Genomic DNA, 180,327 nt, shown 5'->3' with positions numbered 1-180,327 from the left:
GTTTGGCGTTCTTGAACCCTGACTTCTTGTCCTCATGAACCTGCCGGGCAGCTTCCTCGAAGGACGGCATTTCCATCTGCGCCTTTTGAACCTTGGCTCCCCGCTCCCGATCATCAATCGGATCGATTTTCATTTCGATCAGCTTGCGTGCTTCGAAAGCGATTTCCCGCGCACGTTTCACCGAGAATGTGGGATAGCTGCCCAATCCCATGTCTCGCCGCTTCCCGGTCTCGGGAGACGTAAAGCGCAAGATCCATTTTCCTTGCCCGTGGGTCTTGGCAGGAAACAGATAGAGCCCCTTGATCGACCCATCCAACATGGGTTTGTCGTCAGGTTTTATCTTCCGCGCCTTGGCATCACTAAGCATCAATCTACCTCACGAGCACAGCAACTAGCCCATCACTCAGCCCATCAATTTCCTTAGGATGGGTTGGGTACATTTGAGACTGCTTGATACTAGATTGATTTCTGGCCCACAATTATTTTGTTCTAAAACAGATAGTTACATACACATTTAAGATTCGACGACACTGATCGAGACAACTTTCAAAGCGGACTCTCTCTCCGCCATTTTTTCCAATGATCACCTGCAACGAACAGGACACAGTAATGTGCCCTGTCGGTTTGCATTCGGAACAAGCCAAGGATACCGGCGTCAGGGGTGACTCAGGAGACTTGGTAAGGCGTTTCGAAGAAGTGTTCTTCCAGATTTACCCCCTTGCCGGCCCAATCGACCACAACGAAGTCAGACTGGCCATCCAATGGCGTCAGTATCCCGTGCCAGACATTGCGCGCGATATTCACCCCCTGCCCCGGACTGGTGATGAAGGCTTTTGGCTCCACGGGAACGCCGTCCACATCGCGGCACACAACGACCAGAAACCGGTTGTTGCCGGTTGGAATAAAAGCCTGGCTCCCGAAAGGGTGCCGCTCAACCATTGGAACCTCGACCGGCAAGTCGTAGGGTTTCCCGCTTACGATGCTGACGATGGGGCGGCATTCCTCGCCGGTGACATCAATCGTGACGAGGTCATGATAACGCGTGCAGTTGCCCGCGTTGATCGGAAAAGACTTCGCGCCACCTTTTTGAATTACCTGCCCATACTCGCCAAATACATCCTGCGACAACTGACTTGCTTTCAACTTATTCACGTAACCGTCCTCACCCGAGCTTGAGATCAAGTACAGGCAGGAACTTTGCACATTCGAAAGCTATCGAGACCCTAGGTCATTTCGCAATCTGCTTCTTGTTTTTCCTGAAAATGACCTATCATTCAGACAAATCTTGAAAAATCTTCATTCCACATCCTGTCGGGCGGAGGGTGGTAACCCGCCAATTGCCCTTGTGATCTCGTCAGCAGCCTCACGGATCAACCGACCGATCTTTTCGTCATCCTCTGCCAACATGCGAACCGTTGGGCCCGAAACCGATATGCCGGCGATCGGCTGTCCGTCGTGATTGAAGATGGGCGCCGCAATGCACCGCATGCCAAGCGTTCTCTCCTCGTCATCAATGCTCCAGCCATTTTTCTGGCAGGCATCAAGATGGGCATTGAGGTCGATCTGCTCCGTAAGTGTCTTGACCGTGAACCGATCAAGCGGCGAGCGACCCAGTATCTCCTGCCGCTGAGCCGGAGACAGATACGCCAGGATCGCCTTGCCGATCCCCGAGGCATGAACGGGCCCGCGGGTGCCGGGGCGAAAGAAGGCACGGATCGGCTCATGCGTCTCAACCTGACTGACAAATACCACTTCGGACTTGTCGATGATGGCAAGATTGGCCGTCTCACCGGTCTTTTGCATGATCCGCTCCATGACCGGGCGGCCCTGCTCCAGAAGCTGTGTCCGCCGAAGAAAGGCTGATCCAATTCGAAAAGCACCGGGGCCAACATGCCAGGTTTGTGTGCTTTCGTCGAAAGAAACGATAGCGTGAAGCTTCAAGGTTGAGAGGATCCGGTAGACGGTCGGAGCGGTCTCCCTGCTCGTCTCGGCAATCTGGCTGAGTGTCATTCCCGCGGACGACGAGACCACGGACAGGACATGCATTGCGCGATCCAGAGACCTGATCGTCGTGGTTTCCGGCTTTTCGTAGAACGCCTTTGGGCGCCCCCGTTTTCTCTGGGTCTCGGCCATTCACCAACCTCCATCAAACAGAAAGTGAAAACGACATTCACATCATGAAAAATACGAATATCATTAAATTACAAATCACTAACCCGGTTTTTTGTATTTATGAAATGTTTTTTCAAAAAAATTGTCAAGACGACGCCCTCCCAATTACCCTGCGTTACTCCCGAACAGCAGAAGGTAGGGCAAATCGATGTTCAGCCAGAATCCCGTATTCATCCCCGGACCGACAAATATCCCGGAGGAGTTGCGCCGGGCTATCAGCAATCCTTCGATTGATCACAGGTCCGATACATTTGTCGAAATGTTCCGCCCTGCGCTTGAAGGTGTGAAACGTATTCTCAAGACGACATCCGGTGAGGCCTTCATTTTCCCCTCCACTGGAACTGGCGCATGGGAAGCGACCATCACCAACCTGCTTTCACCCGGTGACACGATCCTCGCCGCACGGCACGGAATGTTCTCCCACCGCTGGATCGACCTTTGCCAGCGCCATGGCATGAACGTCGAAATCATCAAGGAAGAGTGGGGCAAGGGCGCACCGGTCGATGCATTCGCGGCAGCCTTTGCAGCTGACAAGGCGCATGCAATCAAGGCGGTCCTCGTAACCCACAATGAGACCGCCACCGGGGTTCGCTCGGATGTCGCTGCCGTTCGCAAGGCACTGGATGCCTCCAACCACCCGGCCCTGCTGTTTGTCGATGGCGTGAGCTCCATCGCCTCCATGGATTTCCGTATGGACGAGTGGGGCGTTGATGCTGCCGTAACAGGCTCGCAGAAGGGGTTCATGCTGCCCTCCGGCCTTGCCATCCTGGGCATCAGCCAGAAGGCCATGCAGATCACGGCGGAAGCCAAGTCCTATCGATGCTTCTTTGACTTCAAGGACATGCAGAAGACGAACGCAACCGGCGGCTTCCCTTATACGCCCCCGGCGAACCTCATTCGCGGTCTGGATACTGCGATCAAGATGCTTGAGGGCGAAGGGTTGGAAAACGTCTTTGCTCGCCATCACCGCATCGCAGAAGGTGTTCGGCGCGCGGTTGCCGCCTGGAACATGAAGCTTTGCGCCAAGGATCCGTCGCTTTATTCGGAAACCGTCAGCGCGATCCTCACCCCGGAAGGGTTCAACGCGACCGACATCGTTACCCATGCGGCAAAGAAGTACAATGTCGCGTTCGGTGTCGGGCTGGGCGATGTGGCCGGCAAGGTGTTCCGCATCGGGCATCTCGGCTCGCTGACCGACGTCATGGCGCTTTCCGGCATTGCTGCTGCTGAAATGACGATGGCCGACCTTGGTCTCGACATCCGTCTTGGCTCGGGCGTTGCCGCCGCGCAGGACTACTATCGCGGTCATTCGGCGATGGCTCAGAAGGATGCAGCCTGATGTCGGATGCAGCAGACATGTATATCCCAACCTATGACGACATGCTGGCGGCGCATGAGCGGATCCAGCCGCATATCCGGCGCACGCCCATTCGCACTTCCGACTACCTGAACGACCTGACCGGCGCACAGCTGTTCTTCAAGTGCGAGAACTTTCAGGAGCCAGGCGCCTTCAAGGTACGCGGGGCCACGAATGCGGTCTTCGGGCTCGACGAGGCACAGGCCAGGAAGGGTGTGGCCACGCACTCTTCCGGCAACCATGCGTCCTGCCTGTCCTACGCGGCCATGTTGCGCGGGATCCCATGCAATGTGGTGATGCCGCGTACAGCCCCTCAGGCCAAGAAGGACACTGTGCGTCGCTACGGCGGCGTGATCACCGAGTGCGAACCTTCCACCTCGTCACGTGAAGCCACGTTTACCGAAGTCCAGCAAAAGACCGGTGGCGATTTTGTCCATCCCTACAACGATCACCGCGTGATCGCAGGGCAAGCGACTTGTGCGAAGGAGATGATGGAGCAGACCGATGGCCTCGACTATGTCGTGGCTCCAATCGGTGGCGGCGGCATGATCTCCGGCACCTGCCTGACCCTGTCGACCCTAGCGCCCGAAACAAAGGTCATTGCGGCAGAGCCGGAGCAGGCGGACGACGCATATCGCAGCTTTAAGGCAGGCTACATCATTGCCGATGACGCTCCAAAGACCATCGCCGACGGCCTGCTCGTCCCCTTGAAGGACCTGACCTGGCACTTCGTGTCCAACCACGTCTCGGACATTTTCACCGCTTCGGATCCGGAAATCATCGACGCCATGAAACTGATCTGGAAGCACCTGCGCGTGGTCATGGAGCCAAGCTCCGCCGTCCCGCTCGCCACTGTTTTGAAGAATGCTGGCACTTTCAAGGGAAAGCGCGTCGGCATCGTGATTACCGGCGGCAATGTCGACCTCGACAAACTGCCCTGGCTCAGCTGAAGGGAGTGATCCAAATGAACGCACATACCAATTTCGACAATCTTGAAGTCGGTTTTGACGTCCCTGCCGTGCCGGGCATGGATGAAGCCGATATCCAGACCCCGTGCCTTGTGCTTGATCTTGACGCGCTGGAGCGCAACATCAAGAAGATGGGCGACTATGCGAAAGCCCACGGCATGCGCCATCGGGTGCATGGCAAGATGCACAAGTCCGTTGACGTGGCGAAACTGCAGGAGAAGCTTGGCGGTGCGATCGGCGTCTGCTGCCAGAAGGTTTCGGAAGCCGAAGTCTTCGTCCGCGGCGGCATCAAGGATGTTCTTGTTTCCAATCAGGTACGTGACCCGCGTAAGATTGATCGTCTTGCCCAGTTGCCCAAGCTCGGCTCGCGCATCATCGTGTGCGTGGACGACATCGACAATGTGGCAGAACTGTCTGCGGCTGCGCAAAAGCACGGCACAGTTCTGGAAGTCTTTGTCGAGATCGATTGTGGCGCAGGCCGCTGCGGCGTCACCACGTCTCAGGACGTCGTTGCGCTTGCACAGGCGATCAATGCCGCTCCGGGTTTGAAGTTCACGGGCATCCAGGCCTATCAGGGCGCCATGCAGCACCTCGACAAGTACGAGGACCGCAAGGCGAAACTCGACAGAGCCATCGAAATGGTCGAATCTGCCGTTAAGGCACTGACATCGGTTGGTCTTGAGCCGGAACTGGTCTCCGGCGGCGGTACCGGGTCCTACTATTTTGAATCCAACTCGGGCGTCTATAATGAACTGCAGTGCGGTTCCTACGCCTTCATGGATGCTGACTACGGACGCATTCTCGACAAGGACGGCAAGCGCATTGATCAGGGCGAGTGGGAGAATGCCTTCTTCATCCTCACCCAGATCATGAGCCACGCAAAGGCTGACAAGGCGATCTGTGACGCAGGCCTGAAGGCTCAGTCAGTCGACAGCGGTCTTCCCTTCATCTACGGCCGCGACGACGTCAAATACATCAAGTGTTCTGACGAGCACGGGGTGATCGAGGACAAGAACGGCGCTCTGAAGGTTGGCGAAAAGCTGCGTCTTGTCCCCGGCCACTGTGATCCGACCGCCAATGTGCACGACTGGTATGTCGGCGTTCGCAATGGCAAGGTCGAGACCGTCTGGCCGGTCTCTGCTCGCGGCAAGGCCTACTGACAAGCGGCAACACACAGCCCGGCTGGTTTTCAAACATTACCGCAAGGAGGGAGGTCGGCGCAGCTGGCCTCTCTGCACGATCACGCAAGGACCCAAATTCATGATCATCGTCCCGGAAAAGGTAATTCCGGCCCTCATTGGCCACGAGGAATCCTATGCTGCCATTGAAAAGGTGTTCGCCTCCATGGCGAGCCGGAAAGCCTATAATTTTCCGGTGATCCGCGAAGCTATCGGATATGCCGATGCGCTTTATGGCTTCAAGTCGGGTTTTGATCGCGATGCCCTGAATCTTGGTCTGAAGTCGGGTGGCTATTGGCCGGGCAACGCCGCCAAGGGTCTGACAAATCACCAGTCGACCGTTTTCCTGTTCGACGCGGACACCGGGAAATGCAGGGCGGTTGTCGGCGGGAACCTCCTGACAGCCTTGCGCACGGCATCCGCCGCTGCTGTTTCGGTGGCGCACCTTTCCCGGAAGGACAGCGAAGTCCTTGGCATTGTGGGTGCTGGACATCAGGCCGCCTTTCAGTTGAGAGCCGTTGCCGACCAGCGCGACTTCCGGAAAGTCGTTGCCTGGAACCGGACACCCGAAAAACTGGAGGGTCTGGCAAAGGTCGCGAAGGACCTCGGATTGCCGTTTGAATCCGTTTCGCTCGAGAACCTTGGCGCGCAGTCGGACGTCATCGTCACCATCACCTCAAGCTTTGCTCCCATTCTCCTGGCCGAACATGTCCGGCCCGGCACACACCTTGCCTGCATGGGAACGGACACAAAGGGCAAACAGGAACTGGATCCGGCCCTTGTTACCAAGGCGACCTGCTTCACCGATGAAGTGGCGCAGTCGATCACCATCGGCGAATGCCAGCACGCGATCGCTGCAGGCTCGTTGGCGGACACCGACATCGTCGAGCTTGGCGCGGTGATCAACGGCGACCATGCGGGCCGGACATCGGATGAGGAAATCACCATGTTCGACGGCACCGGAGTCGGATTGCAGGATCTCGCGGTGGCCGGCGCAGTTGTTGCACTTGCAGTCGAAAAGGGCGTTGCGGTCGAAGTCGATTTTTGAACCGGCTTCAGCCGCTTCGTTCACAGGTTACGGCACCTCCTGCCCAATCGGGTCCTTTCCAGCATGCTCTTGCCGCTGTCTCTCCTTTTTGTCGGAGCGGTTCTCTTCCTGAACGGGATTTGGATGTTCGGGCGTATCTCCGACAGGGAAATCGTCATCATCAATCTGGTCACTGCGACGATAACTGCCGCGGTGGCCGCTCTATCCCTGATCAGGGCCGAGGACATTGGTGATGTGCGCGAGGTCGCAATGTCCCTTCTGTTCAGCGTCACCTATCTTTGGGTGGCCTGCAATCGGATTACCGGCGCGGACGGGCGCGGACTCGGTTGGTTCAGCCTTTTCGTAGCCATTTCCGTCTTGCCGGAAGCCGTAAGAACCTTGATTGCGGCGGAAGACCTGATGGACCTTTGGCTCGGTGTTTCCTGGGCCCTTTGGTCCGGCCTGTGGTTTCTTTACTTTCTGATGCTTGCCGTCGGACGCTCGCTCGTCAGACCGACTGCACTTGCCACTCTGATGAGCGGTGTTTTTACCGCTTGGCTTCCCGCGCTTGTTCTCTTGAACAGGCCGACGTGATGTCCCGCCCGTTCGAGCAAGCCTCGATGGGGTTCTGCGAATTCTTCAATCAATGCGCCGCCCGACAGGGCCCACCTGCACCTTTTCCCGGCAGCCATCCTTTTGCGGACACATCTGTTCGGATGCCCTGACCCCGACCGGTGTTCGTCTCCCGCATGACCGACCTGCCGCCTTTTAGCATCAACAAGAATGGGAGTTAGAAATTGACTACGAACGAACCAAAATCCCCTGAGCGGCAAGCCGCGCTCGATTATCACGAGTTTCCAAAACCCGGAAAACTGGAAATCAGGGCCACAAAACCCATGGCTACCGGTCGGGATCTGAGCCTTGCCTATTCCCCCGGCGTGGCAGAAGCCTGCCTTGAGATCGAAAAGAACCCGGGCGATGCACGCCGCTATACCGCCAAGAACAATTTGGTGGCGGTGATCTCGAACGGCACCGCGGTCTTGGGACTAGGCAATATCGGTGCGCAGGCCTCCAAACCTGTCATGGAAGGCAAGGCGGTCCTGTTCAAGAAATTTGCCGGGGTGGACTGCTTCGACATTGAAATTGATGAGCCCGACCCGGAGAAACTCGCGGAGATTGTCTGCCGTCTGGAGCCGACATTTGGAGCTGTGAACCTTGAGGACATCAAGGCGCCGGACTGCTTTACCGTGGAACGGATCTGCCGTGAGAAGATGGGGATTCCGGTTTTCCACGACGACCAGCATGGGACGGCGATCGTCGTGGCAGCGGCTGCCGTCAACGCCCTGAAGATTGCGGGCAAGAAATTCGAGGACATCCGGATTGTCGCACTGGGAGCTGGAGCTGCCGGGGTCGCCTGCCTGACCATGTTGCACAAGATGGGCGTCCCGTTGGCAAATATCAGTGTCTTCGACCGGAAGGGGATCCTGCATGCAGCCCGCGAAAAGCTTGCCGACGAACAAAGGCTGCTGGCCAACGGCACGGAAGGCACAACCATCGAAGAGGCACTCAAAGGCGCCGACATGTTCCTCGGGTTGTCTGGTCCGGGTGCCCTGAGTGCTGAACACGTGAAAGGGATGGCGGAAAACCCGATCATCTTCGCTCTGGCCAACCCTGTGCCGGAGATTATGCCGGAGGAAGCCCGGAAAGCCGCGCCGGGAGCCATGATCGCAACGGGTCGCTCCGACTATCCTAATCAGGTGAACAACGTCTTGTGTTTCCCTTTCATTTTCCGTGGAGCACTGGATACCGGCGCGACGCAGATAAACGATGATATGAAAATTGCTTGTGTGGAAGCAATCGCAGCGCTCGCCCGCAAGACAGCCTCCGCCGAACTTGGGCAGGCGTATCGTGGCGAGCGGCTGGCCTTTGGTCCCGACTACCTGATCCCCAAACCCTTCGACCCGCGCCTCCTGCCGACGGTTGCTTTCGCAGTTGCAGAAGCTGCCATCGTTTCAGGCGTCGCGACGCGCGAACTGGACCTTCAGCGGTATCTGGAAACCCTTCGTGCCGAAGTCTCCCGCTCTGCAATGATCATGAGGCCCGTGTTTGAAGCCGCGCGACGGTCGAGCCGCAAGATCGTGTTTGCCGAAGGCGAAGACGAACGCGTTTTGCGCGCGGCACAGGCACTGGTGGAAGAGACCGTCAGCAAGCCGATCCTGATCGGCCGCGCCGACGTGATTACCTCGCGGATCGAGCGTGAAGGTCTGACGATCCGACCCGGCGAAGACTTCGAGCTCGTCAATCCGGAGAGTGATCCGCGCTACAATGAATACTGGAGCACCTATCACACCCTCATGGCTCGCCGGGGGGTGACGCCGGATCTTGCAAAATCCATCCTGCGTACGAACACGACCGCCATTGCCGCCGTCATGGTTCAGCGCGGCGAAGCCGACAGCATGATTTGCGGGACAGTTGGCCAGTATCGCTGGCACCTCGACTTCATCAACCAGGTTCTGTCCGCGGGCAAGCTTCACCCGGTCGGTGCCTTGTCGCTCGTCATTCTGGATGACGGCCCCTTGTTCGTGACCGACACACATGTGAACGTGACGCCGACGGGTCGCGAGTTGGCCGATACGGTCCTGGCTGCGGCCCGCCACGTGCGCCGCTTCGGCGTCGTGCCAAAGATCGGGCTTTGTTCCGGTTCCCAATTCGGCAATCTGGATTGTGCATCAGGTCGGGTCATGCGCGAAACCTTGTCCATTCTCGACGGTATGGAGACGGACTTCGAGTATGAAGGCGAAATGCACACGGATGCTGCCCTTGACCCAGAACTGCGGGAACGCCTGTTCCCCGGCTCTCGCCTGACCGGCAAGGCCAATGTTCTGGTCTATTCAAACACCGATGCAGCTGGTGCGGTCCGGAATATCCTGAAGTCGGTCGCCGGAGGGTTGGAAGTTGGACCAATCCTCATGGGGATGGGTAATCGGGCGCATGTGGTGACGCCGTCTATCACTGTGCGCGGTCTTCTCAATATTGCAGCCTTGGCCGGATCGGAAGTCGCGAGTTACGGCTGATCGGTTGGCAACTACTGATGCAAAAAAGAATGGGGCCGCGGTGAAAACACTGCGGCCCCTTTTTTGGATCACTTCAGTCTGGTTTAGTGACCGCCTTCGCTGGCGAGTGCTGCCTCCTTGGCATCTTCAGCGCTTCCGGCCGCTCCGTTCAGGAACAGATTGAGCACGACAGCTGCGAAGGATGCCAGCAGGATGCCGGAGTCGATCAGCGGACCGATCGAGTGCGGCAGCCAGGTGTCGAATTCCGGTGCAATCATCGGGATCATGCCGAAGCCGATGGCAACGGCGACGATGATCAGATTGTAGCGGTTGGTGTTGAAGTCGACCTTCGCAAGAATGCGAATGCCGGTTGCAGCAACCATGCCGAACATCACAAGGCCAGCTCCACCAAGAACAGCAGTCGGCAGGGATTCCACCAGAGCAGCAAGCTTCGGCATCAGGCCCAGAACGATCATGATCACACCGCCGGCAACACAAACGTAACGGCTCTTGATCCCCGTGACGCCCACCAGACCAACGTTCTGAGAGAAGCTGGTATAGGGGAATGTGTTGAAGATCCCGCCGATCAGCGTGCCCAGACCGTCGGTGCGCAGACCTGCGGACAGCATCGGTTGGGTGACCTTGCGCCCTGTCATGTCGCTCAAGGCCAGGAACATGCCGGTCGACTCGATCATCACGACAATCATCACCAGCGACATGGTGAGGATCATGATCGGGTCAAAGATCGGTACGCCAAAGTGGAATGGCAGGATCACGTCAAACCAGGCGGCCTTGCCGACCTTGTCGAAGTGCATCATGCCAAGAACCGTTGCAAGGATGCCGCCGAATACGATGCCGACAAGAACGGCAACGTTGGCAAGAAAGCCCTTGGCGAACTTGAACACCAGCAGGATCGCAACTAGCACGGCTACGGACACAGCCATGTTCATCGGCGACGCATAAGCCGGGTTCGGCACGGACGGAGCGATCCCCATGCGGTTTGGAACCGCCGGCACATTGCTGCCGGTGACGCCTGCCAACTCACCGATCTGCTTGAGCCACTCGGTGTGTTCCGGAGAAACAAGCTTTGGTGCCGTCGGACCGACCGGAACACCGAAAATCCACTGAATGCCAACCCGCATCAAGGTGATGCCGATGACAAGAATGATCGTACCGGTCACGATTGGCGGAAAGAACCGCAGCATTCGGCTGACGAATGGCGCAATCAGAATGCCGACGATACCGGCGCCGATCACCGCACCATAGATCATGCGGGCGCCATCCACGCCCGGATTGGCAATCGCGATGGAGATCATCGGACCAACGGCCGCGAATGTCACACCCATCATGACCGGCAGACGAATGCCGAACCACTGGGTGGCGCCGAGCGACTGGATAATGGAGACGATACCGCAGACAAACAGGTCAGCGGAGATCAAGAAGGCGACCTGCTCAGGTTCGAGTTTCAAGACCCGCCCGATGATGAGCGGTACGGCAATCGCGCCCGCATACATAACGAGCACGTGTTGCAGACCAAGCGTAAACAGCTTGGGTGCCGGCAGGATTTCATCCACCGGATGTGTTGTCCCAGACAATTTTTCCCCTCCCTCAGAGATAGTTGAGACTTGCGAAGTTCACGTAGCCGTCGCCGACCTCAGCCAAATGGCTTGAGGCTCGGATGACGGTTGACGTCCTTGTAAAGAAGATAGCGAAACGGCCCGGGGCCGCCGGCGTAGCAGGCTTGCGGGCAAAAGGCGCGAAGCCACATGAAGTCGCCTGCCTCGACTTCGACCCAGTCATTGTTGAGCTTGTAGACGGCCTTGCCCTCCAGCACGAAAAGGCCGTGTTCCATGACATGCGTTTCCTCAAAAGGGATCACACCGCCCGGCTGGAACGTTACGATCGTCACATGCATGTCGTGCCGAAGATCCTCAGGATCAACGAAGCGTGTCGTTGCCCAGCATCCATTCGTATCCGGCATCGGAGTGGGAGCAATGTCCTGCTCATTGGTCACGATGACATCGGGATGATCGATACCTTCAACGGCTTCATAGCGCTTGCGGACCCAATGGAAGCAGGCATTTTCGGAACCGTTGTTGGCGACTGCCCACTTGGTGCCGGCAGGAATGTAGGCATAGCCACCGGGCTTGAGGATCGAGTGGTCGCTATTAATGGTCAGACCCAATTCGCCCGCCGTCACAAACAGGACAGCTTGCGCCTGACTATCGGGCTCTGGTCGGTCACTCCCGCCGCCTGGAGCCACTTCCATCACATACTGGCTGAACGTCTCGGCAAAACCGGACATGGGCCGGGCGATGATCCAGCCACGCGTCCTTTCCCAATGAGGGAAGTAGCTCGTGACGATATCGCGCATGACTCCGGCCGGAAGTACGGCATAGGCCTCGGTGAAAATTGCCCGCCCGGTCATCAATTCGGTTTGGCCGGGGAGCCCGCCGCGAACGGTGTGGTAATTGCGGTTTGGTTTGGAAAAAACATTCATGACAACATTTTCCCAGGCTGAAACGACAAGATGATCCGTGAAGGTCGAAGTATCAGGAGCTGTTCAGTCCAATGCCGACCAGCACGCGCGATCTCGACAAACGCTGCGTTATGCAACCAAGCGATCTGCACGGAATGTGACCCGCAATCTTGTTGCCCGTGATTTCCATCCGTAGCCGCCATACAAACGACCTCCCAGTCCCCCTGCGAAGAGACCTTCAATTTAGCGCCGAAAAAAATTTCGTGTTTCAAAATATTCAAGAAGCTGACACTCCCAAAACCCGTCTGTTACCAGACACAAATCGGTGGCATCGTGTGCACAAAAAGGAGACATCAATGAGTAATCAAGGTTGGCTGAGCACGCATGTGCTGGACACGGCGAACGGCTGTCCGGGCGCAGGAATTGTCGTGCGCCTCTACGCTCTGGGCGACGATGCCCGTACCCTTGTCAAGGAAACAAGGACCAACTCCGACGGTCGCACCGATGCTCCCCTGCTGTCGGCAGAAGAGATCGCGGCTGGCGAGTACGAGTTGGAGTTTGAGACAGAATCCTATTTCCGCGCTCGCGGCAACGACAATGCGGGCCAGTTTCTGGCAACCGTTCCGATCCGCTTTCGCATTGCAGACGTGAACGAACATTACCACGTGCCTCTGCTGGTTTCGCCGTTCAGCTACTCCACCTATCGCGGCAGCTAAAGTTCGGTGAGCCGACCAACGCGTCCGCTGGCCAGTTACCCTAGATGGCTGCAGGATGCGAGAATATGGTCCAGAAACAGACGGGCCTTCGGATCCTGCAATCTCTTGTGCGGATAGACGCATGAGAGCGGTGTCGGCGTTGGTGGATTTTCCTGCGCGACTTCGACCAGCGCCCCGCTTTCCAGATGTCCGGCAACATCGAAGCGCGGTTTGTTCACAATGCCGCAGCCATCCAGTGCCCAACCGGTCAAGACATCCCCATCGTCAGATTCCAGTGGGCCCGACACATCAAACCTCTTCGGCTTGCCATTCACCATCAAAGTCCAGAAGAACTCGCGGGCTCCGGGATAACGCAACATCAGGCACTTATGCTGGCGCTCAATCAGCTCGCTGCCGCGGGTAGGTTTGCCGAACTGCTCGATATAACTGGGCGACGCACATAACACGCGCTCCAGATCGCAGATGTGGCGCACTCTCAGATTTGAATCCGTCAGCTGACCGACCATGATCGCCAGATCCAGTCCCTCCGACGTGACATCGATCCTGCGGTCGGAGAGCCGCAGCCGGATGTTCAGTTCCGGATAGGATGCCTTGAACTCCGGAATGATGGGAGCAATCAGTTTTTTTCCCAGACCAAGGGGAGCCGCGACAAAAAGGGTTCCGCGCGGGTTCTTGGTGATATCACTGACAGAAGCTTCCGCTTCATAGATGGCATCCAGCACCCTGGTCGCCCCGGTGTAGAACACCTTGCCCTGATCCGTCGGGCTCAGGGCGCGTGTTGTTCTATGAAACAGGCGAACGCCCAAATATTTCTCGAGATCGTTTATCCTGCTGCTTGCGACGGCAGCGGACACACGCAGGTCGCGTCCAGCTGCGGACATGCTGCCCAATTCATAAGCCCTGACGAAGGTTTTCAAATTGTCCAGATAAGCCACGGCCTATTTTCTCGATAATCATGAAACAGATCGAAACGATAGAGATGTTTCTTGATGATGGCAATTCTGCGAAAAGAAGACTTCGGGAAATTGTTGGGAGGCACCGATGTACGATATCGCGGTATTATGGGACTGGGCCGGTTTCTCGCTCAGATGGCTTCATGTCATCACGGCCATGGCCTGGATTGGCGCCAGCTTCTACTTTATTGCGCTGGACCTCATGCTCAAACCCGCGCCCGACATGCCGGAAGGTGCCTACGGCGAGGAATGGGAAGTCCACGGCGGCGGTTTCTACCATACGACCAAGTATCTTGTTGCGCCCGAGCGCATGCCCGAGCACCTGACATGGCACAAGTGGCAGAGCTACACGACATGGCTCTCCGGTGCGGCACTCCTGATGGTCATCTATTGGGTTGGAGGTGAAATCTATCTCCTCGATCCCAACAAGGCGGAGCTGGCGCTCTGGCAGGGTATCCTGATTTCCGGCGGCTCCCTGACCATCGGCTGGCTTGCCTATGACCAGATGTGCAAATCCCGCCTCAGTGAGAACCCCACGCTCCTGATGCTGCTCCTGTTTGTCATTCTGGTGGCAATGTCTTGGGGCTATAACCAGATTTTCACCGGCCGCGCCGCGCTGCTTCATCTGGGGGCTTTCACTGCCACGATCATGACGGCAAACGTGTTCTTCCAGATCATGCCGAACCAGCGGATCGTCGTCGAGGATCTGAAAGCGGGCCGGAAGCCGGATGCAAAATACGGCAAGATCGCCAAGGTGCGCTCCACGCACAACAACTACCTGACCCTTCCGGTGGTCTTCCTGATGCTGAGCAACCACTACCCGCTCGCATTTGCCACCGAATATTCCTGGATCATCGCCAGCCTGATTTTCCTCACCGGTGTCACGATCCGCCACTATTTCAACACCATGCACCGGACCGGCTCCGGGCCGACATGGACCTGGCTGGTGACGGTCATCCTGATGATCATCATCGTGTTGCTGTCGATCACCCCGATGCTCGACACCACCGAAAATGCGGAAACCCGCCAGCTGACACCTTACGAACAGAAATTCGCTTCGGCTGCAGGTTTTGAAGAAGCGGTCGGCGTGGTGCAAGGCAACTGTTCCATGTGCCATTCAAGGGAGCCGTTTTTCAGCGAAAGCATGCACTGGCCGCCCAAGGGCGTGGTCCTGGAGACCGAGTCAGACATAGCGCGCCACGCACACGAAATCTTCCTTCAGGCTGGCGCAACTCACGCAATGCCCCCTCCAAATGCTATCCGCACGATGACCGAAGAAAACCGCAAGGTGATCGTCGCCTGGTACCGGGAAGCAATGCGTTAGGTATCACATACGTCCGAAGGGCAACTCTGCACACCATCAGGCACAGCAGCGTTTACCTGTATTTTCAGTCGTTCCGCGAAGACCGCCAACAGATCTGTTGGCGGTCTTTTTTGTGTTTTCATGAACTGGCTTGCTGCTTGAAATCATTGGATTTGCATTTGACAGAAATAGCGCCCCGAACACCTCCCGAACCGAGCGCTTAACAGCCACGCCCCCGCACCTTACTTAGCGGAATATTAACCTTAATATTCAATTATTAAGTGTATTTTTCAGCCACACACCTACGTCACGAGCAGGAATGATCGATGGCACTGCCAAATTCGATAAAGATATAAAAGGAAGTCCGCTTCCTTGTTGCCTTGCCGATCCCGAAAAATTACATCGCTTCGATAAAAGACACAGGAAGCTCAAGCAGTTTCTCCTCTCTTGCGTCTTCACCGGAGTGCCGATCCACATGGCCCCGCACCCAGCTACTGCGGAGTCCCCTCCATCCGTCCTATCTGGTGATTGCGGCTCCTATTTTCTCGGCGACTTTGCCTCTCAGACCTGCAATACGAGCACGAAAACTTCGCCCTCGGCATCCCCGGTTTCGTATTCCGACATGAACGGCCTGATCCTTACGGTCAACGACGGCGCTCTGGTTCTCAATACGACGACATTCGCTGTCTATGCAGCCTCCTCATCGCTGACTTCGAACCCAATCTCGATCATTGGCACCAATGTGGGTGACATAGATACGACAGGTACAAACGGTCACGGGCTCTACGCCACGAACTCCGGACTTGGCAACGCAAGTACATCCATCTCTGACGGGTCGATAACGACCTTTGGAAGCGCTGCTCATGGCCAATTGGCATGGATTTCCAACGTGCTATCAAATGCGGATGCCATAACCACGATCAACGGCGGCAGCACCACGTCTTCTGGCGGCGGGGCACATGGCGCCCATGCGCGCACAGACAGCGACACCTCAGGCTCCGCAGTTGCCACCATGACTTCTGGAACCGTAACCACAACCGGGAGCGGGTCGTTCGGGATACGCGCCTACAGTTCGAGCACCTCAGGTTCAGGGGCTGCCACGGCAACCATCAACGGCGGCACAATTTCCACCACGAACACCGGCAGCGATGGACTTAACGCACTCAGCAATGGCTCGGGCACGGCCCAAACGAATATTAACGGTGGGTCCGTCACCACACAAGGCAACGTCGCGTATGGGGCAGTCTCCCTCATCCTGGATTCATCAGCGAGTGGCACAGCAAGCTCAAACATGACAGCCGGAACGGTAGAAACCAATGGCGATACTGCGCATGGGCTCTATGCCGAGAACAATGGCACGGGAGAGGCAACTGTATCGCAATCTGGGGGGACAATTACCACTGCAGGCACATCTGCAGTCGGCCTTTACTCCCTGATCAGCAATACGTCGTCCACAGGACAGAGCTCGACGACACTCACCGATGGCAGCATCACCACTTCAGGCTCAAGCGCGCACGGACTGCTTGCTCGGACTGATGGCACCGGTTCGGCAATGTCCACGATGAGCGGCGGCACCATTTCCACCAGTGGCACTGGTGGGTTTGGCCTCTTCTCCTATGCGAACAACACTTCCTCTTCCGGCTCTGTAACGAGTTCCATGTCAGGAGGATCAATCACAACCACCAATACGAACGGGGTTGGGCTGTTTTCGCAAAATTTTGGGGGGGGGCGATGCCATAACCTCCTTGTCAGCCGGAACGATTTCCACCTCCGGCCTTACCGCTCAGGGTCTCTACTCTTTGGTGTCCTATGCCTCTTCCCTGGCAACCGCGTCGGCAACTACGAGCGGTGGCACGATAGAAACCGACGGCCTTAGTGCGCACGGGCTGCTTTCACATAACAACGGACTGGGAAATGCCTCCGTCACACTAAGTGGCGGCTTGATCGATACCGCCTCGGATAACGCTTACGCTGCGTATGCTCTTGTTAACAATGCGTCTTCTGCCGCCAACGCCACAGTACAGATGGATGACGGGCAAATCACGACTGACGGAGCGTTCGGCCGAGGATTGGTCGCAAGTAATTTGGGACTTGGCGAGTCAACCGTGACCTTGACTGGAGGATCAATCAACACTGTCGGCAGCTCCGCAAATGGTCTGTATTCCGTCATCAACAATGCCGCGTCTAGCGGATCAGCCAATATCTTGATCAGTGATGGTACTGTCACGACCAGTGGTTCCACAGCTCATGCAGCTTTCAGCCTGATAAATGACCCTTCCTCCGCGGCGGCTGCAACGATCACCATGTCTGGAGGGGTTGTTTCGACAACAGGTTCGACATCCTACGGTCTGAATGCCTACTCGCACGGAACCGGCCTTGCTTCCGTGACTATGCAAGCTGGCCAGATTACAACGAGTCAGGCGAGTTCCTTCGGCATCCGTTCCATCAACGATGGCGGTGGATTGGCCACCAGCACCATGTCGGGCGGCAGCGTTTCAACGCTCGGCAGTGATTCCCATGCCTTGTATTCGCTTATCAGCAGCGCAACGTCCATAGCTCAGGCCAGTGCCACCTTGTCCGGCGGCACTCTCTCAACGGGCGCTGACACTGCGATCGGCGTATTTTCAAAGCAGTCCGGGCTTGGATCTACAGCGATCACCATTTCCGGCGGCAGCATTACCACGTCAGGAGCCAATGCCTTCGGTGGTTCAAGCTTCATCGACAATGTTGCGTCGACTGCCCAAGCCTCCGCACTCATGACAGCGGGTACCATCGAGACGAGCGGAACATCTGCCCACGGCATCTTTTCCAAAACTCTTGGCACCGGCGGAGCCAACATACTCATGAGTGGCGGGTCGGTTACGACCGACGCGTTCGGTTCCCACGGTTTGAATTCTCTAATCAGCAACAACACGTCGCTCGCTCAAGCTTCCTCTACATTGTCAGATGGAACAGTCACCACATCAGGCAGCACCGCCTATGGAGTTCTTTCAAAGACTGATGGCCACGGCGGAGCAGTTGCTGTCATTAGCGGCGGCGCCATAACGACGACTGGCTATAGAGGGAGAGGCGCAACGGCCATTATCGAAAACACCTCTTCTTCCGGTACGACTTCGATCTCCATGACAGACGGAAACATCGAAACAAGTGGAACCGAAGGGCATGGGCTTCGAGCAGATACTCTGGGACTAGGCGCGTCATCCGTTGCTGTTAGCGGGGGCAGAGTTGTAACCCGTGGAGACGATAGTCGAGGTGTTCAGGTATTAGTCGATAACGCACTCTCAACATCCAGTGCTGCGATAACAGCAACAGGTGGCCAGGTTCAAACCGCAGGCTTGAGTGCACATGCGCTGGTTGCCCACAATTCCGGAACTGGCGATGTATCCGTTGTATTGGGCGGCGCAAGCCTGGCAACAGGTGGCGACGTTGCCATGGGCATCTACTCACGCATCACCAATTCAGCCTCGACGGGGACGGCCTCCATCACTTTGACGGGTGGATCAATCGATACTTCCGGGGCAAATTCTCGAGGAGCTCAGGTACAGAACTCTGGTCTTGGTTCCGCAGAGTATACTCAAACTGGCGGGACCATCAGATCAACGGGAACAGGTGGTCACGGATTGCGTGGCACAATCGACAACACGCTTTCCTCGGCAACCCTGTCTGCAGATCTGAGTGGCGGCTCGATTTCGGCAACCGGTTCCGCCTCAGATGGTCTGTTTCTCTGGAACAAGGGCAGCGGTACGACCTCTGCCACCATTGGTGCGGGGGCTTCGATCACTTCCGGCAGTGGGCAGTCTGCCGGTGTGCACACTGCCGGAACCGGGGGTGGAACGATATCGATTGCGTCCGGAGCAACTATCGACAGCTCTGCCTCCGGCATCGCCATTCGCGATGGCGACAGCGATTTCGACGGGAGTGACGAAGTTGCCGACCAAGGCGATATCACGGTTGACACATCTGGAACGGTTACCGGGGACGCCGTTCTGGGCCTGGGTAATGACACCTTCATCCTGCGAGGCGGGATCTATACGGGGGACATCCACGGTGATGATCTCGTTGCGACCGCCCTGGACGGCAATGATGGATTTACCTGGCTCGGCGGGGCGCTCAACTCCGGTTTTTATGGCGGCAACGGATCTGATACCGCCATCATTGCAGCAGATGCGATCTATGACGGAACTGAAGTCATGGATGGCGGAGACGACACGTCGACCACGGACGGTTGGATCGATAACCTGACGATAGCAGGACAGACTGCGACCATTGCCGCCAATACGTTGCTGAACTGGGAGAATATCTCCTTTTCCGGTGGCGATCTGACTTATGCCGGGTCCAGTCTTGTCGTCGGTTCGGAAGCTGGAACCGGCCTTGTTCTGACTAATGGCGCGCAGTTTGGTGTCGGCCCCAATTTCACGATGAACGGAAACCTGACGATTGAAACCGGCTCGATGCTGAAAGCTGTATCGGGTGGACCTGGCACACTTACATTTCATGATGCAGTTACCCATCACGGCACAATATCACTGCTGAATGGAGTGGCCGGTGACACGATCAACATGAATGGCCTCTATTCAGGAGCCGGGATCCTGCTTCTGGACGTGAATACCGAAACCGGCGAAGCCGACACACTGGTGGTCAACGGGGCGGGTAGTCCTGCAAGCCCAACCATAGTGATCAACAACATCACCCCCGGTCTTGCGTCCGGAAAGGCACTGACAATCACAAGTGGCTCGCCGCTGGACACCTATACTGTTCTTGGCGGCGCATTCAGTTCCGGCGCGTTTTCTTATGTCTTTGAACAATCCGGCACCGACGGCATCCTTGTTCCAACTATGAATGAAACCGGCAAGACCTACCGGATTCTGCCTGTGGTTCTGGCCAATGCGTTCGCTCACCTGCCGTCCATGCAACAGCGAATCGGCGCCCGCAAGACCGCTGACAACGGGACCGGCATCTGGGCGCGTATGTCGGCAGACAGGCTCAACACACTGCTGTCTTCCGGCACTCGCTTTGACAGCGCGGTCAACTGGATGCAGGTCGGGCTGGACTATCCGACAGAAGCTTTTACCCCGGGCGACTGGGTTTTCGGTGTCAGCCTCGGGTATGGCGACATGAGTGCCGTTCTTTCCGCCGACACACGTCTGGGAACCATGCAGTCGAGTGCCTTTGCAGCAGGTGCGACAGCGACCTGGCATGGCCCCTCTGGTGCCTATCTCGACTTGCAGGGTCAGGCGGCGTGGCTGCGGACGGATTCCGCCTCCATCATCGATGGCCAGCTGAAGAAGGGAGCCCGCGCGACCACTCTCAGTTTCAGCGCAGAGACCGGAATGCCGCTGCCCCTTACCAGCGACTGGCAGCTTCTTCCCCAAGCCCAACTGAACTGGGGTCAGGTTCAGGGCAGCACTTACCGGGATGCCGCCGGTAACCTAATCCACGCCGGCCACAATGACTTCCTTACAGGACGCGCCGGACTGGTATTGCGATATGAATGGGCCAATCCAAAGGCCGACAGATCAGCGAGCGGTTATGTCATTGCCAACGTGTTGCATGAGTTCAAACCCGACACCAAGATGTCCGTTGGCGGAGCAGAGATTTCTGACCGGATCGAGGAAACCTGGGCAGAATTCGGTCTGGGGGCCAATATCAAACTGTCGAACCGTCTCGCGCTGCACGGGGAAACGTCCTATCGGCAGTCACTTAGCGGCGATCCGCAGGACAATTTCGGTGTCAGTGCAACCGCTGGCCTGACCATCCGGTGGTAAGTGTCTCATGACGAATACCGACCTCAGCTCACCTTCAAGCCTCCAAGCCGGGCAAGCTCCGCAATAATCGCGTCGACACCGTCTCCCGTCTTCATGTTGGCAAAGACCGTCTTCCGGTCGCCGCGCTGGCGCTTGGCATCGCGGTCCATGACGGAAAGATCCACGTCCACGTAAGGAGCGAGGTCCGTCTTGTTGATCACCAGCAAGTCCGAACGGGTAATTCCAAGCCCGCCCTTTCTCGGGATTTCCTCGCCCATTGAAACGGAGATCACATAAATGGTGAGGTCAGCCAGTTCCGGGCTGAAAGTCGCCGCCAGATTGTCCCCTCCAGATTCAATCAGGATCAGATCGAGATCAGGAAAGTGATTGGTGAGGTCATCAATCGCTGCCAGGTTAATTGAAGCATCTTCCCGGATGGCCGTGTGTGGACACCCCCCGGTTTCGACGCCCCGAATGCGTTCCAACGGCAAGGCCTGGACCCGCATCAGGTATTCGGCATCCTCTCTTGTGTAGATGTCATTGGTGATGACAGCCATGGAGACCTGCGACGCCAACCGGCGGCACAGGGCCTCGGTCAGAGAGGTCTTGCCAGCACCGACAGGGCCACCGATCCCCACGCGCAAAGGTCCGTTCATGATCTGAAAATCCGTGTTGTCATGTCTTCGTGTTTCATGGCAGCAAGGTCTGCGCCCAGCGCTGCAGTTCCAAGGTCTTCAAGGCCCGAGCCAAGGGCCTTTCGGGCGACCTCATCAAAGACGGGAAAGAGGGCCGCCAATACGATCTGGCCTTCCGTCTGGCCAAGCGGGACCAGACGGATCGCGGCAGACACGAGATTGGCGGCAAATGCATGCAGGTAAAGCGGGAGAACCTCATCTGCTGGAAAACCTGCAAGTGCGCTTGCCTGAGCCAGCACAACCGGCAAAGGGGCGGGTGTGATGGTTGTTCCAAGAAGCACGTTTGCGGTTCGCGCAAAGGCAGCGCCCTGTGCCATTGTTTCGGCGTGCCGCTCCCTTGAACCTGCGAGAGCTTCCGCAAGATCGGCAACGTCCTCACCCTGGTGCGCATGACAGAAGAGAACGGCATCATTCCAAGGTGACCCACGCCTGAGCACCGTCTCCAGCCAACCCTGCAGGTCTTCGGCGCAGGCAACACTTCGCACGGCAACCGCCTGCTCAAGACCATGGCTGTAGGCAAAGGCCCCGGTCGGGAATGTCGGAGACAGCCAGGCCATGATCTGATGGGCTTTCACACTCATGGCTCAATGCTCGTGCGAATGGGTTCTGCCATGACCATAGGCGCCCCCCTCGGGGAGAAAAGGCTCGGTCACATCCGCAACCTTGCCACCCAACTGCTCGATCATGGCCCGGATGACATGGTCCGGACGGAGGAGGAGCTGCCTGTCCGAAATGGCACAGGGCAAATGGCGATTGCCGATATGCCACGCCAGCCGGGTCAGGTGGGTTGGGTCACCTGCAGTTACCCGCAGCAATGGCTCGCTAGCCGCGACCACGCGGACCTCCCGACCATCTTCCAGCACAAGATGATCCCCGTCCCGAAGGTCCATCACCTTGGGAAGATCCAGCAAAAACTCCAGACCACCGTCGCCGACGAGAGCGACGCGGCGACGAAACCGGCCTTCATAGTCCAGCGTCACCGTATCAATCGGCTCGGCATGACTGTGCCTGACGTCTATGGCCCTGATCATGTCAGAACAGGAAATAGCGTTGCGCCATCGGCAGAACTTCCGCCGGTTCGCAGGTCAGAAGTTCGCCATTTGCCCTGACTTCATAAGTCTCCGGATCGACCTCTATCTTTGGCATTGCATTGTTCAGAACCATGTCCGCCTTGCCGATCGTCCGCGTCTTTCGAACAGCCAGCAGGTCCTTGGCGAGCCCGAGCTTGCCTGCGACCCCGTCGGCCAAAGCTGACTGCGAGACAAAGGTTGCTGCGGAGCGCTCAACAGACCGTCCCAAGGCCCCGAACATGGGCCGGGAATAGACCGGTTGCGGGGTCGGGATGGACGCGTTCGGATCCCCCATCTGGGCAACGGCAATGGTGCCGCCCAAAAGCACCATTTCCGGCTTCACGCCAAAGAAGGCCGGATCCCAAAGGACCAGATCCGCGCGTTTGCCAACCTCAATCGAGCCGATCTCGTGCGACAGGCCGTGTGCGATGGCCGGGTTGATCGTGTATTTGGCGATATACCGGCGTACCCGGAAATTGTCGTTTTCGCCGGTTTCGTCCGCCAGACGCCCGCGCTGCACTTTCATCTTGTGCGCTGTCTGCCAGGTCCGGATGATCACCTCGCCGACACGGCCCATCGCCTGACTGTCGGATGCAATGATCGAAAAGGCGCCCATGTCATGCAGAATGTCCTCTGCTGCTATGGTTTCCTTCCGGATGCGGCTTTCGGCAAAGGCGACATCCTCCGGGATGGACTTGTCGAGGTGGTGGCACACCATCAGCATGTCGAGATGCTCTTCCAGCGTATTCGCCGTGTAAGGCCGCGTCGGATTGGTCGATGCGGGAAGAACGTGGCTTTCACCGCACACCTTGATGATGTCCGGCGCATGTCCGCCGCCGGCCCCTTCCGTGTGGAAGGCGTGGATCGTCCGCCCCTTGATGGCCGCCAGCGTGTTTTCGACAAATCCGCTTTCGTTGAGCGTGTCAGTATGGATCATCACCTGCACGTCGTGATCATCGGCGACGGACAGACAGCAGTCGATGGCCGCGGGAGTCGTTCCCCAGTCTTCATGGAGCTTCATGGCGCACACCCCTGCCCTGATCTGCTCGATCAAGGCGCCGGGCAGCGAGGCGTTGCCCTTGCCGGCAAGGGCGACATTCATGGGCAGGGCGTCCAGGGCCTGAAGCATCCGCCCGATATGCCAGGGGCCGGGCGTACAGGTGGTCGCCAGCGTTCCATGGGCCGGACCGGTTCCCCCGCCCAGCATGGTGGTAAGGCCCGAGTGCAGGGCATCTTCCACCTGCTGTGGGCAGATCCAGTGGATGTGACTGTCGAACCCGCCTGCAGTGAGGATCTTGCCTTCACCGGCAATTGCCTCCGTGCCCGGACCGACAATGATTGTAACACCCGGTTGTGTATCGGGGTTCCCCGCCTTGCCGATCGCCGCAATGCGCCCGTTCTTCAATCCGACGTCAGCCTTGTAGATACCGGTGACATCAACGATCAGGGCGTTGGTAATGACGGTATCAACGGCCCCTTCCGCACGACTTGCCTGAGATTGCCCCATGCCGTCACGCAGAACCTTTCCTCCCCCAAACTTGACCTCTTCGCCGTAGGTGGCAAGGTCTCGCTCCACTTCGATGAAAAGCTCGGTATCGGCAAGGCGCACCTTGTCACCGGTCGTGGGGCCGTACATGTCGGCATAGGTACCCCGGGAGATTCTGGTTGGCATTTAAAGATCTCCCATCACAGCCTGGGTAAAGCCGAATACCTTGCGCGCTCCCGAGAGCGGCACCAGAGATACATCCCGTGTCTGCCCCGGTTCAAAGCGGATAGCCGTCCCGGCAGCAATATCCAGCCGCATGCCGCGCGCAGCCCCCCGATCAAAGGACAACGCCCCGTTCGTCTCGGCAAAATGATAGTGGCTGCCAACCTGGATCGGTCGATCGCCGGTGTTTGACACAGACAAGGTGATGGTGGACGCACCGGCATTCAGCTCGATGTCGCCCTCCTTGCAGATGATTTCACCCGGGATCATTTGCGCACCACATAGATCGCAGCAGCAACGGCAGCAGCACCGAGTGCAAGAAGCAAGACGCTGTCCATCCCGTGCGGATGCACATGCAATCCCTCATGGGCCAGAGCCGGGGACGCAAGAATGGCAAACGTGCTGGATACGAGAAAACGCATGGTCCGGTCTCCTTAACGAATGGGATGATGGACGGTGACCAGCTTGGTCCCGTCAGGAAATGTGGCTTCTACCTGAACGTCATGGATCATCTCGGCGATGCCTTCCATGCACTGCTCTGCGGTGATCACTTTCGCGCCCTCGTCCATCAACTGGGCAACGCTTTTGCCGTCGCGGGCACCTTCCACGACAAAGTCCGTGATCAATGCGATTGCTTCGGGGTAGTTCAGCTTGACGCCGCGCTGCAATCTTCCTCGTGCCACCATTGCGGCAACGCTGATCAGCAACTTGTCCTTTTCGCGTGGAGTTAGTTTCATTCTCTCCTCACATCATCCAGACGCGCGGCGGTTCCCGTCCGCGCAGGAATGTCATTACCTTGATCAAGGCCCGCCTGAGCGCCGCCGCATCGGGCGAGAGAAGACGAGCAAGCAAAAAACCGTTCCATGAACTGCAGCCAGCCTCTACCGGTTCGCCTGAAAGCAACTCTTTCAGGCCGTCGCAGCGGTCGGCTGCCTGGCCGTCCACGAACAAAACACTGGCAATTGCGACGGCATCACCAAGGGCCGCGGGATGACGCAGTTCATCGAAATCGCCAAGACGTAGCGCATCAGCGTAGATCAGCCGACCGCCCCGATGGACGCGCCACTGATCTTTCAACACCCCGGATGTGACCTGTTCGCCCATGGCCGTTCGGCCCAGAATGATCGGCTCCACAAACAAGGCCGAAGACGTCTCATTCATGTCGACTGTAATCGATCGCTCCAGATGACCTGCTTCGAACAGGATCGTTTCCTGGGCAAGCCAGTCAAACCGCGCGTCCTTGCCGAGAGAAAAACGCAGGTCACTTCGGGCGGGATCTGCGGGCGAGCGATAGATGCGTTCGGCGGTTTGGGTGGCGAGGCGCAGTTGGGCCCCCTCGCTCAATCGCACGTCGACCGACAAGCTGTCACCGCCGGTCAGTCCGCCCGCCGTGTTGATCATGACGGCATCGGGGACCGGGGAATGGGTGCGCGGCAGCATCGCCTTCAGGCACCCGGCCTGATGAAGATCACTCAAGCTGGAGCGGCCCTTGCGAGTGTCAAAACCGATGCGAAGCACGCCCTTCGCCCTTTGCATGACCGGTTTTGATACGCGTACCAACATGAACTGCCGAATCCTCCCTAGACCGCCAGTTTGGCGCGGACATCTTCCTTGCGAAAGGTCGATTTTGCCCCACCGAGAACTATTTTCCCGCGCTCCATGACGTAGAGGTGGTCAGCAAGACCAAAGGCAAAGTCAAAATACTGTTCTACAAGCACAATCGCCATCTCGCCCTTGTCCTTCAAATAGGCAATCACGCGCCCGATCTGCTGGATGATGTTGGGTTGAATGCCTTCTGTTGGCTCGTCGAGAAGCAGGAGCTTGGGGCGCGTAACGAGGGCTCTTGCGATGGCCAGCTGTTGCTGCTGTCCGCCAGACAAATCGCCCCCGCGCCGATGCTGCATTTCCTTCAGGACCGGAAACAGCTCGAACAGCTCTTCAGGCAGTCGCCGCTCTTCTTTCGAAAGACAGGAAAAGCCGATCTCCATGTTTTCGCGAACCGTCAGCAGCGGGAAGATATCGCGCCCCTGAGGCACATAGCCCACGCCGAGCCGAGCCAGAACATGGGACGGAGTTTTCATGGCCATCGCCTTGCCGTCCAGCTGATAGGTTCCACCGGAATGGCTGTGTGTGCCGGACAGCACCTTGAGCAGAGACGTCTTGCCGACGCCGTTTACCCCCATCAGGCAGGTGATCTGGCCGGTCTCGGCCTTCATGTCCACGCCGCCAAGAATCTGGCTCTGGCCGTAATGCAGGGTGATGCCTTTGCAATCGAGCATGTTCAACGTCCCAGATAAACTTCGATAACCTGACGATCCTGCATGACATGATCTATCGACCCTTCCGCGAGAACCGACCCCTCATGCAGAACCGTCACCCGGCAGTTCAGGCGGCGGACGAACTCCATGTCGTGCTCAACCACCATCACGGCCCGTGTTTCAGCGGCACGAACGAGAATGTCTGTCGTATGTTCGCGCTCTTCGGGCGTCATGCCAGCAGCGGGTTCGTCCACCAGAAGCAGGCGAGGTTCTTGCGCAAGCAACATGCCGATTTCCAGCCATTGTTTCTGGCCATGGGATAGTTCGCCCGCAATGCGGGTGAGGTGATCGCTCAAGCCCACTTCTTCGGCGAGAACATCGATGCGGACACGATCTGCCCGGCCCATGCGGTATTTCAGGACGCTGAAAGGGGAACGGTCATGTGCCAGCGCCAATACCAGATTCTCAAAAACCGTCTGGTTCTCGAAAACCGTCGGCCTTTGGAATTTGCGGCCAATGCCGGCCTGCGCGATGGCACTTTCCGACATCTGCCCGAGATCAACGGCATGGGCACCGTATTTGATCTGACCGCTGTCCGCCCGTGTCTTGCCGGTGATGATATCCATCATCGTCGTCTTTCCAGCCCCATTGGGACCAATGATCGCCCGCAGTTCCGCACTGCCAATGGCAAAGGACAGCTCGTTGATCGCCTTGAACCCGTCAAAGGCTACCGAAATGCGATCCAGTTCGAGAAGCGTTTCTGCCCGTGTCATGCCTCTTTCCTCCGCACCAGCATGTCAACGAGACCACCCAGCCCCTTGGGCGCATACAGGGTGACGAGCACAAACCCGAACCCGAGAAGCACCAACCACCAGTCGACCCATTTGACGGTGTAGAAACCGAGATTGAGATCCGGCACCTGACCGCCGGTAAACCAGCTGGAGACGAGGGACACAAAGGCGGCTCCGATCACCGCACCGTAGAGCCTTCCGCGCCCTCCGATGGCGACCCAGACAACCAGATAGATGGAGGCGATGGGTGCCATTTCCGCAGGATTCACAATACCTGCCTGAGGATAATAGAGCGCTCCGGCAATTGCGGTGATGACCGCAGAAAAGACGAAGACAACAAGCTTGTAGCCTTCGACCGAATAACCGAGATACCGAAGTCGGTTTTCGTCATCCCGGATGGCGCGAATAGCGCTGCCGAACTTGCCGGACATCAACCAGGTAGAGATGATGTAGACCATGGCGAGCGACACCGCCGATGCCCACAGAAACCAGACAGAAATCAACGCCTGCGGGATATCATCTGCACCGGGAAGGTTCTGCAGACCCGAGAGACCGTTGTTCCCGCGAAGGCCACTGTCATTCTGGAAAAGGTAAAGTGACAGGGCGAGGGTCATCGCCTGGGTCAGGATGGAGAGATACACCCCGGTTACCCGGGATCTGAAGGCAAGCCATCCGAAAACAAAGGCCAGAAGTCCGGGGATCAAAAGCACAAGCAGCAGCTGAAGGACCAGACTGTCGGCAAAGCTCCACATCATCGGGATATCGGACCCGCCAACCACGCCGAATATCTGGGTTCCGATGGCTTCACGTATTTCCAGCGGCGTTGCTGGTAGGGGCGCGTTTGCCAGCGACGCAGAGACGATTTCCTCGGTGCGGGCATACATCAGCCACATGCCGATCATGTAGCCGCCAAGGCCGAAGAAGGCGAAATGGCCAAGGGACAGGATCCCGCAATAACCCCAGACCAGATCCAGCGCGAGCGCGGCAAGACACAGGCACAGGGTTTTGCCGAGCGTCTTGATGAAGCTTGTTGACAGAAGGCCGACCCCGAGCCCCTCGGACAGGAGGGTTGCTCCCAGCGTCACCACAGCCAGTACACCGATGAAAATCAGGATCGATGGATTGCGGACAAGAAATGTGCGTTCCACAGCTCAGTCTCCTGCCGCGCGGCCCTTCAGGGCGATGATGCCCTTTGGCCGGAACTGAATGAATATGATGATGAAGATGATCATGTAGGTCTGGGCGGCGAGCGTGTTGGACGGGTTCAGGAACTCGATCACCTTCTGCAGGCTGCCGATCATGCCCGCTCCTGCCAGCGTACCCCAGATATTCCCAACACCGCCGACCACCACGGTCATGAAACTCTGCACGATATAGGCGGAGCCCAATTCGGACGTGACCTTGGCGAAGAGACCGATGGCGACACCGGCGATCCCCGCGATCCCTGACCCCAATCCGAAAGTCAGCATGTTGATCCTGTCCGGATTGATCCCCATCGACGAGGCCATGCGCGGGTTTTGCGTCACAGCCCTGACCTCAAGGCCAAACCGCGTGCGTGTCAGAATGAAGATCAGCAACCCCAGAAACCCGAGTGCAAGAACAAAGATCGCGATCCGGATCAGGCTGATGGAGATGACGTCGTTGATCACCCAGGCCCCATCAAGCCATGCCGGAGAGGTCAGCGGCCGCGCCTGCGTGCCGAAGATGTTCTTCGCCAGTTGCTGCAAGGCAATGGAGATGCCGAAAGTCGCCAGCAACGTTTCCAGAGGCCGGTGGACAAGATGGCGGATCACCAGCCGCTCCAGTGCAACGCCGGCAGCAAAGGCAATGAGGAAAGCCAGCGGCAGGGCGACAATGATCGATATCGTGTAATCGGGGATGACCTGCTGGACAACATAACCGGTATAGGCGCCGATCATGATGAACTCGCCGTGGGCCATGTTGATCACACCCATCACACCGAAAGTGATCGCAAGGCCAATGGCGGCCAGAAAATAGATCGAGGCGAGCGAGAGGGCATCGAGGCCAAGGTCAATTGACCTGTACAGATCTACGCGGTTTTCAATCGAGGCAAGGCTTTCGCGTGCCGCATTCGTTACCGTCGCGTCTGATTCGGCATAAACCTCGAGGAAAACATGCGCCTCCAAAGCCTCCCGAATTTCGGCCTGCGTGACCGGCGGCGGAACCAATCCATTTTCAGCAAGCAGGGCATAGGCTTCGGATCGGGCTGCCTCCGTATTGAGCTCCGCCCTCGGGATACCGGCGACATTTTCGTTCTGAAGATGCGCCAGCAAGGCCTTGTCCCGAACATCGCGGGTCAGTTTTGCCGGTGCGAGGCCCTTCTCGACCAGAAGATCATAGGCTGCTTCGGTGGACAGATTTGCGCCGGGCGTGAGACGGCGCGCCAGATTGACCCCTTCGGGCATCTTGTCTGCAACAACGATTGTCGTGGCGAGCAAGGGATTGAGAGCCGCCCGCACATCGACCGCCGTGTTTGATGCGAAAGAGCGGATTGCGGCCACCCTTTGAGCCGGATCAGGATCAAAGCGAATGGCAAGCAGTCGCACGAGACGATCCATGCGGAGTTTCAGCTCCGCGTCTGCTTCTGCCGCAGCGGCCTTGCGCAGGGCATCGAGATGCTGTGGTTCAGCGGATCTCTCGATGGCGCTGACGGCGGCAATCCGGCGGGCCTTGTCATCTGCCTGCAGCTGGAACCGAACAAGTGCCGAGGCCAGAACTTCCCTGACGCCGCTATTGGGCTTCAGCTGCTTCATGTCGTCCTTGGGAGCAGTTCCCACAGCCTCGCCTGTCTCGATGTCAACAAGGGTAACGGGATCTGTCTTCTCTGACTTGAGGTAGTAAAAGAGGCCGTCTTTCTGGTTCAGCCAAACATCCTTGGCACGCCACTTTTCCAGAAACTGTGGGACGGCGGGAGACCGACTTGCCACCAACGCGTCGAGAAGCGGATCAACCGTTTTTCTGGACGCCCGCTCCACCGCCTTTTGGTTGTTTTGAAGAACAGCTTGCAGGCCACTCTCTTGAGCTTGAGGCGGCCCGATGAAAAGGACGAAAACAATAAGCGAAACCAGTAGCCGCAGCATGATGTCTTTCTTGATCAATCGAAAATGCAGGGAAGGGACCGATTTTGTTAGGCGTGACTGGCGGGAGCCGGGATACCCCGGCTCCCGCTTCAAGACATCAATAGTTGGATGTCAGCTGCACGCAGGTCTTGGTTTCGGTGTTGTACATGCCGCACCCGAGCTCCTGCCAATCCGACTTGAGGACTGCCGATTCCGGCAGGAAATCGGTCCATGCGTCGCCCGGTACTTCCTCGGTCTGGCTGATGATATCGAACTGACCATCGGCCTGGATTTCGCCGATGAGAACCGGCTTGGCGAGGTGATGATTGGGAAGCATGACAGCTGTTCCACCGGTCAGGTTCGGGAATTCCTGCCCGTACATTGCCTGACGAACGGCATCGACATCCGTGGTGCCAGCCTTCTCAACGGCATTCACCCACATGTTGAACCCGATGTAATGCGCTTCCATCGGGTCATTGGTCACGCGATCCTCACCCATGCGGGCCTTCCATGCCTTGACGAACTCGGCGTTGGCCGGGTTGTCAGACGATTGGAAGTAGTTCCAGGCCGCGAGGTGACCGACGAGATTGCTGGTATCGAGACCGGACAGTTCCTCTTCCCCGACAGAGAAGGCCACGACCGGAATGTCGTCTGCAGAAACACCGGCAGCAGCCAGTTCCTTGTAAAAGCCGATATTGGCGTCGCCATTGATCGTCGAGATCACGCCGACCTTCTTGCCATCAGCCCCGAGCGCGACCACGTCCGCCACTATCTTTGACCAGTCGGAATGACCAAAGGGCGTGTAGTTGACGAAGATATCCTCGGCAGCGATGCCCTTGTCCTTCAGATATTGCTCAAGGATCTTGTTGGTCGTGCGGGGATAAACATAGTCGGTGCCCAGAAGCGCAAATTTCTCGACGCCCAGTTCCTCCAGAAAATAGTCGGTGGCCGGGATCGCCTGCTGGTTTGGTGCGGCGCCCGTGTAGAACACGTTCTTCGAGCTTTCCTCACCCTCATACTGGACCGGGTAGAACATCAGGCCGTTGAGCTCTTCCAGAACCGGCAGGGCTGACTTGCGGGAGACGGATGTCCACGCGCCGAAGATGACGTCCACCTCTTGAACGCTCAAAAGCTCACGTGCCTTTTCGGCAAACAGCGGCCAGTCGGAGGCGGGGTCAACCACAACAGGCACAAGCTTCTCACCCAGCAGGCCGCCCTTCTTGTTCTGCTCATCGATCAGCATGAGCATGGTGTCTTTCAGGGTCGTTTCGGAAATCGCCATGGTGCCGGACAGCGAGTGCAGGACACCCACCTTGATATCGGCATGGGCGGATGACATCGCGGTCGAGGCAAATAGCGCGGCTGCAAGTACAAACTGCTTCATCTTTTTCACTCTCTCGGTTTGCTGATGAAGGCCTGGGAGGGCGCCTTCACGGGCTGTCTTGGGAAGACTGGGAGAGAGGTAATCCGATAATTGCGGTGCAGTCTGCCGCAATGTTTTGACCTTACCGTTGCGTTTTTTGCACCACTTGCTAGGTAATGCTGACAGGAAAGGCAAAAACCATGCGTCACCTTCAGAGTTTTCGGTATGTGAAGGCCATTGTCGAAAGCGGCTCGATCCGCGGTGCTGCGGACACTCTGGCGATTTCCCCGTCAGCCCTGAACCGGCATATCCAGACGCTGGAACTTGACCTCGATATCCAGCTTTTCGAGAGACTGACACGCGGTGTGCGCCTGTCGCCGGAAGGCGAAATTTTCTACGCCTATGCCTTGAGCCAGCTCTCCGGTTTTGCACGGGTGCGCAACCAGATCAACAATATCCGTGGCCTGAGCATCGGCAGCGTCAAATTTGGCGTCTCGCAGGACATCAACACCGATGGCCTTCGCTCCCTGATCAGCGACTTTCAGCGCGACAATGCAAATGTCGATATCGAAATGCAGCAGATCGGTCAGGAACACCTGTTCGACAAGCTACGCGATGGCAGCCTCGACCTTGCCATGTTCGTCAATCCTGTTCTGCGCCGAGGATTGAACGTCTTGCATGCTCGCGACCTTGAGCTCAGCGCGTTTGTTCCGAACGGTATCGGGCTCGGGCGGTCTGGTGCCTTGAAGGTTTACGAACTCCAGAACATGCGCCTTGTCCTCCCGCCGGTTGGCACGGAAGTCACCACCCGAATGCTGGCTGCCTGCGAGCGTTTTCGCGTCGATGTACAGCGCAACTATTGCGGGCCGGACGTCGCCGGGCATCTGGAGTTCTCTCACCTGCCACTTGTCGGTTGTCAAGTTCTGGCAGAAAGCCGCGACCGTCCACGGCAGATCGCAGGCTACAAGCGGTTGGCGATGGACCCGCGCGACATCGGCACCTGCAATCTTTGTCTTCTTTCAAGTGAGGATCGGGGCCTTTCAGGCCCCGCCTACAAGTTTCAAGAGATCCTCAGCGCCATCTTTCAATGAGGCTAGGAGCCTGAAGCGCGAAGAAGGCTCAGGCAACGCCCGTGATCATCGAGACGATCTCGTTCTTGTCGGTATCCGCCGTCTTGCGCACGCCGATCTGCTTTCCCCGGCGCAATACGCAAATGCGGTCTGACAAGCGGAACACCTGATCCAGACTGTGGCTGATGATCAGGATGGCAAGGTTCTTCTTCTTGAGCGACAGGACGAGCTCTTCCACTTTCGCCGTTTCGGCAACTCCGAGAGCGGCCGTTGGTTCATCGAGGAGGACGAGCTTGCTTGCCCAGTGCGTTGCCCGTGCAATGGCGATGCCCTGACGCTGGCCACCGCTAAGATCGCGGATCGTGGAACTGGCCGAAGGAATGCGCACATCCAGTTCGTCCACCAGTTCCTGGGTTTCGCGGCGCATGCGGGCCTTGTCGAGCAGGCCGAAAGGAGGCTTGGTCAGCTCGCGCCCTAAAAACAGGTTCATGTAGACGGGCTGATGGTCGGCGAGCGCAAGGTCCTGATAGACGACCTCGATCCCCTTCTCCCGCGCCTCGCTGGCATCGGCAAACTGGGATGTTTCGCCCGACAGGCAGATTTCGCCGGATGTCGGCTTGTAAACGCCCGAGATGATCTTGATCAGGGTCGACTTCCCCGCGCCATTGTCACCGACAAGCGCGACGATTTCGCCGGGATGCAAATCAAGGGAGAAATCCTCGATCGCGACGACGCCGCCAAAGGCCTTGTGAATATTGGTCAGGGCCAGAACCGGTTGGATCTCGCTCATGCGCCTACTCCCGGCCATGCAACCTTGTCGCCAAACCCGTTTTCAATCGAGGTGACGACCGGATTTCCGGTGCTGATCCCGCGCACACCGGCCACAAGGGCGCGTGTGACGAACGCCTGCCCGCGAAAGCCGAAGACAACCGTTTCGCCGGGCTGCGGATTGCGTGGTCCGGCTGCATCAATCATCGCGTAGTAGTCGATGGCCGAATAATCCGGAATTTCCACGTCCAGAAGCGCGGAACGGTTCGACGTGGGCTCAGGGGACACCAATGCCTTCACCTGATATTTCGGGAAGACCGGATCGATATAGAGGCCTCCGCCGAAACAATACGCCTTGCCGCCATGGTGGTGCGAGACTTCAGAGAGATAGAGAACCGCAGGATCTTCCGGCAGGTCTTCAACGGCATGAAGCGGTGTCGTGCCATGCAGGCCATTGCCGGGCTCGCATTGTGTGGCACCGGCCTCGGCAAGAGCTGACAATACAGCAGAAGACGTCGTGCCGGGCGCGTTGATCTCGATGCCTGTGCGCCCAGCCTTTGCAAGCGCCTCGGCGGCGCGGGCAAGGGTTGCAAGGTTCGGGGTTGGCTTCACCTTGCGCGTTTCCTGATCAAAGAGCAGTGCCGGGAACGTGGTGACCCCGGCGAACCGGCCGCCTTCATACGCGTCGAGCAGATCCGCAACCGCGACCATTTTCTCGGCAGGAAAGCCGCCTTCGTGACCGCGATAAAACGTGTCGCCTTCGGTCTGGATGCGTGCCAGCAGGTTCTGTGTTCGCCCGGCCGCTTTTGAAGCGTCGGCTGCCTCTCTGGCCTTTTGGTCCGAGAAAACGGTCCAGTAGTCCGGCTTGAGATGGGACGCTGCAAAGGCGGCTTCCCCACGCGGGATCTGCACCAGATGACCGAGGTGGCCGGTCTTGAGGCCAGCCCGATCACACGCCACGGCGCAGGCCATATCCACGGCAACAGATCGCTCGATACCGCCCTTCATGACCGCCTCGCAGAAGCCGGAATGGCGCCCCACCTGCTTGGTCATGGCAAAGGTTTTCAAGCCGTGCCGGTCTGCCTCGGACTTGAAGCTGCGTGCATTGCGTTCCACCGCATCCAGATCAAGAACATAAGCGTTGGCCGGGATCTTTCCATCCTGGTGGAGTTTCATGGCCGCTTCGATGAACTTTGGATTGCGGCGGATCAATACGTCGAGAAACATGAAAACCTCGGGCGTTAGAGCATTTCCAGGCGAAGTGGATACCGGTTCGCCGTCCGGGAATGCGCCAAATCAGATATTTAGAGCACATCGAGTGATTCAGTGAATGCGAGACGTGCTCTAGCGGCTGGTATCGCGGAGCGAAACGGCAACGGCGATCAGGATGATGAGACCGCGCACGATCATCTGGTCGGAGACCTCAAGGCCCATGAGGATGAGGCCATTGTTCAGCATGCCCATCAACAGGCAGCCAAGGAGAGCGCCGATGATCGAGCCCTTGCCACCATTGAGCGCCGTGCCGCCGACAATGACGGCCGCAATGACGGTCATGAGATCGGTTTCGCCAAGCGTGTATTTTGCAGCCTGCAGACGTCCGGAATAGAGCAGGCCTGCAAGACCGGCAGTCGCCCCGCACAGGGTCAAAACGGCAAAACGTACACGGGGGACCTTGATGCCCGAGACCTGGGCCGCGCGGGGATTATCCCCGGTTGCCACCACATGCGCTCCAAAGCGGGTGTTGCGATACACCACATGACCGATGATCACGGCAACAATGGTCCAGAGCACCAGAGACGGAATGCCGAAGAGGTCGCCGGACCCGAAGATGCCGGTAAACGTGTCGTTCAAGACCGGGATGGACCGCAGATCCGTCATGGATCGCGCAATCCCGGCAAACAGACCCATCGTGGCGAGCGTGACGAGGAAGGATGGCAGGCGGAAATAGGCGACGAGAATGCCGTTGAAAGCCCCGATCGCAATGCCGGCCCCAAGGCCTGCCAGCACACCTACGGCCAACGGGTAGGACTGCAGCACCACGGCGGCGGTGAGAGCCGACACGGCAACAACAGAACCGAAACTGAGATCTATCTCCCCGGCAGACAGCGCAAACACGAGGCCGATGGCCATGACCGTTGCCGGGGCTGTTTGCAACACGATGTTTGTCAGGTTGCGCGTGGTCAGGAACCCGTCGTCGTGCAGCGTGACAGCAAAAAACAGGAAAATCGCCAGAAACCCGAGATAAATCACGGAGCGTTGCAGATCCATGCGCTGCAACAGCGATGCGGACGCGGTCATCTTTATATCCGAACTTGAAGCGGGAAGAGGTGGCGGGCCAATCCGGCCCGCCGATGTGTCTTACTGGGAGAGGACGCTCTTGGGAGCATCGATCTTGAGGGACTTCTGCCAGCCCTCGGCCACGTTATCCGCAGTTACAGTAACTGCAGGAGCAACCACGAAAGGCGGAACGTCCTGGCCAAGCAGGCGCAGGACGGACGCTGCCGCCATGGCACGGCCAAGTTCATAGGCCTCGTCTGCAACGATGGCTGCAACATTGCCGCCGCGGACCATGTCGAGCGCAACCGGCTCGGAGAGGTCAAGCGTGACGATCTTGGTTGTCTTGTTGCCGTTGGAACGCAAGGCGGCAAGAACGCCTTCTGCCGGGCCAGCCCAGGTGACATAGATGCCGCCAAGATCCGGGTTCTTCAGCAGCATTGCATTGGCGATTTCCTCGGCGCGTGCCGGGTCGCTGATACCCTGTTCGGCCACAATCGAAATCTCCGGATAGTCATTTTCGATCGTCGTCTTGAACGCGTTGTCACGCTGATTGGTCACATAATACTCGGCATCATGATAGATCCAGCCGACCGTGCCCTTGTTCCCCATACTTGCAGCCAGCGCATCGGCAGCCTGCTTGCCCATCTGGAACAGATCGTCCGTTACGATAGCCGCGTAATCGCGCGGATGCTCATAGCCTGCCGGAAGGTTGGACAGGAAGGTGAGCGACACACCGCCATCGCGGGCTTCCTTGAAGGCGGCTGCGGACGTGACCGGGTCCAGCGGCAGGGAGAGAATGATGTTCGGCTCCTTGGCCAGAACGGTTTCGATGTCGCTGCGCTGCTTGGCTGCGTCGAACCCGGCGCTGGTCGTCGCCACCACTTCAATGCCGAGACGCGCAAACTCGTCGGACGCGCCAGACGTGACCGCATTCACGAAGTCGGACTGGTCGTGCCAGAGCAGCGCAGCCTTGTATTTGGCTGCCTTGACAGCATCGACACTTGCATCCGGCACAACAACCGAGGCTGTCGGCGTCGCGCTTTCACCGTTCGGGCCGACCGTCTGGGCAAGAGCCGACACGCTGGTCAGCGCAAGCAGTGCTGTGGTTGCCAAGGCTTTCCTGAAAATACTCATTACATTTTCCTCCACTCGGGACCGGCTTATTTCGGGCCGTTCTCCACTCCGCAATAGCTGGCGATGAACAGGGCAAACGCCCTGACCGCTGCCAGATAACTTTCAAGATTGATGCGCTCTTCGAACGTATGCGCGACGCTGATGTCGCCGGGCGCGCAGTAGACCGTCGGGCAGCCGATGGCATTCACCAGAAAGGGCATTTCCGACCAGTAAGGCGCACCGCCTATTGCGCCGGCCGAAGGCACGGTCTGTCTGACGCATTCGGCCAAAAGATTAGCCGCCTCATTATTTTTTGGAATTTCGACCGGCGAACCACCAAAGCGATGATCGCGGCCAGCCGGATAGGCAATCTCAAGACCAATCCCGTCCTCAAGCTGTACCGAGCAAACAGCCTGCTCAAATGCAGCCACGGCATCGTCCAGATCTTCTCCCGGACGCAGCTTGCGAATGAGCGAAAGACGACACTCACCGGGAACGGCAATGAACCCGCCGCCATTGATGTCGGTCACAAGGATCGATGACGCTCCAACCAGATCATGGCTTGGGCCTGCGGCAAGGTCAGCCTCGTGCGCCCAGATGCCAGAGAGGATGGCGTGGGTTGCCTTGAGGGCGTCGATCCCCAGTTCCGGCGTTCCGAAATAGGCGGATTTGCCCGTGATCGTGATGTCGGCGATGAAAAAGCCGATCTGAGCCGTATAGACATCCAGCTTCGTCGGCTCGACATAGACGGCAAAATCCGGTCGCGAGATTTCTCCGGCGGTGACCCGGCGAACCAGATCATGTGCCCCGGCGCTGACGCCGGTTCCCGGCTCGCCGCTCTCTTCGTCCCCGATGAAGGCAAAGGACATCTTGCCCTTCAGGCGAATACCGGCAGACTGCAACAGGCGATAGGCCGAAAGCGCTGCGCAGATGCCGCCCTTCAGGTCGCATGCTCCGCGCCCCCAGACTTCCCCGTCAACAAGGGCGCCAGAGAACGGATTCTCCAGGGCCGTGCCCTTGCGCGCCTCCTGCCAGCCGCGCACATGAACTGTGTCCGTGTGCCCGACAAAGAGAAGGGTCGGCCCCTCTTTCGCGGTCTCCGGCTCTTCGCCCCAGACATTCAGGCGTCCGGGAAGGAATCCCCCCTCACCGCAGGATAGTCCGAGCTCCGCCATCTGACGTTTCAGGAACAACGCGAATTCGGTTTCATTTCCGGTGATGCTGTCAATCCCGATGGCCTGCTGCAGAAGTATCAGGTCCGCGTCGCGATCCTGCGCGTCTGTCAGGTTTTTCAGAAAGTCGGCACTCATCACGCTGCCCCCCGCGTGAATACTTCGACGGCGGGCGGAGGCGTTTCGATCTCAACGCCCTTAAGACCTGCCGTAAAGAGGGAGAGATGCAATTTCGAAAGGGCGATTGCCGCCCCTCCTGCAAGAGCAGCATGGTTGCCGAGAGCGGAAATCTCGACCGGCACCGGACGAGGAAAGCAGCCCTTGATGTGTTGACTGACACGCTCGTGAAGCTCTTGCCGCGCACCGATTGAACCACCCACGACAATAAGCGAGGGATCAAGCACAGCTGCGAGCGTTGCTATGGACCGGGCAATCTGACGCGCTACGAAATCCAGCGTCTCGTCTGCTGCCACATTCCCAGAAGCGGCCAGATCAAAAATTTCGGGAACCGGTTTTTTCTCGCCCGTCTTTTCCGCGAAAGTTTCGATGATGGCGTGGGTCGCGGTGACCCGCTCCAGCGCGCCGGTCTTCAGACTCTCAGGCTCAAACGGGTCCTTGCCAAAGGGAAGATAGCCAATCTCACCGGCCGCTCCACCCGCACCGCGCAGCAACTGACCGCCGATCACGATACCTGCACCGATACCGGTTCCGATGGAGAGGTAGATGAGGTCGTCCTTTGCATTGGCCTTTGTCAGCCAGTGCTCGCCCAGCGCTGCAAGGTTCACATCGTTTTCGACAAAGACCTCAATGCCCAGACGCTCACGCCAAAGCTGCGGGGCATCGACCTGGTCAATGCCAGGAATATTGGGAGCCATCAGGATGCGGCCCGTTGCCGGGTCTGGCACTCCGGGAACGCCAATGACCGCGATCCGGGGCTGCTTTGCATTGCCGGATATTTTCAGGCTGGCCCGCTCAACAAGATCCGCCACCTGATTGATGACTGCGATGCCGCCGTTCTTGCTCGTGGGCTCAACCAGCTCGGCCATGACTGCCCCGGTCAGATCGCAGATTGCGACCCGCACCTTCGTGCCGCCAAGGTCCACACTCGCGACAGACGCTGCATCAGGAACAATTTCATAAACAACTGCCCGGCGCCCGACATGACCCTCGGTGCGCCCGATTGTACGAACCCAACCGTCCTCTTCCAGATTTCCGACGATCTCCGACACCGTCTGCTTGGACAGCCCGGTGATCTTCGACACGCTCGCTCTGGAAATCGGGCCATAGCTGGTGATCGCCTGAACAATCGCGCTCAAGGACATGCGCCGGGAAATGTTTGAGGGGTCCGCCAAGGTGTTGCCTCTATTAGTTCGTTCTATTACCGAACTAATTAGATTCCGATCTGAGAGTCAAGTCCCTCATGCTCGCTCTTTTCGGGCCGGAGCTAACGCGCCGCAGTCGCATTGGCTGTTTTCTGCGCCTTTTGGCCACAGGACGCATGAGCAACGTTGCGGATTTGGCAGGCGTGCGCTATCGCAGGAATGAAGCGGCATCATCGACACCCTGCCCGACTTCGTTCTGGAGACCTTCCTTTTGACGCAGCGGATTTCCGGCCTTCACGAAATCATCGACCAGTTTGATGCGGTGCTGATCGATCAGTTTGGCGTTCTGCATGACGGCAAAGCCGTTTTCGAAGGGGCACTTGATTGTCTCAAGGCGCTTCGGGCAGCGGAAAAACCGATCGTGGCCCTGACCAATTCCGGGCGCACACAGGATCTCAATATCCGCAGGCTTGCCGAATTCGGGTTTACCGAAGACCTGATCGGCGCTGTTGTCACGAGCGGCGAACTCGCCCGTGACCTGATTAAAGACCGCGTTTCTTCCGGCGCCTTGCAGCGAGAAGATGCCGTCCTTAATCTTTCGCGGGATCGGGATCAGAGCGTTCTGGACGGTTTTGGCTTCGATATTCGCACGGCTGTCAGTGACGACATCAAGTTCGTTCTGATCAGCGGGGTTGTTCCGGAAAACCGGTCGCGCGATGAGTACCGCGAAATGTTGAAACCCCTTGCGCGCAAGGGTGTGCCTGCCATCTGCGCCAATCCGGACCACATGATGTATGCTAATGGCGCGATAGGGTTCGGTCCTGGGGTTGTTGCTGATGATTATCGGGCTGACGATGGGCCGCTGGAACTGGTCGGAAAGCCATTCCCGGAAATCTTTCAGGCGGGATTGGCACAGCTTCCCGGCTTTGCTCCTGCAAGAACCTTGATGATTGGCGACAGCCCCCACCATGACATTGCGGGAGGTCGGGCAGTCGGCTGCCAGACGCTCCTGATAAGCGGCGGCGTCCAGGCCAGCACCGGGGCAACCGACATACAGGCAGATTACGAGATCCAGTCGCTCGTCTATTCGTGACGGCGATCCGCGCTTGCGAGGAGGCACTGACCATGACCAAGGCTGAAAAGGCCCTGCGCGACGAGCTTGTCGCCCGATGCAGGGAGCTGAATTCCAGCGGCATCAATCAGGGAACCTCGGGGAATATCTCCGTCCGCTTCGGCGACCTTATGCTGATCTCCCCTTCTGCAACCCCCTATGACGAAATGACCGCCGACATGGTCGCATCCGTCGCTCTGGACGACACCAGCGGGGCCTATGAGGGACCACTTAAACCCTCGACAGAATGGCGGTTCCATCAAAAGCTGCTGAGAGAGCGACCTGATGCCAATGCTGTTGTCCACGCGCATCCAACCTATTGCACGACGCTGGCTATTACCCGGCGCCCCATCCCGGCCTGCCATTACATGATCGCCGCTTTCGGTGGCACGGACGTGCGCTGCGCGGGGTATGCGACCTTTGGAACGGAAGAGCTGTCTATCCTTGCCATTGAAGCCATGAAAGATCGCACGGCATGCCTGCTTGCAAACCACGGCATGATCACGCTTGGCGAGAGCATGGCCAAGGCGATGTGGCGGGCAATCGAGCTGGAAGCCATCGCAAAGCAATATTACCTCAGCCTGCAGATCGGCGGACCAATCATCCTCAGCAACGATGCGATAGCCGAGGCCATGAAAAGTTTTTCCGGTTATGGCCTGCAGGAAACGAAATAGAAAAAGCTTCTTCATCAGGTGATGACCGGTATCAAAATTGCCCGATCTTTCTGTGCCTTGGCTACCAATTCCGCCTAGTCCGCAGGTTTTTTGGCAAGTTTCATTTTTACGCGCGGAAATTTGTTGTAAAAAAGATTCCATGATCGATTTTCCGGCAGGAGTTTTTTGATGAGCGGGACGAAAATCAGGAATATGGAAGAGTTTGCCGCAATCAGTGGCATCTCCCGCCCGACCGTCTCGAAATACTTCAATGATCCGTCAAGCGTTCGCTCCTCAACCCGGGCCCGTATTGAAGCGGCGCTGGAAGAGCACGACTACCGGCCGAACATTTTCGCCATCAACCAGAACCGGAAACTCACAAAGAACATCGGAATTGTCGTTCCCTATCTGGCCGACCCGTTCTTTGCGGAAATTGCCCGCAATCTGGAAGAACATTGCATTCAGGTGGGTTACCGGCCGACCCTCTATAGTTCGCACGGCGAACAAAAACTCGAACTGGAGATCATGGACAGTTTGCGGAGCCTGCGCCCCGCCGGTGTTCTTTTTGCACCGCTGGGCCGCGCGTCCAACAAGTCCGAAATCGAGAAATTTTGCAGCGATGTACCAACCGTCTTGTTTGATAGCAATCTTGAGGGTATCGGGGAGGCCTTTGTCGGGTCGGACAATTTCAGCTTCGTATCCCAGACTGTGGAGTATCTGACCCGGACCGGAGAGCCTCCCATTTTCTTCGAGATGAAAACACCGGCCAACCCCAACGCCAATAAACGACGGATCGCCTATCTGCAGATGATGGAACGACTTGGATTGGATCCTCATGTCATCAAGGTGGACGGGCAAGGGTGGGCATTTGAAGAAATCGGTCGAAACGGAGCATTGAAGGTGCTCGGCACCGAAAAGCTGCCAACAAATGCAATCCTGTGCAGCAATGACCGCCTCGCCATTGGCTTTCTGTCAGCCTGCTACGAGCTGGGCATTAAGGTTGGTCGGGGTGCCGATGCATCCTTGCGGGTCGCCTCCAACGATGACCATCCTTTTGCCCGTTTCACCTGCCCGTCCCTGACCACCGCAGCACACGATTATGAAAGTGTTTCGAACCGGAGCGTGGAGACGCTTTTTCAACTTATTGAGAGCGGCGGCCGATTTAAGGATCGAACAGAGACCCTGTTTCAAGCACGTTTGATCCTGCGAGACTCAGCCTAAAAATTTATCGCGCGTAAAATTTATATTGACGTCGCGACAATTTTGTAATTACCTTCCGTTTAGTGATATTCAATCACTGGGAGGAAATTGATGAAGTTGAAGAGCGTACTTTGCGCAGCAACCGCGGTTGGCCTCTTGGCCGCTGCAAACGCCCAAGCAGACACGATTACGATTGCCACCGTGAACAACGGTGACATGATCCGCATGCAGGGTCTCACCGACGATTTCACGACCAAAACCGGTCACAAAGTGGAATGGGTTACCCTCGAGGAAAACGTCCTTCGCCAGCGCGTGACGACCGACATCACCACCAAGGGCGGTGCATTCGACATCATGACAATCGGCATGTACGAAACCCCGATCTGGGGCAAGAACGGCTGGCTCGTTCCGCTGAACGGCCTTTCCGAGGAGTATGATGTTGGCGACATTCTTCCGGCGATGGCGAACGGCCTGTCCTATGACGGAACGCTTTATGCGGCCCCGTTCTATGGCGAGTCCTCCATGATCATGTACCGCACCGACCTGATGAAGAAGGCCGGAATGGAAATGCCGGACGCACCGACATGGGAGTTCATCCGCGCTGCGGCAAAGGCCATGACCGATCGGGACGCTGAAATCAACGGCATCTGCCTGCGTGGCAAGGCCGGTTGGGGCGAAGGTGGTGCATTCATCACCGCAATGTCCAACTCCTTCGGCGCCCAGTGGTTCGACATGGAGTGGAACGCAACCTTCGACCAGGAGCCCTGGAAGAAAACCCTGACATTCTACAAGGGCATGATGGATGAATCCGGCCCTCCAGGATACGCGACCAACGGCTTCAACGAAAACCTGTCGCTCTTCCAGCAAGGCAAGTGCGGCATGTGGATTGACGCCACAGTGGCAGCCTCCTTCGTGACCAACCCGAAAGATTCCACCGTAGCAGACAAGGTCGGCTTTGCCCTTGCTCCTGACACGGGCCTGGGCAAGCGGTCCAACTGGCTTTGGGCGTGGGCACTGGCCATTCCGGCTGGCACACAGAAAACCGATGCTGCCAAGCAGTTCATCGAGTGGGCGACCTCCAAGAGCTATATTGAGCTTGTCGCTGCCAAGGAAGGCTGGGCGAATGTTCCTCCGGGTGCGCGGACCTCTCTCTATGAGAACCCGAACTACAAGGACATTCCGTTCGCGAAGATGACACTGGATTCCATCCTCTCGGCTGATCCGAACAACTCCACAGTGAACGAAAGCCCCTATGTCGGCATTCAGTTCGCAGCAATCCCGGAGTTTGCAGGCATTGCAACAGAGGTGAGCCAGGAATTCTCGGCTGCCTATGCCGGCCAGCAGTCCATTGACGAAGCTCTGGCTAAGGCTCAGGCAATCACCAATGATGCAATGGAAGCCGCAGGCTACCGCTAAGCGTCCTCCCGGTTCAGGCACCGGCTCCCCGTTTGGCGTCGGTGCCTGACACCCTACCTGATCTTCCGCAAATTATGACAGACTGGTCAGGTAGGTCTTGCCTGCCAACGGAGGAGGTTTGCAATGGCGACCCAACAGTCCCGGACCCTGGCACGATACATGATGGCGCCTGCTGTCATTTTGCTTCTAGGCTGGATGCTCGTTCCCTTGACGATGACATTGTTCTTTTCGTTCAAGAAGTATCTGCCCTTGCGAGGTGACTCCCTCGAAAACGGCCTTGAATGGGTCGGCTTCCAGAATTTCGTTCGTTTCATTTCATCCAGCGCCTTTTGGCCGTCCGTCTCGACCACCATGATCATGGTCGGCGGAGTGCTGATCATCACCGTCGTTCTCGGTGTGTTTCTCGCTATCCTTCTTGACCAGCCGCTCTGGGGGCAGGGCCCCTTGCGTATCCTCGTGATCGCACCGTTTTTCGTCATGCCAACGGTGACTGCGCTTGTCTGGAAAAACATGTTTCTGGACCCGGTCAACGGACTGTTCGCGCATTTATGGAAGTTCTTCGGGCTATCGCCGGTGGAGTGGCTCGTCGACTACTCTCTCGGATCGATCATCATGATCGTGTCCTGGCAATGGCTGCCCTTCGCAACGCTTATCCTGATCACGGCCATCCAGTCCCTCGATAGCGAACAGCTGGAAGCTGCCGAAATGGACGGTGCGTCCGCCTTTCATCGGTTCATCCATATCGTTCTTCCGCATCTCAGCCGGGCCATAACGATTGTCATCCTGATCCAGACAATCTTCCTGCTTTCCATCTTCGCGGAAATCTTCGTGACGACCGGCGGCGCTTTCGGCACCAAGACGCTCACCTATCTGATCTTCCAGCGTGTCATTGACAGCCAGAATATCGGACTTGGCTCTGCGGGCGGCGTCTACGCAATCATTCTGGCCAACATCGTTGCCATCTTCCTGATGCGCATCGTCGGCAAAAATCTGGACAGGTGACATCATGGCGCGTTCTGTTTCAACACGCCGCAAGGCGCTTAACACCCTCATCGCCTGGACCATCGGGCTGCTGATCTTCTTTCCGATCCTCTGGACGATCCTGACAAGCTTCAAGACCGAAGCGCAGGCGATCAACGACCCGCCAATTTTCTTCTTCTTTGATTGGACACTGGAAAATTATGCAGTGGTTCAGGAGCGCTCGGACTATATGCGGTTCCTCTGGAACTCCGTGATCATTGCTGGCGGCTCGACCCTGCTCGGCATCCTGATTGCGGTTCCCGCTGCCTGGTCGATGGCCTTCGTACCCTCGAAGCGGACAAAGGACATCCTGATGTGGATGCTCTCCACAAAGATGCTTCCGGCAGTCGGCGTTTTGTATCCGATCTACCTCTTGTTCATCAGCCTTGGCCTTCTGGATACACGCATCGGTCTGATGGTCGTCCTGATGCTGATCAACCTGCCGATCATCGTCTGGATGCTCTACACCTACTTCAAGGAAATACCGACGGAAATCCTTGAGGCGGCCCGGATGGACGGCGCGACATTGAAAGAGGAAATCCTCTACATCCTGACGCCGATGGCGATCCCCGGCATCGCTTCGACCATCCTGCTGAACATCATTCTGGCCTGGAACGAAGCCTTCTGGACGCTCAATCTGACCGCAGCTCAAGCGGCCCCATTGACCGCCTTCATTGCCAGCTATTCCAGCCCTGAGGGTCTCTTCTACGCAAAGCTCAGCGCAGCTTCGACCATGGCCATTGCTCCGATCCTGATCCTTGGATGGTTCAGTCAGAAACAACTCGTGCGCGGCCTGACTTTTGGCGCAGTGAAATAGGAACCGACGACATGGGACGCATCGTACTCGAGCAAATCACCAAGAGCTTCGGTAGCACACAGGTCATTCCACCTCTTGACCTCACCATCGAAGACGGCGAATTCACGGTTTTCGTCGGCCCCTCCGGCTGCGGAAAATCCACCTTGCTGCGGCTGATCGCCGGGCTGGAAGACGTCTCAAGCGGCAGGATCACCATCGATGGTCAGGATGCGACAGAGCTCGCCCCGGCAAAGCGCGGTCTCGCCATGGTGTTCCAGTCCTATGCGCTCTACCCGCATATGACCGTTCGCAAGAACATCGCCTTCCCTCTCCGAATGGCCAAGATGGGCCCGGCAGAAATCGAGAAGCGGGTGAACAACGCGGCGTCTGTCTTGAACCTGACCGATTATCTCGACCGGCGTCCTGGACAATTGTCCGGCGGACAGCGCCAGCGTGTTGCGATTGGCCGGGCGATTGTTCGCGAGCCGTCTGCATTCCTGTTCGACGAACCGCTCTCCAATCTGGACGCCGCCCTGCGTGTCGGCATGCGGCTGGAAATCAGCGAGCTGCACAAACGTCTGACGACCACGATGATTTATGTGACCCACGATCAGGTGGAAGCCATGACCATGGCTGACAAGATCGTGGTTCTGCGCGCTGGCCACATAGAACAGGTCGGGTCGCCGCTTGAGCTCTACAAAAACCCGAGAAACAAGTTCGTGGCCGGGTTCATCGGCTCACCGAAGATGAACTTTCTGGAAGGCGATGAAGCCAAGAGGCACAATGCGCATTCAATCGGGGTGCGCCCGGAACACATTGAAGTGTCCGACAGCAAGGGCGACTGGACCGGGGTGGTCGGCGTTTCCGAACATCTTGGCTCCGACACCTTCTTCCACATCCATGACACCGGTCTTGCCGAAACCATCACAGTGCGCGCAGGCGGAGAAGTCGGCTTCCGTCATGGGGATCGGGTGCACCTGACGCCGCGCTCGGATGTCATTCACAAATTCGACGCACAGGGCCTTCGCATATGACACGTCTTTCCGGAAAGAATGCCCTGATTACCGGCGCTGCACGCGGCATCGGTCTGGCCTTTGCAAAAGCCTATGTCGCGGAAGGGGCACGGGTCGCCATCGCGGATATCAATATCGCGCGGGCACAGGAAGCAGCGGCCGAAATCGGTGCAAGTGCCATTGCCGTGGAAATGGACGTCACGAAACAAGCCAGCATTGATGCCGCGATTGCCGCAACAGCAGAAGCTTTCGGGCAAATCGACATCCTGATCAACAATGCAGCTCTGTTTACCGCAGCTCCGCTTGTCGAGATCTCGCGAGATGATTATCAGCAGGTCTTTGACATCAATGTATCCGGCACACTTTTCACCATGCAGGCTGTTGCTCGGCACATGATCGACAAGGGCGTGCGCGGGCGTATCATCAACATGGCCAGTCAGGCCGGTCGCCGCGGCGAACCGCTTGTAGCCGTTTATTGCGCGACCAAGGCCGCCGTTATCAGCCTCACCCAGTCTGCCGCTCTCAACCTCATCGAACACGGGATCAACGTGAACGCGATCGCTCCGGGGGTTGTTGATGGCGAGCACTGGGACGGCGTCGATGCATTCTTTGCCAAATACGAGAACAAGGCTCCCGGACAAAAGAAACGTGAGGTTGGCGAAAGCGTTCCCTTTGGCCGAATGGGGCGAGCAGAAGACCTGACCGGCATGGCTGTATTTCTGGCAGGCGATGATGCCGACTACATCCTTGCCCAGTGTTACAATGTCGATGGCGGACAATGGATGAGCTGATGACGAACCTGGCCCGCGACACACATCCATTGAGACTTGGCCTTGCTTCACTGTCGGACCTACCGGCAGACATCAAGCGTCCAAACTATGACCGGAAGGCGCTTAATCCGGGTATCATCCATGTGGGCCTCGGCAATTTTCACCGCGCCCATCAGGCCTGGTATCTGCACCGATTGATGCAAGCCGGGCGCGCCCATGACTGGGCGATTGTCGGAGCGGGCGTGCGCGCCGGTGATGCGGACATGCGCGAGCGACTTCTCGCCCAGGATTGCCTGACCACGCTCATCGAACTCGATCCGACAGGCTCGTCAGCCGAAATCATCGGATCAATGGTCAATTTCCTGCCAGTCACCTCCGGCAATGGTCAGTTGATCAACGCCATGTCGGATCCTGCGATCCGCATCGTTTCGATGACCGTTACGGAAGGCGGATATTACCGGGATGCAAATGGGGCCTTTGATGGCGCGCATCCAGATCTTTTGCATGATGTGGCTGTCCCCGAAGCCCCCATGACCGTCTTCGGGGCCATTGTTGCTGCCTGCGGAGCCCGCCGGAAAGCGGGACATGGTCCGTTTACCTGCCTGAGCTGCGACAACCTGCAGAATAATGGCGACATATTCCGTCAAACCGTTGTCGGACTGGCCCGGCTACTCGATACGGACCTCGCCGTCTGGATTGAACAAAACGTAACGTTTCCAAATTCGATGGTGGACTGCATCGTTCCGGCAACCGGCGCTCTGGAACTGGACCTTGTCCGCTCTTTCGGCATCAATGATGCAGCCCCCGTCACCCACGAGAATTTCCGCCAGTGGGTGATTGAAGACCGCTTCTGTGCCGGTCGTCCTCCTCTTGAAGAGGTAGGCGTAACGCTGACGCAGGATGTGCATGCCTATGAGAGCATGAAGATCCGCACCTTGAACGGTGGTCACCAGCTGCTTGCCAATATCGGCGAGATCCTGAGCGTGGAAACCATCGCCGGCTGCATGCGCCATCCGCATGTTCGAGGTTTCTTCGAGAAGGTTGAACGAAACGAGATCCTGCCACACGTCACGCCGGTTCCCGAGAAGTCGCCCGAAGACTATCTCGAGCTGATCATCAACCGATTTGCCAATCCGAAGATCAAGGACACAACGCGCCGGGTTGCCTTTGATGGCTCCTCGCGGCATCCGGGCTTTCTGCTTCCTGTCGTGCGTGAAGGGCTGGACAAGGGATCGTCAATTTCCGGCCTTGCTCTGGCGGAAGCCTTCTGGGCACGCATGTGCGACGGCACACGCGAAGACGGCAGCCTGATCGAGGCCAATGATCCGAACTGGGTCCAGCTGCAAAAAGCGGCGAAGGCGGCACGCGGACAGCCGCGCGTCTGGCTGGAGCAAACACACATTTATGCGGATCTGGCGTCGAACAACCGATTTGCAGACGCCTTTGAAGGCTGGCTGTCACACATCTGGCAACACGGCTGTGTCTCGGCGGCAGAGGCCTATCTGGCCGCCGACTGACCTGTTCTTCAGTTGCCATCCTCTTTCGGACCCGGTCCATTCGCGGGCCCGAGAAAGGGTTGGATCAACATGCGATCCAGCCAGTGATCCCTGCGGCTGCGAAACCGGACGAACCCGATCGTCATGCCGTCATGCCCTTTTGCGGGCTGGGCTGTGTAGGTGCCAAAGAGGCGATCCCACCAGGGCAGATTGAACCCGTAGTTGCTGTCGGTTTCCTTTCGGTCGATGGAATGATGGACGCGGTGCATGTCCGGCGTCACCACGATCAGCCGCAACAGCTTGTCCACTGGTCCCGGAATGCGCACGTTCGAGTGATTGAACATGGCTGTCGCGTTCAGGAGAACTTCAAAGATCAAGACGGCTATGGCCGCAGGGCCGAGCAGGAGCACGACGGCGAATTTCAACGCCATAGAGATGAGGATTTCCAACGGGTGGAAGCGCAAACCGGTGGTCACGTCAATTCCGGTATCGGCATGATGCATCCGGTGCAGACGCCACAGGAACGGAACGTGGTGGAAGACCACATGCTGAAAATAGATGATCAGGTCAAAGAGGATGATGGCCAGCAAAACTTCGAGCCAAGTTGGCAGATCGACAAGATTGAACAGCCCCCACCCCTCGGCCTGTGCCCAAAGGGCAAGTCCGACAGCAGCAATCGGATAAACAAGCCGAACAAGGATGGTGTCGACGACCACGACACCCAGATTGTTTGTCCAGCGGACGACACGAGGGATCTCGATCCGGCGGCGAGGAGCGGCCACTTCCCAGATGGCCATCGCCACCAGTACACCCAGAAAAATGCCCAGCCTTATCGCGGGCTCGTTCGACAACAACAGATCACTGGCCGGCATGCGTTCTTTCCTCGCATCCGCATCTCGCGGAAGGTCTCATGCCAAAGGATGTGGTGAAACTGACCGTTCAAGTCAAATCACAGATCGTCAGGGGCGCCAGTCACTGCTCTTTGCGAGACACCAATAGGCAGGTGTCTACCTGAGGCCAGCTGCAGCCAATTGCGTGTTCATGCTCTCGGCCAGTTCGTCCAGCCCCTCGTCGACAGGCACCTTGCCTGCCACCATCCGTTGCAGGGTCGCAGCCCATTCCGTGGTCAGGTCGAAGAACAACGGCTGCGGCGTGAACTTGATGCTGGCCCCGGGTGCTGACACGTCATGCATTTCTGCATAGCCCGGATAATTGTGCCTCAGCTTTTCGCGGAAGAGATCGCTGTCCCAGACCGACTGGCGGACGGGATTGACGAAATCCTTCTTGCTGGCACCAAAGAGACTGTGTTCGAAACCGGTGGCCCATTGCATGAAATACCACGTTGCATCGGGATCGCGCGAGAAGGCTGACATGGCCAGTGACCAAATCCAGATGTTGGGCGTCGGCGCAGAGGCTGCCGGGTTCGCGGCAAATGGCGCATATCTCAACTCACCGGCCATGGCATTGTCACTGCCATTTGCGAAGTAGCCGAGAATGTCCGCATCGTAGATCATCGCAGATCGCCCGGCGCCAAGATCGGCCCCCACCTTGTACCAGGTCTGCGACGACCAGTCCGGTGCACCGCTCTGGCGGATCATTTCCACCCACTTATGATGGAAGGCGCGGGATTCATCCGTATTCATGGCCGCACTCAGCTTGCCATCGACAAGCTCAAGATCCTTCTCGCCGAAATTTGCATAGGCAGACAGAAAGCCGGGGTGGATCGTTGCCCAAGAGCGGGTGCCGCGCACGCCGATACCGTAGACCCCTTCGTTGCCGGCCTGAACGGCTGCTGCTGCGTCGATCATTTCATCTAGATTTGTCGGTGGCTGGACGCCGACACGTTCGAACATCTCCGCGTTGTATGTCAGGTTGTTTTGCTCATAGCCCCAGGGAATGCACCATTGTTTTGCATCCTCGGACCCGAGCGGAGCCCCCGGCACTCCGTTCCAGGCACAGGACCTTCGCACACCCGGAAGCATGTCTTCCCAATTGAAGTGCGGGTTCGTCTTTGTCGGGTCCTCAAGCCATTCATTGTGGTCCTTCACCCAACCTGCCGGGCCGTAGGTCCATGTCATGTAGGCCCCGGTCATGAACGCGTCATACTCGTTGGAATGGAGAGACAGCGCCGCGGTCAGCTCCTCGAAATAGACGTTCTCGGAGAAGATGTCATAGGATACGTGGATGCCGGTGAGGTTCCGGAAATTCTCCAGATTCGCGATCATCGCGTCTGTATACGGGTGCTTGTTCAAGAGCAGCTTGATGCTTTTACCCTGATGGCGTTTCCAGTCAAAATCGGCAGCCTGGGCCTGTGAGGCCAGCCGGTTGAACAACACCCCGGCCGAGGTTGCCGTCAAACCGAATGCCCCGAGACGCGAGAGAAGTTCCCGTCGGTCCATTCGTCCTGCCAAGAAGGCCGAAATCGTGTCGGTTTCCCGCTCCAGCATTCCCAAACGCCCTGCTTGTCTGTCCCATCGGCACGGGCGCCACCATCGCGATGGGCACCAGACCGCGTTCGACTATTTCGACAAAAGGACCCTTGGTCAATTTGCAGATCTGACAGGAGGCAACAGGAATGGACCGCAGTGCACAGCTATTGCAGCGGCAAGACAGCCCTCACACGACATCAAATTGACCGGCACCCTGCTCCTTTCCGAACAGCCCCCAGACACGGCCAGACAGGTTCTTATCTTTTGAGGCTGGTATTAAAGGCTCTTGACCTTTCTCACTTTGGAAATGTCGCGGGACCCGGCCTGATCCGCTGTCTGCTTCCGAGCGACCGATGTGTGATGGACCATCTCGACAAGCAGGGCCTCAAGACCGTCTGCTGTCATCCGGGATGGCTTGAACTCGGAATAAGAACTGTATTTTCGATACAGCATCTCGGTATTCTCTGTGATGCTGGCGAAGCCCATTTCCCAGCCGTTGAACAAGCGTTCATGGATGGACTGCGCCCGCAGGACAATGATGTTCCTGTGGCGTTCGTCTCTGGAAATTCTGATGAAGGAGTCGCTCACCTGCTCACGATCTCCTTCGATGACCTGAGCAAAATACTCATCGTTGAAAAACAAGGTTCCGGTGATACCACTGTCAGCATTGTTGCGGCGACTTGCAGCAAGAATATCTTTCAGGGCATTCGTGCGGCCACCATGCTCCATGGTAATCGACGGGCTGCTGTAGTAGGTCAAGCGCATCAGGTACATGAGACCTCCAATTTGCAATCACTGACTGCAAATTGACTATCTCAAAATCCTTTAAGTTGTTTTACTTATCTTGCGCTACCGGCACCGCAAACCTTCTCAGCGATACACTTCCTTCTCGGTCGGAAACTCTCGCGTCTTGACGTCCTCTGCGTAAGCCTTCACGGCCGCCTCGATCTGGCCACCCAGATTGCCGTAGACCTTCACGAACTTCGGCGGGGTGGGGTTGAGGCCAAGCATGTCCTCCAGCACAAGGATCTGGCCGTCACATTCGGCAGACGCGCCAATCCCGATCGTCGGGATGTCGACCTGCTTGGTGATCCGGGCCGCAAGCGGTTCGACCATGCCTTCCAGAACGAGCGCAAAGGCGCCGGCTTGTGAAACAGCACGTGCATCTTCCTCATGCTCGGGCCAGCTTTCCTCATCGCGGCCCTGCGTCTTGAACCCACCCATGACGTGACTTGACTGCGGCGTCAGGCCGATATGTGCCATGACAGGCACACCGCGCTCGGTCAGGAAACGGATGGTTTCGGCCATGCGCTTGCCGCCCTCGAGTTTGACGGCTCCGCACTGGGTTTCCTTCATGATGCGAGCGGCATTGCGGAAGGCAACCCCCGGGCTTTCCTCGTAGGTGCCAAAGGGCATGTCCACCACGACAAGCGCCCGTTTCGTGCCCCGGACCACGGCCTTGCCATGCATGATCATCAGATCGAGAGGAACACCGACGGTTGACTCCATACCGTGCATGACCATGCCCAGACTGTCACCAACAAGAATGAAGTCGGCATAGTTGTCGACGATTGCTGCCGTGTGCGCATGGTAAGATGTCAGGGAAACGATCGGCTCCTGCCCCTTGCGGTTTCGGATCTGCGGGACCGTGATCCGGCGCACTGGTTTCTGGGTGCTCATGAAGGTGTCCCCTCTATCAATCCGTGAACATTCAAATCTTGCCGATGACGCGCTGATCGATCAGCAGGACAGTGCCAAAGCGCACCGCCAGAAGAACAACCGCAGGCCCGGACAACGTGTCGCCCAGCGGCTCAAGAGTGGAAGCGTCGCGAATGTCGACGCTTTCAACCTTGCCAACGGCGGCGGCTGCCAGTTCCTGCCGGATGAGGGCATCAAGCGACGTCACGTTCCTTTCCGTCCGCGCAGCCTCTTCAGCGCGATCCAGAGATCGGGAAAGCGCCACCGCCTGACGGCGATGATCGTCGCTCAACCGCACGTTTCTCGATGACATGGCCAGCCCGTCGGCTTCGCGTACGGTGGGATGCCCGATGATCTCGACCGGCATGTCGAGATCCCGCACCATCTGACGGATCAGCGTGAGCTGCTGATAGTCCTTCTCACCGAAGACGGCGACATCCGGCTGAACGATGTTGAAGAGCTTGGTCACGACCGTTGCCACGCCGCGAAAGTGTCCGGGCCGCAATGCGCCCTGCAAGATGCCGGACAATTCCGGCACTTCGACGAATGCCCCGCCGCGCGAGCCGTACATTTCTTCGGCAGAGGGAAGAAACACCCCGTCCACGCCTTCCGCCTTCAGGAGCTTCAGATCGCGTTCGGCATCCCTTGGATAGGTGGAGAGATCCTCATTGGGACCAAACTGGGTCGGATTGACAAAGATCGAAACAATTACCTTGTCGACCCACTTTTGCGCTTCCCGCACGAGGGCCAGATGGCCTTCGTGCAGATACCCCATAGTCGGGACCAGACCTACCGAACGCCGTGCACGCCGATATCCGGCGGTCAGCGCCCGTATTTCCTCCCGTGTCGGACAAACCAGCATTTCTCGTTCCACCCCTGGAGCCCCGGCAAGGCGGGGCAACGCCGTCTATTTCGCGGGTGCAACATATGCCAGCGAGGGCGGAAAGGTCCAGTGTGTCAAATCCGGCAATTGGGCCCGGGAAAAGAAAATGCTTCTATTGAAACCGCTTCCCCGGATCAGAATTTCCCGTCATAGGCCCGACGCTCTATTCGACAGGCAAGAAGCGTGAAGCTTTTCCGGTCAAGTGCGTCTGCCGCTTCCTTGCGCAGGGTCTGCTCATCCTCTACCCAGACGCCGTGCCCGCCATAGGCCTTTGCCACCGACGGAAAGTCTGTTTCCTCAAAGTCCACGCCGACATTGGCAAGCTGGCTCTTGCGCTGCTTCAGTTCGATCAACGAAAGACTGGAATCCACCATAACGCAGATGATGACCGGGATTTTCAGATCCCGCAGTGTCGAGAGTTCCCCCAGACACATTTCCAGCCCCGCGTCGCCGACAAAGGCCACCACCGGAGCAGAGCCTTCAACAAGCCGATGTCCCATCGCGAGCGGGAGTGCGCAGCCCATCGTGCATAAGGCAGATGATTGCAGCATTGTCCGTGGGCTCGGACACTTCCAGATCTGCGAGACGAGGATACGATGCGCGCCACTGTCTGCGGTGACGACCGTTTCTCTCGGCATGACATCCCTGAGGACATGAAATGCACGGGCTGGACCCCACGCATCTTCCGGCTGGAACAAGGTCTCCAGCCTGTTTCTGGCATCTGCCGGTTCGCCATTGACCCAACCCTGCAAGGTATCGTCCCGGGCGTCCGAAAGCTGGCCAAGTGCCGCCTTCACCGAACTGCGCAGCGTGGCACGAACCGCATGCATGCCATGAGTTCTGAGGACAGGGGTAATCTCGATGACCGGCGCATCCGCCTCCCAGGGCGCGCGCCAGTTGATCCTCATTTCGATCGGGTCATACCCCAGAAGGAGGACGCAATCGCTCTGACGGATCAAAGGCAGCAGGATTTCATCCGCCTTCGGTGACAGGCCCGCACCACCAAGGGCAAGGTCCGCTCGCTCGTCCACCAGCCCCTTGGCCTTGTAGGTCGTCACAAGCGGCACGCCAAAACGCTCGCAAAAGGTTCTTATTGCATCGCCAGCCCCTTCATTGACGGCATCGACACCGGCAATGGCAATGGGTCGCTGTGCAGTTCTGAAGAGTTCAAGGGCCGTGTCCAGATCCGGCCCATCAGGAACCATCTGCGGTGCCTGAGACCAACGCGGGCGCGCATGCCAACGTTCCACGGTCACTCCTTCTGCGACATTGATCGGCACGTCGATATGCACCGGGCCGGGCTGCCCTTCCAGGGCCACAGAGATGGCCTTGTCCATCATCGCGTCCAGCGCCCCGAGACGGGCAGAAAAGCTCGCCTTCACAATCGGCCGCAGCAATTGCTGGTGATCGAAGACCTGATGCGTGTAGGTTTCCGCTTCTGCGGCATCCACGCAACCGGTCAGGAAAATCAGCGGCACCCGATCCTGCCAGGCGTTGGCGATGACATTCACCGCATTGGCGACGCCGGGCCCAAGTGTCGCGAGCAGGACCCCCGGAGCACCATCAGCATGCCAGCCGCCTTCAGCCATGAAGCCGCCTGCATTCTCATGCTTGACCAGCACAAACTTCAAGCCGGCACGATCCAGCCCGTCCATGAGCGACAATACTTCACCGCCCGGGATGCCAAAGGCATGACGACAACCGGCAGCGTGGAGTTTTCCGGCAATGATATCGGCACCTGTGGTCATTCTTGTTCTTTCGTTTCCCTGTGGTCGTTCGCTTCAATGATGCCCGAGGCCTGCAAGTGCTGCAGATCGGCATTCGAAAGACCGAGATATCTCTGGAGGATGTTTGTCGTGCCCGTGCCAAGCATGGGCGGTGCATGTCGATAGGAGACCGGCGTCTTTTCCATCTTTATCGGCGAACCGATAAGGTTGACCGCTCCGCTTGCCGGATGAGGCAAGGTGATCTTCAAATCCCGCTCAAGGACATGCGGGTCAGTGAAGACAGCGCCTAGATCGTTCACCGGGCCACAGGGAATACCCGCCTCCTCCAGTGCCTTGATCCAGTCGTCCGCATTCCGGGTGATGGTGAGTTCCCGGAGGATAGGCACGAGAACCTTGCGGTTTCGAACCCGGTTCGCGTTGGTTTCAAATCGCGGATCGCGGGCGAGTTCCGGCTGACCTGCAATCTCGCAAAATCTCGCAAACTGACTGTCATTTCCCACGGCGAGGATAAATTGCTGATCGCGTCCGGGAAAGGTTTCGTAGGGAACGATGGTCGGGTGACCATTGCCAAGTCGTCCGGGAACCTCCCCGCTGATCAGATGCGCGACACCCTGATTGATCAGCCAGGACACCTGCGTATCGAACAGGGAAATATCCAGATGCTGGCCCTCTCCCGTTTCGTGGCGGTGATTGAGGGCTGCAAGGATCGAGACGGTCGCATACATGCCGCACATGACATCGGCGATCCCGACGCCTGCCTTGATGGGTTGCCCGCCCTCTTCGTCCGGGAAGCCGGTGAGAGACATCATTCCGCCCATGCCCTGAACAAGGAAGTCGTATCCCGCCCGGTGCGAATAAGGGCCCGTCTGACCAAAACCCGATATGGAACAGTAGATCAGTTTCGGATTGCGGGCCTTCAGGCTGTCATAGTCCAGACCGCGCCGCTTCAGGTCCCCGACCTTGAAGTTCTCGACCACGATATCTGCCTTCTCGGCAAGCGAGGCGATCAACTCCTGCCCCTTTTGTGAGGCAATATCGATGGCTACCGACGACTTGTTCCGGTTGGAAGAGAGGTAATAGGCGCTTTCGCGTGTTTCCTGCCCGTTTGTGTCCTTCAGGAATGGAGGCCCCCACCCTCGGGTATCATCCCCACGACCCGGGCGCTCGATCTTGATGATCTCGGCGCCCAGATCACCGAGGATCTGGGTGCATGTCGGACCCGCCAATATGCGGGAAAGGTCAAGAACGACTATTCCCTCTAGGGCTCCCCGCTGGGGTTTTGAACCAGTCACCATTCACCTTTCAAATGCATGTCGTTCTTCCGCTTTTCCTGCACAGACGACCAACGCCGCCAACGCCATGGTCGCCCCATAGACGTCAAACCTACCACCCGCGCGCCTTGGCAAGCTCCTGCCAGGCTCGCTTCAGCCATGTTCCCTTGACGCTATGGCCTCCGTCATGAAGGCACAGCTCTATCAGTCCTTTGGAGTTTTGCCAGCGTTCGCATGACAATCCGGCCCCTTCGCTCTTGTCCGGCACAATTCCGTCGAGACCGGCCTGCCTGCGCCACATGGCAAGGCTTTCGAACACGTCCCCCTGATGCCAGCGCCCTCCGCCCAGGGGCCGCCCCGCCAGCGGCACCACCGTGTCCGCGGTGCCGTGAACGTGAAACAGATAGGGAATACTGGATGACGGACAGCTTTCCGGCTCAGGTTTCCAGAAGGCACCGGCGACCGGCGCATAGCCTGCAAACATGCTTGCGTCGTAGCAAGCGTTGTACCAGGTCATGAAGCCGCCGGAGGAAAACCCGCTGAGCATGGTTCGCTCGCGGCGAACCCCGAACCGCGCCTCCAGGTCGGACTGGATGTCCTTGAAGAACGCAAACTCATCGCGAAGGTTCCGTGGTGCCGCGGGAAAGGACCAGGTTCCGTCAACGCCCTGAACGGCGACAAACGCGATGTTCAGTTCGTCCGGAAGCTTCCGAAATCCCTTGTTTCTGATTTGCTTGAGAGCGCTTCCCCTGTGACCGTGCAGAAATACGATAGCGCCATCCAGCGGCTTGCTGTCTGCGCTTTTGGGCAGGAGAACGTAGTATTCACCCTTGTCCAAACGGCACGGCACTTCATCGCCACAATCCGCAGCACTGGAGGGCTGGATGGGCAAAACGAAAGAGGCAAGCATCGACATCAACAGTATGAATTTGCGGCACATGACCTTGCCCCGAACCAATTTGACGAACCGCCAGTGATAGCGCGTTTTGCGCAAACGAAAAGACACGCCCCATCACAGTTTGGAGATTGGAAGATATCCGTCAGGACCAGTCCCCGTCGGTCGGGATCGTCACGACATTTCCACAGTGTTTGCAATAGACCGCGTCCGGATCGTGCCGTTTCAGCCCACATTTCGGACACGGATAAAACGCCTTTGCCGGACGGAAGATCGTCTGGACCAGCCGCAGAAACAGGGCAACGCCGAAGATCATGATGATCACCGTCATCCAGCGCCCCAGACTGTCCGTCATGGTGATGTCGCCAAAACCGGTCGTGGTCAGCGTCGTAACAGTGAAATAGAGCGCGTCGAGATAGTTGTTGATGCCATCGTTGCGGTCGACTTCAAGCACGAACACGATTGCGGTGACGACGAAAATGAATACGAACAGATTGATCGAGGACTGCAGAATATCCTCGTTCCGGCGGAACCAGCTGGACGCTTCGCGCAGCTCTCGCAACAGGTGATAGGAGCGCATGAGCCGAAGCATTCGAACCACGCGCAGGAAGGCAAGATTGTCGAAGAAGGCCGGGACGATCAGCGACCCGATCACGATGATATCCGCGGCGGACGCAAAACTGAGCACATAGCGGCCGGGGTGGGCTGCAGCCAGCAGGCGGGCGATGTAATCCAGAAACAGGATGACAGCCAGCGCGTAGTCGAAGGCATTGTGCGAATTGTCCAGATGCACAAATGGCGCAATGATGAAATAGGCGAGCGTCAAAATATCAAAGATGAGAAGGGCATATCTCCAGATCTGGGACTCGTTCGAACTCCCGAAATAGAGATGACGCAGGAAGGCTCTCAACCGGCTGAATGCTTCAGACATGCTGCTCCTAGAAATTGACGTCGCGGATCAAGACATTCCATCCGTTTATCGGCTGACCGGAACCGACCTGCAAGTCATACCGTGGCAGGATTATCCACTTACCTCATCTGCCAAGGTGTTTTGTGCGCAGGAAAGGATGCAAATCCACTTCAATGGCGCTACTTGTAGGGGCTTGAAAATAGAACCGCCCTTCGGGCAGGTCCAACAGGTCTCATCGATCAGGGGGCGTCCTTCGCATGTTTCAAATTCAGGGAAATTCGGCATTGATTACGGGCGCCAGTCGGGGGATCGGCGAAGCTGCCGCCTACAGTCTGGCGAAAAACGGTGTATCTGTCGTGCTGGCAGCGCGCAGCACCAAGGAAATCGAACGCATTGCTGCGGACATTCGCGAGCGCGGAGGACGGGCAGCAGCCATCTCTTGCGACGTCAGCCGGTTTGAAGATGTGGAAGATGCGGTTCGTCTTTGTGTTTCCAGCTTTGGCGGGATCGACATTCTTGTGAACAATGCAGGCCTGATCGAACCGATCAGCCGGATTGAGACCTCTGATCCGGAAGCCTGGGACCGGGTGATCGATGTGAACGTCAAAGGGGTCTATTACGGCATGCGGGCAGCAACACCCTACATGCTGGAAGAAGGCCGCGGGACAATCATCAACATCAGCTCGGGCGCAGCCACCGGGGCACTGGAAGGCTGGAGCCATTATTGCGCCTCCAAGGCCGCTGTCCTGTCCCTCACCAAATGCGGCAACACAGAATTCGGTGACAAGGGCATTCGCGTGATGGGTCTGAGCCCCGGCACAGTGGCGACGGACATGCAGGTCCAGATCAAGGCTTCAGGCATCAACCCGGTGAGCCAACTTGACCCGTCCGTCCATATTCCCGCCGAATGGGTCGGGGAGACCATTGCATGGCTCTCGACCGAAGCGGGAGATGCTTACAAGGGCACAGACTGCTCTTTGCGTGACGAGGGCGTGCGCAAGGCAGTCGGTCTGATTTAACTCGCCCACTTCGAACCAGTCACGGGACCTGACCATTTCCGGTCCCGTTGCTGGAAAGCTTCACTCTGCGTCTGGCTGGGCTGCCGGAGCCGCCTTTTGAAAGACCTCCAGTTCCATGCAGGCTTCATTGATGGCGGAAATGACCGGATAGGGTGTCATGTCCACATCGAAGCGGCGATTGTTGGCGACCTGTGCCACAAGACAGATGTCTGCCAAGCCAGGTGTGTCGCCAAAGCAAAAGCGCGTCTTCTCCTGTCGTGCGGCAAGAAGGCTTTCAAGCGGTTCGAATGTTGTGGCCACCCAATGCCGGAACCAGTTGGCGACCGCTGCATCATCCGCACCAAAACCGGTCTTGAGATAGGTGAGGACACGCAGGTTGTTCACCGGGTGTATTTCACAGGCGATCATCTGCGCCATGGCGCGTGCCTGTGCGCGTCTGACCGCTCCTTGTGGAAGCAGCGGAGGCTCCGGGATCGTCTCGTCGAGATATTCGATGATAGCCATCGACTGTGTCAGGACAGTGCCGTCTTCCAACTCAAGGGACGGGACAAGCCCTTGCGGATTCAATGCGAGATAGGCATCGGCTCTTTGTTCGCCGTGGCGCAGATGATGTGCCTTGTAGGTTGCTTCGACGCCTTTCAGATTGAGGGCGATGCGCAGGCGGTACGATGTGGAACTGCGAAAATAGGAATGAAGTATAGGTTTTGACACGGTTTCCTCCCAGTTCCGTGCATAGTAGTTTCATATGCAACCAAATGCCAAGCATTGCTTGCATCGCCAACAGAAAAGAGGGCCGCATCGCGGCCCTCCCATGAGATCGATTGGACCTCTGGTCCGGATCAAATCCCGGCGAAAATCAAAGCGACAGAGGCTGCTCCATCGACCCGTCGTTCCGCCCAGACCCCAAGGTCACATTCCGAAACTCACTCGACATGAGATCACCTCCTTCCTAGCCGTTGACGATACCGACAATGTTAGTGTCCTAATGCAGAAGAACAAGAGAAAAGCGACAATTGATCTTTGCCAAAAACACAGGACTGGAATGTATGGTGCAGCATCAAAGTGTGGATTGGTCGTCTTTGCCTCAGCCGGAAGATGACGGGGCTTGCGCGCATCTGGAAGGCTTGAGGCTTCCATCCCTCCCGCTCAAGGCAACGACGGGAGAGATGGTGGATCTGGCCGCCCTCAAGGGAACAACGGTTCTCTATATCTATCCGATGACCGCAAGGCCGGACCGGCCGCTTCCGGACGGATGGGAAGCCATTCCTGGCGCGCGTGGATGCACTCCGCAATCCTGCTCCTTCCGCGACCATTTTGCTGACCTGAAAGCGGCGGGGGCGGATCACCTTTTTGGCCTGTCGACGCAGGCGAGCGACTATCAGCTCGAAGCAGCCGAACGGCTTCATCTGCCCTTCGCGCTGCTCTCAGATGAGAACCGCAGTCTTGCCACAGCTCTTGAGCTGCCAACTTTCGAGTTTGACGGAAAGGTGCTGATCAAGCGGGTCACATTGATCATCAAGGACGGGCAGATCCGCAAGAGCTTCTACCCCGTGTTTCCACCCGACAAAAACCCCGCCGATGTGATTGACTGGCTGGCGGAACAGCACACCTGATGCAGGTGCGGAGCTATTCGACCGAGTTTAACCCGCCGCTGAGCGGGCTGGACTATTCGGCGGAAAGGCCCTTTGCCAACTGGGCCAGTCGGCATCTTGAAACACTGATTGGCGGCTGGCTGCAGCTTGATCCGCCCAATCTTGAACTGGCAACGCTTGCCCTTGCAGAACTCACCTTGCGTGGTGATGACCTGAACGCCCGGATGAAATTCGCGGCTGCGCGACTTGAGCCGATCCCTTGGCTTGAAACGGCCCTAAAGGCTGTTCGAGAGCGCCTGTTGCCGGAACGAACCGAGCGCAAGGGCAAAGGCACTGTCTATGTCATTCTCCGGTCGGGTTATGTGAAGGAAAACGGCTGGTACGGTGCCTATGTCGGGTCGACCTCCAAACCCCTGGAAAAGCGGTTTGCAGAACATCGCAAGGGCGGCAAACGAGGCGCGCGCGGGCTGGCAGCCTATGGAATCGAGCCGCTTTATTCGCTGTTTCTGCCGCTCAATCCGTTTCCAAGCACCACCGGGACCCTGCGCGAATGGGAAACCCGCCTTCACGAGTGCCTTGCCGCCGTCATACCCAAGGTCACCGGGGACGTGGCTTTCTAAGATAGTCCGAGCTACCCCATCCCCAGTTTCAGGCGCAGGCGTGTCCCAATGAGGCTTCCGGCAAAGGCAAATACAAGCCAGAGCCAACCATGCAGAGAACCTGACGTCAGACCTCCGAGATAGGCGCCGATGTTGCACCCATAGGCAAGGCGCGCGCCATAGCCCATCAGGAGACCACCGATGATCGCCGTTGCAAGGTCACGCCATGACAGATGCCAGACCGGCGCAAATTTTCCCGCCAGCGCCGCAGCGGCCATTGCGCCAAAGATGATGCCGAAATTCATGACTGATGTCGTGTCGCGGAAAACCGTGCTTTCCAGAGCTGTTTTCTGCCAGGCCCAATAGGTCCAGGTCTCCACGGGGATCCCCACGACCTGGAGGGCCTTCGCGCCCCAAAGCGCAAAACCGGAGGTGATGCCCCACGGACGTCCGATGGCAACGAATGTCAAAATGCAGACAACCGCGATCATGACCGCCCCAAGCATCGGGGACCAGGGTCCACTCAGGAAGCTTTCCGTCTTGCGCGCTGGCAACAGCCCGCCATGGGCGGACTTTTCGACACGAATGCTCCAGGCAGCGAACAGACCGAGAATGGCAGCGGTGAGGACAAATGCTCCGATCGGCCCGAATTCCTTGATCAGGGAAACAGGTGCCAGACTGGGGAGCTGGTTCCACTCAGGCAGATGCGCCGTCGCAAGAACCGATCCGAGGATGAATGTCGCAAGCGTGATCATCATGCGCGTGGAGCCACCGCCCGCTGTAAACAGCGTTCCGGACGCACACCCCCCACCGAGCTGCATGCCAATGCCGAAGATGAACGCTCCAATGGCGGCCGCGACGCCGAAGGGAAAGACAAACCCGCCGGTTGGGACACCGAAATCTTTCCCCCAGGCAATCAGGGGAAAGGAGACAGCGCTGGTCAGCAGGATCAGCACAAATTGGGCCCGCAGCCCCGTCCCCTTTTTTTCCGTCACAATATGGCGCCAGGCCGCCGTGAAGCCGAAACTTGCGTGATAGAGGGCAAGGCCCGCCAATCCGCCAATCAGGACCGCGTATATCTTCTGCATGCCACCGTGCGGATAAGCCGCATAGGCAACCGCAATCAGGCCGGCCAATGCTGCCGCTAGGACAGCTTTTTGCGAAGAGTGTAGACGAAGGATTTGCATGGCAGTCACCTATGCCACCCCTGCCATACAGGCAAGGGTTGAATTTTCTCGCTGGACACAAAACCGATTATCAGGCCCTCACACGACCATAATCATGGGATCAGCTACACGAGGGATACACTTATTTGTGTGTTGCAGTTCATGTGCATCCTCAAGACTTTCGTCGGATGATTTAATAGGCGATGTGGGATCTGGTATCAGCCAGCTTGCGTATCGTAAAGACCAGGCACCCTGGAAGGAATGAACAGGCATGCGTCTTCTAGACCAGTTCGGATATGAGCTGACCGCGCAGAACATGGAATGTGTATCTGCGTGGAATGCAACGATCACCGCATTTCTGGCCCACGCAAAAGACACGCCCATCCATCTGGAAAAGGCTCTGCAGGCCGATCCCGATTTTGCGTTGGGGCATGCGGCTCGCGGGTTGTTCTGCCTGCTTCTGGGACGGCGTGAGCTTCTTGCCACCGCCAGCGACTGCCTGCCCATTGCCCGTGCATCGGTGAAAGCTCGCGGCGCGAGCGAACGCGAACAGGCCGTGGTTCGTGCCCTTTCGGCGTGGCTGGACGGGTGGCCGTCGGAATCTGCCGAAATCCTTGACGCTGCCCTGCGCAAGCACCCAAGGGACGCATTCCTGCTCAAGCTGGTACATGCCATCCGCTTTGTGCTTGGAGATGCGACGGGCATGCGTTCGTCGATCGAGACCGTTCTTCCGGAATATGACCCGACCCACCCGTCCTATGGTTATGTCCTTGGCTGCCGAGCCTTTTCGCTTGAGGAAACCGGTGACTATCGGGAGGCCGAAGCCATTGGTCGCGAGGGGCTGGAACACGCGCCCGACGATGCCTGGGGCCTGCATGCCGTTGCCCATGTGCATGACATGACAGGGCGGATGGAAGAAGGCATCGGCTGGCTGGAGAGCCAACCGAATGGCTGGTCCCACTGCAACAACTTTGGCTACCATGTGTGGTGGCACTTGGCATTGATGTATCTTGATCGCGGCGATGTCTCCCGCGTCCTCTCACTCTATGACGAGGAAATTCGCCGGGACAAGACGGACGACTACCGGGATATCTCCAACGGCGTTTCCCTGCTCGTTCGTCTTGAGCTTGAAGGCGTGAATGTCGGTGACCGCTGGGAAGAACTGGCCTTGTTGTCGGACAAGCGCGCCGAGGACGGATGCAACGTCTTCGCCGATCTTCACTACATGATGGCGCTGCTCAATGGCGGACGCAAGCTTGGGGCAGAGCGGCTGATGAAGTCGCTGCACCGGACTGCGAGCGGAGAAGGCGATCTTGCCCGCATCTCCAACACCTCCGGCGAAACCGCGGCACTTGGTCTAGAACAGTTCCGGCTTGGCAATTATGGCTCTGCCTTCGTAAACCTGCGCAAGGCGCGCAAAAACCTGAACACGATTGGTGGTTCGCATGCCCAACGGGATGTCTTTGAACGCCTGACAATCGATGCCGGTATCCGGGCAGGCCTTGCCGGCGATGCAAGGAGCTTGCTTGAAGAACGGTTGAAACTGCGTGGCGGGCTTGACCATTACGCCGAACAGCGGTTTGAACTGTGCGGGAAAATGCTTCGGGCTGAAGAGATCATGGGTGATCAGCGACTTCGGGCAACGTCGGGCTAGAGCGTATCGGCCCGACCCGCACCAAACAACAATACAGACTTCTGACCGTGACAATTCAACAGACAGTACAAAAACGCGCCCGCGATCCTCGGCTCGACTTTTTTCGCGGACTGGGCATGTTCATCATTTTCATCGCCCATGTTCCCTGGAACTGGTGGACCTTGTGGATTCCGGCCCGCTTCGGCTTTTCCGATGCGACCGAAATCTTCGTCTTCTGTTCCGGCATGGCATCTGCTCTTGCCTTCGGAAAGATCTTCGACACGCATGGCCCGGCCATGGGGGCCGCACGTATCCTTCACCGGATGTGGCAGGTCTATTGGGCGCATATCGGCCAGTTTCTCGTGATCGCGGTTGGTCTGATCGCCCTTCACCAGAGCGGCTATCTGACACGTTGCTGCGACCTGACGCAGGACTACGTCGTATCGCTGAACCTCTGGCACCTTGTCGACAAGACAGAAATCAGCCTGCCCGGTCTGATGAGCCTGACCTGGGTGCCGAACTACTTCGACATTCTGCCGATGTATCTCGTCATTCTGGCGCTGATCCCGGTCATCATGGTCGCAGCAAGGATATCGGTTCCCCTCGCCTTTGCCCTCTCGATCACACTTTGGATTGCCGCGCAGTTCGGTTATCTCGACCTCCCGGCAGAGCCGTGGTCTGACCGCAAGTGGTTCTTCAACCCGTTTGCCTGGCAGCTTGTGTTCTTCACCGGCTTTGCCTTCATGCGTGGCTGGATCCCGGCCCCGCCGGTCAATCGCCCGCTCATCCTGCTCGCAGTTGCAGTTCTGGTCGCGTCCCTGCCGTTTGCCTATTTCCGCATTCATCAGAATGTGGCCTGGGCGCAGGACATCCGGATGATGATGGAGCCGTTCTGGATCAAGACCGAATTCGGCCTGTTCCGCTACATCCATTTTCTGGCTCTCGCCTATCTGGCCTGGATTGCAGCTGGCCCGAATGGAAAATATCTGCTGTTGGACGCACCGGGATGGCAAGCCTTTGTCAATGTCGTCCAGAAGGTGGGGCAACAGTCTCTCGGCGTCTTCATGGCAAGCCTCGTCTTTGCGCAGGCCTTTGCCATCATTCGGGACATGTTCTGGGCCCGCGGCGAATGGTTTGCACAAGTCCTGACCAATCTTGCAGGCTTTGCGGCCCTCATTGCCGTTGCCTACACGATTTCCTGGTACAAGAGCCAACCATGGCGCAAACCTCCCCAGGGCAAACACTTTGGGGAAGGTTCGTCTGCCACGTCCGCACCGTCTCAACCGACAGCGCATCATGGGTCTGACAAACAGACCACTGCCGAACCGGCCTAAAAGAAAAACCCCGGGTGTTCCCCGGGGTTCCCTTGGTGTGATCACGTGGTGCTCACCGCTCAGTGAGTCGCGACCGTTTCCAGATCATTGGCCATGGCATTTGCCATCAGTGCATCGCGTGTGTCGGCCAGCATCAACGGTGCTCCGTCGGCGCCGTACAGCGCGAAAAGCATGGACTGACCGGTGATGGCAGGCACTCGCGGGAAAAGCGTTCCCAGCTCGTGCGGTCCCACCCGGCGAATATAGGCGACCTGTCCAGCGCCCAGCCGGATAAAGTCATCATCAGACATGAGGGCACGCGAAAGGGTCTGCGCAGCAGGCGCAGGCAAGTTCGGATCATACATGGATACTACTCCGTCGATGGCCCCGGCGATCACTCGCCGCTGGTTATTTCGATCTTCCGGATCACCCGTTCCGGCTCCGGCCGTGCAAGGTCAATTGAAAGCAGACCATCCTTGAGGTCAGCGCCCAGAATCTCTATCCCTTCGGCCAGAACAAACGCGCGCTGAAACTGTCGAGCTGCGATGCCCCGGTGGAGATATTGACGGGTCTTGTCATCGACCTGTCGACCCCGAATGACGAGCTGGCTTTCCTCAACCGACACATCCAGCTGCTCGCGGGTGAAACCGGCAACAGCAAGAGTGATGCGGATGATATCTCCCTGCCCTTCGGAACGCGGCAGGCGTTCGATGTTGTAGGGGGGATACCCGTCATTTGCGGCCTTGGACACCCGGTCCAAAACTCGCTCTATGTCGTCAAACCCGAGCATGAACGGGCTGGAAAAAGCTGACATTCGCGTCATCCTCAAAGTCCTATCAAAGCGACCTTGCGCCCGGACCCGAAAGAGGCATCCGGACATGGGGCCCATGGCCCCAGTTCACTTGAGAATATGGCGACTTGCCAAACACGTTTCAAGTCAGCCGTTTGCAAACTCCGCAAGTGACGTGAAAGGGAGCGTGGGCGCACAGCAGAAAACTCCCTCAAGGCCTGATCTGAGGATCACTTGAAAGGAAGCTCCTGATCGCCGTCAGGGCCTGCCGGGTTTCCGGTCTATGACGTTCTTCATGATGCATCACCAGCCAACGCTCCGTCTCCAGCTCGCTGACCTCTTCACCCACTCTTTCAAGATCGGCAAAAGCCCCGCCGACAAATGTCGGCAGCAACACCCGCCCCGCGCCCTGCCGCGCAAGAGAGAGTGCGTGGGAGGCTTCGTTGGTGGTGATCAAAACGTCGCCACGGACATGACGCTGCAGCCATCTGCCGCTCGGAGAATTGGCGGCGTCCTCGACAAGACCAATCCACCGTCTCTCTATATCCGCACCCAAGCCAGTTTTCTGGTAAATGGCAAACCGGACTGTGCCCACCTTCTGTCCGGCAAGCCAGGGCTCTTCGGGCCGGGCATTGCGCACGCCGATATCCACCTGCCGTCTGGCAATGTCCCGCTTTTTCAGATCAGCCAGAAATTCCAGTCGCCACGGACAAGACGGTGCCCAATAGGTCTCCAGATTGTCGGTCATGAGCCTGATTGTCCAATACCCGCCTGATATTCGGATGCTTCGACTGACTGTCCGGTCAGACTTCCATGCCTCAATGGCTGCGGCAGATGTCTCCATTTCCTGCGCAGCCGCCAAAAGTTCCCCGCCTTCCTGTGTGAGCGCATAGCCGCTGGCGCCACGGTGAAACAACCGCGTGTTCAGCGCGGTCTCCAGAGACGTCATTCGTCGGCCGAGGGTCGCCGGACTGGCTCCGGTTTCCTTTGCAGCCCCGGTCAGCCCTTCGTGGCGCGCGACTGCGAGAAACAGCCGCAAGTCCTGCCAGTCCATCACGCTTTTCATTTTTGAAAATCAACTTTCCTTTTAAATTCTAGTTAGTTCCGCGTTTTTCTGAGAATTTTTACACCGCTTTCCTCTTCTTTTTCCATTATTGACAGGATGCACAGGCACAAACAACATGACAACTCCGCTTTTCCCCTCGGCCCTAAAGACCGAAGGGGCCACCGCCCCATTGGCCTACAATGACCCACGGCGCGTTATCTATCCGCATGATGAAGTCCTGTGGGGCTCACCTCGGCTTAGCGAGCGAGATCATTTTCGGCAGATAGCCCTTCAGGCCCGCAGAGACCGAACCTGTCGACACGCTCTGCTCAAGGGATTGTCATGGGTGAAACGCTTGCGAGAGACGGCGACCAGATGCATGGTTGCCGTTCTTCGATTCTCAAAGACAGCTCCGTGACCCGTTCCGACTTCGACACCTTTTGCGCAACGCTCCCCGCCACCAGCCATGTCATTCAGTGGGGCAACTCCTCTGTCTGGAAAGTCGGCGGAAAGATTTTTGCCATCTGCTCTATCTGGGGAGAGGACAATGAGGAAAAGATCGCCTTCAAGTGCTCGGACCTTTCCTACTCCCTCTTGTCGGAACAGGACGGGTTCAGACCTGCTCCCTATCTGGCGCGGGCAAAGTGGATCCAGATGACCCGAACCGATGCGTTGAGCAAGGAAGAACTCAAGGATTATCTGACAGCGGCACACAGGATCATTTCGGGCAAACTGACCCGAAAGCAACGGGCGGATCTGGGCCTTGCAAGCTGACAGAAACGCTCCTGCCCGGTTACCCGGCAAGCTTTCCTCGCTGTCCATACTCATGGTCGCCGAGATTGCGGCGATGAGCCTGTGGTTCATGTCAGCGGCAATCCTTCCGGAAATGATCGCCGAGTTCCCGATATCGGAGGCCCGGCAAGCTGCGCTCTCCAGTGCAGTTCAAGCGGGCTTCGTCGTGGGCGCACTGCTGTCCGCTTTTCTTGGACTGCCGGATCGATTTGACCCCCGGCGCCTCTTTGCCATTTGTGCGCTGATTGCAGCCGCAGCCAACCTCTCCCTTCTGGTTCTGACACCCGGCAATGCGCTTTCCATTTTTGCCCGTTTTCTGACAGGTGCAATGCTGGCTGGCGTCTATCCTGTCGGCATGAAGATTGCCGTTGGTTGGGGCAAAAAGGATCGAGGGTTCCTGGTTGGCGCGCTTGTGGGGGCCCTGACTTTCGGCTCGGCAGCTCCGCATCTCTTTGCGCTGCTGGGCGGTGCCGAGTGGCGATGGAGCGTCGGTGTTGCCTCTATTGCCGCAGGCCTTGGCGGGCTCACCTGCCTGTTCACCACGCTTGGCCCCTATCACGCGCGCGCAGGACGCTTTGACCCGCGCACGATTACCGAAGCCTGGACCAATCGAAAGGTGCGGCTTGCCTATGCCGGATATCTTGGACACATGTGGGAGCTCTATGCCATGTGGGCATGGATCGGCGTAGCGCTAACCGCGTCCTTTGCCCTTTCGATGCCTGCGGGAGACGCGGCCACGCTTGGACGTCTGGGCGCTTTTCTTGCCATAGCAGCCGGCGGCGTCGCCTGTATTGTTGGCGGTGTATTTGCCGACCGCATAGGCAAGGAAACAATCGCGATCCTTGCAATGGTTGTCAGTGGGACGGCAGCGCTGGCGACAGCGCTCGCCTTTGGCGGTCCCGCTTGGCTGACACTCACCTGCGCCATCATCTGGGGCGCGGCAATCTTGCCGGATTCGGCGCAGTTCTCGGCACTGGTGGCCGACCATTCCGCGCCGGACAAGGCGGGCAGCCTGATGACATTTCAGACGGCCCTCGGCTTTGCCCTGACATTTGCAACGGTTCAACTGACCCCGCTGGCGGCCGAAGCCATCAGCTGGCCAATGACATTTGCCCTCATGGCCATCGGCCCCGCCCTCGGCGTAGTCGCTATGCTGCGCTTGAAGATCTTGACTGCGCCAACTGAATAAGGGCAATGCACGATCCGACTGCCCCTTAGGCCGGAATCCAACATTGCCCCTGTTTCTACTAATTCCTGCCAGGAAGAAGATGCGATCCATAGGGATTGTCGATTACTATTTTCCAACTCCCGTCCTGCTGACGGCGCAAGACTGCCACAGACAGACCGCTCATCTCGATCTCGTTGTTGTCCGGATCCCTTCCGCTCATGGTCCACGGTGCAATGTGAATAGCAAGATCCCCCTCAACAATCACCTCATGGCCCGAATAGGTGAACTGGGGCTGCATCGAGCTGAAGTCCTGAAACATCTGCCGAGCGAGCTTCGCATCCGAAACCGCTTGCCCCGGTTCAAATGCGATGCTTTGCGAGGTCTCATATGTGTCCATGACATCGTCAATATTGCCTGAGTGAAATGCCTGGGTCATGGAAAGGACCGTGCTCAGTATGGTCTGCTCGTCGCTGGTCATTACTTCATTGCCTGCAGAATTGGATATTGTTGGGGTGATGAGTGAAAAAACAAACGCCACTTTGATCAGCGGCAAAAGAAACAAGGGTCTTTTCATGGTGTTCCTCCTTGGGATCGAAACGGCAAAGCGGTGCCAGCCCCGCTTGAAGCCAAGCTTGGTCGGTTTTCGATAGTTTCTGGCAGATCAGTCTTCTTTTGGGGGACATCCTGTAACCGCCAAGTGTCAACGGCAGCCCGTGATGTCTTTGTCCCGGCCTCTCACGAACGCTATGCAGCAGCCTGGGATCGTGCCTCCGGCAGCTCCATATTCAGATCGAACTCCGCCCACCCCATATCCTGCCCGTTGATGCGCAGGCAGATGGCTTGTTCGCCGGGATAATAAGCCCGTGTCGTGATCGGACGGATCGGGTGTTTGCGAGAAAGTCTGAGAGTTTCCCCGGCTCCCAGGGTCGCTTTCGTCCACTTGAAGACTTTGGGAGCCAGACTGCCATTGGCCTTGCGGAAATGGATCACATAATCGATCACCAGATCCTGCGCCCGCCCGGACGTGGAACAAAGCTCAATCTCGAAATTCAGGCCATCGCCGTAGGTCACCTCGTCAGACGTCAGGGATAATCCCTCCAGACGCAGTTCTGGCGGCAAGAGGCGAAACGCTGCAAGGGCTTCCGGATGCCCGGCCTTGATCAGCGACCGGCATGCGTGGCGGACCAGTTTCTCCCGGTTCCGGTTGGCGCCTTTCAGCCACATGTGCGCGATATCGGCGACGAGATCCGGATGATCCTTGGCAATATCGTTGAGATGATTGGCGACGGACCGGCGGACATACTCTTCCGGATCGTCTTTCAGCGCGTCCAGAAGCGGCAATGTCGGGGTTGGGTCAGCGACGAGTTTCGGCAGCCGCATGCCCCAGGGAAGCCGGGGGCGCGTTCCCTCCGCCACAAGGCGGCGCACATGCACGCTCGGGTCAGCCACCCAGAGCGACAGGATGTCGATGGCCCGCTGCTGATCTGCATCCAGAAACGGGCGCACGTCGAATTCGGCCGTCGCCCGTTTGGTCATCTCCTTCATCAGCGCGAAGGAAAGGTCATAGTCCGCAAGGCCGTGATCGGAGACAATCATGCCGAGTGGCATCATGCCCCAACCGCAAATTCCCCTGTGATCGCTCGTGCGGTCGATAGAGCCGTTGTCATTCGGGTGCAGGATCTTCTTGATGATCCAGAACTTCTCGCCGAGTTCTGGAGGCAAAACACGGTTTGTCTCGTCGGCGATCAAACGGGCGCGCTGCTTCAGTTCCAGCGCATCCAGCCGATTGACGATGGACGCCTCATAGGCGCGTGCATCAAACCCGGTCAACTCGCGCTCCAGCAGCGCAGAAAAACAGCGCACGAGATCGGCTGAAATCTTGTTCTTGAAGGGTTCCATTGCCCATTTGCTCCTTGAAAATTCTTGCTTTCATAGAGCATCAAGGCACCCGCACTGGCAATGCAGGCGAGCCTCTCCAACTGACACCCTTTGTCAGGAGGATGTCATGAGCCCAGCAAAAAAGCCGCCCGGAGATCCGAAGCGGCTTTTGTGTTTTGAATCAGGGCAAGCGGATCAATCGCCAATCCGTTTTCCTGATTGGGACTCAAAGAAATGCAGGTTCTCCGGCTTGATACCAAGGAACAGCTTTTCGCCCGGCTTGTGAACCGCATGACTGGATACGCGGATAACGATCTCCGGCCCGCCATTTTCGAAAGAGGCGTAAAGATAACTTTCGGCCCCGACCGGTTCCAGAACGTTGACCGTGACTTGTGCATGGGGCCCATTGGGCAGCTGATCCACGACTTCCAGATGTTCGGGACGAACGCCAAGCAGGCACTTGTCCTGACCATGCAGGTTTGGAACGCTCAAGCCTGAGCCTGTTTCAAGCCCCAAACCGCCATCAACAGCCTTCACCGGAAGCAAATTCATGGCAGGCGAGCCAATGAACCCGGCGACGAAGGTAGATGCCGGCTTGTCATAGACATCGATCGGGGCCCCGATCTGCTCGATATTGCCGCCGTTAAGCACAATGAGCCGGTCCGCCAGGGTCATTGCTTCGAGCTGATCGTGGGTAACGTATACACTGGTCGTACCCAGAGAGCGCTGGAGCCGCTTGATTTCCACGCGCATCTGGACGCGCAGTTTTGCATCCAGATTGGACAGCGGCTCGTCGAACAGGAACGCGGCAGGTTCACGCACGATGGCGCGGCCCATGGCGACACGCTGACGCTGGCCACCCGACAGGGCGCGCGGCTTGCGATCCAGATAGTCGCCGATTTCGAGAATACGCGCGGCCTCCTTCACCCGCCGGTCGATTTCATCCTTCGCCATGCCCCGGTTCTTCAGGCCATAAGCGAGGTTGTTGTAGACCGACATATGCGGATAAAGCGCGTAGTTCTGGAACACCATGGCGATGTCCCGGTCTGCCGGGTCGACATTGTTGACGACCCGGTCACCGATCTTGATTTCGCCGGTGGTGATGTCTTCCAGACCAGCAATCATGCGCAAGAGCGTGGACTTGCCGCAACCGGACGGACCGACGAGAACAATGAACTCGCCGTCAGCGATATCAACGGATACGCCTTTGACCGCTTCCACGACACCGCCATAAACCTTGCGGACCTGATCGAGAGTAATCGTAGCCATTTTGAAACCGTAATCCTTACTTGTCGCTCTCGACGAGCCCCTTGATGAACCAGCTCTGGAAGATGACCACAACGATCACCGGCGGCAGCATGGCGAGGATCGCCAGGGCCATGGCCTCGTTGAGGGCCGGGATCTGCGCCCCCACCCAGACCTGCATGATCTGCTTGATGCCGCGCACAAGGGTAAAGAGCGCTTCATCGGTGGTGATCAGCGTCGGCCAGAGATACTGGTTCCATCCGTAGACGAACATGATGATGAAGATGGCCGCGATCATGGTCTTGGACAGCGGCACGAGAATGTCGAAGAAGAACTTCCACGGCCCGGCACCATCGATACGCGCAGCTTCCAGAAGCTCGTCAGGCACGGACATGAAAAACTGGCGGAAGAAGAAGGTCCCGGTCGCCGAGGCGATCAGCGGTACGATCAGGCCGGAATAGGTATTGGTCATTCCCAGCGACTGAACGATCTCGTAGGACGGCAGGATACGAACTTCCAGCGGCAGCAGCAGCGTGCAGAAGATCACCCAGAAGCACAGCGTGGCCATGGGAAAGCGGAAATACACGATCGCGTAGGCCGCAAGCATGGAGATGACAATCTTGCCGATCGCGAAGCCGAGGCCTAGGATCAGCGAATTCTTCATCATCACCAGACCATTGACTTCCTTGGTGAAGCCGCCGGCACGGAACAGCACGGTCTCGTAGTTTTCCAGCATCTGGCCGCCGGGCAGAAACTGCAGGCCCGACTTGTAGATGGTGATGGCATCGTGGGTACTGGTCATGATGGCAATCATCACCGGAGCCACCATGAAGATGACGCCGCCAATGAGCACCAGATGGTCGGAGAGCTGTAGTCGTTTCACTGTTTCTCTCCTCAATTATAATGGACGCGCCGCTCGATAAGGCGGAACTGGATGACTGTCAGGATAAACACCAGCGCCATCAGGATGACCGACTGGGCAGATGACCCGCCAAGGTCATTGCCGCGGAAGCCGTCGAGATAGACCTTGTAGACAAGCGTCACAGGGTTATTGCCCGGCTCGTTCTTCACAAGGATATCGACGATCCCGAACGTGTCGAAAAAGGCGTAGGTGATGTTGATGATCAGCAGGAAGAAGCCGGTCGGGGCGAGCAGCGGGAACGTCACCGTCCAGAAGCGGCGGAAGCCGGACCGGCAATCGATGCTGGCAGCTTCCTGAACTGATTTCGAAATGCCCTGCAGGCCTGACAGGAAGAAGATGAAATTGACCGGCACCTGTTTCCAGACCGCAGTCACGGTCATGGCGAAGGCCGTGTCGTAGTAGTCGACGCCGATGTTCAGGTTCCAGCCGAATATCGCAACGAAATCGACAATCGGGCCCACATGCTGGTCAAACAGCAGGACGCCGATAAGGCCAGCAACGGGAGGAGCGACGGCGTAGACCCACATGAGCAGCGTTTTGTAGGTGGACGATCCGCGCAGAACCTTGTCCGCCTTGACCGCCAGAAGCAGCGCCAGGCCGAGCGACAGGAACGTCACCAGCGATGTGAACACCGCAGTAAAGCGCGCCACGCGGCCATAGTCGGTGGACGTGACCGTATCGACGAAATTGTCGAAACCGACAAATGTCGAGCCAAAGCCAAAGGGGTCTTCCAGATAGAACGAGGCCCTGACCGCTTCAGCGGCAGGCCACAGGAAGAACACAATGACAATCGAGAGCTGCGGAAACAGCAGCAAATAGGGAACCAGTCTCGACTGGAACAGAACTTTTTTCATCGCTCCACCAAATGACCAAGGCGAACCTCATGTAAAACCGATTGAGGCTCGCCGTGGTTTTTGTGCTGCGGAGGCGTTGCCGCCTCCGCATATCGACATTTTAGGGTTCTTAGTTGGCAGTCGTCTTCGCGAACCGCTCGAGCAGCTTGTTGCCGTCGGCTTCGATCGTGGCAAAGCCCTCATCCACGGAGGTTTCGCCAGAGAGGATCTTGCCGTATTCGCGGTTCATGACGTCACGGATCTGAACATAGAAGCCCATCCGATAGCCCTTGGTCCACTCGCCGCCCGGCAGGGTCAGCTGCTTGATGCCGATTTCGGCTGCCGGTGCGGTCTCGTAGTAACCGTCCTTCTTGGCCAGTTCGTAGGCAGCATTAGTGATCGGCACATAGCCGGTTTCCTTGTGCCACATGTACTGGACTTCCGGAGAGGTCAGGTACTCGAAGAAGGAGGCAACGCACTTGTTTTCGCCGTCCGGCTTGCCGGCCATGGAGAACAGGGCCGCACCACCGATGAAGGTGCCGGTACCAGCGCCCTCAACAGATCCCCAGTAAGGCAGGTAGGTTGCGGAGAACGGGAACTCGACCGTCTTGGAGATGCCGCCGAAGGAGCCGGAAGACCCGAGCCACATCGCAACTTCGCCCTTGTTGAACGGGGTCTGGTTGTCATCCCAACCGGTGCCGTAGAAGCCGAAATAGCCCTGATCCAGCCAACCCTTGACGGCCTTGAAGTGGTTCTTGATCGGCTCGCCGAATACCAGCTTCGTGCCTTCAGCGCCGTCGTAACCGTTGTTATTGGTCGCGAACTGCTGGTTATGGCGAGACATGAAGTTCTCGGTGAAGATCCACGGCAGGTGAGACTGTGCCAGCGGCACGTAGCCAGCTTCCTTCAGCTTCGGTGCAATTGCCTCAAACTCTTCCCAGGTCTTGGGAGCTTCAACGCCGGCCTTCTTAAGCGCATCGACGTTGTAGTAGAGAATCGGCGTGGACGAGTTGAACGGCATGCCGATCATCTTGCCTGCGCTGTCAGCATAGAAGTTCCGGACGCCTTCGATGTAGTCGTCCTTGTTGAAGGCAACGCCTGCACCTTCAAGGATGTCTTGAGCGGGAACAACTGCGCCCGGAGCGCCGATGATGGTCGCAGCGCCAGCGTCGAACACCTGCAGGATGTTGGGCTGCTCGCCTGCGCGGAAAGCGGCGATACCGGCTGTCAGGGTCTCTTCATAGGTGCCCTTGAAAACCGGAGTGATGGAGCAGGCCTGCTGCGAAGCATTGAAGCCGTTGGAAATGTCCACGACGACTTCGCCGAGGCGACCGCCCATTGCATGCCACCAGGAAATGTCCGTAGCAGCATAGGAAAGCGTGGATGTGCCAAGCATCGCTGCGGCAGCAACGAGGCCAGCAACTGTTTTCACTGAAGCCATGTCAGTCTCCCAAATTTTCGGGGTTATTCCCGAACTGAATAGGTGTCGGTTAACCCCTGATTGAACGGGCATCCGAAACACAATGCCCACCTCCCATAGAATGTTCATATGAATGAAAAATGTCGCTCATATGAACATTTAACGACACTCTGCCCTGACTGGGAGCCGATGTCCAACACTTATTTTAGCCATCTAAGATTTCAATGTCGACGATGACACGCGGCGCATCTTCACGCCAAAACTTTGATTTTAATTATTTTTTTCAAAATTACCCGTTCTTCGCCAAGCCTGTTCCAGCTGGCGGATCGGTAAAGTCGACATCTCGTCATCTCGACAGGGATCAGGCCAAACCACAAGGCCACAAATGCGTTTTATGACGTTCAAATGAACATTGCTGCGGCAACGTGTCAGCACGGCACCATGACGTCAGATCAATCCCATCACCAAAAGCGCAACGACACAATAACGAGCCGTCTTTGCAAAGGCGACGAGAGCGAGGAAACGCCAGAACGGTTCGCGCAAGATCCCCGCAACGAGAGTGATCGGGTCCCCGATCACCGGCGCCCAGCTCATCAGCAAGCTCCAGTAACCGAACCGCTGATACCAACCCTCGGCCCGCGCCAGGTGTTTTTCAGCCGGTTTCAGCCGCGACGCCGCAGCCCACCCCCGAAATTCACGCCCGAGAACCCAGTTCACCACCGAACCAAGGGTATTCCCGACGCTGGCGACGGCAATCAGGATCACAATCTTGTCCGGCGCTTCGCGGATCAGAAAGGCCAACCCCAACTCCGACTGGGCCGGAAAGATTGTGGCCGCAAGGAATGCGGAGAGAAAAAGCGCGGACAGTTCTGGAAGCATGGGGCCCGATCATCAGAAACAAACTGACGTCCCCTTTGCCCGAGTGGGGCGGAAGTTACAAGAAATGCATTGCCGCGGATCCGGCGAACAGCAGGCAGAAAGGTGCCTTTGCCTCAAACGCATACGCGTCGGCCCTGTGCTGAAATCATCACAAGGCATATTCAACAATTGCACTGTCGAGGAGGAAAAATGGTGGAGCCAAGGGGAGTCGAACCCCTGACCTCTACAATGCCATTGTAGCGCTCTCCCAACTGAGCTATGGCCCCTAACCACTTGTCGGCCGGCTTGGGTCTCCGGCGTCGTTGGAGGCGGAACATATCCATGCCGCCCCCATTGATCAAGAAGAAAATCGAGTCTTTTTCGCGCGACCTTGTGGAAAACGGTCGGAAGGCGAAACTTCCCGATTTTCCATAAGCTTAGACGTCCGGATCGTCTTCCAGTTCGACCCGGATACCCGGTACGGCTTCGTCATCCTCGTCTTCATCATCCAGGAAGACATCGTCGTCATCTGAATCATCATCGTCGAGATCGACATCGTCATCGCTCAGATCCGGCACATCATCGGCGCCTTCTGCTTCTGCATCGGCTTCCTCGAGGGTGACGATTTCGGGCGCCATGACGTCCTCTTCATCTTCATCTTCCTCGGGTTTTTCTTCCACTTTGGCCGCCTTGGCTGCACGCGATGTCATGACCGCCTGGAAGATCGTGCCGCATTTCGGGCAGGTGATCGGGTTCCGGTTCAGGTCGTAGTATTTTGCGCCACAGCTCGGGCACAGTCGCTTTGTGCCAAGTTCCGATTTTGCCACTGTGCTTACCCTTCGTTGTTGTCGTGTTCGCGGCCCCTTAGCCCCAAGGACGGCCCTCTGTCAAAGACAAATCGCTTGTTTTTTACATTCCATGTTCTGTTCTGCACGGGTTCGCCAAAAATTCAAGCTGTCAAACGGATGACGGACGGTGATCCACATGATAGGAAAGGCTCCCCATTTTGTCCGAAGAACCCTTGGAAGTTCTGCATGTCGCATGCCTCTTCACCCAACCCCTTGACTGCAAAGGCCTCAGGACCGTTGCGCGGCACCATCACCGTCCCCGGTGACAAGTCGATTTCCCATCGCGCGCTGATGTTCGGTGCTCTGGCTGTCGGTCGTTCGACGGCAACCGGCCTGTTGGAATCAGAAGATGTCCTGGCCACGGCCGCCGCGATGCGCGCCGTTGGCGCCGTCATCACCAAACAGGATGATGGCAGTTACACGATCGATGGCATTGGCCTCGGCAGCCTGCTGGAGCCGGAAGGCGTGATCGATTTCGGCAATGCCGGAACCGGTGTGCGCCTGACCATGGGCATTTTCGGCACCCATGATATTGCAGCCACCTTTGTCGGCGATGCATCCCTTTCCAAACGCCCGATGGGCCGCGTTCTGGATCCGTTGCGCGAAATGGGCACCAATGTTGTTGCCCGCTCGGGCGACCGACTGCCTGCAAGCATTCGGGGCGCACGCCAGCCGTTACCACTGACCTACCGGGTTCCGGTTGCCTCGGCTCAGGTGAAATCCGCCGTCCTGCTGGCAGGTCTTAACGCCCCGGGCGTCACTACGGTTATCGAACCGGTCCCGACGCGCGATCACACCGAAAAAATGCTCAAGGGCTTCGGTGCCGATATTTCGGTCACGATCAACGAGGCGGGTGAGCGGGTCATCAAGCTCGTTGGTCAACCTGAACTCAAGCCTCAGCATGTCGAGGTTCCGGCAGATCCGTCTTCCGCCGCCTTTGCCATCGTTGCAGCACTGATCGTTCCGGGCTCGGACGTCACCATCGAGAAGGTCCTTCTCAATGAGCACCGCATCGGCCTGATCACCACCCTGATTGAAATGGGCGGCAATATCGAGATCGTAAACCGGCGTAATTCGGGCGGCGAAGAGATTGGCGATGTGCGCGTGAAGGCCAGCCAGCTCAAAGGCATTACGGTGCCGGCGGACCGAGCACCGTCAATGATCGACGAGTATCCTGTTCTTGCCGTTGCAGCTGCCTTTGCCGAAGGTGACACGCATATGCCGGGTCTTGACGAGCTGCGCGTGAAGGAATCGGACCGTCTTGCGGCTGTTGCGCGCGGACTGGAAGCCAACAACGTGCCCTGCGTGGAGGGCGAGGACAGCCTGACTGTTACCGGTGGCGCAGCGGACATTGGCGGCGGCACGGTGACGACACATCTGGACCACCGCATTGCGATGTCGTTCCTTGTGCTCGGCATGGCCAGCCACAAGCCGGTCACCGTGGATGATGGCGCGGTGATTGCCACCAGCTTCCCGACCTTCACCGGCTTGTTCACCAGCCTTGGCGCGACCATCGAGGAAACAGAAAGCATCGCCGCATGATCATTGCGATTGACGGACCCGCCGCTTCCGGCAAAGGCACACTTGCAAGACGTCTTGCCGCTCATTTCGGCCTCAGGCATCTTGATACCGGATTGACCTATCGCGCGGTCGCTGCAGCCCTTCTCGTCAAGGGACTGCCCCTTGGCGATGAGGCGGTTGCCGTTGAGGTCGCCCGCAATCTGGATCTTGCCCAGATGGACAAGTCGGTCCTTTCTGCCCATGAGATCGGTGAGGCGGCGTCACGGGTTGCCGTTCTCGGCGAATTGCGGAACGAGCTTGTCAAGTTGCAGCAGAAATTCGCGGCCACGCCGCCCGGTGCGGTTCTCGATGGTCGGGATATCGGCACGGTCGTGTGCCCGAATGCCGACGTCAAGCTGTTCGTGACAGCCTCTGTTGCCGCCCGTGCGCGCCGACGCACAGACGAAATCCTCTCCAAGGGCAAGGAAGCGGACTATGCGTCGGTGCTGGAAGATCTGAAGCGCCGGGATGCCCGTGACAGCGGCAGAACGGTGGCTCCGTTAAAGCAAGCAGAAGATGCCCACTTGCTTGACACAACGGAAATGGATATAGAAAGCGCGTTCAAAGCGGCTGTGGATATCGTTTCCCGCGCCAGGCTTTCCTGAGGTTCTGGGGTCCGTCACACATGGCGAGCCCCGTTTCGCGTTTGGAACCAGTGCCCAAACGACATTCCGACCGCATTGAATTCATTGAGGTTCAGGCGCATTGCGCCACGAATTGAGACCGGATCCTTTTGACTTCCGACCGCCGGCCGACCACGAGGTTCACCCTTGGTGTCGGAAGGAGATGCGATTGAGCAGCTCCCGGAAGCCAACCGGATCCAATGTGCAACACAAACCCGCCGGCGGTCTGCCAGATTTGGCACCAGGAGATTTAATGTCTGAACTGAACCCCTCCACCGAGGATTTTGCAGCTCTTCTCGAAGAGTCCTTCACCCAGACCGACCTTTACGAAGGTGCAGTGGTCAAGGGTACCGTTGTCGCCATCGAAAAAGACCTCGCCGTCATCGACGTTGGTCTGAAGGTAGAAGGCCGCGTGCCGCTGAAGGAATTCGGCGCTAAGGGCCGCGACGGCGAAATGGCCGTTGGCGATGAAGTTGAAGTTTACCTGGAGCGCGTTGAAAACGCTCTTGGCGAAGCTGTCCTGTCGCGCGAGAAGGCTCGCCGCGAGGAAAGCTGGGTCCGCCTGGAAGTTGCTTTCGAAGCAAACGAAAAGGTTACCGGCCAGATCTTCAACCAGGTCAAGGGTGGTTTCACCGTCGATCTCGATGGCGCTGTTGCGTTCCTGCCGCGCTCTCAGGTCGATATCCGTCCGGTGCGCGATGTATCCCCGCTGATGCACACGCCGCAGCCGTTCCAGATCCTGAAGATGGACAAGCGTCGCGGCAACATCGTTGTGTCTCGCCGTGTCGTTCTGGAAGAAACCCGCGCAGAACAGCGTTCGGAACTCGTCCAGAGCCTGGAAGAAGGTCAGACCGTCGAGGGCGTCGTCAAGAACATCACCGACTACGGTGCGTTCGTCGACCTCGGTGGCATCGATGGCCTGCTGCACGTCACCGACATCGCGTGGCGCCGGATCAACCATCCGTCGGAAGTTCTCACGATCGGTCAGACCGTCAAGGTTCAGATCATCCGTGTCAACCAGGACACCCATCGCATCAGCCTCGGCATGAAGCAGCTGGAAACCGATCCGTGGGATGGCATCGAAGCGAAGTACCCGCTTGAAGCCAAGTTCACCGGTCGCGTGACCAACATCACCGACTACGGTGCATTCGTAGAACTGGAAGCAGGCATCGAAGGCCTCATCCACGTCTCCGAAATGTCCTGGACCAAGAAGAACGTCCATCCGGGCAAGATCGTCTCCACTTCTCAGGAAGTCGACGTGATGATCCTGGAAGTCGACCCGGTCAAGCGCCGTATCTCCCTGGGCCTCAAGCAGACCCTGCAGAACCCGTGGGATGCCTTTGCTGAGCAGTTCCCGGTCGGCACCGAAGTCGAAGGCGAAGTCAAGAACAAGACCGAATTCGGCCTGTTCATTGGTCTCGACGGCGATGTGGACGGCATGGTTCACCTGTCCGACCTCGACTGGAACCGTCCGGGCGAGCAGGTCATCGACGAGTTCAAGAAGGGCGACATGGTTCGCGCCGTTGTGCTTGACGTTGATGTCGAGAAGGAGCGCATCTCCCTCGGTATCAAGCAGCTCGGTGGTGACCCGATGGAATCCGGTGCAGCTGGTGAGCTGCGCAAGGGCTCGATCGTCACTTGCGAAGTCATCGAAATCAAGGACGGCGGCCTCGACGTCAAGATCGCAGACAGCGACCTGACTGCCTTCGTTCGTCGCGCTGACCTTTCCCGTGACCGGGAAGACCAGCGTCCGGAGAAGTTCTCCGTTGGCGACAAGTTCGATGCTCGCATCACCCAGTTCGACAAGAAGACCCGCCGCGTTTCCGCGTCCATCAAGGCACTGGAAATCGCAGAAGAGAAGGAAGCTGTTGCACAGTACGGCTCTTCCGACTCCGGCGCGTCCCTCGGCGACATTCTGGGTGCAGCCCTCAAGGCTCGCGACGAAGACTAAGATCCGACACGGATCCGCTGACACACTACGTAGAAGGCCCGGTATTTACCGGGCCTTTTCATTTTGAGCCGTATCCTGTTGTCTCTCATTATATTTGCTGCCAGCCCTGCCGCTTTCAGCGAGTGCAATCAGATAAACCGCAACACCCAAGCATTTTGAGAGCGAAGGTTTTAATGACGACTGCAAAAAACGGCGACAGAATTCATCTTCACTACACGGGAACCCTGAATGACGGATCGGTTTTCGACAGCTCATCAGGTCAGGACCCGCTCGAGTTTGTCGTTGGCTCCGGACAGGTTATTCCCGGCCTCGACAAAGAAATTCCGGGCATGGCAGTCGGGGACCGCAAGACGATCACCATCCCCTGTGCAGAGGCATATGGTGTCTATGACCCCGGCGCACGCCAGACAGTGCCTCGCGAGGCGATCCCGGATCACATCCCGCTCGCACCGGGCACCCAGCTTCAGGCGCAAGCGGAAGGAAACCAGATTGTTTCCGTCACCGTTCTGTCCGTCGACGAGAGTGAAGTGGTACTTGATGCCAATCATCCGCTGGCTGGCAAGGATCTGACCTTCGACATCGAACTTGTTGCAATCAAGTGATCCGTTGATCTGTCACCGCTCATTGCAGCGGTGAACACGATGCTGTTTCGGCATCACATTGCATGCATCGCCCGGCATTTCAGATGCCGGGCCTATTTATTTTTTCTCTAAGCATTTGCATTTCCGACGTAATTGCTCCTATCTAGAGGCACCTTGTTTCCGAAACTACGGAGAAGTTGTCTTAATGTCTGTCGATGTCGACGCTCTTCTGGACCGCCGTCAGTTGCGCCGGAAGGTCAGCTTTTGGCGGATCGCCACATTTTTGGTGATTGCCATCGCCCTGATCTCCACCCTCGCCTATTTTGCGGAAGGGGGCATCACCGGCAAACAGTCCGACCACATCGCTCGTCTTGAAATCGAGGGTGTCATTGTCGATGACTATGAACTTCTTCAACGCATTGAAGCCATTCGGGAAAATGAAAACGTACGCGGTGTGATCGTCGCGATCAATTCACCCGGAGGCAGCACCACGGGCGGTGAAGCGATCTATGGTGCCTTGCGCAAGTTGGCAGACGACAAGCCGGTCGTTTCCGAAATTCGCACCGTCGGCGCATCTGCTGGCTATATGATTGCGCTTGCGGGAGACCATACCGTTGCCCGCTACAACTCCATCACCGGCTCAATCGGCGTTCTCTTCCAGTTCGGCAATTTCAAGGGATTGCTTGATACGGTCGGCGTCAACATGGATGCGGTGAAAAGCTCGGAATTGAAGGCGGAACCTGATTTCTACTCGGAGGCCTCGCCGGAGGCCAAGCAGATGCTGGCTTCGCTGGTCAAGGATTCCTACGACTGGTTCGTCGATCTTGTTGCAGAGCGCCGCGGACTGGATCGGGCCACAGCTGAGAGACTGGCCGACGGAAGCATCTATACAGGTTACACGGCCCAGAAGCTGGGCCTGATCGACGCCATAGGCGGCGAAGAAGAAGCCATTACATGGCTTGAGAGCGAACGCGAGGTTGCTGCAGACCTTCCGGTGGTCATCTGGGCCCCCGAAAAGGAGGATGGCGGTATCCCGTTTGTTGGTGCATTGTCTCGCAGCTTTGGTTTGGGAATTGCCGAGGGCCTCGTAAAAGAAGCAAAAAGCGCTAAGGGGCTGATTCCTCGGGGGCTTACGCTTGACGGCCTCGTGTCCGTTTGGCAGGCTTCGGACTCGGCGGCAGAATAAGTAGCGGTTCCAGGGGGCACCAATGATAAAATCCGAGCTTGTGCAGCATATCGCAGAGCAGAACCCGCATCTCTATCAACGGGATGTCGAAAATATCGTCAACGCGATACTGGACGAGATTACCGAAGCTCTCATGCGTGGAGACCGCGTCGAGCTTCGTGGGTTTGGCGCTTTTTCCGTCAAGAACCGTCCCGCTCGTGTCGGACGCAATCCGCGGACCGGCCAAAAGGTCGAGGTCGAAGAAAAGCATGTGCCGTTCTTCAAGACAGGCAAGGAAATGCGCCTGCGACTGAATGACGGTGTGGATCATGGCGACGACTGACGTCGCCTGACACGACAAACGCCGCAAATCTTCTATAATCCACCCGAACCAGGGATGGAAACCGGGAGACCGCCGTGACCCGTTTGGTCAAGAACATCATTCTTTTCGCCGTCGCTATCGTGATGATCCCGTTGTCCGTTGCCAATCGGCACACGGTGTCGATCGCGCTCAATCCGTTCGATCCGCAAGACCCACGGCTCACCATTCCGGATGTGCCGCTGTTCTGGGTGATCTTTGCAGCTCTTGGGGTTGGTGTTGTGCTCGGAGGCATCGGCGCCTGGGCCAAGCAGGGCAAGTGGCGCAAGGAAGCCCGGATGAAGCGCCGCGAAGCTGCCAAGTGGCACCGCGAGGCAGATCACCTTCGCGAACTCACCGAAGCTGGTGACCCGAACCAGCCCCGCCTGCCGGGCAACAGCCCCCGCGCAGCCTGACACGAAGTCCGCCGCGTCGACTGCCGGACATCTTCCGGCGGTCACAAATCTGTCAGGGATCGAACTTTTCCAGGCTCCCCTACTTCAAATTCTGCCCACGGATCCTATCTGAAGGATCGTTGGGGGGAATTTGATGATGTATGTGATGGAGCCTCCCATGATGACGACCTTGGCCTATTCGGTCAGCCTTCCCGCCGTTGCCCTTGTTATCGCGACCTTTGCAGCGGCCTGCGGTCTTGCCTGATCGAGATCCGGCGTAAAGGACCACGCGAGGCGCCCCCCCTCAATCCACGTCCCTGGCATTGTAGACCGGCAGCGTCCAGCCCCGCTCTATCGCGCCGCCGCGAAGAATGAGAGCGCCTGCCATGCCCATAACGGCGGCAGGCCAGCCGCCGAAACCGATCTGTTCCAGCACCACATAGATGCCTGCTCCGGCAAATGCGGCGCCCACATAGATTTCCGGCTTGGCGATGGCAGATGGTTCACCGGCGATCGTATCGCGAATGATGCCGCCAAATGTGGCTGTTGAAACGCCCATCAGGATGGCTACGAAGACCGTGTCGCCTACAGTGAGGGCCTTGGCGGCTCCCATGACGGAATAGGCCGCCAACCCGACAGCATCCGCCCAGCGGAGCGGTTTGCCGAGGGTTTCAATCCGGGCGGCACCGAACCACATGTAGATGCTCACGCCCAGACAGACGATGAGATAGCCCTCGGCCTGCGTCCAGAAAACGGGCACACCGAGCAGCAGGTCACGAAGAGTGCCCCCGCCGATCCCTGTGAGGCTTGCGAAAAACAGGAAAGCAATGAAGTCCAAGCCCTTGCGGGAGGCAAGGATGGCTCCTGAAACGGCAAAGACCGCGACACCCAGATAGTCGAGCACTTGAAGAAGCATCGCCGACTCCCCGCCACAAAGGAAACCCGCCGGAGGTTCCGGCGGGTCTGATCAGCTGTCAGGCGCTCTTGTCGACTGTCTGGCCGGGTTCCGCATCAGCGGCATTCGCTGTCGGCATGTCCTTTGGACCGCCTTTGGCAACGCCAACCATGGCAGGGCGCAGCACACGGTCACCGATCACGTAGCCCGCCTGGACCACCTGAACGACCGTGTTGTTGGGAACATTCGGGTTCGGCACTTCGAACATGGCCTGATGGAAGTTCGGGTCGAACTTCTGGCCTTCCGGATCCAGCTTGCGCACACCGTTCTTGTCGAGCTGGTTGAGCAACTCGCGCTCGGTCATTTCGACACCCTCGATCAGGGAAGCGATCCCGGCGGCTGCATTCGTGCGGTCTTCCTCGGGAAGGGAGTCCAGCGCACGGCGCAGATTGTCGCTCACCGTCAGAATGTCACGCGCAAAGCTTGATACGGCATATTGCTTGGCATCGCTGATCTGCTTTTCCGTCCGACGGCGAAGGTTCTCCATTTCGGCCATGGTGCGCAGGACCCTGTCTTTCAGGTCTGCGTTCTCAGCCATCAGAGCTTCAACCGGATCGGTGCCAGCGCCAATTTCCGCTTCAGATGCGGTGTCTGCAGCTGCAGTGGCGTCCACTTGCTCTTCCATTTTGTTGTTGTCGTCGCTCATGGATTTTCCGTTCAAATTTCTCGAAAATGGGATTGCACGGCCTCTTTACACGCAGATGAGCGGATACGCCAACCGCATACCCGCCCAAAGCCGTTCCGATTTGCTGTTTTTCAGAGCCAAAGGCTCACAGGGAGCTCTTGATCCAGTCGGCGAGCTTGTTTTTTGGGGCTGCGCCGACCTGCTGAGCCATCGGCTCGCCGTCCTTGAACATGATCAGCATCGGGATCGAGCGAACGCCGTATTTCATTGCGGCATCCTGGTTCTCGTCGATGTTGAGCTTGGCGATTTTCACCTGACCGGCCAGTTCTTCGGAAATCTCTTCCAGAGCCGGGGCGATCATCTTGCACGGACCACACCATTCGGCCCAGAAATCCACCACTACCGGTTCGGAGGACTTCAGGACATCCTGTTCGAAAGACGCGTCTGTAATCGTGCTGGTTGCCATGGTTCGATCTCTTTGTGAGGGTTTGTCAGATACACCCCTTGAAGGCGTATCACGGTTGCTGGGAACGTAGGGAGCCGAAGGCCGCGCGTCAAGCGGGCGAGCCGTCCGGCTTTAGGTGACGGAACGTTTCATCCAGAAGTTCCTCGGGCAGAACCATAAGCTTTGGAGCACTTGTCCAAAGAAGCGCCGCGCTCACGGTTTTGCCGGGAAAGACCGGCTTCAACAACTCCCTGTAGACAGCCAGCTGGGCCAGATACTCTGCAGGGACGTTTTCGGGCGACGAAGGAACGCTCACATTGGTTTTATAATCCACGATCAGAATGTGATCGCCCATATCGACCAGACGGTCGATCTGACCGGACACGGAAATCTCTTCGCCGCCGGATGTTGTCAGCGTGCCGACGACCGGCACTTCTGCTCGCGATGAGGATGCCAGCAGCGGCGCGAACTCCTCACGGGCAAGAATTTCCCTCACTTCGCTGGCAAGGCTCTCCTGTCTGGAGCGGAAGGCTTGCGGCAAGGAGGTTCCAAGGTAGCGCTCGATTGCCGCGTCCCGTTGGTCCTGCGGCATGTTGGGGAGCAGCTCCAAAAGCCGGTGGACGATCCTGCCGCGCTCCAGAGGCCACGACGGATCAGCAAGCCGGCTCTTCAGCCGTTCGGCTGCCGGCACAGGCTCGATGCGTTCCTTTTCCTCCATCACTTCAAAAACCCGGGACGGCTGAAGCCGCCGCTTGCGCTTGGGCGCCTTCACGGGAACCGACAGCCATTCGGGCGGCGGAGGTGGCAGGTCGAACATTGGGGACGCCGTTCCCTCGCCTGCGCCGTGACCAGCCTTAATTGCTGTCGGTGCAGGATCGTTTGCCGCCTTTTGCCAATGCCAGGAAACAACCTGCCCATCTGCAGCCTTGATTTCGCGCGCGCCGGGCTTCAAGGCTCGGGCCACGAGACTGTACCAGGCATCTTCCGCTGCGCCGCGCTTTGGTTCCCAACCGCAGACCACCAACCGATCCTCAGCCCGGGTCAGCGCCACATAAAGCAGTCGGCGATATTCCTCTGCCTGTGCATCGTGACGTTCCGCAATGGCGGAGGCATGCCAATTTGTCCGATCGGCCTTTGACGGAAGCCATACAAGCGCCGGAGCCGCGCCCGTGATCTTTCTGTCCAAAGGCAGGAAGGCCGGGTCATGCGCACTTGTGACGGGCTTCCCGCCCGGATCAACCAGAATGACAACCTTTGCCTCCAGACCCTTGGAACCGTGAACTGTCATGACGCGCACCAGACCCTTGGTGCTGGTCAGTTCACGCTTGATCTCCGTCGGTGCCGCGGCCATCCAGGCGAGGAAACCCTCCAGGCCCGGAGTTCCGGTCTGCTCATAGGCAAGCGTCAGGTTCAGGAACTCGTCCAGAACGTCATCGACTTCCACGCCAAGCCGCTTGCGGAACAACCGCCGTCCCCCATCGGCAGACAAAAGCCGCGAAAAGAACTCGAAAGGTGGCATGAAGTCGGCTCGCGCGCGCCATTTCTCGATGCGTTCGCGAACCTGATCCCATTTCCCACTCGCCTCAGCCCGAGAAAGCAGGCTCTGCCACAGTGTGCCTGCCCGCCGCCGACCGTCTTCATCCCGAGCGATGTCCAGAAGATCATCATCATTCAGCTGGAACAGCGGGCTCTTCAGCACCGATGCAAGCGAGAGATCGTCTTCGGGCAGCAAAAGGAAGCGCCCGAGCGCTGCCAGATCCTGAACGGCAATATGTTCAGTCAGAACAAGACGATCGCTTCCCGCAACAGGGATGCCGCGCTGTTTCAACTCTCGGTTCAGGATCTCGACGAACGCACCACGTTTGCGAACGAGGATCATGATGTCACCGGGGTCGGCTTCCCCGTTCTTCATCCATTCACTGATCGCTGTACCAATACGCCGCGCGACCCGCGCGGGCGGTGAACCCGTGCCCACATGATCTATCGGATCGCGCCAGTCTTCCGGTTCGGCAACATCCGCTTCCTGCTCCAGCGGCCAGATTTCGATCAGGCCGGGGTCTTTGCGAATTGCCTCGTGGACCGGAGCCTCAAGCTTTTGGGAGAGGCCCTGAAAGGCTTCCCTTTTCTTGAAGACCAGATCGACCGCGCCCAGAACATCGGGGGTTGAGCGGAAGGACAATTGCAGGTCAACCGAATGAAACGTGTGTTGCGCATCTTCTGCCTGTTTGGAGAAGTTGCGGCGCATGGCATCAAAATAGGCCGGTACGGCTCCCTGAAAGGAGTAGATCGACTGCTTTTCATCCCCAACCGCAAAGAGCGTCCGAACGCGTTCGCTTGCCCCATTCCCGGAGAAGAATTCGGCCGCAAGCGAGCTGACCACCTGCCATTGGCGTGGACTGGTATCTTGCGCCTCATCGACCAGAATGTGATCGAGCCCCTGATCCAGCTTGTACTGGACCCAAAGCGCCGCATCAGAACGGGCAAGCAGCCTTGCGGTCTTGACCACAAGATCCTCGAAATCGAGATACCCCTTGGCGATCTTCGCTTTCTCGTATCGGTCGATCACGCCGTAAGCCAGACGCAGAAGCGCGCTGGTTCCATCGAAGGTAACAGCAGTCCGCCGCTCATTAAGCAGGCTAACCAGTCTGTCTTGTTCGGCAAGCAACGCTTCGATGATGTTCGGGAATTCCTCCGCCACCTTCTTGTTGGCGAGCTTTTTGCGAGGCTCAAGATCTTTCGTCAGGAACAGGGATAGCCAAGCCTTCTTGTAAGAGACTGGGTCCTGAGTGTCAGCGCAGGAAACAAGCGCGTCTGCAAGTTTCAGGTCGTTGCCGGAGCCCAGACGAAAGGCTTCGGCGTAGCTGAGCAATGTGTTTCGGTCAAACGGGCATTCCGACAGGAACCGGGCGTCGATATCGGTGACACCGGTGCTGCCGGAGAGACCCAACTGCTGCGCCAGTTGCAAGAGCGCAGGTTCCAGTCCGCCGGTTTCCTCCAGCCAAAGGCGCAAGGCATCCCGGTTTTGAATAAGTTCATCGAGCGCCTTTTGCGCCGTTCCGTCAGCCATCAGGTCGATGACCGTGGCAAGGGACTTGCCAAAGGCGCTGTCGGGTCGTGTTTCGGCAAGATGCAGCACGGTGGCCCGTGCATCCCCCATCAACTCACCGCCAATTCGATCATCGAGCACTTGAAAATGCCCGGCAACATTCGCCTCCAGCGGAAACTGATGCAGCAAGGCCTCGCAGAACCCGTGGATGGTCTGGATCTTCAACCCGCCGGGGGTTTCCAGCGCCTCTGCAAAGAGCCGCCGCGCAAACGCAACCCGTTGGGCGTTTGGCCTCTTTCCCTCGATTGCCTCCAGCTCAGCGGCCAACTTGGCATCGTCCATGGTCACCCAGTCACCGAGGATGCGGAACACACGGGTGGCCATTTCGGCAGCCGCCGCCTTGGTGAAGGTCAGAGCCAGAATGCGCGATGGATCAGTGCCATCCAGCAAGAGACGCACAACCCGGCGCGAGAGAACGAAGGTCTTGCCCGACCCGGCATTTGCACTCACCCAGGCCGAGGCGCGCGGCTGGGATGCCCGGTCCTGCCTCTCGCGGGTCAATTCGGGGATCTGAAACCCGCTCATGCGTCGTCCTCCCCGGAGGTTGACCATTCCGCGACACGGGCAAGATGGTCATACGGTCCGTTGGTGTCACGCTCCTTCATCACACGGGCGCGTGACAGATAACCGCTGTCAGGTTTTGCATAATGCGCGATCAAACTTTCAAGCCGCGACCAGGCATCTTCCGCCAATTCGGAAACATCCCGTTCCTTGGGCGAACAGGAGACCTCGTTGACCGGATCCGTTCCACCTTTCAGCTGCAAATACAGGAATTCCGAAATCGGCCTGTCGCCCAGCACATCCTTGAAGCCGGACCGCCGGATCATGGCCGCTTCCAGCGGCAATTGGGGCGCCAGGAGTGCCTCCACCTGTTTCTGGCTGGGAACCTGACCGGTCTTGTAGTCCAGAATGCCGATGGTGCCGTTTGTCATCATGTCGATCCGGTCCGCCCGGCCTTTCAGGCGGAAATCGAACCCCGGCAATTTCAGGTCAACGCCGCCGCCAACTTCCAGATACCGGGTTTCGACATTTGGCGACCGTGAGGCTTCATAGGCAACAAACCCCTTCGCAATGCGCTGGAAGCGAGGCCACCAGAGCGCACGAACCGCCGGAAATGCAGTCAGGGGCTCAAACAGTTCCTCGCCGATGTCGATCAGGCTGGAAACAGCTGTTTCATCGAAAGGACCGGTCCAGGTCGACAAGAATTCGGCAAGTGCGTCGTGAATGATGTTGCCCTTGTCCGCAGCCCCCGGCTCGCCACCAATCGGGTCGACCGGCTGCACATCCAAAACATGCCGAGCGAAGATCGCGTAAGGGTCGCGGATCAAACGTTCGATTTCGGTAACGGAAAGCTGTGTCGGACGGATCGCAACAGGAGGCTTTGGATTCGGGCGTTCTGCCGGGCGCACAGGACCATCTGCCCGATCAATGGCCTCAGCCAGTCCCAGATAGAAGTTGCCCCGTTCTTCCATCTGCGAAGTCAGTACACCGCCGGCAAGTGTCGTCAGTCTCTGGAGCCATCTGGACGCAACGGTTGGCGCTCCATCGGTACGGCTGGCTCTGGACAGGATGACCCGGGACGCGCCGAACCCCATGCAGAAATCATGGGCGGCGGACCCGATGCGCCGCTCCGGCGGCTCCAGTCCGATATCCCGTTTCATGGGCCGATTGAGCCAGGGGTCATTCCTGGTCTTCTGCGGCCATGTCCCTTCGTTCAGACCACCAAGGATGACCCGGTCAAACTGTTGCAAGCGGGCTTCCATCGGCCCCAGAATTTGAACCCTCGGGTCACCGGGCAAACGACGGCGGACCGCATGAGATGACATCAGGGCTCCAAGAACCGTCGGCCAGTCTGTCGGCGCGAGCAAAAGCCCGCTGTTTCCGGAGGCCAGCAATTCGGCCATGAAAGCAGCGAACACATCACCGGCCTCTTCGGCATAAAGTTCATCGGAGTTGCCCGTTTCATCCGCGGCAACGGCTGCGACGGATCTGGCATGAGCTTCGGCAAGCTCCACGACCGGTCTCGGCTCGGCCTCTCCGGCGATGCTTTCAAGCGGTGCCAAAGCATCGGCCAGTCTGTCCACCAAATCGAGAAGAACGGGCCAGTCCTTTTCGTGGATCTTCTTCCAACGCGGCGGTTCGCGGTAGGTGCCCTCTGCCAGCCGCGCCTGCTCCGCTTCATCTGCTGCAGCCTTGACAGCGGCCTTCAGACCATCCGTTCCCGGTGCCGCGCGGGGACCGCGCAGCACACCACGCTCCAGCGCCCGTGCTGCGGAGCGAATTTCCTTTGCCGACAAACCTAATCGGCAGAGCGGGTGCTTTAGCAGCGCAAGCAGATCCAGCGGATCACAATCGAAAAGCGCCAGTTTGGCGGTCAAGATTGCCAGAATGGCCGGTGGCGTCTGATCGAGCGGGCGGCCCGCACTGTCGTCGACCTGAATTTTCCAGCGGGCGAGCTCACTTGCCACCCGGCGCGTGAGAAACCGGTCCGGCGAGATGAGAGCGGCAGTCTCGCCCTGTTCCAAGGCTTCGCGCAGGGCTATGGCGATGGCGAGCGCCTCTCCGGCTTCGTTTCTTGCCGTTATCAGGCTGACATTTTCAAGTGCGGCAGCAGTTCCGCCATCTTGCCGATCGGCGAGATAGGACATCCACCCGTCAGAGGTTTCAGCCGGTCGCATAGCTTCCGACAGCAGTCGTTCACGGGCAATATCGGCTTCAGAGCCAGGGCCGCCGAGTGGCAGGACATCACGGCGCTCCACCTCCAGCCGTGCCAACAGTTTCTTCAGCGAGTATTGCGGGTGCGCGGCGTGTCCGCCGGATTTTCCCACTCCCCTCCCTGAGGCACCTTTTTTGCTGTTCGCCCCATCCAGTGTCTTCCAGGACGCATCGTCAAGACGAATGTCCAGACCGGGCAACACGATTGCGCCCTGATCCAACCTCGAGACGGCTTTCAAAAGCGCTGCGGTTGCCGGGACGGACCCCGTTACTCCGGCAACGATGACCGGCCCCTGCGGCGGGGACGTCAACAAACGCTCCGCTTCCTTGCGGATGAGCGCCGAGCGACGCGCCTTTGGATCCATCACCCCACGTTCTGCAAGATGAGCGGGCCACGCCTCCTGCACGATCTTCAGAAAATCGAGCGTGATCTGCCAGTAGCGCGCGTGATCGTCTGGCACGAGAGCCTGAAGGTCCGACCAGTTGGCTTCCTCGGTTTCGATCTCGTCCATCAAGGCGAGAAGATCAGCTGCCAGCCATGCGGCGTCTGCAGCAGACGCAGGGACACCAAGCGGCTCATCCAAACCGAGGTTCAGAACCTCGCGGCGAAGCGCACCTTTCCACGCCATGACCAAGCGTGTCATGGCCAGATGACGCTCCAGAACCGGCATGGCGGGCGGGAGCGCCTCGCCATCCCCATCCGCGCCCAGAAGAAGCTGCAAATCTTCTTCCGTGTCACCCACTGGCCTGATTGTCGGAAGCAAGACCGGACGCCCGCCAAACAACTCCTGAAAAATCTCCGGCAACAGGCGCGCAGCACGGCGGGTCGGCAAATACAACGTGGCGGTCGGCAGCAGCAGAGGATCGTCCAGCGGACGAAACCCCGGCACCAGCGTTCCATCTACAAGAGCAGTTGCCAGCGTCTTCAGGAACGGAACGGAGGGCGCAATGGTATGGACCGAGGCTCGTTGCCTATGCTCGCCCATGCCTCAGGCCGCGCTTTCGCGCACGGCATGTTCGGCAGCGTGAATGGCTTCCGGCGTCCCGACATGCAGCCAGATGCCTTCCATCTGAACCCCGAAAAGTCGACCCGCTTCAATGGCACGATCGAACAGGACATTCATGGAAAAGGACCCTTCAGGCGCGTTCTCGAACAGGCGGGGATGCAGAATGGCTGCTCCTGCATAGGCAAAGGGCGTTACGCGCCGCTCCAATCTGCGGCTCAGGCTTCCGTCGCGCGCCATCTCAAAATCACCCCGCCCGGAATAGCCAACCGCATTGACGGTTTCAGCCAGAAGCAGCAGCGCATCCATGCGCTCGCTGTCCCAAGCCTCGATCATGTGCTCCAGATTGGGTTTGACGCCTTCAATCCAATAGGCGGTGTCGGCATTCAGCTGGAAAAAGGGATCATTTCCCAGGAGCGGAAGGGCCTTCATGATGCCACCGCCCGTTTCCAGCAGTTGCGCCCGTTCGTCAGAAACGAGCACCTCCATATCGGCGCGGCGCTTGACATGCACCTCGACCAGATCGGCGAGATAATGGACGTTCACGACACAGGTTTTGACCCCCACCTCGGCCAGACGGTCAAAGCCGTGATCGATCAGGGCCTTGCCATTCACTTCGATAAGCGGTTTGGGGGTGGTTGCAGTCAGCGGACGCATGCGCTTGCCCAGTCCGGCCGCCAGAATCATTGCATGTGAAGGCCGGAATTGCCCCTGTGCCATGTTGAAATCTTACTCCGCGTTTTGCCCATCAAACAGGCCGCTTTTTTCGAACCAAACTTTCAGATCCGCCATCGCCGGATGACGCAGGACCCGCTCCATGTATCCGATCAGGCGCGGCGCGTGTTTCATGTAGCCCGGCTTGTCATCCCGCCTTGCCAGCCGCACGAATATCCCGAGGATCTTCGTGATCCGCTGGCAGGCCATGATGGCATAGGCTGCTTCAAACCGCACCCGGTCAAATGCCGGATTGACTGACTGTCTTGCGGAAATGTAGGTCGCCACCAGATCGCTTTCCAGCTGTGGTGAAATGTCGACACGAGCATCCAGTGCGAGCGAGGCAACGTCATAGGCCAGAGGCCCGATGACCGTATCCTGAAGGTCAATCAAACCGATTCGGTCGTCACCTTTGCGCCCCTCAAGCCACAGGATATTGGGCGAATGAACATCCCTTAAAACCCAGCCGATTTCCGCCTGCTCAGCTGCCCTGATGGCAGCCATCCAAAGCTCGCGGAAGGCACGGCGCTCGTCTTGTTCCAGCTCCCGTTTCAATCGGTCGGGCGCAAACCATTCCACATAGAGCTCTGCCTCGGTGATCAGGGCTTCCAGCGAATAGTCTGGGACATGATAGATATCGCCATCTGGAAGAAGGACGTCCTGCGGAAGCGGCCTTTCGTGCATGGCGGCCAGGACCCGCATGGCTGCATGATAGCGCTCAGCAATCGGCCCATTTTCGTCGACAATTCCCGTTGACCCGAGATCCTGAAGCAGCAGCATTCCGGCCGTTGCATCTGACGCCAGCACCTTTGCAGCCCCAAAGCCCCGGCTGTGCAACTCACCGGCAACCGCGACAAAGGCCCTGCAATCGGGCGCCCGGTGGACCAGACGATTGTAGGCAAGAGCCTCTGGAGTGCCCATGGCACCACTTGGCTCCGGCCAATCCATCAGGATTGCCATTTCACTGTTCTTCGAAATGCGTTCGAAATTGCGGATGGAGGCATCACCGGCAATGTGGTGCCGCGCTGCGCCTTCAAACCCGTTCGCGTTCAAGAACTGGCGCAGCAATCGGGTTCGCGTGATGCGTTTCTGCCATTCGGGATTTTGCGACCAGAAATCCGCGACGCGCTCGCCTTCGGTGTTTGTTTCCCTGAGCTGGATCCAGAGCGCATCTTCAGGCAGGAACCCGGCAGCCATTTCAGGCCATTCCACCAGAGCTGCGCCGGCTTCAAGGCAATCGGCAAGCCCCAGTTCTTCGACCTCCTCCGGTTCTTCCAGCCGGTAGAGATCAAAATGGGCAACCTCCAGACGGTCGAGGGAATAGGTCTGAACAAGGGTAAAGGTCGGGCTGGGGACTTCCAGCTCTGCATCGGCGGCCAGAGCTCGCAGCAATGCGCGCGAAAGGGTGGATTTCCCGGCTCCCAAATCACCGGAAAGAAGAACGCAATCCTCCCTGCGCAGGATAACAGCAAGGTCCTCTGCAAGGCGTACGGTTGCGCTTTCGCAGTCCAGAAGGATTGACGTGAAGGGCGTGGGAAGCTGGCGGAGCGGCTGACCGGACATGGGCGACCGGCAGCTTATTCTGCCGCGATGCTGCCGGAGAGTTCCGGCTTGGCGGGGAAGGTGCAGGTGACCGTTGTTCCCTTGCCTTCAACGCTGTCGATATCCACCTTGCCGCCGTGCAGTTCAACGAAGCTCTTCACGAGTGAGAGACCGATCCCCGCCCCTTGACGGCGTGCGCCGGTGTCATGGCCAACAAAGCGGTTGAAGACCTGTGTGAGGATATCTGCCGGTATGCCGCACCCGTGATCCTTCACAACGAACTCAATTGCCTCGTCTTTCCGCTTGCAGACGACATCAACAATGCCATCTTCATCGGAGTAGCGGACCGCGTTGGAAATCAGGTTGTAAAGAACCTGCCGCAGGCGCTTTTCATCGGCGACCATCACGCCGATATCGTTCGGGACATCCGTGCGAAGATTGATCCGCGCCTCTGCCAACCGGTCTTTCAAACCCTCGACGGCAGCGGAGACCGTGGCTGCCACATCCACTTCGCCAAGATCCAGCTCCATGATGCCCGCATCAAGCGTCGCCAGATCGAGAATGTCATTGATGATCGCGAGCAGGGCCGAAGACGAGGAGCGGATATAGTCGGCATATTCGCTTTGCTTGTCAGACAGTTCACCGAATTTCGGATCGGTCAGCAGCTGGGCAAAGCCGATGATGTTGGTCAGCGGTGACCGCAATTCGTAGGACACGTGCTGGACAAAGGCGTTCTTCAGTTCGTCGGCCTGTTCCAGTGCCTCGTTCTTTTCAACGAGCGCACGCTCCACATTCACGCTGTCTGTAACGTCCACGAAGGTGACAAGCGTGCCGCCGTCGGGAAGCGGAACGGTGGCATAATCCAGGATCGTGCCGTTGTGGCGCTCCATGCGGCTGGAAACCTGCGTCCGGTTGTCGACGAGGCTTGTGACATTTGCGGCCAGTCGGCCCCAGGCATCCTGCTCAGGCTGGGACAGGGCGCAAACGCTGATCAGCTCCTTGACGTGGGGCAACTGCGAAAGACGATCTTCCTCGAAGCTCCAGATGTTGCTGAAGGCCGGATTCCAAAGCCGCAAGCGACCATCGGAACCGAACACCGCAACGGCTTCGGAGAGATTGTCGAGCGTCTCGCCCTGAACACGGATCAGCGCGTTGTAGCGGCTTTCAAGATCCAGTCGCTCGGTGACATTCTCGTAGATATAAATCACGCCGCCCTGCGGGTGCGGGCTGGCGATGACGCGCAAGGTGCGGCCGTCCGGCAGGTGCCACCAGTTTTCCTTGGACTCAACCGACTGGTAGTTCTCCAGCATGTTGTTCCGCCAGACGCGGTAATCGGCCTGTTCCGGCAGCTTGCGCGCAGCGCGCAGCGCATCAAGAACGGCGCCATCTTCCGGAGAGCTTTCAAGGAAGGCAGGATCCAGACCCCAAAGCTGGCAGAAGGCGGCATTGTAGAATTGCAGCTTCCGGTCGCCGCCGTAAATGGCGACAGCGGTTGCGAGCTGATCCAGGGTCCGGCCGTGGAACTCCTCGGCGCGCGTCAGTTCCTTGCCAAGCTGGTCCAGCTCGGTGATATCGATTGCAACGCCTGCCCCGCCAACATTGGCGGTGACATCGGTTACCTCGAAGACGCGCCGCTCGCCAGCGGCCACCATCGGAATGCGGGACGTAAAGCATCCGTCTTCATTGCGGTCCTTGCCGAGAGCCTCGCGTGCAGCCGAATCAAGGAAGTCCGCGCCGTTTTGCACAGCAGCCTTGGCATCCGGGGCATCGACAGCCTTCGCATAAGCCTGATTTGCCCAGATAAGCTTGCCATGGGCGTCACGTTGCCAGGCGGGAGACGGCAGCGCATCCAGCAACGCATGCAACATATGCAATTCGCCAGAGATGCGAGCATTGCGAGCCGAAATCTCCGCCTGGATCTGGCGCTCACCGGTCATGTCACGCAGACGAAGGACAACAGCCCCTCCAGTCGTGCGACCAATCGCCTCCACATAAGTGCCAAGGCGTGTCGTCAAGGTGCAGGTGAAGGTCTCACCGCGACTGAAAAGGGCATCAAGCCGACGCTCAAGGTCGGATGCGCATTTTCCGGTCAGCCAAGACCCGAAGGCAAGCAGCTGGTTTGTTGCACGCGGCACGCCGGACTGCTCCGGCAGAACGCCCCAGACCTGCGGGGCATTGCCAGCACCCGACCAGACCACCACGCGCTGCTCGTCGGAGTTCAGCATGGCCTCAAGCCGGTCGACACGCAGCTTGAGTTCGCTTTTTTCGCGGTGAAGGCTTTCGGAAAGAATGCCGGAGCTGCGACGCTGCCGCAAAAAGGCAACGGACGCCGTGATTGCAAATGCACAGACACCACCAAAGGCGCCGAGCAACATGACGGTGTTGGGATCGATAGAAGGCAAGGACAGAGACGCCTCATCAGCGGCCTGAGCCAGACTGGGCACCATCAAGGTTGCGCTCGCCGTTGCGCACCATACCTTTCCGGTTGCCAGAATCCTTCCTCGCCACGCCGAGCGATTACGCCCAGCGCTGAAGCCGCCTATCGGCATTCCAAATCCCCTTACGCCGCCTTTTATCCGGCCCGGGCTTTTGCCCGGATAGCCTGGAAACAAATCAGGGGCTTGTGCCTCAACGCCCTTGATTCGTTAAAACCATAACCTTTTTGGGATTCGCGAAGAAGAGTCTCTTGCCAAAAAGTTAACGAGACCCACTGAAACAATGATTCCCGTTAACCTTTGTGATTCTGGCAGATTCCGGCAGACCACTAAATATTGAGTCTGCCGGCATCCAAATCAGTATTTGTAGTGTTCGGACTTGAACGGACCGGTTTTGCTAATCCCCAGATATTGGGCCTGATCCTCTGTCAGTTCTGTCAGGGTCACACCCAGCTTCTCGAGATGAAGGCGTGCGACCTTTTCATCGAGATGCTTCGGCAGAACGTAAACCTCGTTCTTGTACTGGTCGCCGCGGCTCCACAGTTCGATCTGCGCCAGCACCTGGTTGGTGAAGCTGGCGGACATCACGAAGCTCGGGTGACCGGTGGCATTGCCAAGGTTCACGAGACGGCCCTGGGACAGGAGGATCATCCGCTTGCCATCCGGGAACTCGTACATATCGACCTGATCCTTGACCGGGCGAAGCTTGGTGTTCTTCAGCGCGGCAACCTGGATCTCGTTGTCGAAGTGACCGATGTTGCAGACGATGGCCATGTCCTTCATGCCACGCATATGGTCGAAGGTGATGATGTCCTTGTTACCGGTCGCGGTGACATAAATATCGCCTTCCGGCAGGGCCTGTTCCATCGTCTTGACTTCAAAGCCGTCCATGGCCGCCTGAAGGGCACAGATCGGGTCGATTTCGGTGACGATGACGCGCGCGCCCGCACCGGCGAGAGACTGGGCAGAGCCCTTGCCGACGTCGCCATAGCCACACACAACGGCAACCTTGCCGGACATCATGACATCGGTGCCGCGGCGGATACCGTCGACCAGGGATTCACGGCAGCCATAGCGGTTGTCAAACTTGGACTTGGTGACGCTGTCATTGACGTTGATGGCCGGGAACGGCAGCTGGCCGTTCTTCTGCATTTCGTAAAGACGCAGAACGCCGGTGGTGGTTTCTTCCGAAACGCCCTTGATGAGGGCCTTCTGCTTGGTGAACCAGCCCGGGTTTGCAGCAAGGCGCTTCTTGATCTGCGCGAAGAGAGCAATTTCTTCGTCGGACTTCGGATTTTCGATGAGGTGGGTTTCGCCAGCTTCAACTCGGGCACCGATCAGGATGTAGAGCGTTGCGTCGCCGCCATCATCCAGGATCATGTTTGCGCCTTCCGGGAAGTCGAAGATCTTGTCGGCATAGTCCCAGTATTCTTCGAGGGTTTCGCCCTTGATGGCGAAGACCGGAATGCCGGCAGCGGCGATTGCTGCTGCAGCCTGATCCTGCGTGGAATAGATGTTGCAGGATGCCCAGCGAACTTCTGCGCCCAGCGCGACGAGGGTTTCGATCAGAACCGCAGTCTGGATCGTCATGTGCAGGGAGCCTGCAATGCGCGCGCCCTTGAGCGGCTTGGAGTCACCGAATTCGGCGCGGCAGGCCATCAGGCCCGGCATTTCGTGTTCGGCGATTTCGATTTCCGTGCGGCCCCAATCGGCGAGCTTGATATCCTTGACGATATAGTCGGTCATGAAAATTTCCTGAGTGGTTGTCGGCAGCTACCGAACAGTTGTCACAGGCCGGAAAAAGATACTCGGCCTGACCTTTTCAAATCCGGGCAGACGCATGTCCCGCCATCACGATTGAGCGGGTTATAGCGCGCAAGGGTTTCCACTTCAATAAAGATATAAAGAAATCTTTATATCAAATCCGAACTGTTTGAAACATGACATAGCAAAGGGAGATGCGGGCATGTGGCTACTTTGACGTGTCCAGAAGAGCGTGCGGCAAGACACCGAAGCCAAACTCCCGGTCATAGGCAACGATCATGATGGCAACGACAATTGCCCATATGATGCTGCTCAAGGAGCCGATCAGGAAATATTCGGCATTCAGCCGCTTATCCAGATCCTTGTAACGCGTCACGGATTTCAAGGCGATCACGGCAGCAAGGATCTGCCAGTTGCCCCAGACGAGCCCGACGACCAGCAGCACCCTCTCCAGAAGACCAATCACCCGGCCAGCCTTGAGCTCGCGCTCGACCTTTGCGGGCGGGGTTTCTTCGCCTTCCGTCTCCGGCAGGATCTTGCCGTCAACGGCAAGGTCGACAACGCGTTTTACAAACAGGTTGCCGAGTTGCCAGAGAACAGGCACGAACAGCGCATATCCGGCCAGAACCAGTATGATGTTGAAATACGTCATGAAAATACGCTGTCCCCGAAATCATCTGCCCGCGGATTCGTGGGCCCTCAAATAACCGGATATGGCATCAAGCTGCCGTTGGTAGAGCTTCAGGTTAGCAGCTTCCAGCCCCTTGTATACCGCCCTCTTGCTGACGCCGTGCCGATCTGCAATCTCGACTACATCAAGACCGGATAACAGGCTTTCGCGGATATATAACTGCTGACGCTCGGTCCATCCTTCCTCGAGAAAGGATAGGGATGAGCCAATTGCGTCCAGCAAGGGAGGAAGATCCCCGTCTTCTGGAAAGGAAAAGCGATAGGCATTCGGATCCTGCTTTTCCTCAAGCCGCCCCCGCGCCTCGGCCAACCCTCGCCCCAGCATATTCCAGGCGGAGCTCTTGTTCAGTGGTGTTTCCAAATGAACATCGCCGACGACGAACCGACATCGCACGCCCTCGTGCAAGAGCTCAAGCCTCATTTCGTGAGCCACCCGAAAGGCTGCCGCCCGCGAGGAAAACAGACCCTGAAATTCATCACCGAGGGTGATCGTCAGCGGCGAAGCAATGTCATCGCCATGCTTTTGGTTTGCTGCATCCACACTTCTGTTGAACACCACATGCAGATGCTCGCGCGAGGGGAACTGCTCGCTTTCAACGATGTCGCCCATCAGCACAGTGTGGTTCCTGGGTACCTGCCCCATTGCCTGCCAATCCCCGTTTTGGTCTAGACACAAACCAGATAATGAACTCTTTTTGGTTCATTTTTCAATAATGAAATAAAAAAGGTTCACTTTCAACAAGTGAACCTTCCAGATAATCTTCAGCGAAGATAGGCCCTGCGACTGAATTCTGTCAGTCCGCTTCTCCGAACCCGTCGCAAACCAGATCGGAAATGGCCGTCATTGCCTCTTCGGCGTCACTGCCTTCCACACGCACCTGAATGCTGCATCCGCGACTTGCCGCCAGCATCATCAATCCCATGATGGAAGTTCCGTCGACCGTCTGACCATCCTTGGAGACCTCGACCCGGGAGTCGAACGTTTCCACCAGTTTCACCAGCTTCGCAGAGGCCCGCGCATGCAGGCCCCGTTGGTTGACGATGTTCAGTTCTTTTTCAAGCACGGCAGGGTTCACCTGAATCAGTTTTGTCCGGACAGCACCTGACTTGCCACGGAAATATACTTCTGGCCGGCCTGGCGCGCTTCGTCGACAGCATCAGCCAAGGGACGATCTACGCGCACGCTTGCGAGCTTGATTAGCATCGGCAGGTTCACACCAGCGACAACTTCAACGGACGTGCCGTCCATGACGGAAATGGCGAGGTTGGAAGGCGTCCCGCCGAACATGTCAGTTAGAAGCACCACGCCTTGCCCGCTGTTGGCCGCCCTGACGGCCGCCAGAATGTCCTGCCGCCGCTGCTCCATGTCATCATCCGGACCAATCGAAATTGTCTCCACCTGTTCCTGAGGGCCGACAACATGTTCCAGCGCAGCCTTGAATTCCTCTGCAAGGCGGCCGTGGGTCACGAGTACAAGTCCGATCATGAGTTCTGCGATCCGGTATCTATGATGAATATGGTTCTTAAAGCAGCCGAGGGCACTGTCGGCAAGTGGTTCTGCGCATGCAAGCAAAATCGGCTCCTGCCTTAAAAGTAGTCCGGCCTATTGGGGAAAAGCTCTCGCAAGACCCACCGAAGGCGGCGCAATCCCTCATCGCTCCGATTTTCCGCCAGTCGGCACCGGGGAAGAAGCAGCCCTTCCAGCAGTATCCGGTCTGTCGACGCCTCCGGCAATCGATCAATTTCCGACAGGGGCATCAGGTCGACCACCAGATCCACCGCGGCGGACGGCAAAAAGCCGGTTTCGAGAATGCCAAGTCCGCGCACCTCAAGTTTGCCGGCAAGAGCTCCCGCCGGATGCGCGACGACATGATGACCATCCCCTTCAAGGTGAACGCGGTCATCTCCAACCCAGGCGGCAAAGGTCCCCCTGCTGCGGGCCGTTTCCACCAACCTGTCGCAGAAACTCGATTTGCCCGCTGCCGACGGGCCGCGCACAAGAACACCAAGGGTGCCAAAGGCAACACAACTGGCGTGAATGGTCGGGATTGCCATGATCAGTGTCCGGCAGGAAGACGAATTGTAAAGCGGGCACCGGAAATGGCGTCAGATGCACCTGCACCCTTGCGGTTTTTCGCGGTGATGGTACCGCCATGCGCTTCCACGATCTGCCGCGAGATTGAAAGCCCAAGACCGGAATTGTTGCCGAAACCTTCACTGTCGGGCCGGTCCGTATAGAACCGCTCGAAGATCCGGTCGATATTCTCCGCCCGAATGCCGGGACCGTCATCATCAACGGTGATCTCGGCCCACTTTCCAACCCGGCTCAGCCCAATCCGGACGGAGCCATCGGAAGGTGAAAAGGACTGGGCATTGTCGATGAGATTGCTGATGACCTGACCAAGGCGAATGTCGTGGCCCTGCACTTCATAGGGATGGTTGCCTGGAGCATCTGCAACGGTCAGGCGAACGCCGACACTTTCCTTGCCCGTTCGCTGATTGACGGCATCGCCGATCGTTCGCAGCAGGACGGCAAGATCGATTGGCTCTGCCTGAGCCCGCGCCAGCTCCGCATCAAGACGCGAGGCATCGGAAATATCGCTGATCAAGCGATCCAGCCGGCGGACATCGTGCTGGATGACATCAAGAAGGCGACCGCGCGATTGATCCGATTTGGCAAGGGGCAGAGTTTCAACCGCGCTGCGCAAGGACGTCAGCGGGTTTTTCAATTCATGCGCCACATCCGCGGCAAACCGCTCGATGGCATCGATGCGGTTGTAGAGCGCGTTGGTCATGTCCCTGAGCGACCGGGCCAGATGACCAAGTTCATCCTGCCGATCGGCAAATTCCGGAATTTCCTGACGTGTGTTTGAGCCCTTTCGAACCCGGTCGGCCGCAGCGGCAAGGCGGCGCACGGGACCGGCAATCGTTCCTGCAAGCAAAATGGAGAGGAGGATCGTCACGGTGGACGCGACCAGGAAGACGCGCATGATCGCAAGGCGTTCGGCCCGCACGATGGCATCGATGTCGCCGCCCTGGGTGGAGAGCAGCAGAGAGCCAAGAACCGCGCGAAAGCGCTGGATGGGAACGGCAACCGAGACGATCAACTCGCCACGCGGCGACACACGTACAACGCTGGCAGGAGAACCGGACAGGGCTGCGGCCACTTCCGGATAGGCGCGCCCGTCACCGGGGCCAACCTCTTCATAGAGCGGCAGCTCTCCCTTGCGGAACCAGAGCTTCAGCGATTCCCAGGTTTTCTCGACAAACCCAGGCTCGTCGACCACAGGCGGCGGCAGGTCGAACCTCAGGATCTGGGCGCTGGAATAAAGATGGCGCGAATCGATGATCAAGATCCCATCGGGATCGTAGATTCGCGCACGGGTCTTGGTCGGGGAGATAAGGCTTCGCAGTACCGGGCCAACGCGCTCGGGATTGACCGGAAAGTCCAGAAGGTCCTGATCATCGCCTCCAGGCGCAATGCTTTCACCGGCCTGCAGCTGTAAAAGGCGCTCCGGGTCCACGGTGATTGCGCCGGTATCGACCGTTGCGGATGCGGCAATGGCCCCGGCAATGATCTCGCCCTGCGTGAGGAGGCTCTGCACCCGCGCGTCAATGAGACCTGCGCGAAACTGGTTGAGATACAGGATGCCAATCACGAGCGCGATCAGGCCAACCAGATTGATGGCGATGATCCGCCGCGTCAGCGACGAAAGCACATAGGTGCCGAACACCCTGCCGAATTGGGAAAGGACGCGCCGCCTCAGGCGACGGTTACCAAACCAGCGCAACTGGGATCGATCCGTTCCGCCAGCCGGTGCTCGCGACACATCTTCCGTCTTCTCGCTTTCCACCGCCATGGAAACGGTCTTCAGACCTCCCTGAACCGGTAACCGACGCCGTAAAGGGTTTCGATCATGTCGAAATCATCGTCGACCAGCTTGAACTTCTTTCTCAGGCGCTTGATGTGGCTGTCGATGGTCCGGTCGTCAACATAAACCTGATCATCATAGGCTGCGTCCATCAGGGCATTGCGGCTCTTGACGACACCCGGACGCTGGGCGAGCGATGACAGGATCAGGAATTCTGTAACCGTGAGCGTCACCGGCTTGTTGTTCCAGGTGCAGGTGTGGCGCTCCTGATCCATGACCAGAAGGCCACGCTCGAGCAGCTTGTCTGCATCCTGCCGCGGAGCCGAGGTATCGCGCGGCTGAGCACGGCGAAGCACTGCACGAACACGTTCCACCAGCAGGCGCTGCGAGAACGGTTTGCGGATGAAGTCATCCGCGCCCATCTTCAGGCCGAAGAGTTCGTCGATCTCGTCATCCTTGGAGGTGAGGAAGATCACAGGCATGTCCGAGTTCTGGCGCAGGCGCCGCAACAGCTCCATGCCATCCATGCGCGGCATCTTGATGTCGAAGATTGCAAGGTCGGGAGAGTCTGACTGCAGGCCCTCCAGTGCAGAGGAACCATCGGTATAGGTCTGCACACGATAGCCCTCCGATTCCAGAGCAATCGAAACCGAAGTCAAAATGTTTCTGTCGTCATCGACCAAGGCAATTGTCGGCATGCGTTTTCTAATCCGTTTCCAAACTCAACTGGCAAGATGTCTTGAGGAAGACCCAGCGTTTTCTTGGCGCTCCAATTGCGCATAAAATATGGCACCACCTGATGATTACACCCTCAAACGGACAATCAGAAGCCTTTTGAGGCAGAAATAGGCTTTTCCTGCTGCGCAGTTAGTTTTTATCCGGGACTTCTCGGTCAGGGCGACAATTTTCAGCAAATTTTCCCACAGTAGTGGCGCGGTCAGTTAAAGACGTTCACGCCTTGCGCATTTTTTCGGACTCCGAATTAATTATTTAATCGATCAAATTTTTTTTTAATCGATTAAAGCCCGTTGAGTCAGGACCCTGCGTCTTGTTGCAGTTTTCTACATCCATTACTTTGCCGGACACAGTTGAGGGGCGCGATTTCAATCGGTCGCGCACTGAAATCCTCACCTGCTCAACGCTTGAATTGGCCCAGATCACAAGGACTGCGGGATCATGCTCGAACAAGGCGTCAGGAATCCGTCGCATGGTGTAGAAACCTTCGGCTTGAAAAACCTGAAGGGAGTTTATTGGAACCAGAGCGAGCCTGCGCTTTATGAGTATTCACTCTCGCGCGGTGAAACCAGACTGGCCGCCGGTGGCGCGATTGTCGCCGAAACCGGGATCCACACCGGTCGTTCCCCGAAGGACAAGTTCGTTCTTGAGGACGACGTTACCCGGAACACCGTCTGGTGGGACAACAATCAATCCATGCAGCCCGAGCAGTTCGAAACGCTTCTGGCTGATTTCCGTGCACACGCCGAAAACCTGGACCTGTTTGCGCAGGATCTTTATGGCGGTGCCGACCCCAAGCACCGTCTGAATGTTCGCGTCTACACCGAGTATGCCTGGCACTCGCTGTTCATTCGCAACCTGCTGCTGCGCCCGGAAGCTGCCGAGCTGGCCAGCTTCGTTCCGGAAATGACCATCATTGACCTGCCGAGCTTCAAGGCTGACCCGGCCCGTCATGGCTGCCGCAGCGAGACGGTCATTGCCTGCGACTTTACCCGCAAGATCGTTCTGATCGGTGGCACGTCCTATGCCGGCGAAATGAAGAAGTCGGTCTTCACCTTCCTGAATTACCTGCTGCCGGCCAAGGGCGTGATGTCCATGCATTGCTCTGCCAATGTGGGCGATCAGGGCGACACCGCCGTCTTCTTTGGTCTGTCAGGCACCGGTAAGACGACGCTTTCCGCCGATCCGAGCCGCACGCTGATCGGCGATGACGAGCATGGCTGGAGTGAAGATGGCGTCTTCAACTTTGAAGGCGGCTGCTATGCCAAGACCATCAAGCTGTCTGCTGAAGCAGAGCCGGAAATCTACGCCACCACACAGCGCTTCGGCACTGTTCTGGAAAACGTGGTTCTGGATCAAAACCGCGTTCCGGATTTCGATGATGGCTCGAAGACCGAAAATACCCGTGCGGCCTATCCGATCCACTTTATCTCCAATGCGAGCAAGACAGGTCAGGCCCCGGTTCCCAAAACCATCATCATGCTGACCGCTGATGCCTTTGGTGTGCTGCCTCCGATTGCCAAGTTGACGCCGGCACAGGCCATGTACCACTTCCTGTCCGGTTACACTGCAAAGGTGGCTGGCACGGAAAAGGGCGTGACCGAGCCGCAGGCGACCTTCTCGACCTGCTTCGGCGCCCCGTTCATTCCGCGCCATCCGTCCGAATACGGCAACCTGCTGCGTGACCTGATTGCAAAACACAATGTGGACTGCTGGCTGGTAAACACCGGCTGGACCAGCGGTGCCTATGGTGTTGGCCATCGCATGCCGATCCGCGACACCCGGGCGCTTCTGCATGCGGCGCTTGATGGCAGCCTGAAAGGTGCCGAGTTCCGCACCGATGCCAATTTTGGCTTTGCCGTTCCAGTTGCGGTTGACGGCGTGGACGGAAAGATCCTGAACCCGCGCGACACATGGGCTGACAAGGCTGCCTATGACGCACAGGCTGCCAAGCTGGTGCAGATGTTCATCGACAATTTCGGCTCGTTCGAAAACCATGTCGACGGCGATGTGCGCGATGCTGCTCCTGTGGTTCAAGTCGCAGCTGAATAAACGCCAGCAGCGCAAGTTCATTGAAAGGCGGCGGGTTCTTCCCACCGCCTTTTTTTGTTGGCCTTTCGGCTCGCTGTTTTCTTCCAGTGCGATAGCTATATTGTCAGATGATGAAGGAGACACGGCCATGACCGAAACAACGCCCCTTTCACCTCAGGATGTCCTGCATACTGCAGAAAGCTGGGCGCAAGCCGGGCGTGCCGTGGCCGTTGCGACGGTGATCGAGACCTGGGGGTCAGCTCCAAGGCCGGTTGGTTCGCATCTGGTGATCGATTCGGAGGGGAATTTCGAAGGCTCCGTTTCGGGTGGCTGCGTGGAGGGGGCTGTTGTCGCCGAAGCCGTGGACGTGATTGAGACGGGAAGACCAACTACGCTCGAATTTGGCGTTGCGGATGAAACCGCCTGGCAGGTTGGCCTTTCCTGTGGCGGGCGCATTCGGGTCTATGTCGAACCCGTCACTATTGCACCGCAGTCCTGAAATTTCGGAGCGTCATTAAGATGGACCTTACTCTCCTGACCCGCCTCAACCAGCTTCGATCCAACAGGCAAGCCGCCATACTGGTCACCAACATGAGCGACGGCAGCCAGAGGCTGGTGGAAAAGGTAACGGACCTGATCGGTGATCCGCTCAAGGAAGACCTCGAAAAGCGCTTTCTTTCCGGAAAGTCCGGACATGTCGAAACCCAAGCGGGATCGTTTTTTCTGACCGTTTCCGTTCCCTCCCCACGCCTGGTCCTGATTGGGGCTGTCCATATCACCCAGGCACTGGTGCCGATGGCTCAGATTGCCGGCTTCGACGTGACCGTCATCGACCCGCGTACGGCTTTTGCCACCGAAGATCGGTTCCCCGGTACTCTGCTCAAGGCCGAGTGGCCGCAAGAGGTGCTTGAAGAGACACCGCTGGACGCCTACACAGCCCTCGCTGCCGTGACCCATGATCCCAAGATCGACGATTATCCCTTGCAGCAGGCCCTGCGCGAGGGGTGCTTTTACGTGGGAGCTTTGGGCAGTCGAAAGACCCACGGCAAACGCCGCGACCGGTTTCTGGAAGCCGGATTTTCCGATGAGGAATTCCGACGGATCGATGCGCCGATTGGCCTCGATATCGGTGCTTCCTCTCCGGCCGAAATCGCCGTTGCCGTTCTTGGAAGCGTGATACAGGCCCTGCGGAAGCCGGAGGCCCGATAATGGAATTTGGACCGGTGCCGATCGGAGAAGCCGAAGGATGTGTCCTCGCTCATTCCACCCAGGTTTCCGGCAGGACCCTCAAGAAGGGGCATGTTCTGACCGGGGTGGATGTCCGTGGCCTTGCCGTCGCGGGGATCGAAAGCATAACCGTAGCCCGCCTTTCAGCCGATGACACTGGCGAAGATGAGGCTGCGCATAAGATCGCACAGGCCGCTGATGGCGGAGGAATGTGGCTTGATGCGCCCTTCACGGGCCGCGTGAATCTCTATGCCGACGCTCCGGGCGTCTTCGTTGCCGATGAGACCGCAGTCAATTCGCTCAACCGGGTTGACCCGTCGATCACGCTGGCGACCCTGCCCAACTTCGCGCGCGTGAGCGCAGGGCGAATGGTGGCAACCGCAAAGATCATTCCCTTTGCAGCTTCAAACACCAAGGTCCGCGAGGCTGAAACCCTGATAGCGAAAGGTCTGCGTGTTTATCCCTTTCGCTCCCTGAAGGTCGGCCTGATCGCAACGCAGTTGGATCACCTCAAGCCAGCCACCATGGACAAGACCCGCCGGGTTCTTCAGCAGCGTCTTGATCTCAGCAACAGCAGCATCATCTGCGAAAAACGAGTCCCCCATTCTGCCGAGGCTGTAGCCGAGGCAATGCGTGAACTGAAGTCGGGAGGGGCAGAGCTTCTGATACTCTTCGGGGCATCTGCAGTGGTCGACCGCAAGGACATTCTGCCTTCAGCAATAGAGGTCGCAGGAGGTCGTGTCCGTCATTTCGGCATGCCGGTTGATCCGGGGAATCTCTTGCTGCTTGGTGAGCTTGATGACACCCCGGTCATAGGAGCGCCGGGCTGTGCCCGCAGTCCGCGGGAGAATGGTTTTGACTGGGTTCTTGACCGTATTCTCGCCGACATACCCGTGACCGCTCACGATCTGTCCGGAATGGGCGTTGGGGGGCTTTTAATGGAAATTGAGAGCAGGCCCCAGCCACGGGAGATCAGGTCGACCTCGCTGCAACCGCGAATCGGTGCTGTTGTTCTTGCCGCCGGGAAATCCAGCAGGATGGGCGGGCCAAACAAACTGTTGGCACATCTGGATGGGAAGCCAGTCCTGCGCCATGTGGTTGAGGCTGCAATCGGTGCGGACCTTGCCGAGATTGCTGTGGTCTACGGGCACATGCATGACAGGGTCCAAGGCGCGCTGGCGGATCTTCCAGTCATTGCAGCCTACAATCCGGACTATGCCGACGGGATGGCCAGTTCCATCCGGACCGGGATGAATGCTCTGTCACCAGAGCTCGATGGCGTCCTGATTCTGCTTGGCGACATGCCGCGAATAACCACCGGCGATATGAAGGCGCTTACAAATGCCATGACCGAGACCGGCAAGGGCATTGTGATGGCTACAGCAGACGGCAAGCGGGGTAATCCTGTTCTCTGGGACCGGCGGTTTTTTGCAGACCTGAGGGCGCTTGAAGGCGATATCGGCGGCCGAAATCTGGTATCGGATCATCCCGAGCAGGTTGCGGAGGTTGAGATCGGAGGGGCTGCCCGGCTTGATCTCGACACCCCGCAAGCTCTTTTGGATGCTGGTGGAATCCTTCCAGAGTAGAAGTTTCTACCGACCAAAGGATTCACAGTGTGAAACCGGAGAACCGGTGAACATAATCTTAATAATACCATTAGATATGCGCGACACGCAGGGCTCTTATTCGCTTCGCTCTATTGCATTTTCGTGACAACCGATTTATCTACACCCTGCGTTTGAAGTGAAGCTCTGCCACATCGTGGGGCTGATGGACAATCGCCTAATCCGTAATTGAACGAAAGCTGTTCGGATCCTTTCCTCCCAAAGGATGCTCGAGCGTTTTCGCCATGCGTCTTTGAGGAAGAGGAATATACGATGGATAACATGAGCCTCCCGCGTCCGGGTTGCTGCAAGTGGGCCGAAGGCGACGCGGGAAACTACACGTTTCCTTGCTCGAACCGTGTTGAGGCTGGTGTCTCCTATTGCGATGAACACAGCGCCATCGTTTACATCCCGCCGGAAGAGCGCCGCCGCAGCCGGTCCGGCAGCGTGCCGATGACATTCCGCCGCGCCGCCTGAGGCGAGGCACAGAGAACAAAGCTGCTTGAAAACAAAAGCAGATCTGTGCGGTTACCGCACACACCTGAAAACCCGGCCACTGGTCGGGTTTTTTGTTGCCCGGGATTTGCGCGATTTTGGTTTGGAATCCAATGCAAACGAGACAAACAAAAAACGCGGCCAAATGACCGCGTTTTAGGTAATCCAGATAGTCGAATGCCGTATCAGGCTGCCTTGAGGGCCGCAGCAACATCCTTCAGCTGTGAAAGCTGCATGGATGCCCTCTGACGAGCTTCGTCATCCTTGGCATCGGTAACGTCTTCTTCAGCGTTCTTGATCTGCTGTGCCAGATCATCGGCGCTGATTTCGGAAACCGGCGTTGCACGCTCGGCCAGAATGGTCAGCCCATTCGGGCCGGCATCGGCAAAACCACCCCGCACGAAGTATTCATCCCAAGCATTGCCATCCTTGCGGACCTTGAGGATACCCGGCTTGATGGTGGACATGAACGGGCTGTGGTTCTTCAGAACGCCAAACTCGCCCTCGGTTCCCGGAACAACAACTTCCAGAACCTGTTCGGAAAGCAGGAGGCGCTCCGGCGAGACCAGTTCAAACTGAAATGTATCGGCCATTTGGCGTCTTTCCTATCAGTCGACTTACGAAAGGACCTTTGTACGGTCCCCGAACTCGGGAATCCGGCGCGATCCATCGCGCCGGATTCTTGAATTATCAGGCAGCTTCTGCAGCCAGACGCTGTGCCTTTTCGATCGCCTCATCGATGGAGCCAACCATGTAGAAGGCAGCTTCCGGAAGGTGATCATATTCGCCGGCAACCAGACCCTTGAAGCCCTTGATCGTGTCTTCCAGAGCCACGAGCTTGCCCGGAGAACCGGTAAAGACTTCAGCCACGAAGAACGGCTGGGACAGGAAGCGTTCGATCTTGCGAGCACGGGCAACGGTGAGCTTGTCTTCTTCAGACAGTTCGTCCATGCCGAGGATGGCGATGATGTCCTGAAGAGCCTTGTAGCGCTGCAAGGTCACCTGAACCGCACGTGCGGTCTCGTAGTGTTCTTCGCCAATGATGTTGGCGCTGAGCATACGAGATGTGGAATCCAGCGGGTCCACAGCCGGGTAAATACCCTTTTCAGCGATAGAGCGGTTCAGAACCGTCGTTGCATCCAAGTGGGCGAAGGTCGAAGCCGGCGCCGGATCGGTCAAGTCATCGGCAGGCACGTATACGGCCTGAACAGACGTGATCGAGCCCTTGTGCGTGGTCGTAATCCGCTCCTGCATGGCACCCATGTCGGTTGCCAGTGTCGGCTGATAGCCAACTGCCGAAGGAATACGGCCAAGAAGCGCAGACACTTCGGAACCAGCCTGGGTAAAGCGGAAGATGTTGTCCACGAAGAACAGAACGTCTTGGCCCTGATCACGGAAGTCTTCCGCGATCGTCAGACCGGTCAGCGCCACACGGGCACGGGCTCCGGGAGGTTCGTTCATCTGGCCGTAAACCAGCGCAGCCTTGGAGCCTTCTCCGCCGCCTTCCTTGTTCACGCCGGATTCGATCATTTCCCAGTAAAGGTCGTTACCTTCACGGGTCCGCTCGCCAACACCGGCGAATACAGAATAACCGCCGTGCGCCTTTGCAATGTTGTTGATCAGTTCCATGATCAGAACTGTCTTGCCAACACCAGCGCCGCCGAACAGACCGATCTTACCGCCCTTTGCGTACGGAGCGAGAAGGTCCACGACCTTGATGCCCGTCACAAGGATTTCCGCCTCGGTGGACTGTTCCACGAATTCAGGAGCGTCCTGGTGAATTCCGCGCTTGGTTTCGTGCTTGATTTCACCGGCTTCATCAACCGGCTCACCAATCACGTTCATGATGCGGCCCAAAGTGCCAACACCGACCGGCACAGAAATCGACGAACCAGTATCGACGACTTCCTGACCGCGCACCAAACCTTCAGTTGCATCCATTGCGATGGTACGAACAGTGTTCTCTCCGAGGTGCTGTGCAACCTCCAGAACCAGGCGCGAGCCCTGATTGTCCGTCTCCAGAGCGTTCAGGATCAGCGGCAGGTTGTCATCGAACTTGACGTCGACAACGGCGCCGATGACCTGGGTGACTCTTCCGACATTCTTGTCAGCCATATCCCTATCCTTGTCTCGATCCGTCAGAGCGCTTCCGCGCCCGAGATAATTTCAATCAATTCTGTGGTGATCTGAGCCTGACGCTGGCGGTTATAGCTGATCGTCAGTTTGTCGATCATCTCGCCTGCGTTGCGGGTCGCATTGTCCATTGCAGACATGCGTGCCCCCTGTTCAGATGCAGAATTCTCAAGAAGCGCGCGGAATACCTGAATGGAGATGTTGCGAGGCAACAAGTCCGCCAGAATTTCAGCTTCATCCGGCTCATATTCGTAGATCGCCGCCGCGCCGCCTGCCTCTCCTTCCGAGCTCTCAAAGTGAGCCGGAATGAGTTGCAGGGCACTCGGCACCTGGCTGATCACCGATTTGAACTCGGAATAGAACAGCGTGCAGACGTCAAACTCGCCTGCATCGAACATGGAAAGCACTTCCCGGCCGATTTCATCCGCGTTATCGAAGCCAACGTTCTTCACGCCGCGCAGTTCGATCGTCTTGATGACATGCTCGCCAAGGTCACGCTTGAGGGAGTCGTATCCCTTCTTGCCGACACAGAGAATTTTCACCGTCTTGCCCTGCGCAATCAGGGTTTTGGCCCGTTCCCGCGCAAGTTTTGCGATGTTCGAGTTGAAGCCGCCGCACAGGCCACGTTCGGCAGTAGCGACGACGAGCAGATGCACGTCGTCCTTGCCTGTACCAGCCATCAGCTTCGGCGCATCGTCGCGGCCTTCAAAGGCCACGGCTAGGTTGGCCAACACCTCACCCATGCGTTCCGCATAGGGCCGGGCGGCCTCCGCAGCGTCCTGAGCACGACGCAGCTTCGCCGCGGCCACCATTTGCATGGCCTTGGTGATTTTCTGCGTCGCCTTAACAGAAGCGATGCGGTTTCGTAGGTCCTTCAGGCTCGGCATGGCCGCCCCTGCTCCTTATCCCGACTGAGGTCTTAAGCGAAGTTCTTGGAAAACTGATCCAGCGCAGCTTTCAGCTTGCCGGTCAGCTCGTCATCCAGGGCTTTCTTTTCCCAGATGGCGTCCAGAAGGTCAGCATGTTCCCCACGCAGGAAGAGCAGCAGAGCTTCTTCGAAATCACCCACGCGATCGACCGGAAGCTTGTCGAGATAGCCGTTCACGCCGGCGTAAATGACAGCAACCTGCTCCTGGGTCTTCAGCGGCGAGAACTGCGGCTGCTTCAGGAGTTCGGTCAGGCGGGCACCACGATTCAGCAGACGCTGGGTGGTCGCATCGAGATCGGAGCCGAACTGGGCAAAGGCCGCCATTTCGCGGTACTGAGCCAGCTCACCCTTGATCGGGCCTGCAACCTGCTTCATCGCCTTGATCTGAGCAGACGAGCCCACGCGGGACACCGACAGACCGACGTTAACGGCCGGACGGATACCCTGGTAGAACAGGTCCGTTTCAAGGAAGATCTGACCGTCTGTGATCGAGATCACGTTGGTCGGGATAAAGGCCGACACGTCGTTGCCCTGGGTTTCGATAACCGGAAGTGCGGTCAACGAGCCTGAGCCGTGGTTTTCGTTCAGCTTTGCTGCACGCTCCAGCAGACGGGAGTGCAGGTAGAAAACGTCGCCCGGGAAAGCTTCACGTCCCGGCGGGCGGCGGAGAAGCAGGGACATCTGGCGGTATGCCACAGCCTGCTTGGAAAGGTCGTCGTATCCGATCACGGCATGCATGCCGTTGTCACGGAAATACTCGCCCATTGCGCAGCCTGCGAAGGGTGCAAGGAACTGCAGCGGAGCCGCATCGGAAGCGGTCGCAGCGACGACGATGGAGTATTCAAGAGCGCCGTTGTCTTCCAGAACCTTGACGAACTGGGCAACGGTGGAACGCTTCTGACCAACGGCCACATAGATGCAGTAGAGCTTGTTGCTCTCGTCATTGCCTGCATGCAGCGGCTTCTGGTTCAGGAAGGTGTCCAGAATGATTGCGGTCTTGCCGGTCTGACGGTCACCAATGACCAGCTCGCGCTGACCACGGCCAACCGGGATCAGGGCATCAATTGCCTTGAGACCAGTGGACATCGGCTCATGAACGGACTTGCGCGGCAGGATGCCCGGCGCCTTGACGTCCACGCGGCGCATTTCAGCGCCTTCGATCGGACCCTTGCCGTCGAGCGGGTTGCCAAGCGGGTCAACAACGCGGCCCAGCAGGCCCTTGCCGACCGGGACTTCCACGATCGCGCCAGTCCGCTTGACGGTGTCGCCTTCTTTAATGTCACGGTCAGAACCGAAGATAACGATACCGACGTTGTCTTCTTCCAGGTTCAGAGCCATACCCCGGACACCGCCCGGGAACTCGACCATTTCACCGGCCTGAACATTGTCCAGTCCGTAAACACGGGCGATACCGTCACCGACGGAAAGCACTTGACCGACTTCCGAGACTTCGGCTTCCTGACCGAAGCTCTTGATCTGGTCCTTGAGGATGGCGGAAATCTCCGCGGCCCGAATATCCATCAGCCGACCTCTTTCATCGCGAACTTGAGTGAATTGAGTTTGGTCCGCAGCGACGTGTCGATCATGCGGGAGCCGACCTTGACCACGAGGCCACCGATCAGCGCAGGATCAACCGAAGCTGCGATATTTACCGATTTCCCGCGGGAAGCAGACAGCGCTTCCTTCAGGGCTGCGACATGCTCGTCCGACAGAGGAGTGGCCGAAACCACCTCGGCGGTTTCTTCACCGCGCTTTTCTGCCAGCAGGGCCTTGAAGCCCTTGATCATGCCGGGAAGTACGAAGAGACGCCGATTTTTGGCGGTCAGCTTCACAAAATTGGCAGCAAGGCCGGAAATTCCAGCCTTGGCGAGAAGTGCCGTGAGCGCACCAAGCTGCTCTTCAGCACTGAAAGCGGGGCTTTTCACGAGACGGTCGAGATCCGTGCTTTCATTGAGGAGGCCCTCAAATTTAGCAAGATCCCGTTCCACGTCGGCAGTCACACCCTGTTCCTCAGCGAGGTCGAGGAGGGCGGACGCATATCGCAATGCCACGCCGGATACGAGAGATACGTTGTCAGTCACCAGGTCCGAGCTCTCTGACGTTTTTCAGGCCCGCAAAACAGCTAGTGTTCGCAAGGCATTGAAAAAATGAATGATTTCAGGGTCAGAAGGTATGACGGTTAAACCGTTCCCCCAAAGCCGCGCCTCCATTAGCACAGGGTTTTGAAGTGTGCAACTTCACCAAATGGCTGGAATGCGCGATTTCGTGCGATTTTTAGGGCTGAGACGGTTTGAATCTCCCAAAATCGGTAGATTTATCAGGGACAGAGTCTCTTTCGTCTATGTTTCCAGGCCCTTTTGAAGAAAGTTCTGCTTTTTGCGCTACATAAAGTGCTGCGGATCAATGTCTATCTGGACCCGAAGGCCCTTCATCGGTCTGGGTGCGACAGAAAGCCACGACCGAAGATAGCCTTGAAGATCCACATTGCGGGGCGCAAGCGCCAGCAATCTGTACCGGTGACGCCCTCGCACCATGGCAAGCGCTGCTTCTGCCGGTCCAAGGATCGTCACAGCGGCGTCAACAGGAGCCGTACGCAGAACGGCTCTGGCATAGCCTTCGGTAAAGGCCTTGTCGGGCCCAGAAATAATGATGGCCGCCATTCTGCCGAACGGGGGTAGACCTGCCGCCCGTCGCGCATCGATCTCGGCACTATAAAAGGCGTCCCGGTCTGCAGACATCAGCGCCCGAATGACAGGGTGATCTGGGGCATAGGTCTGGAGATACCCCGCTCCGCCGCCAGTTACACGGCCTGCACGCCCGGTTACCTGCGCCAGCAACTGGAACGTCTTTTCCGCGGCTCTTGGGTCCCCGTGTGCGAGACCAAGGTCGGCGTCTATCACCCCGACAAGCCGCATTTTCGGGAAGTTGTGCCCCTTGGCCACAAGCTGGGTGCCAATGACGATATCCGCGCCGCCCTCTTCGACCACCTTCATTTCCCGCCGCAGTCGATCAGGTCCGCCCTGAATGTCGGAGGACAGCACGAGGGTGCGGGCCTGAGGAAACAAATCAGAGACTTCCTCGGCGATTCTTTCCACACCCGGTCCACAGGCGACCAGCGAATCCGTGGATGAACAGGAAGGACAGGCGTCGGGAACTTTCTCGAAATGACCACAGTGATGACAGGTCAGGCGCTTTTGAAACCGGTGCTCCACCAGCCATGCGCTGCAGTGGGGGCACTGGAAACGATGGCCACATGTGCGGCAGAGGGTGAGCGGCGCATATCCACGTCGGTTCAGAAAGAGGAGGGTTTGGGCCCCGTCCGCATAGGCCTGGCGAATCGCATTGAGCAAGGGGGGCGCGATCCAGCGCCCGCGCTCCGGCCCTTTCTGACGCATATCGACAGCATGAAGGTCCGGCAGAGCGGCGCCCGACGCTCGATCCGGCAGAACGAATCGATTGTAGCGGCCCTGCTCGGCATTCACGCGGCTTTCCACTGAGGGTGTCGCTGATGCAAGGACGACCGGAAACTTCGAGATATGTCCGCGCACCACGGCCATATCGCGGGCGCTGTACGGAACGCGGTCGTCCTGCTTGAAGGCCCCGTCATGCTCTTCGTCGACCACGATGAGGCCAAGTTCGAGAAAGGGCAGGAACAGGGAGGAGCGGGCACCGATCACAACCCGGACATCTCCGCTTGCCACGCCGCGCCAGACCCGTGCCCGGTTTTTCGGCGTGATTTCGGAATGCCACTCGGCAGGATAAACTCCGAAACGCTGTTCGAATCGGCGCAGAAACTGTTCGGTCAGGGCGATTTCCGGAACCAGAATCAGTGCCTGCCTGCCTCGATCAAGCGCCTCTGCAATCGCCTCGAAATAGACTTCCGTTTTTCCCGAGCCGGTCACGCCGTCGATCAGCGAGACGGATGCGCCCTTGTCGAAAGACGCCCGGATCCCGTCAGCCGCCACCTTTTGCGTAGGCGTCAGATCCACCTTGAGATAATCCGTCTGGGGTTTCGGCAATGGCAAGGCCGCCGGCATTTCGACAACTTCCAAAACGCCCTGCTGGATCAAACCGTCAATGACGGACGCACTGACACCAGCTGCATGAGCCAGCCCGCTTTTGGTCCACGCAAACCCGTCTTCCATGGTGGCCAGCACGCGAGCCCGGGCTGGTGTTTTCCGATCCGGCTCTTGCCCCTCGATCCTGCGAACACCGGGAACAGGGGCTTCCGGCTCCAATGCTTCCTCGGACCTCAGCACCATGCGCAGAACCATGCCGGGAGCTGCAAGCGTCCAACCCGCCACCCAGTCAACAAAGCGGCGCAGTTCGGCATCTATAGGTGGCGTCGCATCGAAGACCCGGCTGATCTGTTTCAGTTTCTTCGGACTGATACCCGCATCGGGCTGAACATCCCAAACAGCTCCAACCACCTCGCGCGTGCCGAGCGGAACCTTCACGATTGTGCCTGACACCACATGACAGCCTGCCGGAACCCGGTAAGTATAGGCCGTCGGCACAGCGACAGGAACCAGAACGCTGGCGATGGTCTCCGTGTCGTCTTCCAGCTCGTCAAACAGCAACGCTCATATCCTCGGATCGGCTCGTCTGCCGGCATCCAGTCTTTTCAATTTTTCGAATCGGGGTTCTGCTTCGCCGCATCCTAAGGTAAAGAGGCGCCGATACGGGATTTAATTGCCAGACTGAAACCTGTTTGGCGACCCATTCGAGCCTTTGCCCCCAAGGAGTGCGTCTCATGAAGTTCTTTGTCGATACCGCCGACACAGCCGAAATCAAGGAACTGGCCTCAACCGGTCTGCTGGACGGTGTCACAACCAATCCGTCCCTGATCGCCAAGTCCGGCCGTCAGTTCAAGGAAGTCATCGCGGAGATCTGCGAGATTACCGATGGTGATGTTTCCGCCGAAGTCGCGGCAACCGATTTCGCGACAATCATGAAGGAAGCCCACGAACTGAAGAAGATCGCAGACAATGTCGTGATCAAGCTTCCGTTGACCTTTGACGGACTGAAGGCCTGCAAGCATCTGACCGACGAAGGCACCAAGACCAACGTCACTCTCTGCTTCTCTGCGAACCAGGCGCTGCTGGCTGCAAAGGCTGGAGCAACCTACATCTCTCCGTTCATTGGCCGCCTCGACGATATCCATCTTGATGGTCTAGAACTGATCCGCGAAATCCGCGTGATCTACGACAACTACGACTTCAACACGGAAATCCTGGCGGCTTCCATCCGCACCGCCAACCATGTGCGCGACTGCGCGATCATTGGCGCAGATGTGGCAACTGTTCCGCCGGCAACGCTGAAGGCGCTGGTCAAGCATCCGCTGACCGACAAGGGCCTCGAAGCCTTCCTCGCCGACTGGGCAAAGACTGGTCAGAGCATCCTCTAAGCTGTTCCGCATTCACGATCTGCAAAGACACCGGGCGCATCGCCCGGTGTTTTTTTGTGCAGATATTAAGCTTTTGCAAGCCTGCTTGGGTCGTTAACCCGTCGGTTTCCCGGCGCTGGTACATTTCGGCCCTATGGCAAATTCGACCGAAGACCTGATTCTCGTCCACGCGCAACCGGACCTCAATGCCGCTCTCAATCAGTGGCTGGACCACCTGTCCGACGAACGCCGCCTCTCGGACAAGACGCTGGTTGCCTATGAGCGGGATGTGCGCCAGTTCCTGAAATTCCTGACCGGACACTTTGGCGGCGCGCCTTGCATCAAGGACCTTGGCGAACTGCGCCCGGCAGACTTCAGAAGCTTTCTTGCCAAACGCCGACAGGCCGACAAGGCTGGCAGCCGCTCTCTGGCGCGAGGGCTCTCCGGAGCTCGCTCTTTCCTGAAATTCCTGGAACGGCGGGGCGACATAAACGCAGCTGCGATCGGCGCGGTTCGTCCGCCACGAATCGCACAATCTCTCCCCAAGCCGCTGACCGTTCCCGATGCTGAAGAGGTGATTTCCGGCGACCTTGGCCTTGAAAGCGAAGCCTGGCTGGAGACGCGGAACATCGCCGTGCTGACCTTGCTTTATGGCTGCGGCTTGCGCATTTCCGAAGCCCTCTCCCTGACCGGCAAGACCGCTCCCAGAGCAGGAGCCCGCACCATGCGGATCAAGGGCAAGGGCGGCAAGGAGCGGCTGGTCCCCCTGCTTCCCGCTGTGACCGAAGCCGTGGAAGCCTATCTCAAGGTCTGCCCTTATGCGATTTCGCCAGACGGGCCGCTGTTTGTCGGCGCGCGCGGCGGGCCACTCAACCCTCGCCTGATCCAGAAGGCCATGGAAAAGATGCGCTCCGCGCTTGGCCTGCCACAGAGCGCGACACCTCACGCCCTGCGCCATTCCTTTGCCACGCATCTTCTGGCTGGTGGCGGTGACCTTCGCACCATTCAGGAGTTGATGGGCCACGCGAGCCTCTCAAGCACCCAGATTTATACCCAGATCGATAGTGCAGCCCTGCTAACCGCCTTTGATCGCGCCCATCCTCGCTCTCGGTCGTGATTGACCAAACGAGGCCAACAGGGGGCCGACATCGGCATAAAAAATATGAGCTTTGCCGATTTTCTGCGAAATATGGGGTGCATTTTCGCGGAAAGCTGCTATTTTGCGTTCCCAATCTGCGGTCGGGATTCTCGGCCGCCATCAACGGTGCCCGTCGTTTGGCTGACCGCACCGGCAAATGTCAGGAGATAACTTGCAAGTCCTCGTCCGCGATAACAACGTAGAACAAGCAATTCGTGTACTGAAGAAGAAACTGCAGCGTGAAGGCGTTCTGCGCGAAATGAAAGCGCGCCGGAACTACGAGAAGCCTTCCGAAAAGCGTGCCCGTGAAAAGGCAGAAGCTGTCCGCCGCGCTCGTAAAGCCGCTCGCAAGCTGGCTCAGCGCGAAGGCCTGATCGCAGGCAAGAAGCGCTAATATCCGTCAATTCCCGTTTGGCAGACGATATACGTTCCGGGCGAATCCGTCCGGAAATCTTTCGCGGGCCATGAGTTCTCCGCCAAGCCGGTGAACCAGGGCCCGCGCAGCTTCATTCTCATCCTTCATGTGTGTTTCAACGAGGTCCCAGCGGTAAACGTCATAGGCATGACGGATCGCAAGACAAGAGGCCTCGCTCGCGATGCCTTTGCCGCGCGCTTCGGGCAACAGCCACCAAGTGAGTTCGCGCCTCGGCCACCCTTCCGGCCAATAGAACCCGCAGGCGCCGAGCGCTTGCCCACTCTGCTTTTCCTCAATCATCCAGACGCCATAGCCACGCAGCGCCCAATGTCCGATTTGCGCAGCGAAACTTCTCCATGCCTGCAGGCGTGACAGGGGACCACCATAAAACCGGGACGCTTTCGGATCGGCAAAGAACGCTTCAACAGCTCCGAAGTCCGCAGGCTGTGGTGCCCGAAGGATAATCCGGTCTCCTTGAAGGCTCGGGATCTCCAACTTCTGAATGCTCATGAGGTTCTCCGACACGGCTCGCCAAAAAAGTGTATTAGTCAGGAGTTAACCCGGCACGAGGCAAGGTGAATTGCACGGAGTAAGGGCTATGCGCACCACTTTATTTTTTCTTTTGTCATTTCTGCTTTTGATACCCGCTCATGCGCAGGACCGCATTTATTGTCCGATCCCTGAGGACGGGATCTGGGTGAACAAGTCTGCCAAGGCAAAGGAAATCACCCGGATCGAGATTGAGAGTAAATGCGTTGATAATGACGTGCAGATGCGCCTGCGCGCCTTCACCAAATGCTCCCCCAGAGACTGCAAATGGGGCTGGCAAAAAGCCGAGTTTCGGGAATACGGCGGTATTCGCTCTTATCTGATCGGGTTTTTGAGTACCAAGGCGCTGTTCGTGCGCAACATGAACGGCCTTCTGGATGTCCGGCTGATCGAAATTCCGCACGACCACAATGAAGACCAGAAGCAGGAATCCTATACCCTCACGCGGGCCAAGAAGTGACGTTGTCGGGCGAACCGGCCGGCACCGAAATAAGGCAGGCGCCTTCGAATCGCCCTCAAAACTCCGTTTAAGCATCATTCTGGAGCCGAAAACGCCGCCTAACCTTTCATGAAACGGCAGACATCATGTGAGGGGCACATGTTCACACGACGAACTTTCCTGAAAGGACTGGGCATTGCGGCGCTGGGGGCGTTGAGCGCACCAGCCTATGCGGTCGGCATCGAACCTTTTCGACTGAACATCAAGCGCTATGCCCTGACGCCTCCACGTTGGCCGAAGGATCTGAAACTGCGTGCCGCCCTGATCGCCGACCCGCATATATGCGACCCGTGGATGGGATTGGAGCGCGTTCGGTACATCGTTGACCAGACCAATGCGCTGAAGCCGGACATCATCCTGATGCTGGGAGACTATGTGGCCAGCCACAAATGGCAATATGACCCGATTGAGCCGCAAGCCTGGGCCGACATTTTCGGGGGCCTGTCCGCTCCGCTCGGTGTTCATGCGATCCTTGGCAATCACGATTGGTGGGATGATGCACAAGCCCAGCTGACCGGGAACGGCCCGACCAAATACGGTAAGGCCCTGATCAATGCCGGAATTCCGCTCTATCAGAACCGCGCAACACGCATCACCAAGGGCGGCCATTCCTTCTGGCTTGCGGGACTCGACGATCAGCTCGCGCTGTATCCGAGCAAGCGGGCCAAGCGCCGAAGCTGGCGCGGACTGGACGATTTGTCCGGCACACTGGCTCAAGTGACAGATGATGGGCCGATCCTGCTGATGGCCCACGAGCCGCGCATCTTTCGCGAGGTGCCTGACCGGGTCAGCCTGACCTTGAGCGGGCACACCCATGGCGGGCAAATCAATGTCTTCGGCTATCGCCCGGTGAAACCGACGCCACTTGGCAAGCACCGCTCCTATGGTCACGTCATCGACCGGGATGGGACCAGGATATCGCGACATCTGGGTGTGATCAGCGAACCGAGACACCTGATTGTTTCAGGTGGCCTCGGCTGCTCGATCCTGCCGGTCCGCTTCGGCGTTCCGCCGGAGATCACACTTGTTGAGCTCGGCTCAGACTTGATCGCCTGATGGCCTGATCTGGCTAGTCAAGAATGCGAATGACCCGGGTGATCGGCATGGTCGTGGCTGTGTTCGCCCTCCCCGCCGCTTCGAAATTCGCGATAGCCCTGCATGAGGATCTGGCTGGCGGACTGCAGAAACAGAACAGACATCAGACCAGCGACCGCAAGATCCGGCCAGGCTGTCGTCGTGCTCCAGACGCCGAGCGCTGCCAGCATGACGGCGACATTGCCGATGGCATCATTGCGCGAACACAGCCAGACGGATCGCACATTTGCATCGCCATCCTTGTAACGGACCAGAATGAGCACGCTGGCGACATTGACGGCCAGCGCCAGAAAGCCGATGGCCCCCATCACGCCCGCTTGCGGCAGGCCAAGAACCAGCACCTGATAGATCGTCGACCCGGCAACCCAAAGCCCCATGAGCAGCAGGCTGACGCCCTTGGCGAGCGCCGCGCTTGCCCGAACCTTCAGGCTCGCGCCGATCACGGCCAGAGAAATGCCATAGGTCACCGCATCGCCAAAGAAATCCAGCGCATCGGCCTGCAGCGCCTGTGATCCGGCCGCGCGACCCGCCACCATTTCGACGACGAACATCGCGGCATTGAGGAAGATCACCAGCCACAGGCGGCGGCGGTAATCGGCAGACACGCCGTCAAAGCTGGCGTTGTGATTGTGTCCGCAACTTGCTCCCATTTCGGGCTCCAGTCTTGTGTTTCAATTTCGACTGTCCCATCTTGTAATTGCTATAGCGACTATAGGTTCAAGAGCAAATCTGAGAAAAGCATGGATTTTTCAATCGGAGACCTTTCCCGGCGCACCGGCGTGAAAGTGCCAACCATCCGCTATTACGAGAAAGAAGGCCTGATCGAGGAACCGATCCGCACCGAAGGCAACCAGCGCCGCTACACGGAACGGGATCTGGAGCGCCTGACCTTCATCCGCCATGGCCGCGACCTCGGCCTGCCAATGCCCGCGATCCGCGAACTTTTAGACCTGAGCGCCCACCCGGACGCCCCATGCGCCGACGCGGACCGCATTGCGAGCGAACAGCTTCAAAACATCCGCATGCGCATCGTCCAGCTCCAGAGCCTGGAAGCCGAACTCACCCGCATCACCCAAAGCTGCACCGGCACCCACGCCATCGCCGACTGCAATGTCCTGAAGGCATTCGGGGATCACGGGCTGTGCAAGGGAGAGCATTGAGGGGCGTGTGATCACGGCACGCGTTTCTTATCATCCCGCGATTGGTCATCCCACGGCCTGACCGTGGGATCCATACCGAAATCTATCGGCGAGACATGGGGCTGGCTGAATCACGGAATGGATCACCGGATCAAGTCCGGTGATGACCATCGGCATGTTGAACTCATCGGTTGAGGGGCCCGAAAGGCACTGGTCGGTGTCATGGCCCTCTGAGAAACCCTCCCTCGCACAGAGCGTCATCCCCGACTTGATCGGGGACCCAATATGCCACTCAGGTCGGCGCCATGGAGCGGGGATTGCTATGTGGCAGAGCACTGTTTGCTCCCTTCGTTGTGCTCCGGAATTCAATGGATCCCCGATCAAGTCGGGGATGACGATGGAGCCAAGTGGAGATGGAGCTTGGGGCAGTTGATGTGGGATAGCAAACGAACGCGGTTGGCATCCCGGCCTTGAGACGGGACCAACTCGAGGCACCGGGCTGGGTCTCCGGGTCCCGGCGCAAGGCCGGGACGGCACCGCGGGAAACACTTCAAAAGTGAAACAAAAAACCCGGAGCATAGCCCCGGGTTTTGAAACGTCCTGAAGTTCCTTGAAAACTCAGGAATGGATCGCCTTGGCGAAGCAGCCCATGGCGGCTTCCTTCACGGCTTCCGACATGGTCGGGTGGGCGTGGCAGGTGCGACCGAGGTCTTCGGACGAGCCGCCGAATTCCATCAGGACGGCCGCTTCGTGGATCATTTCACCAGCGCCGAAGCCGACGATGTGAACGCCCAGAACGCGGTCGGTTTCCGCGTCGGCCAGAACCTTGGCAAAGCCGTCGGTGTAGTTCATGGCGCGCGCACGGCCATTGGCGGAGAAGTTGAACTTGCCGACCTTGTAGGCAACGCCGGCGGCCTTAAGTTCTTCTTCCGTCTTGCCGACAGAGGCGACTTCTGGCTGGGTGTAAACCACGCCCGGGATGATGTCGTAGTTCACATGACCGATCTGTCCGGCGAGGATTTCGGCCAGCGCAACGCCTTCGTCTTCCGCCTTGTGAGCGAGCATCGGGCCTGCGACCACGTCGCCGATGGCGTAGATGCCGTCGACATTGGTCTTGAAATGCGCGTCGATGGCAACGCGGCCACGCTCGTCGAGGGCAACGCCGGCACCATCAAGGCCGAGGCCTTCGGTGTAGGGACGGCGGCCAATGGCGACCAGCACCACGTCGGCTTCCAGCACTTCCGGATTTCCGCCCTTGGCCGGTTCAACGGTGACTGCAAGACCCTTGCCCTTCTTTTCAACGCCCGTGACCTTGGACGAGAGCTTGAAGGACATGCCCTGCTTCTTCAGCATGCGGTTGAAGTTCTTGGAAACGTCGCCGTCCATCGGGCCAAGGATCTTGTCCATGAACTCGACCACGGTGACTTCCGAGCCAAGACGGTTCCAGACGGAGCCGAGTTCGAGGCCGATGACACCGCCGCCAACGACGATCATCTTGCCCGGAACCTTTTCCAGTTCCAGCGCGCCGGTGGAAGACACCACCTGCTTTTCGTCAATCTCGATGCCCAGCAGCGGCATGACATCAGAGCCGGTGGCAATGACGATGTTCTTCGTCTCGATGGTGGAGACGGAGCCGTCTTCGGCGGTCACTTCAACCTTGCCCTGACCAAGGATCTTGCCCGCGCCTTGATGCACGTCGATCTTGTTCTTCTTCATCAGGAAGGCAACACCGCTGACATTGGCGTCGACCACGTCGGACTTGTGCTGCATCATGGCCGGAAGGTCGAGCTTGGGCTTGGACACCTTGATGCCGAGCTTTTCAAAACCGTGACCGGCTTCGGAGAACATTTCGGACGCATGCAGAAGCGCCTTTGAGGGAATGCAGCCGATGTTGAGGCAGGTGCCGCCGAGCGTTGCCCGCTTTTCAACGACCGCGGTTTTCAATCCGAGCTGGGCCGCCTTGATCGCGCACACATAGCCCCCGGGGCCGGTTCCGATGACGACAACATCATATTGGGCCATTTTATCGCCTTTGTTCTTGTCTCGTTTTTCGCCCGGCAGTGCGGGCAAAACCACCTAAAGGAACCGCGGCAAAAGCCGCGGAAAATTCAAACTCGTTACCGCTCGCTCAGCGCCAGACGCAGGCCAAACCCTGCAAAGGCCGCCGCAACGGACCGACGCATCCAGGTGAGCACCCGCTCATTGGAAAGCACCTTGTCTCCAACCGCTGCCGCAAATTGCCCATACACCACAAACACGGCAAAGGTCATCGCCATGAAAACCGCACCCATGGCCGCCATCTGGCTGGTTTCACTCCCGCTTCCCGGCACGATGAACTGCGGCAGGAAGGCAAGGAAGAAGACGGTGAGCTTGGGGTTCAGCACGTTGATGAGAGCGCCTGTTGTGGCGACTTTCAGGAAGCCGGAGGGGCCGCCACGATCTGCCTTCAGATCCATAGGACCACTGTCCTTAAGGGTTTGCCAGGCCAGATAGAGCAGATAGGCAACGCCGGCATATTTGACGGTCTGAAACACCAGTGCACTGGTATGCATCAAGGCTGCCAGACCGACAAGGGATGCGAGCATGGCCGGGAGAATGCCGAAGGTGCATCCAAGGGCTGCGGCGAGCGAAGCCCGCCGCCCCTTCCCGAGTCCGACCGCAACCGTGTAGACCACGCCGGTGCCGGGTATCAGCACGACGATGAAGGCGGCGATCAGGAACTCGATGCTCATGCGGACGTCCTCCCGGAGGTCCCGACCTTAGAGGTCGAGAACCAGACGCTGCGGATCTTCCAGGCTTTCCTTGACGCGAACAAGGAAGGTCACGGCTTCCTTGCCGTCGACAATCCGGTGGTCATAGGACAGGGCCAGATACATCATCGGACGGATGACGACCTGACCGTTCACGGCCATCGGACGTTCCTGGATCTTGTGCATGCCCAGAATACCGGACTGCGGTGCATTCAGGATCGGCGAAGACATCAGCGAGCCATAGACACCGCCGTTGGAGATGGTGAAGGTGCCGCCGGTCATGTCGGCCATGCCGAGCTTGCCGTCACGAGCCTTCTTGCCGAGGTTGCCGATTTCCTGCTCGATCTCTGCGATGGACATCTGGTCGGCATCACGCACGACCGGAACCACAAGACCCTTGTCCGTGCCAACGGCAACGCCGATATGCGCAAAGTTCTTGTAGATGATGTCCGTGCCGTCAATCTCGGCGTTCACAGCCGGGATTTCCTTCAGAGCGTGGCAGACAGCCTTGGTGAAGAAACCCATGAAGCCGAGCTTCACGCCATGCTTCTTCTCGAACAGGTCCTTGTACTGCTTGCGCAGTTCCATGACCGGGCCCATGTCCACTTCGTTGTAAGTGGTGAGCATGGCAGCCGTGTTCTGGGCGTCCTTCAGGCGGCGCGCGATGGTCTGGCGCAGCTTGGTCATGCGCACGCGCTCTTCGCGCACTTCGTCAGCGGCGACAACCGGGCCACGCGGGGCAGCAGCTGCCTGCGGCGCCGGAGCGGAGATGCCCGCAGCAGCGGCTACAATAACGTCACCCTTGAGCACCTGACCGCGCTTGCCCGAACCGGCAACCTGATCAGCCGCAATGCCTTTTTCCGCCATCATGCGAGCGGCAGACGGTGCCGGCGGCATGGATGTGCCAGCGCTTGCTGAGGGGGTAGCAGCGGGGACCGGTGCGCTTGCGGCAGGAGCAGCAGCAGCGCCAGACGTGTCGATCTGGCAGAGCAGAGTACCCGGCTCAACTGTTGCGCCAGTGGCAGCGGCGATCTTGACGATCGTCCCGGCAACCGGGGCCGGAACTTCCTGGGCGGCCTTGTCGGTTTCCAGCTCGACGAGCGTGTCGTCGGCCTTGACCACATCGCCAACCTTGACGCTCCACTCGCCGACTTCCGCCTCAGTGACGGACTCGCCTGCGCTCGGGGTTACGACGTCAACAACGTTACCGCCAGATGCTGCTGCAGGAGCGGCAGCCGGTGCTGGCTTGGCAGCGGCCGGAGCAGCTGCTGCACCTGCACCGTCAGCGATCTGGCCGAGCAGTGCGCCAACTTCAACGGTATCGCCTTCGTTCACGACAATGCTTTCCAGAACGCCGGAAGCAGGGGCCGGAACCTCAACGGTCACCTTGTCGGTTTCCAGTTCCACGATCGGCTCGTCGGCGGTGATCGCGTCGCCCGGCTTCTTGAACCATTGAGCAATGGTGGCTTCGGATACGGATTCGCCCAGGGTAGGGACGCGGATTTCGGTTGCCATGGTTGCCTTCTCTTAAAATCTAGCCTTGGCCAAAAACGGTTGGGGGCGGGTTCGCCCCCACTTGATCATCAATCGGACAGGGTGTCGTCCAGGAACGCCTGGAGCTGCGCCAAATGCGCCGACATCAGACCTGTTGCGGTCGACGCCATTGCATCGCGCCCCGTGTAGCGAGGACGTTTGATCTTGTGCCCGATCTGGTCGAGGACCCACTCGATGTAAGGCTCCACAAAGAACCAGCTGCCCATGTTCTTCGGTTCTTCCTGACACCAGACGATGTCTGTGGCGTTCCGGAACCGGTTCAGTTCGTGGGTCAGGGCCTTCTTCGGGAACGGATAGAGCTGCTCGACGCGCATCAGGTAGATGTCATCGATACCGCGCTTCTCGCGTTCTTCCAGAAGATCGAAATAGACCTTGCCGGAGCACAGGACGACGCGACGGATCTTGTCGTCGGCAACCAGCTTGGTTTCCGAGGTTCCCATTTCCGCATCGTCCCAAAGGAGACGGTGGAAGGTGGAATCCGCGCCCAGTTCCGACAGCTTGGACACCGCCCGCTTGTGGCGGAGCAGCGACTTCGGCGTCATCAGGATCAAGGGCTTGCGAATGTCACGCTTCAGCTGACGACGCAGGATGTGGAAGTAGTTCGACGGGGTCGTGCAGTTGGCAACCTGCATGTTGTCTTCCGCACACAGCTGGAGGAAACGCTCCAGACGGGCGGAGGAGTGTTCCGGTCCCTGACCTTCATAGCCATGCGGCAGGAGGCAGACGAGACCGGACATGCGCAGCCACTTGCGTTCACCGGACGAGATGAACTGATCGAAGAGGACCTGTGCGCCGTTGGCAAAGTCACCGAACTGGGCTTCCCACATGGTCAGACCGTTCGGTTCCGCCAGCGAATAGCCGTATTCGAAGCCAAGAACCGCTTCTTCCGACAGCATGGAGTTGATCACTTCATACCGCTCGGCTCCCTCACCGAGGTTGTTCAGCGGAATGTAGCGGGTTTCATTTTCCTGATCATACAGAACCGAATGGCGCTGGGAGAAGGTGCCGCGTTCGCAGTCCTGACCGGACAGACGCACGGGATGGCCTTCCCTCATCAAGGTGCCGAAGGCCAAAGCCTCTGCAGTTGCCCAGTCGATGCCTTCACCGGTTTCGATCATGCGCTCACGATTTTTCATGAAACGGTCGATCGTGCGGTGAATGTTGAAACCTTCCGGAACGTGTGTCAGGGCGCGGCCCAGTTCCTTCAGCTCATCAATCGGCACACCGGTCTGGCCACGACGCGGATCATCTTCATCCTTGGCGCGCTTCATGCCGGCCCATTTGCCGTCGAGCCAGTCGGCCTTGTTCGGCTTGAAGGCGTTTCCGGAATCAAATTCCGTATCCAGATGGGAGCGCCATGCGGCTTTCATCTGTTCGACTTCATCAGCCGTAACGACGCCTTCCTTGACCAGACGGTCGGAATAGAGCTGCAGCGTGGTCGGGTGCTTGCGGATCTTGCGGTACATGATCGGCTGCGTGAACGCCGGCTCGTCGCCTTCGTTGTGACCAAAGCGGCGGTAGCAGATCATGTCGATGACGACCGGGCGACCGAAGGTCTGGCGGTATTCGATGGCAACCTTGGCCGCAAATACCACTGCTTCCGGATCATCCGCATTGACGTGCAGGATCGGAGACTCGATCACCTTGGCCATGTCGGACGGATACGGAGAAGAGCGCGAGAAGCGCGGGTTCGTCGTAAAGCCGATCTGGTTGTTGATGATCACATGGATCGAACCGCCGGTACGGTGACCGCGCAGCGCAGACAGGCCAAAGCACTCTGCAACAACACCCTGACCGGCGAAAGCCGCATCACCATGCAGCAGCAACGGCAGAACATTAGTGCGGTCCACTTCGGTCGTTTCGATGAAACGGCCATCCTTTGCGGAGAGCTGGTCCTGCTTTGCACGGGCCTTGCCGAGCACCACCGGGTTGACGATTTCAAGATGCGACGGGTTTGCCGTAAGAGACAAGTGAACCTTGTTTTCGTCGAAGATGCGGTCAGAGGACGCACCGAGGTGATATTTCACGTCGCCGGAACCTTCCACTTCGTCCGGCGCATAGGAGCCGCCCTTGAACTCGTGGAAGACAGCGCGGTGGGGCTTGCCCATCACCTGTGTCAGAACGTTGAGGCGGCCACGGTGCGCCATGCCAAGAACGATGTCCTTGAGGCCGAGTTGACCGCCGCGCTTGATGATCTGCTCCAGCGCCGGGATCAGCGCTTCGCCACCATCAAGACCGAAACGCTTCGTGCCGGTGTATTTCACATCCAGGAACTTCTCGAAGCCTTCAGCCTCGATCAGCTTGTTGAGGATCGCTTTCTTGCCCTGCGCGGTGAATGCGACCTGCTTGTCCGGACCTTCGATGCGCTGCTGGATCCAGGACTTTGCCGCCGGATCGGAAATGTGCATGAACTCGACACCAAGGGTCGAGCAATAGGTGCGCTTCAGGATGTCCAGCATTTCCCGGAGCGTGGCATATTCCAGCCCGAGAACATGGTCGATGAAGATCTTGCGGTCCCAATCAGCTTCCGTGAAGCCGTAGGAAGACGGATGCAGTTCCTCGTGATCACCCTTGGTGCTCAGTCCGAGGGGATCGAGATCGGCATGCAGGTGACCGCGCATGCGATAGGCACGGATCATCATGAGAGCGCGGACGGAGTCGCGCGTTGCCTGATGCACTTCAGCGTCGGATACGGGTGCGCCCTTGCCTTCGGCCTTCTTCTTCAGCTTGTCGCCGAGTTTCTGCTCGATTGGACCCCAGTTGCCATCAAACGCGTTGACGAGGTCGCCGCTTGCCTCGACCGGCCAGTCCTTGCGCTTCCACGGAGCGCCGCGTGCTTCCTTGAGCACGGCGTCCTTTTCATCTTGAAAAGCCGCAAAAAACTCCTGCCACTCGGCATCGACCGAGTTCGGATCGGTTTTATAACTTGCGTAGAGCTCTTCGATATAGGCTGCGTTGGCGCCGTAAAGCAACGACGTCAGTGCGAATTGTTGGTTCGCTTCCTGCCGTGCCATGTCTCTCCAGCGGAGGTTTGCTCCGCCCTTATGTTCTGGCGGACAACAAGAAACTGTCCGCACCCGGTTCCTTTTCAGGCCAACGTCCGAGGGACGCCGACCCCCTCAACTTCCGAGCGCGGCACGCCATTGCGCGCCACATTCGCATCCTGTCATCAAGGCAGGGCAATCGTAAACATCTAACGACCACCCTGCCAATTTAGTCCACTGTTAGCCCTTGAGGACTTCCAGAAGGGTTTCGCCAAGCTTCGCCGGAGACGGAGAAACCTTGATGCCGGCCTCTTCCATCGCTGCGATCTTGTCTTCAGCACCGCCCTTGCCACCGGAGATCACGGCACCTGCGTGACCCATGGTGCGGCCCGGAGGCGCCGTACGACCTGCAATGAAGCCAGCCATCGGCTTCTTGCGGCCCTTCTTGGCCTCATCCTTCAGGAACTGGGCTGCTTCTTCTTCCGCAGAGCCGCCGATTTCACCGATCATGATGATGGACTGGGTCTCGTCATCGGCCAGGAACATTTCCAGGACGTCGATGAACTCGGTTCCCTTGACCGGGTCGCCGCCGATGCCAACCGCCGTTGTCTGGCCGAGACCAGCATTGGACGTCTGGAACACGGCTTCATAGGTCAGCGTGCCGGAGCGGGAGACAACACCCACAGAGCCCTTCTTGAAGATGGAGCCCGGCATGATGCCGATCTTGCACTCTTCAGGGGTCAGGATACCCGGGCAGTTCGGACCGAGGAGACGGGACTTGGACTTCTCCAGACGCGCCTTGACCTTGACCATGTCGGCAACCGGGATGCCTTCGGTGATGCAGACGATGAACGGAACTTCCGCTTCGATCGCTTCGATGATCGCTGCGCCCGCGCCTGCCGGCGGAACGTAAATCACCGATGCATCTGCACCAGTTGCCTCGCGCGCTTCGCCAACTGTGGCAAAGATCGGAAGCTTGGCATCGGCATCAAGACCGGACGTCCAGCTTTCGCCACCCTTCTTCGGGTGAACGCCGGCCACCATCTGGGTGCCGTAGTACTGGAGAGCCTGTTCCGTGTGGAACGTACCGGTCTTGCCGGTCAGGCCCTGAACGATGATTTTCGTGTCTTTATTGACGAGGATGGACATTATGCGCCCCCCTTCACGGCTTTCACGATTTTCTGGGCGGCGTCGTCGAGGTCATCTGCTGCGATCACGTTCAGACCGCTTTCATTGATGATCTTCTTGCCGAGTTCCACGTTGGTGCCTTCCAGGCGCACAACAAGCGGAACCTTGAGGCCGACTTCCTGAACCGCTGCAATCACGCCTTCCGCGATCACGTCGCAGCGCATGATGCCACCGAAGATGTTGACCAGGATGCCCTTCACGTTCGGATCGGAGGTGATGATCTTGAACGCTGCCGTCACCTTCTCCTTGGAAGCACCGCCACCAACGTCGAGGAAGTTTGCCGGCTCTGCACCGTAGAGCTTGATGATGTCCATGGTTGCCATGGCAAGGCCTGCGCCGTTGACCATGCAGCCGATGTCGCCATCGAGAGCAACGTAGGCGAGATCGTACTTGGACGCTTCGATTTCCTTGGCGTCTTCTTCGGTCTCGTCGCGCAGCGCCATGATGTCATCGTGGCGGAACAGGGCGTTGCCGTCGAAGGAGACCTTGGCATCGAGAACACGCAGGCGACCATCCTTCATGACGATCAGCGGGTTCACTTCCAGAAGCGCCATGTCCTTTTCGACAAAGGCCTTGTGCAGGATCGGGAACAGCTTCATGCCGTCTTCACGAGCCACGCCGTCCAGCTTCAGCCAGTCGCAAAGCTGCTTGGCGTTTGCTTCCGTAACGCCGGTATCAGGATCGATCGGCAGGTTATGGATCTTTTCCGGTGTCTCTTCGGCAACGGCCTCAATGTCCATGCCGCCTTCGGTCGAGACGACGAAAGCCGGTCGGCCAACGGTGCGATCGACCAGAATGGAGAGATACAGTTCACGCTCGATGTCAGCGCCGTCTTCGATATAGAGACGGTTGACGACCTTGCCTGCATCACCGGTCTGCTTGGTGACCAGCGTGTTGCCGAGCATTTCCTTGGCATGGGAGGTTACTTCCTCCAGAGAAAATGCAAGGCGGACACCGCCCTTTGCGTCAGCGGCCAGTTCCTTGAACTTGCCCTTGCCGCGTCCACCTGCGTGGATCTGGGACTTCACGACCCAAAGCGGTCCGGGAAGCTTCTTTGCAGCTGCCTCGGCTTCATCGGCGGAGAAGATGGCAACACCTTCAGCAACCGGTGCGCCATATTCCTTCAGAACCGCCTTGGCCTGATATTCATGGATATTCATGTGTTCCCCCGTTTCTGTTCGGAGGACCGCCCCTCAAGGGGCGGCCGACTAAGAATTGGCGGCGGCGCTTATGCCAGCGCCGGCTGGATCTTCTTGCAGGCCTCGACAAGACCGTCGACGGCGGCAACCGACTTCTCGAACATGGACTTCTCGTCGCCGTTCATGTCGATTTCGATGATGCGCTCGACGCCATCGGCACCGATCACAACCGGAACACCCACATAGGTGTCTTTCAGGCCATACTGGCCATCAAGAGCTGCTGCACAAGGCAGAACGCGCTTCTTGTCCTTCAGATAGCTTTCCGCCATCGTGATTGCAGCTGCAGCCGGAGCATAGAATGCAGAACCGGTTTTCAGCAGGCTGACGATTTCCGCGCCGCCATCACGAGTGCGCTGGACGATTTCTTCCAGACGCTCGGAAGTGAGCCAGCCCATCTTGACCAGATCGGTCAGCGGGATACCGGCAACGGTGGAGTAGCGGGTCAGCGGAACCATCGTGTCGCCATGACCGCCCAGAACGAATGCGGTGACGTCTTCAACGGAGACGTTGAACTCGTCGGCAAGGAAGTAGCGGAAGCGGGCGCTGTCCAGAACGCCGGCCATGCCGACAACCTTGTTCTTCGGCAGACCGGAGAACTTCTGCAGGGCCCAAACCATCGCATCGAGCGGATTGGTGATGCAGATGACAAACGCGTTCGGTGCGTATTTGGCAATGCCTGCGCCGACCTGCTCCATGACCTTGAGGTTGATTTCGAGAAGATCGTCGCGGCTCATGCCCGGCTTGCGCGGCACGCCTGCGGTTACGATAACAACGTCGGAGCCTTCGATCGCAGCGTAGTCATTCGCGCCGCCGAGCTTCGCATCGAAGCCATCGACCGGGGAGCTTTCGGCGAGGTCGAGCGCCTTGCCCTGAGGCACGCCTTCCGCGATGTCAAAAAGAACGATATCCCCGAGTTCCTTCAGGCCCGCCAGGTGAGCAAGCGTGCCGCCGATTTGACCAGAGCCGATCAAGGCAATTTTGTTCCGCGCCATGTCCGAAAGTTTCCCTTTACGTAAGATGGAACTTATGCCATCTTTAGATGACTACAGATGGCACTACTCCCTTTGTTTCCCGCGCGCAACCTCGTCAAAAGGATATTGCGCGTGATCTGTCATACTTTTTATAAAATTCCCTTCATGGTACATTCCCTTAACGGTAACTATACCTTGGATTGCTCTCGCCTCGTTTCACCCGCAAGATAAGCCTCGGACCTCATTTCGATGAGGCGGGATGCCGTGCGATCAAATTCAAACGCTTCCGTGCCATCACCGGAGATATACAAACCGGTCGGCTCGGCATCGGCAGAAACCACAAGCTTGGTTCCCGTGTCATACAAAGTGTCTATGAGATTGATGAACCGCTTGGCCTCGTTGCGCCGCGTGCGATCCATCACCGGAATGTTCTCCAGAAAGACGGTGCTGTAGGCATGGGCAATGCGCAGGTAGTCGCTGGCCCCGAGCGGCTGTTCGCACAACTCGGAAAACGAGAACCGCGCCGCACCGGCTGCGGCCGTGCGAACCGGGATCTTCCGTCCCTTGTTCTCCAGCTCCTCGGAATGCGGCTTCACGCCATGAGTGAGCCGCGCCCACAGATCGTCGACCCGTTCCTTGGCCTCATCACCAAGCGGAGTGATGTAGATCGGCGCTCCAGCGAGCTTCTCAAGCCGGTAGTCTGTCTCCGAATCCAGCTTGATGACCTTGGTCTTTGATTTCAAAAGCTCAATGAAGGGCAGGAACAGTTGCCGATTGAGCCCATCCTTGTAGAGATCAATCGGATCGCGATTGGATGTTGCGACGACAATGACACCGCGGTCGAACAACTGGGTAAAGAGGCGACCGAGGATCATTGCGTCGGCAATATCGGTCACCGCGAATTCATCAAAACACAACAGACGTGTTTCTTCGGCAATCTGCGCAGCGACCGGCGGGATCGGATCGTCACCCTTGACCTCGCCGCGCTTCAAGCGCTGCCGATAGTCATGAATGCGATCATGAACATCGGCCATGAATTCGTGGAAATGCGCGCGGCGCTTGCGGCGAATGACAGTGATTTCGAAGAAGAGGTCCATGAGCATGGTCTTGCCACGCCCGACGCCGCCCCACATGTAGAGACCCTCAACGGTCTTCCACAGATCCTTGTTGCGCCGAAAAATCCATCCGAGAGAACTGGACTTGGAGGCAAGGCGAACTTCGCCAAGCGTCGTATTCAACAGGTCCAGCTGGTAAACGGCCTCAAGTTGAGCGGGATCTTCCGTTATTTCACCCGCAGACACCAGAGCGGCGTAGCGGGCAGCAAGTGCGCGATTAACCGGTAGGTCCATCTTCAAGAAACCGCTCCCGTTCTGGCAGAGTGGGACAATCGCCTTATTGCCAAGGCTTGCCCGCTGCCATTTACCGGCGAAATAAGGTCAAAACGTCGCAGATGCAAGAATAGATTTGGCCTGCACAGGTGTCATGTTGTGACCTTGTCCAGAAAAGCTCGAGAGCACCTTTTTCCTGACCATTCAGTCACTTGACCGAAAAGCCCGGCGTTTCCCGACGCGACATGAACCGGTTTCACTAACTACGGAAAAAACGCGATACGCATGGTGACAGCCAATCAAATTGGCAGCATCGCTTTGGACTCGTGAACAGTTTGCCAGCGAAACGAATCACTTCTTGCTCGGACTGAACTTCGATTCAAGTCGCCCCAAACAAGAGACAGCGTCGTGGATGCCCGCATGAATTCACGCGCACCTTGCTGTTGATCCGCGCAACTACAGATCGCTGCACTGCCGACCGACAGCACAGCAATCCATACGCATCATGATCAGGTCCTGATCAAAGTGGCCTCACGACCGCTTTGAAGCTCCTGAATGTAGAGCAGCTGGGCAACCAGATCCCGCTCGGCAGCGTCATCGAAGTTGGCTTTTCGGCCGCGACCATCGGTCAGGATCCAGGCATTGCCGGGTTTGACGACGTCGCATTCGGCGGGAATGCTTTCAGACAGGTTCAGCATTTTCGCGAAACCTTCATCGAGCTGGCCGCAATCGGCACCATCCGCCCCCTTCATCGCCATGCGGATTTTCCGATAAACGGATTGCACCGCACTGGCAGGAAGAATGGTTGTCGTGGGAACATTGTCCTTGAGCGTCGTCAGGCGAATGATGCCGGAGGAGGCAGGAACGGAGCTTTCGGAGCACGGAACCTTCTGCACTTCCCCCATCGCCGTCCACTCGGCCCGCAGCGTGACCGTCACCGGTTGCCGCAAGGTGGCCATCGTTCTGGACAGTTGTTTTTCGGAGGCAGACCGGTTGTCACGGGCACCGCCATTGGCCCGACCATTCATTTCTGCCAGCGGGGTCCCACCGATCCGCAACCGCCGGAAGACGACAACGTTACGGGGCAGATCCGTGCGCTCGACGCGCCACCCGGCATCCAGCCAGGCATTCTGGTGGACCAGGCTTCCGCCGGAATTGGCCCACCATGTCCTGTGTTCCCTGGCGCTACGCGGCAGATTGGAACCCAGTATTTCTTCCACATCAGTTAGCTTGGCTGCCCAGACGACATCATCCAGGCGGGCCAGGTGTTCTCGCAATGGGTCATATTTAGACATGTTGCACAGCCTCTTTTTACATGCTGTAGTTTTACAGCTTGCGAGAGCGCCGTCCAGATATAATTACCTAAAGTTGCTAACGATACAGAGAAATCTGACCACCAGTGGACATCTGCCCATTAAATTGAGTGGGGGAAGTTGCGTAGAGTTGCGCCACAACATCGCCGCCGGCTGCTTTCAGAACAACCTGCTTTCCCGTCAGGCTCCATGCAGAGATGCCCTTGAGGGAGGGTGAATTGCAACCACGAGTATTGGCGCGATAGCCACCTTCCCATGAAGTCAGCGTCATGAATGCCATGCAGTTGTCTCCGCCGGCCGCCAGCTTCCAGCCGCCCAACATGTCGCTTCGACCAATTTCCAGAGCGGCAGAGGGCTCTGGCACCGGATTGGTTGCAAGGTTGACCGGCTCGGCAGTGGTCGGCTCGCTGACAATCTGGCCCGGAGGCGGAGCACCGGCGTCAATCGGTTGCAAGGTGCCTTGACCAACAGGAGTGGTCGGTGTTGCAGGAAGTGGTGCCGCGTAGTTTCCCCCGCCGGTCAGACGCTGGCATCCCGCCGTGGTCACAACCAGCCCGACCGCCAAGGCCACCTTCCAGTATTGTCGCATTTCGAATCAATCCTCATTCCGCATGTCCGCCACCAGACGTCTTAACCCAGATCATGCGTGAATGCCAAAAACTACAACGTGTTTCGACTAGCAGTATTGAAACCTGATTACATTATTCAGTATAGAGCGTTCTTCTCTTGCCGGTTTGGGGGGCTGGCTACTGTGTTGTTGGGATCCTTGTGGCCGTGGCTCGAACAGTTGCACCCCTCTTTGCTGAGCCTTTGGGCCAGTATCAAACAGCTTCTTTGCAATCCGAGGTTCGAACGCTCGGCGCGGATCAACTCGGCCTTTTTCAGGATCATCTGCTTCGCCTGGCTCCGTCCTGTCGCCAGGACCGCTTTAGCATGGAGGCGGGAGACCGCTTCATCCGGCAGTATGTGAACACAACCCGCGCTCTCAGCACCTCGATTGTTGCTCATCTCGAAAACGGTGTGGTGCGCGGTACTGCAGAACTTCGGCCCATGGCAGGGCATCGCGTGGCCGAAATTGCGTTGAGCGTTGAAAAGCCATGGCGGCGGCGCGGCCTTGGCACCGTTCTGCTTCGCCGGATCATCGGGGAAGCACAGGATCAGCGTGTCCGGCTGATTTATTTCCGCTTCCTCGCCGGAAACCTTGCAATGAAGGGCCTGGCTGCAAAATTCACGACAGACATGACCCTGGATGACATGGACGTAGTTGGACAGATCGATCCACGTCTTGATGTGCCGAAGACCGCTAATCAGCCATCCAGCATGGGGTGGGTGCGGCAGATCTATTCTGCGTTCTGGAATTGATGGCCCACATAGCCTAGCTGGCAAGCCGACGGTTTGAATTGTCCGACAACGGATAAAGCAGCTCTGAAACCCGATCGCGAATATCGCGAAAACTGTCCGCGGTCATGAAAAGGCTACCATCTTCGCGCAGGCCGACCGGCCAGACGTTGTAAACAACCTTCTTGCGCCAGTGTTCCGGCCTTTCGATCATCTCTGCTCCCGCCAGATAGATCACCCGGTCAGGAACCGGAGCATGAGGGAACATGAAGAACTCGACGCTCTTGGGCGACAAGGTATCGGAACCTATTTGTACAGATTTAAGCAACTTGCCCGCAGCGGGATGGATGGAAGAGCCGGGAACGTGGCCTGCGGAAAATGCGCGCATCACACCTTTGGACTCTGCGTTCAAGTACGCCTCGGCGATCAGGCTGAAAAAAGTATTGTCCGGACATACAAACAAAATCGTTGTGCCTTGCATTACCCCTCCTTGCCTGAATTCCGGCCCCGCACTCGATTACGCTACGTATACTAAAATTTGATCAATTTATTTTCAGCAACCAATAAGTGTATTTTCTTTTCCCCTGCATATCCCCGCCTTAATGCGGCATTGATGCCGCTGCGACGGCAAATCCCGAGCGGGTCAATCCTTTCTGACCAATTTCGCGGTTCAAAGGCCTGTCAGATTTGATAATGGTTCTGGTACAGCATTGTGACACGCCCGCGCGACGTGCAGCGGGTGATCGGTTTTCCAAAAGAATGTCCGGTCCATCTTCCCTGACCACTAGAGGTTCTGACCTTGTCTATTGCAATTTGGTGCATTCTCGTCGCGGCCATCCTGCCCATGCTCGCCGCCTTTCCGGCCAAACTGAACAAGGAGTTTGACAACTCCAATCCGCGAGACCCTGCCTTTTGGGCGGACGGCTTCCGCAAACGCGCCCAAAACGCCCAGTCGAACGGCTTCGAGGCATTTCCCGTTTTTGCAATCTCGGTCATTGTCGGACTGGGTCATGGAGGCGATCCGGTCTGGATCGACAAGCTTGCGGTCCTGTTCATTTGTCTGCGCGTGATCTACACGCTCTGCTACTGGACCGATCGCGCCACACCCCGGTCTGTTGCCTGGGCCATGGCCTATCTGTCGGTCATCGGCATCTTCACCAGCCCGCTCTGGAGCTGATGCTTCGGTTTTCCGCAGGTTAATTGGCCTTCGGGCCAATCAACCGACCGGTTCCGATTGCGCCCGATTCGCGAATAGGGGAATGTGGACCCGACCAAGGGACACCTCTATTCATGACCTCCACCCCACCCGCTCTTGACGAGAGAGTGGAACCGCTGTTCGGCTCCTCCAGAGGACATGCTCCGCGCGACCCGCATGACATTCTGCGGACGGTGTTCGGGTATTCAAGTTTTCGTGGCAAACAGGAAGACGTGATCAATGCTCTGGTGAGCGGGCGCGACGCGGTGGTTCTGTTTCCAACCGGTGCGGGCAAGTCCCTTTGCTACCAGATCCCTGCCCTTTGCCGAAATGGCCTTGGCATCGTCATCTCTCCGCTGATCGCCTTGATGAAAGATCAGGTCGGTGCCCTGCAAGCTGCCGGAGTGCGAGCTGCGGCACTCAATTCCTCGCTTGCCCCCGAAGAGCGCGACGACATTCACCGCAAGCTGCGCTCAAACGAACTTGATCTTCTCTATGTCACGCCCGAGCGACTGGCAACGGAAGGGTTCCGGCGGGTTCTCGACAATATCCGCATTTCCCTGTTTGCAATCGACGAGGCTCATTGCGTTAGCCAGTGGGGACATGATTTCAGGCCCGAGTACCTGTCGCTGTCGCTTTTGCCAGACCGTTATCCCGGTGTGCCGCGTGTCGCCCTCACAGCAACCGCAGACCCGCATACCCAGCGCGACTTGCAGGACAGGCTTAGACTGCAACAGGCGGAAGTCTTTGCCACCAGCTTTGACCGCCCGAATATCCGCTACGAGATCGTGGAGCGCAGCAACCAGCGCCAGCAGCTTCTCGACTTTCTGACCCGGCACAAGGGCGAGAGCGGGATTGTCTATTGCCTGTCCCGTGCCAAGGTTGAAGACATTGCCGAGTGGCTGTGCTCGAAGGGCATAAAGGCCCTTCCCTATCATGCAGGTCTGCCTGCCGAGACCCGCGCGGCCAATCAGGATGCTTTTCTTCTGGAAGAAGGGCTTTGCCTCGTCGCAACTGTGGCCTTTGGCATGGGCATCGACAAGCCGGATGTCCGCTTTGTTGCCCATCTGGACCTGCCGTCCTCGGTTGAAGCCTATTATCAGGAAACGGGGCGCGCCGGGCGTGATGGCGAGCCGTCAGAGGCCTTCATGGCCTATGGCATGGCGGATGTGGTCCAGCGGCGGCGAATGATCGCTGAAGGGGATGCGCCAGAGGAAATCAAGCGCGCCGAGCATTCCAAACTGAATGCTCTGTTGGGTATCTGCGAGACAGCCGGATGCCGCCGTCAGGCGCTTCTGGCCCATTTCGGGGAAACCTACCCGAAGCCTTGCGGGAACTGTGACACCTGCCTGTCACCGGTCGAAACATGGAATGGCACGGAAGCTGCTCAAAAACTGATGTCCGCCATTTACCGGACCGGACAACGCTTTGGCGCAGGCCATGTGATCGACGTTCTTCTGGGCAAGTCGACAGAAAAGACAGCCAAGTTTGGCCATGAGAGCCTGTCGGTTTTCGGTATCGGCGCTGATCTTGCGGCCAAGGCGTGGCAGTCGGTCACGCGCCAGCTGGTTGCCTCGGGGCGCCTTGATGTCGACCACCAGAATTTTGGCGCATTGATCCTGACCGAAGCTGCACGCCCCGTTCTGCGCGGGGAAGAAACCGTGGAACTGCGCCGCGATCGCACGACCAAAGGTCTGCGCAAGGCAAGTGGTGCCCGCCTATCCTCCATTGCCGAAGAACTGGACGAGGAAGACCGCTACCTGTTCGAGCGCCTTCGCCGCCTGCGGACGCAGCTGGCAAAGGATGCAGGTGTCCCGCCCTATGTGGTCTTCCCGGACGCCACCCTCGCCGGCATCGCCCGCTTCCGCCCGTCAACGGCCGATGACCTGCTATCGGTTTCGGGTGTGGGACAATCCAAGCTGGAACGCTACGGCGAAGAAGTTTTATCGCTGGTCGCGGAGTTCGAGGCAGGGATTTAGGATGGCAATCGATACTGCCCTCAAGGACCAACTCGTCATGCTATTTTGACGGGTGCAATTTTATATTTACCTTAATCGCTCATTGATGGGTCATCGAATTCCGTCTCGAGACACTTTGTGAGCCACGATGATCAAAATTTCCCCCGTTGCATTCGCATTGCTTGCTGCTACGTCCGGTTTTGCGGCTGCCGCTGACCTGCCAGTTTCCTATGAACCTCAAATCGACCTCCGCGGCTCAATTGAACCAACCACTAACCGCTGGCAAGGGTTCTATACTGGCGGGCAGTTTGGTTATGGATGGTTCAGAGGACAAGATAACCTCGGAAACCCGGGCACCAATTTGAGTGACGTAGTCGGCGGCCTTCATGCCGGCTACAATCACACATTTGGGCAGTTTCTGATCGGCATTGAGGCTGAAGGCAACCTGTCGGCTATCGAAGGCCGCACTTCTGTTGGCCTTGATGCAGAAATTAACTGGATGCTCGCAGGAAGGGCCCGAGCCGGCTTCATTTTCGATCAGTTTCTTGCTTATGCGACTACAGGTGTCAGTCTGGCCGAAGCCAGCCTCAAGGGGAACAAAGAGTCAACCAATACTCATACCGGTCTTGTAGTAGGCGGTGGCCTCGAAGCCTTTGTCACCGAGAGCCTGACTGCTCGCATCGAATACCAGCATCACTGGTTCGATGAGCAAACATACAATACGAACACAATCGACTATAAGGTCGACGGCCAGATGGATATTGTCCGCGCTGGACTTTCCTATCACTTCTGATCAGTAGACTATTTATGGAAAAGGTCGCCTCAAGGGCGGCCTTTTTTTGTTTCAGGAGCCTGCTTTCGGGAGCCCCTTGTAGGCTTCCCCGCCCCAGATACGTTTGACTGTCTGATCACGCCCGCAAGCCTTGCGATAGCCCTTGTAGGCCTTCGCCCGGGTGACATAGCCGAAGCGCGTCAACGTACGCTCCTCACTCTTGTAATAGCCCTGATGATAATCCTCGGCGGGCCAGAACTTCCCGGCGCCCTCCACCGGTGTAACAATCTTGCGGCCAAGGGCCTTTTCAGCGTCGGCCACAGCTGTTTTTGCCGCTTTGGCCTGAGCATCATTGAGCGAATGAATTGCAGAAGAATATCCGCGACCCCGATCGCAGAACTGACCACCCGCATCGGTTACATCAATGGTCCGCAGGAAGACGGCTGTCAGATCCTTGTAGCTGATCTTGCTTTCGTCGAAATCCACCTTGACCACTTCGCGGTGGCCACCGTCGATATAGGTCTTGTAGGTGGGGTTCTGGGACTTGCCGCCCGCATAGCCTGAAACGACATCCCGAACGCCGGGAAGCTTTTCAAGATCCGACTCAACGCACCAGAAGCAACCACCGGCGAAGATCGCCGTTTCTGCCTTTGCGGCTACGGAAAGTCCAGTTGTGCCCAACGCCAATCCGGCCATGAGAACTGCCAGCGTCTTCATCGGTCTTTCTCCAAGATCTGATCTCTTTCCACAAACCTAGTACAGAACGGGCGGGAGGCAACTCAACTCACCCCCGCCCGTAAGCACAACTATGTGAGGTTTCGGCGAGGCCAGACTACGCCAGCGCGCCCTGTGGTGCCTTTCGCCCTCCGGCCCAGTCGACCCGGTTGGTACCGAACATGGTTACACCGAGGGCGATGAAGGCGATGACAGACCCGATCAGGAGTGCGTAGTCCTGTTCGCGCATGATGGCATAGAGCACCCCATAGACCGCACCGATGACCAACACCATGATCCCGGCAGCCATCTTGCTTTTCAGCGCCGACCCCACATAAGCCGCGATCAGTCCGGTAGCTGCAGCGGCGGCCACGACATAAGCCTTCGCATAGCCAATATGCTCGGAGAAGGCGAGCAGCATGACGTAGAACACGATGAGCGCCATGCCGGTCAGGCCATACTGGATCCAGTGCATGCTCCAGCCGGAGCGCATTTCCAACAGGAATACAGCCATGAATGTGAGGCCGATGAAGCCGACCGCGTATTTGAGCGATCTTGAAATTGTCTGGTAGAAATTGACCGGTTCGACAAACTCAACGCCCATCAGTCGGCCTGTCAGCGGCAGACTGGTCGTCTCGACAACCTTCGGCAGGCCGCGTGCCAGATACGGAATGGACCAATCAGCTGAAAACCCCTTGTCCGAAATTTCGCGGGTGTCGGGGAGATATGTTCCGGTAAACCCCGGATGCGGCCAGTCGGAGGAAAGAGTCAGTTTCGTGGTCTGACCGGCGGGAGCGACATACAGCGCGCTGGAGCCATTCAGCTTCAGATCAAGAGTGAAGGCAAAGCCCCGTTGCCAGTTTTCCTGCGGGATCGGAACCCCCATACCGGAGGAACCAAGGTTCTGGGACGGATGCTTGTAGGCCATCCTGTCTTCGGACGTCATCCCATACAGACCCGGCTCGAAAGGCACCGTTTTGCCCGCAAACTTCAGGAAGACTTCGTTCTTCAGCGCCCGAATGTCCCCGATGCCGACCACCAAGGCCGCCTTGTCACCCTCGATCTGAATGGTCCCGCCATTCACGGCATCGAAGGTTCCCGGCGGGGGCGGTGCAAACTTGCCTGCAAGTTTTGCATCCAGCTTGTAGACCGGCAGCGTGTAGATGGAGCGCTTGCGTTCCTCCACAGCAACATCGCCCGAGAAATCGAGTGTTTCGGGAAAGAGGACCGCCGTCCGACGCCAGATCTTTTCTTCCTGCTTGCGCCCTTCTCCGATAATTTTCGTCTCGATGAACGGAACAATCAAATAAGGGCCGTTGACGGTCTGCGTCCCGCCCCAGGATTGGGCTATGTCACCGGCAACATCGCGCGCCCGGTCCGCCCGTTCCTCCACAAGCACCCAGACGAAAGTGCTCGGAATCAGCAACAGCATCCCGATGACGCCGATGAGAAACAATTTCACGGATGGCAGGCTGGTGAATCCCCCCACCTTCCTTTGCACCGAACTGACCGTGCTGGAAGCCACAGTCTCGCTGCTCTCATCATGTGTATCCGACATGGATATTCCCTCTCTTTTTACCCAGGGGAATTTCACGACATGGATGAGCAGTTTTTCTGCAGATTTTTTGAATTCTTGAAGGTGTTATCCGGGCGGAAGTTTGGAGCCGATCGTTTGTTGGAATGTTTATCTTTTACATTCATTTGCCACGTACGGCGGAATGAAACAGCCGACTATGGGTAAGCAAGTTAGTGCTGTAAAAATATCCCGCGTACCGACATCCAGTATCGTCTTCGGGTCGTGACGACTTCTGGCCATATAAATGGTTATGTCCAACTGAACATCATGGAAGAGTGGCTCGATATTCAACCATTCACAGCGAGTATAAATATAGTCTTCATCCCAATCTCGCGCGATTGGTGCGTTGAATTGGAATACCAATGCGATGCACACATAAATTGCTGCCGCGGGAAAAACAAAAATTACTAACTTTCGCACCAACCCCTCCAACAGTGACTTACCACCATAACAAAAAACCGCCCCGGAGGGCGGTTTCGATAGTTGGTGCGAAGGTCGAAAAAATTCAAACGCGGCGTTCGACCAGCATCTTCTTGATTTCGGCGATTGCCTTGGCCGGGTTCAAGCCCTTCGGGCAGGCCTGGGAACAGTTCATGATCGTGTGGCAGCGGTAGAGGCGGAACGGATCTTCCAGATCGTCCAGACGCTCGCCGGTAGCCTCGTCACGGCTGTCGATCAGCCAACGATAAGCCTGCAGCAGGATGGCCGGGCCAAGATAGCGGTCGCCATTCCACCAATAGGACGGGCAGGAGGTGGAGCAGCAGGCGCAGAGAATGCACTCGTAGAGTCCGTCGAGCTTTGCCCGGTCTTCATGCGACTGACGCCATTCCTTTTCCGGGGTCGGCGTCGTTGTCTTCAGCCACGGCTCGATGGAACGGTGCTGCGCATAGAAGCGGGTAAGATCCGGAACAAGATCCTTGACCACCGGCATGTGCGGCAGCGGGTAGATCTTGACGATGTCACCGGCAACCTCGTCCGTGCCCTTGGTACAGGCGAGGGTGTTTGTGCCATCGATGTTCATTGCGCAGGAACCGCAAATCCCTTCACGGCAGGACCGGCGGAATGTCAGGGTCGGATCGATCTTGTTCTTGATGTAGATGAGGCCATCGAGAACCATCGGGCCGCAATCATCCTTGTCGACAAAATATGTGTCGACGCGCGGGTTTCGGCCATCGTCCGGATTCCAGCGATAGATCCGGTATTCGGTGAAGTTGGTGGCCCCTTCCGGCTTCGGCCAGACCTTACCTTCCGTCACCTGGGAATTCCGGGGAAGCGTCAGCTGAACCATTTTTCAAAGCTCCGCGTTTGGGCCCTTCTTCGCGTCCGGGCCAATGCATGAAGTGTCAGCCTTGCAGCTCGAACACCATATTGTCTTCAGTTTCACCTGCCAGCCCATATCCAAGGTCCGCCAGAACGGGCAGGCAGTCCTCGGCCCAATGGGACCGGCAATTCGTCTCGATCAGGATAACCCTCGGCCAGAGCGCCTTGTCTGCACTGCGCAGAAAGGGCAGCAGCACACGGTCCTCAAAGCCCTCGACATCCACCTTCAGGATATCGACCCGGTCCAGTCCCTTATCCGCCAGAACCGACTGCAGCGGTTTGACCTCCACATCCCGCGGAGACCAGTCGCCGGCCCATTCACCGGTTGTCAGGTCCTCGACAAGGGTTGCGAAGCCGCAATTGCTCGGCTCCAGCCAAAGGGACAGCGTGCCTTCTTCGGCCCCGACCGCCACATTGACCAGCTCGACATCAACCGGGCTGTTCGCCGCGATGTTGAAGGCCAGCTTGCTGGCGGTCTCCGGATTGGCCTCCACGGCCACCACCTTTGCACCGGCATTCGCGGCAAAGAGGGTGTAGGAACCGATATTGGCGCCAACATCCACAAAGACCTTGCCAGCCGACAGGTAGGGCCTCAGCAGCTTGTGCTCGGCCCTTTCCGGCAAGCGGCCCTTGGAGAGGATCTTCCGGTCATCATAGTTCTGGCCCGGATAGAGCCGGAATTTGAGACCGTCCGCTTCCGCGTCGTAGGGACCTTGAAAGAGGCGGGCAACCAGCGACCGGATGCGCTTGCGCAGTCCCTTGGACAGGTCATGCCGGTCCGCCAGCCGCCAGGCCGCGCGAACCAGCCCCTCGGCACGGTAGGTGCCGAAAGGACTTGTCGTATCAAGAAGGGTACTGCTCACGCTCACTCCCGGCTGCTCCTTAGTAGACGCGCGCCTTAGGCGCGATCTTCTTCGGATCGATGCCGCCATCCTCGTACTTGGTCAGCGGGTCGAGAACGACCGGACGGTAGTCCAGCTTCACGTTGCCAGCCTCGTCTACCCAGCTGAGGGTGTGCTTGCGCCACTCGTCGTCGTTTCGGCCACCCAGAGGACCATCCTTGTAGTCCTCGCGTGCATGGGCACCGCGGCTTTCCTTGCGGGCTTCCGCGCCATAGACGGTGGTGATGGCATTTGCCATCAGGTTTTCCAGCTCCAGCGTCTCGACGAGATCGGAGTTCCAGATCATGGACCGGTCGGAAACCTTCAGGTCCTTCATCTCGCTCCAGATCGCGCTCATGCGCTTGCAGCCCTGTTCCAGGCTTTCCTGTGTCCGGAAAACGGCTGCGTCTTCCTGCATGGTGCGCTGCATCTTGTCGCGAAGATCGGCCGTCGGAGTTCCGCCGTTTGCGTTCCGCAGACGATCGAAGCGATCCATGATCTTCTCACAGGACGCTTCGCTCGGACGCGGGGTGGCTTCCTTGGGATCAACCACCTGACCTGCGCGGATCGCCGCTGCACGGCCAAACACCACAAGGTCGATGAGAGAGTTGGAGCCAAGACGGTTTGCGCCGTGTACCGAGGCACAGCCAGCTTCACCAACAGCCATCAGGCCCGGCTGGATGCGGTTCGGGTTTTTGCCGTCCGCGTTCAGCACTTCACCCCAGTAGTTGGTCGGCACGCCGCCCATGTTGTAGTGAACGGTCGGCAGAACCGGGATCGGTTCCTTGGTCACATCCACGCCGGCAAAAATCTTGGCCGATTCGGAAATGCCCGGCAGACGCTCTGCCAGCATGGCCGGATCAAGGTGATCCAGGTGCAGGAAGATGTGGTCCTTGTTCTTGCCGACACCGCGGCCTTCGCGGATTTCCATGGTCATGCAGCGTGAGACAACGTCGCGGGATGCCAGATCCTTGGCAGACGGTGCGTAGCGCTCCATGAAACGCTCACCTTCGGAGTTGACGAGGTAACCGCCTTCACCGCGAGCGCCTTCCGTGATCAGACAGCCGGAGCCGTAGATCCCGGTCGGGTGGAACTGCACGAATTCCATGTCCTGCATCGGCAGGCCCGCACGAGCGACCATGCCGCCGCCATCACCGGTACAGGTGTGGGCCGACGTTGCAGAGAAATAGGCGCGGCCATAACCACCGGTCGCCAGAACGACCATCTTGGCGGCGAAACGGTGGATCGTGCCGTCGTCAAGGTTCCACGCGATCACGCCTTGGCACACGCCATCATCGGACATGATCAGGTCGAGCGCAAAATACTCGATGTAGAATTCCGCGTTGTTGCGCAGCGACTGGCCATAGAGCGTGTGCAGGATGGCGTGACCGGTCCGGTCGGCCGCCGCACAGGTGCGCTGCACCGGAGGGCCTTCGCCGTAGTTCTGCATGTGACCGCCGAACGGGCGCTGGTAGATTTTGCCGTCTTCGGTGCGCGAGAACGGAACGCCATAATGCTCCAGCTCGTAAACGGCGGCCGGAGCTTCACGGGCAAGGTATTCCATGGCGTCGGTGTCTCCAAGCCAGTCGGAGCCCTTCACCGTGTCGTACATGTGCCATTCCCAGCTGTCCGGCGTCATGTTCTTCAGGGAAGCGGCAATACCGCCCTGAGCCGCAACAGTGTGGGAGCGTGTCGGGAACACCTTGGTGATACACGCCGTGCGCAGGCCCTGCTCGGCCATGCCGAGGGTTGCGCGCAGACCAGCACCACCGGCACCGACCACGACCACGTCATAAGTGTGGTCGATAAATTCGTAGGTCTTGGCCATTCGGGTCAGCCTCCAAAGCCAATCTTGAGGACGGCAAATACCGTGCCGAAACCGATGATCGAGCAGAAGAAGATATTGGCGAGAACCGCCAGAACCTTCGTTCCCTCGGAATGAATGTAGTCTTCGATGATCACCTGCATGCCGAGCTTCATGTGATAGACGCCGGAGAGGATGACCAGCAGCAGGAGAATCGCCACCAGCGGGTTCTGCAAGGCTGCCACCAGCTCTTCATGGCTGCTGCCCTGCAGGGAAATCACCAGAATGACGAAGAAGGAAATCAGGAAAACGTTGGCCACAGCGGTGACCCGCTGGCGCCAGAAATGCTCCGTACCGTCCTTTGCGGAACCAAGGCCACGAACCTTGGCAAGGGGTGTGCGCATGTCTTTCATGGTCGTCTCCCTCAGCGAACCGCGTAGCCGATGATCCAGAGCAGGATCGTCAGGCTGACAGAACCGATAATCGTTGCCCGGGCAAGCCATTCACGAGTTTCGCGCCCAAAGCCCGCTCCCATGTCCCAGATGAAATGGCGAATGCCGCCGAGCATGTGATGCACCAGTGCCCAGGTGAAGCCGAAAAGCACAAGCCGACCAAGGAACGAGCCGTAGATGCCATTGACGAAATCAAAGTAAGCCGGGCCGGCAGCAGCTGCGATCAGCCACCAGGCCAAAAGAAGGGTGCCGAAATACAATGCCGCACCGGTAATGCGGTGCAGGATCGACATGACCATGGTCAGGATCGGCTTGTAAATCTGCAGGTGAGGCGAGAGCGGGCGGTTGCCACGCAAGTCCGCGTTCGACATGGATGATCTCTCCCGTGCGACGCCCACTTCCGTTTACGTAATGGTAAGAAGTTCAAGGCGTTGTCTGGAAGGGTTCTAGCGCTATCAACCCGCTTCGTCAAAGCTCTTGGCATAGGAAAATGGTTGGTTTCCTTTCCCAATTGCGAATTTGAGCAGGATCATATCCACCGCTGATTGTTTTCACGCTGGATATAGCTCTTTTCACATTGCCCGAATTATGCCTTTTTTTACCATGCGTAATCGCCTCGATCGACGGAAATTCTGGCGGGCCGCTTCGATCAAGCAAATAACAACGGAGCTAGGCCATGAAAAAAGCAGTGGCAGAATTTATCGGTACCATGACCCTCGTCTTGTTCGGCTGTGGAGCAGCCGTAATAGCCGGAATGGGAACAGGGGCTACCTCTATCGACATACTTGGCATTTCCTTCGCATTCGGTCTGTCGATCGTCGCGATGGCCTACGGGATCGGCAAGATTTCCGGTTGCCACATCAACCCGGCAGTCAGCGTCGGCGTCTTCATGGCAGGCAGAATGTCCGCCGGTGACCTCGTGACCTATGTGATTGCCCAGGTGCTGGGTGCCATTGCAGGCGCAGCGATCCTCTATCTGATTCTCAGCGGCAAGGCTGGCGGATGGGATGGCGGCCTCGGACAGAACGGCTGGGGTGCCGGGTATCTCGGCGAATATGACATGACGTCGGCCCTTGTGTTCGAAATCGTCGCGACCTTCCTTTTCCTCGTCTGTATCCTCGGTGTGACGCAGAAGGGGGCTCCGGCTCACCTTGCAGGACTTGCCATCGGCCTGACGCTCGTCGTGATCCACATTGTCGGTATCAACGTGACCGGCGTGTCGGTCAACCCGGCTCGGTCCATCGGCCCGGCGATCATCGGCGCCGCCACCAATCCGGGCGCACTTGCACAAGTGTGGCTGTTTATCGTCGCGCCAATTATCGGCGGAGCGCTGGCCGGCGTCCTCTTCCGTGAAGGCGGCGTTCTGGACGCAAGTGACGACTGATACCGACGGATCTTCGATCTTCTCAGCCCTGCGACCTTCCGGCCGCGGGGCTTTTTTCATTCAGGAGCCGGACCGGGGCCTGTCCCATGGTCCTTCAACCCAATCCCGCTGCGGGGCATCTTCTTTTTCTACTGCCTCCGACACCATGCCTTCCCGCTCGCGCCTTGCTGCCCAAGCCTTCTCGGCAAGCTGATGATAAAAGTTCACCATCAGGCTCACCGCATAGACATGCGCGAACAGACCGAGCCAAGGCACAAGAAACAGCATTGAGGCCGCGCTTCCATAGAAGTGGGTCACCATGCGGTTCCGGCGATAGATCGCTTCCGCATCTGCTTGCGAGTGGTGGCGCCGGGCAACAAGCAGGAATGCCTCCTTGCCGAGAAGCCTGCCATTGATCGCGACAAAAACGCCTGCCCCGACAAATGGCCCTGCCAGCAGTGTCACAAACACACCTATCAGCGCCATTATGCCTGTGATGACGATGGCACCAACCGCGCGCAGCACCTTTGACCGCGTGTCTGGCAGTCTGCTGCCAGCAACATCCGGATAATACTTGCGCTCGAACCCTTCTGCGAGGTCGGCGGAATAGAGAACAGCCAGCAGGATTGAAGCCGGGAGCAACGCATAACCGAACACGAACCCGATGGAAATCAACCCCATGAAATTCATCAGCAGGGTGATGACAAAAATGACCGCGGTTTCCAACCAGTCACGCTGGGGAAAGGCCCCATAGTTGAAATAGAGGTTGAACAACAGCCCCAGAACACTGACGATTGCGATGGTCCTGAACCCCCAGACGAGAGTCTGTCCGACGGTACCTACCCCGATGGCCGAAAAGGACTGAAACAAACTTTTGACGATCACACTGCACTGCCTTTTATCGCAATGCCGCGGACACTAGCGCGAATATCGGAATCTCCAGTTAACGCCGCGTTTTCCGGCTCTTAACCAAAAACCGACCAGCCGGTCTTCCGGGCTAGTTCGGCCATGGCTTCGGTGCCCCGCTTGGAATTGCCGTAAGCGTTCAACCCCGGCGACCAGACCGCAATAGAGGCGCGTCCCGGCGCGATGACGAGAATCCCTCCGCCTACACCACTCTTGCCCGGCAGGCCCACCTCGAACGCGAAGTCGCCGGACCCGTCATAGTGACCGCAGGTCATCATGAGCGCGTTGATGCGACGTTTGCGCTGGTGAGACAAAAGCGAAGGCAGACCCTCGGCATCCAGCAGAATGCGACCTGCAAGCGCCAGCTGGACAGTCGTCATTTCGATGGCGCACTGATGGCAATAGGTTCCCAGCACGTGCTCGGGTGTATTGGTAAGGTTGCGGTGGGAGGCCAGATAATGCGCCAGCGCAAAATTCCGGTGTGCCGTGTCCAGCTCTGAATGGGCGACGCTCTCGTCGATATGAATGTCATCCCGATCAGAGGCCGCACGCACAAACCGCAGCAGGGCACCCAAGGCTTCACGCGGCGTCGAACAATTCAAAAACGTATCTGTGGTGACCAGAGCGCCGGCATTGATGAAGGGATTGCGGGGAACTCCGTTCTCGCGCTCCAGCAACAAGACGGAATCAAAGGACAATCCCGACGGCTCACGTCCGACCCGCTTCCATAAGGCATCCCCCACCTTGCCCAGCGCCAGCGCCAGAACGAAGACCTTGGAGATCGACTGGATGGAGAACGGCGTATCGCAATCGCCTGCCGAAAAGAGGCCGCCATCGGCAGTGGCAATGCTGATGGCAAACTGCTTCGGGTCAACCTTCGCCAATTCCGGGATATAGTCGGCGACCTTCCCCAGATCCGTCGCCTTCAGCGCGTTTGCGGCAATTTCATCGAGAATCTTCTGCATTGGCCCCTGCCTTACCCTGCGGGGCTGCAGAACGTCACATCGGGCGTCCCGATTCAAGCCGTTTGAAGACATGCATCATGAAAATGGTCGCAAAAATAGGGGTAATCAGATTGAGGATCGGCACGGCAAGCACGCCTGCGATCACCAGACCACCCATGAAGACCGTTCCGGCGCGCGCCTTGCGGAAACGACGCGCCTCGGCTGCCGACATGAACCGCATGGCTGCAAATTCGAAGAACTCCCGCCCGAGCAGATAGCCGTTGACGAGAAAGAAGGCGACCAGATTGATACCGGGAATAAGAAGCAGGAACAGCGCAAACAGGTTGCCGAGAATCACCACGCCGGTGAACTTGATCGTCTGCGTGATCGACTGACCAAGTGGCAGGGCTGTTCCGGGGCGGTCATTCGGATAGTCCTGCGCGTCCACAATGTCGGCAATCTGGTCCTGGAACAGGCCAGCAAAAAGGGCAGAGACCGGCGCAATCAGAAAGCCGAGACCAATCACCGCCCCAACACCAGTCAGGATCGAGAGAGCCGTTTCCAGCCACGGATAAGGCAGCGCCACAAACCCGGCGACCAACCCTTGCAAGCCGATCCAGATAAACAGCAGGATCGCCAGCGTGAACCCCAGCATCTTCCAGAAGATCGCCCGAAATGGCGGTTCGAAAACTTCACGAAATGCGCGAGAAGCGGAGGAGAGCATAACGGGCCTTTGTCAAACTGTACTGAAAGGGGAGATAAGTTTCTGTTTCGCGAACTACAACCTGTTCGGTCAAATTTGGATTGGGCCAACGATAGAACTCCCCGTGTCAGGAGAGATAGCCGAACACTCGCAAGGCGACTTTGCCTTTGCTATCTTCAATCCTAAATGACCCGCGAGGTTTTGAGTTGGTCACCTCTATAAAAAACACCAGTGTCGCGAGCGCCTTCGAAGTCTTTCCCTCCAAAGAGCGCGAAGGACTTCTGAAATTGCGTGCCCTCATATTCGAAACGGCAGCGGAGACTGAAGGGGTCGGACCGCTGGAAGAAACGTTAAAATGGGGGCAACCGTCCTATCTGACTTCCAAGACCAAGGCTGGCTCGACGATCAGGTTGGGACTGCCAAAAACGGGCGGGTATGCCCTCTACACCCATTGCCAAACCAGCCTGATGTCGGACTTCCAGACCCTGTTTCCTGACGACTTCGTTTTTGAAGGAAACCGCGCAATCCACTTCCAGCCAGAAGAAGAGCTTCCGACAGACAAGCTCCGGTTATTGATCAAGGCCGCACTGACCTATCATCTGAGCAAGACCCGAGGGGATTAAAATCGCGTCCGGGCCCGAAGGGCTTGAGCAAGCGTGCCTTCGTCGAGATAGTCCAGTTCGCCGCCAACCGGAACGCCGTGCGCCAGCCGTGTGACGTTGACGTTCAAATGGGCAAGCTGGTCCATCACGTAGTGGGCAGTCGTCTGCCCTTCGACCGTGGCATTGATCGCCAGAATGACTTCTTCCAGCTCTTCCGCCTCGCAGCGGGTAATAAGAGCTGCAAGATTGAGATCATCCGGTCCAATGCCGTCGAGCGGTGACAAAGTCCCGCCCAGCACATGATAGCAGGCGTTGATCGCGCCTGCCCGTTCCAGAGCCCAGAGATCTGCGACATCTTCCACCACGACCAGAACCTTCGGGTCGCGGCGCGGGTCGGAGCAAATGGCGCAGGGGTCGGACGTATCAACCGTGCCGCAATGGGAGCATATGCCGATCTTTTCGACCGCGATGCCCATGGCCTCGGCCAACGGAACCAGCAACTGATCCTTTTTCTTGATCAGGTGCAAGGCAGCGCGGCGGGCAGACCGGGGCCCCAGCCCCGGCAGCTTGGCCAGCAGCTGGATCAGACGTTCAATCTCCGGTCCCGCAACCTTCTTCTGCGCCATGCTTGCCTGCCTGATTCCCAAATTGATATCCCCTCATCCGGCCCTTTGGGCCACCTTCTCCCCAAGGGAGAAGGGATGCTCGATCCGCCACCTCTCCCTTGGGGAGAGGTCGGGTTTTAGCCCGGGTGAGGGGTAAAATGTGGCGAACGACCAACGGAACTCAGAACGGGAGTTTCATGCCCGCCGGGAGGCCGAGGCCACCCATCATGGCCTGCGTCTTTTCCTGAATGCCTGCATCGATCTTCACGCGGCCGTCGGTATGAGCGGCGATGATGAGGTCTTCGAGGATCTCAACGTCGTCTTCCTTGAAAAGGGATGGATCGATCTTGAGGCTTTTCAGCTCGCCCTTGCCGTTGAGAACCACTTTCACCAGACCGCCACCGGACGTGCCTTCAGCCTCGATCTCGGTGATCTGCTCCTGCAGGGAACCCATCTGTTCCTGCATTTGCTTGGCCTGTTTCATCATCTTCAGGAAGTCCATGGACCTCACTCCTGTTTTGCTGCGCCTGGGCGCAAGAAATCAAAATGTGCGCCTACATATCGGGTTTGCAGCCGGATCAGCAAGATCCGAGGGAAGAAATCGACTGTTCCCGATCAATCGTCGTCGTCGTCCCCGACGGCTTCATGCAGCAGCGGATCGATGATGGGTGCGACATCCTCCTCGACTTCCTGAACCCGCACGTCGACCACCCGGGCACCGGGAAACTGACCGAGCAGCGCAGCGACCGTCGGATGGGACTTGGCATCCGAGACGAGCTGCGCCTGATTGGCCTCGCGTTCCTCATGGATTGTGGGCCGCCCGCCCGATTTGGCGACCGATACGATCCAGCGCATTTCGGTCCATTCGGTCAGCTTCCGGCCAAACTCGCCGGAAATGTCTGGCGGCGCATCTTCGGTTGGCTGGATTTCGATCCGCCCGACTTCAAACTTTACAAGCCGCATCTGGCGCTCAATGGCGACCTTCATTGGAATGTCGCGCTTTTCAGACGCCAGAACCGCGCAGTCCTGCAGGGAATGCAACGCCACCTTGGGGACTTGAACGGGGGGAGCTTGAACGGGAGGGGCCTGAAACGGCTCTTGACGGGCCTGCGCCACAGCATCCATCACCGGTTGGGGCTGAGGGGCTCCGCCCGCGATTGCCTTCAGTGCAGGCCGTCCACCTCCGCCGCCTGCCGCCATGGCAACCGGACCACCTGGACCACCGCCGCCCGTCATTGGCGCACCGCCGCCGGATGGGGCAGCTCCTCCTTGGCGAAGCAGAGCAAGCGCCTCGCCAGGATCCGGTAAATCCGCGGCATAGGCCAGTCGCACCAGAACCATGTCGGCAGCCGCCAGAGGTTTTGGCGCAGCCTGAACTTCCTGAACACCCTTCAAGAGGATTTGCCAGGCTCGGGACAGGATGCGAATGGAGAGTTTTTCGGCAAATTCACGCCCGCGAACACGCTCCACCTCGGTTACCGAAGCTTCATCCGCCGCCTTTGGAGCCACCTTCACGCGGGTGACGAGGTGGGTGAAGTCAGCCAGATCCGTCAGCACGATTGCCGGGTCGGCACCGACTTCATATTGCGCCTGCAGCTCGTCCATCGCTTCGGCAACGCGCCCGGCCATGACATGTTCAAAGAGATCAATGACCCGCGCCCGATCAGCGAGGCCGAGCATTTGTCGCAGATCCCCGGCTTCAACCGGACCGGACGCCCGCGCCATGGCCTGATCGAGCAGCGACAGAGAATCACGGGCCGAGCCTTCGCCTGCGCGTGCAATCAGCAGCAGCGCCTCGTCGGAAATCTGAATGTTCTCGGCGGCAGAAATCCGGCGCAGCAGGCCAACAAGCTTGGCCTGATCGATCCGCCTGAGGTCAAAGCGCTGGCAGCGCGACAGCACGGTGATCGGAACCTTGCGGATTTCGGTCGTCGCAAAGATGAATTTCACATGCTCGGGCGGCTCTTCCAGCGTCTTCAACAGGCCGTTGAAGGCAGCATTCGAGAGCATGTGCACTTCGTCGATGATGTAGACCTTGTATCGCGCCGTCGCCGGTCGGTAGCGCGACGCATCGATGATCTCGCGGATGTCTCCGATACCCGTATGGGAGGCGGCATCCATCTCGATCACATCGACATGGCGACCTTCCATGATGGCGCGGCAATGGGTGCCTTCCTGTGTCAGGCGCACCGTCGGCTTGTCCGCCTCGCCCGGAACTTCGTAGTTCAGGCCGCGCGCCAGAATGCGGGCGGTTGTCGTCTTGCCGACGCCGCGAACCCCGGTGAGCATCCACGCCTGAGCAATGCGCCCCGTGTCAAACGCGTTTTCCAGCGTCTGCACCATGGGCTCCTGCCCCACCAGATCCTCAAAGGTACTTGGTCGGTATTTGCGCGCCAGAACACGATAAGCGCCGCCATTGGCAGGCTTTTCTTTTTGCGGTGTATCGGGAAAGGCCATTTCATCCATGGCGGCACATTAGCTTGAATTGGAAGCCTATGTCGCGAGGCAATTTGATTTTTTTGTGCACCAAATCGGGCGCATGCGAACTTGTCCCCGCTGTCAACGGAGACAGATGCACAAGGGTCATGTCATGAAATGAAAAGGTGGGAGGCTGGCACGATGACCCGTGCCGGGACTCGTTAGGGCTGCTTCCTTCCGGACCTGACCCGGTTGGCGAGTGGCTCGTCCACCACCAACCTCCCGAGGGCCTTATATCAGGACAAGGTGGGGTCTTGGCAAGGGGGCCAGCCCAGTTTCTTTGCCCCTTTCAGGATGACATCCAATTTTACTCGCCATTTGTCCCGATGAACTGGTCAAGGCAGCGCCAAGCGGTGTAGCGTGCGGAACACTTGGTTCTCGGAGTTTCCATGTCGTCCTTTGACCTAAATCCCCGCATTGAAGGTGACAGCCTTTTTGTCACCGACCTTCCCCTTTCGACGGTGCGCCTGATGAAGGACGCCAATTATCCCTGGCTCTTGCTTGTCCCCCGCAAGAACGACCTGATCGAACTGATCGATCTGGATGCGGACGACCGGCACCAACTGATGGACGAAATCGCGCTGGCTAGCGAAGCGCTGAAATCCGCCACCAATTGCGAAAAACTGAATGTTGGTGCGCTTGGCAATCAGGTGTCGCAGCTTCATGTTCATGTGATAGCGCGCTTCCGGGAAGATGCGGCCTGGCCCGGGCCCGTCTGGGGTGTCGTTCCGGCCATCGCCTATGCCGAGGAAGCCCAGTCTCACCTGATCCGAAAGCTTCGTGAGCTTCTCTAGATCGGCGGGCGCTAAATCGGAATCGATTGAGCGCCCAAAGCTGGTCGATCCAGCAATGAACGAGCATCTTTGGACGTTTCCAACAAAACGCCCGATGCTCCAGGCCCCCTCCCCTCTTTCCGCTGCCCGCAAGGATGCACAATGACGGTTTCATCCCGTATGTCCCCGACTGGCCTTGATCAGTCCGCCATGAGTTTTCTGGAAAATACGCTGGACCGCATGGCCACCCGGCGCCCGGACAAGGCCTTTCTGGAAGCTCAACTGGATGCAGACACCGCGCGGGTGGTTCTTTCCACCCCGACCAAGCTGTTCCTGCCGGAGGGGTCGGAAGATGCCATCGGGCATCGCCTGGATATCGCCTTGAGCCTTGGCGCCAAACGCGAGGAGATGGTGTTTCTCGGCCAATTGCCGGACGGCAGCACCAGCTATTTCGCGACAACGGTGGACCTTGAGGAGGAGGAAGTTGCTCTCCTCGACGGGTTCAAGGTGATTGACCTGCGTACCCTCGCCCTTCAGGCCGAACTCTCCCCCAACCACCTTGGCATTCTTGCGCAAGCACGCGCGCTGATCCATTGGCACCGCACGCATCAGTTCTGCTCGCGCTGCGGGGACAAGACCCATATGGCGGAAGGTGGCTATCGACGCGACTGCCCTTCCTGCGAGGGACAACATTTCCCGAGAACCGACCCCTGTGTCATCATGCTGATCACCGATGGTGACCGCGCGCTCCTTGGCCGACCCCCACGCCTGATGGAGGGCGTCTACACCACGCTTGCCGGCTTCATGGAACCGGGAGAGACCATCGAACAAGCCGTGCGGCGTGAAACCATGGAAGAATCCGGCATTCGCGTCGGCAAGGTTGAACTGATCGCCAACCAACCCTGGCCGTTTCCGGCAAACCTCATGCTTGGCTGTGTTGGAGAAGCCCTGTCCTTCGACATCCACATCGAGGATGACGAGCTGGAAGCCTGCAAATGGTGCGACCGGGAGGAAGTGCGCCAGATGGTGAACGGCACGCACCCGGAAGGGCACATCATTCCCCCATCCATCTCCATTGCTCACGACCTCATCATGGGTTGGCTGGAGAAGCGCATCTGACATGACCTTTTGCGTCTATCTCACGCATCCGGAAGTGCGGATCGATCCTGACATCCCGGTTCCAGAGTGGGGCCTGTCCGAGATCGGGCGGCTCCGGGCTGAGAAAGCCCGGGAGTTGGGTTGGGCAAGCAGTATTGGACATGTTTTTTCAAGCGAAGAACGCAAGGCGATTGAAACGGCAGAGATCTTTGCTGCGCCTGTCGGCATTCCTGTCCAGATACGCCACGAATTTCACGAAAACGACCGGTCCGCGACAGGGTTTCTTCCACCAAAGGAATTTGAAGCCGTTGCGGATCTGTTTTTTTCAAATCCTGACGAGTCCATCCGTGGCTGGGAACGAGCAAGAGATGCACAGGCGCGTATTGTTGATGCTGTGTCAAAGACAGTCGCCAATTTGCCGGAAGAGGAACCCGTTCTGTTTTCTGGCCACGGTGGTGTCGGCACCTTGTTGAAGTGCCATTTGCTGGGGGTTCCCATCTCCAGGCGCCATGACCAAAATGGCGGCGGACACTATTTCGTTTTCAAGAAAACTGATCTGGCGACCCAATCTGCAGAGGCGCTCGACTGGATTCGCCTGTGACTTGAGGGAAGCCTCTGCCCCCGCCATCCCGACGCCATGTTAGTCTGGGAGAAGACATCAATACTGCCTTTTCGGAGCTGGACATGATCCGCCGCCTGCTTGTTGCCCTTGGTTTTTCGCTTGTTTCAAGCCTTGCCTTTGCCGGGCCGCATGATGCCGAGTTTCAGCGGTATCTGACGAACGAAGTGATACCGGCAGCCAAGGCGCAGGGGATTTCAGACAGCGTGCTCAAAAGGGAGCTGAGCGGTCTGACCCCGAACACCAAGCTCCCCGGCCTGATCGGTCCCTATGGCAAGGGCAACCCGCCAAAAGTCAACTTTCAGGCCGAGTTTCGCGCGCCTGCCAACTATTTTCGCGAAAGCCAATTCAACGCCCTTGTTGGTCCCGGACGCGCCTTGATGAACAAGCACGCCCGAACATTGGCGAAGATCGAGGCAACCTATGGCGTCCCCAAGGGGATCATTCTGGCCATCTGGGCGCGGGAATCGGGGTATGGCGGTGCCAAGATACCGCATGACGCCGTTGAGGTTTTGGCAACGCGCGCGTTCATGGGCGAGCGGCGAGACTTCTTCAAACAGGAGCTGATCAGCGCGCTGAAGATCCTTCAGGACGGACATATCTCACGTTCGTCAATGAAAAGCTCCTGGGGCGGAGCCATGGGACAACCCCAGTTCATGCCGTCCAGCTTTTTGAAATATGCAGTCGACTTCGACGGCGACGGGCGCCGTGATATCTGGCGGTCAGAGATCGATACGATGGCCTCCATCGCCAACTATCTCTCCCTGCACGGATGGGTGAAGGGCCGGGAGTGGGGCTTTGAAATCAATCTGCCGAACAGCGTTTCCTGCACGCGGGAAGGACCAGACAACCGGCAACCGATCTCCGCGTTTGTGGGCGAAGGTGTCACTCGGGTCAGTGGCCGCCCCTTTCCCTCCAACGAGGTGAATCAACCCGGAAACATCCTGCTGCCCGCCGGACGCTATGGCCCGGCCTTCATCGCGACCGAGAATTTCTATGTGATCAAGGAATACAACGAGTCCGACGCCTACGCCCTGTTCGTTGGCCATCTCGCCGACCGCTATGGCAGCAATTCCGGCTTCGTCGGCGAATGGAAGCCCACAAAGGCAACAACACGCGGCGCTGTTCGCACGTTACAGCAAAAGCTGGAAGCCAAGGGACATGATGTCGGCGGAGCCGACGGCCTGATCGGCTTCAAGACCCGCCGCTCCATCGGCAAGGATCAGGAAGCCGGTGGCTATTTTGCGACCTGCTGGATCGGGTAGTCCATTAAAAATTCAACTGCCAGAAGAACAGTTGTTATGGTTGCCGTAAGGTGAATATCCCAACCCTGATGCTTTTGACATTCCCTTTATCGATGTGGCGACTTTGAACCCGAAAATCGTCAAGGAAGCGCAGGATTCCAAGGGCGAGACAGATTACATATTCTCCAACTTCTAATCCGACGGCTTCTTCAGATCGAAGAAGCGCCCGGAACAGCCCCATCGCGAGGACTGTGGCATGACGCCGTCTCGGTTGCACGTATTATTCACACAGCTTATAGCGTCATTATTCTGACATAATTTTAATTTCTTATTGTTTTGCGATAATTTTTTGGAGCAAAATGATGTTTTTGTGCAAAATTGAAAACCGGGCTCTGCTCCTTTCAAGGACCATGGCCCTTTTTGCGACACTTGCCTTCCTGGCCGCTTGTGGGCACGTCCCTATGGCAAGCATTGAACGCCTTTCCAAAGTGGACATGCTACAAACAGACCCTGCCGCGATCCGCATAGCCGTAGCTTACCCAGATGCCCTTCGCGTGCCCAGACAGGGTGCAAAGCTTGAATTTGCGGCTCGAGTGGAAAACGCGACCAATGATCTGGTAAAAAAGACCTTTACCCTGGTGCCCGACCGGTCAGAAAGCGAAAGGGCTGAACTTGCCGGTTTGCTAAAGCCGGGAACACGGCTGGAAATATTCCGCCTTTCAAACAGGGATGTTCAAGACATGCGTTCGATCCAGCGGAGGCTGACAGCCCTAAAACAAACAAAAGGGAAAGCCGTGAAAGGCAGCATGGATGTCAGCCTTGCAGGATGTGAATCTTCAACCCCGCCGGCGGGCCCGATCCCGGTTTCAACGTTCATCAAGACTGCTGAACTTGGAGAATACATCACGCTGCTTCGCAATTATGATATTCGCAAGGTGATCACAGGCCCCGATGCAGTTGCGACACATGATTGCATCTGACAAGCGTGCAGATCCGGTTGCCGATCTTCGACAAGCCACAGCCCATTGAGCTCTATTCGCTAACAACGCCTTCTTCCGCTGTTTCCAGGCGGAAGGCCGCGGCCATGAGGGCTTTGGTATAGTCGGTTTGCGGGTTGTCGAAGACATCTGCTGCCAGTCCGCTTTCCACCACCTTGCCCTGCCGCATCACGACCACTTCGTTGGCGAGCGCCCGAACGACTTTCAGGTCGTGGGAGATAAAGAGGTAGGCAAGGCCGTGCTTTCTTTGCAAATCACGCAGCAAATCCACCACCTGAGCCTGAACGCTCATGTCGAGCGCGGAGGTTGGCTCGTCCAGCATGACGAATTTCGGCTCCAGCACCATGGCACGGGCGATTGAAATGCGCTGACGCTGACCGCCGGAAAATTCGTGCGGATAACGGTGCCGGGTTTCAGCATCAAGACCCACTTCCTCCAGCGCGCCTGCAACCTTTCGATCCCGTTCCTCGGCACTCAGCTGCGGAAAGTGAACCTGCAGGCCTTCGCCGACAATGTCGGCCACGGACATGCGGGGACTGAGCGCCCCGAATGGATCCTGAAACACGATCTGGATGTCCCGTCGCAGCGGGCGCATCTCCTTCCAAGAATTTTCCTGAATCTCCTGCCCCTTGAAAGCAATCCGGCCGGTGGATGAAATCATGCGCAGGAGCGCTAGGCCAAGAGTTGTCTTGCCAGACCCGCTTTCCCCCACGATCCCGAGCGTCTGACCTTCGCGAACCCTCACATCGATCCCGTCGACCGCCTTCACATGACCAACGGTCTTGCGCAGAAACCCGCGCTTGATCTGGAACCAGACCTTGAGGTCATCTGCCTCCATGACCACTGGACGGCTTTCGTCCTGCACCGGTGGCTGTCCCTTTGGCTCGGCAGCCAGAAGGTGCCTGGTATAAGGGTGCTGCGGATTGTCGAAGATTTCGCGCACCAAGCCTTGCTCAACAATTTCGCCTTTGGTCATCACGCAGACCCGGTCGGCGAATTTCTCCACAATGCCCAGATCATGGGTGATGAACAGCATGGCCATGCCCCGCTCGGCCTGCAATTCCTTCAGAAGCTTCAGGATCTGGGCCTGAACCGTGACATCAAGTGCGGTTGTCGGTTCATCAGCAATCAGGAGTTCAGGCTCATTGGCGAGCGTCATCGCAATCATGACGCGCTGGCGCTGGCCGCCTGACAGCTGGTGCGGATAGGAAGCAAGGCGGGTTTCCGGCTCCCGGATACCAACCTGGGTCAGAAGCTCCAGCACCCGTTCACGGGCGGCCGTGTCGCTCATGCCCCGGTGGATCTTGAGGATTTCCGACACCTGCCGTTCGACCGTATGGAGCGGGTTGAGCGAGGTCATCGGCTCTTGAAAGATCATCGAGATCTCGTTGCCGCGAACCTTGCGCATTTCGTTGTCGCTGGCCGACAGCAGGTCCTGCCCGCGAAACAGGATTTCGCCGGAGGGATGAGAAGCCGCAGGATATGGCAACAGTTTCAGGACAGAGAGCGCAGAGACGGATTTGCCCGAGCCGCTTTCGCCAACGAGGGCAACTGTCTCGCCCTTTTTGATGTTGAACGAAATACGGTTCACCGCTGTGCCGGTCCTGCCGCCCTGGGTGAAGGCGACGGAGAGATCCTTGACTTCAAGGAGCGTATCTTCAGACATCAACACCTCCTCAGGCCAGGCTCTTGCGCGGGTCGAAGGCATCGCGCACCGCTTCACCAATGAAAATCAACAAGCTCAGCATCAGCGAGATGACAATAAATCCGGTGATGCCAAGCCACGGGGCCTGAAGGTTGTTTTTGCCCTGCGCCAGCAATTCGCCAAGCGAGGCCGAGCCGGGTGGCAAGCCGAAACCGAGAAAGTCCAGTGCGGTTAGGGTCGAGATCGATCCGTTCAGGATGAAGGGCATGAAGGTGAGTGTTGCCACCATGGCATTCGGCAGGAGATGCCGCCACATGATCACCCGGTTGGAGACGCCCAGCGCCCGGGCGGCGGAAATATACTCAAAGTTTCGGCCACGCAGGAATTCTGCGCGAACCACGCCAACGAGCGCCACCCACGAGAAGGCCAGCAGGATCGTAAACAGGGTCCAGAAGCCCGGAGCAAGCACGGACGAGACGATCAGGATCAGATAAAGCGTCGGGATCGCGGTCCAGATTTCGATGAAGCGCTGGAAGATCAGGTCTACCCAGCCGCCATAAAAGCCCTGAACGGCCCCTGCTGCGATACCAATCACGGACGAGGCAAGCGTAAGCGCCAAGCCGAACAGAACAGAAATCCGGAAGCCGTAGACCAGACGGGCCAGAACGTCCCGGCCCTGATCATCGGTCCCGAGCCAGTTCCAGTTGCCGATGACGCAATTCGGATCCTCGACGCCCTGCGGATAGCGCGAGCACCGCTGTTCCTTGTCCATCGTCCAGGATGGGGGAGCTGGTGCCGGAACCGGGATTTCCTTGTTCACCGAGCGATAGGAATAGCGAACCGGCGGCCAGAGCATCCAGCCGTCGGCATTGATTTCTTCCTGAATGTAGGGATCTCGGTAATCGGTCACCGCGAGAAACCCGCCGAATTTTTCTTCCGGATATTCAATAAAGACCGGCAGCAGGAGCTCGCCCTTGTAGGAGACGAGAATAGGCCGGTCATTGGTCAAAAACTCTGCTCCCATGGCCAGAAAAAACAGCAGCAGGAAAATCCAAAGCGACCAGAAGCCGCGCCGATTGGCCTTGAAATTGGCAAGGCGACGCTGGTTGATCGGGCTGAGCCAAGGGCGCTTCGGAGCTGCGCTTGTCACTGGAAGTGGGGTGTCTGTCGAAACATTCATCGGATCAGACCTCTCGTGTCTCAAAGTCGATCCGGGGATCGATCCAGGTATAGGTCAGGTCCGAAATGAGGTTCACCAGAAGTCCCATGAGCGAGAAGATATAGAGCGTTGCAAAGACCACCGCGTAGTCTCGATTGATCACGGATTCAAAGCCGAGCAGCCCAAGGCCATCGAGCGAAAAGATCGTTTCGATCAACAAGGAGCCGGCAAAGAAAGAAGAGATGAATGCGCCCGGGAACCCCGCCACGACGATCAGCATGGCGTTACGGAAAACGTGGCCATACAGAACCTGACGCTCTGTCAGCCCCTTGGATCGGGCGGTGACGACATACTGCTTGCGGATTTCGTCGAGAAACGAATTCTTGGTCAAAAGGGTCGTCGTGGCGAAAGCGGAGAGCACCATGGCTGTCAGCGGCAAGGCCAGATGCCAGAAATAGTCCGCAATCCGTGCCGGCCAGGACAGGCTTTCCCAGTTTTCAGACACCAGTCCGCGCAGCGGGAAGAAGTCCCAGAACGATCCGCCCGCAAAGAGAACAATCAAAAGCACCGCAAAGAGGAAGCCGGGAATAGCGTAGGCCACGACAATGACCCCGGAGGTCCATACGTCGAAACGGGAGCCGTCACTCACCGCCTTTTTGATCCCGAGTGGGATCGACACGAGATAGGATAACAGCGTCATCCAGAGCCCGAGGGAGATCGAAACCGGCAGCTTCTCGGCGATCAGGTCCAGGATCCGGATATCCCGAAAATAGCTCTCGCCGAAGTCAAAACGCGCGTAGTCCCACAGCATCGTGAGGAACCGCTCGAGCGGCGGCTTGTCGAAGCCGAACTGAGCTTCCAGTTGCTTGATGAACTCCGGGTCGAGGCCCTGCGCCCCACGATATTTCGAAGATCCGGCATCTGCACCCAGACCCGACCCCGTCGTGTCAGCGCCGCCACCGCCAAAATCACCACCTCCCCCACTGACACGTGCGGTTGCCGATACGTCGGTTCCCTGCAGCTGGGCTATAACCCGCTCGACAGGACCGCCGGGCGCGAACTGGATGATCACGAAATTGATTGCCATGATGCCGACAAGTGTCGGGATCATCAAAAGCAGACGGCGGAGAATATAGGCGCCCATGGAGGTGTCGTTTCCGTCCTGTTACTTTGCCATTCCGATGGCTTTCGCCTTTTCCGCGTCGAACCACCAAGTGGATTCGACCGGGAAGAAGTAATCCGGCTTCTTGTCCGGCGCGCCAAACATGTCCCACATGGCGATCTTGTGAGTGCCACTGAACCATTGCGGCACCCAATAGCGCCCGGCCCGCAACACGCGGTCGAGAGCACGCGCGGCAATGACCATGTCCTCACGGTTTTCGGCCGCCAGCGCCTTTTCGATCAATTCGTCGACAACAGGGTCAGCAATCCCGGCCAGGTTGCGACTCCCGGCCGTTTGAGCTGATGCAGATGACCAGTAGGTCCGAATGGCATCCGACAGGGTCGAATCCAGAGAATAGCGCCGCGTGCAGACATCAAAGTCGAATTCGTTCAACCGCGACTGATACTGGGCCGGATCGACCACGCGGAAGTTCGCCTTGATGCCCAACCGCTCCAGATTGGTGATGAAGGGAAGAACAATCCGCTCAAAGGACGGCGAGTTGTTCAAGAACTCGATGGTAAGCGGCACGCCGTCCGGATCGACCAGCTCATCGCCCTTTCGCGTATACCCGGCGTCCTTGAGCAACTGGTTCGCCTTGGCCAGCATGGAGCGATCAAAACCGGAACCATTCGACACAGGCGGCAGATAGGGCTCGCCGAAGACTTCATCGGGCACCTTGCCGCGATAGGGTTCGAGCAGCGCCAGTTCTGCGGCATCCGGCACCCCATTCGCCTTCATGACCGAATTCTCGAAGAAGGACTGGGTCCGCTCATAGAGACTGTAAAAGAGCGATTTGTTGGACCACTCGAAATCGAATGCATACCCGATCGCCTCACGCACGCGCGGATCGGAAAATTTCTTGCGGCGCGTATTGAAGAACCAGCCCTGCGCGCCGGAAGGACGCCCGTCCGGGAAGGTCGTGCGCACCACTCGCCCGTCCTCGATGGCCGGGAACGTATATTCGGTCGACCATATCTTGGAGCTGAATTCCTCCTGATAGGTGACATCGCCCTTCTTGAAGGCCTCGAACGCCACCTGATAGTCGCGGAACAGATCCACGCGGATGACGTCGAAGTTGAACTGACCGGCCATGACCGGCAGGTCCTTGCCCCAATAGTCAGGCAACCGGTTGTATTCGATGAAGCGACCGACAGCGTGTTTGCCGACCTTGTAGGGGCCGGAGGAGAGCGGCGGCGTCAGAGTCGTCTGCTTGAAGTCGTAGGTCGTGTAGTAGCGTTTGGAGAAGATCGGCAACTGCGCCACTTCCAGCGGCAGCTGGCGGGTCTGATTGCCGGTGAAGTGAACGGCAACGCGGTGCTCGTCCAGCACTTCCGTATCCTTCAGTTCCTGGATCGTCTGGCTGATGAGCGGGTGTCCGTCTGCCTTCAGGAGGATCAGGGAGAAGGCGACATCCTCTGCCGTCAGCTTTGACCCGTCATGAAACCGGGCTTCCGGGCGCAGATTGAAGACGTATGAATTGCCGTCTTCCGAAATCTCCACGCTTTCCGCAACAAGCCCGTAAATCGCATCCGGCTCGTCCCAGGCCCGCACCATGAGGCTGTCAAAGCACATCTCCATGCGCGGCGGCGCATCCCCCTTCAGGATGTAGCTGTTGAAGGAATTAAAGGTCTGGGTGTTCTGATTGTAGTACCAATAGGGCACCCGGAACGAGAACTTGCCGCCCTTTGGAGCTTCCGGATCAACATAGGAAAAATGGGTGAAGTCGGGACCGTATTTCAGGTCGCCGAAAACCGAGAGCCCGTGAACTGCAGCAGCTGCTGCGGCCTGCCCGGTCAGTCCGGGCAATAAAGGCGAGAGAGACGCAGCTCCGGCGAGCTTCAGGAACGTTCTGCGGTCGGTCTTCACAGGCTGCCTCACTTCTTGGCGTCGGTTTTTGCTGCAAGGGCTTCGTCGTACCACCAGATGGTCGGGAACCCGATCGAGAATTCCGGCATTTTCGCGGGATGGCCGAACCGGTTCCAGCGTGCGGTTCGGTCAAAATCCACATACCATTGCGGGATCACATAATTGTTGGACAGTAACACGCGGTCGAGCGCCCGCGTTGCCGCTACAAGCTCATCGCGATCCTTTGCGAAAATCACCTTGTCGATGAGGGCGTCAACGCCGGCATCCTTGATGCCCGCATAGTTCCTCGACTGATCCCGATCCGCCGCTTCACTGCCCCAATAATCCCGCTGCTCGTTGCCCGGTGAAAGGGACTGTCCCCACAGCAAAGTCGCCATGTCGAAATCCCGACTTTGGATGCGGTTGATATATTGAGGGGTATCCAGCATCCGCAACTGAAGATCGATGCCGATCAGGCGCAGATTGTTTGCAAAAGGCAGCACATAGCGTTCGGCGGTCGGGCTTTGGGCAATGAACTCGATGGTAAACGGTTCGCCGGCCGCGTTTACAAGCTTCCGGTTTTCAAACTTGTATCCGGCCTGTTTGAACAGCTCCAACGCCGCCTTGAGATTGCCGCGCATGGCCTGCGGATCCCCGCCGACCGGATTCTTGTACGGTTCGGTAAAGACTTCCGCTGGCACAAGGTCACGGACGCTTTCCAGAATTTCAAGTTCCCGCCCACTGGGCAGATCACGCGACGCCAGTTCGGTTCCGGCGAAAAAAGAGGTCAGCCGTTTGTACTGATCATAGAAGGCGGTTCTGTTCAGGCTTTCAAAGTCAAATGCAAGGTTGAGCGCCTGGCGCACTCTTTCATCCTTGAACTTGTCGCGGCGCAGGTTTGGCACGAATGCCTGCATGATACCGCTGGACTTGTCCGGGAAGGTTTCCAGAACAATGCGGCCGTCCTTGACCGCAGGAATGTCATAGGCCGTTGCCCAGTTCTTCGCGACATTTTCCAAGCGCCAGTCAAACTGGTCTCCCTTGAAGGCTTCCAGCTGGACATCGGTATCCCGATAGGAATCGTATCGGATGACGTCAAAATTGTTGGTGCCCACCCGGATGGGAAGTTCAGCAGCCCAATAGTCAGCTACCCGCTCATAGGTCACCTGCCGGTTGGCTGCGAAATCCTTGATACGGTAGGGCCCGGAGCCAAGAGGCGGTTCAAGGGCTCCTCTGGATACATCACGCGGGTTGCCGCTCGCATCCTTCCCGTTCCACCAGTGCTTCGGCAACACCAGAAGCTGCCCCATGATATGCGGGAGCTCGCGGTTGCCGGTCGTGTCAAAGGTGAAACGGACGATATTCCCGCCCATATCCTCGGCCTTGACCACATTCTGGTAATAGAATTTCTGGCGCGGATCGAGCTCGGTGATCGTCTGGAAGGACCAGACGACATCTTCTGCGCTGATCGGCTGCCCGTCATGCCAGCGGGCGTTCTCGTTCAGGCGAAACTCGACCCAGGCATAGTCCTCCGGATATCGCGTCTCCTTGGCGATGACACCATACTGGCCGCTGATGTCCGCCTGATCCAGCGCCTGTTCCATCAACGTGTCGTAGATCAGACCAAGGCCTGGCGCGAGATTGCCCTTGGGCAAGACGATATTGAAGCTGTCAAAACCGCCGGTGCTGGACAGACGTACCGTGCCACCCTTGGGGGCATCCGGATTGACATAATCGAAATGGGCGACGTCGGCGGCGTATTTCGGAGTGCCGTTGAGAGCCGTGGCATGATGCCATCCGGGATGATCCGCCAGCGCATTGCCGTGGAGAGCGATCGCAAGAGCCGCCGAAGCAACAAGTGTCTTCCCGGACCTGCGCACCCAAAGCCATCCCGTCATTCAAGGACCTCCGTCTCAAAGCCGCATCGGCTGCAGCTGCGGAATCGCTGTCTGCACACCCTGCGCAGACTCTACGGCCCTCGAAACGAAACGTCACCCTTCCAGACGGAAAATGACAGATTTTTAACCTGTTTGAACAAGCGACTGACTGATTGCCGTAGCCGTTGACCGACGGCCTTTTGCCTTGTGCGAGTACATGCGGGCATCAGCCACCCGGAGCAGGTCTTCCACGCTGGCCGCATCCCCCGGAAAATTCGCGCTGCCAATGCTGACACGCACGCCGAATTCAACGGCTCCGCTCTTGAAGGGTGAGTTGGTGCGCGCAGCCAGACGTTCGACAAATGCCATGCGATGCTCGAACGACATGCCCCCTGGCGCCAGAACGATGAATTCGTCTCCACCAACACGGGCAACCGTATCCATTTCGCGCGTCTGACCCTTCAATCTCTCTCCAACCTCGATCAGAAGCTGGTCACCCACTGCATGTCCATAGGTGTCATTGATCGGCTTGAAGTCGTTTAGATCGAGATAGAAAATGTCGAACCCGGTTCCATGACGATCGTACATGGTCACCAATTGGGACATGCGGTCCTCCAGAAGACGACGATTGGCAAGGCCGGTCATGGGATCATGGAGCGCCATGGTGCGGGTCTTCAGGATTTCCTGCACAAGGAAAAACGACATCATCGAAAAAACCAGCGTCAGCGCCGACCCGACGATCAATGTCAGCCACACCTCACCGCCTTCGGTTCTCCAGCCATTGATCGGTGCTGCCACAAGCCGCCAGTGCAATGTGTCGAAAATATCCATGGGCAGCGACACAGCCTGATCCAGCAAAATGGTTTCATCTCCCAAGATAAAACTCGGCCGGTTGGCTTCCGTTCGCTGGGCTACGATGGCCATCCGATATTCGCCATTGCGATCTGACAACTTTGCAGCGCTGACCAGGCTCGCCTCGTCCAGCACGACCGTCACCATTCCCCAGTAGCGTTGCTCGACAAGAGGCTGGTTGGGCTGCGTTGGCTGGAAGATCGGGACACGGGCCATGACAACATGCCCGCCTTGCCCGGTTTCATGTGGCCCGGACACCACTTCGCTCCGCCGGATCATGGCCTCACGTACGGAGGACCACTGATCGCCCGCCAGACGATAGTTCATTCCGATGGACTTGTAGCTTGCCTCAAACGGATAGACCGCAGACACGATGTTGTTGGGTGCAATACCGACCTGCTTGATGAGCGGATTGCCGTGTACCAGATCCGTGACGATTGATGTGAAGCGGTCCTGATCGAGATAGGTTTCAGGATAGGCGATCACGTGAGAACGAACCCCGCGCCCGGTTGCGACAGCCTCGCCGATGAGCCCTTCCAGCCTGGCGTGTGCCTCTGTCAAGCTGGCAACTGCCTGCTGTTTGTGCCGGGCCGCGGTAACATCGCGCACCAGATCACTCACATGAGCTATGACAGCGGTTCCCAGAACAAAAAGGATGGAGGCAACACCCGCAGCATAGAATTGTGCGTTGCTGATCGACAGAGATCGCAGGCGCGGCGGCAGATAGGTCAAGGCGGACAACATTACTATACCTCGGCTCTTATCGTTCCAGCCCTAGGTCCAGTTTGTTAAAATTGTACTCACTAGCAACAATCAGAGTCGGAAAAAAGAAAAAGCGCTGAGGCATATGCCCCAGCGCCTTGAATTTCCTACGGCATTTCTGCCTATGGGATTTGCCTTACTGCGCTGGCAGCGGCTTCGGGCTGGCAGACAGTTCACGCAGGTAAGCGATCATGTTTGCCCGCTCGTCCGGCTTGCGCAGACCTGCAAAGCCCATGGACGTACCGCTCATGTACTTCTTCGGAGCTGCCAGGAAGTTGTCGAGGTTTTCGTAGGTCCACTCCGGGTTGGCTTCGCCATAGGCGGCCATGGCGGAGGAGTAGCCGAAGCCGGCGTGGCCGCCCGGCTTGCGACCGACGATGTCATAGAGACCCGGGCCAACCTTGTCGGCACCGCTCGGGTCGAAGGAATGACAGGCGGCACATTTCTTTGCGACCTTTTCGCCATCAGCTGCGGAGGCGGAGGCAAGACGAGAGGCAATCGGCTCGACCTGCGGTTCGTCGGCCGCGTCTGTGCCTTCACTGGCTTCCGCGACTTCAATGATGTAGCCCGGCTGTTCAGGATGGGATGGATGGAAGATGACATCGGAGACAATACCGATACCCATCGTCATAACAAGAACCAGCAAAACCGCACCAGCGATCTTGTTCAACGTGAACGAGTCCATATTTTTCCGGCTCCTCTCTCCGGCTTGAGCATATGCGCGTCAAGGCCCGCAACCGAGGTTGCGAACCCAGTGTGTGTTCCAATTTGGCCGGAAACTACAAATTTTTTGACCTTGCTGTCCATAGGTTTAAAAGACAGTTCCATACGACATTAGGACGCGGCCCGCATTTCGGGCTCTTTTCGCGTGCAAAAAGGACCGGAAAAACCGTGAAATCAGTGCTGGTGATCATCCCTTCCCGACTGGAGGCGACAAGACTCCCGAGGAAACCTCTGGCCGATATCGGTGGAAAACCGATGATTGTCCGCGTTCTGGAACAGGCTCAGAACGCCGACATAGGTCGCGTGGTGGTTGCATGCGACCATCAAATGATCGCGGATGCGGTCCGCGACCATGGCGGAGAAGCCGTTCTGACACGCACTGATCATCAGTCCGGCTCGGACCGCATCCACGAGGCGGCAGGGCTGGTCGATCCCGACAAGGCCCACTCTGTCATCTTGAATCTGCAAGGGGATGTCCCGCTGATTGAGCCAGAGGCCGTCCACGCGGCGCTGAAACCACTGGAGACGCCCGAGGTATCCATCGGAACCATCATGACGGAAATCCGCAATCCTCAATTCCGTGACGACCCGAGCTTCGTGAAGGCCGTCACCACACCAACGGGGAATGGCACACACCGTGCGCTCTATTTCACCCGCGCGACGGCCCCGACAGGCGACGGCCCGCTCTACCAACACATCGGTGTCTACGCTTATCGCCGATCTGCACTTGAAAACTTCGTCAAGTTGCCCCCTTCTCCCCTCGAGCAGCGGGAGAAGCTGGAGCAATTGCGTGCGCTGGAAGCTGGCATGCGGATTGATGTTTCCATCATCGACAGCGCACCGATGGACGTGAACACGCCGGAAGATCTGGAACGGGCACGCGCCGCAATCAAGTAACTGATACTCGAACGAGAGACATCTCAATGACTGACCGTAGGAAAATTGTATTTCAAGGGGAGCTTGGCGCCAATTCGCACATGGCTTGCCGGGACGCCTATCCGGATTATGAAGCCGTCCCCTGCCACACGTTCGAGGATTGTTTTGCTGCCCTTGAAAGCGGAGCCGCAGATCTCGGCATGATCCCGGTCGAGAATTCGGTCGCAGGACGCGTTGCCGACATTCACCATCTCCTGCCGCAATCCAGCCTGCATATCATTGGCGAATACTTCCTGCCGATCCGCTTTCAGCTGGTTGCTCCACGCGGCGCGAAGATCGAGAACCTGAAAACAGTCCAGAGCCATGTCATGGCCCTCGGGCAGTGTCGCAAGATCATTCGCGAACTTGGGCTTCGGCCAATCGTTGGCGCCGACACGGCAGGCTCGGCCCGTCAAATCGCGGAAGCCGGCGATATGACCGCCGCAGCGCTTGCACCGGAGATGGCGGCGGAAGCCTATGGTCTCGATATCCTGCGGCGCGATGTGGAAGATGCGGCACATAACACGACGCGCTTCCTGATCCTCTCACCGGAACGGCGTGAAGCTGCCCATAGTGGCCAGTCCACGATCACCACCTTCATTTTCCGCGTTCGCAACGTTCCTGCAGCGCTCTACAAGGCGCTTGGCGGATTTGCGACGAATGGCGTCAACATGACCAAGCTGGAATCCTACCAGCTTGAAGGACAGTTCTTTGCGTCCATGTTCTATGCGGATGTCGAGGGGCACCCGGAAGATCCCTCCGTGGCACTCGCCCTTGAGGAACTGGCATTTTTCTGTGCCGAGCTGAAAATTCTCGGTGTATACCGCGCCAACCCCTTCCGGGAGAAAATTCGCGAGCCGGATGCAAACCGGGCCCTTCGCCCGTCTCCGCAGGTATAAAAGCAAAAAAGAGGATTTCATGTCCGATACGAAATTTGATGCACTGTGCATCGGCAACGCCATTTGTGACGTCTTTGCCCATGTGGAAGAAGACTTCCTGGTTCAGGAGAGCCTCGTAAAGGGCTCCATGCGCCTGATCGACACGGACGAGGCGCTGCGCCTGTATGACAAGATGGGCCAGACGGTCCGCATCTCCGGTGGCAGTGCCGGGAACACCGCCGCAGGGATCGCCTCTCTTGGGGGTAAACCTGCCTATTTCGGCAAGGTCGCCAAGGATGAGCTGGGCGATGCCTACGCCCATGACATGACGGCAACAGGCGTTCATTTTGCCACGCCGCCGCTGGTCAACGACATTCCGACAGCACGCTCCATGATCCTGATCACGCCGGATGGCGAGCGGACCATGAACACCTATCTCGGCGCCTGCACGAAATTCGGACCGACCGATGTTGACCCGGATGTGGTCGCGGCCTCTGCTGTTACTTACATGGAAGGCTATCTCTGGGACCCGGAAGAAGCCAAGAAGGCGTTTCTGGCGGCTGCGCACATTGCCCACAAGAACGGCCGCAAGGTAGCCATCACCCTGTCGGATTCCTTCTGTGTCGACCGCTATCGCAGCGAGTTCCACGACATGATCCGCAACGGCACGGTCGACCTCGTGTTTGCCAACGAGCATGAGCTGAAGTCGCTCTACGAGACAGCCGATATCGAAACGGCCATCTCTGCCGCCCGCGAAAGCGGTGCGCTGACCGCCTTGACCCTTGGCAGCGAAGGCGCCATGGCGATCACCCGCGACGAACAGATCAAGGTGAAGGCAGAAAAGGTCGATAACGTCGTCGATCTGACCGGCGCCGGTGACTTGTTTGCCGCTGGCTTCCTCTTCGGGCTGGCCCGGTCCTATGATCATCAGGCCGCTTGCGAACTTGGTTGCTTGTGTGCGGCAAACGTCATCAGCCATGTCGGTGCGCGCCCTGAAAAGCGCCTGAGCACCATTGCCGAGCAGGCAGGCTTCGAAGTCTGACCAGCTGCAGGAGCGGGCAAACAAAAAAGGCGGCCACTGGCCGCCTTTTTCATGTCAGCAAGAAGGAGCCTCAGGCCGCAAGGTCCTGAACGCTAACGACCTTACCCTCTTCATCCAGACGGTAGATGATCGGCGTGCCTGTGCCCAGTTCACGCTTGAGGATCTGCTCCGGGGTCAGGCCCTCCAGTTCCATGATCAAAGCGCGCAAGGAATTGCCGTGCGCAGCCACAATCGTGCGGGTTCCACCAAGCACCTTCGGCAGGATTTCATCGCGGTAATAGGGCAGAACACGCTCAGCCGTCATCTTCAGGCTTTCGCCGCCCGGAGGAGGAACATCGAACGACCGGCGCCAGATATGAACCTGCTCTTCGCCGAATTTCTCGCGAGCCTCATCCTTGTTCATACCGGTCAGGTCGCCGTAATCCCGCTCGTTCAGGGCCTGATTGCGAACTGTTTCCAGATCCTGCTGGCCAATTTCCTCAAGGATCAGGGCAAGGGTCTTCTGGGCGCGGCTCAGGTCCGACGTGAAGGCAATGTCGAACTGCAGCTTCAGATCCCTGAGCTGTTCACCTGCATTCTTTGCTTCCGAGACGCCCTGTTCGGTCAGGCCGGGGTCCTTCCAGCCGGTGAACAGGTTCTTGAGGTTCCACTCACTTTGACCATGACGCACAAGCACCAGCAGGCGATCCATATGTCTTTCTCCACTTGATTGGACAGAAGAAGTTAGTCCGACAGCCCCAGAACGTGGTCCATCGAGTAAAGTCCGGGTTTCTTGTCAAAGGCCCAAAGGGCCGCCTTGACCGCCCCCTTGGCAAACAGCGACCGGTCTTCAGCCTTGTGAGACAGCTCGATCCGCTCGCCTTCCGCTGCAAAAATCACTGAATGTTCGCCAATAACGCTGCCACCGCGCAAGGTCGCAAAGCCGATTGTGCCTTCCTCGCGCGCACCGGTGATCCCGTCGCGCACACGCACGGACTTTTCCTCAAGGCTGATCGCACGACCGTCTGCCGCGGCCTGACCGAGGAGAAGTGCAGTGCCAGAAGGCGCATCCACCTTGTGCCGGTGGTGCATTTCCAGAACCTCGATATCGAAATCGGAATCGAGCGCAGCTGCGGCCCGCCTCACGAGGCTCGCCAGCAGATTGACGCCAAGGCTCATATTGCCCGACTTTACAATCCGAGCGTGCCGGGCAGCTGCCTTGAGCGGTTCATCTTGCCCTGTGCTCCAGCCCGTCGTCCCGATCACATGGACAATACGTGCCTGCGCCGCGAGTTCGGCAAATTCGAGTGTCGCCTGAGGCGCCGTGAAATCGAGCACCGCATCCGTTGCGGCAAAGACGGTAAGCGGGTCATCGGTAATGGGAATACCAAGATGCCCCACACCGGCCGTTTCCCCAAGATCTCTCCCCAAAGCGGGCGACCCGCTCCGTTCGACGCCTCCGGAAAGGCGCATGCCGGGAGTTGACGATACCGCCTGTGCCAAGGCCTTGCCCATCCGGCCACCGGCCCCAACAACTGCTACCCGCATTTCACCCATGGCAATTCCCTTAAGTCCAGTTCGCGCCGGGTATACCAGTTCCTGCCAAAGGGGCAAATGCTCGAAATCAAATTACCGACCATGGACGCAACTCAATCCAAAAAGTATAATTCCCGTAATTCACAAATAATAAATCGATTCAACCCAATTATATTTATACATAAATAGTATTTGTAACATTTACCGAATGATCAAAAGTCATGCTACGCGTAATCTGTAGTGTACTTTTTAACAAAAACCCCTTCATTCTCACAATGTTAAGCGCACCGCGCAATGTAACTTGTGCCATCCCAGTCAAATCGGCAAGCGCTCAGGTGAGGGAAGGCAAATGACGTCTCCAAAAGGAATTCGTTTTAACTGGTTTGTCTTGGGCCTTTTTTGCACGGGACTCATCGGCATGTCCCTGGTGGTTTTTGGACTGGCCTACTTCTCGTCGCTCTCCCTGTCCGCAATTCAGGCGCAAGGGGCAGCAAAACAGAACCAGTCGATCGCCAAGCTTGCATTCGAGAACCACTTGTCGGACTTCGAAACGCGGCTTAGGAGCACCTCGGTTGATCGGCATCTCCTTTCGGCTTTGGCCACAAAGGATCATGATCTTGCGGAAGCCATTCTGGATGATCTCAACAATGCCATGTCGGGGCACCATTTCGACCTCTTGTTGCTCGATGTTGACGGACAGGCAAACGGCATCAACCTGAGCGCTGTCCCTTCTGCCGCCGATATGGTTTTGCCACCGGACACCAGAGTCTCAATGTTACCAGACCTCTGGATCCTGCGGACGGGATCAATCGACAATGTGCAACAGGCTTTTGCCGTAATATCCATTCCCATTCATCATGACGGTGAAAGGGGCGGGCATGAACACCGCCTGATCGGCGGGATCAATCTCAGCCGGGGCACTGATATTTCGAGGATAATTGCGGCCGCTCTTGATGCGGACAACGTTGAGATAGAAATCGGCTCGACCGTTTTGTCGAGAACTGCATCCTCTGCAGCGATGTCTTCGCACCCACAAGCAGACGGGACCACAACGGACGAAGTCGTGCTGATGGACGGCATCGGCGCGCCGCCGCTGGTCGCCGTCGTTCAAACACCCAACCGGCCGGAACACGCCGTACGGAAGGCCTATGCGGACCTTCTGCTGCCGTTTCTGCTCGTCATTCTGGCCGCATGCGCCTTGGTCTCTCTTTTCCTGAACAAGATGGTCTCACCTTCCCTGTCCTATCTCATTGCCTATGCACGGGACCTTCGGCAGGGCCGACCAGCCATGAACCGCACCCCGAGCACCATTCAGGAATTCAACACACTGGCCACGCTCTTTACCGATGCCTTCGAGGCCAATCGCAGAACCGACGCCCAGTTTCGTGAATTGATCGATGGCTCGTTGCAAGGCGTTTTCGTGCATGCAAACAAGCACATACTCTATGCCAATGACGCGCTGCTCGACATGCTGGGATATGGCGCCGAAGGCCAGACGCGTTTGATCGGCAAACCGGTTCTCGATCTTTACGCCAAGGAGGAGCATCGCAATCTCAATCAGGTCTATCGTCTGCGACAGGAAGGCGGCTCTACACCGAAAATCTACGAGGCGCAGGCTCAAAGGGCAGACGGGTCCGTAATCTGGCTTGAGCAGCATGTGCGCATGATCTCCTGGAACGGGGAGGAGGCGTTCTATGCCACCGTTCTCGATATCACCGACCGCAAGAGACAGGAGCAACAGGCTGCCCTTCATGTCCACTATGATCCTGTGACCGGGTTGCCGAACCGGCATCTCTTCCAGGATCGCCTGAAACAGACGCTGGACCGTATTCGCACGGGCAGCGAACAATGCGCGCTCCTGTTTGTCGACATCGACAGGTTCAAGAGCGTGAACGAGTCCCTCGGACAGGAGCTTGGGGACCAGCTGCTTGCCAACATCGCCTGGCGCATTCAGGAGGTGATTGGCCCCAGCGAAACGGCCGCGCGGTTTGGCGGTGACCAGTTCACGATCATCCTGAACTCGATCGAGGACGAATGGGATGTGGAGCAGAAGGTTCTCGGCCTCCTGGAAGCCGTCGCCGGAGCCCGTCCATCCGTGTCGGAAAGCCGCCAGCTTGTCACAGCCAGCATCGGTATAGCGATTGGACCGGATGATGGTGACTGCGAGACTGTCCTGCTGCGCCATGCGGAATTTGCCATGTTTCAGGCAAAGTCCGAGGGCGGAAACTGCTGCCGGTTCTACAACACGCAGACCAATGAGGCGACCGCTCGGACGATGAAGCTGGAGTTTGCCCTGAAAGGGGCAATCGAACAGAAGCTCTTCCGACTGCATTATCAGCCGATTGTCGACTACTCTTGTGGGCGCATCATCAGCTGCGAGGCTCTGCTCCGCTGGACTGATGAAGATCTGGGAGAAATCACGCCGTCTGAATTCATCCCCATCGCGGAAGATACCGGCATGATCGTTCCCTTGGGCGAGTGGGTTCTGAGCGAAGCCTGCAGCTTTTTCATGGATTGCCGTCAACGCGGGCTCGACCTGCAATGTATCAGCGTCAACGTATCCCCGCGCCAATGTCGGGATGGAACCTTCGTCGCGCAAGTTGCCAAGGTAATCGGGGAAACCGGCATCTCGCCTGCTGATCTTCATCTGGAGATCACTGAAACCGTCATGCTCGACGACAGCCGTGTCGATCCGGCCATGATACTGGACGCCTTGCGCGATCTGGGCGTCAAACTCTCGCTGGATGACTTTGGAACCGGGTATTCATCGCTGAGCTATCTGAAGCGATTGCCGATCGACATCCTGAAGATCGACCGCTCATTCATTCTGGATCTGGAAGAGGATCAAGACGACCAGATCCTCATTCGGGCCATTCGCTCCATGGCGGAAAGCCTCGGCATCGAAGTGATTTGCGAAGGGGCGGAAACCGCCCCGCAATGCAGGATCCTGTCAGATCTGGGCTGTCAGCTGATACAGGGCTATCACATCGCCCGTCCGATGCCCGGATCGGAATTCATCCGCTTCCTCACGGCAAACTCCATGGCCATTCCCGCACAGGCAAGACTGAACTGACCCATCGCATAAAACAGGGCGCCAAAAAGAAAAGACGCCGGGCAATTTTGCCCGGCGCCTTGAAAAGCAGATCAAAGGTCAGCCGTTATCAGGCTTCTTCCTTCTTTTCTTCCCGCTCGAGTTCCTTGCCGGTTTCCTGGTCGACAACCTTCATGGACAGGCGAACCTTGCCACGCTCGTCGAAGCCCATGAGCTTGACCCAGACCTTGTCGCCTTCCTTGACCACGTCAGTGACCTTGGCAACCTTCTTGGGAGCCAGCTGAGAGATGTGAACCAGACCGTCGCGAGCGCCGAAGAAGTTCACGAATGCGCCGAAATCAACGCACTTCACAACCGTACCTTCGTAGATCACGCCGACTTCCGGCTCAGCGGCGATGGAGTTGATCCAGTTGACCGCAGCCTTGATAGCCTTGCCATCAGCAGAGGCAACCTTGACCGTACCATCGTCTTCGATGTTGACCTTCGCGCCAGTCTTTTCGACGATTTCGCGAATGACCTTGCCGCCAGACCCGATGACTTCACGGATCTTGTCGACCGGGATCTTCATCATTTCGATGCGCGGTGCATGCTCGCCCAGTTCGGAGCGGGCTTCAGTGATGGCCTTGGCCATTTCACCGAGAATATGGATACGACCGTCCTTGGCCTGAGCCAGAGCGACTTTCATGATCTCTTCGGTGATACCGTCGATCTTGATGTCCATCTGAAGGGCAGTGATGCCGTTCTCGGAGCCAGCGACCTTGAAGTCCATGTCGCCGAGGTGATCTTCGTCACCAAGGATATCGGACAGAACCGCAAACCGGTCGCCTTCCTTGATCAGACCCATGGCAATACCGGCAACCGGAGCCTTGAGCGGTACACCGGCATCCATCAGCGCCAAAGAGGTGCCGCAGACGGTTGCCATGGAGGACGAACCGTTGGATTCGGTGATCTCGGAGACAACGCGGATGGTGTACGGGAACTCATGGTGAGCCGGGAGCATCGGATGAACCGCGCGCCATGCCAGCTTGCCGTGACCGATTTCGCGGCGTCCCGGAGAGCCCATGCGGCCGGTTTCACCGACAGAGTAAGGCGGGAAGTTGTAGTGCAGCATGAAGTGTTCCTTCATGGTGCCTTCCAAAAGGTCAATGAACTGCTCGTCTTCGCCGGTGCCCAGCGTGCCGACGACGAGACCTTGCGTTTCACCACGGGTGAAGAGCGCAGAGCCGTGAGCGCGCGGCAGGATACCGACTTCCGAAGAAATCGCGCGAACGGTGGAAAGGTCACGGCCGTCGATACGGGTGCCCGTGTCGAGGATGCCACCGCGAACGATTTCAGCTTCAAGCTTCTTGA

Annotated in this window: 165 protein-coding genes, 1 tRNA gene and 1 other RNA gene (1 of these 167 cut by a window edge); 60 read left to right on the top strand and 107 right to left on the bottom strand. The window is 57.9% G+C overall.

The window, feature by feature from the left end:
* The 3 genes from F0155_RS07210 to bhcR all read right to left on the bottom strand — a co-directional run.
* Positions 1 to 367, bottom strand: a 367-nt coding sequence (locus F0155_RS07210) for an Arm DNA-binding domain-containing protein (RefSeq protein ID WP_150523822.1), incomplete at its 3' end; no start/stop codon positions are given.
* A 299-nt stretch (positions 368 to 666) separates the two neighbouring features.
* Positions 667 to 1,152 (bottom strand): ureidoglycolate lyase, encoded by a 486-nt coding sequence (locus F0155_RS07205; protein ID WP_150523821.1) that lies wholly within the window; start codon positions 1,150 to 1,152, stop codon positions 667 to 669.
* A 144-nt stretch (positions 1,153 to 1,296) separates the two neighbouring features.
* A complete protein-coding gene (bhcR, locus tag F0155_RS07200; RefSeq protein ID WP_150523820.1) occupies positions 1,297 to 2,133 on the bottom strand; it encodes an HTH-type transcriptional regulator BhcR in 837 nt (278 codons plus the stop codon).
* A gap of 187 nt (positions 2,134 to 2,320) precedes the next feature.
* Between bhcR and bhcA the strand changes: the two genes are divergently transcribed.
* From bhcA to F0155_RS07170, 6 genes are all read left to right on the top strand, one after another.
* Positions 2,321 to 3,511, top strand: coding sequence for an L-aspartate--glyoxylate aminotransferase BhcA (gene bhcA / locus F0155_RS07195; protein ID WP_150523819.1), 1,191 nt, complete (start codon positions 2,321 to 2,323; stop codon positions 3,509 to 3,511).
* Positions 3,512 to 3,528: 17 nt separating this feature from the next.
* Entirely contained in the window at positions 3,529 to 4,479 is a 951-nt protein-coding gene (gene bhcB / locus F0155_RS07190) for a beta-hydroxyaspartate dehydratase BhcB (protein WP_208999171.1), read from the top strand.
* 14 nt (positions 4,480 to 4,493) lie between these two features.
* A complete protein-coding gene (gene bhcC / locus F0155_RS07185) occupies positions 4,494 to 5,657 on the top strand; it encodes a 3-hydroxy-D-aspartate aldolase BhcC (protein WP_150523817.1) in 1,164 nt (387 codons plus the stop codon).
* A gap of 100 nt (positions 5,658 to 5,757) precedes the next feature.
* On the top strand, positions 5,758 to 6,723 hold the full coding sequence (gene bhcD, locus F0155_RS07180) for an iminosuccinate reductase BhcD (RefSeq protein WP_150523816.1): 966 nt from the start codon (positions 5,758 to 5,760) through the stop codon (positions 6,721 to 6,723).
* Positions 6,724 to 6,786: 63 nt separating this feature from the next.
* Positions 6,787 to 7,296 carry an AmiS/UreI family transporter gene (locus tag F0155_RS07175; RefSeq protein WP_150523815.1) on the top strand — a complete coding sequence of 170 codons (510 nt, stop codon included), beginning with the start codon at positions 6,787 to 6,789 and terminating at the stop codon, positions 7,294 to 7,296.
* Positions 7,297 to 7,499: 203 nt separating this feature from the next.
* Entirely contained in the window at positions 7,500 to 9,776 is a 2,277-nt protein-coding gene (locus F0155_RS07170) for an NADP-dependent malic enzyme (RefSeq protein WP_150523814.1), read from the top strand.
* Positions 9,777 to 9,859: 83 nt separating this feature from the next.
* Here F0155_RS07170 and F0155_RS07165 read toward each other — a convergent pair whose 3' ends face one another.
* Complete coding sequence (locus F0155_RS07165) at positions 9,860 to 11,350, bottom strand: nucleobase:cation symporter-2 family protein (protein WP_150523813.1); 1,491 nt, start codon at positions 11,348 to 11,350, stop codon at positions 9,860 to 9,862.
* A gap of 59 nt (positions 11,351 to 11,409) precedes the next feature.
* Positions 11,410 to 12,255, bottom strand: coding sequence for a bifunctional allantoicase/(S)-ureidoglycine aminohydrolase (locus F0155_RS07160; protein WP_150523812.1), 846 nt, complete (start codon positions 12,253 to 12,255; stop codon positions 11,410 to 11,412).
* A gap of 335 nt (positions 12,256 to 12,590) precedes the next feature.
* Here F0155_RS07160 and uraH point away from each other — a divergent pair, with 335 nt between their 5' ends.
* The gene (gene uraH, locus F0155_RS07155) at positions 12,591 to 12,950 is read left to right on the top strand and encodes a hydroxyisourate hydrolase (RefSeq protein ID WP_150523811.1); all 360 of its coding nucleotides are present in this window, start codon (positions 12,591 to 12,593) and stop codon (positions 12,948 to 12,950) included.
* Positions 12,951 to 12,985: 35 nt separating this feature from the next.
* Here uraH and F0155_RS07150 read toward each other — a convergent pair whose 3' ends face one another.
* Complete coding sequence (locus F0155_RS07150) at positions 12,986 to 13,885, bottom strand: LysR family transcriptional regulator (protein ID WP_150523810.1); 900 nt, start codon at positions 13,883 to 13,885, stop codon at positions 12,986 to 12,988.
* 106 nt (positions 13,886 to 13,991) lie between these two features.
* On the opposite strand from F0155_RS07150, the gene F0155_RS07145 reads away from it, so the two are divergent.
* From F0155_RS07145 to F0155_RS07135, 3 genes are all read left to right on the top strand, one after another.
* Entirely contained in the window at positions 13,992 to 15,227 is a 1,236-nt protein-coding gene (locus F0155_RS07145; RefSeq protein WP_150523809.1) for a urate hydroxylase PuuD, read from the top strand.
* Between the two features lie 601 nt (positions 15,228 to 15,828).
* Positions 15,829 to 17,082 carry a hypothetical protein gene (locus F0155_RS07140; protein ID WP_161599767.1) on the top strand — a complete coding sequence of 418 codons (1,254 nt, stop codon included), beginning with the start codon at positions 15,829 to 15,831 and terminating at the stop codon, positions 17,080 to 17,082.
* A 229-nt stretch (positions 17,083 to 17,311) separates the two neighbouring features.
* Positions 17,312 to 20,971, top strand: a complete 3,660-nt coding sequence (locus tag F0155_RS07135) for an autotransporter outer membrane beta-barrel domain-containing protein (RefSeq protein WP_161599766.1) — start codon at positions 17,312 to 17,314, stop codon at positions 20,969 to 20,971.
* A gap of 23 nt (positions 20,972 to 20,994) precedes the next feature.
* Here the strand turns inward: F0155_RS07135 and ureG are convergent, their stop codons facing one another.
* The 13 genes from ureG to urtA form a co-directional block, all read right to left on the bottom strand.
* Complete coding sequence (gene ureG, locus F0155_RS07130; RefSeq protein ID WP_150523806.1) at positions 20,995 to 21,606, bottom strand: urease accessory protein UreG; 612 nt, start codon at positions 21,604 to 21,606, stop codon at positions 20,995 to 20,997.
* Positions 21,603 to 22,226, bottom strand: a complete 624-nt coding sequence (locus F0155_RS07125) for an urease accessory protein UreF (protein WP_150523805.1) — start codon at positions 22,224 to 22,226, stop codon at positions 21,603 to 21,605. The genes ureG and F0155_RS07125 overlap by 4 nt, the downstream gene beginning before the upstream one ends.
* 3 nt (positions 22,227 to 22,229) lie before the next feature.
* The gene (locus tag F0155_RS07120; protein ID WP_150523804.1) at positions 22,230 to 22,676 is read right to left on the bottom strand and encodes an urease accessory protein UreE; all 447 of its coding nucleotides are present in this window, start codon (positions 22,674 to 22,676) and stop codon (positions 22,230 to 22,232) included.
* Position 22,677: 1 nt separating this feature from the next.
* On the bottom strand, positions 22,678 to 24,387 hold the full coding sequence (gene ureC, locus F0155_RS07115) for an urease subunit alpha (RefSeq protein ID WP_150523803.1): 1,710 nt from the start codon (positions 24,385 to 24,387) through the stop codon (positions 22,678 to 22,680).
* The gene (locus tag F0155_RS07110; RefSeq protein WP_150523802.1) at positions 24,388 to 24,693 is read right to left on the bottom strand and encodes an urease subunit beta; all 306 of its coding nucleotides are present in this window, start codon (positions 24,691 to 24,693) and stop codon (positions 24,388 to 24,390) included.
* Positions 24,690 to 24,845 carry a peptidase M23 gene (locus tag F0155_RS07105; protein ID WP_150523801.1) on the bottom strand — a complete coding sequence of 52 codons (156 nt, stop codon included), beginning with the start codon at positions 24,843 to 24,845 and terminating at the stop codon, positions 24,690 to 24,692. The genes F0155_RS07110 and F0155_RS07105 overlap by 4 nt, the downstream gene beginning before the upstream one ends.
* Before the next feature lie 12 nt (positions 24,846 to 24,857).
* Positions 24,858 to 25,160, bottom strand: coding sequence for an urease subunit gamma (locus F0155_RS07100; RefSeq protein ID WP_150523800.1), 303 nt, complete (start codon positions 25,158 to 25,160; stop codon positions 24,858 to 24,860).
* Positions 25,161 to 25,167: 7 nt separating this feature from the next.
* Positions 25,168 to 25,986: an urease accessory protein UreD gene (locus F0155_RS07095; protein ID WP_150523799.1), complete on the bottom strand. Its 819-nt coding sequence runs from the start codon at positions 25,984 to 25,986 to the stop codon at positions 25,168 to 25,170.
* Positions 25,987 to 26,003: 17 nt separating this feature from the next.
* Complete coding sequence (gene urtE / locus F0155_RS07090; protein ID WP_150523798.1) at positions 26,004 to 26,702, bottom strand: urea ABC transporter ATP-binding subunit UrtE; 699 nt, start codon at positions 26,700 to 26,702, stop codon at positions 26,004 to 26,006.
* A 2-nt stretch (positions 26,703 to 26,704) separates the two neighbouring features.
* A complete protein-coding gene (gene urtD, locus F0155_RS07085) occupies positions 26,705 to 27,454 on the bottom strand; it encodes an urea ABC transporter ATP-binding protein UrtD (RefSeq protein ID WP_150523797.1) in 750 nt (249 codons plus the stop codon).
* Positions 27,451 to 28,620 carry an urea ABC transporter permease subunit UrtC gene (urtC, locus tag F0155_RS07080; protein ID WP_150523796.1) on the bottom strand — a complete coding sequence of 390 codons (1,170 nt, stop codon included), beginning with the start codon at positions 28,618 to 28,620 and terminating at the stop codon, positions 27,451 to 27,453. Before urtC ends, urtD begins: the two co-directional genes overlap by 4 nt.
* A 3-nt stretch (positions 28,621 to 28,623) precedes the next feature.
* Entirely contained in the window at positions 28,624 to 30,573 is a 1,950-nt protein-coding gene (urtB, locus tag F0155_RS07075) for an urea ABC transporter permease subunit UrtB (protein WP_150523795.1), read from the bottom strand.
* A gap of 97 nt (positions 30,574 to 30,670) precedes the next feature.
* The gene (gene urtA, locus F0155_RS07070) at positions 30,671 to 31,936 is read right to left on the bottom strand and encodes an urea ABC transporter substrate-binding protein (RefSeq protein ID WP_150523794.1); all 1,266 of its coding nucleotides are present in this window, start codon (positions 31,934 to 31,936) and stop codon (positions 30,671 to 30,673) included.
* Positions 31,937 to 32,115: 179 nt separating this feature from the next.
* On the opposite strand from urtA, the gene F0155_RS07065 reads away from it, so the two are divergent.
* On the top strand, positions 32,116 to 33,006 hold the full coding sequence (locus F0155_RS07065; protein WP_161599765.1) for a LysR family transcriptional regulator: 891 nt from the start codon (positions 32,116 to 32,118) through the stop codon (positions 33,004 to 33,006).
* Positions 33,007 to 33,034: 28 nt separating this feature from the next.
* Here the strand turns inward: F0155_RS07065 and F0155_RS07060 are convergent, their stop codons facing one another.
* From F0155_RS07060 to F0155_RS07035, 6 genes are all read right to left on the bottom strand, one after another.
* Positions 33,035 to 33,775 carry an ATP-binding cassette domain-containing protein gene (locus F0155_RS07060; protein WP_150523792.1) on the bottom strand — a complete coding sequence of 247 codons (741 nt, stop codon included), beginning with the start codon at positions 33,773 to 33,775 and terminating at the stop codon, positions 33,035 to 33,037.
* Positions 33,772 to 34,980: an alanine racemase gene (locus F0155_RS07055; RefSeq protein WP_150523791.1), complete on the bottom strand. Its 1,209-nt coding sequence runs from the start codon at positions 34,978 to 34,980 to the stop codon at positions 33,772 to 33,774. The genes F0155_RS07060 and F0155_RS07055 overlap by 4 nt, the downstream gene beginning before the upstream one ends.
* A 117-nt stretch (positions 34,981 to 35,097) precedes the next feature.
* On the bottom strand, positions 35,098 to 36,051 hold the full coding sequence (locus F0155_RS07050; RefSeq protein ID WP_150523790.1) for an ABC transporter permease: 954 nt from the start codon (positions 36,049 to 36,051) through the stop codon (positions 35,098 to 35,100).
* A 60-nt stretch (positions 36,052 to 36,111) separates the two neighbouring features.
* Positions 36,112 to 37,164, bottom strand: coding sequence for a substrate-binding domain-containing protein (locus F0155_RS07045; RefSeq protein WP_150523789.1), 1,053 nt, complete (start codon positions 37,162 to 37,164; stop codon positions 36,112 to 36,114).
* Between the two features lie 26 nt (positions 37,165 to 37,190).
* Positions 37,191 to 38,453, bottom strand: a complete 1,263-nt coding sequence (locus tag F0155_RS07040) for a M20 family metallopeptidase (RefSeq protein ID WP_150523788.1) — start codon at positions 38,451 to 38,453, stop codon at positions 37,191 to 37,193.
* The gene (locus F0155_RS07035; protein ID WP_150523787.1) at positions 38,453 to 39,667 is read right to left on the bottom strand and encodes an ROK family transcriptional regulator; all 1,215 of its coding nucleotides are present in this window, start codon (positions 39,665 to 39,667) and stop codon (positions 38,453 to 38,455) included. Before F0155_RS07035 ends, F0155_RS07040 begins: the two co-directional genes overlap by 1 nt.
* A gap of 241 nt (positions 39,668 to 39,908) precedes the next feature.
* On the opposite strand from F0155_RS07035, the gene F0155_RS07030 reads away from it, so the two are divergent.
* From F0155_RS07030 to F0155_RS06990, 9 genes are all read left to right on the top strand, one after another.
* Positions 39,909 to 40,730, top strand: coding sequence for a TIGR01459 family HAD-type hydrolase (locus F0155_RS07030; RefSeq protein ID WP_161599764.1), 822 nt, complete (start codon positions 39,909 to 39,911; stop codon positions 40,728 to 40,730).
* Positions 40,731 to 40,762: 32 nt separating this feature from the next.
* Positions 40,763 to 41,422 carry a class II aldolase/adducin family protein gene (locus tag F0155_RS07025; protein ID WP_150523785.1) on the top strand — a complete coding sequence of 220 codons (660 nt, stop codon included), beginning with the start codon at positions 40,763 to 40,765 and terminating at the stop codon, positions 41,420 to 41,422.
* Between the two features lie 168 nt (positions 41,423 to 41,590).
* Positions 41,591 to 42,622 (top strand): LacI family DNA-binding transcriptional regulator, encoded by a 1,032-nt coding sequence (locus F0155_RS07020; RefSeq protein ID WP_150523784.1) that lies wholly within the window; start codon positions 41,591 to 41,593, stop codon positions 42,620 to 42,622.
* Between the two features lie 90 nt (positions 42,623 to 42,712).
* Positions 42,713 to 44,017 carry an ABC transporter substrate-binding protein gene (locus tag F0155_RS07015; RefSeq protein ID WP_150523783.1) on the top strand — a complete coding sequence of 435 codons (1,305 nt, stop codon included), beginning with the start codon at positions 42,713 to 42,715 and terminating at the stop codon, positions 44,015 to 44,017.
* A gap of 123 nt (positions 44,018 to 44,140) precedes the next feature.
* Positions 44,141 to 45,019 carry a carbohydrate ABC transporter permease gene (locus F0155_RS07010; RefSeq protein WP_150523782.1) on the top strand — a complete coding sequence of 293 codons (879 nt, stop codon included), beginning with the start codon at positions 44,141 to 44,143 and terminating at the stop codon, positions 45,017 to 45,019.
* Positions 45,020 to 45,023: 4 nt separating this feature from the next.
* Positions 45,024 to 45,854, top strand: a complete 831-nt coding sequence (locus F0155_RS07005; RefSeq protein ID WP_150523781.1) for a carbohydrate ABC transporter permease — start codon at positions 45,024 to 45,026, stop codon at positions 45,852 to 45,854.
* 11 nt (positions 45,855 to 45,865) lie between these two features.
* Positions 45,866 to 46,867, top strand: coding sequence for an ABC transporter ATP-binding protein (locus tag F0155_RS07000; protein WP_150523780.1), 1,002 nt, complete (start codon positions 45,866 to 45,868; stop codon positions 46,865 to 46,867).
* Positions 46,864 to 47,637: an L-iditol 2-dehydrogenase gene (locus F0155_RS06995; protein ID WP_150523779.1), complete on the top strand. Its 774-nt coding sequence runs from the start codon at positions 46,864 to 46,866 to the stop codon at positions 47,635 to 47,637. Before F0155_RS07000 ends, F0155_RS06995 begins: the two co-directional genes overlap by 4 nt.
* Positions 47,637 to 49,133 carry a mannitol dehydrogenase family protein gene (locus F0155_RS06990; RefSeq protein ID WP_208999164.1) on the top strand — a complete coding sequence of 499 codons (1,497 nt, stop codon included), beginning with the start codon at positions 47,637 to 47,639 and terminating at the stop codon, positions 49,131 to 49,133. Before F0155_RS06995 ends, F0155_RS06990 begins: the two co-directional genes overlap by 1 nt.
* 8 nt (positions 49,134 to 49,141) lie before the next feature.
* Here F0155_RS06990 and F0155_RS06985 read toward each other — a convergent pair whose 3' ends face one another.
* The 9 genes from F0155_RS06985 to F0155_RS06945 all read right to left on the bottom strand — a co-directional run bounded on the left by F0155_RS06985 (position 49,142) and on the right by F0155_RS06945 (position 58,946).
* Positions 49,142 to 49,984, bottom strand: a complete 843-nt coding sequence (locus tag F0155_RS06985) for a sterol desaturase family protein (protein ID WP_150523777.1) — start codon at positions 49,982 to 49,984, stop codon at positions 49,142 to 49,144.
* A gap of 135 nt (positions 49,985 to 50,119) precedes the next feature.
* Positions 50,120 to 51,559 (bottom strand): ABC transporter substrate-binding protein, encoded by a 1,440-nt coding sequence (locus F0155_RS06980; RefSeq protein ID WP_150523776.1) that lies wholly within the window; start codon positions 51,557 to 51,559, stop codon positions 50,120 to 50,122.
* A gap of 258 nt (positions 51,560 to 51,817) precedes the next feature.
* Positions 51,818 to 52,315 (bottom strand): BLUF domain-containing protein, encoded by a 498-nt coding sequence (locus F0155_RS06975; RefSeq protein ID WP_150523775.1) that lies wholly within the window; start codon positions 52,313 to 52,315, stop codon positions 51,818 to 51,820.
* A gap of 96 nt (positions 52,316 to 52,411) precedes the next feature.
* Entirely contained in the window at positions 52,412 to 53,221 is an 810-nt protein-coding gene (panB, locus tag F0155_RS06970; RefSeq protein WP_150523774.1) for a 3-methyl-2-oxobutanoate hydroxymethyltransferase, read from the bottom strand.
* 31 nt (positions 53,222 to 53,252) lie between these two features.
* The gene (panC, locus tag F0155_RS06965; protein ID WP_150523773.1) at positions 53,253 to 54,101 is read right to left on the bottom strand and encodes a pantoate--beta-alanine ligase; all 849 of its coding nucleotides are present in this window, start codon (positions 54,099 to 54,101) and stop codon (positions 53,253 to 53,255) included.
* 155 nt (positions 54,102 to 54,256) lie between these two features.
* A complete protein-coding gene (locus tag F0155_RS06960) occupies positions 54,257 to 55,870 on the bottom strand; it encodes a thiamine pyrophosphate-binding protein (RefSeq protein WP_150523772.1) in 1,614 nt (537 codons plus the stop codon).
* Complete coding sequence (locus tag F0155_RS06955; protein ID WP_150523771.1) at positions 55,867 to 57,144, bottom strand: CaiB/BaiF CoA transferase family protein; 1,278 nt, start codon at positions 57,142 to 57,144, stop codon at positions 55,867 to 55,869. The genes F0155_RS06960 and F0155_RS06955 overlap by 4 nt, the downstream gene beginning before the upstream one ends.
* Before the next feature lie 88 nt (positions 57,145 to 57,232).
* Complete coding sequence (locus tag F0155_RS06950) at positions 57,233 to 58,060, bottom strand: CE1 family esterase (protein ID WP_150523770.1); 828 nt, start codon at positions 58,058 to 58,060, stop codon at positions 57,233 to 57,235.
* Positions 58,061 to 58,160: 100 nt separating this feature from the next.
* Positions 58,161 to 58,946: a potassium channel family protein gene (locus F0155_RS06945; protein ID WP_150523769.1), complete on the bottom strand. Its 786-nt coding sequence runs from the start codon at positions 58,944 to 58,946 to the stop codon at positions 58,161 to 58,163.
* Positions 58,947 to 59,182: 236 nt separating this feature from the next.
* Here F0155_RS06945 and F0155_RS06940 point away from each other — a divergent pair, with 236 nt between their 5' ends.
* Positions 59,183 to 59,944 carry an SDR family oxidoreductase gene (locus tag F0155_RS06940; RefSeq protein WP_150523768.1) on the top strand — a complete coding sequence of 254 codons (762 nt, stop codon included), beginning with the start codon at positions 59,183 to 59,185 and terminating at the stop codon, positions 59,942 to 59,944.
* A gap of 60 nt (positions 59,945 to 60,004) precedes the next feature.
* On the opposite strand, the gene maiA is transcribed toward F0155_RS06940, so the two are convergent.
* Positions 60,005 to 60,655, bottom strand: a complete 651-nt coding sequence (maiA, locus tag F0155_RS06935) for a maleylacetoacetate isomerase (protein ID WP_150523767.1) — start codon at positions 60,653 to 60,655, stop codon at positions 60,005 to 60,007.
* Positions 60,656 to 60,993: 338 nt separating this feature from the next.
* Here maiA and F0155_RS06930 point away from each other — a divergent pair, with 338 nt between their 5' ends.
* Positions 60,994 to 61,557: a peroxiredoxin gene (locus tag F0155_RS06930; protein WP_425299913.1), complete on the top strand. Its 564-nt coding sequence runs from the start codon at positions 60,994 to 60,996 to the stop codon at positions 61,555 to 61,557.
* Positions 61,557 to 62,156 (top strand): GIY-YIG nuclease family protein, encoded by a 600-nt coding sequence (locus F0155_RS06925; RefSeq protein ID WP_150523765.1) that lies wholly within the window; start codon positions 61,557 to 61,559, stop codon positions 62,154 to 62,156. Before F0155_RS06930 ends, F0155_RS06925 begins: the two co-directional genes overlap by 1 nt.
* Positions 62,157 to 62,167: 11 nt before the next feature.
* Here F0155_RS06925 and F0155_RS06920 read toward each other — a convergent pair whose 3' ends face one another.
* Positions 62,168 to 63,322: a YeeE/YedE family protein gene (locus F0155_RS06920; RefSeq protein ID WP_150523764.1), complete on the bottom strand. Its 1,155-nt coding sequence runs from the start codon at positions 63,320 to 63,322 to the stop codon at positions 62,168 to 62,170.
* A 250-nt stretch (positions 63,323 to 63,572) separates the two neighbouring features.
* Here F0155_RS06920 and F0155_RS06915 point away from each other — a divergent pair, with 250 nt between their 5' ends.
* Both F0155_RS06915 and F0155_RS06910 read left to right on the top strand, forming a co-directional pair.
* Positions 63,573 to 64,955: a tetratricopeptide repeat protein gene (locus F0155_RS06915; RefSeq protein ID WP_150523763.1), complete on the top strand. Its 1,383-nt coding sequence runs from the start codon at positions 63,573 to 63,575 to the stop codon at positions 64,953 to 64,955.
* 47 nt (positions 64,956 to 65,002) lie between these two features.
* Positions 65,003 to 66,268 carry an OpgC family protein gene (locus F0155_RS06910; RefSeq protein ID WP_150523762.1) on the top strand — a complete coding sequence of 422 codons (1,266 nt, stop codon included), beginning with the start codon at positions 65,003 to 65,005 and terminating at the stop codon, positions 66,266 to 66,268.
* A gap of 59 nt (positions 66,269 to 66,327) precedes the next feature.
* On the opposite strand, the gene F0155_RS06905 is transcribed toward F0155_RS06910, so the two are convergent.
* The 3 genes from F0155_RS06905 to F0155_RS06895 all read right to left on the bottom strand — a co-directional run bounded on the left by F0155_RS06905 (position 66,328) and on the right by F0155_RS06895 (position 68,103).
* Complete coding sequence (locus F0155_RS06905) at positions 66,328 to 66,612, bottom strand: BQ00720 family protein (protein ID WP_150523761.1); 285 nt, start codon at positions 66,610 to 66,612, stop codon at positions 66,328 to 66,330.
* A 29-nt stretch (positions 66,613 to 66,641) separates the two neighbouring features.
* Positions 66,642 to 67,070: an Hsp20 family protein gene (locus tag F0155_RS06900; RefSeq protein WP_150523760.1), complete on the bottom strand. Its 429-nt coding sequence runs from the start codon at positions 67,068 to 67,070 to the stop codon at positions 66,642 to 66,644.
* 178 nt (positions 67,071 to 67,248) lie between these two features.
* Positions 67,249 to 68,103, bottom strand: coding sequence for a LysR family transcriptional regulator (locus F0155_RS06895; RefSeq protein ID WP_150523759.1), 855 nt, complete (start codon positions 68,101 to 68,103; stop codon positions 67,249 to 67,251).
* A gap of 393 nt (positions 68,104 to 68,496) precedes the next feature.
* On the opposite strand from F0155_RS06895, the gene F0155_RS06890 reads away from it, so the two are divergent.
* Together F0155_RS06890 and F0155_RS06885 are read left to right on the top strand one after the other, a co-directional pair.
* Positions 68,497 to 68,856 (top strand): MmcQ/YjbR family DNA-binding protein, encoded by a 360-nt coding sequence (locus tag F0155_RS06890; protein WP_150523828.1) that lies wholly within the window; start codon positions 68,497 to 68,499, stop codon positions 68,854 to 68,856.
* Positions 68,846 to 70,063, top strand: a complete 1,218-nt coding sequence (locus F0155_RS06885) for an MFS transporter (RefSeq protein WP_208999163.1) — start codon at positions 68,846 to 68,848, stop codon at positions 70,061 to 70,063. Before F0155_RS06890 ends, F0155_RS06885 begins: the two co-directional genes overlap by 11 nt.
* A gap of 58 nt (positions 70,064 to 70,121) precedes the next feature.
* On the opposite strand, the gene F0155_RS06880 is transcribed toward F0155_RS06885, so the two are convergent.
* The 9 genes from F0155_RS06880 to F0155_RS06840 form a co-directional block, all read right to left on the bottom strand.
* Positions 70,122 to 70,616, bottom strand: coding sequence for a YybH family protein (locus F0155_RS06880; protein ID WP_150523758.1), 495 nt, complete (start codon positions 70,614 to 70,616; stop codon positions 70,122 to 70,124).
* A 170-nt stretch (positions 70,617 to 70,786) separates the two neighbouring features.
* On the bottom strand, positions 70,787 to 71,941 hold the full coding sequence (locus F0155_RS06875) for a DNA alkylation repair protein (RefSeq protein WP_150523757.1): 1,155 nt from the start codon (positions 71,939 to 71,941) through the stop codon (positions 70,787 to 70,789).
* A gap of 174 nt (positions 71,942 to 72,115) precedes the next feature.
* Positions 72,116 to 73,189, bottom strand: a complete 1,074-nt coding sequence (locus tag F0155_RS06870) for a sn-glycerol-3-phosphate import ATP-binding protein UgpC (protein WP_150523756.1) — start codon at positions 73,187 to 73,189, stop codon at positions 72,116 to 72,118.
* Positions 73,190 to 73,205: 16 nt separating this feature from the next.
* Positions 73,206 to 74,048 (bottom strand): sn-glycerol-3-phosphate ABC transporter permease UgpE, encoded by an 843-nt coding sequence (gene ugpE / locus F0155_RS06865; protein ID WP_150523755.1) that lies wholly within the window; start codon positions 74,046 to 74,048, stop codon positions 73,206 to 73,208.
* A gap of 11 nt (positions 74,049 to 74,059) precedes the next feature.
* On the bottom strand, positions 74,060 to 74,941 hold the full coding sequence (locus tag F0155_RS06860) for an ABC transporter permease subunit (RefSeq protein WP_150523754.1): 882 nt from the start codon (positions 74,939 to 74,941) through the stop codon (positions 74,060 to 74,062).
* Between the two features lie 109 nt (positions 74,942 to 75,050).
* Entirely contained in the window at positions 75,051 to 76,361 is a 1,311-nt protein-coding gene (locus tag F0155_RS06855) for an extracellular solute-binding protein (RefSeq protein ID WP_150523753.1), read from the bottom strand.
* Positions 76,362 to 76,787: 426 nt separating this feature from the next.
* The gene (locus F0155_RS06850) at positions 76,788 to 77,219 is read right to left on the bottom strand and encodes a YqaA family protein (RefSeq protein ID WP_150523752.1); all 432 of its coding nucleotides are present in this window, start codon (positions 77,217 to 77,219) and stop codon (positions 76,788 to 76,790) included.
* 190 nt (positions 77,220 to 77,409) lie between these two features.
* A tRNA-Ala gene (locus F0155_RS06845) sits at positions 77,410 to 77,485 on the bottom strand.
* A gap of 150 nt (positions 77,486 to 77,635) precedes the next feature.
* On the bottom strand, positions 77,636 to 78,025 hold the full coding sequence (locus F0155_RS06840; RefSeq protein ID WP_150523751.1) for a TIGR02300 family protein: 390 nt from the start codon (positions 78,023 to 78,025) through the stop codon (positions 77,636 to 77,638).
* A 207-nt stretch (positions 78,026 to 78,232) separates the two neighbouring features.
* On the opposite strand from F0155_RS06840, the gene aroA reads away from it, so the two are divergent.
* The 7 genes from aroA (at position 78,233) to F0155_RS06805 (ending at position 84,700) form a co-directional block, all read left to right on the top strand.
* Positions 78,233 to 79,588 (top strand): 3-phosphoshikimate 1-carboxyvinyltransferase, encoded by a 1,356-nt coding sequence (gene aroA, locus F0155_RS06835; RefSeq protein ID WP_192913768.1) that lies wholly within the window; start codon positions 78,233 to 78,235, stop codon positions 79,586 to 79,588.
* The gene (cmk, locus tag F0155_RS06830) at positions 79,585 to 80,211 is read left to right on the top strand and encodes a (d)CMP kinase (protein WP_150523750.1); all 627 of its coding nucleotides are present in this window, start codon (positions 79,585 to 79,587) and stop codon (positions 80,209 to 80,211) included. Before aroA ends, cmk begins: the two co-directional genes overlap by 4 nt.
* A 271-nt stretch (positions 80,212 to 80,482) precedes the next feature.
* The gene (rpsA, locus tag F0155_RS06825; RefSeq protein ID WP_150523749.1) at positions 80,483 to 82,180 is read left to right on the top strand and encodes a 30S ribosomal protein S1; all 1,698 of its coding nucleotides are present in this window, start codon (positions 80,483 to 80,485) and stop codon (positions 82,178 to 82,180) included.
* Positions 82,181 to 82,353: 173 nt separating this feature from the next.
* Positions 82,354 to 82,782 (top strand): FKBP-type peptidyl-prolyl cis-trans isomerase, encoded by a 429-nt coding sequence (locus F0155_RS06820; RefSeq protein ID WP_150523748.1) that lies wholly within the window; start codon positions 82,354 to 82,356, stop codon positions 82,780 to 82,782.
* A gap of 184 nt (positions 82,783 to 82,966) precedes the next feature.
* On the top strand, positions 82,967 to 83,947 hold the full coding sequence (sppA, locus tag F0155_RS06815) for a signal peptide peptidase SppA (RefSeq protein WP_150523747.1): 981 nt from the start codon (positions 82,967 to 82,969) through the stop codon (positions 83,945 to 83,947).
* A gap of 22 nt (positions 83,948 to 83,969) precedes the next feature.
* On the top strand, positions 83,970 to 84,269 hold the full coding sequence (locus F0155_RS06810) for an integration host factor subunit beta (RefSeq protein ID WP_150523746.1): 300 nt from the start codon (positions 83,970 to 83,972) through the stop codon (positions 84,267 to 84,269).
* Between the two features lie 74 nt (positions 84,270 to 84,343).
* Positions 84,344 to 84,700 carry a lipopolysaccharide assembly protein LapA domain-containing protein gene (locus F0155_RS06805; protein WP_150523745.1) on the top strand — a complete coding sequence of 119 codons (357 nt, stop codon included), beginning with the start codon at positions 84,344 to 84,346 and terminating at the stop codon, positions 84,698 to 84,700.
* Between the two features lie 283 nt (positions 84,701 to 84,983).
* On the opposite strand, the gene F0155_RS06800 is transcribed toward F0155_RS06805, so the two are convergent.
* The 16 genes from F0155_RS06800 to F0155_RS06725 form a co-directional block, all read right to left on the bottom strand.
* Positions 84,984 to 85,595 (bottom strand): trimeric intracellular cation channel family protein, encoded by a 612-nt coding sequence (locus tag F0155_RS06800; protein ID WP_150523744.1) that lies wholly within the window; start codon positions 85,593 to 85,595, stop codon positions 84,984 to 84,986.
* A 58-nt stretch (positions 85,596 to 85,653) separates the two neighbouring features.
* Entirely contained in the window at positions 85,654 to 86,280 is a 627-nt protein-coding gene (gene grpE / locus F0155_RS06795) for a nucleotide exchange factor GrpE (protein ID WP_150523743.1), read from the bottom strand.
* Between the two features lie 124 nt (positions 86,281 to 86,404).
* On the bottom strand, positions 86,405 to 86,725 hold the full coding sequence (trxA, locus tag F0155_RS06790) for a thioredoxin (protein ID WP_150523742.1): 321 nt from the start codon (positions 86,723 to 86,725) through the stop codon (positions 86,405 to 86,407).
* Between the two features lie 88 nt (positions 86,726 to 86,813).
* Positions 86,814 to 90,335, bottom strand: coding sequence for a double-strand break repair helicase AddA (gene addA, locus F0155_RS06785; protein WP_150523741.1), 3,522 nt, complete (start codon positions 90,333 to 90,335; stop codon positions 86,814 to 86,816).
* Positions 90,332 to 93,511, bottom strand: coding sequence for a double-strand break repair protein AddB (addB, locus tag F0155_RS06780; protein WP_150523740.1), 3,180 nt, complete (start codon positions 93,509 to 93,511; stop codon positions 90,332 to 90,334). Before addB ends, addA begins: the two co-directional genes overlap by 4 nt.
* Before the next feature lie 3 nt (positions 93,512 to 93,514).
* Positions 93,515 to 94,249: a nucleotidyltransferase family protein gene (locus tag F0155_RS06775; protein WP_150523739.1), complete on the bottom strand. Its 735-nt coding sequence runs from the start codon at positions 94,247 to 94,249 to the stop codon at positions 93,515 to 93,517.
* Between the two features lie 9 nt (positions 94,250 to 94,258).
* Positions 94,259 to 95,806 (bottom strand): tRNA (adenosine(37)-N6)-threonylcarbamoyltransferase complex ATPase subunit type 1 TsaE, encoded by a 1,548-nt coding sequence (gene tsaE / locus F0155_RS06770; RefSeq protein ID WP_150523738.1) that lies wholly within the window; start codon positions 95,804 to 95,806, stop codon positions 94,259 to 94,261.
* Positions 95,807 to 95,820: 14 nt separating this feature from the next.
* Entirely contained in the window at positions 95,821 to 98,232 is a 2,412-nt protein-coding gene (locus F0155_RS06765; protein WP_208999162.1) for a PAS domain-containing sensor histidine kinase, read from the bottom strand.
* Between the two features lie 345 nt (positions 98,233 to 98,577).
* Positions 98,578 to 99,966: an adenosylhomocysteinase gene (gene ahcY / locus F0155_RS06760; RefSeq protein WP_150523736.1), complete on the bottom strand. Its 1,389-nt coding sequence runs from the start codon at positions 99,964 to 99,966 to the stop codon at positions 98,578 to 98,580.
* A 226-nt stretch (positions 99,967 to 100,192) separates the two neighbouring features.
* On the bottom strand, positions 100,193 to 100,636 hold the full coding sequence (locus tag F0155_RS06755; RefSeq protein ID WP_150523735.1) for a hypothetical protein: 444 nt from the start codon (positions 100,634 to 100,636) through the stop codon (positions 100,193 to 100,195).
* Between the two features lie 21 nt (positions 100,637 to 100,657).
* Positions 100,658 to 101,317 carry a SatD family protein gene (locus tag F0155_RS06750; protein WP_150523734.1) on the bottom strand — a complete coding sequence of 220 codons (660 nt, stop codon included), beginning with the start codon at positions 101,315 to 101,317 and terminating at the stop codon, positions 100,658 to 100,660.
* 151 nt (positions 101,318 to 101,468) lie between these two features.
* Positions 101,469 to 101,738 (bottom strand): HPr family phosphocarrier protein, encoded by a 270-nt coding sequence (locus F0155_RS06745; RefSeq protein WP_192913767.1) that lies wholly within the window; start codon positions 101,736 to 101,738, stop codon positions 101,469 to 101,471.
* A 17-nt stretch (positions 101,739 to 101,755) separates the two neighbouring features.
* Complete coding sequence (locus F0155_RS06740) at positions 101,756 to 102,160, bottom strand: PTS sugar transporter subunit IIA (RefSeq protein WP_150523732.1); 405 nt, start codon at positions 102,158 to 102,160, stop codon at positions 101,756 to 101,758.
* Between the two features lie 101 nt (positions 102,161 to 102,261).
* The gene (locus F0155_RS06735; protein WP_150523731.1) at positions 102,262 to 102,729 is read right to left on the bottom strand and encodes an HPr kinase/phosphorylase; all 468 of its coding nucleotides are present in this window, start codon (positions 102,727 to 102,729) and stop codon (positions 102,262 to 102,264) included.
* Between the two features lie 2 nt (positions 102,730 to 102,731).
* The gene (locus F0155_RS06730) at positions 102,732 to 104,534 is read right to left on the bottom strand and encodes a sensor histidine kinase (RefSeq protein WP_150523730.1); all 1,803 of its coding nucleotides are present in this window, start codon (positions 104,532 to 104,534) and stop codon (positions 102,732 to 102,734) included.
* Positions 104,535 to 104,545: 11 nt separating this feature from the next.
* Entirely contained in the window at positions 104,546 to 105,244 is a 699-nt protein-coding gene (locus F0155_RS06725) for a response regulator transcription factor (protein WP_150523729.1), read from the bottom strand.
* Between the two features lie 478 nt (positions 105,245 to 105,722).
* On the opposite strand from F0155_RS06725, the gene F0155_RS06720 reads away from it, so the two are divergent.
* The 5 genes from F0155_RS06720 (at position 105,723) to F0155_RS06700 (ending at position 110,620) form a co-directional block, all read left to right on the top strand.
* Complete coding sequence (locus F0155_RS06720) at positions 105,723 to 107,333, top strand: phosphoenolpyruvate carboxykinase (RefSeq protein WP_150523728.1); 1,611 nt, start codon at positions 105,723 to 105,725, stop codon at positions 107,331 to 107,333.
* 127 nt (positions 107,334 to 107,460) lie between these two features.
* On the top strand, positions 107,461 to 107,811 hold the full coding sequence (locus F0155_RS06715; protein ID WP_150523727.1) for an XdhC family protein: 351 nt from the start codon (positions 107,461 to 107,463) through the stop codon (positions 107,809 to 107,811).
* A gap of 20 nt (positions 107,812 to 107,831) precedes the next feature.
* On the top strand, positions 107,832 to 108,521 hold the full coding sequence (locus F0155_RS06710; RefSeq protein ID WP_150523726.1) for an XdhC family protein: 690 nt from the start codon (positions 107,832 to 107,834) through the stop codon (positions 108,519 to 108,521).
* The gene (locus tag F0155_RS06705) at positions 108,521 to 110,125 is read left to right on the top strand and encodes an NTP transferase domain-containing protein (RefSeq protein ID WP_150523725.1); all 1,605 of its coding nucleotides are present in this window, start codon (positions 108,521 to 108,523) and stop codon (positions 110,123 to 110,125) included. The genes F0155_RS06710 and F0155_RS06705 overlap by 1 nt, the downstream gene beginning before the upstream one ends.
* A 291-nt stretch (positions 110,126 to 110,416) precedes the next feature.
* A complete protein-coding gene (locus F0155_RS06700) occupies positions 110,417 to 110,620 on the top strand; it encodes a hypothetical protein (protein ID WP_150523724.1) in 204 nt (67 codons plus the stop codon).
* Between the two features lie 203 nt (positions 110,621 to 110,823).
* On the opposite strand, the gene F0155_RS06695 is transcribed toward F0155_RS06700, so the two are convergent.
* The 6 genes from F0155_RS06695 to F0155_RS06670 all read right to left on the bottom strand — a co-directional run bounded on the left by F0155_RS06695 (position 110,824) and on the right by F0155_RS06670 (position 118,279).
* Entirely contained in the window at positions 110,824 to 111,231 is a 408-nt protein-coding gene (locus tag F0155_RS06695) for a F0F1 ATP synthase subunit epsilon (RefSeq protein WP_150523723.1), read from the bottom strand.
* 97 nt (positions 111,232 to 111,328) lie between these two features.
* The gene (gene atpD, locus F0155_RS06690; protein WP_150523722.1) at positions 111,329 to 112,753 is read right to left on the bottom strand and encodes a F0F1 ATP synthase subunit beta; all 1,425 of its coding nucleotides are present in this window, start codon (positions 112,751 to 112,753) and stop codon (positions 111,329 to 111,331) included.
* Positions 112,754 to 112,776: 23 nt separating this feature from the next.
* Complete coding sequence (locus F0155_RS06685) at positions 112,777 to 113,658, bottom strand: F0F1 ATP synthase subunit gamma (RefSeq protein ID WP_150523721.1); 882 nt, start codon at positions 113,656 to 113,658, stop codon at positions 112,777 to 112,779.
* Between the two features lie 32 nt (positions 113,659 to 113,690).
* A complete protein-coding gene (gene atpA / locus F0155_RS06680) occupies positions 113,691 to 115,220 on the bottom strand; it encodes a F0F1 ATP synthase subunit alpha (protein WP_150523720.1) in 1,530 nt (509 codons plus the stop codon).
* A complete protein-coding gene (locus tag F0155_RS06675; protein ID WP_150523719.1) occupies positions 115,220 to 115,780 on the bottom strand; it encodes a F0F1 ATP synthase subunit delta in 561 nt (186 codons plus the stop codon). The genes atpA and F0155_RS06675 overlap by 1 nt, the downstream gene beginning before the upstream one ends.
* Before the next feature lie 300 nt (positions 115,781 to 116,080).
* The gene (locus F0155_RS06670) at positions 116,081 to 118,279 is read right to left on the bottom strand and encodes a primosomal protein N' (RefSeq protein WP_150523718.1); all 2,199 of its coding nucleotides are present in this window, start codon (positions 118,277 to 118,279) and stop codon (positions 116,081 to 116,083) included.
* 173 nt (positions 118,280 to 118,452) lie between these two features.
* Here F0155_RS06670 and fsa point away from each other — a divergent pair, with 173 nt between their 5' ends.
* From fsa to rpsU, 3 genes are all read left to right on the top strand, one after another.
* Positions 118,453 to 119,106 carry a fructose-6-phosphate aldolase gene (gene fsa / locus F0155_RS06665; protein ID WP_150523717.1) on the top strand — a complete coding sequence of 218 codons (654 nt, stop codon included), beginning with the start codon at positions 118,453 to 118,455 and terminating at the stop codon, positions 119,104 to 119,106.
* 133 nt (positions 119,107 to 119,239) lie between these two features.
* Positions 119,240 to 120,202, top strand: a complete 963-nt coding sequence (locus F0155_RS06660; RefSeq protein WP_150523716.1) for a tyrosine recombinase XerC — start codon at positions 119,240 to 119,242, stop codon at positions 120,200 to 120,202.
* A gap of 193 nt (positions 120,203 to 120,395) precedes the next feature.
* Complete coding sequence (rpsU, locus tag F0155_RS06655) at positions 120,396 to 120,617, top strand: 30S ribosomal protein S21 (protein ID WP_150523715.1); 222 nt, start codon at positions 120,396 to 120,398, stop codon at positions 120,615 to 120,617.
* A 6-nt stretch (positions 120,618 to 120,623) separates the two neighbouring features.
* Here the strand turns inward: rpsU and F0155_RS06650 are convergent, their stop codons facing one another.
* Positions 120,624 to 121,148 carry a GNAT family N-acetyltransferase gene (locus tag F0155_RS06650; RefSeq protein ID WP_150523714.1) on the bottom strand — a complete coding sequence of 175 codons (525 nt, stop codon included), beginning with the start codon at positions 121,146 to 121,148 and terminating at the stop codon, positions 120,624 to 120,626.
* A gap of 88 nt (positions 121,149 to 121,236) precedes the next feature.
* Between F0155_RS06650 and F0155_RS06645 the strand changes: the two genes are divergently transcribed.
* Both F0155_RS06645 and F0155_RS06640 read left to right on the top strand, forming a co-directional pair.
* The gene (locus F0155_RS06645; RefSeq protein WP_150523713.1) at positions 121,237 to 121,647 is read left to right on the top strand and encodes a serine/threonine protein kinase; all 411 of its coding nucleotides are present in this window, start codon (positions 121,237 to 121,239) and stop codon (positions 121,645 to 121,647) included.
* A gap of 138 nt (positions 121,648 to 121,785) precedes the next feature.
* Positions 121,786 to 122,742 carry a metallophosphoesterase gene (locus F0155_RS06640; RefSeq protein ID WP_150523712.1) on the top strand — a complete coding sequence of 319 codons (957 nt, stop codon included), beginning with the start codon at positions 121,786 to 121,788 and terminating at the stop codon, positions 122,740 to 122,742.
* 17 nt (positions 122,743 to 122,759) lie between these two features.
* Here the strand turns inward: F0155_RS06640 and F0155_RS06635 are convergent, their stop codons facing one another.
* Positions 122,760 to 123,431, bottom strand: a complete 672-nt coding sequence (locus tag F0155_RS06635) for a cation efflux transmembrane domain-containing protein (protein WP_150523711.1) — start codon at positions 123,429 to 123,431, stop codon at positions 122,760 to 122,762.
* Between the two features lie 90 nt (positions 123,432 to 123,521).
* Here F0155_RS06635 and F0155_RS06630 point away from each other — a divergent pair, with 90 nt between their 5' ends.
* Positions 123,522 to 123,941 (top strand): MerR family transcriptional regulator, encoded by a 420-nt coding sequence (locus F0155_RS06630; protein ID WP_150523710.1) that lies wholly within the window; start codon positions 123,522 to 123,524, stop codon positions 123,939 to 123,941.
* A 597-nt stretch (positions 123,942 to 124,538) separates the two neighbouring features.
* Here F0155_RS06630 and lpdA read toward each other — a convergent pair.
* From lpdA to F0155_RS06580, 10 genes are all read right to left on the bottom strand, one after another.
* The gene (gene lpdA, locus F0155_RS06625; RefSeq protein WP_150523709.1) at positions 124,539 to 125,942 is read right to left on the bottom strand and encodes a dihydrolipoyl dehydrogenase; all 1,404 of its coding nucleotides are present in this window, start codon (positions 125,940 to 125,942) and stop codon (positions 124,539 to 124,541) included.
* A 95-nt stretch (positions 125,943 to 126,037) separates the two neighbouring features.
* Positions 126,038 to 126,652, bottom strand: a complete 615-nt coding sequence (locus F0155_RS06620; RefSeq protein WP_150523708.1) for a LysE family translocator — start codon at positions 126,650 to 126,652, stop codon at positions 126,038 to 126,040.
* 27 nt (positions 126,653 to 126,679) lie between these two features.
* A complete protein-coding gene (odhB, locus tag F0155_RS06615; RefSeq protein ID WP_150523707.1) occupies positions 126,680 to 128,185 on the bottom strand; it encodes a 2-oxoglutarate dehydrogenase complex dihydrolipoyllysine-residue succinyltransferase in 1,506 nt (501 codons plus the stop codon).
* A gap of 68 nt (positions 128,186 to 128,253) precedes the next feature.
* Positions 128,254 to 131,238, bottom strand: a complete 2,985-nt coding sequence (locus F0155_RS06610) for a 2-oxoglutarate dehydrogenase E1 component (protein ID WP_150523706.1) — start codon at positions 131,236 to 131,238, stop codon at positions 128,254 to 128,256.
* Between the two features lie 210 nt (positions 131,239 to 131,448).
* Positions 131,449 to 132,357 carry a succinate--CoA ligase subunit alpha gene (gene sucD, locus F0155_RS06605; RefSeq protein WP_150523705.1) on the bottom strand — a complete coding sequence of 303 codons (909 nt, stop codon included), beginning with the start codon at positions 132,355 to 132,357 and terminating at the stop codon, positions 131,449 to 131,451.
* Positions 132,357 to 133,556, bottom strand: coding sequence for an ADP-forming succinate--CoA ligase subunit beta (gene sucC, locus F0155_RS06600; protein WP_150523704.1), 1,200 nt, complete (start codon positions 133,554 to 133,556; stop codon positions 132,357 to 132,359). The genes sucD and sucC overlap by 1 nt, the downstream gene beginning before the upstream one ends.
* Before the next feature lie 68 nt (positions 133,557 to 133,624).
* The gene (gene mdh, locus F0155_RS06595; protein WP_150523703.1) at positions 133,625 to 134,587 is read right to left on the bottom strand and encodes a malate dehydrogenase; all 963 of its coding nucleotides are present in this window, start codon (positions 134,585 to 134,587) and stop codon (positions 133,625 to 133,627) included.
* A gap of 167 nt (positions 134,588 to 134,754) precedes the next feature.
* Positions 134,755 to 135,915: a cell division protein ZapE gene (zapE, locus tag F0155_RS06590; RefSeq protein WP_150523825.1), complete on the bottom strand. Its 1,161-nt coding sequence runs from the start codon at positions 135,913 to 135,915 to the stop codon at positions 134,755 to 134,757.
* 488 nt (positions 135,916 to 136,403) lie between these two features.
* Complete coding sequence (locus tag F0155_RS06585; protein WP_150523702.1) at positions 136,404 to 137,189, bottom strand: DUF7662 domain-containing protein; 786 nt, start codon at positions 137,187 to 137,189, stop codon at positions 136,404 to 136,406.
* Positions 137,190 to 137,265: 76 nt separating this feature from the next.
* Entirely contained in the window at positions 137,266 to 137,796 is a 531-nt protein-coding gene (locus tag F0155_RS06580) for a protease inhibitor Inh/omp19 family protein (protein WP_150523701.1), read from the bottom strand.
* Positions 137,797 to 137,975: 179 nt separating this feature from the next.
* On the opposite strand from F0155_RS06580, the gene F0155_RS06575 reads away from it, so the two are divergent.
* Complete coding sequence (locus F0155_RS06575) at positions 137,976 to 138,569, top strand: GNAT family N-acetyltransferase (RefSeq protein ID WP_342212474.1); 594 nt, start codon at positions 137,976 to 137,978, stop codon at positions 138,567 to 138,569.
* 13 nt (positions 138,570 to 138,582) lie between these two features.
* Here F0155_RS06575 and F0155_RS06570 read toward each other — a convergent pair whose 3' ends face one another.
* Positions 138,583 to 138,957 (bottom strand): low molecular weight phosphatase family protein, encoded by a 375-nt coding sequence (locus F0155_RS06570; protein ID WP_150523699.1) that lies wholly within the window; start codon positions 138,955 to 138,957, stop codon positions 138,583 to 138,585.
* Between the two features lie 387 nt (positions 138,958 to 139,344).
* Between F0155_RS06570 and F0155_RS06565 the strand changes: the two genes are divergently transcribed.
* The 3 genes from F0155_RS06565 (at position 139,345) to F0155_RS06555 (ending at position 142,491) form a co-directional block, all read left to right on the top strand.
* Positions 139,345 to 139,722: an MAPEG family protein gene (locus F0155_RS06565; RefSeq protein ID WP_150523698.1), complete on the top strand. Its 378-nt coding sequence runs from the start codon at positions 139,345 to 139,347 to the stop codon at positions 139,720 to 139,722.
* Between the two features lie 113 nt (positions 139,723 to 139,835).
* Entirely contained in the window at positions 139,836 to 141,719 is a 1,884-nt protein-coding gene (recQ, locus tag F0155_RS06560; RefSeq protein WP_150523697.1) for a DNA helicase RecQ, read from the top strand.
* 127 nt (positions 141,720 to 141,846) lie between these two features.
* Positions 141,847 to 142,491, top strand: a complete 645-nt coding sequence (locus F0155_RS06555; protein WP_150523696.1) for an outer membrane protein — start codon at positions 141,847 to 141,849, stop codon at positions 142,489 to 142,491.
* Positions 142,492 to 142,542: 51 nt separating this feature from the next.
* On the opposite strand, the gene msrA is transcribed toward F0155_RS06555, so the two are convergent.
* From msrA to sdhC, 7 genes are all read right to left on the bottom strand, one after another.
* Entirely contained in the window at positions 142,543 to 143,187 is a 645-nt protein-coding gene (gene msrA, locus F0155_RS06550) for a peptide-methionine (S)-S-oxide reductase MsrA (RefSeq protein WP_150523695.1), read from the bottom strand.
* Between the two features lie 115 nt (positions 143,188 to 143,302).
* The gene (gene creD / locus F0155_RS06545; protein ID WP_150523694.1) at positions 143,303 to 144,742 is read right to left on the bottom strand and encodes a cell envelope integrity protein CreD; all 1,440 of its coding nucleotides are present in this window, start codon (positions 144,740 to 144,742) and stop codon (positions 143,303 to 143,305) included.
* Positions 144,743 to 145,265: 523 nt separating this feature from the next.
* Positions 145,266 to 146,048: a succinate dehydrogenase iron-sulfur subunit gene (locus tag F0155_RS06540; RefSeq protein ID WP_150523693.1), complete on the bottom strand. Its 783-nt coding sequence runs from the start codon at positions 146,046 to 146,048 to the stop codon at positions 145,266 to 145,268.
* 55 nt (positions 146,049 to 146,103) lie between these two features.
* On the bottom strand, positions 146,104 to 146,943 hold the full coding sequence (locus F0155_RS06535) for an FkbM family methyltransferase (protein ID WP_208999161.1): 840 nt from the start codon (positions 146,941 to 146,943) through the stop codon (positions 146,104 to 146,106).
* Between the two features lie 19 nt (positions 146,944 to 146,962).
* Positions 146,963 to 148,789 carry a succinate dehydrogenase flavoprotein subunit gene (gene sdhA / locus F0155_RS06530; RefSeq protein ID WP_150523691.1) on the bottom strand — a complete coding sequence of 609 codons (1,827 nt, stop codon included), beginning with the start codon at positions 148,787 to 148,789 and terminating at the stop codon, positions 146,963 to 146,965.
* A 5-nt stretch (positions 148,790 to 148,794) separates the two neighbouring features.
* Positions 148,795 to 149,178, bottom strand: a complete 384-nt coding sequence (gene sdhD, locus F0155_RS06525; RefSeq protein WP_150523690.1) for a succinate dehydrogenase, hydrophobic membrane anchor protein — start codon at positions 149,176 to 149,178, stop codon at positions 148,795 to 148,797.
* An 11-nt stretch (positions 149,179 to 149,189) separates the two neighbouring features.
* On the bottom strand, positions 149,190 to 149,588 hold the full coding sequence (gene sdhC, locus F0155_RS06520) for a succinate dehydrogenase, cytochrome b556 subunit (protein WP_150523689.1): 399 nt from the start codon (positions 149,586 to 149,588) through the stop codon (positions 149,190 to 149,192).
* Between the two features lie 305 nt (positions 149,589 to 149,893).
* On the opposite strand from sdhC, the gene F0155_RS06515 reads away from it, so the two are divergent.
* Positions 149,894 to 150,601, top strand: a complete 708-nt coding sequence (locus F0155_RS06515; protein ID WP_150523688.1) for an MIP family channel protein — start codon at positions 149,894 to 149,896, stop codon at positions 150,599 to 150,601.
* Positions 150,602 to 150,661: 60 nt separating this feature from the next.
* Here the strand turns inward: F0155_RS06515 and F0155_RS06510 are convergent, their stop codons facing one another.
* From F0155_RS06510 to F0155_RS06500, 3 genes are all read right to left on the bottom strand, one after another.
* Positions 150,662 to 151,465: an EI24 domain-containing protein gene (locus F0155_RS06510; protein ID WP_150523687.1), complete on the bottom strand. Its 804-nt coding sequence runs from the start codon at positions 151,463 to 151,465 to the stop codon at positions 150,662 to 150,664.
* An 80-nt stretch (positions 151,466 to 151,545) separates the two neighbouring features.
* A complete protein-coding gene (locus F0155_RS06505; RefSeq protein ID WP_150523686.1) occupies positions 151,546 to 152,451 on the bottom strand; it encodes a glutaminase in 906 nt (301 codons plus the stop codon).
* A 34-nt stretch (positions 152,452 to 152,485) separates the two neighbouring features.
* Positions 152,486 to 153,154: a sulfate transporter family protein gene (locus tag F0155_RS06500; protein WP_150523685.1), complete on the bottom strand. Its 669-nt coding sequence runs from the start codon at positions 153,152 to 153,154 to the stop codon at positions 152,486 to 152,488.
* Between the two features lie 140 nt (positions 153,155 to 153,294).
* Between F0155_RS06500 and F0155_RS06495 the strand changes: the two genes are divergently transcribed.
* On the top strand, positions 153,295 to 153,756 hold the full coding sequence (locus F0155_RS06495) for a DUF1801 domain-containing protein (RefSeq protein ID WP_342212473.1): 462 nt from the start codon (positions 153,295 to 153,297) through the stop codon (positions 153,754 to 153,756).
* On the opposite strand, the gene recR is transcribed toward F0155_RS06495, so the two are convergent.
* The 4 genes from recR to ffs form a co-directional block, all read right to left on the bottom strand.
* Positions 153,753 to 154,361, bottom strand: coding sequence for a recombination mediator RecR (gene recR / locus F0155_RS06490; protein WP_150523683.1), 609 nt, complete (start codon positions 154,359 to 154,361; stop codon positions 153,753 to 153,755). The two genes, F0155_RS06495 and recR, sit on opposite strands and share 4 nt — an antisense overlap.
* A 160-nt stretch (positions 154,362 to 154,521) precedes the next feature.
* Positions 154,522 to 154,842: a YbaB/EbfC family nucleoid-associated protein gene (locus tag F0155_RS06485; protein WP_150523682.1), complete on the bottom strand. Its 321-nt coding sequence runs from the start codon at positions 154,840 to 154,842 to the stop codon at positions 154,522 to 154,524.
* Positions 154,843 to 154,955: 113 nt separating this feature from the next.
* Positions 154,956 to 156,806, bottom strand: a complete 1,851-nt coding sequence (locus F0155_RS06480) for a DNA polymerase III subunit gamma/tau (RefSeq protein ID WP_150523681.1) — start codon at positions 156,804 to 156,806, stop codon at positions 154,956 to 154,958.
* A 137-nt stretch (positions 156,807 to 156,943) separates the two neighbouring features.
* Positions 156,944 to 157,041, bottom strand: an RNA gene (gene ffs, locus F0155_RS06475) — signal recognition particle sRNA small type.
* A gap of 166 nt (positions 157,042 to 157,207) precedes the next feature.
* Here ffs and F0155_RS06470 point away from each other — a divergent pair.
* From F0155_RS06470 to F0155_RS06450, 5 genes are all read left to right on the top strand, one after another.
* Entirely contained in the window at positions 157,208 to 157,612 is a 405-nt protein-coding gene (locus F0155_RS06470; protein ID WP_150523680.1) for an HIT domain-containing protein, read from the top strand.
* A 141-nt stretch (positions 157,613 to 157,753) separates the two neighbouring features.
* Entirely contained in the window at positions 157,754 to 158,710 is a 957-nt protein-coding gene (gene nudC / locus F0155_RS06465) for an NAD(+) diphosphatase (protein ID WP_208999160.1), read from the top strand.
* A gap of 1 nt (position 158,711) precedes the next feature.
* Positions 158,712 to 159,290, top strand: a complete 579-nt coding sequence (locus tag F0155_RS06460) for a histidine phosphatase family protein (RefSeq protein WP_150523679.1) — start codon at positions 158,712 to 158,714, stop codon at positions 159,288 to 159,290.
* A gap of 83 nt (positions 159,291 to 159,373) precedes the next feature.
* Entirely contained in the window at positions 159,374 to 160,573 is a 1,200-nt protein-coding gene (locus tag F0155_RS06455) for a lytic murein transglycosylase (RefSeq protein WP_150523678.1), read from the top strand.
* Between the two features lie 389 nt (positions 160,574 to 160,962).
* On the top strand, positions 160,963 to 161,532 hold the full coding sequence (locus F0155_RS06450) for a hypothetical protein (protein WP_150523677.1): 570 nt from the start codon (positions 160,963 to 160,965) through the stop codon (positions 161,530 to 161,532).
* 52 nt (positions 161,533 to 161,584) lie between these two features.
* Here the strand turns inward: F0155_RS06450 and F0155_RS06445 are convergent, their stop codons facing one another.
* The 7 genes from F0155_RS06445 to F0155_RS06415 form a co-directional block, all read right to left on the bottom strand.
* Positions 161,585 to 163,216, bottom strand: a complete 1,632-nt coding sequence (locus F0155_RS06445) for an ABC transporter ATP-binding protein (protein WP_150523676.1) — start codon at positions 163,214 to 163,216, stop codon at positions 161,585 to 161,587.
* A 10-nt stretch (positions 163,217 to 163,226) separates the two neighbouring features.
* Entirely contained in the window at positions 163,227 to 164,375 is a 1,149-nt protein-coding gene (locus tag F0155_RS06440; RefSeq protein ID WP_150523675.1) for an ABC transporter permease, read from the bottom strand.
* Between the two features lie 4 nt (positions 164,376 to 164,379).
* A complete protein-coding gene (locus tag F0155_RS06435; RefSeq protein ID WP_150523674.1) occupies positions 164,380 to 165,498 on the bottom strand; it encodes a microcin C ABC transporter permease YejB in 1,119 nt (372 codons plus the stop codon).
* 21 nt (positions 165,499 to 165,519) lie between these two features.
* The gene (locus F0155_RS06430; RefSeq protein WP_150523673.1) at positions 165,520 to 167,382 is read right to left on the bottom strand and encodes an extracellular solute-binding protein; all 1,863 of its coding nucleotides are present in this window, start codon (positions 167,380 to 167,382) and stop codon (positions 165,520 to 165,522) included.
* An 8-nt stretch (positions 167,383 to 167,390) separates the two neighbouring features.
* On the bottom strand, positions 167,391 to 169,259 hold the full coding sequence (locus F0155_RS06425; RefSeq protein ID WP_150523672.1) for an extracellular solute-binding protein: 1,869 nt from the start codon (positions 169,257 to 169,259) through the stop codon (positions 167,391 to 167,393).
* A 123-nt stretch (positions 169,260 to 169,382) separates the two neighbouring features.
* Positions 169,383 to 170,834 carry a sensor domain-containing diguanylate cyclase gene (locus F0155_RS06420; protein ID WP_150523671.1) on the bottom strand — a complete coding sequence of 484 codons (1,452 nt, stop codon included), beginning with the start codon at positions 170,832 to 170,834 and terminating at the stop codon, positions 169,383 to 169,385.
* Between the two features lie 154 nt (positions 170,835 to 170,988).
* The gene (locus F0155_RS06415) at positions 170,989 to 171,537 is read right to left on the bottom strand and encodes a c-type cytochrome (protein WP_150523670.1); all 549 of its coding nucleotides are present in this window, start codon (positions 171,535 to 171,537) and stop codon (positions 170,989 to 170,991) included.
* A 206-nt stretch (positions 171,538 to 171,743) separates the two neighbouring features.
* On the opposite strand from F0155_RS06415, the gene F0155_RS06410 reads away from it, so the two are divergent.
* The 3 genes from F0155_RS06410 to F0155_RS06400 are packed head-to-tail and all read left to right on the top strand — an operon-like array spanning position 171,744 to position 174,410.
* The gene (locus F0155_RS06410) at positions 171,744 to 172,472 is read left to right on the top strand and encodes a 3-deoxy-manno-octulosonate cytidylyltransferase (protein WP_150523669.1); all 729 of its coding nucleotides are present in this window, start codon (positions 171,744 to 171,746) and stop codon (positions 172,470 to 172,472) included.
* Between the two features lie 26 nt (positions 172,473 to 172,498).
* Positions 172,499 to 173,389 (top strand): prephenate dehydratase, encoded by an 891-nt coding sequence (locus tag F0155_RS06405; RefSeq protein ID WP_150523668.1) that lies wholly within the window; start codon positions 172,499 to 172,501, stop codon positions 173,387 to 173,389.
* Between the two features lie 19 nt (positions 173,390 to 173,408).
* Positions 173,409 to 174,410, top strand: coding sequence for an adenosine kinase (locus tag F0155_RS06400; RefSeq protein WP_150523667.1), 1,002 nt, complete (start codon positions 173,409 to 173,411; stop codon positions 174,408 to 174,410).
* Positions 174,411 to 174,480: 70 nt separating this feature from the next.
* Here F0155_RS06400 and F0155_RS06395 read toward each other — a convergent pair whose 3' ends face one another.
* Entirely contained in the window at positions 174,481 to 175,101 is a 621-nt protein-coding gene (locus F0155_RS06395) for a 2,3-bisphosphoglycerate-dependent phosphoglycerate mutase (RefSeq protein ID WP_150523666.1), read from the bottom strand.
* Between the two features lie 32 nt (positions 175,102 to 175,133).
* On the bottom strand, positions 175,134 to 175,946 hold the full coding sequence (gene dapB, locus F0155_RS06390; protein ID WP_150523665.1) for a 4-hydroxy-tetrahydrodipicolinate reductase: 813 nt from the start codon (positions 175,944 to 175,946) through the stop codon (positions 175,134 to 175,136).
* A 397-nt stretch (positions 175,947 to 176,343) separates the two neighbouring features.
* On the opposite strand from dapB, the gene F0155_RS06385 reads away from it, so the two are divergent.
* On the top strand, positions 176,344 to 178,998 hold the full coding sequence (locus F0155_RS06385) for a putative bifunctional diguanylate cyclase/phosphodiesterase (RefSeq protein WP_161599763.1): 2,655 nt from the start codon (positions 176,344 to 176,346) through the stop codon (positions 178,996 to 178,998).
* Between the two features lie 88 nt (positions 178,999 to 179,086).
* Here F0155_RS06385 and pnp read toward each other — a convergent pair whose 3' ends face one another.
* On the bottom strand, positions 179,087 to 180,327 hold the 3' portion of the coding sequence (pnp, locus tag F0155_RS06380; protein WP_150523663.1) for a polyribonucleotide nucleotidyltransferase. It continues 892 nt past the right edge of the window; 1,241 of the gene's 2,133 nt are visible here — the last part of the coding sequence; the start codon falls outside the window, past its right edge — the gene reads right to left on this strand; its stop codon occupies positions 179,087 to 179,089.

This window comes from Roseibium sediminis (genome assembly GCF_008711325.1).
Lineage (GTDB): Bacteria > Pseudomonadota > Alphaproteobacteria > Rhizobiales > Stappiaceae > Roseibium > Roseibium sediminis.
Note: the sequence above shows the minus strand (reverse complement) of the source record. Positions and strands in the feature narration are given on the sequence as shown.

Bases quoted from the DNA above. Each gene is read 5' to 3' on its own strand.
- F0155_RS06720 (WP_150523728.1), top strand. From the start codon at position 105,723: ATGCTCGAACAAGGCGTCAGGAATCCGTCGCATGGTGTAGAAACCTTC.
- sucD (WP_150523705.1), bottom strand. From the start codon at position 132,357: ATGTCCATCCTCGTCAATAAAGACACGAAAATCATCGTTCAGGGCCTG.
- sdhD (WP_150523690.1), bottom strand. From the start codon at position 149,178: ATGAAAGACATGCGCACACCCCTTGCCAAGGTTCGTGGCCTTGGTTCC.
- aroA (WP_192913768.1), top strand. From the start codon at position 78,233: ATGTCGCATGCCTCTTCACCCAACCCCTTGACTGCAAAGGCCTCAGGA.
- bhcB (WP_208999171.1), top strand. From the start codon at position 3,529: ATGTATATCCCAACCTATGACGACATGCTGGCGGCGCATGAGCGGATC.
- bhcA (WP_150523819.1), top strand. From the start codon at position 2,321: ATGTTCAGCCAGAATCCCGTATTCATCCCCGGACCGACAAATATCCCG.
- F0155_RS06870 (WP_150523756.1), bottom strand. From the start codon at position 73,189: ATGGCTACGATTACTCTCGATCAGGTCCGCAAGGTTTATGGCGGTGTC.
- F0155_RS06425 (WP_150523672.1), bottom strand. From the start codon at position 169,259: ATGACGGGATGGCTTTGGGTGCGCAGGTCCGGGAAGACACTTGTTGCT.
- zapE (WP_150523825.1), bottom strand. From the start codon at position 135,915: ATGGACCTACCGGTTAATCGCGCACTTGCTGCCCGCTACGCCGCTCTG.
- F0155_RS06985 (WP_150523777.1), bottom strand. From the start codon at position 49,984: ATGCCGGCCAGTGATCTGTTGTTGTCGAACGAGCCCGCGATAAGGCTG.
- F0155_RS06915 (WP_150523763.1), top strand. From the start codon at position 63,573: ATGCGTCTTCTAGACCAGTTCGGATATGAGCTGACCGCGCAGAACATG.
- F0155_RS06820 (WP_150523748.1), top strand. From the start codon at position 82,354: ATGACGACTGCAAAAAACGGCGACAGAATTCATCTTCACTACACGGGA.
- fsa (WP_150523717.1), top strand. From the start codon at position 118,453: ATGAAGTTCTTTGTCGATACCGCCGACACAGCCGAAATCAAGGAACTG.
- tsaE (WP_150523738.1), bottom strand. From the start codon at position 95,806: ATGTCCGGTCAGCCGCTCCGCCAGCTTCCCACGCCCTTCACGTCAATC.
- F0155_RS06710 (WP_150523726.1), top strand. From the start codon at position 107,832: ATGGACCTTACTCTCCTGACCCGCCTCAACCAGCTTCGATCCAACAGG.
- F0155_RS06415 (WP_150523670.1), bottom strand. From the start codon at position 171,537: ATGGACTCGTTCACGTTGAACAAGATCGCTGGTGCGGTTTTGCTGGTT.
- F0155_RS06990 (WP_208999164.1), top strand. From the start codon at position 47,637: ATGACGAACCTGGCCCGCGACACACATCCATTGAGACTTGGCCTTGCT.
- F0155_RS07000 (WP_150523780.1), top strand. From the start codon at position 45,866: ATGGGACGCATCGTACTCGAGCAAATCACCAAGAGCTTCGGTAGCACA.
- F0155_RS07060 (WP_150523792.1), bottom strand. From the start codon at position 33,775: ATGAGCGAGATCCAACCGGTTCTGGCCCTGACCAATATTCACAAGGCC.
- F0155_RS06925 (WP_150523765.1), top strand. From the start codon at position 61,557: ATGCAGGTGCGGAGCTATTCGACCGAGTTTAACCCGCCGCTGAGCGGG.
- F0155_RS07065 (WP_161599765.1), top strand. From the start codon at position 32,116: ATGCGTCACCTTCAGAGTTTTCGGTATGTGAAGGCCATTGTCGAAAGC.
- F0155_RS07015 (WP_150523783.1), top strand. From the start codon at position 42,713: ATGAAGTTGAAGAGCGTACTTTGCGCAGCAACCGCGGTTGGCCTCTTG.
- trxA (WP_150523742.1), bottom strand. From the start codon at position 86,725: ATGGCAACCAGCACGATTACAGACGCGTCTTTCGAACAGGATGTCCTG.
- F0155_RS07145 (WP_150523809.1), top strand. From the start codon at position 13,992: ATGTACGATATCGCGGTATTATGGGACTGGGCCGGTTTCTCGCTCAGA.
- F0155_RS06905 (WP_150523761.1), bottom strand. From the start codon at position 66,612: ATGTATGATCCGAACTTGCCTGCGCCTGCTGCGCAGACCCTTTCGCGT.
- F0155_RS07160 (WP_150523812.1), bottom strand. From the start codon at position 12,255: ATGAATGTTTTTTCCAAACCAAACCGCAATTACCACACCGTTCGCGGC.
- lpdA (WP_150523709.1), bottom strand. From the start codon at position 125,942: ATGGCCCAATATGATGTTGTCGTCATCGGAACCGGCCCCGGGGGCTAT.
- F0155_RS06450 (WP_150523677.1), top strand. From the start codon at position 160,963: ATGGCCCTTTTTGCGACACTTGCCTTCCTGGCCGCTTGTGGGCACGTC.
- F0155_RS06895 (WP_150523759.1), bottom strand. From the start codon at position 68,103: ATGAAAAGCGTGATGGACTGGCAGGACTTGCGGCTGTTTCTCGCAGTC.
- F0155_RS06440 (WP_150523675.1), bottom strand. From the start codon at position 164,375: ATGAATGTTTCGACAGACACCCCACTTCCAGTGACAAGCGCAGCTCCG.
- cmk (WP_150523750.1), top strand. From the start codon at position 79,585: ATGATCATTGCGATTGACGGACCCGCCGCTTCCGGCAAAGGCACACTT.
- F0155_RS06875 (WP_150523757.1), bottom strand. From the start codon at position 71,941: ATGGAACCCTTCAAGAACAAGATTTCAGCCGATCTCGTGCGCTGTTTT.
- sucC (WP_150523704.1), bottom strand. From the start codon at position 133,556: ATGAATATCCATGAATATCAGGCCAAGGCGGTTCTGAAGGAATATGGC.
- ureC (WP_150523803.1), bottom strand. From the start codon at position 24,387: ATGCCAACCAGAATCTCCCGGGGTACCTATGCCGACATGTACGGCCCC.
- F0155_RS07095 (WP_150523799.1), bottom strand. From the start codon at position 25,986: ATGTTGGTACGCGTATCAAAACCGGTCATGCAAAGGGCGAAGGGCGTG.
- F0155_RS07110 (WP_150523802.1), bottom strand. From the start codon at position 24,693: ATGATCCCGGGTGAAATCATCTGCAAGGAGGGCGACATCGAGCTGAAT.
- grpE (WP_150523743.1), bottom strand. From the start codon at position 86,280: ATGAGCGACGACAACAACAAAATGGAAGAGCAAGTGGACGCCACTGCA.
- uraH (WP_150523811.1), top strand. From the start codon at position 12,591: ATGAGTAATCAAGGTTGGCTGAGCACGCATGTGCTGGACACGGCGAAC.
- ureG (WP_150523806.1), bottom strand. From the start codon at position 21,606: ATGAACGGACCTTTGCGCGTGGGGATCGGTGGCCCTGTCGGTGCTGGC.
- bhcC (WP_150523817.1), top strand. From the start codon at position 4,494: ATGAACGCACATACCAATTTCGACAATCTTGAAGTCGGTTTTGACGTC.
- F0155_RS06880 (WP_150523758.1), bottom strand. From the start codon at position 70,616: ATGAAAAGACCCTTGTTTCTTTTGCCGCTGATCAAAGTGGCGTTTGTT.
- F0155_RS06640 (WP_150523712.1), top strand. From the start codon at position 121,786: ATGTTCACACGACGAACTTTCCTGAAAGGACTGGGCATTGCGGCGCTG.
- F0155_RS06725 (WP_150523729.1), bottom strand. From the start codon at position 105,244: ATGCCGACAATTGCCTTGGTCGATGACGACAGAAACATTTTGACTTCG.
- F0155_RS06505 (WP_150523686.1), bottom strand. From the start codon at position 152,451: ATGCAGAAGATTCTCGATGAAATTGCCGCAAACGCGCTGAAGGCGACG.
- F0155_RS06470 (WP_150523680.1), top strand. From the start codon at position 157,208: ATGTCGTCCTTTGACCTAAATCCCCGCATTGAAGGTGACAGCCTTTTT.
- F0155_RS07140 (WP_161599767.1), top strand. From the start codon at position 15,829: ATGAACGGCCTGATCCTTACGGTCAACGACGGCGCTCTGGTTCTCAAT.
- F0155_RS06660 (WP_150523716.1), top strand. From the start codon at position 119,240: ATGGCAAATTCGACCGAAGACCTGATTCTCGTCCACGCGCAACCGGAC.
- F0155_RS06945 (WP_150523769.1), bottom strand. From the start codon at position 58,946: ATGTCTGAAGCATTCAGCCGGTTGAGAGCCTTCCTGCGTCATCTCTAT.
- sppA (WP_150523747.1), top strand. From the start codon at position 82,967: ATGTCTGTCGATGTCGACGCTCTTCTGGACCGCCGTCAGTTGCGCCGG.
- recR (WP_150523683.1), bottom strand. From the start codon at position 154,361: ATGGCGCAGAAGAAGGTTGCGGGACCGGAGATTGAACGTCTGATCCAG.
- odhB (WP_150523707.1), bottom strand. From the start codon at position 128,185: ATGGCAACCGAAATCCGCGTCCCTACCCTGGGCGAATCCGTATCCGAA.
- bhcR (WP_150523820.1), bottom strand. From the start codon at position 2,133: ATGGCCGAGACCCAGAGAAAACGGGGGCGCCCAAAGGCGTTCTACGAA.
- ahcY (WP_150523736.1), bottom strand. From the start codon at position 99,966: ATGACCGACTATATCGTCAAGGATATCAAGCTCGCCGATTGGGGCCGC.
- F0155_RS06955 (WP_150523771.1), bottom strand. From the start codon at position 57,144: ATGGTGACTGGTTCAAAACCCCAGCGGGGAGCCCTAGAGGGAATAGTC.
- F0155_RS06980 (WP_150523776.1), bottom strand. From the start codon at position 51,559: ATGCTGGAGCGGGAAACCGACACGATTTCGGCCTTCTTGGCAGGACGA.
- F0155_RS07020 (WP_150523784.1), top strand. From the start codon at position 41,591: ATGAGCGGGACGAAAATCAGGAATATGGAAGAGTTTGCCGCAATCAGT.
- F0155_RS07010 (WP_150523782.1), top strand. From the start codon at position 44,141: ATGGCGACCCAACAGTCCCGGACCCTGGCACGATACATGATGGCGCCT.
- F0155_RS06445 (WP_150523676.1), bottom strand. From the start codon at position 163,216: ATGTCTGAAGATACGCTCCTTGAAGTCAAGGATCTCTCCGTCGCCTTC.
- F0155_RS06695 (WP_150523723.1), bottom strand. From the start codon at position 111,231: ATGGCCGATACATTTCAGTTTGAACTGGTCTCGCCGGAGCGCCTCCTG.
- nudC (WP_208999160.1), top strand. From the start codon at position 157,754: ATGACGGTTTCATCCCGTATGTCCCCGACTGGCCTTGATCAGTCCGCC.
- F0155_RS06650 (WP_150523714.1), bottom strand. From the start codon at position 121,148: ATGAGCATTCAGAAGTTGGAGATCCCGAGCCTTCAAGGAGACCGGATT.
- F0155_RS06630 (WP_150523710.1), top strand. From the start codon at position 123,522: ATGGATTTTTCAATCGGAGACCTTTCCCGGCGCACCGGCGTGAAAGTG.
- F0155_RS06485 (WP_150523682.1), bottom strand. From the start codon at position 154,842: ATGGACTTCCTGAAGATGATGAAACAGGCCAAGCAAATGCAGGAACAG.
- atpD (WP_150523722.1), bottom strand. From the start codon at position 112,753: ATGGCTGACAAGAATGTCGGAAGAGTCACCCAGGTCATCGGCGCCGTT.
- F0155_RS07050 (WP_150523790.1), bottom strand. From the start codon at position 36,051: ATGACCGCGTCCGCATCGCTGTTGCAGCGCATGGATCTGCAACGCTCC.
- F0155_RS06435 (WP_150523674.1), bottom strand. From the start codon at position 165,498: ATGGGCGCCTATATTCTCCGCCGTCTGCTTTTGATGATCCCGACACTT.
- F0155_RS06800 (WP_150523744.1), bottom strand. From the start codon at position 85,595: ATGCTTCTTCAAGTGCTCGACTATCTGGGTGTCGCGGTCTTTGCCGTT.
- F0155_RS06855 (WP_150523753.1), bottom strand. From the start codon at position 76,361: ATGGCTTCAGTGAAAACAGTTGCTGGCCTCGTTGCTGCCGCAGCGATG.
- F0155_RS06460 (WP_150523679.1), top strand. From the start codon at position 158,712: ATGACCTTTTGCGTCTATCTCACGCATCCGGAAGTGCGGATCGATCCT.
- F0155_RS06515 (WP_150523688.1), top strand. From the start codon at position 149,894: ATGAAAAAAGCAGTGGCAGAATTTATCGGTACCATGACCCTCGTCTTG.
- F0155_RS06765 (WP_208999162.1), bottom strand. From the start codon at position 98,232: ATGGTGCCCAGTCTGGCTCAGGCCGCTGATGAGGCGTCTCTGTCCTTG.
- msrA (WP_150523695.1), bottom strand. From the start codon at position 143,187: ATGAAGACGCTGGCAGTTCTCATGGCCGGATTGGCGTTGGGCACAACT.
- F0155_RS06685 (WP_150523721.1), bottom strand. From the start codon at position 113,658: ATGCCGAGCCTGAAGGACCTACGAAACCGCATCGCTTCTGTTAAGGCG.
- F0155_RS06585 (WP_150523702.1), bottom strand. From the start codon at position 137,189: ATGTCTAAATATGACCCATTGCGAGAACACCTGGCCCGCCTGGATGAT.
- recQ (WP_150523697.1), top strand. From the start codon at position 139,836: ATGACCTCCACCCCACCCGCTCTTGACGAGAGAGTGGAACCGCTGTTC.
- F0155_RS06580 (WP_150523701.1), bottom strand. From the start codon at position 137,796: ATGCGACAATACTGGAAGGTGGCCTTGGCGGTCGGGCTGGTTGTGACC.
- dapB (WP_150523665.1), bottom strand. From the start codon at position 175,946: ATGGGTGAAATGCGGGTAGCAGTTGTTGGGGCCGGTGGCCGGATGGGC.
- F0155_RS06810 (WP_150523746.1), top strand. From the start codon at position 83,970: ATGATAAAATCCGAGCTTGTGCAGCATATCGCAGAGCAGAACCCGCAT.
- F0155_RS07040 (WP_150523788.1), bottom strand. From the start codon at position 38,453: ATGAGTGCCGACTTTCTGAAAAACCTGACAGACGCGCAGGATCGCGAC.
- F0155_RS06620 (WP_150523708.1), bottom strand. From the start codon at position 126,652: ATGAGCATCGAGTTCCTGATCGCCGCCTTCATCGTCGTGCTGATACCC.
- urtA (WP_150523794.1), bottom strand. From the start codon at position 31,936: ATGAAGCAGTTTGTACTTGCAGCCGCGCTATTTGCCTCGACCGCGATG.
- addB (WP_150523740.1), bottom strand. From the start codon at position 93,511: ATGGGCGAGCATAGGCAACGAGCCTCGGTCCATACCATTGCGCCCTCC.
- sdhA (WP_150523691.1), bottom strand. From the start codon at position 148,789: ATGGCCAAGACCTACGAATTTATCGACCACACTTATGACGTGGTCGTG.
- F0155_RS06455 (WP_150523678.1), top strand. From the start codon at position 159,374: ATGATCCGCCGCCTGCTTGTTGCCCTTGGTTTTTCGCTTGTTTCAAGC.
- F0155_RS06480 (WP_150523681.1), bottom strand. From the start codon at position 156,806: ATGGATGAAATGGCCTTTCCCGATACACCGCAAAAAGAAAAGCCTGCC.
- F0155_RS07120 (WP_150523804.1), bottom strand. From the start codon at position 22,676: ATGATCAGGGCCATAGACGTCAGGCACAGTCATGCCGAGCCGATTGAT.
- F0155_RS07175 (WP_150523815.1), top strand. From the start codon at position 6,787: ATGCTCTTGCCGCTGTCTCTCCTTTTTGTCGGAGCGGTTCTCTTCCTG.
- panB (WP_150523774.1), bottom strand. From the start codon at position 53,221: ATGAGCACCCAGAAACCAGTGCGCCGGATCACGGTCCCGCAGATCCGA.
- F0155_RS07025 (WP_150523785.1), top strand. From the start codon at position 40,763: ATGACCAAGGCTGAAAAGGCCCTGCGCGACGAGCTTGTCGCCCGATGC.
- F0155_RS07005 (WP_150523781.1), top strand. From the start codon at position 45,024: ATGGCGCGTTCTGTTTCAACACGCCGCAAGGCGCTTAACACCCTCATC.
- F0155_RS06975 (WP_150523775.1), bottom strand. From the start codon at position 52,315: ATGTACCTGATGCGCTTGACCTACTACAGCAGCCCGTCGATTACCATG.
- F0155_RS06700 (WP_150523724.1), top strand. From the start codon at position 110,417: ATGGATAACATGAGCCTCCCGCGTCCGGGTTGCTGCAAGTGGGCCGAA.
- F0155_RS06850 (WP_150523752.1), bottom strand. From the start codon at position 77,219: ATGCTTCCAGAACTGTCCGCGCTTTTTCTCTCCGCATTCCTTGCGGCC.
- F0155_RS06705 (WP_150523725.1), top strand. From the start codon at position 108,521: ATGGAATTTGGACCGGTGCCGATCGGAGAAGCCGAAGGATGTGTCCTC.
- F0155_RS06555 (WP_150523696.1), top strand. From the start codon at position 141,847: ATGATCAAAATTTCCCCCGTTGCATTCGCATTGCTTGCTGCTACGTCC.
- F0155_RS06500 (WP_150523685.1), bottom strand. From the start codon at position 153,154: ATGCTCTCCTCCGCTTCTCGCGCATTTCGTGAAGTTTTCGAACCGCCA.
- F0155_RS06405 (WP_150523668.1), top strand. From the start codon at position 172,499: ATGACTGACCGTAGGAAAATTGTATTTCAAGGGGAGCTTGGCGCCAAT.
- urtB (WP_150523795.1), bottom strand. From the start codon at position 30,573: ATGCTGCGGCTACTGGTTTCGCTTATTGTTTTCGTCCTTTTCATCGGG.
- F0155_RS06950 (WP_150523770.1), bottom strand. From the start codon at position 58,060: ATGTGCCGCAAATTCATACTGTTGATGTCGATGCTTGCCTCTTTCGTT.
- creD (WP_150523694.1), bottom strand. From the start codon at position 144,742: ATGTCGGATACACATGATGAGAGCAGCGAGACTGTGGCTTCCAGCACG.
- F0155_RS06540 (WP_150523693.1), bottom strand. From the start codon at position 146,048: ATGGTTCAGCTGACGCTTCCCCGGAATTCCCAGGTGACGGAAGGTAAG.
- F0155_RS06960 (WP_150523772.1), bottom strand. From the start codon at position 55,870: ATGACCACAGGTGCCGATATCATTGCCGGAAAACTCCACGCTGCCGGT.
- F0155_RS06940 (WP_150523768.1), top strand. From the start codon at position 59,183: ATGTTTCAAATTCAGGGAAATTCGGCATTGATTACGGGCGCCAGTCGG.
- F0155_RS06395 (WP_150523666.1), bottom strand. From the start codon at position 175,101: ATGGATCGCCTGCTGGTGCTTGTGCGTCATGGTCAAAGTGAGTGGAAC.
- F0155_RS06735 (WP_150523731.1), bottom strand. From the start codon at position 102,729: ATGGCAATCCCGACCATTCACGCCAGTTGTGTTGCCTTTGGCACCCTT.
- F0155_RS06400 (WP_150523667.1), top strand. From the start codon at position 173,409: ATGTCCGATACGAAATTTGATGCACTGTGCATCGGCAACGCCATTTGT.
- F0155_RS07045 (WP_150523789.1), bottom strand. From the start codon at position 37,164: ATGAGTATTTTCAGGAAAGCCTTGGCAACCACAGCACTGCTTGCGCTG.
- F0155_RS06860 (WP_150523754.1), bottom strand. From the start codon at position 74,941: ATGAAAAAAGTTCTGTTCCAGTCGAGACTGGTTCCCTATTTGCTGCTG.
- F0155_RS06920 (WP_150523764.1), bottom strand. From the start codon at position 63,322: ATGCAAATCCTTCGTCTACACTCTTCGCAAAAAGCTGTCCTAGCGGCA.
- F0155_RS06715 (WP_150523727.1), top strand. From the start codon at position 107,461: ATGACCGAAACAACGCCCCTTTCACCTCAGGATGTCCTGCATACTGCA.
- F0155_RS06610 (WP_150523706.1), bottom strand. From the start codon at position 131,238: ATGGCACGGCAGGAAGCGAACCAACAATTCGCACTGACGTCGTTGCTT.
- atpA (WP_150523720.1), bottom strand. From the start codon at position 115,220: ATGGATATTCGGGCCGCGGAGATTTCCGCCATCCTCAAGGACCAGATC.
- F0155_RS07055 (WP_150523791.1), bottom strand. From the start codon at position 34,980: ATGTTTCTCGACGTATTGATCCGCCGCAATCCAAAGTTCATCGAAGCG.
- F0155_RS06755 (WP_150523735.1), bottom strand. From the start codon at position 100,636: ATGACGTATTTCAACATCATACTGGTTCTGGCCGGATATGCGCTGTTC.
- mdh (WP_150523703.1), bottom strand. From the start codon at position 134,587: ATGGCGCGGAACAAAATTGCCTTGATCGGCTCTGGTCAAATCGGCGGC.
- F0155_RS07100 (WP_150523800.1), bottom strand. From the start codon at position 25,160: ATGAAACTAACTCCACGCGAAAAGGACAAGTTGCTGATCAGCGTTGCC.
- F0155_RS06730 (WP_150523730.1), bottom strand. From the start codon at position 104,534: ATGGCGGTGGAAAGCGAGAAGACGGAAGATGTGTCGCGAGCACCGGCT.
- F0155_RS07125 (WP_150523805.1), bottom strand. From the start codon at position 22,226: ATGAGTGTGAAAGCCCATCAGATCATGGCCTGGCTGTCTCCGACATTC.
- panC (WP_150523773.1), bottom strand. From the start codon at position 54,101: ATGCTGGTTTGTCCGACACGGGAGGAAATACGGGCGCTGACCGCCGGA.
- F0155_RS06995 (WP_150523779.1), top strand. From the start codon at position 46,864: ATGACACGTCTTTCCGGAAAGAATGCCCTGATTACCGGCGCTGCACGC.
- F0155_RS06900 (WP_150523760.1), bottom strand. From the start codon at position 67,070: ATGACGCGAATGTCAGCTTTTTCCAGCCCGTTCATGCTCGGGTTTGAC.
- bhcD (WP_150523816.1), top strand. From the start codon at position 5,758: ATGATCATCGTCCCGGAAAAGGTAATTCCGGCCCTCATTGGCCACGAG.
- F0155_RS06645 (WP_150523713.1), top strand. From the start codon at position 121,237: ATGCGCACCACTTTATTTTTTCTTTTGTCATTTCTGCTTTTGATACCC.
- addA (WP_150523741.1), bottom strand. From the start codon at position 90,335: ATGAGCGGGTTTCAGATCCCCGAATTGACCCGCGAGAGGCAGGACCGG.
- urtE (WP_150523798.1), bottom strand. From the start codon at position 26,702: ATGCTCGATTGCAAAGGCATCACCCTGCATTACGGCCAGAGCCAGATT.
- F0155_RS06385 (WP_161599763.1), top strand. From the start codon at position 176,344: ATGTCCCTGGTGGTTTTTGGACTGGCCTACTTCTCGTCGCTCTCCCTG.
- rpsA (WP_150523749.1), top strand. From the start codon at position 80,483: ATGTCTGAACTGAACCCCTCCACCGAGGATTTTGCAGCTCTTCTCGAA.
- F0155_RS06775 (WP_150523739.1), bottom strand. From the start codon at position 94,249: ATGGCACAGGGGCAATTCCGGCCTTCACATGCAATGATTCTGGCGGCC.
- urtD (WP_150523797.1), bottom strand. From the start codon at position 27,454: ATGACACGGGCAGAAACGCTTCTCGAACTGGATCGCATTTCGGTAGCC.
- F0155_RS06635 (WP_150523711.1), bottom strand. From the start codon at position 123,431: ATGGGAGCAAGTTGCGGACACAATCACAACGCCAGCTTTGACGGCGTG.
- F0155_RS06740 (WP_150523732.1), bottom strand. From the start codon at position 102,160: ATGATCGGACTTGTACTCGTGACCCACGGCCGCCTTGCAGAGGAATTC.
- sdhC (WP_150523689.1), bottom strand. From the start codon at position 149,588: ATGTCGAACGCGGACTTGCGTGGCAACCGCCCGCTCTCGCCTCACCTG.
- F0155_RS06420 (WP_150523671.1), bottom strand. From the start codon at position 170,834: ATGTTGTCCGCCTTGACCTATCTGCCGCCGCGCCTGCGATCTCTGTCG.
- F0155_RS07105 (WP_150523801.1), bottom strand. From the start codon at position 24,845: ATGCGTTTTCTCGTATCCAGCACGTTTGCCATTCTTGCGTCCCCGGCT.
- F0155_RS06750 (WP_150523734.1), bottom strand. From the start codon at position 101,317: ATGGGGCAGGTACCCAGGAACCACACTGTGCTGATGGGCGACATCGTT.